Annotated in this window: 173 protein-coding genes, 6 tRNA genes and 1 pseudogene; 69 read left to right on the forward strand and 111 right to left on the reverse strand. The window is 37.3% G+C overall.

Features of this window, described 5'->3' with window-relative positions:
- Window positions 1-158: 158 nt before the first annotated feature.
- Both oadA and MBBTH_RS06850 read right to left on the reverse strand, forming a co-directional pair.
- Entirely contained in the window at window positions 159-1,871 is a 1,713-nt protein-coding gene (gene oadA, locus MBBTH_RS06845) for a sodium-extruding oxaloacetate decarboxylase subunit alpha (protein WP_116592313.1), read from the reverse strand.
- A 162-nt stretch (window positions 1,872-2,033) separates the two neighbouring features.
- Window positions 2,034-3,128 (reverse strand): inositol-3-phosphate synthase, encoded by a 1,095-nt coding sequence (locus MBBTH_RS06850; RefSeq protein WP_116592314.1) that lies wholly within the window; start codon window positions 3,126-3,128, stop codon window positions 2,034-2,036.
- Window positions 3,129-3,282: 154 nt separating this feature from the next.
- Here MBBTH_RS06850 and MBBTH_RS06855 point away from each other — a divergent pair, with 154 nt between their 5' ends.
- The 3 genes from MBBTH_RS06855 (at window position 3,283) to MBBTH_RS06865 (ending at window position 7,394) form a co-directional block, all read left to right on the forward strand.
- Complete coding sequence (locus MBBTH_RS06855) at window positions 3,283-4,125, forward strand: UbiA family prenyltransferase (protein ID WP_116592315.1); 843 nt, start codon at window positions 3,283-3,285, stop codon at window positions 4,123-4,125.
- A 20-nt stretch (window positions 4,126-4,145) separates the two neighbouring features.
- Window positions 4,146-5,720, forward strand: coding sequence for a glycosyltransferase family 39 protein (locus MBBTH_RS06860; protein WP_116592316.1), 1,575 nt, complete (start codon window positions 4,146-4,148; stop codon window positions 5,718-5,720).
- 147 nt (window positions 5,721-5,867) lie between these two features.
- Window positions 5,868-7,394, forward strand: a complete 1,527-nt coding sequence (locus MBBTH_RS06865; RefSeq protein ID WP_116592317.1) for an NERD domain-containing protein — start codon at window positions 5,868-5,870, stop codon at window positions 7,392-7,394.
- A gap of 10 nt (window positions 7,395-7,404) precedes the next feature.
- On the opposite strand, the gene MBBTH_RS06870 is transcribed toward MBBTH_RS06865, so the two are convergent.
- Both MBBTH_RS06870 and MBBTH_RS06875 read right to left on the reverse strand, forming a co-directional pair.
- Window positions 7,405-8,436 carry an N-acetylneuraminate synthase family protein gene (locus tag MBBTH_RS06870; protein ID WP_116592318.1) on the reverse strand — a complete coding sequence of 344 codons (1,032 nt, stop codon included), beginning with the start codon at window positions 8,434-8,436 and terminating at the stop codon, window positions 7,405-7,407.
- Between the two features lie 4 nt (window positions 8,437-8,440).
- A complete protein-coding gene (locus MBBTH_RS06875; RefSeq protein ID WP_116592319.1) occupies window positions 8,441-10,105 on the reverse strand; it encodes a cytidylyltransferase domain-containing protein in 1,665 nt (554 codons plus the stop codon).
- 90 nt (window positions 10,106-10,195) lie between these two features.
- Here MBBTH_RS06875 and hypD point away from each other — a divergent pair, with 90 nt between their 5' ends.
- The 3 genes from hypD to MBBTH_RS06890 are packed head-to-tail and all read left to right on the forward strand — an operon-like array spanning window position 10,196 to window position 13,263.
- Complete coding sequence (gene hypD, locus MBBTH_RS06880; RefSeq protein WP_116592476.1) at window positions 10,196-11,242, forward strand: hydrogenase formation protein HypD; 1,047 nt, start codon at window positions 10,196-10,198, stop codon at window positions 11,240-11,242.
- Window position 11,243: 1 nt separating this feature from the next.
- Window positions 11,244-11,948 (forward strand): phosphoglycolate phosphatase, encoded by a 705-nt coding sequence (locus MBBTH_RS06885; protein ID WP_116592320.1) that lies wholly within the window; start codon window positions 11,244-11,246, stop codon window positions 11,946-11,948.
- A 7-nt stretch (window positions 11,949-11,955) separates the two neighbouring features.
- Complete coding sequence (locus MBBTH_RS06890) at window positions 11,956-13,263, forward strand: TldD/PmbA family protein (protein WP_116592321.1); 1,308 nt, start codon at window positions 11,956-11,958, stop codon at window positions 13,261-13,263.
- A 34-nt stretch (window positions 13,264-13,297) separates the two neighbouring features.
- Here the strand turns inward: MBBTH_RS06890 and MBBTH_RS06895 are convergent, their stop codons facing one another.
- The 3 genes from MBBTH_RS06895 to MBBTH_RS06905 are packed head-to-tail and all read right to left on the reverse strand — an operon-like array spanning window position 13,298 to window position 15,270.
- Complete coding sequence (locus MBBTH_RS06895; RefSeq protein WP_116592322.1) at window positions 13,298-13,549, reverse strand: hypothetical protein; 252 nt, start codon at window positions 13,547-13,549, stop codon at window positions 13,298-13,300.
- Window positions 13,550-13,557: 8 nt separating this feature from the next.
- The gene (locus MBBTH_RS06900) at window positions 13,558-14,019 is read right to left on the reverse strand and encodes a GyrI-like domain-containing protein (protein ID WP_116592323.1); all 462 of its coding nucleotides are present in this window, start codon (window positions 14,017-14,019) and stop codon (window positions 13,558-13,560) included.
- A gap of 27 nt (window positions 14,020-14,046) precedes the next feature.
- On the reverse strand, window positions 14,047-15,270 hold the full coding sequence (locus MBBTH_RS06905; protein ID WP_116592324.1) for a molybdenum cofactor synthesis domain-containing protein: 1,224 nt from the start codon (window positions 15,268-15,270) through the stop codon (window positions 14,047-14,049).
- Window positions 15,271-15,379: 109 nt separating this feature from the next.
- On the opposite strand from MBBTH_RS06905, the gene eif1A reads away from it, so the two are divergent.
- From eif1A to MBBTH_RS06945, 8 genes are all read left to right on the forward strand, one after another.
- A complete protein-coding gene (gene eif1A, locus MBBTH_RS06910; protein ID WP_116592325.1) occupies window positions 15,380-15,685 on the forward strand; it encodes a translation initiation factor eIF-1A in 306 nt (101 codons plus the stop codon).
- A gap of 27 nt (window positions 15,686-15,712) precedes the next feature.
- A complete protein-coding gene (locus MBBTH_RS06915; RefSeq protein WP_116592326.1) occupies window positions 15,713-16,486 on the forward strand; it encodes a serine protein kinase RIO in 774 nt (257 codons plus the stop codon).
- A 38-nt stretch (window positions 16,487-16,524) separates the two neighbouring features.
- A complete protein-coding gene (locus MBBTH_RS06920) occupies window positions 16,525-17,142 on the forward strand; it encodes a KH domain-containing protein (RefSeq protein ID WP_116592327.1) in 618 nt (205 codons plus the stop codon).
- Between the two features lie 377 nt (window positions 17,143-17,519).
- Window positions 17,520-19,220 carry a DNA topoisomerase VI subunit B gene (gene top6B, locus MBBTH_RS06925; protein WP_116592328.1) on the forward strand — a complete coding sequence of 567 codons (1,701 nt, stop codon included), beginning with the start codon at window positions 17,520-17,522 and terminating at the stop codon, window positions 19,218-19,220.
- A gap of 9 nt (window positions 19,221-19,229) precedes the next feature.
- Window positions 19,230-20,327 carry a DNA topoisomerase IV subunit A gene (locus MBBTH_RS06930; protein ID WP_116592329.1) on the forward strand — a complete coding sequence of 366 codons (1,098 nt, stop codon included), beginning with the start codon at window positions 19,230-19,232 and terminating at the stop codon, window positions 20,325-20,327.
- A gap of 105 nt (window positions 20,328-20,432) precedes the next feature.
- Window positions 20,433-20,705, forward strand: coding sequence for a metal-sensing transcriptional repressor (locus tag MBBTH_RS06935; RefSeq protein WP_116592330.1), 273 nt, complete (start codon window positions 20,433-20,435; stop codon window positions 20,703-20,705).
- A gap of 58 nt (window positions 20,706-20,763) precedes the next feature.
- On the forward strand, window positions 20,764-22,629 hold the full coding sequence (locus MBBTH_RS06940) for a heavy metal translocating P-type ATPase (RefSeq protein WP_116592331.1): 1,866 nt from the start codon (window positions 20,764-20,766) through the stop codon (window positions 22,627-22,629).
- A 29-nt stretch (window positions 22,630-22,658) separates the two neighbouring features.
- Window positions 22,659-22,862 carry a heavy-metal-associated domain-containing protein gene (locus tag MBBTH_RS06945; RefSeq protein ID WP_116592332.1) on the forward strand — a complete coding sequence of 68 codons (204 nt, stop codon included), beginning with the start codon at window positions 22,659-22,661 and terminating at the stop codon, window positions 22,860-22,862.
- A gap of 11 nt (window positions 22,863-22,873) precedes the next feature.
- On the opposite strand, the gene MBBTH_RS06950 is transcribed toward MBBTH_RS06945, so the two are convergent.
- On the reverse strand, window positions 22,874-23,638 hold the full coding sequence (locus MBBTH_RS06950) for an alpha/beta fold hydrolase (RefSeq protein WP_116592333.1): 765 nt from the start codon (window positions 23,636-23,638) through the stop codon (window positions 22,874-22,876).
- Window positions 23,639-23,768: 130 nt separating this feature from the next.
- Here MBBTH_RS06950 and MBBTH_RS06955 point away from each other — a divergent pair, with 130 nt between their 5' ends.
- Genes MBBTH_RS06955 through MBBTH_RS06970 form a run of 4 tightly spaced genes read left to right on the forward strand, consistent with a single transcriptional unit; the run spans window position 23,769 to window position 26,222 of the window.
- Window positions 23,769-24,785 carry a phosphorylating glyceraldehyde-3-phosphate dehydrogenase gene (locus MBBTH_RS06955; protein ID WP_116592334.1) on the forward strand — a complete coding sequence of 339 codons (1,017 nt, stop codon included), beginning with the start codon at window positions 23,769-23,771 and terminating at the stop codon, window positions 24,783-24,785.
- 29 nt (window positions 24,786-24,814) lie between these two features.
- Window positions 24,815-25,651: a TIM barrel protein gene (locus MBBTH_RS06960; protein ID WP_116592335.1), complete on the forward strand. Its 837-nt coding sequence runs from the start codon at window positions 24,815-24,817 to the stop codon at window positions 25,649-25,651.
- Between the two features lie 12 nt (window positions 25,652-25,663).
- The gene (locus MBBTH_RS06965; protein ID WP_116592336.1) at window positions 25,664-25,948 is read left to right on the forward strand and encodes a hypothetical protein; all 285 of its coding nucleotides are present in this window, start codon (window positions 25,664-25,666) and stop codon (window positions 25,946-25,948) included.
- A gap of 1 nt (window position 25,949) precedes the next feature.
- Window positions 25,950-26,222 (forward strand): hypothetical protein, encoded by a 273-nt coding sequence (locus MBBTH_RS06970; RefSeq protein ID WP_116592337.1) that lies wholly within the window; start codon window positions 25,950-25,952, stop codon window positions 26,220-26,222.
- Between the two features lie 15 nt (window positions 26,223-26,237).
- Here the strand turns inward: MBBTH_RS06970 and MBBTH_RS06975 are convergent, their stop codons facing one another.
- Both MBBTH_RS06975 and MBBTH_RS06980 read right to left on the reverse strand, forming a co-directional pair.
- The gene (locus MBBTH_RS06975; protein WP_165814046.1) at window positions 26,238-26,753 is read right to left on the reverse strand and encodes a zinc ribbon domain-containing protein; all 516 of its coding nucleotides are present in this window, start codon (window positions 26,751-26,753) and stop codon (window positions 26,238-26,240) included.
- Window positions 26,754-26,790: 37 nt separating this feature from the next.
- Entirely contained in the window at window positions 26,791-27,858 is a 1,068-nt protein-coding gene (locus tag MBBTH_RS06980; protein ID WP_116592339.1) for a metallophosphoesterase, read from the reverse strand.
- A gap of 91 nt (window positions 27,859-27,949) precedes the next feature.
- Here MBBTH_RS06980 and MBBTH_RS06985 point away from each other — a divergent pair, with 91 nt between their 5' ends.
- Complete coding sequence (locus tag MBBTH_RS06985; protein WP_116592340.1) at window positions 27,950-29,071, forward strand: AAA family ATPase; 1,122 nt, start codon at window positions 27,950-27,952, stop codon at window positions 29,069-29,071.
- Window positions 29,072-29,075: 4 nt separating this feature from the next.
- On the opposite strand, the gene hemA is transcribed toward MBBTH_RS06985, so the two are convergent.
- From hemA to MBBTH_RS07000, 3 genes are read right to left on the reverse strand one after another with little or no spacing between them, the layout of a single operon-like run.
- Window positions 29,076-30,275: a glutamyl-tRNA reductase gene (gene hemA / locus MBBTH_RS06990; protein WP_116592341.1), complete on the reverse strand. Its 1,200-nt coding sequence runs from the start codon at window positions 30,273-30,275 to the stop codon at window positions 29,076-29,078.
- Window positions 30,272-30,892 carry a precorrin-2 dehydrogenase/sirohydrochlorin ferrochelatase family protein gene (locus MBBTH_RS06995; RefSeq protein WP_116592477.1) on the reverse strand — a complete coding sequence of 207 codons (621 nt, stop codon included), beginning with the start codon at window positions 30,890-30,892 and terminating at the stop codon, window positions 30,272-30,274. Before MBBTH_RS06995 ends, hemA begins: the two co-directional genes overlap by 4 nt.
- Before the next feature lies 1 nt (window position 30,893).
- On the reverse strand, window positions 30,894-31,376 hold the full coding sequence (locus MBBTH_RS07000) for a methanogenesis marker 9 domain-containing protein (protein ID WP_116592342.1): 483 nt from the start codon (window positions 31,374-31,376) through the stop codon (window positions 30,894-30,896).
- Between the two features lie 179 nt (window positions 31,377-31,555).
- Between MBBTH_RS07000 and MBBTH_RS07005 the strand changes: the two genes are divergently transcribed.
- Window positions 31,556-32,242, forward strand: coding sequence for a M48 family metallopeptidase (locus tag MBBTH_RS07005; protein WP_116592343.1), 687 nt, complete (start codon window positions 31,556-31,558; stop codon window positions 32,240-32,242).
- Between the two features lie 40 nt (window positions 32,243-32,282).
- On the opposite strand, the gene atwA is transcribed toward MBBTH_RS07005, so the two are convergent.
- The 6 genes from atwA to MBBTH_RS07030 all read right to left on the reverse strand — a co-directional run bounded on the left by atwA (window position 32,283) and on the right by MBBTH_RS07030 (window position 37,817).
- On the reverse strand, window positions 32,283-33,881 hold the full coding sequence (gene atwA / locus MBBTH_RS07010; RefSeq protein WP_116592344.1) for a methyl coenzyme M reductase system, component A2: 1,599 nt from the start codon (window positions 33,879-33,881) through the stop codon (window positions 32,283-32,285).
- Window positions 33,882-33,954: 73 nt separating this feature from the next.
- Complete coding sequence (locus MBBTH_RS07015; protein WP_116592478.1) at window positions 33,955-34,665, reverse strand: MJ0144 family RNA dihydrouridine synthase-like protein; 711 nt, start codon at window positions 34,663-34,665, stop codon at window positions 33,955-33,957.
- Between the two features lie 30 nt (window positions 34,666-34,695).
- Window positions 34,696-35,457: a GTP cyclohydrolase III gene (locus tag MBBTH_RS07020; RefSeq protein WP_116592345.1), complete on the reverse strand. Its 762-nt coding sequence runs from the start codon at window positions 35,455-35,457 to the stop codon at window positions 34,696-34,698.
- 18 nt (window positions 35,458-35,475) lie between these two features.
- A complete protein-coding gene (gene cofD, locus MBBTH_RS11000) occupies window positions 35,476-36,381 on the reverse strand; it encodes a 2-phospho-L-lactate transferase (RefSeq protein WP_207773345.1) in 906 nt (301 codons plus the stop codon).
- Window positions 36,382-36,390: 9 nt separating this feature from the next.
- Entirely contained in the window at window positions 36,391-37,164 is a 774-nt protein-coding gene (locus MBBTH_RS11005) for a coenzyme F420-0:L-glutamate ligase (RefSeq protein WP_207773347.1), read from the reverse strand.
- A 26-nt stretch (window positions 37,165-37,190) separates the two neighbouring features.
- Window positions 37,191-37,817 carry an IMP cyclohydrolase gene (locus MBBTH_RS07030; RefSeq protein ID WP_116592346.1) on the reverse strand — a complete coding sequence of 209 codons (627 nt, stop codon included), beginning with the start codon at window positions 37,815-37,817 and terminating at the stop codon, window positions 37,191-37,193.
- Here MBBTH_RS07030 and MBBTH_RS11240 point away from each other — a divergent pair.
- Window positions 37,736-38,086 (forward strand): SET domain-containing protein-lysine N-methyltransferase, encoded by a 351-nt coding sequence (locus MBBTH_RS11240; protein WP_369333585.1) that lies wholly within the window; start codon window positions 37,736-37,738, stop codon window positions 38,084-38,086. The two genes, MBBTH_RS07030 and MBBTH_RS11240, sit on opposite strands and share 82 nt — an antisense overlap.
- A 30-nt stretch (window positions 38,087-38,116) precedes the next feature.
- Here MBBTH_RS11240 and MBBTH_RS11245 read toward each other — a convergent pair.
- The 5 genes and pseudogenes from MBBTH_RS11245 to MBBTH_RS07055 all read right to left on the reverse strand — a co-directional run.
- Window positions 38,117-38,245 (reverse strand): annotated as a pseudogene (locus MBBTH_RS11245) (ExbD/TolR family protein); the annotation flags it as partial.
- An 8-nt stretch (window positions 38,246-38,253) separates the two neighbouring features.
- The gene (locus MBBTH_RS07040) at window positions 38,254-39,093 is read right to left on the reverse strand and encodes a MotA/TolQ/ExbB proton channel family protein (RefSeq protein ID WP_116592348.1); all 840 of its coding nucleotides are present in this window, start codon (window positions 39,091-39,093) and stop codon (window positions 38,254-38,256) included.
- Window positions 39,094-39,189: 96 nt separating this feature from the next.
- Window positions 39,190-39,804 carry a ribonuclease HII gene (rnhB, locus tag MBBTH_RS07045; RefSeq protein ID WP_116592349.1) on the reverse strand — a complete coding sequence of 205 codons (615 nt, stop codon included), beginning with the start codon at window positions 39,802-39,804 and terminating at the stop codon, window positions 39,190-39,192.
- 40 nt (window positions 39,805-39,844) lie between these two features.
- Window positions 39,845-40,918, reverse strand: coding sequence for a rod shape-determining protein (locus MBBTH_RS07050; RefSeq protein WP_116592350.1), 1,074 nt, complete (start codon window positions 40,916-40,918; stop codon window positions 39,845-39,847).
- A 2-nt stretch (window positions 40,919-40,920) separates the two neighbouring features.
- Window positions 40,921-41,559 carry a hypothetical protein gene (locus MBBTH_RS07055; protein ID WP_116592351.1) on the reverse strand — a complete coding sequence of 213 codons (639 nt, stop codon included), beginning with the start codon at window positions 41,557-41,559 and terminating at the stop codon, window positions 40,921-40,923.
- A gap of 405 nt (window positions 41,560-41,964) precedes the next feature.
- On the opposite strand from MBBTH_RS07055, the gene MBBTH_RS07060 reads away from it, so the two are divergent.
- The 4 genes from MBBTH_RS07060 to MBBTH_RS07075 are packed head-to-tail and all read left to right on the forward strand — an operon-like array spanning window position 41,965 to window position 45,019.
- Complete coding sequence (locus tag MBBTH_RS07060) at window positions 41,965-42,660, forward strand: archaetidylserine synthase (protein WP_116592352.1); 696 nt, start codon at window positions 41,965-41,967, stop codon at window positions 42,658-42,660.
- 59 nt (window positions 42,661-42,719) lie between these two features.
- Complete coding sequence (locus MBBTH_RS07065) at window positions 42,720-43,892, forward strand: DUF515 domain-containing protein (RefSeq protein ID WP_116592353.1); 1,173 nt, start codon at window positions 42,720-42,722, stop codon at window positions 43,890-43,892.
- A gap of 36 nt (window positions 43,893-43,928) precedes the next feature.
- Window positions 43,929-44,648 (forward strand): sortase, encoded by a 720-nt coding sequence (locus MBBTH_RS07070; RefSeq protein ID WP_116592354.1) that lies wholly within the window; start codon window positions 43,929-43,931, stop codon window positions 44,646-44,648.
- Window positions 44,648-45,019, forward strand: a complete 372-nt coding sequence (locus tag MBBTH_RS07075; protein WP_116592355.1) for a dihydroneopterin aldolase family protein — start codon at window positions 44,648-44,650, stop codon at window positions 45,017-45,019. The genes MBBTH_RS07070 and MBBTH_RS07075 overlap by 1 nt, the downstream gene beginning before the upstream one ends.
- On the opposite strand, the gene mfnA is transcribed toward MBBTH_RS07075, so the two are convergent.
- The 3 genes from mfnA to rplJ all read right to left on the reverse strand — a co-directional run bounded on the left by mfnA (window position 45,016) and on the right by rplJ (window position 49,168).
- A complete protein-coding gene (mfnA, locus tag MBBTH_RS07080; protein WP_116592356.1) occupies window positions 45,016-46,173 on the reverse strand; it encodes a tyrosine decarboxylase MfnA in 1,158 nt (385 codons plus the stop codon). The genes MBBTH_RS07075 and mfnA overlap by 4 nt on opposite strands.
- A 60-nt stretch (window positions 46,174-46,233) precedes the next feature.
- Window positions 46,234-48,510, reverse strand: coding sequence for a phosphoenolpyruvate synthase (gene ppsA, locus MBBTH_RS07085; RefSeq protein WP_116592357.1), 2,277 nt, complete (start codon window positions 48,508-48,510; stop codon window positions 46,234-46,236).
- Window positions 48,511-48,685: 175 nt separating this feature from the next.
- On the reverse strand, window positions 48,686-49,168 hold the full coding sequence (gene rplJ, locus MBBTH_RS07090; RefSeq protein ID WP_116592358.1) for a 50S ribosomal protein L16: 483 nt from the start codon (window positions 49,166-49,168) through the stop codon (window positions 48,686-48,688).
- A 201-nt stretch (window positions 49,169-49,369) separates the two neighbouring features.
- On the opposite strand from rplJ, the gene MBBTH_RS07095 reads away from it, so the two are divergent.
- Window positions 49,370-49,600: a KEOPS complex subunit Pcc1 gene (locus tag MBBTH_RS07095; protein ID WP_116592359.1), complete on the forward strand. Its 231-nt coding sequence runs from the start codon at window positions 49,370-49,372 to the stop codon at window positions 49,598-49,600.
- Between the two features lie 76 nt (window positions 49,601-49,676).
- Entirely contained in the window at window positions 49,677-50,657 is a 981-nt protein-coding gene (locus MBBTH_RS07100) for an LIM domain-containing protein (RefSeq protein WP_116592360.1), read from the forward strand.
- On the opposite strand, the gene MBBTH_RS07105 is transcribed toward MBBTH_RS07100, so the two are convergent.
- Entirely contained in the window at window positions 50,634-51,728 is a 1,095-nt protein-coding gene (locus tag MBBTH_RS07105; RefSeq protein WP_116592361.1) for a nucleotidyltransferase family protein, read from the reverse strand. The two genes, MBBTH_RS07100 and MBBTH_RS07105, sit on opposite strands and share 24 nt — an antisense overlap.
- 91 nt (window positions 51,729-51,819) lie before the next feature.
- On the opposite strand from MBBTH_RS07105, the gene MBBTH_RS07110 reads away from it, so the two are divergent.
- Window positions 51,820-53,076 (forward strand): dihydroorotase, encoded by a 1,257-nt coding sequence (locus tag MBBTH_RS07110; RefSeq protein WP_116592362.1) that lies wholly within the window; start codon window positions 51,820-51,822, stop codon window positions 53,074-53,076.
- A 43-nt stretch (window positions 53,077-53,119) separates the two neighbouring features.
- Here the strand turns inward: MBBTH_RS07110 and MBBTH_RS07115 are convergent, their stop codons facing one another.
- From MBBTH_RS07115 to mcrB, 22 genes are all read right to left on the reverse strand, one after another.
- Complete coding sequence (locus MBBTH_RS07115; protein WP_116592363.1) at window positions 53,120-54,355, reverse strand: 4Fe-4S binding protein; 1,236 nt, start codon at window positions 54,353-54,355, stop codon at window positions 53,120-53,122.
- 18 nt (window positions 54,356-54,373) lie between these two features.
- The gene (locus MBBTH_RS07120) at window positions 54,374-55,801 is read right to left on the reverse strand and encodes a Ni/Fe hydrogenase subunit alpha (RefSeq protein ID WP_116592364.1); all 1,428 of its coding nucleotides are present in this window, start codon (window positions 55,799-55,801) and stop codon (window positions 54,374-54,376) included.
- 1 nt (window position 55,802) lies between these two features.
- Window positions 55,803-56,729 (reverse strand): NADH-quinone oxidoreductase subunit B family protein, encoded by a 927-nt coding sequence (locus MBBTH_RS07125; RefSeq protein WP_116592365.1) that lies wholly within the window; start codon window positions 56,727-56,729, stop codon window positions 55,803-55,805.
- Window positions 56,730-56,744: 15 nt separating this feature from the next.
- Window positions 56,745-57,170 carry a hydrogenase iron-sulfur subunit gene (locus MBBTH_RS07130; RefSeq protein WP_116592366.1) on the reverse strand — a complete coding sequence of 142 codons (426 nt, stop codon included), beginning with the start codon at window positions 57,168-57,170 and terminating at the stop codon, window positions 56,745-56,747.
- A 320-nt stretch (window positions 57,171-57,490) separates the two neighbouring features.
- On the reverse strand, window positions 57,491-58,741 hold the full coding sequence (locus MBBTH_RS07135; protein WP_116592367.1) for a SufB/SufD family protein: 1,251 nt from the start codon (window positions 58,739-58,741) through the stop codon (window positions 57,491-57,493).
- Window positions 58,710-59,465, reverse strand: a complete 756-nt coding sequence (locus MBBTH_RS07140) for an ABC transporter ATP-binding protein (RefSeq protein ID WP_116592368.1) — start codon at window positions 59,463-59,465, stop codon at window positions 58,710-58,712. Before MBBTH_RS07140 ends, MBBTH_RS07135 begins: the two co-directional genes overlap by 32 nt.
- 123 nt (window positions 59,466-59,588) lie before the next feature.
- The gene (locus MBBTH_RS07145; RefSeq protein WP_116592369.1) at window positions 59,589-59,858 is read right to left on the reverse strand and encodes a PRC-barrel domain-containing protein; all 270 of its coding nucleotides are present in this window, start codon (window positions 59,856-59,858) and stop codon (window positions 59,589-59,591) included.
- Between the two features lie 56 nt (window positions 59,859-59,914).
- Window positions 59,915-60,523 (reverse strand): NTP transferase domain-containing protein, encoded by a 609-nt coding sequence (locus tag MBBTH_RS07150; protein ID WP_116592370.1) that lies wholly within the window; start codon window positions 60,521-60,523, stop codon window positions 59,915-59,917.
- 18 nt (window positions 60,524-60,541) lie between these two features.
- Window positions 60,542-62,011, reverse strand: a complete 1,470-nt coding sequence (locus MBBTH_RS07155; RefSeq protein ID WP_116592371.1) for a methanogenesis marker 14 protein — start codon at window positions 62,009-62,011, stop codon at window positions 60,542-60,544.
- Between the two features lie 163 nt (window positions 62,012-62,174).
- Window positions 62,175-63,107, reverse strand: a complete 933-nt coding sequence (mtrH, locus tag MBBTH_RS07160; protein ID WP_116592372.1) for a tetrahydromethanopterin S-methyltransferase subunit H — start codon at window positions 63,105-63,107, stop codon at window positions 62,175-62,177.
- Window positions 63,108-63,121: 14 nt separating this feature from the next.
- Window positions 63,122-63,358 carry a tetrahydromethanopterin S-methyltransferase subunit MtrG gene (gene mtrG / locus MBBTH_RS07165; protein WP_116592373.1) on the reverse strand — a complete coding sequence of 79 codons (237 nt, stop codon included), beginning with the start codon at window positions 63,356-63,358 and terminating at the stop codon, window positions 63,122-63,124.
- A 12-nt stretch (window positions 63,359-63,370) separates the two neighbouring features.
- Window positions 63,371-63,577 carry a tetrahydromethanopterin S-methyltransferase subunit F gene (locus MBBTH_RS07170; protein ID WP_116592374.1) on the reverse strand — a complete coding sequence of 69 codons (207 nt, stop codon included), beginning with the start codon at window positions 63,575-63,577 and terminating at the stop codon, window positions 63,371-63,373.
- Window positions 63,578-63,590: 13 nt separating this feature from the next.
- On the reverse strand, window positions 63,591-64,307 hold the full coding sequence (gene mtrA / locus MBBTH_RS07175; RefSeq protein ID WP_116592375.1) for a tetrahydromethanopterin S-methyltransferase subunit A: 717 nt from the start codon (window positions 64,305-64,307) through the stop codon (window positions 63,591-63,593).
- On the reverse strand, window positions 64,308-64,637 hold the full coding sequence (gene mtrB / locus MBBTH_RS07180) for a tetrahydromethanopterin S-methyltransferase subunit MtrB (protein WP_116592376.1): 330 nt from the start codon (window positions 64,635-64,637) through the stop codon (window positions 64,308-64,310). It lies immediately after the preceding gene.
- A gap of 17 nt (window positions 64,638-64,654) precedes the next feature.
- Window positions 64,655-65,470 carry a tetrahydromethanopterin S-methyltransferase subunit MtrC gene (mtrC, locus tag MBBTH_RS07185; RefSeq protein WP_116592377.1) on the reverse strand — a complete coding sequence of 272 codons (816 nt, stop codon included), beginning with the start codon at window positions 65,468-65,470 and terminating at the stop codon, window positions 64,655-64,657.
- A gap of 1 nt (window position 65,471) precedes the next feature.
- Window positions 65,472-66,164 (reverse strand): tetrahydromethanopterin S-methyltransferase subunit D, encoded by a 693-nt coding sequence (gene mtrD / locus MBBTH_RS07190; protein ID WP_116592378.1) that lies wholly within the window; start codon window positions 66,162-66,164, stop codon window positions 65,472-65,474.
- Between the two features lie 13 nt (window positions 66,165-66,177).
- Window positions 66,178-67,056, reverse strand: a complete 879-nt coding sequence (gene mtrE / locus MBBTH_RS07195; protein ID WP_116592379.1) for a tetrahydromethanopterin S-methyltransferase subunit E — start codon at window positions 67,054-67,056, stop codon at window positions 66,178-66,180.
- A gap of 295 nt (window positions 67,057-67,351) precedes the next feature.
- Window positions 67,352-69,007: a coenzyme-B sulfoethylthiotransferase subunit alpha gene (gene mcrA, locus MBBTH_RS07200; RefSeq protein WP_116592380.1), complete on the reverse strand. Its 1,656-nt coding sequence runs from the start codon at window positions 69,005-69,007 to the stop codon at window positions 67,352-67,354.
- 6 nt (window positions 69,008-69,013) lie between these two features.
- On the reverse strand, window positions 69,014-69,772 hold the full coding sequence (mcrG, locus tag MBBTH_RS07205) for a coenzyme-B sulfoethylthiotransferase subunit gamma (RefSeq protein WP_116592381.1): 759 nt from the start codon (window positions 69,770-69,772) through the stop codon (window positions 69,014-69,016).
- Window positions 69,773-69,774: 2 nt separating this feature from the next.
- On the reverse strand, window positions 69,775-70,374 hold the full coding sequence (mcrC, locus tag MBBTH_RS07210) for a methyl-coenzyme M reductase I operon protein C (protein WP_116592382.1): 600 nt from the start codon (window positions 70,372-70,374) through the stop codon (window positions 69,775-69,777).
- Window positions 70,375-70,380: 6 nt separating this feature from the next.
- Complete coding sequence (gene mcrD / locus MBBTH_RS07215) at window positions 70,381-70,830, reverse strand: methyl-coenzyme M reductase operon protein D (RefSeq protein ID WP_116592383.1); 450 nt, start codon at window positions 70,828-70,830, stop codon at window positions 70,381-70,383.
- A 34-nt stretch (window positions 70,831-70,864) separates the two neighbouring features.
- A complete protein-coding gene (mcrB, locus tag MBBTH_RS07220; RefSeq protein WP_116592384.1) occupies window positions 70,865-72,196 on the reverse strand; it encodes a coenzyme-B sulfoethylthiotransferase subunit beta in 1,332 nt (443 codons plus the stop codon).
- Window positions 72,197-72,681: 485 nt separating this feature from the next.
- Between mcrB and mmp10 the strand changes: the two genes are divergently transcribed.
- Window positions 72,682-73,926 carry a methyl coenzyme M reductase-arginine methyltransferase Mmp10 gene (gene mmp10 / locus MBBTH_RS07225; protein WP_116592385.1) on the forward strand — a complete coding sequence of 415 codons (1,245 nt, stop codon included), beginning with the start codon at window positions 72,682-72,684 and terminating at the stop codon, window positions 73,924-73,926.
- A 12-nt stretch (window positions 73,927-73,938) separates the two neighbouring features.
- Here the strand turns inward: mmp10 and MBBTH_RS07230 are convergent, their stop codons facing one another.
- Together MBBTH_RS07230 and MBBTH_RS07235 are read right to left on the reverse strand one after the other, a co-directional pair.
- Complete coding sequence (locus MBBTH_RS07230; protein ID WP_116592386.1) at window positions 73,939-74,862, reverse strand: methanogenesis marker 7 protein; 924 nt, start codon at window positions 74,860-74,862, stop codon at window positions 73,939-73,941.
- Between the two features lie 55 nt (window positions 74,863-74,917).
- Entirely contained in the window at window positions 74,918-75,436 is a 519-nt protein-coding gene (locus MBBTH_RS07235) for a hypothetical protein (protein WP_116592387.1), read from the reverse strand.
- 41 nt (window positions 75,437-75,477) lie between these two features.
- On the opposite strand from MBBTH_RS07235, the gene comB reads away from it, so the two are divergent.
- The 5 genes from comB (at window position 75,478) to MBBTH_RS07260 (ending at window position 79,957) form a co-directional block, all read left to right on the forward strand.
- Window positions 75,478-76,164, forward strand: coding sequence for a 2-phosphosulfolactate phosphatase (gene comB / locus MBBTH_RS07240; protein WP_116592388.1), 687 nt, complete (start codon window positions 75,478-75,480; stop codon window positions 76,162-76,164).
- A 52-nt stretch (window positions 76,165-76,216) separates the two neighbouring features.
- Window positions 76,217-77,389: a TraB/GumN family protein gene (locus MBBTH_RS07245; protein WP_116592389.1), complete on the forward strand. Its 1,173-nt coding sequence runs from the start codon at window positions 76,217-76,219 to the stop codon at window positions 77,387-77,389.
- A 67-nt stretch (window positions 77,390-77,456) separates the two neighbouring features.
- Window positions 77,457-77,669: a DUF1922 domain-containing protein gene (locus MBBTH_RS07250; RefSeq protein WP_116592390.1), complete on the forward strand. Its 213-nt coding sequence runs from the start codon at window positions 77,457-77,459 to the stop codon at window positions 77,667-77,669.
- A 21-nt stretch (window positions 77,670-77,690) separates the two neighbouring features.
- Window positions 77,691-79,013 carry a hemolysin family protein gene (locus tag MBBTH_RS07255; RefSeq protein WP_116592391.1) on the forward strand — a complete coding sequence of 441 codons (1,323 nt, stop codon included), beginning with the start codon at window positions 77,691-77,693 and terminating at the stop codon, window positions 79,011-79,013.
- Window positions 79,013-79,957, forward strand: coding sequence for a calcium/sodium antiporter (locus MBBTH_RS07260; RefSeq protein ID WP_116592392.1), 945 nt, complete (start codon window positions 79,013-79,015; stop codon window positions 79,955-79,957). Before MBBTH_RS07255 ends, MBBTH_RS07260 begins: the two co-directional genes overlap by 1 nt.
- Here the strand turns inward: MBBTH_RS07260 and MBBTH_RS07265 are convergent.
- Entirely contained in the window at window positions 79,946-80,791 is an 846-nt protein-coding gene (locus MBBTH_RS07265; protein ID WP_116592393.1) for a TIGR00269 family protein, read from the reverse strand. The genes MBBTH_RS07260 and MBBTH_RS07265 overlap by 12 nt on opposite strands.
- A 52-nt stretch (window positions 80,792-80,843) precedes the next feature.
- On the opposite strand from MBBTH_RS07265, the gene MBBTH_RS07270 reads away from it, so the two are divergent.
- The gene (locus MBBTH_RS07270) at window positions 80,844-81,149 is read left to right on the forward strand and encodes an MTH1187 family thiamine-binding protein (protein WP_116592394.1); all 306 of its coding nucleotides are present in this window, start codon (window positions 80,844-80,846) and stop codon (window positions 81,147-81,149) included.
- A gap of 8 nt (window positions 81,150-81,157) precedes the next feature.
- Here MBBTH_RS07270 and MBBTH_RS07275 read toward each other — a convergent pair whose 3' ends face one another.
- Window positions 81,158-82,264, reverse strand: coding sequence for a DegT/DnrJ/EryC1/StrS family aminotransferase (locus tag MBBTH_RS07275; protein WP_116592395.1), 1,107 nt, complete (start codon window positions 82,262-82,264; stop codon window positions 81,158-81,160).
- 95 nt (window positions 82,265-82,359) lie between these two features.
- Here MBBTH_RS07275 and MBBTH_RS07280 point away from each other — a divergent pair, with 95 nt between their 5' ends.
- The 5 genes from MBBTH_RS07280 (at window position 82,360) to cofG (ending at window position 86,912) form a co-directional block, all read left to right on the forward strand.
- Window positions 82,360-83,517 (forward strand): tRNA (guanine(10)-N(2))-dimethyltransferase, encoded by a 1,158-nt coding sequence (locus MBBTH_RS07280; protein ID WP_116592396.1) that lies wholly within the window; start codon window positions 82,360-82,362, stop codon window positions 83,515-83,517.
- 235 nt (window positions 83,518-83,752) lie between these two features.
- Window positions 83,753-84,229 (forward strand): Lrp/AsnC family transcriptional regulator, encoded by a 477-nt coding sequence (locus tag MBBTH_RS07285; protein WP_116592397.1) that lies wholly within the window; start codon window positions 83,753-83,755, stop codon window positions 84,227-84,229.
- A 199-nt stretch (window positions 84,230-84,428) separates the two neighbouring features.
- A complete protein-coding gene (gene mptA, locus MBBTH_RS07290; RefSeq protein WP_116592479.1) occupies window positions 84,429-85,367 on the forward strand; it encodes a GTP cyclohydrolase MptA in 939 nt (312 codons plus the stop codon).
- A gap of 12 nt (window positions 85,368-85,379) precedes the next feature.
- Window positions 85,380-85,820 carry a DUF2120 family protein gene (locus MBBTH_RS07295; RefSeq protein ID WP_116592398.1) on the forward strand — a complete coding sequence of 147 codons (441 nt, stop codon included), beginning with the start codon at window positions 85,380-85,382 and terminating at the stop codon, window positions 85,818-85,820.
- Window positions 85,821-85,823: 3 nt separating this feature from the next.
- Window positions 85,824-86,912, forward strand: a complete 1,089-nt coding sequence (cofG, locus tag MBBTH_RS07300; protein WP_116592399.1) for a 7,8-didemethyl-8-hydroxy-5-deazariboflavin synthase subunit CofG — start codon at window positions 85,824-85,826, stop codon at window positions 86,910-86,912.
- Here the strand turns inward: cofG and MBBTH_RS07305 are convergent.
- Window positions 86,899-87,627, reverse strand: coding sequence for a class I SAM-dependent methyltransferase (locus MBBTH_RS07305; RefSeq protein ID WP_116592400.1), 729 nt, complete (start codon window positions 87,625-87,627; stop codon window positions 86,899-86,901). The two genes, cofG and MBBTH_RS07305, sit on opposite strands and share 14 nt — an antisense overlap.
- A gap of 182 nt (window positions 87,628-87,809) precedes the next feature.
- Here MBBTH_RS07305 and psmB point away from each other — a divergent pair, with 182 nt between their 5' ends.
- The 5 genes from psmB (at window position 87,810) to MBBTH_RS07330 (ending at window position 96,251) form a co-directional block, all read left to right on the forward strand.
- Window positions 87,810-88,424 (forward strand): archaeal proteasome endopeptidase complex subunit beta, encoded by a 615-nt coding sequence (psmB, locus tag MBBTH_RS07310; RefSeq protein WP_116592401.1) that lies wholly within the window; start codon window positions 87,810-87,812, stop codon window positions 88,422-88,424.
- A 130-nt stretch (window positions 88,425-88,554) separates the two neighbouring features.
- Window positions 88,555-90,468 carry a beta-CASP ribonuclease aCPSF1 gene (locus tag MBBTH_RS07315; RefSeq protein WP_116592402.1) on the forward strand — a complete coding sequence of 638 codons (1,914 nt, stop codon included), beginning with the start codon at window positions 88,555-88,557 and terminating at the stop codon, window positions 90,466-90,468.
- 90 nt (window positions 90,469-90,558) lie between these two features.
- Window positions 90,559-91,578, forward strand: a complete 1,020-nt coding sequence (gene purM / locus MBBTH_RS07320) for a phosphoribosylformylglycinamidine cyclo-ligase (protein ID WP_116592403.1) — start codon at window positions 90,559-90,561, stop codon at window positions 91,576-91,578.
- A gap of 26 nt (window positions 91,579-91,604) precedes the next feature.
- Complete coding sequence (gene comC, locus MBBTH_RS07325; RefSeq protein WP_116592404.1) at window positions 91,605-92,633, forward strand: L-sulfolactate dehydrogenase; 1,029 nt, start codon at window positions 91,605-91,607, stop codon at window positions 92,631-92,633.
- Window positions 92,634-92,855: 222 nt separating this feature from the next.
- Window positions 92,856-96,251, forward strand: coding sequence for a hypothetical protein (locus tag MBBTH_RS07330; RefSeq protein WP_133241946.1), 3,396 nt, complete (start codon window positions 92,856-92,858; stop codon window positions 96,249-96,251).
- 42 nt (window positions 96,252-96,293) lie between these two features.
- On the opposite strand, the gene MBBTH_RS07335 is transcribed toward MBBTH_RS07330, so the two are convergent.
- Genes MBBTH_RS07335 through MBBTH_RS07355 form a run of 5 tightly spaced genes read right to left on the reverse strand, consistent with a single transcriptional unit; the run spans window position 96,294 to window position 101,376 of the window.
- A complete protein-coding gene (locus tag MBBTH_RS07335) occupies window positions 96,294-98,078 on the reverse strand; it encodes a DNA-directed DNA polymerase (protein ID WP_116592406.1) in 1,785 nt (594 codons plus the stop codon).
- Window positions 98,079-99,101 carry an AI-2E family transporter gene (locus MBBTH_RS07340; RefSeq protein ID WP_116592407.1) on the reverse strand — a complete coding sequence of 341 codons (1,023 nt, stop codon included), beginning with the start codon at window positions 99,099-99,101 and terminating at the stop codon, window positions 98,079-98,081.
- A gap of 15 nt (window positions 99,102-99,116) precedes the next feature.
- Window positions 99,117-99,914: a dihydroorotate dehydrogenase electron transfer subunit gene (locus MBBTH_RS07345; RefSeq protein ID WP_116592408.1), complete on the reverse strand. Its 798-nt coding sequence runs from the start codon at window positions 99,912-99,914 to the stop codon at window positions 99,117-99,119.
- Window positions 99,907-100,812: a dihydroorotate dehydrogenase gene (locus MBBTH_RS07350; protein ID WP_116592409.1), complete on the reverse strand. Its 906-nt coding sequence runs from the start codon at window positions 100,810-100,812 to the stop codon at window positions 99,907-99,909. The genes MBBTH_RS07345 and MBBTH_RS07350 overlap by 8 nt, the downstream gene beginning before the upstream one ends.
- A 24-nt stretch (window positions 100,813-100,836) precedes the next feature.
- The gene (locus tag MBBTH_RS07355) at window positions 100,837-101,376 is read right to left on the reverse strand and encodes a coiled-coil domain-containing protein (RefSeq protein WP_116592410.1); all 540 of its coding nucleotides are present in this window, start codon (window positions 101,374-101,376) and stop codon (window positions 100,837-100,839) included.
- 563 nt (window positions 101,377-101,939) lie between these two features.
- Between MBBTH_RS07355 and MBBTH_RS07360 the strand changes: the two genes are divergently transcribed.
- Both MBBTH_RS07360 and MBBTH_RS07365 read left to right on the forward strand, forming a co-directional pair.
- Window positions 101,940-103,091 carry an NOP5/NOP56 family protein gene (locus tag MBBTH_RS07360; protein WP_116592411.1) on the forward strand — a complete coding sequence of 384 codons (1,152 nt, stop codon included), beginning with the start codon at window positions 101,940-101,942 and terminating at the stop codon, window positions 103,089-103,091.
- Between the two features lie 2 nt (window positions 103,092-103,093).
- A complete protein-coding gene (locus MBBTH_RS07365; protein WP_116592412.1) occupies window positions 103,094-103,735 on the forward strand; it encodes a fibrillarin-like rRNA/tRNA 2'-O-methyltransferase in 642 nt (213 codons plus the stop codon).
- A gap of 33 nt (window positions 103,736-103,768) precedes the next feature.
- Here the strand turns inward: MBBTH_RS07365 and MBBTH_RS07370 are convergent, their stop codons facing one another.
- The 13 genes from MBBTH_RS07370 to MBBTH_RS07430 form a co-directional block, all read right to left on the reverse strand.
- Entirely contained in the window at window positions 103,769-105,493 is a 1,725-nt protein-coding gene (locus tag MBBTH_RS07370) for an MATE family efflux transporter (RefSeq protein ID WP_116592413.1), read from the reverse strand.
- A gap of 11 nt (window positions 105,494-105,504) precedes the next feature.
- Complete coding sequence (locus MBBTH_RS07375; RefSeq protein WP_116592414.1) at window positions 105,505-113,322, reverse strand: non-ribosomal peptide synthetase; 7,818 nt, start codon at window positions 113,320-113,322, stop codon at window positions 105,505-105,507.
- 1,408 nt (window positions 113,323-114,730) lie between these two features.
- Entirely contained in the window at window positions 114,731-115,375 is a 645-nt protein-coding gene (locus MBBTH_RS07380; RefSeq protein ID WP_116592415.1) for a phosphopantothenoylcysteine decarboxylase domain-containing protein, read from the reverse strand.
- 1 nt (window position 115,376) lies between these two features.
- The gene (locus MBBTH_RS07385; RefSeq protein ID WP_116592416.1) at window positions 115,377-115,889 is read right to left on the reverse strand and encodes a flavoprotein; all 513 of its coding nucleotides are present in this window, start codon (window positions 115,887-115,889) and stop codon (window positions 115,377-115,379) included.
- 26 nt (window positions 115,890-115,915) lie between these two features.
- Window positions 115,916-116,467 carry a PsbP-related protein gene (locus MBBTH_RS07390; RefSeq protein ID WP_116592417.1) on the reverse strand — a complete coding sequence of 184 codons (552 nt, stop codon included), beginning with the start codon at window positions 116,465-116,467 and terminating at the stop codon, window positions 115,916-115,918.
- A gap of 21 nt (window positions 116,468-116,488) precedes the next feature.
- Window positions 116,489-117,241, reverse strand: coding sequence for an endoglucanase (locus tag MBBTH_RS07395; protein ID WP_207773349.1), 753 nt, complete (start codon window positions 117,239-117,241; stop codon window positions 116,489-116,491).
- A gap of 56 nt (window positions 117,242-117,297) precedes the next feature.
- Window positions 117,298-118,104, reverse strand: a complete 807-nt coding sequence (gene pheA / locus MBBTH_RS07400; RefSeq protein WP_116592418.1) for a prephenate dehydratase — start codon at window positions 118,102-118,104, stop codon at window positions 117,298-117,300.
- A 38-nt stretch (window positions 118,105-118,142) separates the two neighbouring features.
- Entirely contained in the window at window positions 118,143-118,946 is an 804-nt protein-coding gene (locus tag MBBTH_RS07405; RefSeq protein ID WP_116592419.1) for a CBS domain-containing protein, read from the reverse strand.
- 21 nt (window positions 118,947-118,967) lie between these two features.
- Window positions 118,968-119,906 (reverse strand): CBS domain-containing protein, encoded by a 939-nt coding sequence (locus MBBTH_RS07410; RefSeq protein WP_116592420.1) that lies wholly within the window; start codon window positions 119,904-119,906, stop codon window positions 118,968-118,970.
- A 70-nt stretch (window positions 119,907-119,976) separates the two neighbouring features.
- Entirely contained in the window at window positions 119,977-120,675 is a 699-nt protein-coding gene (locus tag MBBTH_RS07415) for a 7-carboxy-7-deazaguanine synthase QueE (protein WP_116592421.1), read from the reverse strand.
- Complete coding sequence (locus tag MBBTH_RS07420) at window positions 120,675-121,190, reverse strand: 6-pyruvoyl trahydropterin synthase family protein (RefSeq protein WP_116592422.1); 516 nt, start codon at window positions 121,188-121,190, stop codon at window positions 120,675-120,677. The genes MBBTH_RS07415 and MBBTH_RS07420 overlap by 1 nt, the downstream gene beginning before the upstream one ends.
- Window positions 121,190-121,780, reverse strand: coding sequence for a DUF366 family protein (locus MBBTH_RS07425; protein WP_116592423.1), 591 nt, complete (start codon window positions 121,778-121,780; stop codon window positions 121,190-121,192). Before MBBTH_RS07425 ends, MBBTH_RS07420 begins: the two co-directional genes overlap by 1 nt.
- 114 nt (window positions 121,781-121,894) lie before the next feature.
- Entirely contained in the window at window positions 121,895-125,869 is a 3,975-nt protein-coding gene (locus tag MBBTH_RS07430) for a right-handed parallel beta-helix repeat-containing protein (protein ID WP_116592424.1), read from the reverse strand.
- Between the two features lie 257 nt (window positions 125,870-126,126).
- Between MBBTH_RS07430 and MBBTH_RS07435 the strand changes: the two genes are divergently transcribed.
- From MBBTH_RS07435 to cas4, 3 genes are all read left to right on the forward strand, one after another.
- Entirely contained in the window at window positions 126,127-127,200 is a 1,074-nt protein-coding gene (locus MBBTH_RS07435) for a DNA polymerase subunit beta (protein ID WP_116592425.1), read from the forward strand.
- Between the two features lie 213 nt (window positions 127,201-127,413).
- The gene (locus MBBTH_RS07440; protein WP_116592426.1) at window positions 127,414-128,892 is read left to right on the forward strand and encodes a sodium-dependent transporter; all 1,479 of its coding nucleotides are present in this window, start codon (window positions 127,414-127,416) and stop codon (window positions 128,890-128,892) included.
- Window positions 128,893-129,028: 136 nt separating this feature from the next.
- The gene (gene cas4 / locus MBBTH_RS07445) at window positions 129,029-129,823 is read left to right on the forward strand and encodes a CRISPR-associated protein Cas4 (RefSeq protein ID WP_116592427.1); all 795 of its coding nucleotides are present in this window, start codon (window positions 129,029-129,031) and stop codon (window positions 129,821-129,823) included.
- 55 nt (window positions 129,824-129,878) lie between these two features.
- Here the strand turns inward: cas4 and MBBTH_RS07450 are convergent, their stop codons facing one another.
- The 19 genes from MBBTH_RS07450 to MBBTH_RS07540 all read right to left on the reverse strand — a co-directional run bounded on the left by MBBTH_RS07450 (window position 129,879) and on the right by MBBTH_RS07540 (window position 141,515).
- On the reverse strand, window positions 129,879-130,538 hold the full coding sequence (locus MBBTH_RS07450; protein WP_116592428.1) for a DUF5612 domain-containing protein: 660 nt from the start codon (window positions 130,536-130,538) through the stop codon (window positions 129,879-129,881).
- Window positions 130,535-130,795 (reverse strand): energy-converting hydrogenase B subunit P, encoded by a 261-nt coding sequence (locus MBBTH_RS07455; RefSeq protein ID WP_116592429.1) that lies wholly within the window; start codon window positions 130,793-130,795, stop codon window positions 130,535-130,537. The genes MBBTH_RS07450 and MBBTH_RS07455 overlap by 4 nt, the downstream gene beginning before the upstream one ends.
- A gap of 12 nt (window positions 130,796-130,807) precedes the next feature.
- On the reverse strand, window positions 130,808-131,806 hold the full coding sequence (locus MBBTH_RS07460) for a respiratory chain complex I subunit 1 family protein (RefSeq protein WP_116592430.1): 999 nt from the start codon (window positions 131,804-131,806) through the stop codon (window positions 130,808-130,810).
- Window positions 131,807-131,809: 3 nt separating this feature from the next.
- Window positions 131,810-132,937, reverse strand: a complete 1,128-nt coding sequence (locus MBBTH_RS07465) for a hydrogenase large subunit (RefSeq protein ID WP_116592431.1) — start codon at window positions 132,935-132,937, stop codon at window positions 131,810-131,812.
- A gap of 11 nt (window positions 132,938-132,948) precedes the next feature.
- Window positions 132,949-133,395 (reverse strand): NADH-quinone oxidoreductase subunit B family protein, encoded by a 447-nt coding sequence (locus MBBTH_RS07470; protein WP_116592432.1) that lies wholly within the window; start codon window positions 133,393-133,395, stop codon window positions 132,949-132,951.
- Window positions 133,396-133,887 carry a 4Fe-4S dicluster domain-containing protein gene (locus tag MBBTH_RS07475; RefSeq protein WP_116592433.1) on the reverse strand — a complete coding sequence of 164 codons (492 nt, stop codon included), beginning with the start codon at window positions 133,885-133,887 and terminating at the stop codon, window positions 133,396-133,398.
- Window positions 133,888-135,291: a 4Fe-4S binding protein gene (locus MBBTH_RS07480; protein WP_116592434.1), complete on the reverse strand. Its 1,404-nt coding sequence runs from the start codon at window positions 135,289-135,291 to the stop codon at window positions 133,888-133,890. It lies immediately after the preceding gene.
- 12 nt (window positions 135,292-135,303) lie between these two features.
- Entirely contained in the window at window positions 135,304-135,555 is a 252-nt protein-coding gene (locus tag MBBTH_RS07485) for an energy-converting hydrogenase B subunit J (protein ID WP_243409763.1), read from the reverse strand.
- The gene (locus MBBTH_RS07490; RefSeq protein WP_116592435.1) at window positions 135,552-136,028 is read right to left on the reverse strand and encodes an MnhB domain-containing protein; all 477 of its coding nucleotides are present in this window, start codon (window positions 136,026-136,028) and stop codon (window positions 135,552-135,554) included. The genes MBBTH_RS07485 and MBBTH_RS07490 overlap by 4 nt, the downstream gene beginning before the upstream one ends.
- Window positions 136,025-136,303 carry a hydrogen gas-evolving membrane-bound hydrogenase subunit E gene (locus MBBTH_RS07495; RefSeq protein WP_116592436.1) on the reverse strand — a complete coding sequence of 93 codons (279 nt, stop codon included), beginning with the start codon at window positions 136,301-136,303 and terminating at the stop codon, window positions 136,025-136,027. Before MBBTH_RS07495 ends, MBBTH_RS07490 begins: the two co-directional genes overlap by 4 nt.
- Entirely contained in the window at window positions 136,296-136,631 is a 336-nt protein-coding gene (locus MBBTH_RS07500) for a hydrogenase (protein WP_116592437.1), read from the reverse strand. Before MBBTH_RS07500 ends, MBBTH_RS07495 begins: the two co-directional genes overlap by 8 nt.
- Window positions 136,628-138,082 carry an energy conserving hydrogenase EhbF gene (gene ehbF / locus MBBTH_RS07505; RefSeq protein ID WP_116592438.1) on the reverse strand — a complete coding sequence of 485 codons (1,455 nt, stop codon included), beginning with the start codon at window positions 138,080-138,082 and terminating at the stop codon, window positions 136,628-136,630. The genes MBBTH_RS07500 and ehbF overlap by 4 nt, the downstream gene beginning before the upstream one ends.
- Window positions 138,075-138,461 carry a cation:proton antiporter subunit C gene (locus tag MBBTH_RS07510; RefSeq protein WP_116592439.1) on the reverse strand — a complete coding sequence of 129 codons (387 nt, stop codon included), beginning with the start codon at window positions 138,459-138,461 and terminating at the stop codon, window positions 138,075-138,077. The genes ehbF and MBBTH_RS07510 overlap by 8 nt, the downstream gene beginning before the upstream one ends.
- Complete coding sequence (locus tag MBBTH_RS07515) at window positions 138,461-138,703, reverse strand: DUF4040 domain-containing protein (protein WP_116592481.1); 243 nt, start codon at window positions 138,701-138,703, stop codon at window positions 138,461-138,463. The genes MBBTH_RS07510 and MBBTH_RS07515 overlap by 1 nt, the downstream gene beginning before the upstream one ends.
- Window positions 138,696-139,118, reverse strand: a complete 423-nt coding sequence (locus MBBTH_RS07520; RefSeq protein WP_116592440.1) for a cation:proton antiporter — start codon at window positions 139,116-139,118, stop codon at window positions 138,696-138,698. The genes MBBTH_RS07515 and MBBTH_RS07520 overlap by 8 nt, the downstream gene beginning before the upstream one ends.
- Window positions 139,111-139,380, reverse strand: coding sequence for a hypothetical protein (locus MBBTH_RS07525; protein ID WP_116592441.1), 270 nt, complete (start codon window positions 139,378-139,380; stop codon window positions 139,111-139,113). Before MBBTH_RS07525 ends, MBBTH_RS07520 begins: the two co-directional genes overlap by 8 nt.
- 32 nt (window positions 139,381-139,412) lie before the next feature.
- The gene (locus MBBTH_RS07530; RefSeq protein ID WP_116592442.1) at window positions 139,413-139,727 is read right to left on the reverse strand and encodes a Na+/H+ antiporter subunit E; all 315 of its coding nucleotides are present in this window, start codon (window positions 139,725-139,727) and stop codon (window positions 139,413-139,415) included.
- Between the two features lie 276 nt (window positions 139,728-140,003).
- A complete protein-coding gene (locus MBBTH_RS07535) occupies window positions 140,004-140,705 on the reverse strand; it encodes a metal-dependent hydrolase (RefSeq protein ID WP_116592443.1) in 702 nt (233 codons plus the stop codon).
- Between the two features lie 72 nt (window positions 140,706-140,777).
- Window positions 140,778-141,515 (reverse strand): succinylglutamate desuccinylase/aspartoacylase domain-containing protein, encoded by a 738-nt coding sequence (locus MBBTH_RS07540; RefSeq protein WP_116592444.1) that lies wholly within the window; start codon window positions 141,513-141,515, stop codon window positions 140,778-140,780.
- Between the two features lie 44 nt (window positions 141,516-141,559).
- On the opposite strand from MBBTH_RS07540, the gene MBBTH_RS07545 reads away from it, so the two are divergent.
- Both MBBTH_RS07545 and MBBTH_RS07550 read left to right on the forward strand, forming a co-directional pair.
- The gene (locus MBBTH_RS07545) at window positions 141,560-143,482 is read left to right on the forward strand and encodes an IGHMBP2 family helicase (protein ID WP_116592482.1); all 1,923 of its coding nucleotides are present in this window, start codon (window positions 141,560-141,562) and stop codon (window positions 143,480-143,482) included.
- Between the two features lie 241 nt (window positions 143,483-143,723).
- The gene (locus tag MBBTH_RS07550) at window positions 143,724-144,902 is read left to right on the forward strand and encodes an argininosuccinate synthase (protein ID WP_116592445.1); all 1,179 of its coding nucleotides are present in this window, start codon (window positions 143,724-143,726) and stop codon (window positions 144,900-144,902) included.
- A 7-nt stretch (window positions 144,903-144,909) separates the two neighbouring features.
- Here MBBTH_RS07550 and MBBTH_RS07555 read toward each other — a convergent pair whose 3' ends face one another.
- Window positions 144,910-146,562, reverse strand: a complete 1,653-nt coding sequence (locus MBBTH_RS07555; protein ID WP_116592446.1) for a helicase C-terminal domain-containing protein — start codon at window positions 146,560-146,562, stop codon at window positions 144,910-144,912.
- A 120-nt stretch (window positions 146,563-146,682) separates the two neighbouring features.
- On the opposite strand from MBBTH_RS07555, the gene MBBTH_RS07560 reads away from it, so the two are divergent.
- Complete coding sequence (locus MBBTH_RS07560) at window positions 146,683-147,411, forward strand: NAD-dependent protein deacylase (RefSeq protein ID WP_116592447.1); 729 nt, start codon at window positions 146,683-146,685, stop codon at window positions 147,409-147,411.
- Here the strand turns inward: MBBTH_RS07560 and sfsA are convergent.
- From sfsA to MBBTH_RS07575, 3 genes are all read right to left on the reverse strand, one after another.
- Window positions 147,358-148,071 carry a DNA/RNA nuclease SfsA gene (gene sfsA, locus MBBTH_RS07565; protein WP_116592448.1) on the reverse strand — a complete coding sequence of 238 codons (714 nt, stop codon included), beginning with the start codon at window positions 148,069-148,071 and terminating at the stop codon, window positions 147,358-147,360. The two genes, MBBTH_RS07560 and sfsA, sit on opposite strands and share 54 nt — an antisense overlap.
- Window positions 148,058-149,599 (reverse strand): NAD(P)H-hydrate dehydratase, encoded by a 1,542-nt coding sequence (locus tag MBBTH_RS07570; RefSeq protein WP_116592449.1) that lies wholly within the window; start codon window positions 149,597-149,599, stop codon window positions 148,058-148,060. Before MBBTH_RS07570 ends, sfsA begins: the two co-directional genes overlap by 14 nt.
- Window positions 149,600-149,810: 211 nt before the next feature.
- On the reverse strand, window positions 149,811-150,845 hold the full coding sequence (locus MBBTH_RS07575) for an Ig-like domain-containing protein (RefSeq protein ID WP_116592450.1): 1,035 nt from the start codon (window positions 150,843-150,845) through the stop codon (window positions 149,811-149,813).
- A 653-nt stretch (window positions 150,846-151,498) separates the two neighbouring features.
- On the opposite strand from MBBTH_RS07575, the gene MBBTH_RS07580 reads away from it, so the two are divergent.
- Window positions 151,499-152,629 carry an NAD-binding protein gene (locus tag MBBTH_RS07580; RefSeq protein WP_116592451.1) on the forward strand — a complete coding sequence of 377 codons (1,131 nt, stop codon included), beginning with the start codon at window positions 151,499-151,501 and terminating at the stop codon, window positions 152,627-152,629.
- Here the strand turns inward: MBBTH_RS07580 and MBBTH_RS07585 are convergent.
- The 4 genes from MBBTH_RS07585 to MBBTH_RS07600 all read right to left on the reverse strand — a co-directional run bounded on the left by MBBTH_RS07585 (window position 152,626) and on the right by MBBTH_RS07600 (window position 157,731).
- Window positions 152,626-154,455 carry a hypothetical protein gene (locus tag MBBTH_RS07585; protein ID WP_116592452.1) on the reverse strand — a complete coding sequence of 610 codons (1,830 nt, stop codon included), beginning with the start codon at window positions 154,453-154,455 and terminating at the stop codon, window positions 152,626-152,628. The two genes, MBBTH_RS07580 and MBBTH_RS07585, sit on opposite strands and share 4 nt — an antisense overlap.
- 140 nt (window positions 154,456-154,595) lie before the next feature.
- Window positions 154,596-155,480, reverse strand: coding sequence for a formylmethanofuran--tetrahydromethanopterin N-formyltransferase (fhcD, locus tag MBBTH_RS07590; RefSeq protein ID WP_116592453.1), 885 nt, complete (start codon window positions 155,478-155,480; stop codon window positions 154,596-154,598).
- 110 nt (window positions 155,481-155,590) lie between these two features.
- Window positions 155,591-156,658, reverse strand: coding sequence for an acyltransferase (locus tag MBBTH_RS07595; RefSeq protein WP_116592454.1), 1,068 nt, complete (start codon window positions 156,656-156,658; stop codon window positions 155,591-155,593).
- Window positions 156,659-156,663: 5 nt separating this feature from the next.
- Window positions 156,664-157,731 carry a UPF0104 family protein gene (locus MBBTH_RS07600; protein ID WP_116592455.1) on the reverse strand — a complete coding sequence of 356 codons (1,068 nt, stop codon included), beginning with the start codon at window positions 157,729-157,731 and terminating at the stop codon, window positions 156,664-156,666.
- 70 nt (window positions 157,732-157,801) lie between these two features.
- On the opposite strand from MBBTH_RS07600, the gene MBBTH_RS07605 reads away from it, so the two are divergent.
- Together MBBTH_RS07605 and MBBTH_RS07610 are read left to right on the forward strand one after the other, a co-directional pair.
- Window positions 157,802-159,235, forward strand: a complete 1,434-nt coding sequence (locus MBBTH_RS07605) for a TrkH family potassium uptake protein (protein ID WP_243409765.1) — start codon at window positions 157,802-157,804, stop codon at window positions 159,233-159,235.
- Between the two features lie 49 nt (window positions 159,236-159,284).
- Entirely contained in the window at window positions 159,285-159,935 is a 651-nt protein-coding gene (locus MBBTH_RS07610) for a potassium channel family protein (RefSeq protein ID WP_116592457.1), read from the forward strand.
- Here MBBTH_RS07610 and MBBTH_RS07615 read toward each other — a convergent pair whose 3' ends face one another.
- The 8 genes from MBBTH_RS07615 to MBBTH_RS07650 form a co-directional block, all read right to left on the reverse strand.
- On the reverse strand, window positions 159,936-160,541 hold the full coding sequence (locus tag MBBTH_RS07615) for an MBL fold metallo-hydrolase (protein ID WP_116592458.1): 606 nt from the start codon (window positions 160,539-160,541) through the stop codon (window positions 159,936-159,938). It lies immediately after the preceding gene.
- A 60-nt stretch (window positions 160,542-160,601) separates the two neighbouring features.
- Window positions 160,602-160,749: transfer RNA gene (locus tag MBBTH_RS07620), tRNA-Trp, on the reverse strand.
- Window positions 160,750-160,800: 51 nt separating this feature from the next.
- Window positions 160,801-161,211, reverse strand: a complete 411-nt coding sequence (gene hjc / locus MBBTH_RS07625) for a Holliday junction resolvase Hjc (RefSeq protein WP_116592459.1) — start codon at window positions 161,209-161,211, stop codon at window positions 160,801-160,803.
- A gap of 97 nt (window positions 161,212-161,308) precedes the next feature.
- A tRNA-His gene (locus MBBTH_RS07630) sits at window positions 161,309-161,381 on the reverse strand.
- Between the two features lie 29 nt (window positions 161,382-161,410).
- Window positions 161,411-161,493, reverse strand: a tRNA-Leu gene (locus MBBTH_RS07635).
- A 56-nt stretch (window positions 161,494-161,549) separates the two neighbouring features.
- Window positions 161,550-161,624 (reverse strand) — tRNA-Glu (locus MBBTH_RS07640).
- A 29-nt stretch (window positions 161,625-161,653) separates the two neighbouring features.
- Window positions 161,654-161,727 (reverse strand) — tRNA-Ile (locus MBBTH_RS07645).
- Window positions 161,728-161,732: 5 nt separating this feature from the next.
- Window positions 161,733-161,805, reverse strand: a tRNA-Asn gene (locus MBBTH_RS07650).
- 194 nt (window positions 161,806-161,999) lie between these two features.
- Between MBBTH_RS07650 and MBBTH_RS07655 the strand changes: the two genes are divergently transcribed.
- The 9 genes from MBBTH_RS07655 (at window position 162,000) to MBBTH_RS07695 (ending at window position 169,569) form a co-directional block, all read left to right on the forward strand.
- Window positions 162,000-162,980, forward strand: coding sequence for a radical SAM protein (locus MBBTH_RS07655; RefSeq protein WP_116592460.1), 981 nt, complete (start codon window positions 162,000-162,002; stop codon window positions 162,978-162,980).
- A gap of 45 nt (window positions 162,981-163,025) precedes the next feature.
- The gene (locus MBBTH_RS07660; RefSeq protein WP_116592461.1) at window positions 163,026-163,997 is read left to right on the forward strand and encodes an NAD(P)H-dependent glycerol-3-phosphate dehydrogenase; all 972 of its coding nucleotides are present in this window, start codon (window positions 163,026-163,028) and stop codon (window positions 163,995-163,997) included.
- Window positions 163,998-164,010: 13 nt separating this feature from the next.
- Window positions 164,011-164,778: a phosphocholine cytidylyltransferase family protein gene (locus MBBTH_RS07665; protein WP_116592462.1), complete on the forward strand. Its 768-nt coding sequence runs from the start codon at window positions 164,011-164,013 to the stop codon at window positions 164,776-164,778.
- A 145-nt stretch (window positions 164,779-164,923) separates the two neighbouring features.
- Window positions 164,924-166,276: an Asp-tRNA(Asn)/Glu-tRNA(Gln) amidotransferase subunit GatB gene (gene gatB, locus MBBTH_RS07670; RefSeq protein ID WP_116592463.1), complete on the forward strand. Its 1,353-nt coding sequence runs from the start codon at window positions 164,924-164,926 to the stop codon at window positions 166,274-166,276.
- A gap of 11 nt (window positions 166,277-166,287) precedes the next feature.
- The gene (locus tag MBBTH_RS07675) at window positions 166,288-167,091 is read left to right on the forward strand and encodes a CBS domain-containing ParB/RepB/Spo0J family partition protein (RefSeq protein ID WP_116592464.1); all 804 of its coding nucleotides are present in this window, start codon (window positions 166,288-166,290) and stop codon (window positions 167,089-167,091) included.
- 2 nt (window positions 167,092-167,093) lie between these two features.
- Window positions 167,094-167,384: a phosphoribosyl-ATP diphosphatase gene (gene hisE, locus MBBTH_RS07680; protein WP_116592465.1), complete on the forward strand. Its 291-nt coding sequence runs from the start codon at window positions 167,094-167,096 to the stop codon at window positions 167,382-167,384.
- Window positions 167,385-167,447: 63 nt separating this feature from the next.
- Window positions 167,448-168,212: an ABC transporter permease gene (locus tag MBBTH_RS07685; protein WP_116592466.1), complete on the forward strand. Its 765-nt coding sequence runs from the start codon at window positions 167,448-167,450 to the stop codon at window positions 168,210-168,212.
- A gap of 12 nt (window positions 168,213-168,224) precedes the next feature.
- Window positions 168,225-169,091, forward strand: a complete 867-nt coding sequence (locus MBBTH_RS07690; protein WP_116592467.1) for an ABC transporter ATP-binding protein — start codon at window positions 168,225-168,227, stop codon at window positions 169,089-169,091.
- Window positions 169,084-169,569: a hypothetical protein gene (locus tag MBBTH_RS07695; RefSeq protein ID WP_116592468.1), complete on the forward strand. Its 486-nt coding sequence runs from the start codon at window positions 169,084-169,086 to the stop codon at window positions 169,567-169,569. Before MBBTH_RS07690 ends, MBBTH_RS07695 begins: the two co-directional genes overlap by 8 nt.
- A gap of 5 nt (window positions 169,570-169,574) precedes the next feature.
- Here the strand turns inward: MBBTH_RS07695 and MBBTH_RS07700 are convergent, their stop codons facing one another.
- Window positions 169,575-170,135 carry a GNAT family N-acetyltransferase gene (locus MBBTH_RS07700; RefSeq protein ID WP_116592469.1) on the reverse strand — a complete coding sequence of 187 codons (561 nt, stop codon included), beginning with the start codon at window positions 170,133-170,135 and terminating at the stop codon, window positions 169,575-169,577.
- 1 nt (window position 170,136) lies between these two features.
- A complete protein-coding gene (gene larB / locus MBBTH_RS07705) occupies window positions 170,137-170,898 on the reverse strand; it encodes a nickel pincer cofactor biosynthesis protein LarB (protein ID WP_116592470.1) in 762 nt (253 codons plus the stop codon).
- Between the two features lie 55 nt (window positions 170,899-170,953).
- Here larB and hypF point away from each other — a divergent pair, with 55 nt between their 5' ends.
- On the forward strand, window positions 170,954-173,194 hold the full coding sequence (gene hypF / locus MBBTH_RS07710; protein ID WP_116592471.1) for a carbamoyltransferase HypF: 2,241 nt from the start codon (window positions 170,954-170,956) through the stop codon (window positions 173,192-173,194).
- A 33-nt stretch (window positions 173,195-173,227) separates the two neighbouring features.
- Here hypF and MBBTH_RS07715 read toward each other — a convergent pair whose 3' ends face one another.
- On the reverse strand, window positions 173,228-173,668 hold the full coding sequence (locus tag MBBTH_RS07715) for an ArsR/SmtB family transcription factor (RefSeq protein WP_394340199.1): 441 nt from the start codon (window positions 173,666-173,668) through the stop codon (window positions 173,228-173,230).
- Window positions 173,669-174,048: 380 nt separating this feature from the next.
- Between MBBTH_RS07715 and MBBTH_RS07720 the strand changes: the two genes are divergently transcribed.
- The 3 genes from MBBTH_RS07720 (at window position 174,049) to dnaJ (ending at window position 177,787) form a co-directional block, all read left to right on the forward strand.
- Complete coding sequence (locus MBBTH_RS07720) at window positions 174,049-174,600, forward strand: nucleotide exchange factor GrpE (RefSeq protein ID WP_116592473.1); 552 nt, start codon at window positions 174,049-174,051, stop codon at window positions 174,598-174,600.
- A 41-nt stretch (window positions 174,601-174,641) separates the two neighbouring features.
- Window positions 174,642-176,516 (forward strand): molecular chaperone DnaK, encoded by a 1,875-nt coding sequence (gene dnaK / locus MBBTH_RS07725; RefSeq protein WP_116592474.1) that lies wholly within the window; start codon window positions 174,642-174,644, stop codon window positions 176,514-176,516.
- A 128-nt stretch (window positions 176,517-176,644) separates the two neighbouring features.
- On the forward strand, window positions 176,645-177,787 hold the full coding sequence (gene dnaJ / locus MBBTH_RS07730; protein ID WP_116592475.1) for a molecular chaperone DnaJ: 1,143 nt from the start codon (window positions 176,645-176,647) through the stop codon (window positions 177,785-177,787).
- Window positions 177,788-178,217: the final 430 nt, after the last annotated feature.

Here is a 178,217-nt window from a genome sequence, read left to right on the forward strand (position 1 = left end):
AAAACCATAAAAAACACAACCAAAAAGTTAATTAACTCTAATAATAGATTGTACTTCCTAGTATATAAAATTAAAGGATAATAAAATAAGAAAAAAAATTTAAACACAAAAATTATGAGTCAGCCTCAATTTTAAAAAAAAAGTAAAATAAAGGTAATCTATTTGATTACCATTAAAGTGTCTCCAATACTTACCGCATCACCAGGTTCTACGAAAATCTCTTCGACAGTACCGTCTACTTCTGATTGTATATCGTTTTCCATTTTCATAGCCTCGATTACGGCAATAGTGGATCCTTGTGCAACTTTATCTCCAACATTAACGTTGAGTTTGATTACCATACCTTGCATTGGTGAAGGCACTGCACCTTCAACAGGCTTGAAGTTTCCGGATTCGGTTTCTTCGATTTCCATGAATCCAGTAGGCATGATTTTAACTTCAAATACGTCACCATCGACTTCAACATTATATTGAGTTGGAATTCCAATTCCTTCATCCTCAGTGATTGTGTGAGCCGGTTTGAGTTCTTCCTCTTCAGCTTCACCTTTGAGGAATTTTGGAGCAATTGGTGGGTATAACGCATAAGTTAAAGCGTCTTCATCAGATTTTACGAACCCTTCTTTTTCACCTTCTGATTTGAATTTGTCGAATTCAGGTTCAAGCAAGTCTGCCGGCCTGCAGGTAATTACCTCATCATCCCCAATGATTCTTTTTGATATTTCAGCATTAACTGGAGCTGGAGATTTACCGTACATTCCTTTCATGTACTCTTTAACTTCATTGGATACTGTTTTGTATCTTTCTCCACCCAATACATTCATTACGGATTGAATACCTACAATTTGACTTGTTGGTGTTACAAGTGGAGGGTATCCCATGTCTTTTCTGACTCTTGGCATCTCATCCAATACGTCATTGTATCTGTCGAGTGCGTTTTGCTCCTTGAGTTGAGAAATGAGGTTTGAAAGCATTCCTCCAGGAATTTGGTATAATAATACATCAGCGTCAACACTTTCAGATATAGGATCAAGAATACCTGCGTATTTCTCCTTGATATCTTCAAAGTATTTTTTGATTGATGTCAATAATTTTAAATCGAGTCCGGTGTCAAACTCGGTTCCTTGAAGTGCCGCAACCATACTTTCGGTTGGAGGTTGACTTGTACCCCAAGCAAGAGGTGAAATAGCTGTATCTAATATGTCCACACCTGCTTGACATGCAGCATAATAACTGATTGGAGTCATACCACTGGTACAATGACAGTGTAAATCTACAAGCAAATCAGTTTCTTCCTTCAATGCAGACACTAAATTATAAGCTGCAGTAGGAGTAATTAAACCTGCCATATCCTTAATTGCCACGGAGTCACAATCAAGAGCTTCCAACTCTTTAGCCAAGTTGACAAAATCATCCAATGTGTGCACTGGGCTGATTGTATAACTTATTGTTCCTTGCACATGTGCGCCTTGAGCTTTAGCGACTTTGATTGATTTTTCCATATTTCTAATATCGTTCAAAGCGTCAAAAATCCTGAATACGTCAACACCGTTTTCATATGACTTTTCAACGAATTTAGTTACAATATCATCAGGATAGTGTTTATAACCTACTAAGTTTTGTCCCCTTAAAAGCATTTGAATTGGAGTGTGATTAAATTCAGATTTTAATTGCCTTAACCTTTCCCAAGGGTCTTCATTTAAATATCTAATACATGTATCAAAAGTAGCTCCACCCCAAGCTTCAACAGAGAAATATCCAACTTTATCCATCTCTTCTGCAATAGGAATCATGTCCCTAGTTCTCATCCTAGTTGCCAGTAAGGATTGGTGAGCATCACGAAGTGCTGTTTCTGTAAATCTTACTTTTGCCATTAATATTACACCTCTTTCAATTTTTATTCATAAAGTAATCTTAAATTATCCAACTATAATATATGTTTTTATTATTATATAAATTAATAATATTTAAAAGTAGAAATTGAGTGAAAATGGAAATTGAAAAATAAATAAAAAAAAGAGAGAAAAATTGAAAAATTATCTTTCTAATTCGCCAGAAATGAATTTTTCAACGTTTTCATATGCCTCATCATCAGTGTATTGAATTGGAGGATGTTTCATGGTATATGAAGAAATTGAAGTCAATTGTCCACCAATGCCTCTTTCTAAACCAATTTTACAACATCTTACGGCATCAATTACACATCCTGCAGAGTTTGGAGAGTCCTCTACACTTAACCTGAGTTCGATGTTCATTGGAACATCACCGAATGTACGGCCTTCCATTCTGAGGAAACATAACTTGTTGTCGTTTTGCCATGGGACATAATCACTAGGTCCGATATGGATATCACGATCATCCATTCTTTCAGTCAATACTGATTGAACCGCTTCGGTTTTGGATTCCTTTTTGGAGTCTAACCTTTCACGGTTGAGCATATTCAAGAAATCAGTGTTACCACCGGTATTAATCTGATAGGTTCTGTCTAATTTCACACCCCTATCCATGAATAAACTAGCTAGTGTTCTGTGTGTGATAGTAGCACCAATTTGAGCCTTGATATCGTCACCGACAATAGGAATTCCTTTTGCCTTGAATTTGGCATCCCATTCATCATCACTTACAATAAATACAGGCATACAGTTCACATAAGCCACATCAGCATCAAGAGCGCATTGTGCGTAGTATCTTGCTGCCTCTTCTGAACCTACAGGGAGGTAGTTAACCAATATTTCAGCACCGCTTTCTTTCAAGACTGAAACAACATCCACAGGTTCCTCGTCACTTACAACAAATGTATATTCATCATCATAATTGGACATGTGTTCTGCAACACCGTCTAAAACATGTCCCATACATACTTTAACATCATATTTCGGAATATCTTCTTGGAATATTGTAGTGCAGTTCGGTTTGGCAAAAATTGCCTCATCTATTGTTTTGCCAACTTTTCTTGCATCCACATCAAAAGCTGCGACAACTTCAATGTCACTTGGAGTGTATCCTCCAATATCCCAATGCATAAGTCCTATCGCATCTTCTGGCTTTTTACCATCATAATAATGTATCCCTTGAATTAAGGAACTTGCACAGTTTCCTAATCCTACAATCGCTATTTTAATTTTATCCAATATAAACACCAGCTAATTTTAATTAATAAATAAATACTTTATAATAAATAAAATACTAATATTATGTTAAGTAATATACTTTATATAATTATTGTTTAGGAAAACAAAAATAAAGATTTCTATTAAATAAGATAATTTAATTTGGGGAAAGATAATGAATCCATACATTGAAATTTTAAGGCCTGGAAATGTGATTATGGCAGTCATAGCCATTGTTCTTGTGGCAATTGTGGGCCATACAGTATCACTTCCTATAATACTGGCCATGCTAGCAGTATTTTTTGAAATAAGTGCGGGAAACGTCATCAATGATTACTTTGATTATAAGATTGACTTGATCAACAAGCCCCACAGGCCAATACCTTCAGGCAGAATCTCACCGAAAAGCGGTAGAAACTACGCTTATGTATTGTTTGTTTTAGGAACAGTCTGCGGATTTCTGATTTCATACCTGAATAAAGACTGGACAGCATTCATAATCGTTTTAATTTCAGACGTGATACTTTACGTATATGCCCGTAACCTGAAATCAACCCCACTTATTGGAAACCTAACCGTAGGATTCATGACAGGATTATGCTTTGCCTTTGGTGGATATGCCATAAACAATCCCCAAATCATTGCAACATCATGGTTTTTAGGATTTTTTGCATTCGTAATGACCACAGCACGTGAGATAACAAAAGACATCGAGGACATGGAGGGGGACAAGGCCGAGGGCGCCAAAACTTTCCCTATATTGTATGGTGCAAAACTATCTGCAATCATTGCATTTGCATTAATCATCATAGACTGTTTGCTTTGTCCGCTGTTATACATTCAGAACGTATTTAACATCATTTATCTGGCAATAATAGCCATTGCGGTTGTGATATTCTTATACAGCGGAATTCTGATTATTAAAAATCAGGACACAAAAACCGCTGCAAAGGCTTCAAAATATTTGAAAATCGGAATCTTGATTGCATTCGTAGCGTTTGCACTCGGATCATTTTAACCAAAAAAAGAGTATTGACAATGTTTGAAGAGTTTAAAATCAGTAAAAAGGACAAATATTATTTATTATTCATTTTAATATATGGAATAATCCTTGTTGGATATTACATTAACTTCAACTATAGTTTGGGCATTGATTGCAGTGACGTTTACGTATACCTTTTAAATTCTTTATACTATGCGGGATACGATGTAAATGTAACCTATAATATCTTTTTATCCCCAGTGATATGCATTCTAACCTCAATACTTTTTAGATTTGGCCTTGTTGACAAATTGGCAATCATGATTGTGACCGGAGCATTTGCAATCTTTGGAAATGTGGGCCTTTATCTGTTGCTTAGAAGATTTTTTGATGAGGAGTTGAGTTTAACCGGAACAATAATCTATTCCTCATTGACATTGTATTTGACCTGGCTGGCAAACGGTACCCTGGACATTCCGGGAGTGTCCATGACAATTTGGGCCGCATTATTCGGATACCTTGCTCTTAAGGAGAATCCTAAGTTCTATATTCCATTACTGCTATTTCTGGTATTAGGACTGTTTACACGATACACAGTCATATTGTCATATCCTGCATTCGCACTGTATTATGTAATCGAAAGGGGATTCAGGATTGAATCTCAAGACAAGAAATACATCTTAAGGGGAATATTAATAGGAATCATTATTTTGGCAATCACATTGGGATTTGTCATAATCATAGGCCACGGCAGTTTTGAAGCGGGAGCTCAAATGGCAAGAGGAATACAAGGAACCCTTGGAAGCCAAAATGACCCTGCATACAATCCTGATTTCAGTTATTACCTGATGAACATGTTGAACTTCGTATCAAATTCACATACATACTTTGATGGAAATCCAGTATTAGACAGTGCAACTCCTCTGTCATGGGCAATTCTGGCGATATTGGGAGCAGGAATGGGATTGTGGATATATGAGCACAGAAGAAGCCTGGAAAAAAAGGACATGATTCCTGCATTGTTCTTCATTATGGGAATTGTCAGCTTCACCAGAGTGACATCAATAGTCACAATATTGCTCGTTCTCATTGGATTGTTCTTCCTGGGCAAGGATTCTGAGAACAAGATAGTCTATCTGATGATTGGATGGATATTGTCAAATTTCATTTTCTACAGCTTCAATCCGGTTAAGGTGAACAGATACATATTGCCTGTATTTCCGCCAATAATCTATTTTGTCATCCTTTCAATCCAGACAATAAACGACCGCTTTGACATTAACAAAAACATCATTCCAATAATCCTGATAGCTCTGTTCATTGTGCAGGCATTTGCGTTCACGTTCACATTCGAGCCTACAACACAGTACATCACAACAGAGGAAGTGTCCAATTACATCATTGAAAACAACCCTGACTATGAAAGCATCAAAATAGGCGTTTACAACATCAGGCCATTCAGCTGGTGGCTTGGTGCAAATGCAACAGGAATCCCTGTCAGCAACCAGACTGAGATTGATTCAAGCAATGTTACCTACTACATTTCAAACATGAAACTGGATAACCTGACAAACTATTCTGAAATAAAAAATATTAATGAAATCTATCTATATGAAAAAATAAATGTTTAAAAATCTGTTTTTTTAGAATAACATGTTAAGAACCTTTAATTAAATTTTTAATAATTGAAACTTGACCATTATTTTTCGATTTTTAGAAACATATATAATTAAAAAAATTATATACATAATAATATAAAGCAATTTTAAGAGGATATTATGAAAGTTGTATGCTGTAAGAACTGTGGTGCAAAATACCAACTCGATGATGATGACGATATCACAACATTTGAGTGTTCTTCATGTGCAGGTGACTTAGAATACTTAGAGGAATATTCTAATAGCGAAAATACCTCAAATTCCTCCTTTATGGACTCATTCAAATATGATAATTCATATATTGTTCAATGCGAAGATTGTGGATTAAAATATAAAATCAAAAGTAGCGACAGCATACTTGATTATGAATGTGACAGCTGTGGAGGTTCATTAAGATATTTGGACGAAGAAATGAACAAAGAATTGGACCAATATCTTGAAGAAAGGGAAAAAGAGCTTGAAACTATTAGACAACAAAACCAAGTAAACAAACCAACATCTGAAGAATTAACAAATGAAGAACCTGATCGCTTAAAGTCATTTACTGAAAAAATCGGCGATTTCTTCTCTGAAGAAAGCATGCTTAAAATAGCAAATGACGAAAAACAAGAAATAGAACTCGAAGAAGAAGAAGTCGGTAAAACCGCCAGAACCACCATACCTGACGCTGTTTTAACCAAATTTGGAAAAGAATTTGCAGTCCCAAATACTGAAGACTATGAAATCTTGAAAACATTCCTTAAAGATGAATTCTTCAAAAGCATGGGACAATATTATCCTAAGGTTGATAATCAACCAACCGGCAGTTTCCTCGATAAGATAAGCATGAAGGAACCTGAAGGAAAAGATTTAGTTCCAAATGAAACCTCAATCAATGACAATGACACAAGCATCTTCGATGTTGAGGCATTGAATATGAATGAGATAATACTTCTTGTTGGTGCAGGAATATTCATTTTAAGCATAATCGAGATCCTAATCATCAATAGTGGTATCGGTATTATTGCATTATTCATTGGAGTGATAATGCTTTGTTTTGGACTTTACAAAACAAGAGACGTCAAACAAACCGAAGAAAGAACAAGAATTATCAGGGAACACCTGTTGACTCTTCCAGAAGAATACTATGTATTCTACAATGTAAAAACTCCAACAGCACCATCCGGTATTAACCACTTGGTGGTAGGTCCAACTGGAATATATGCTCTTTTATCTCAAAAGTATAATCCAAAACTCAGATTGGAATCCGAAAATGAAAACTTGAACCTAATCGGATCAACCGAGCTTGATGAGGATAAGATTGAAGAAGTTCCAACTAAGGACAATACAAGAAGATTCAGATACACAACCAAACAGGCCAAATTCTCACAGGATGATAAAGTTAAACAAAAAGCATTGACTTTAGGAGAAGATTTAATTAACTTCTTGAATGACAATAATATTAAAAATTGCTTTGTAGAGCCTTTGGTTGGTTTTATCAATAATGAAGTTGTCGTAATAAATATGCCTTTGACTGATGAAGACCTATTTATTGACGAACTACTGAATCAAATTAAAACAAGTACTATCAAGTTAGACCAAGAAACCATTGATAAATGTGCTGTTTTATTAAGTCACTTTTCTGCAGACTGTTCTGCAGAATTTTAATTTCTTTTTTTTAATCCAACATGTAAAAATCGATTAAGGTATCCTCTTTAATATCTTCTTTTGCAGTTCTGCCAACCACATTATTTATTTCAGAAGGAGATATTCCTGTTCCAGGACGTTTGAAAGTCAAATCATCTTCAGATATTTTTTCGCCTTTTTTAATATTTCTGGAAGCGACAATTGACCTTCTCATTTTCTTTCTGGCAGATGTTTCACAAATCAACGGCTGTTTGTTTTTCTTACCATTAATTTTTGACAGGAAATGAACATTCCACTGGAATTTTATGACATCATCGGGATCCATTGAGTACTCATGGTCCTCTCCAGGCAAGGACTTGTCAATGGTGAAATGCTTTTCCAAAATCTTTGCACCATAATTATATGCGGTTGTCAGCAAGGCCATGTTCTCATCAGATTTTGTATGGTCGGAATAGCCAATCTCATAGTCTGGGAAATTTTCCGCCAAGTCCTTTATCATCAGCAGATTGGCATCCTCATAAGATGTAGGGAACGATAAAACACTATGCATTATTGCAATATCGACAAAGGAAACCTCTTCAATGGCACTGACTGCCTGCTTGATTTCACGAATGGTTGATGCTCCTGTAGAGAGCAAAATAGGTTTGTTTTTACTTGCAATATATTTAATGAACGGAATATTGGTTATGTCGAATGATGAAATCTTATAGATGTCCATGAACTCGTCCAGATAATCCACAGACTCAAAATCCAATGGTGTTGATAGAAATTTCATGCCCTTATATTGACAGTATTCAGCAAGCTCCCTATACTCCTCAACGCCAAACCCATCAGTCCTTTTCAAGGATTCATATTGGGATTCTGTGGCCGCCTCATCAGTGAGTGAAACGATTGATTCCGCCTTATATGATTGGAACTCGACAACTGTTATTCCGCAATCCTTTGCCTCGTCGATCATATATTTTGCAGCTTCCATATTGGAAATGCTTTCATGTTCGGCCAAATCATAGAAGTTGATTCCAATTTCAGCTATTAGAACCGGATATCTATTGAAAATGTTCATATAATCACCTGTTCAACTTGAATTTACGATACTCCTGACGGATAACAGACTCCATATTTTCGAAACCGTTTTTTAAGTCAATTGACAGCATTTTTTTATTCATTGCTACACGCAAGTCATAATCGTTTACAAGATTGACGAATTGTTCAATGAGTTGCTGCATTTCAACATCGGCACCCAAACCCATATTGATGAATCCGTTTGACTCATTTGCAAATACGTGAGACAATTCACGTTCGTTTTGGCATAGGCATATTGTTGGAACACCCAATGAACATATGTCATACATCCTCTTGCTTGCTGAGGAAAATATTATGTCCGCCTTGAACATGAATTCGCTGATGTTTGAGACATTTTGATAAATCTGAATAGATTGATTTGATTCATATTTGGAGATGAGCCCTTCCAAATCAGGATATGTCAATCCGACAATTACATTAATCCTTCCTTCATAATTTGTGCTTAAAATTGAATTAATGACCTTTTCGGTTAAATTATCCTCATCTTCACCCGTGAACGTGATTAAAACATTATTTACTGCATGAGTGATGATTTTTTGAGGCTGGAAGTAGAATTCATCCCTTAAGAGATAATACTCATAACCTGTATAGATGTTCTTTTCACTGAGGTCATGCTCATACAGCGCATCGAAAACAACATCAGCCAATCCACTGCCTACACCCAAATCCTCAAAATTAACCACAAAGTAACCTTCATCCTTTAAAATGGAAATGTACTCGCTACTGGTATCTGCAATATCATTTAGCACCAATTGTGGAGAGTATTCCCTCAGACAGGTAATCAAATCGTCCCTGCCATCATAAATCTTATAATTATAATTGTATTTCTTGATTATGTCAATTCCCAATTGGTGGCTTTCATCCAACAGGAACAAGACATCATGGAAGACCAACTTGGAGGCAACGGATAGGCATCGATTGATATGCTTGTTTCCTACACTTTCAGAAGCATTTGGAACAATAGCTATCTTTTGCCTTTGAAGATATTTTTCCGCAATCCACCAATCCTCATAATTTGTCACATCCACACTTTCCTCCTGGGACACCTCAACTATATCGATGTTGGTTCCCAAACGTGAAAATTCATTGACAAACTTTCTGCGGGTTGCCAAAATGGCTCCGGTTTCCTTAAAATCTTTCGGCAGGTCTTGCCTGTTTTTCCTTTCGATGTAATTTGGGAAGAACCTTTCATTGTTCTCATCATATCCCCAACTTAATCGCCTATCGTCTACAACAGTTATGACACTGTCAATGGCAAAATCTTCAAATTTCTCGATAACCTGATCAAGTGTGGAAGTTTTGATTAATGGAGAAGTTGGTTGAAGAGTTATGACAAGGTCATATTCGTCGAAAGCCAATTTTTCCTTTTGAACCATTGCATCATAAACGACAGGATCCAATGGAGTTTCATCAGTGGACAATTCTTCAGAACGCCTAATGACGCTAGCTCCAAATTTTTCACTAAGCAATGCAATTTCAGAATCATCAGTAGTTATAACAACATCATCAACATACTCTGAGGATTTAGCCACATTAATGGAATATGAAATCAATGGTTGACCATCCAATAATCTGACGTTTTTGCGAGGAATACCCTTTGAACCTCCCCTTGCTGGAATAACTACTAAAATTTTATTATTGTTAAACATATTATCCCTATAAAGTACAATAAAATTTAATTAATAACAATAGTAAATATAGTTATAATATAATATTAAATCTTCGGTGTTAATATGAGTATGAAAGATATGTCAAACAAGCTATTAGAGAAAATAAATGAATTAGCTACTCCCGTTAAAATAATGCACGTGTGCGGTTCACATGAACATACAATAATGGAAAATGGAATAAGAACTTTACTTCCAGAGGAAGTAGAAATCATTGCCGGACCAGGATGTCCTGTTTGTGTCGTTCCATCACGTGAAATCGATGAGGCTTTGGAACTTATCGACAAAGGAGTTACAATAACCACCTTTGGAGATATGCTAAGGGTTCCAGGTTCTGAAAAATCCCTAGCAGATGCCAAAGCAGAAGGTGGAGACGTTAGGGTTGTTTATGGAATAAACAGGGCAATCGAAATTGCTGAAAAAACAGACAATGACGTTGCATTTATCTCAGCAGGCTTTGAAACAACAGCCCCAACAACCGCTGCAGAATTGCTTGCGACACCTCCTGAAAACTTCTCAGTGCTTTCATGCCACAGACTCATACCTCCTGCTATCGATTTTTTAATCAATTCCGGAGAGACAAGTTTGAATGCATTGATTCAGCCTGGACATGTCTGCACAATCATTGGAACAAAACCTTTCGAATACTTCTCAACCGACTATGGAATACCTCAGGCAGTAGCTGGATTCAATCCATTGGACATACTGATGTCCGTTTACATGATTTTAAGACAAATCAAAAACGAAACACCGAAAATAGAAAATGAATACAAAAGAGCCGTGAAGGATGAAGGTAACGTCATCGCACAGGAAATGATTGATCAGGTATTCGATGTGGATTCAAGGGAATGGAGAGGATTTCCTAAAATCCCTAATTCAATCCTTGAAATCAAGGACGAATTCAGCGAATTCAACGCACGTGAAAAATACGACATTGAAGTTAAGGACGTTACTGAAGCTCCAAAAGGATGTATTTGTGGCCCTATCTTAAGGGGTCTCGCAAGACCTGAAGACTGCAAGCTATTCAGAAAGGCATGCAATCCGCTTCATCCGATTGGCGCATGTATGGTAAGTAAAGAAGGAACATGCAACATCGCACACAGATATTCAAGAGGATAACATGACAATAGAAGCAATAGCAGTAGACATCGATGGAACAATAACCGATGATGAAAGAAAAATCTGCATTTCAGCAATTGAAGCATTGAGAAAGGCGGAAGAGGCAGGAATCCCAACAATTATTGTTACTGGAAACGTTGTCAATTACGCATATGCAACCGAAGTCCTGATAGGATGCAGCGGAGGACTTGTAGCGGAAAACGGAGGCATTGTCTTTAAGGAAGGAGAAAACAACAATGCCGTTGAGACAATGGTCGAACGTGACTTTGTCACATCCGCAGAAAAGCACCTGAAAGAAAAATTAGGCGAGAAATTTGACATGCACGCCTCACACGACAACATGTACAGGCTGACCGAGACAGTATTCTACAAGACCCTTGAGAGAAAGGTGTTGGAAGACGCCCTTGAGGATTTTGAATACCTGGACAGACTTGAGATTTATGACAGCGGCTTTGCGCTTCACATTACCGACAAAAGAGTCAACAAGGGAACCTCACTCAAGTACCTATGTGAAAGAAACGGAATCAACATGGAAAACGTGATGGCTATCGGCGACAGCGAGAACGATGAGGACTTCCTGAGGGAAGTGGGCTATAAGATTGCCGTTGGAAACGCTGACGATAAACTAAAAGAAATAAGTACATATGCCTGTGAAAAATTCTATGGCGATGGCGTGGCTGAAGCAATAGAAAAATTTGCCCTATAGTGATAATATGATATATGAAATAGCGGAAAGTGTAAAGAAGACTGTTGAAAACAATTGTGACGCTTACGAAATTTATATTGATGAATCAAAAACAATAGAACTGGACTCCCTAAAAGAGGAATTGAATTTCGCTAAAGAGGAAATTGACCTTGGAGTAGGAATTAGAGTCCTTAAAGACAAAAAACAAGGTTTCGCATTTACCTCAAACCTTGACAACCTCACACAAACAGCGCAGAAAGCAATCGACAATGCCAAACTGACAAAGATTGATGATAACTACGCATTTGCAGAAGTTGAAAAGGTATCTGAAGTTAAGGATGTCTATGACAATAAGTTCAATGACTTGAGTCTTGATGAAGCGGTTGAATTCTTGAAAACCACAATCGAAACAGCCAGTGACAGCGGTTGTGAAGTGACTGGTTCCGGTTTCAGCGCAAGTGAAGGAAGGTCATTAATTGTGAACTCCAACGGAGTTTCCATTGAGGACGAAGGAACAGGATTCGGATTGGGCCTGTCCGTAACCATTCAAAAAGATGGCGAAATTGCGACAGCATACAATTCACAATCATCAAGATTCTTCGATATTGATGGAGAGAAATTAGCTAATGAAGTATGTGACCTGGCAAAAAGTTCTCTTAACACAAAACCTATCGAAACCAATGATTATGATGTTGTTTTAGATTACTACGCTGCAGTTGGCCTATTGCAAACATACATCAGCGCATTCAATGGTGAAAATGTCTTAAGGGGAAGATCAATTCTCAAAGACAAACTGGGCTCAGAGATTGCAAATCCTACATTAAGCATTATCGACAATCCATTGCTTGATAAGGGGATGTACACCTCAAAATGCGATGGGGAAGGAAGCGTGTCACGCAAAACCAGTCTAATAAAAGATGGAGTTCTAAATTCATTCATCTATGACATTTACAATGCTAACAAAGTTGGTGAAAAAACCACCTCTAACGGACTTAGGGGAAGCTACTTTACCACACCAATGATTGCACCGACAAATCTTGAATTTGAGTTCGGAGAAATGAGGGATTTGAGTGAAATCAAGAATGGCGTCTTGACAACCAGCGTTTTAGGAGCCCACACTGCAAATCCAATTTCAGGAGACTTTTCAGTAGAGGCAAGCAACGCCTTTAAAATAGAAAATGGAGAACTGACCGACCCAATCAATAAAGCGATGATTTCAGGAAACATATTTGAAATCATGAAAAATGTTGAAGGTCTAAATTCAGAAATAAAACAGTACGGTTCATTTATCATTCCAAAATTATTGGTGCATGATTTAAGAGTTGTCGGACAGTAAATGAAAAATTTAAAAAAAAATAGAGTGAGAAAAATTACATTTTTCTTAATTTTTCTCTATATCTGTTGATTGTATCATTTTTGTATTCGATTTTAAGGTAATCCTCAGTCAATTGCTTATTTTCATCAAATTCCTTGATTTTTTGATTCAGGGCCTTATCGATTTCCTTATCTAATTTTTTAATCCGATTGTCAAAAGAGTTTTCTAATTTTCTCATGTTAATGTCAGTTCTTCGAGATAATCTTTTAATCTCTTCATCCATATCGAGTTCATCTTTTTTAGGCATATACTCACCTACATTTCAATGATAGGTAATTGAATTTCAGTTATGTATTCATCTTCATTGTCACAGTTATAGAATCCTTTAATAAGAACTTCCTTAGGTGAACCGATAATGTCATAATGATTTTTTTGGGCAATGTCAACCAATTCGGCATAGGTGTCCATGATGTTATCAGTGGACCCGTAATGAGTGCCTGCCAAAACCTTATTCTCAATCATGTCAACGACACGGATCCTGTCAGTTTCATCCGGATCATCTTTTACAGGAATGCTTACATCATACACAACATCCCCTTGATCTACCTCGTGTCTTGGTGAGAAATAAACAATGAATGGTTCCCCATCAGTTCTAATATCCTCTGTATCAACCCAATCCATCAATATTGAAAAGAACACTCCAATATCTGATTTTGGGGTTTTACAATTAATAACTCCTAATTTTTGTTCTGGAATTACTTTTACTTCATAATCCATAATTTACACCTATCTTAAATTATAATCTTAATTGAATAAATAAACTTCTACTTCCTCGCCCTCATCAACAAGCTCGACCAATTTCGGAATTTTCACATAACCATCTGCTGTTGACAGTGAGAATATAGCTCCGGAATCCTTGAATATAGGTTGGATTTTATCTTCATCAACTCTTACCAATTGGTATTGCATTCTTCCAACCTGTGAATGGATTCTTTTTGTGATTTTCCCTTTAATGACTTTTAATTCAAAGTCCTTATCGATTCCGGCCAATCTTGTTAACGGTTCTGCCACAAATGCGTTGAATATCATCAATGCAGATACAGGATTTCCAGGCAATCCTATAACCAGTTTTCCATTGATTACACCAACGATTGTCGGTTTTCCCGGTTGAACTGAAATTCCATGGATGTGAACTTCACCCAATTCATCAAGCACATGCTTCAGGACATCCCCAAGACCTGCTGATGTTCCTCCCGAACAGAACAGTATGTCAACTTCCTCAAGGGACTTGGTAATCTTTTCCTTGACCTCATCATAATCGTCATGCATGATGCCCAAGAATTTGGCATCCGCGCCGCATGAAATTGCATCGTTTTTAATCATTCCGCCGTTTACATCATAGATTTTACCATAATCAAGCTCTTCACCCTGAAGGGTTATTTCATTTCCTGATGAAAGTATACCGACACTTGGCTTTTTGAAGACTTCAATGCTTTCAAAGCCTTGTGACAATAAAACACCTATTTTACCAGGGTTTAGGAAATCGCCTTTTTTAAGAATCAATTTTCCTTCTTCAATATCGGAACCTTTTTTAGCCACATCCTGTGTTGGAGTAACAGTTGTCAATAAATTGACTTTACCGTCGTCCTTTTCAGCATATTCAACCATCAAAACTGCATCTGAACCTTCAGGCATTGCAGCACCTGTACTGATTTCAATACATTTGCCTGCCTGAACCTTCTTGTCGGTGGTGGATCCTGCTTCCAAAAAGTCTATTACATCTAAAGTGTTTGGAGATTCCTCAGATGCTCCAAAACTGTCACTTGAAAGAATTGCAAAACCGTCCTTTAGTGCTTTGTCGAATGGAGGAAAATCCATTCTAGAGTAAACGTCTTCAAACAAAACCCTGCCATAAGCTTCACTAACTAAAATCTCTTCACTTTCCGGTTTCAAATTCTCATTGAATAAATTTTGAATAATGTCAATAGCTTCATCACATTCTTTAATTTTTAAAAATTCAGTTCCCATAATATCACAAAATAGTAAAATCCAATAAATTAATATATAATATATTAATATAAATATAAATAATTTAATCTTATGGTAGAATTTTTATTATTATTTTGGAGGAGAGTATTTGTCTAAACCTAATAACAATCAACAACAAGAATATAGAAGGGTAAGAACCCCTAAAAAAGGAGAAATACCTGGAATTGTAGAACAAATTATGGGACATGGAAAATTAAAAGTCCGTTGTGCCGATGGAAATATAAGAATGACAAGAATCCCTGGAAAAATGAAAAAACGTATTTGGATTCGTGAAGGAGATGTCATTCTCGTAAAACCGTGGGATTTCCAATCTGATGAAAAAGCAGATGTTATTTGGAGATACACAAAAACCGAGTCTAACTGGCTTGAAAGAAAAGGCTACTTAAAAATGTAGTCTAATTACTTATTTTTTTTGATTTTAATGGATCCTAAAGTAGCAAAAGCCGACGCCAAACACCAAAAAATTCATTCCGAAAAAAGAAGAAAGGATAGCTCTGACAGGAAAACCGGAAATGAAATTTTTGACAAGATTACCCTAGAAACATTATACAAACTGGCAAACCAGGGATACATTGATGTTTTGAATGGTGCTATAAGCACAGGCAAGGAAGCTAATGTGCTTACCGGCATTACCGATGATGAGAAATTCGTAGCCGTTAAAATATATCGGATAGCGACATCAGACTTTAAAAAAATGGATTACTACCTCAAAGGGGATCCAAGATTCAATGTTAAAACAAAAAACAAAAGGAAAATCATATATTCATGGGTTACAAAGGAATTCAAGAACCTGACCCGTTTACACACCGCAGGAGTTACCGTTCCAGAACCGATTACAAGCTCAAACAACGTTTTGCTTATCGAATTTATAGGGGACGAAGATGGAAACCCTGCACAACCGGTTAAAAACCAACCGCCCCAAGATCCGGATGATTTCTGGAACAAATTGCTCGTTCAATTGAAACTCTTTGTGAATGAAGCGAAGCTGGTTCATGGGGACCTGTCAAATTACAACATATTGAACTTGAATGAGGAACCTGTGATAATTGACGTTTCACAATCAGTTGTGTTGGACAATCCCATTTCAAAGGAATTGCTTGAAAGGGACATCAACACTCTCGTAAGGGAATACACCAAACTTGGTGTTGAAACCAGCTTTGATGAAGTTTGGGAATATGTGAATCCTAAATTTTAATAATTATAATAACTAACTTATTATTAAAGGTGATAATTATGCCAGAAACAGATTATTTGAAAATACCTCAAAACAGAGTGGGGGCATTAATAGGAAGCAATGGTAGCGTTAAAAAATCCATTGAAAAAGCAACTGGAACCATCCTCGATATCGATAGTGATGAAGGCACAGTTTACATTACACCTAGAGATGACATGGAAGACCCGTTAGGGGTCTGGAATGCAAATCATATTGTTAAAGCAGTAGCACGTGGATTTAACCCGGAAGTTGCTCTTAAGCTTATAAGTGACGACATTTACCTGGAGGTAATCAGTTTACCATTATATATCGGCAAATCCAAAAAGGCACTTGCAAGACACAAGGGCAGAATTATAGGAAAAGACGGCAAGACACGTGAAATAATTATGGAAATGGCCGAAGTTGACATGGCAATCTACGGTAAAACTGTTTCACTTATTGGGGAAATGGACAACATCATGGTTGCAAAGGAAGCCATTGAGATGATTCTAAACGGATCCAGACACAAGTCAGTTTACGGATTCTTGGAACATAAGAAAGAAGACTTGAAAATGAGAGAATTCAAGGACCTTGTCGGAATTAATGATGACAAAATCGAATTTAAGGACGGCATCGACTTTGATGAAAAGGACTATTAGGAGTTAACTCTCCTAATTTTTTTATTGCAAAACAATTATCCCCCATCATACAACTTTTTCTATTTTTTGAAAATCAAAAATTGATTATGCAAATATTGTCCATCAAAGAAATATTACAACCCCCTATCAATTTTAATGATGTTTTGCTATAACTATTATAGTAATACTTAAAAAGTTTTATATACTTTGACCAACTTATATAGATACTGTAGTATAAATACCATATTTTCTACATGTTTTAAAATTATTATTTTACCATATATTTAAACAAGACAGATAGGGTAGGGTAAAAATATTACTTTCCAAATGCTCTCTCACTTTATTTAAATATACTTCATATAATAAATTTAAACATACAAATTTAAGGAGGAAAAATTTTGGCTCAACAAGGTATTGATTGGGATGAAGACTTTGACAGGTTAACCCCATCCCAGTTCTTTAGAAAAAACAAACAGATGTTGGGATTCACCGGTAAAATTCGTTCTTTAACTATTGTATTCCACGAACTGATTACAAACAGTTTTGACGCATGTGAAGAAGCAGGAATATTGCCTGATATCGACATCGAATTAAAGCGTGTTGACAAGGAACATTATATCTTAAGACACAAGGATAATGGTCCAGGAATTCCTGAAGATTACGTAATGCAAGTATACTGTATGATGTTTGCAGGATCAAAATTCAGAAACATTCAATCCAGAGGACAGCAAGGTTTAGGTTGTAGTGGTTGTGTTCTCTTATCACAAATGACTACAGGTAAGCCTGCTCGTGTAATTTCATGCTACAAGGAAGGGGATGAAATTAAAGGAGTGAAAATGAAATTCCAAATGGATGTTGAAAACAACCGTGGAATTCTAATGGAAAGGGAAGACTATCCTGCTGAAAGTACTGGAGTATGCATTGAATTACAATTCAAGGATGTTTCATACTCTCTTGCAGAACAAGGTGCTTTTGAATACATCAGAAGAACCATGATTGGAAACCCACATGCAAAAATCACATTCAGAGACCCATCAGGACACAAATACATCTTTAAAAGGGCGGCTGACGTTGTACCAGTACAACCAAAAGAAGTATTGCCTCACCCTAAAGGTGTAAGCGCTGACGATTTAATGACAATGGCTAAAAACACAGACAGCAGAAGATACAAAAGTATGTTAACTTCATCATTGTCAAGGATGTCCGCAAAAAGGGTTGATGAAATAGCGGAAATGACTGGAATTGACATGAACAAACGTCCAAAAGCCATGACATTCCCTGAAGCAGAAGCTATCGTTCACTGCTTTAAGAAAATGAAATTCATGGCACCGCCAACAGACGGACTTATACCAATCGGATCCGAACAAATAGAAAAAGGTATGAAACAAATCCTTCATCCTGAATTTGTAACAACAATCACAAGAAAACCTGTAACCTATGCAGGTGGTGTTTCATTCATTATTGAAGCAGGTCTTGCTTATGGTGGAAATTCCGGAAGAGTCGTCAATGAGAAAAGAAAATCTGAAATCATGAGATTCGCAAACAGGGTTCCACTGACATTTGACGCAGGAAGCTGTGCAATTACTGAAGCGCTCAAAAGTATTGATTGGAAACGTTACGGTCTTAAAGACATGGATAACACTCCATTAACATTATTTGTCAATATTATTTCAACTCAAGTGCCTTACCTTTCAACAGGTAAGCAAAGTGTTTCACCTGAACCTGAAATCGTTCATGAAATCAGACAGGCCACCATGAAATTGGCTCGTCAATTACAAAAACATATCCGTGCCAAAAGAGCAGCCAAAGAAAAGGAAAAACGTTCCAAAGTATTCGAGGAATACGTTCCTGTCATTATTGAAGAAGCTGCAAAACTTGGTGAAACCGGAGTTCCCGAATACCAAGAAGTGCTTGCAAAAGTTACCAAAAGGGCTCTTGCAGAATTGCTTGGTGAGAAAGTTGAGGAAGAAGAGGAAGAAGAAGAATACGATGCAATCATCATGGAAGAGGTTGATGAGTTCGGACATGTTGTTGAACAAGGCAACTCCACATTAGATAATTTCATTGATGATGATGCGGATGATGATTTTGAGGAATAGGTGATTTAGATGGCTAAAGCAAAGAAAGAAGAAAAATCACATAAAGAACTTAGGAAAGAATACACCTACAATAAACTTAAAGGTTTAGGTCAAGAGATTATTGAAGAGATAGAAAAAAATAAAGTTCCTAACCTCAAAGTTCCATCAAGAGGTACCGGAAACATTGTTTACGATGATGCTAAAAGATACTACGTATTAGGTGACAGATACGGAAGAAGATCTTTAGGTAATGTAAAGCAAATCAGAAAATTGGGCCAAATGGTTTACGTTGCTAACTTCTGTAAGGACTTGGTTGCAAGGGAAAAGACCGCTACCATCAGGGAAATGTATTATGTTTCCGAAGGATGGGGAATCAGTTTCAAAAACCAGCAGGAATCCAACATCGTCGGTGAAGACCTGGAAGTAACTTTAGGTACCACCCGTGAAGATTTAGGATTAATGCCTGAGGAAGACGGAGCATCAGTATATGGAGACCTTACCCTTTTCGATGAAGTGGAAGTTAATGCTTCAAAAATGGGAAAATCCGGATATACAATCTCCCCAACAATTGACCAGGTTGATTTCCTTGATTGTAATGTAGATAAGGTATTGGCTGTGGAAACCATGGGAATGTTCCACAGGTTGGTTCAGGAAAACGCTCATAAAAGATTTAACTGTTTAATCGTTGGGCTTAAAGGACAAGCCGCTCGTGCTACAAGAAGATTCATTAAAAGGGTTAACACTGAACTTGACTTACCAGTATACATCTGTAACGACGGAGACCCTTGGGGATTCCACATTGCACAGGTAATTATTTCCGGAAGTGCAAAATTAGCTCACGTTAACCATGACTTAGCTACTCCTGACGCTAAATTCATTGGAGTAACAGCATCTGACATTATCAATTACGACCTACCTACTGATAAACTCAAAGATGTTGACGTTCTAAGGCTTAAAGAGCTTTCTAAAGACCCAAGGTATAAAGGCGATTTCTGGCAAACTGAAATTAAGAAAATGCTTAAGATCGGTAAGAAAGCAGAACAGCAATCTTTCTCCAAGTATGGGCTTGAGTATGTTGTAGATACTTATTTCCCAGCTAAATTTGAAGAAATGGAAAATCAAGCATAAGCTTGAAATTTTCCTCCTTACTTTTTTTTATTTTTTCATTATTTTTTTAGATATCTTTATATACTATAACGGCAATATACCCTAGTAGGTATAGGTTGTGTTATTTTGAAAGAATGTATGGATAGTGCAAATTTACATAGAAGACTTAAAAAGATAATCGGACAATTGAATGCAATTGATCGTATGATTGATGAGGACATTCCATGTGAACAGATTTTAATGCAGGTAAATGCATCAAAATCAGCATTACATAAAGTCGGACACATTATTGTTGAAGGACACTTGGAACATTGCGTAAAGGAAGCCATTGAGAACAAGGATTCCGATGAAGCAATAAGTGACATTTCATCAATTTTGGAATACTACTCAAGGCTATAATTTTTTTTAAAATAACCTTATACCCTATGGGGTATACTTATACCATGGGGTGTTTAAAATGAGATTCACAAAATACCAAATAATAGACATAACATTAATATCAATCTCAATAATTAGTTTAATTACAAGCTTTGTCCTATCTCTCGATTATATCTCCTGGATATCTGTCATCCTTTGTGGAATACCAATATTTAAGGAATGTATCGAAGGACTGGTTACAAAATTTGACATAAAAGCGAATTTGCTGGTTTCAATAGCAATCATAGCATCAATAATAATTGGCGAGGTTTTTGCTGCCGGTGAAATTGCAACAATCATGGCGATTGGGGGATTTTTAGAGGAATACACCGTGTCAAAAACACAGGTGAAAATAAAAGAGCTTGCCAACATGACCCATCAATTTGCAACAAGAATAAGGAATGGAATTGAAGAAAGAATACCTGTTGAAAATGTACAAGTCGGAGATATCTTAAAGGTGCTTCCTGGAGAAAGCATTCCAACTGATGGAATCATAATTAAAGGTGAAGCCTCAATTAACCAATCAACCTTGACTGGAGAATCCCTGCCGATAGATAAAAAGGAAAATGATGAGATATACAGCGGAACCATAAATCTTTATGGTTCATTTACAATGAAAGCAACAAAAATCAGCCAAGACAGTTCTCTTCAACGACTAATCAAATTGGTGGAATCCTCCAAACCGGAAAATGCAAAAATCGTCAGGACTGCGGACAAATGGGCGACATTGATTGTTGTAATAGCATTTGCCGCATCAGTTCTGACATACTTATACACATTTGAAATAATCAGATCAGTGACAATTCTTGTTGTATTCTGTCCATGCGCATTGGTATTGGCCACCCCAACCGCAATCATGGCTGCAATCGGCAATCTGACAAAATACGGAATTCTCATTAAAGATGGACAATCCCTGGAAGAATTGGCCCATGTTGATGAACTGATATTTGATAAAACTGGAACCTTGACAAATGGAACTCCAAAAGTTGTTAATGTCACCTCAGACAATCCTGAAGAAATGATGTATCTAATTTCATCCCTTGAATCAAAATCAGAACATCCATTGGCTAAAGCCATAGTCCAACATTACAATAGCAATGACCTAGCTAAAGTGGATAACTTTAAAATCCATATAGGAGAGGGAGTGAGCGGAAGCATCAACGGCTCAAGGATAATTGCGGGAAACAAAAAACTTTTAAAATCAGAGAATGTTCCGCTGGATGGTATTGCAGAATGTCAAAATGGAGAAATCCAAATATATGTTGCAAAGGATGGCGAATACCTTGGCTGCGTATACCTTGCGGACACCTTAAGAAAAAACACCAGCAAAACAATAAGAAGACTAAAAGGATTGAGGATAAAAACAACATTATTGACAGGGGATAACGAAAAAACAGCCAAATACATAGCTGAAAAGATAAAAATCAGAAACGTTAAATTCAACTGTTTGCCCCAAGACAAAACCGAATATATCGCAAGAGAGCAAATTCTTGGCCACAAGGTTGCAATGATTGGGGACGGCATAAACGATGCCCCATCACTGAAAAAGGCAAATGTCGGAATAGCTATGGGGAATATCGGAAGCGATATCAGCGTTGATGCCTCCAACATCACATTGGTCAATGACAATATAGATGATGTTCCCCAACTGATTGCAGTTGCAAGAAGGTCCATTAAAGTGATAAGCACAGGAATCGCATTTGCATTGGCCCTGAACATTGTGGCAATGGCATTGGCTATTTTAGGGCTTTTAAATCCGATTGAAGGGGCATTGATTCACAACATCGGGTCTGTTATCGTGATTGTTTACTCCTCAACACTGGTGAACTACAAGATTTCCAAAAAAGACTGCAGGAACCCTCAAAAGTTAGGCATAACTAAAACTTTAAATAAGCCTATGACATAATATTAACTATCGATAAAAGGTGATTTATTATGGCTGAAAAAGAAATTAAAGTAGTCGGTATGCACTGCCCATCATGCGTAAATGCTGTTGAATTATGTTTAAAAGACGTTGACGGAATTGAAGATGCAAAAGCAGACCTTGATTCAGGAATTACCACAATCACAATGTCTGGCGACGTAAGTGATGCTGACATTAACGATGCAGTCGAAGAGGCTGGTTTCAAAGTAGAATAATTCTACTTTTCTTATCTTTTTTTATAGAATTCTTTTAATATCTCAACTATTTCCACATTGTTTTTACCAACAAGCAGGTTGTGCTTTAAATTATCAAAAACAATCAGTTTTGAATTTTCAATCTTTTCCGAAAGGCTTTCCTGAATGCTTTTTGGAAAAATCTCATCGTATTTTCCTGCCAAAATTAACGTTGGAACCCTGATTTGCGACAACAGATTTTCAACATCGAAATTGAAGCATGCTTCGGTTGCCATTTTGTATGCCTCAATATTGGCTGTTTTTGAAGCAGCTTGCTTTAGAAAATCAAGCTCCTCCCTATTGCTTTCAATTACATCGGGACAAAGCACTTTCGGCAGCATGAACTCGAAAAAGTCTTCAAAGGAGAGATTCAGTTCATCAATGAATTGGCTAAACACCGCAGCGCAATCATCATCACATTTATAGAAAGTTGACATCAACACCAATGAGGACACATAATCCGGGAATCTAAGTGCAAAATCCATTGCAATTGCACCCCCCAATGAAAATCCAATAAGGTTTGCTGTTGTAATGTCCAACTCATCCAAAAGTGATTTCAAGTCATTGGCATAGGTGCCTATGCTTATCTCATCCTCTCCCAATAGGGACTTGCCATGGCCCCTCAAGTCAAATCGGACCACCTTAAACTCTTTCCTGAGTGCGGCTGCCAACGCTTCCCAATATAACAGATTATCAGAAAGTCCATGAATGAACACCAAGGGTTCGCCGTCACCTTCCACAGCATAATTTAGTTCCATAATCCCATTTTAGGAAACAATTACATAAATAGTTAATCTAATCCAAAACCTAATATCAAATTTTATATAAGTTAAGCAACAGATTTTTATTCATATAATCTTTGATTATTATAATAAAAAAGGGATTAAAATGAAAACTGTTGCAATTAATGGTTATGGAACCATCGGTAAAAGAGTGGCTGATGCTGTAGCTGCTCAAGATGATATGAAAGTAGTGGGTGTAAGTAAAACTAGACCTAACTATGAAGCAAGAACCGCTGTTGAAGAAAAAGGCTATCCATTATACATTGGAATTCCTGAAAGGGAACAAATGTTTAAAGATGCCGGAATCGAAATAGCCGGAACCGTTGAGGAAATGATTCAAGAGGCAGACGTAGTTGTTGACTGTACTCCTGGAAGCATCGGTCCGCAAAACCTTGAAATGTATAAGAAAGCTGGAGTAAAGGCAATTTATCAAGGTGGGGAAGACCATGAGTTAACCGGTCTTTCATTTAACGCCATCTCCAATTATGATGACTCATACGGTGCAGACTACACTCGTGTAGTGTCCTGTAACACTACCGGTTTGACCCGTACATTATCAACTATTGACCCGATAGCTGACATCAAGAAGGTAAGGGCAGTGATGGTCAGAAGAGGATCAGACCCATCTGAAATCAAAAAAGGACCAATCAATGCAATTGTTCCAAATCCTCCAAAAGTACCTTCACACCACGGTCCTGACGTTAAAACCGTTATGAAAGGCATTGATGTGACAACAATGGCATTGCTTGTGCCAACAACCTTAATGCACCAACACAACATCATGGTTGAAATCAACAACGATGTTGAAACCGAAGAAATCATTGAGGCATTGGAAAAACGTTCCAGAGTAATTGTCGTATCCGCCGAAGAAGGATTAGGCTCTACCGCTGAGTTAATGGAATATGCCAAAGAGCTTGGAAGAAACAGGAATGACCTATACGAAATTCCTGTTTGGAGAGAATCCATTAATGTTGTCGGCAACGAGTTATTCTACATGCAAGCAGTACACCAGGAATCAGACGTAATACCTGAAAACATTGATGCAATTCGTGCACTTTTAGAAATGGAAAGTGACAACGAAAAATCAATAGCTAAAACTAACAAAGCCATGGGAATATTCTAAATTCCCTTTTTATTTCTTTTTTGATTTAGATGAAACATAGAGTGCTTTTTGGACCGGCAGGAAGTCCCATTAACTATAAGGGTGCCGCATATAAGGCTCCAAAATACATCAACGAGGAAGGGCTTGACTCCTATGAATACCAATCCCCTTATGGGGTGAGGATTGGGGAGTCCGCCGCAACAACCTTGAAGGAAGAATCCCAAAAGCATGACGTTCTGGTTTCCATGCACGCCCCGTACTACATCAACTTGTGTGCAAAGGAAGAGGAGAAGATTGACAAAAGCATTGGCCACCTCATTTCCGCCGCACGTGCGGGAGAATGGATGGGTGCCTACAGGCTTGTGTTCCACCCTGGAGCATACCTGAACAGGAAGCCTGAAAAGGCCATGGAAATCTCCAAACAGACTGTCAACAGACTGTTTGAGGAACTTGAAGCCGAAGGCATTGAGGAGTTTACCTTTGCTCCCGAAACAACCGGCAAAAGGACACAGCTCGGTAATGTTGGAGAGGTTGTTGAATTGTGTGCCACTTTTGATCATTTCGAGCCGACAATTGATTTTGCACATGTTCACGCTCGTGGAAGAGGTTTCCTGAACAAAAAAGAAGATTATAATTGTATATTTTCCACCATTGAAGACAAATTGGACATTGACATCCTACATTGCCATTATACAACAATAGAATACGGAAGGGGCGGTGAAGTGAAGCATCACACATTAGCTGAAAGCGATGAGTACGGCCCAGACATCAAGGACTTGCTGTCAGTCCTGATAGATAATGGTTGGAATGCGAATATTATATGTGAAACCCCATTGAGGGATGAGGATTCACTTAGAATGAAAGAGATTTATGAGAATTTAATATGAATAGGTGAAAAAATGTTAGAACAATACATGCCATTTTTAGGATTAATAATATTTGGAAATATCGAAAACCTCATATTATCTTCACAAGGAGTTGTCAACGGTGTCGACCCAAAAATTTTGGGAGGATTGAGTATTCTTGTGGTAATAGTATGGTTGTTTATTGGAACAGTAGCTACCGATGTGGCAATGCAATATGCAAATTACATCAACTTCATCGGAGGACTTGCAATTTTCATATTAGGTATCCAGTCCGTTGTAGGAGCGGTAAAAAACATCAGATCCAAAGGAAGTGCATAAAATGGTTAACTGGAAAGATTATGCTCCATTTACAGGACTTCTCATCTTTGGAAACATAGAAAACCTGATTCTTGCTTCTCAGGGAGCCGTAGCCCATGTCAACCCATACATTTTAGGAGCATTAAGTATAATACTGGTCATAATATGGCTATTGATTGGTACCTACGGTACAAAAGTAGCTATAAAATATGCAGATTATATCGAAATAATCGGTGGTCTGGCCATCATTATTTTAGGTATACAATCCATGTTAGAAGCGGTTGGAATATTATAGAGGTAACCACTACCTCTAATAATCCTTTACGGAATCAATCAAATCATCCATGTCCTTGAAAAGGGCATTAATATCATCATCATCTTCCTTATTTGAACTTAACTGAATCACAAGCTCATTAATCAAATCTTCCATCTTGTCAATGAAAGCGTTCAAGGTGACTATCTTGTTTTCAATCTCCTTTTCGACAATGGCGTTTTCGCCGTCATCCAATTCAATCATCTTTCTTGCAACGGTCAGCTGATTGTCAAACATTCCATTGGATTTCCTGATGGTTGCTGTGAATTTCTGGTATGACATGTGTGATGGGTCAAAAAGCTTTTCAACAAGCTCAGTGGCTCTCCTCTGCTTTAATTCATATTCCTGTTCGATTTTGTCAACTTCCTCCTCATATTTGGAAGGCATGTGAACCCTTTGCGGTTCGGGATCGTGGTAGACCTCCTTTCCGCACTGTGAACAGAAATGTTGGCCAGGGTCTAATTTGGCACCGCAGTAAATGCAAAAATGATTGTGATTGTCCTCTAAAGTCATATACTTATAATTTCCCATATGAATTATATAAACTTACTCATGGTTTCCTGAGTTTCAGAACCACGATTTCACTGTCGGTTCCCCATCTCATTGGAGTGTCCATCGAACCTACACCGGTCGTTACATGAATATATTTTCCCAAATCGTTTTTGAACAGTCCAATGTTATATTCAAACATCCTGTTTGCAAACCATACCATCGGATAGAACTGCCCTCCGTGAGTGTGACCGGACAACTGAATGTCAAAGCCCAAATCTGAAAACTCCTTCCACTTATACGGCACATGATAGTTGATTATATTGACCATATCATCTCTTATCAATGACTCATCGATTTGCGGAACTTCCCTATCCCCAAAACTGAACGTCAATCCGAAAATGTTCAAACCGTTCAATTCAATTGAATCATTGTCCAAGACTATAATTCCCGCATTCTCACAGGCTTCAATGACGTTTTTGATGCCTGGATAAAAATCATGGTTTCCCGGAGTGAATATTATTGGCATGCTAACCTCACTTAACGCCTCAAAATCATTTTCTTCAACTATTGATGAGCCATCTGCCAGATCTCCTGAGATGATTGCTAGCTCACAGGTGTCTTCAAGTTCCTTCAATTTATCAGCAATCAGCTCTGTAATCTGCCTGTGGCGGACAGACCCGAAATGCACATCTGACAAATGGGCGATGTTGATGTCTTTCTCCAGATTATTTAATGTTATGACCTTTTCATTGACAATCAACCTATGGGCCTTGTAATAGTTGTAAACTCCCAAAATTGGGACAATAGCCAATAGCGCCAGATTCATTTCAAATGACAAATCGACAAATGAGCCAATCAGATAAATGACAATGATGTCTATCAGAAAAATTACTGAAGCCCACATCCAAACTCCACTGACTGTCGAGAGGAACCTTGTAATCTTGCGTGACTTTTGAGCCTCGAACAGCATTGGCATGAAGTGAATCAAACCAATAATTATTGTTAAAATTAAAATGTAGGCATCATCCAATCCTCCCAACAATAAAAAGATATATTTAAGCAGGAAAAACTCAAACAGCATGTAAAAGGGAGTTATGAATAACACTCTTCTTGTTCTGAAACTCATGAATCAACCTCTTAAATTAGTATATTTCACTAAGTATTTAAATTATTAAAACAAATGTTATGAATATGATAAAATTCAGGAGGGGAAATATTTGAAAAGTGACAACAAACAACTGGAAATTAAAACAACCAACCAAAAACTGCAAATAACCGAAAATGAAAACAAAGAATTTGCCAAATTAGTTGTTGTGAAACCTGTAGGATACCCTTTCGAATTCAATCTGATGGATGGTGAAATAGAGATTACCAACACCAAACTATTTGAGGAATATGCCCGTGACCAGTGGTTGGGCCTGGTTGTGCGTGAGAAGTCACACCTGTTCGACCAGAAAATTATTCCGGATTATGGTTTTGAAATCGTGACCGCAAAACCTAATAACTCAATAATTACTGAAAACACCAAAATCAAGATTATTACCGACGAGATTGATAAGAAAAATGACAATAAAATCAAATCAAATGTCCACCTTTCAGACATTGTCGGCCAGGAAAATGCCAAACAAAAAATTAAGGTCATAAAAAAATATCTTGAAGACCCTGAACGTTTCGGACCATGGGCTCCTAAAAACATCCTGTTTTATGGACTTCCAGGTACCGGTAAAACAATGCTTGTCAAAGCGCTTGCAAACGAGCTTGAGGTTCCATTGTATCTGGTTAAGGCAACATCCCTTATTGGGGAGCATGTCGGTGATTCCTCATCCAAAATACAGGACCTGTTTAAAAAGGCATCTGAAAATGCTCCATCAATAATATTCATAGATGAGATTGATGCAATTGCACTTCACAGATCATTCCAATCACTTAGGGGAGACGTTTCCGAAATTGTCAATTCCCTTTTGACTGAAATGGATGGAATCAATGAAAATGAGTCTGTCATAACCATTGGCGCTACAAATAACCCTTCAAGTCTTGATTTAGCAGTTAAAAGTAGATTTGAAGAGGAAATTGAATTTAAATTGCCTAATGAAAATGAAAGATTGACCATTATGGAAAACAACCTTAAAAGCATGCCTTTGGATTATGATTTAGATTTAGAAAAATTAGTTAAATTGACCAAGGGACTGTCCGGCAGGGACATTAAGGAAAAGATTCTTAAGACCTCCCTTCACAATGCAATATCCAATGACTGCGACATCATCACTATGCAAAACGTTGAATACGCATTAAATAATATGAAAATTAAAGATTCCGACATCAAGGGCATGTTTGAATAAGACCCTAATCAGAATCGAAAATATATTGGGCTGCTTCGAGGACATCGGTGTTTTCGGCTTTTGCAGCTTTTTTAACGTTTTTTGAAATGTCGAAAAATATCTTATTTACAATGGAATTTGTTAAATTATTTAATATTTTATCACTGCCATCTACATTAGACAACTTCGCACTTGCTTTTTGAGTTTCACGTTGTCTTATCTCTTCCATAGATGCTCTTAAATTACCAAGAAGTTCATCAACTTCCATTATTTTAAACGATTCTTTGAGTAAAATGAACTCATCATTGATGATGTTTTCGGCTTCACCGAATTCCTTGATTCTGAGCTTAGTATTTTCATCGGCGATTTCCCTCAAGTCATCAATGTTGAATGACTTGACGCCCAATTCACACACATCATCGGAAATATCACGAGGATTGGCAATATCAACCATCATAACATCTTCATAATCCATATCAATGCCTAAAAGACGTTCCTTGGTGATAATCGGATGGGGAGCACTTGTGGCACTAATCACCAAATCGGCATTGGCCAAATACTCTTCCAAATCATTGAACAGAATAGCTTCACCGCCCAAATCCTCAGCCAACTGGACCGCAACATAATAAGTCCTATTAGCAACAAAAATGGCGTGTAAATCCTTTTCCGCCAAAGCCTTGGCAACCAATCTGCCCATTTTACCTGCACCAATAACCAAAACTGACTTGTCATCAAGGGTGCCGATATGCTTTTCAGCCAAATCGATTGCTGCCGAACCTATTGAAACTGAACCCTTATTGATATTGGTCTTGTTTCGTACAACCTGTCCAACATGAATCGCCTTTGTGAAAATGGCATCGAGAGATTTGCCACAGTGATGATTCTTGGCAGCCTTATGCTTTGCGTCCTTGACCTGGCCTAAAATTTGGTCTTCACCAACAATCATTGACTCCAGACCTGAAGTCATCCTGAGCAAATGCATAACGGCGGATTGACCATATTCAATTATGATGCTTTGATTTTCGTGAGACAGCAATTCATCATCCTCTGAAATGAAATCATTGTTAATGTAATATTCCTTCCTGTTGCATGTTGAAATCTCAACATACTCTCCAATTGAATATTTTTCCTGCAATTCCTGAAACAGATCATCCATATCCTTTGAAATGTTTTCCATGGACTGAATGTCCGCAATCTTATGGTCAACTCTTAAATTAAGTATCACTGTAATCCCCTTATTAAATTATCAATATAATCCTTAGCCTTACCGATTTCCTTATTCTTAATCATGGCGTTAATCTCATCATCCTCAAGGATTTCGTAAAGATAAGTTCTTCGCTCCTTTTGGTCATCGATGATGTCTTTTAAACGGCTTCTTGCATAATCCTGAAGTTCAATCTCCAAAATGTCCTCTTCAGTGATTATTGATTGGATTTTCTTTCGCAATTGTCTTGCCATCAATGGACTTTTGCCATTTGTAAAAATAGATATCTCAATATCCCCAATATTGAAGCTTGTCGGGACAATGACATTGCCCTCTTGAGGATAATCCGCACGATTGATTAGCTTATCGCCGGAAATCTTAAAAACATAATCGCATAACTTCTCATCACCGCTGGCGATTACAACCAAATCACACCAATCGACCAGCTCATCGACATCGTCGGTGGAGCATAGTATTGCACCTTTGGCCTTCAGTTCATCGGAAATCTGATTTCCCGCCAATTTAACTGATGCGCCATGGTCCAAAAACTTGTTGGCCCTTCTTGTTGCAACCTCGCCGGTGCCTAAAATAAAAACATTTAGATTTGATGTTTTTAAATAAAGAGAAGTCCAATCCATTTTAATCAGAATTTTCAAGAGATTTTGCATGTAAAACTTTTACAGCAGCTCTCAAATCATTATTGCATTCGGTCAAAACATTCATGGCTTCTATTTTTGAGACGTTGAATGTTTCTGCCAATGCTTCTGCTCTTTCATCAGGGTTAGGTTTTTTGACACCAACCAATCTTTCAGATAACTGTTTTTTTAAATCCAAATACTCGTCATGACTCATTCCCATATTTCTTAAAGTCATGTCCCTTAATGGGCAAGGCTTTGATGGTTTGCAACACCATACAAGTGATCCAAAACAGGTCCCTGCTCCTTCGCCTAATCTAGTTTCTCTTCCAAATTGAATCTTGATATCCACAAACTCTTGTGGGGTTAAATTAACTTCCTGTAATGCGTTCAAGACAGGGCATGGTTTAACTGGAGGGCAGCAAAAAGCAAGTCCTCTTACATCTCCCCCTCTACAAATATGAGATGGTGCATCTTCCCAAGTCATAACAATCCTCCAAATTTAAGTTCAATTCTCCTTATAATCATAAAATAATAATATAATTTATTTAAACTTTGAATATATAATCTTTTTTATAAAAGATAATTTAAACTTTAAATTCACAGATGGAAAAAATAAAATTATTAATAATAACGTTTTTAAACATCATTTACTTATTTTAATATATGGGAAAAGAAATAATTTCAATCGAAGGAATAACCATCACATTATATCGCAAAAACATTAAAAACATGTACCTTCGAGTCTTACCGCCAAACGGTGAAGTCAAGGTTTCGGCGCCACTGTTCGTATCCGATGGCGAAATCATTGAGTTCATCAGGCTACGCAAGGATTGGATTTTGGAAAAGCAAAAGCTGATTTCGCAAAACAAGATAAAGGCCCCATTGAAATACGTCAATGGGGAAACACACTACCTCTGGGGAAAGGAATACACCCTGCAACTCATCAAAAACAATGTCAAGAATGTTCTGGTGGATGAGGAAAAGTCAATCATTTACCTGCCTGTTCCTAAAAGAAGCACAATCGAGAAAAGAAAAAACATTCTGGATGAATTCTACCGTGAAGAGTTGAAAAAGGCGATTCCTCCTGTTTTGGACAAATGCACAAGGATAGTTGGGAGAACACCCACCAGCGTAACCGTTCGCAAAATGAAAAATTGGGGAAACTGCAAAAAGGACGGCAGAATCACATTGAACCTGAATCTTGCAAAAAAAGATGAAGAATTTTTAGAATATGTTATGATACATGAACTGTGCCATCTGATTGAATTCAATCATGGAAAAAACTTTAAAAAACTAATGGATAAATTCTGTCCAAACTGGAAAAAAATAAAAAAAATAGGAAAACAATAATCAAATTGTTTTCGCAAGATGTTAGGTTTTACAACCAAAACTATCTTTCTTTAAGCATGTCTTCTTTTTCATCAGGAGTTAACTGATCAACAATCTCTTCAGGAGTGCCCACATCAAGGAGCTTACCTCCTCTCATTAAGGCTGCCCTGTCACAAACATCCAATACGAAATCCATATCGTGAGAAACAATGATGAATGTTTGTTCTAATTCAGCACGAGCTTTTAAAATTGAGTCAGTAACATTTACACGAGTAATAGGGTCCATAGTACCTGTTGGCTCATCCAAAATGATTAATTTAGGTTCCTTGATTAAAACCTGTGCCAAAGCAATCCTATGTTTTTCCCCTACACTTAATTGATCAGGATATTTCTCTAAAATCAAAGTAGCATCCTTCTCGTCAAATCCTACAGTTACCAAAGCATGAATAGCTTGGATTTTACCAAATTCCGCAGGCAAATCTAAACTGATAGCATCAGTTAAGTTACCTAAGATTGTTCTGTGAGGATATAATGAATATTCTTGGTGCAACAAACCGATGTAAGGCATGATACGGCCACGATTGAGCGGTCCGACTTTGGTCATGTCAATCCATTCATCACCAAGCTTGATTTTAATGTCTCCGCTACTTGGTTCGGTTAATCCCATCAGCATTCTGGTAGTGGTTGTTTTACCGGAACCACTTAAACCTACAATACCGAATATTTCTTCATTATTAATTGTGAGGTTAATTCCGTCAACAGCCTTGACCACACCACGTTCAATGGAGTAATAATGCTTTTTAACATCTTCAAGCACAACTTCCGGTTCACCGAACTCTGGAATTTCAGGCTTTTTAGGAACAGGAACTGTTTCCATGAAGTGGTCGACAACTACATGTGGATCTCCCTCTTCTTTAATTTGACCATTCTCTAACCAAATTACATTGTCTGCAAGTTCGGTCATTACTTCTGGCCAGTGAGATGTGATTAACATAGTGATGCCTTCATCTTTGACACCTTCTTTTAATGTATTATGAAGTTTTACTGCAGTTTGAGGGTCTAAGGTACCTGTTGGTTCATCTGCTAAAAACATCATTGGATTTTTAGCCAATTGTCTTGCAAGAACTACTCTTTGTTTTTCTCCCCCACTTAAATCACGGGCAACGTGAGTAATCCTGTGGTTCATCTGAACCATTTCCAATAATTCTAAAGCGGCATATAAACCTTCTTCATATTCAACGCCTTCAGGCATTGCTCTCATAACGTTTTCAATAACTGTTTCTTCATCATACAAAGCGAAGTTACGTTGTAACATGATGGAAATTCTTCTTTTAATGCTTGCGAATAATTTCCTTTCTGCATTAAAGAAATCTACTTCCTTAGCCTCATAAGTTCCACCACAACGACATTTCTCGCCAGCATGAGATGGGGATTCTACAGCCAAACAATCTGGGCAAACCGCAATATTCATTATAATATTACCTGCATCAGGCATGTATTCTTTAGTACCCCTAAGCATGTTAATTAAAACGGATTTACCGCTTCCACTACGTCCCAATATACCTAAAGTCTCTCCTTCATTAATCTTTAAATTAATATCTTTAAGAACATCAACACCATCAAAAGTTTTGGTAATATTCTTAAGAGTTATAAAATCCATGTAATCACCTATTGAAATTATCTTTATTTAAAACCATTAATAAGATTTACTAATAACAATTGTTTTAAATTTTTTAAAAATCAGTAATATTAAAATCTAAATTTCCGGAAATGATTGAACGAGCTATTGAAAATCCATCAACTCCAGTGTCAATCATTTTTTCAAGATTTGCACGTGAGTTTACGGAATTATTTCCAATAACCTTAATATTAACATTATTACAAATATTTCGCAAAAGTTCCCAGTCCGCTTCAAAGACACCTTTTTTCATGGCATCAATATGTAAGTAGTCAGCACCTGCATCTTCAATCAGACTTGCAATTTTTAAAGTATCGATTCCATCAACATTTGCACGAATCTTGACTGAAACCTCACTTCCAACATTATCAACGACTTGTGAGATAAAATCCTTTAAATCTGCACGATTCAGCATTTCCTGGCCACAGCCAATGGCTACAATTTCATCCTGGCGACAATGACAATTAATTTCAACAATATCCAAATTTTCAATATTCCCAACTTCAATTATTGGCTGCGGAGTTGTTGATCGCACATTCGCTGAAACTTTTACATTACCGTGAACTTTCTTAATTGAATTTACTTCATTTTCAATGTGTGTAAAGATTTCATCCAAGGGAAAATCGAATTCCTTCCTTCCCCTTTCAATGATTTTCTTACTGGCTTCAATAGTGGGCTCATCCAAACTATATCCGCCTAAAGTAGCTACATTAAAACCCTGTGGAATAACCTTATTTAAAAAATCAGCGTCAGTTATTCCAGCCATGGGAGCAACTACTTTCAACATGAAATTTCCTCAGTATTCCTTTTCAATGACCCATGTCCACATTTCATTGTTATGGGCACGGATTTCTTCAAGACCAATATCGGCCATGTATGCAGCATCTTCAGCGTTTTTACCTCTTCCTATACCTGCTTTAAGTTTGATGCCTATTTCCTCATCGATTTCCACCATGATATCTTCAATATCCTGTTCGGATAATCCGTTACATGGGGACATGAAATTGTCTCCTCCGATGAAGAACAGCAATGCTCCTTTCTTGATTAATTTGGTCATTAAGTAATGTTGAGCTTTGTTGACCATGAAACTTGTATCAAAAGCTGATTCGATATCAGTTAAGGTTTCTGTTACGCTGTTAATGTCAATGTGAGCCGCTTGAACGAAACTGTCTTCTTCACTTACTAAACTATCTACAGCTAAAATTTCTTTTCTTTCTCCAGATTGAGCGCTTCCTGCCTTTTGAAGAGCGATTGTTGCTAATTTTTGAGCTTCATGAGGGGTTTCAGCTGCGCCTACACCCATACTTATGGTAATTGGGTATCTGTTTCTAATTGACCTTTGGATTCTTAAGTGGTCTTCTTCGTCAAGCCCATTTGAAATAGCTAATAAATTGTCAAATCTTGTAAAGAAAACAAGACCTTTTTTATTACCAAAATGATTGTTTAAATCAGCAAATAGATTTGCTTGAAGCATTTGTAAATCAGATTCAGTTCTCGGCCTAGGAGTAACAGTCCATGGACCATAATTGTCAATTTGTATTAATGTCATTTGTATCATTTAATATTCGCCTCTTTCCTAAGGAATACTATCTATAATAATTTGTGCTAAATTTTTCTTAACACCTAAACTATTCATTATTGTATTTGTAATTGTTACCTTATTAATTATTTGCTTTAATTGTGGTTCCAAATTTGAATCTTTATCATCAATAACAATATTATCTAAAAAGTCTTTGTATAAATCTGCAACACCGACTGATGAAACTTCAATGTCCAAAGCTTTCATGAACTTGCTTGCAGGACCTGAAACCGCATCAGAACCTATGATTGGTGAAACTGCAATGACATAGGTGTCCTTAAGCGCTTCACGAACGCCTTCTAAAGATAATATCGGCAATATTGAAGTGATTGGATTTGATGGACCTATAATTACTGCCTTTGAATTCCTAATTGCATCGACAACCCCTTCGGACGGAGCCACATTGGAAAATCTCAAGTCAAGAACTTCAGGTTCTGACTGGTGCTTGATTAGGAAATCATGGAACTCCAGCTCTCCGATATCTGAAACGATTGTGATTTCAGAATCCTCTTCGCTCATTGGAATTATTCTGGATTCTATGCCCATGTTTTTCGCCTGAATCTCACATGCCCTTGCAAGGCCATACTTTTCCATCAATTGGGTTTTCTGGATTTTGGTTGCACGGTCAATGTCCCCTATCCTCAGCAATTCGGGACATCCGATCTCAGCAAGCCTTTCATGGGTTATGAAGGTATCTCCCTTGACGCCATACCAGAACTCATCATTGATCATGTCAGACATTGTGTATAATACAGTGTCAATGTCCGCTGAAACATAAACGCCTGAGAAATAGTCATTTTCCAAGGTATTGACAATTATAGTCAACTCCTTAGTGTCAACGATTTCCTTGATTCCTTGCAATAATTTTGGGGTCCCTGTTCCTCCTGATAAAACAGTAATCATGATACTCACCTATTTTCTAAATACATCTGCTGTTTTTGGCATTAAAACCGGTTTGATGTTTGAATCCACATTACGCAAATGGTCAAAACTGTCAAATCCGCGTATAATAACAACCGGCAGGCCCTCATCAGCCTGTCCCATTATAAGTGATGCTGCAGCAGACAATTCGTCGCAGGTTGCGATTTCGGTTGTTTCCAGTTCACGGCCGTATAAGTCTTTCTCTCCTACCCTTTTCCAGATTGGGGAAATTCCAGAACAACCTATGGCAGTTCCTATAGCTCCAAATCTGAAAGCCCTGCCTTGAGTGTCAGTGATGATGACTGCAATTTCCTCACCGAACTCATCCTCTAAGAATTCACGAATCTCACGGGCGGACTTGTCGGCATCCTTAGGCATAGGGGTTGCAAGACCGTCACCGACGTTTGACTCGTCAATGCCTGCATTTGCACAGACAAAACCTTGAGTTGTTTCAGTGATGATGAAATTTGGTCCAACACGAACAACCTCATTTGACTGGTCCAATATGGCCTGAACAATTTTTGGGTCTTTTCCTGCCTTTTCAGCCAATTCAATGGCTTCATCAGATGGAGTCAATTCATCCAATCTGATGAAATTCTCCTCGGCTTTGGAAATTAAGGTCTCAGCAATCAGAATTATGTCACCATGGACCAGATTGCAGCCCTGCTTTTCAATAGCCTCTTTAATAATAATTGAGATGTCACTGTTCCCATCAATAATGGGAATATCCTCTAAACCAAATAATTCAATACTCATAATAATCATCTAAAACAATTAAAAAAAAAGAAAAATTATGGATTATAGACATCAATAGTCCATTCTCCATCAAAAACAGCAGCACAAGAGGTTACCGGTTTTTCATAGTTGGCAAAAACACCTTCATCAAAAATATATTTTGCAGCTTCGGTTGATGTTTTGGCTTCGAAGTCAACCTTATCAGGCACCTGACTGCCGTAAGTTGAAATGAATGCCGCTTCACCAAATGGCACTTCTTCAACTAATATTTTTTTATCGTTGACAATACCTATGTAACATTCATATTTGTCCTCTTCGGCATTGGCTGTTACAACAGCGGCTATCCTTGGAGTGTTATAGTCATCCTTTTCATAATCCATGGTAAGCAATGAATATGCAAGAGCATCCCTGATATTCATCCCTACAGCCAATTTATCTGCTATAACGTCGGTTTGAGATCCATTGGATACAACAGCCTTGTCATCGACGATGCAAACACTATTGTATGCTATATATGGGCTCTGGTAGATATCATTTTCAAAACCTTCTTTTGGAACAATAGATGCGCTATCATCAAATCCTAAACATCTCCTATTTGGAAATGACCTGCTTGATACCCTATAAGCTACAAAAGGTTTACCTTCACTATTCATACCACTTGATAAAATTCTTCCTGTATACATTTTCATTCCTCAAATTAAACTTCTGGACGTTGGACAGCTTGGTCAACGGAAATTCCTGGAGGTGTTTCAATCACGATTTCACCAGGTTTAATAATGACTTGTCCTTCATCAATCACTCTTGCTTGAACACCAACTGCACTGCCCGCTATCGCATCCGACCGGTCTTGGCCGTTAACTGTAACTTTATGCAAGTTAGCAACAGGCACAACATAATATTCCTGGTCACCGGAAACATCAGTGACATTAGGCTTTCCAGTGCCCTGATCTAAATCGTCGGCAGTGTCAGCTTGAACATCAGTAGCTGAAAAATTACTTGTAACAACTAAAAAAATCATTATTGTGAAAAGAATATCAATGAAAGGAACTAAATTAATACTAGGTTTTTGATCCAAAAACTTCTTTTTATGTTTTCTAACATCAATAGCCATCTAATCACCTATTGTTTTAGCTTACTTTCAGTAATTTCAGCGTTAACATTACATTTCTCTAAAATAATATTCGCAATACTTTTATCCAGCATACTTGGTTTAAACGAAACCTTGATATTGGCATAAGGATCAGATATCAGTCTGGTATTTACAACACCTTCCGCTTCCTGTAAAGCTTCAAGCGCACATTCCACATTGGAATCTACCCTAACCTTAACTACTGCATAACCCCAATTGGTCATTTTTGTAGCAAGTTCAATCTTATCCATTTCCGCTTCGATAAGCCCTTGGATGTAAGTATATGTAGGCAACAGCACAATGGCCACTAAAAGACCCATAATTGTGGTAGTTAAAGCAACATAAATACCTTCAGCCATTGCTGCAGAATCAGGATGAACTCCTAATGATTTGAAAGTCATCCAGATACCGATAACAGTACCAATCAAACCTAAAAACGGAGCAAGTTCTGTGATTGTCTTGATGGTGCTTAAACCTTTGGTCATCTTAGCAACCTCAACAATGAAAATCTGCTCCATACTTTCCTCTACTTCGGTTTTGTTCTTGTAACCGATTTTTAAGGTTTCTGAAATAATTTTAGAAATAGGATTTTTAAAACCATTAATTTGTTTTAAAGCTTCAACAGCTCCGCCCCTTTCCATAGAAGCAGTTACAACACCAAATATCTCGGTTGTATCAACTTTACTAATTTTCCTAAGATATGCGATTTTCCTTAATGCAATAATTAGACCATAAACCCCAACGAAAAGAATTATGTATGTGATAATTCCACCTTGGGAAAATATGTCCACTATCCCATCAATGAACGGCATAATATACTCAACAATCATTTTTATCCTCTTTAAGTATTATCTTGAAAATTGTTTTATAAGAATATTATATAAATTCATATACTTAAATATTATTTAAAAAAAATAGTTTTAAACTCATTTCATTTTAGCAACAGTGTTCCAGGACCTTCTCACAAAATCAGGCATCTCATCATATGTATAATTCTCAAGGAATTTTTTGGTTGTTGGATCGGACGGATAACCAGAACCGATACCACCTTGCTTGATAAATTCCTTATTGATTTCAGCTATTTGAGCATCCCTTTCGGCCTTGGCGATAATGGATGCCGCACCAACCTGAATGTAAGTGTCATCTGCCTTGTGTTCTGCTATAACGTCAAAACCTGTGTCCTTTCGCAGATTTTCCTGGAATCTTTCAGCCTTAACATCCACTGCATCAACAATGGCCCTTTCAGGTTTCATTCTTAAAATAAGTTCTTCCATTGCATTTTTCTCTATCTCATTGAGATTAATGCCTTCTGCCCTCATCTCATCAATCTGGCGGGCAGTGATTATAATCATGTCATATTCAAACATTTTCTTCAGTTTACGGGATAAGATAGTACGTCGATTAGGAGTCAGCCTTTTGGAATCCTTAACGCCCATTCTACTGAGTACCTTTTCCATTTTTTCAGGAACTATAACTCCTGCAATAACCATAGGACCTAAAACAGACCCTCTGCCCGCTTCATCAACACCTAAAATATCCATAAAAATCAATAAAAAAAAGAAGTGAAATAAAAAGTTAATTTTATTTCATAGCCCTAAGACGGACTTCAGGTTCTAAAGCTAACGGCTCTGCAGCAACGATTGCAGTACCTTTTGCCACAACAGTCATTGGATCTTCTGAGATTTCCACAGGAATAGAGATTTCATCGAAAATCCTTTCTTTCAATCCACGGAGTCTTGAACTTCCACCTACACAGACGGAATTGTTATAAACACCCATCATTAATTCCGGAGATAATCTTTCGAGGATTACGTTTAATCCGTCAACGATTTGTTGCATGTATGGTTCGACTGCGTCTGCAACGAGCATTGAATCAATGACTACTTTTTTAGGCCTGTTGGTTTCCAAGGATTTACCGATAACTTCAACACTTAAGTTTTCGATTTGTTCTGAACTGTGTACCATACCAACTTCAATTTTAGCGGATTCCGCATCATGAATACCAATAGCTACATCATATTTTTCTGCTACAAGTTCAACAATCTTGTTATCGATATCGTCTCCACCACATCTAACGGTTTCAATATCATTAATGCCTCCGAGGGAGATAATCACAATATCAGTTGAACCTGCACCAATATCTATAACCATGGTACCGTTTGGTTCTGCAATAGGCAATCCTGCACCAATAGCAGCAGCTAATCCTTCACTGATTACTAGAATATTTTGTGCACCAGCTTTTCTGCCGATTTCTTCAGCCGCATTTTTTTCCACTTCGGATGCGTCTCCTGGAATACCTATGACAATTCTTCCTACGGTTTCGCCTTCATTTATACCGATTTGCATTGCTTTGATGAGTAATGCTTGTGCTTGTGCGACATTTTCAATTACACCTTTTTTCAAAGGCCTTACTGCTAGAATATCTTCAGGAGTTCTTCCGAGCATTCTTTTTGCTTCTTCACCAACAGCTAAAACTTCAGTTGGATCATCTTTTTTAACGGCGACCACTGATGGAATTTGATATAAATCAAATTTGTCTCCTGAAGGTTTTGCTATAACAGTGTTTAAAGTTCCTAAATCAATTCCTAAACTATTACTGATAACTTTAGTGTTTTCAGTTTCTGGTACTTCTTCCTCGTTTCCAAAAATATTCATGATTAATCCTCCGTTACAATATCTCTAAAATCGATAACGAAAATCTTATTAGATGTAGCTATACTTTGAACTTTTCCAACATCACCATCATTATCAACGGACATTAAAATTGTAGACAATACAATTTCATTAGCATTGTAAAATGGTTTTAAAGCAGACTTAATGAAATTAGGCAATTTTACCTCGTTATTTATATCAACATCAATGAAATTGGTGGTTTGAGATTCCTTTATGATTGCAAAAGGAATTTTGGACTTCTCAAGGACTGAGACAGTGCTTCTAATAACATCATCAGGAGCAACCAGAACCATGATGTTCGGCTCTTGATTTAGATATTCTCTTGCAACTTCTACAAATGCTCCACCACGTTTGCGAGTCTCATTTTTGAAATCGTTAAAGATTAAAGTGTTTCCATGAAGCATGATAAAATCGAATTTCTTATCCAATTTTCCTTCCTTAAGGACCACATGTTCCCTGAACAGTATTTTAACATTATGATTGGATGCAATGGCCTTGTAAGCCATGTCGTCAATCAAATCAACATTTCCTGCAATCACACACCAGTTTTTGACTATTTTATTGCTCCCATCTGATGATACTCTTGCAGCCTGTCTAAGAACACGTATATTATCTTCAATCATTTAACTACTCGCAGTTTATTAATATAAATTATTCCCCAATATAAACGGCAAATTTCAACAAAAATATTGAGTTAAATCAGAAAAACAATCCCAATTTGTCCAATAAATGTAAAATCTACTACGTTTATTTAAAGTCTAACAATTAATATTTATTAAAAATATTATTATATATATTTTATCTTTTAATCGATTTTTTTAAAAAATATTGTTAAAAAAATAATTTTTACATAAATAAAGCATTAAATACCTTATAAAAACAAAAATTAAATAAGGAAATAAGCAAATAATAGAATATAAAAAGAATAACATAGGGATATTAAAAAAAATATTAATATATCAAAATGCATTGGAAAACAAGCCAAAATTAATAAAAGATAAAATGTAATTTATTACTGGAGTTAAAATATGAGTAACATGGAAACAAATATGAAGAGTTTTATAGCAATATCCGACATCATATCATTACTGAATATGTGTTCAGGATTTTTAGCGATAATATGTTCAATAAACAAGAATTTTGAACTGGCTGCAATCCTGATGATCATTGCAATCATATTTGACTCAATCGATGGTTGGGTAGCACGCAAAACAAACAGGCAAGACGATTTGGGATTCGGAAAAAACATTGATTCCCTATCAGATGCCATTTCATTTGGAGTTGCACCTGCTATATTCCTATATAGCTGCATTAACACCACCCCAGGCATTAACCAAGTAATAGTGATTCCAGTCAGCCTAATGATTGTAATCTGTGGCGTCTTAAGACTGACAAGATATAATGTAATTGCTGATAAAATCGATACCAAGGATTTCATAGGTTTTCCAATCCCTGGAATATCATTCATTCTAGCAACATTCTATCTGACAGGACTGTTCAATCCTTATGTTGCATTGATATTGAGCATCATCGTTTCACTGCTGATGGTGTGCAATATCCAATATCCGAAATTTGACAATATCCCATTGATTGCAATTTCAGCAGTTTTAATCCTGATATTGATATTGCAAATCAAGCTTGTCCTATTCAATGTCAACATTGCAGCGATGCTGCTGTTAGTGTTCTGCCTATACTACCTGATAATTAATTTAATTAAAAGATGAGACACCTTACTCCTACTAATTAAATTAACCATCATTAACACCATTTAGGAGTAATAAAAATGAATAGAAAACCAAGAGATCCATTACACCCTCGAGGTTTTGAGGAAACACAGGAATTGAGAAATCAAATTACAAGAGACTTCCCGAAACCCAACAAAAAAGAAGAAAAAGATGAGTTATCACCATTAAAAAAGCTGAACCATAAGCTTGGAGTTTATCTCTCACCGAAAACCACTAGCATAAGTGACGAGGAGAAAAAAAGGAAAATAGGAGTTATCATATCCACAATCATCATAATAACCCTAGTAGTTTCCGCATATTACTTTATAATATATGAACCAACACAGGAACAGCTGTCCATTGCAAAGACAACCAAGCTGAATGAACTGCATGACCTCTACTCAGGGGCATTGGCAACATCCCCGAACGCATTATTGCTCGAAAACAAGATAAATGATGCCCAAAGCCCTGAGGAAATAGAGACAATAAACATACTGACACCCGCAACAAAAGACTGGAAATCCTATCATAAAAAATCAATTGGCTTAAACCAGGACAGATACAACAGGACAATGGCAGTATATGAAAACGAAAGCAAAAACACAATAATCCCAATATCCGAAGCGATGGAGATAGTGAATGAAAATGACGCCACAATCCTTTCAAAAATTAAATTCGAAGAGCCGAACACAGTTTCAGTGCCGATACTTGTTTCAAGACTGCAGGCGGGAGCGGGACTCGTCAAGGTCGGCAGCGTTGTTGACATCTACACAAACTACAATTCAAGCGATGATAACTACACAACAAACAGCAGCGCACCCAAAATAAGCGGATGCACCGTCCTTTCAATCATGAGATATGAGGAAAACGGGGAAATCGATTCTGAATATTCAAAAACAAAAATGACAGTGAAGGGAAACGACACATATCCTCGGGAAAACACTCGGGGCTTCTCATCAGATGTCCTGGAAATGATCAAGGGCGCAATTGTCAACGGATATGATGAGAATGAAACCTATAAAATGCTTGAAGACTACGGCGTCAAGCTGTCAAACTATGAAAGGGAAATCAATCTTGGAGACCTGGACGCTCAGTACATGCTTTTGATTGAAACCCCTCAGGAGAAGGTCAATTATGTTCTGAACAACATGGACAATATCGTTCTAACAATACCCACGTCCGAAGCTCCAGACTGGATGGTGAAGGAAATCAATTCAACATACCAAAATTAAGAAAAGTATTATATTAGATTTGACAAATGAGATATTATGAACAAGCCTACTATTTCAACAATTATCATTATTGTCTGTTTATTAATAATTGGATTGTACGCAATGGGGGAAGTGAATTACTTTTCTTCAAAAGTGGCCGTTGAAAGGAACATTGACAGCCCCAAGATAATAATCCCCTCAATCGGTGTTGATGAAAAAATAAACAACGAATCATTAAATCAGGGAGTTTTAAGCGATCCAGGACAGAACATCCCAACAGAAAACTATGTTGCATTATATGGTCACCGAACCCTTCAGGGCTCACCGTTCTTAAGATTGAATGAGCTTTCAGTTGGAGATTCATTTCTGCTGGAATGGCCGGGCGTCGGGGAACTGAATTACACCGTGGTTAGCAACACAATCGTTCCTGCAACTTTCGAGCTGGCTGACATAGGTGGAAACGGAAGCTACCTAATCACCTGCGACCCTATAGGATCCACCGAAAACAGGATGATTGTCCAAGGGGAATTGGCCAGTAAGAATCCGATAAATACAACAATTCTTAAGAACAACCCTCAGGAATCAAATGCGCTGATAATTACAGTCATATTCCTTGTGATTGGATTGGCATTCAGCTTTTTCTATCCAAAAGACAATAGGATATACATTCTGGCAACCGTATTAATCATAGCGGCGATACTCTTCTACTGCTGCATCAATCCAATCCCGTCAGAGATAATATATGAAAAGATAATATTCTTAAATGGAGGATTATAATGGACGTTGATAAAGAATACTTCTCAAACATTACAACAAGAGAAAGAGCGATTTTCGAAGGCGCTATCAGTATGGGAGCCCTGTTCCATCAGTTTGTAGGAACACCTGTCAACAAGGACACCAAAAAAAGTCTGGAGACAAGCATGGAGGAATCCTTAAAACTGCAGCCTGCAATCGAGGATGTTGAAGTTGAAATCAGATTCGACAAGCTCGAGGAGTCAATGACCGAATTTGACTACACATCCCTTACAGGAGACATGCTGGACGTCAAAATCCATACAAAAGTAGAAAACGTTAAAGCAATAATACGCATTGAATTCATAGAAGAATTAAACTATCCGTTGATGTATGTTGAAAAAATAGAAGATTAAAATATTTCTTTTAAATCTTCTAACAATTCTTCTAAATGATTTCTTTTTATATGATTCATCAGGACTACCCTAATGGACACAGGACATTTGGCGACTGAAACTTTCCAATTCAATTCTTCTAATTTTTGAGCCAAGACATTCGCATCCATATCAGGATGGTTAAAAGCTACAATGTTTAGTTCAGGCTCGCAAACAATCTCATAACCTATTTCTTTTAATCCTTCAGCGAAAAATGCAGTGTTATCCATTAATTCCTTAGCTATTTTTGAATAACCTTCCTTTCCAAAATATTTCATTATGGCATAGGTGGCAGCGGAAGACGCTCCTAAACGAGTTCCCACAATTGTTGACTGAGTTTTAACGGTCAAATATGGTGAATCGACAGCCATAACATCCAAATATTCTTCACATCTAAAGATTATTCCTCCAGCAGGAATTGGGGCAAGACCCATCTTGTGTGGATCGACGGTTATGGAACAAACACCCTCAAGTGAAAAATCAAAAACTGGCAAGTCATACCCGATTCTTTTCAGGAAAGGGATTGAAAACCCGCCAAATGCTGCATCCACATGGAAATAGATATTGTTTTCATGAGCTATTTTTGAAATGTCCTCAATAGGGTCGATTAATCCCAACTCAGTTGTTCCCGCAATCGCAACAATAGCCACTGTCTTATCGGATATCGCTTCCCTTACGGATTCGACATCAATTTTATAATTGTCATCCAATTTGGCCTCAACAATCCTTAGATTCAACATGTCTGCAGCTTTCTTGAATGAAAAATGTGCGGAATCCGGGATGATGATTTCACCATCAACGATTCCCTTATATTTTCTGGCATGATTTCTTGCGGCGCGTATCGCCATGAGATTGGCTTCAGTTCCACCGGTCACGATATTACCATAGGCTTTATCCAAGGACAACATTTCTCCAATAGACTGTATGACCTTCTCTTCAATGAGTTTGGTTCCTTTAAAAAGTCCCGGATCTCCCAGATTAGTGTCCAGAAATTTACAGTAGACTTCCTTTGCAAACGGATGTGCCTCTGTACACATTGACCCCAGGATTCTACCGTTGGCATAATCATGGTCCAATCTGTGAAGTTCCTCCAACTCCCTAAGGATATCTGCTTTATCTATTGGTTTATCGTCCATAAAGTAACCTATCAAAAATAATTAAAATAAAAATAAAAAATTAAAAAAAGAATAAAAAGATTATTCTAGACGTTTACGGGCAGCGTCAAGAATAATTTTTTGTTCAGCACGAGCAACTGTTTTTCTCACATCAGCAATAGCATCAGTATTTGATGATACACTTGTGATTCCGAATTCAACAAGTTTTTCAACAATGTGAGGTACACTACCTGCTTGACCGCAGATACTACATTTGACACCTGCTTCTGCACATTTTCTGATTGTTCTTTCAATCAGTTTCATTACTGCAGGGTGTTCTTCTGAGTAGTGTTTTGCCACAAACTCGTTGTTTCTATCAACTGCAAGAGTGTATTGGGTCAAGTCGTTGGTTCCTAAACTTACAAAGTCGATACCAACTTTAATGTATTCATCAATCATTATTGCAGCTGCTGGGATTTCAACCATCATACCGAATTCAACATCCTTGTGAGGTTCAAATCCAACTTCGGAACAGAGTGCTTTTGCTTGTTTGAGCTCTTCTGGACTTTGTGATAATGGAATCATGATTCCAATGTTTGTGTATCCTTTTTCGTGTAATTTCTTAATAGCTTTGAATTCACATTTAAGGATTTCAGGTTGATCGAGCTCTCTTCTGATACCTCTCCAACCGAGCATTGGGTTGTGTTCCCTAGGTTCGTTTTCTCCACCTTCCAATGTGATGAATTCATCTGTTGGAGCATCCAAGGTTCTGTACCAGACAGGTCTTGGATAGAATGCGTCAGCCACAATTTGGACATTGTCTGCAATTGTGTCGATTAGTTCGTCTTCGTTTCCGTCAGCAATGAATTTACCTGGGTGAATACCTGAGGTTAACATTAAGTGTTCGGTTCTTAAAAGTCCAACACCATCAGCGCCGGTTGCTGCTGCTTTTTCAGCTGCTTCAGGCATACTTACATTAGCTTTAACTTCAGTTACGGTTATGATTGGAGCTGCTTCAACGGATCCTGCAGCAACAGGTGCTTCCTCTTTGGTTTGTGAGATTCCTTCGAATACTAATCCTTTTTTACCGTCTAGGGTAACTCCGGAATTTTCTACCAAAGTGGTTGTAGCGTCACCGGTTCCTACAACACAAGGAATTCCAAGTTCTCTTGAAATAATTGAAGCGTGACAGGTTACTCCACCCTCATCGGTTACGATACCGCTTGCTCTTCTCATAGCAGGTACCATATCAGGAGTGGTCATTGTAGTAACCATTATGTCTCCGTCTTTAATCTTATCTAATTCGTCAATGTCTAGAACGATTTTGACTGTTCCTGCAGCCATTCCAGGACTTGCTCCGAGACCTCTAACAAGAACATCACCTAAATCTGAGGATGCGTCATCAGCTGCCTCTTCAGCTCCACCTAAAGTGGTGATTGGTCTAGCTTGCAATAAGAATAGCATGTCTTTTTCAAATGCCCATTCGGTATCCATAGGTTCGCCGTAATGAGCTTGAACTGTTTTACCCATTTCAGTTAATTGAATGAGTTCATCATCAGACAATACTCTTTCTTTCCTTTTATCTTCAGGAACTTCGATTTTTACACTTGTACCATCTTCATCATTAGTGTACATTACTTTCTTGTCACTGATTGTGACATTGACTATTTCATTGTTCCTCTTATCAACTTGATAGTTATCAGGGGTTACATCTCCGGAAACTACAGCTTCACCAAGACCCCATGATCCTTCAATCAATGCGATTTCTTCACCAGTTGAAGGGTTTACTGTAAACATTACTCCTGCCTTGTCAGCAAATGCCATTTTTTGAACAACTACAGCGATATAAACTTTAGAATGTTCGAAGTTGTTTTCCTCCCTGTAGAAAATTGCTCTTGCTTCGAAAAGTGATGCCCAACATTTCCTAATGAATTCAATTACTTCTTCATCACCTGATACGTGCAAGAAAGTATCTTGTTGGCCTGCAAATGAAGCTTCAGGCAAGTCTTCAGCTGTAGCGGATGATCTGATTGCTACATCAGTATCCTCTTCGCCAACCCTTTGGCAAAGTTCGTTATAATATTCACGGATGTACATGACCAAATCATCAGGAATAGGAGATTCCACAATGATTTTTTTAATTTCTTCAGCGGCAGCTTGAAGAGCTTTGGTATCATTAATGTCAGTTTCTTCAAGAATGCTCATAACCTTATCATTAATTCCAGCCTCATCCATGAAGTATTCATAAGCTTGTGCAGTTACTACAAAACCTGGCGGTACTGGAATGCCTGCTTGTGTTAATTCACCTAAATTAGCACCTTTTCCACCTGCAATTCCAATATCGTCCTTACTTAATTCCTCAAATTTTTTAACATACATGAGATTGACCTCTTGAATTGAAAATATCTTACATTGACAAATAAAAATAATTAGCCAATATTATATTTTATTTTATTTTTTAATGTTTAAATATTTAATGAAAAAAGTTATAAAAAAAAGTGGATTAAAAATTAGTAAAAATAAAAAAAGAGTAAAAAGAATAATTAAATAGGGTCTATTTAATTAATTCTGCGCCTTTGTCGACTACGATTTTACATGGAACTGGCATTTTCATGCCTGCTCTTTTGAGTGCGACTTTAGCTTCTTCAAAGTTTTTAGCATTACAGTCGATGGTAATGATCCTTTGATTCTTTTTAACAATAGCTTCAACTGAGATAGGTTTACCGAAAGCGTTTCTCATACCACTTTGTACCCTATCCGCACCTGCACCGGTTGCCATTGGGTTTTCCCTTACGATTTGGTGAGGGTAAACTCTTAATTTTAAGTGGTAACCCATTCTTCCTGCAGCCCTTTGCATTAATCTGTTAGAAGCAACCCTAGCAGCTTCTAAAGAGTTGTGTCTAATTTGAGCAGGTTTTTTAACAGCTAAACTTAATGAAACTGGGAATTCTTCCCTTAAGTTACCCATATCGTATTGTACGATTCTTGAATTTGGGTTTTTTCTAATGTATTCTTTTCTTGTATAAGCACGAACCATAATTATTCCTCCAAGTAAACATAATATGTTTTTAATTAAAAATAGCTAAAAATAGTGATTTTCCAACAATAGCTATATAATAAATTATATCGTAATATAATAGAATACTTAAATATATTGATTAAGTCATTAATAAAGGTTACCATATTTTTGAGATTTTACCACAAAATTATTTTAGATGATAATAACATAATATATTTTATGAAGATAAGTGGGGAAATTGTTTTCACATACAATGACGAAGAGAATGCAAGACTTGTATTCGATTCATTGGAAGTGGATAATGAAAACTATTTGGAATCTAATTTAAACGGAAAATCAATTAACTATAATGTAACAAATGACAAGTTGGGTAGTTTTCTTGCAACTGTTGATGATCTAATCTCTTCAGAGATTGTTGTGGAAAAAATACTAAATAAAACAAAATCATAAAAAGTTTTATATAAATAAAAAAAACATATATAAAATCAATATATTTTATTAATAATTCGTTATGAGAGTGTAATTTATGGAATGCTATTATCATCCTGAAAGAGACGGCACAGATCAATGTGCAATATGTGGAAAATCAATTTGTAAAGAATGTGGATTAGAAATTGCCGGTAAAATTTACTGTAAAGAATGTTTAGAAAAGATTGTAGGACTTGGAATTGACAACAAAGCTCAAAGCGAGCCTCAAGTTGCTGCCAACGAACCTGCCAGACTCAATAAACAACCGGTTGAGGAAAGCGTCTATCAACCTCAAGAAACAATTGAGCCTGTTCCTGAAATCAAACAGATCAGCGATGATTCCCCATATAACATTAAGGATACCACTTATTCTGCAGGCCCTGAATCCTCTTACATAAGTGAATCTGAAGTTGCACAACAAGTGCAAATAGAGCCTGAGCCACAAATTTCTCAAAACGAAATTCAACCTGAAACTATTCAACAAGTTGATAATTCTCAAGATTTCATTTATCCTGACCACTCCTATGAACCAGAGCCAACCAGCGCAAGAGTGGAACTGGAAGACAAATATGAAAAATATCTAGATGATTTGTATTTCGATGAAGCGGAAGTTCCTTTAGACCAACAATTGGCAAAAGATGAAGAGGAATTCGGTTCATTAACCAGACGCCCATACGAACCTAGAGTTGAAGAAGACAATCTCAAGGAAAAAGCTAGAAAACCGGAAACCCCTGAAGAAATGGAAGCAAGAATTAGAGCTGAAATTTTAGCAGAAAAAGACGGTAAAAAAAGAAGAGGCGGCAAAAAGAAAAAAGAAAACATCCACAACTTAAATTATCAGGATGAAAAAGAGCCTATGGGCGTAGTAGATATTCTCTTAACAATAATTTTGATTATTGTAATTTTAGTTGTTATTTACTACCTAATTTACATATTCGTATTACATTCAACCTATCCAACTTTCATTGATGCGATATATGCACTTGGAAACCCACAGAATGTAATAAATAATATTTTAACCCCTCAACCTGAAATTTAAAACATTTTCAGGTTTTATTTTTTCTTTAAATTTTTCTAAACTATCCTTATTTTTATATGCCAATACTCTGATGTTTGACGGATACCTGTCAATATACTCAGAGATTACCTTTTTTGGAATGGGGTTTTCAAGAATGCTCAATACCCTTTGGCGAAAATGAGATGAAAATCCTGGCAATATTGATTTTTCCAAAGTTTCCAAATCGTCATATGGTCCGTTATCAATTATGTTTTTGGCAATCTTTTCATTTAGCAGGTTCAGGGAGGCCAGTTCATCAAGGGAGAAGTTGTTGGCCGTGTTCAAAATCGATTCCACATCACGGATGCCATAGATAATTGAATCGTTGGCTATTTCCCTTTTAAGCACCTCTATTGTTTTTGCGGGCATCATGTCCATGACATTGTCAAAGTCATCCTTCTGAATGCTTTCCCGAATTAGGGTTCCGCTCACTCCCTCTATCCTCTCTACGAAGATAAACTTGCCTGTGTAGTCAAAGCCGATTTTGCTTAATGAATTTGAAAAGGAGGTTATGACGTAGTTGTCCTCTTCCAGCTTTCCCTCAAGCAGTGTCTCCTTTGCAGTCTTGTCGATTACCTTATATGGCTTTGATGCAACATGGTGCCCCATGTTTATCCTTTTCAGAATCTCATCAATACCCTCCACCGGCTTATATCCCCTTGGAATGTAATCGGTGTTCAATGCCTGGAATGTCTTGCACAGGCACAATGAGTATTGGCCGGATCCCATTATTCCCATTGGAGGTCCTTCAACAACTATGTCGGCACCGACTGAAATTGCGATTTCCGCCCTTATTTCCCTCGGCAGTATATAGGGAATTCCCCTTCCACTTCGCTCAAACAATCCCGGCACAACAGCTACAAATAATGAGTCAGGAAACATGTCCTTTGCAGTCTTCAAGCAATGAAAATGACCATTATGCAAAGGATTGTATTCAGTGAAATCGGACACCAGAAGAGTGTCTGATGTGGTGTCGGAAATATTCACTTCAGCATCGCAATCACCATAGAATAACTTCATATCCCTTTTAAGAATATCGGAAACTTGAGACATAATAAAAAATTTGTTTTTAAATTAAAAAAAACTTATGATTTAAAAATATGTAATGACAAATATCTAAACAGTAATTACTAGGAGATTAATCATGGATTTAGTTTTGAAGAATTGTAAATTAGTCGATAAAAATGGGGAACACTTTATAAAAATCGAGGATGGGCAAATTACAGACATTTCCAAAAACCCATTAGAAGCATCACAAACAATTGATATAAAAAGCAATTACGTGCTTCCAGGTTTTATTGACCCCCACATACATTTCAGAGATCCAGGATTAACCCAAAAGGAAGATTTTAAAACAGGAAGCGAAGCTGCCGCAAACGGGGGTTTCACAACAGTCATTGACATGCCAAACACCCTACCAAAGACAAACACCTACAATGCCCTCAAGGAAAAAATCAAGATAGCCAAAGGAAAGTCTGTGGTGAACTTTGAGCTTCAGGCAGGAACCAATTGCCTTGAGGAAATGGAAAGGATGATGGAACTTCGCCCAATCTCATTCAAGATCTTCATGGACCTGGAAAGTGATGAAAGCCTGGAGAAAATATTTCATGATTTATCCCTATTAAAGGAAAAGACAGCATATAACGGACTGGTGGCAACACATTGTGAGAAAAAATCAATTGTTGAGCGTGAGACAGCAAGACTAAAGGAGAAAAGTAAAAATGCTGCCATTGACTACACTTATGCCCGTCCGGCAGTTGCTGAAGACGAATCTGTCAGGCAGGCAATAGAACTTGCTAGGGCCAATGACTTACGTTTGCATATCTGCCATTTAAGCTCAAGGAAATCACTAAGTATGGCAAAAAGTGCAAGTAAAAGCATGCCTATAAGCTGGGAATTTACACCACATCATTTGTTGCTAGATAATTCTTCGTACAATGTATATGAAACATTCATAAAAACTAATCCTCCATTAAGGGAAAAACAGGATTCAGTGAGAATCAGTGATTTGGATGAGACTTCAATAATAGGAACCGACCATGCCCCACACACACTTGAGGACAAGACAAAAGGTACCTGGGCATCATCACCTGGAATACCAAACCTCGAAACAGTGGTTCCTTTGCTCCTTACTGAAGTGAACAGGGGAAACATTGACTTGAAAATAATCCCAAAAATCTTAAGCCAAAATGCCGCAAAAGTCTATGGATTGGAAAATAAGGGTGAAATCGCAATAGGAAAAGATGCCGATTTAACAGTCATCGATCTAAAACAAGAGGGCAAATTCAATATTGAAGAATTCAAAACAAAAGCGGAATACTCACCATTTGACGGATGGGAATATCAAGGACTACCTGTAATGACAATAGTCAACGGAAAAATAGTAATGGATAAAATCTAACTAATTTTTAAAAAAAAATAATAAATAAATAGGTTTTATCAACCTATTTATAACATAAAGCGTCTTCTGGACATGCTTCCATACATTGACCACATAAAGTACAGAATCCTGCAATTGGTAATTTAGGATTGTCTGATTTGTGGAGCATATCGTATGGACATGCTTCGATACAGTCACCACATTGGTCACATTTGGATGGGTTGAATGAAATTCTGTCTCTTGTGACAGATTCGCCATCAATTGTTAACTCATATTGTTCTACTTTTAAAGCGTCGTTGGAACACATTGAAGCACAAGCTCCACATCTGATACAACTTGTGAATGATGGTTCTCCACCAACTTCTTCTAAAGCAGGGCATAACATACCGGTTTTGGTAACTACGCGAATTGCTTCTGTAGGGCATTTGTTAGCACATGCACCAATGAAGTCACATTTTTCAACATCACGGCCAATACCTTCAGCGTCGACAGGTGCACCTTCACCCCATTCAACATTAATTTCTAATGCGTCAACAGGACAAAGTTTTACACATAAACCACATGCTGCACAGACACTAGGAATAGCAACTGTTAAAGTAGCACTGTTTGCTGAAATGAAGTCTCCAGGACATGCTTCTACACAAGTATTACATCCAATACATTTTGCTGAATCGAAAGTGAATGATTCAATTTCTTTAGTACGTTTAACTGGTACTTTTTCAGCAATGTAAATTGCATTCCATGGACAGGTTTGTGAACATAATCCGCATCTGATACAATCGTCACTTACGGTAACAGGGCTTCCTACTTCATCAAGAGTAATTGCGTTTACAGGACAAGGTTCTACACAAGTTCCACATCCAACACAATCTTTGATGTAAACAGGACCTTTACCTTTAAGATCAAGTTCGTATTCTGCAGGTTCAACTACACCTGGAATACCGATTACATCAACTGGGCAAATGTCAACACATTTTTGACACATTACACAGAAACCTTCAACTTCTTTTAATTTTTCACCAGTGACTTTAAGAGTTTCTTGTGGACATACTTCTTCACATTTACCACATTGGTCACATAATACTGAGTTGAATACTAATCTTGCTTGTTCAATACCTTCAGCAATTTCGAACATTTCAACTTTTAATGCACCTTGTGGACAAGCGTCAGCACATTTTGGTTCTTCACCACAAGTGTCACAGTGAATAATAGCATTAGGTGTTACATCAATAGCTGAGGTAGGGCAAGTACCTTCACAAGCACCACATTTAATACAGCCATCTTCGTTAAATACAATCATTTATAAACCCCCTTAAAGTTAGAATTTTTTAATGAGGTTTCCTTCACTGTCTACAATATTTACTTCAGCTAATCTCATTTGGCTATCCATTGTGTGGGTAGCACAGGATAAACATGGGTCGTAAGCTCTGATAACCATTTCCATCAAGTTGAAGATGCTGTCGTCTACTTCAACACCAGGTTTGATGTAGTCTTTAGCAACTTGGTGAATACCCATTTCCATAGCTGGGTTGTTTTGGATTGTAGCTACAACAATGTTAGCGTAATTACATAATCCATTGTCATCAGATTCGTAGTGGTGGATTAAAGTACCACGAGGAGCTTCTACAATACCTACACCTTTACCTTCGGTTCTTTCTAATGCATCAGGGAATTTTTTACCGGATAAATCTTCTTCTAATGCTGCAGCAGCACATTCAGCGGATGCTAATAATTCGATGAGTCTAGCATAGTTGAATAATAATGGTGCTTGAGCGTATCCGAAAGCGTCACGGAAAGCTTTAAGAGCTTCTTGTGCGAGAGGTGCTTCTTTAGGCATTTGATCACAGACGTTAATCCTGGATAATGGTGCTACTCTGTAAATACCTTCTGGGTATCCCATTTCTTTAATGTAAGGGAATTTTAACCAGGAGTAAGGTTTTACGTGTTCAGCAACATAGTCAGTATATTCTTCGTTTCTGTATTCAAATAAGTCGCTTCCATCTTTGTCTTTGAATCTAATGTTACCATTATATACATCCCAAGTTCCATCAGGTTTTACGGTACCACAGTGTCTGGTGTCACCGAAGTTACCTAATGAAGCAATTAAGTCGATGTTTTCTTCAAATACTGGAATAGCTAAGTCTAAAGTAGCTTGTGCTAATTCAACGTTTTGTTTTGCTCTTTCGAGTAAGTCTTTTTGAGTATCAGCGTCTAATTCGGTTGAGATACCACCAGGGGTGGATGAGGTAGGGTGAATAGGACGACCACCTATTTTTCTAACCATTTCTAAACCGTTTCTTCTGATGTTAATTGCTTGAAGTGCAATTTCAGGCATGTCTTTAATAACTTGGAAAACGTTTCTAGTTTTTCTGGTTCCGTTAGGAATGATTAAATCAGGTGCTGCTAAGAAGTAGAAGTGAAGAGCGTGGGAGTGCATGTATGAACCCCAGTTCATGATTTCTCTCATTCTGTATGCAGCAGGTAAGATTTCATAATCATCGAATCCGAAGATTTGGTCAACAGCTTTTGCAGCTGCTAAGTGGTGTTGTACATCACAAATACCACAAATACGAGGGACTAATCTTGGTAATTCTTCTACAGGACGGCCTGTTAAGAATTTTTCGAATCCTCTGAATTCCATAACGTGTAATCTTGTTTCTTCAACATTTCCTGCATCGTCTAGATGCACGGTAATTTTAGCGTGTCCTTCAATACGAGTGACAGGCTCCATTGTAAGTTTAACCATTTTATTCTCCTCCTTTCTGCATTTTCACTGGCACTAAAGCAGCAGCTAATGTGTAAGTGTAGAAAGTACCTACGATATCATCTAATTGATCAGCAACAGTTTCTGGGTCAACGGTTTTATCTTCTTGTACACCGTAGTCAGATGCAATCGCACTGATCATTTTTGCTCCTTGGTCTAATACTTTAGCGGTAGGACCGTAACATCCTCTACATTGGATACCAATGGAAGGACATTCTGCACCACATAAGGATACGGTAGCAGGACCCATACATACTAATCCTTGACTGATTAAACATAAGTCAGGTTCAGGAGCGCCTAATTCAAATTGTCTTTTAATGAAGTCCATAGCTAAACCTGCAGGTGGTTTTTCTCTAGGACATACTTCACAAAGGTTGGTTGAAGGTAATTCAATTGTTTCTCCTCTTAATAATGTTAAGATAGCTTCTGCTACAACATCGGAACGAGGTGGGCAACCTGGAATCATTAAGTCAATATCCATAGCATCACCAATAGGTCTTACTCTGCTTTCGAGATGTGGTACATCTTCGTGAGGAATAACACCTTCAGGGTTTACAGTAGATACAGAGTTAATGTATGCTTCTTCTTCTAATTCTTCAACAGTCCATAAGTTACCGAGACCTGGAATACCTCCATAGCAGGAACAAGTTCCGTAAGAGATAACCATGTTAGCTTTTTCATTTAACATTTCAGCTAATTCTCTGTTTTCTTCGTTTCTGATTCCACCTTCTACGATAATAATATCTAACTCAGGCACTTCATCATATTTAGTATCCATGAGCACAGGGGAAAATTCGAAATCCGCAAATTCCATAACATCAATTAAGGATTCGTGGAAATCCGCAATGGATAAGTGGCAACCGGAACATCCGCCGAACCACATAGTTCCTATTTTAACTTTATCTGCCATATTCATTCCTCCAATCTAGTTTTCAGCATCTAATTGTTCTTTTAATGGAGCTGGACCTAATTCTTTAATTCTGTTAACCATCATTTTAACAGATTGTGAGAATTTTTCACCTTCGGATGCGGAAATCCAGTCGTGGTGAACTCTTTCTCTTCCAATTCCTAAATCTTCAACTAATTTATAAATTAATCTCATTCTACGATCTAATTTGTAGTTACCTGCATCATAGTGGCAGTCACCCATGTGACATCCAGCTACAAATACACCGTCAGCACCTTCTTTAAATGCTTTCAAAACAAATTGTGGGTCAATTCTTCCAGAACACATTACACGAATAACTCTAATATTCGGTGGGTATTGCATACGTGCAGTACCAGCTGTGTCTGCTCCTCCATAGGAACACCAGTTGCAACAAAACATTACAATTTTTACATCATCAGCCATAGAGTTTCTCCTCCTCTATAATATTTTTTCTGATTTTGAAAAACTTTTGTCTTTCAAAAACCCAATTTTAAAGTTTTTTAAAAAATTTTAAAATTTTTCTTTTAAGGAAATACTGTTTAGGTATACCTTAAAATCACAATTTCACGTACGTAATGAGCTAGCTCAGCATTACATTATGTACTGATTAATATATATTATAAATAATTAATATAAAGGTTACTTAGAAAATAAAGTCAAAAAGTTTATATACTATAAAACGAGTTTGAAAAAAGTAATCGCAATAGGGTTTAAAATTGAAAAAAAAGAAAAAATAGATGGAATTACATTCCATCAAGACTCATATCAATCATTCTTTGAGTTTGCTCGGCTAATTCGTCAGGAAGACCAGTGATATCCATGTTTAAAAATCCTCTAACAATCATGGATTCGGCGTCTTCTTCAGCAATTCCACGAGATGTCAAGTAATTGATTTCATCTTCGGAAATCTTACCGACTGCTGCCTCGTGAGACATTTCCAAGTTAGCGGAACTGGCTTCAAGTTCAGGCACGGCATAAATGAAGCTGTCATCGGACAATACCAATCCATGACACTCCAAATGACCTTTGACTTCAGGCACAGTACCTGCCAAATGTCCTCTTGCATAGATTTGTGATTCGTCTTGAGCAACAGCCCTTGAAATAACTTCTCCTCTTGCTCCAGGAGCATTCAATAAGACTCTTGATCCCACATCGATTATGGAATCCTTTTTACCTCCTTGAATACTTTGGAAAATTGCTCTTGAATCTTTACCATCACAATATGCAGTTGGGAAAGATTGAATGGTACTTACAGGACTTGTTAAGATATAATTATTAATATAAGTTGAATTATCCATCAGTTTGACACCTGTTCTTGGACGAACTTCAACCTGTTCGGCCCAGTTGTGAACCATTGTGAAAGTGATTTTGGAACCAGGTTTCAAATACATTTCAGAAACCCCTACGTGCATTGCAGAACCCACGTCATCACCGGTTGCACATCCTGTAATCAAATGCAATTCTGAGTTTTCCTCAGCGATAATCACGTTGTGAGCAGTTTGCATGATGTCCTCATCACTGATGAACATACAAGCCTGAACAGGCATTACTTCCTTGGTTCCAGGCAATGACCTTACAAAGTAACCGCTTAAAACGCCGTTTTCCTTTTCATTTAATGCGGTTTTTGCAGTGTATTTGTCTGCATCCGGCTTTACAACATTCCAGAGATAATCCTCCAGCCAGCTGTACTTCTCCAATGCGATGCCCATATTCATTACTTCAATTGAATCGGACATGGAGTTGTTTGTGAAAATATTACTTTGGTCCACCTGTAAAAATGATCCTGACCTGTTCTTCTCTTCAGTATCGACTCCTACCTGCAAGAGGTCCTTTTTGGTCTGTTTATCCAAATCATCCAAGTCATCAATCATATCTAAAGCATTAACTGTTTCATCACTGAAATTTTCAATGGTAACATCAGCCCCTAAAGCTGCCTTTTTATTTATTGCTCTTTCAGCATCCTCATAAACATTGCGCACACTCAACACATCCATTAAAACCGTTTTTTCTAATATCTTCTAAAATTTCTGAAGGATTTCCTGAACAAGAAATCACACCGTCAATCAAAACATGCGCCTTATCAGCACTTACAAAATTTAAAATATAACCTAAGTGAGTAATCAAAAGTCCGCTTCTTTTTCTTGAACGTTGAGGTTTATCCTTATCCAACAATGTTCCTATTTCGGAAGCGATTAATTCAACGTTTTCGATATCCACACCGGAATCCGGTTCATCGAACATGGTGAAATCAGGCATCTGAGCGAGCAGCTGTAAGATTTCAGAACGTTTCACTTCCCCACCGGAAAATCCTAAATTGACATCCCTATCAAGGAATTCATCACTGAACTTGAGTTGGTCAGCCAATGCCTTCATTCTAGGGTTCAACTCTTCATCCATATCCTGATGGGACTCTATTTTAAGCAGGTCCCTTACGGACACTCCTCTGATTGCAGGAGGGGTTTGGAAACTAACTCCTAAACCTAATTGCACTCTTTCAGCAGTAGTTAATTCAGTAATATCTTGACCTTTAAACTTAATGGACCCTTCAACTACATCATATTGTGGAAAACCCAAAATAGTTAAAAACAAGGTACTCTTTCCAGCACCATTAGGCCCTAAAAGGACATGAGTTTCGCCTTCATCAATTGAAAGGTTAACTCCCTTTAAAACTCTTTTACCGGCTACTTCAACAGCCAAATTTTCTATTTCAAGCAACATATAATCACCTTATGAATAAATAATGAATTTGTTTTATACTATAATAGTATAATTAACTAAATATAAATAATTAACACCCTATATGGAATAGGGTCAAAAATAAAAAAAAGAGAATAACTGAAATTATTCAGTTACAATAATGAATTCGCCAACTTTTTCCACTTTAGCAAAAGGAACTAACAATAAGTCACCGTTTCTTTTAGCGCCTTTTACATGAATATTACGGTCGCTTTCTATCCTGATAGCGATATCGACGATTTTACCAGTTTTTTCATTAATAATTAACTCGTCCAATACTCCAAGGATACGTGCGTTGTTGGTAGCTACTTGGTAGTTTTTAATTTCACTCCATAGTTTTTCTTCTCTTTTTGGAAGTTGTTGTTTATTTTCCATTTAATCACCTGATAAAAATAATTTTTACTTATATAATTATTAAAACTTCATTATATTTAAATATAATATTCATGATATAATTTTTCTGCAATTTCACTGTCGGGAATTGTATTGATGTTCAACGCCAATTCCACTTTCGCGAGAACCAACTGATTTTCATCCTGGATGATGTTTTCGCTTCTTAAAATGTTTAGTCCCGATGGCACCTTTCCATCAAAATCATATGAATATTCAAGGCCCAAATCCTTAAAAACCTCTACAGGAACCAGAACGGACAATGCGTCCTTATCCGAATCCAGGTAATGAGTTATGACATCATCAATGGTTTGTGAAGATATGAAAGGCAAATCGGCATTTATGAAAACCAGAATATCCTCTTTGGATCTTTTTTCAAAATAATCGAGGATGTATGATAAGTCTTTTAAGTAATCGTCCCCTGAGGTGTCTAAAATTTTATAATCCTCATTTAAAGATCTTAGATATTCGGTTGTCTGCCTGGTGTTGGGACTCACAGCAATGACAATTTTATCAATCAATCTGGATGATTTCAGGTTGTCAATCACGTATTTAATCAAAGGTTTATCATGCAATTTGAAAAGAGGCTTTTCGCAGGGAACTTTTAGTCTGGTTCCCATACCTCCTGCCATTAAAATTGCATAAATCATGAAAAAACCACTTGAATTCTAAGCGAACTTGCCGCCCATCATTTTCATACGGTCTTTAAGAATGCATCTTCCACCTTGCTTACCTCCAATAGGCACTCTAGGTGTTCCCATTGAGTTCATACAACGGGCCATGATAGCAGAACCTAACGCCAAACCGTCCTCAACGAATACGACGTTTTCAAACTTGTCCTGAACAGCTTCCAAAATAAGTTCAGGCTTGCGTCCGGTGATACCTGCCCTACCTGTTATTCCCAATGCGGAACCTGGAACGATGACATTTTCAGCAAAAGCAACATCCAAAACCCTTTTTACGATATTGGTACTTACATAGTCCAGGGTTGAAAGCAATGTTGGAAGGCCATCGGCATCATAGAATTGAGCACCCAATTCCATCAAGTCATCGAGTTTATCACCATTGAAACCTACATCACAACCGATTAATGTAGTTCCTGCATTTTCAGCCGCTTCAGGATTAACCGGTACAGTACCGAATCTTTCGACATCCATTGGCACTTTGGTAATGTTGATCAGCTTATGTGCTTCCAAAGCATTGGCCTCAGCTTGCTTGTGGTCTGCCTTTTTCATTGCCTTATCTGAATACAAGTCCAAAGCAGCACCGTTCTTCTTATCGATTTGACCGGAACCTCTAGCCAAAGAGTCGCTTACAACACCTGCAAGACCCAGGAAGTTACCGACTGTATTTGCATAAGGCTCATTATCATTAACGATACGTCCTGCCAATGTTGAACCGAAATCAAGGGAAACACAAGGGTTTCTGTAGTCAACATCTGTCCATTTGGCACCCAGTTTAATACCTGCAGTAACAAGTTCCCCTTCCATCTCATTTGCAACAGTTTCCTTACCTTGAGGAGGAACTACACTAACAACAGCTCCGTCAAACATGATGTTTTCCAAAAGGGAATGTTTCTGCAATCTTTCAGGAAGCTGAGAAATGCTCATTGCAGGAGACATCTTACGAGGAGGAATATCTGCTTCAAGACAGCCGTCAGCTAATGCAATAATCAATTGACCGGCTTCTTCAGCAGTTGCAAAACCTGCAGTTACCCCAGTAGATCTCACAACGAAATCCAAATCCTCATATTTGTCAACATGACATTTTCTTAATGATTCCAAAACTGTATCCTTAATCAGCTCGGTTACGGATTCCTTGGAAAGTTCAATTCCCCAAACTGTCTTACCGAAAACCTCTTCATTAGGTTTTGGCGGACGTATATCACGGGTCATTTTAACGGTTTTATTCAATAAATAAGATTCACTTGTGTTTAAATTAGTGGCCATTACAATGGATTTTGTAGTGGTGTTACCTAATTCAACAGAAGCAGTTACATAAAAAGTGTCTGGCTTTTGCACAGCGCCAGGACTTGCAGGACCTGCCTTTTGAGCTCTTAAAGTGGCTAAATTACCTGTTTTAGAATGAGCAATAATAGGTTTAGGACCTTTGTTAAAAATTCTACTTAAAAAAGACATTATCTAACCTCTCCAAAATATAAAGTTAAATAATACTATCTTTTTATAATAATATAAATTTTATTAAAAAGTTTTAGAAAAAATCAGTTAAAAAATAGTTTTTGAAAAAAATAAAAAAAAATTGATTAGATGAAATGAATCATCTAATCGGGACCCCTTATATCTATAATAAGTTGTTAATTGGGTGTTCTTCAATTGGTTCGGTACCGATATCTTTTGCTGCTTCAGCAATCATGATATCTGCCATACCACATGCAGGGAATGCGAGTCTTGAGTTTTCGATAGGTCCGAAAAGAACGAAGTCTCCACCAGCCATTTGTTGAACGATGTTTGAACCAATATCACAAACAGGCCATGCTTCTTTGTGTTCTTTTTTGTATTGTCTTAACCAGTCCCATGCGGAAGGTACGTTGTGAATACCGGATCCTACTGGGTATCCCCATTTAGCTTTTACTGCGTAAGCGGTTCTTACAGCAGGTCCTGCACCTTGACCTAATGGAGTTACAGCTACGTCCATCCATGGTTTGGTAATTCCACATTCGTCAGCCATTTCAAGAATACCTTGATCGATAACTGCTCCACCAGTTTCCCAGATTTCGATTTTTCCTTCTACACCCGGAGTCATTGGGTTGAATCCTAAGAGAATGGATGCATCGATGTCAGAGTTTTTAAGAGCTTCAATTTCGCCAGGTTCTGCAGCCATACTTATAGAGTTGTAAACAGCTCTTTCAGCTAAACCTACTTCTTGAACATATTCTACACCTGCAATTTTAGCAGCAGCAGCGGTTGAATCTATGAGGAAAGGTTTGTCACTGACGTCTCCTACAAATTCTAAGTATTTTACCATAGCTTCTGCTGTAGCACCGAAATTTTGTATAACACAAGGGTTTCCGGTTACATCAGACATTTCTTCCATTGTTTTAATTAATCCTTCAGCAGCGTCTTTATCAAAGACCCCTGCTTTTTCATCACTAATAATTTTGTGTCCGCCGTAAAAGATTGTTCCTGCTAAAACGGTAGGGTATTCACCAGGTTGTCCACCCATTTTAACGCCAGCAATATCAACGACGAGTTGTTCTTTATCAAATCTAAACATAAGTATAAACCTCCTTATATTAAGGTAGCTAACATTGAAGCTACACCGAATTTTATAGCTACAACTAAAATAATTAATCCAATTATAATACCATAAAGTATACCAACATCTCTACCAGTTTGTTGGCCTAAACGTTGATAATATTCCCCAACAGTGAAATCAACTTTTTCTTCTGCTTCATCTAATTTAGCAGTAATTTGGTTGAAATCATCTGAGGAAACCATTACTTGAGGTACTGATTCTTCACTCATAATAACACCTCTCTAAAATCCTAATGCTTTTGCAATAAAAGGAATAATTACGATTAAAAGTAAAGCTATGCATGCTCCAATAGCAAATCCTTTAAATCTTGTTGCAAGTAAACCTGCAAAAAGTTTACCTTCTCTTGCAAGGAGCTTTGAACTGTACTCAGCATCATCTGCTGCAGTTTTCATACTATTAATATTTGGTTTGTTTGAAATTTGTACCATAATTATTACCTCCTTAGAACATCAAGAATAAAACTCCAATGATTAAAGTGAAAGCTAAACCGATCATTATACCTTGGACTTTACCTGCATAATTACCAGCCATATTTCTTTGGATAGCTCCAACCATATCGATTTTAGTGTTTATGTCCCTAATTCTTGCTTCGATAAGGCCAGTTTCAGCGGAAACAACTTTCATTGCTTCGCCTTCTTCTTCTTCTCCGCCATCATCATCTACAGAAATAACCATAGCTTCTTCTTCAAAAGCACCTGGGTCTTTTTCTACGCATTCATTGATTTTTGATTGAATTGCTCCAATATCTTCTGTATCGATTAAGTCAACAATCTCTAATTGTTGTTGGAATCTTTCAATACCGTCGAGAGGAACATTCTCTACGAAAGGAATAGCACCGGTTGCGCCGATGATTTTCTTTTTATCTGGGTCTGCACCATTATCATATAATGCTTGGATACTTTGACCAGTAATGTGTCCTTGTACTTCAGCACCAGCTAATATTAAGAAACGAATATTAGGGTTTGAGATAATGTTTGCGACTACTTTTTCTATTCCTAAGTTTTCTGTTTTACATGGACCTGCGATAGCTGCTCCAGATAATTCAGCTTCAATGTGAGAAGCTAAAGTGGTAACCGCAACAGGGCTTTCAGGATCACCTACAATGTAATCCCCACTAATAACCGGCCAGCCGTCTGCAGGAGCTTTTTTATCAGCCATCTATAATACCCCCATCGCTTGTAAGATTGGCAATGCAGCAAATATGATGAATGATGCTAATAAGAAACCATATACCACGTTAGTTAATAATCCTGCGGTAACATAGGAACCTTCCCTTCCAGGGTAAGATCCAACAGGACTTGTGTATGGGTCTAATGAAGCCATTAATTCATCAGCAGCCAATTCAACTTTTGCTACTTGTTCGTTTACGTCGTCCATAGATAAGAGTACAACTCCACCACCTAAAGATGATCCGATGATCCCGGTTGCAGGATCTAATGCGAAATTCATTTCAGGTATAATTTGTATCATAGGTAACATTTGAGCCATATTTAATTCCTCCTAATCTATTGCTCCACTTTAGGCCATAATCCAGCCCATTTGGTTGATGCTGCGTCATTAATTGAAGCTAATACGAATGCTCTGAATGATACAACCCATCCGATTAAACCAACGATGAATACAAGGAACCAACCTAATCCGCCAGTAGTGACAGATAAGAGACCAACAATAGTCATTGATAAGAATGCAGTAGATGCTGCACATTTTAAGGTTCTTAATTGATCTTCGTTAGGTCCTAAACATGCGTTGAATGGGTGTTGAATAGCCATAGTACACATAATAAATAATACAGCAATAAAACCAGTTGCAACAACATTTGTAAAGATTGCAGTCATGTCATAACTACCTGCAATAGCAACAGCAAATCCTAAAATAGATAAAGTAGCTGCACCTGCAATTTCAATAGTACATTGAAGCATAATAGGGATTTTCATACCTACGATTTTAGTAGCTACAATAGCAATAACTGCTCCAATAATTACAGCAATTACAAAACCAGCGACAGGTCCGAGAATGGACATTTTTAAGATAGTTGCTAAACTGAGACCTGCTAATGCAGAAATTACACCAACTGAAAGAGACATATAACCGATAGATGGTACACCAGTACCTAAACCGTAACTTGCTACTCTACGAATAGCATCTGCTCCCCAAATAATTGCTAATACTGCGCCAATACCAGCAACAACAGGGCCAATTAAGTCTCCTAAAAAGCCGGATAAGTAAATACATAATAATCCGCCAACGATACCTACAGCTAATAACATTGTTGAACTTACTGCACCTGCAGCTGCACCGTCAGCACTTCCACCAGCAGACATCTTAGATACCTCCAGTTAAAATAATACAAAATATTCCGACAACGATAGATGCGATAGCACATGCAATAGCTCCGGTACCAATTCTTTTGAATTTTGGATCGTGCATACCTTCAATGGTACCACCGATGTTATATGAAGCAATTACAGAGTTGATAAAGAACACACCTACACCTAAAATAGCAGCTAAACCGATTGCGATAGCAGGTTCAAAAGAAGCTTGTACAGTATCATAAATACCGTAGTAGACTAATCCACCACCGAAACCACCAAGAAGACCTCCAATGAGACCACTTACAAATGAAGTTAAAGGTACACCGTGACCTTCGGTACCAGGAGTTTTGTAAATTTCTTGGTTACGTTTGGTAATCCAGTCTACAGGAACTTTGGATGCAGCAGGAACAATACCTACACCGAAGATGTAGATTAAGTTAGCAATGAGCATGGTAATACCCATCATGATCATAGCACCGATTGCACCACCAATACCTACTATATAAAATGGTTCACCTGTCATGGTTGCAGCAGTGATTAATCCTGTTAAACCTGCACCAGCAGCTAACATAGCAGTACCGGTACCTACACCAGTAGCGGTTGCCATAGCCGCAGGAGCTCCTCCTACAGGAATAAAGTGCACACCTGCACCAATCATAATACCGCCTATTGCGATGAATAAAATTAATGTAATTGGATCCATAATCGAAACCTCCTTATTCTTCCTCATATGGTCCATATTTGGTTCTTGCAAATACTTCTAAATAGTTATCCATGATAATTAATAAGATAACAATGATAATACCTACAATAATACCACCATATACTCCAAATACTACTGTATTCCAGAAACTAAAGAATACAACGAGACCGAAACAGAAACCAGTTAATGGTCCACCGAATTTAGCACAGAAGTTTACAACATCCATAGAGTTTTTAGCACCCATTGGAGCTTTAGTAACGATATCCCCTTGGATAGCTACAGGAGTTCCTCCACCAAATTCGAATTTTTGATACTCACTTTCAGCACCATAGTGAACGTCCCCAGTTGAAGAACCGATAGCACCTAAAGCAATACCCCAAAGCATTGCTAAGAGTGGTAATGGGAATACGTGTAATGGGGTTCCATTCAATGGAATGGTCATTAAGTAAGAAATTCCGACAATACAAAAACTAGTTATAAATCCGTGACCTACGATAGGTCCTAAAGATTGTGTTAATACATCCATAAATAATGGTTGTTCGAATTGGGATTGTCCGACAATCCTTCCCATGTGGGATGTAACAGTATAAATAGCGTGAACAAAAGCAGCGATACAAGCACCCATTGCAATAGCAACGATAGGGATTAAACCTAAAGACATTACTAAGTATGCAACAGCACCAGCAACACCACACCAAACACCATAAGCAACTGGTTCACCAGAAGTTGCCTTGTTTATCATACGGTGTAAATGTCCCATTTGTGGAGCAAGTTGAACTTGGGAGTTTGGGTTACTTTGAGAACCGATATCAGATTCTAAGTCCTCTGCAGCCCCTCCGATAGTAGCAACTGCACCCATTAATGCAACTACACCTAATGTTACAGGGTCCATAATTTTTTTCCTCCATATTATTTTATTAAATTGATCATTTAATAAACGTGAAATTTTGATTTTTGTTCCATACAACAAATCATGAAATAACAATAATTTTCATATTTTGGAAATTTCAAGTTGACTTGATTTTTGTTCCATACAAAAATCAAAACTCATAAAATATCCATGAATTATTGCCTAATATAATATTTATACAAGTCTATAATATAAATGTTTTGGAATTTTTCAAGTAAACTTGATTTTTATAAAGTGGTGGATAGGCGAGTAATCGCCTATCACCGTGTTTATCTATCTATTTTGCTGGGGTAATAGCAGTTCTTTCACCAGCAGGTTCGAATTCTCTTAATGCACCTTTAGCAAATTCTTCACGTACTTTACTGAAGTCAAAGACTAAGTTTTTGTCAGCAAATGCGATTTTTACTAATGGGTTGAAAGCCCAAGCGTCTCCACGAGCGGAGTGAGGTGCTTGTGCGATACCAGCGTATTCACCTTGGTGTCCTACGTTCATTGCGTAGTTAGGGTAGTTAGGTCCTCTCATTTCGAGTGGTAAACCTTCATCGTTTCTGATGGAGAATACGTTAGCTGCACCACATTGATCTTGTAAATCGAAACCGTAGAATCCGAGTCTGGAGTGTTGTTCTTTGTGTAAGTACATGGATAAGTACCATGCGCTTAAACCAGTTTGTGCATTACCAGTAGCGAATGCAGTGGAACAACCAGCAGCTGCGGAAATAACGGATGCTCTTTGAGATCCACCGAAGTGAGTTTCGAGTAAAGCTGGGTATTCTTCGTATTGTTCTAATGCGTAGAATGCTACTTCAGTACCTACATCAAGAACAGTGTCCATGTTGTTAGGTGCTTCAGTTAATCCACCGTATTTGTCTTCGACGTAGTCTTTACCATAGTAGGTGAAGTCGTCTAATACGTTATCGGTGTATGCTGCGGTAGCATATTGGGTGAATCCTACACCACCAGACATGTAAGAACCTAACCAAATTTGGTCGTATAAAGCAGCACCTAAAGCTACTACTTCTAAGGTTGATCTTACAGGGTCATCAGGGTAAGCTCTGGAACCTTGACAGATATCTGCCATGAATCCGAATGGAACTCCACCAAGTTCGTTTTCTGCTCTTGCTCTTCTTACAGGTAAGTAAGTACCCATGTGGATAACTTCTGCGTGTTTGGATGCGTATGCGAAGTCACCAGTAGCACCTTCACCAGCACATTGGTTGTATGCGGAAATCATTGACATACCAATTTGCATAGCAGACCATCTGGATGTGTTACCACCGTCACAGACTCTTCCTACAATGGATGGAATTCTTACAGCTTGCCAAATAGCTCCACCAACTTCAGCTTTTAAAGCTTCAGCTTGTTCTTCAGGGAACTCTTTGTTGATGTCTAATACGAATGCTGAGTCAATTTCGTCAGCTAATTCGTCGTCACCGGTAAATACTTTTACATAGGAATCTTGTACTACTAATGGGTCAGTTTCTACCATGTGTTCTTGAACTACTGCTGCACCAGGCATAGCGTGGTTTACAGTTTCTAAGTAGTTTGTAATGGTTTCAGGAGTAACTTCAATACCTAATCTTTTTTCGAGAACGTTGTGTGCAGTGTTTAATCCTACAATTACAGTTCTTCTAATGTCATCCCATGCTTGTTGGATAGCTGCGTTGTTAATGTAGTGTAAATCGTCACCTTCTACAAAAGTGTCAGTAGTAGATAATTGGTAAGACATTAAAGCTCTTTGACCTAAAGGAGAACCAATGTCTGGGTTGTACATTGGGATTCCTCTTTTTGCAGCGATTTCTTTACCTTCATTTACAAATGCAGTTTTTCTTTCAGACTGAGTCCAACCACCCATGTTATAGAATTGGGTTCTTTTTTCGGTTGGGTCTTCAGTGAATTTCTTTTTCATTGCATCTAAGAATTTTTTATCAGCCATGATAATCTACCATCCTGCTTCTGGATTGAATGCACCAAAGGATCTGGAAACGTGTATTCTTTGACAAACTTTTACAGCGTCTACATCGTCTTTGTATGCTTCACCATCTATTCTGTAAATAGTGGTTTTTGCTCTTAAAGTTTCTTCGTCTAATGGTTCACCTAAAATAACTGGTTCGTCTAATTCTTTACCAATTTGGTCTTTTACCATTTCGACTTTACCGGTTTCTTTGTTGAATACTTGTCTTCTGAGCATGTCGAACATTAAACCGTTTTCATCTAATCTTAAGGAGTGACCGTGTACACTTCCACCTCTAATACCGGTTCTTGCGGTATCGAAGTATTCGGTTTCTAAGAGTACTTTTGAGAGTTTTTCGATGTCTCTTTCTCTTGCTTCAACTACTTGTCTTCCGGATAATGTACCAGTATCGATTCCTCTGAATCTGGATAAGTAAGATCTAGCTCTTAAGAAAGGTTGAGCTGGAGCGAAGTACATGGAGTCTACGAATTGGATGTATCTGATCCTGTCTCCTGCTTTTGCACCGTCGATTGGTGCTACTAATTCTCTTACACTGTCATCTGGCTCGTCCATTTCATCTAATGGTGGGTGAACTGATTTGTATTCTTCACCTGGAGCTTTGTGACCTAATATTTTTACTACGTCTTCATCAGAAATTTCTCTTAACTTTTCTAACTCGTATTCAGGGTTAGTGAAGTTTCTTCTGTTTTGAGCAACCTGAGAAGTACCTGGATAAATTTGTACCATAATTATGCATCTCCTAATGCTAATTTAACTTTTCTAATAATTTCATCTAATTTGTCCTGTGAAATTGTTTCACCACGGATAACCCCTGTAACAATATCATCAATAGTACCTGCAGTTTTAATATTGCCCTCATCTGGCATGACTTTTGAAGTTTTTACTCCAATTTTGGCGAAATCTTCACAGTCAACTGGTGATTCGCATATAATAATACAGTGTTTATTGACATTCCTAAGAATTAATCTTGCTTTGTAAGTAATATGATTTGCAACACCACCTAAGTGGACAACAAGTAGCTTAAACTTACGCATTTGTTCTACTTCTTTATCTGTAAGTCCAAATAAAGTTCCACCTGCAGCGGGAGAATCATGAGGAACGCCCGCACCAGCATTTAAAACCATAGTACTTGTTAAAACATTTGCTTCACGTAAACCGAAAGTAATTTCGCAAACCGGTTTTGTAATGTGTCTACGCCCGGGGGACATAGCTACTGCGCATACGTCAGTACCACATTCGGCAAAGGTACCTCTTTGAGCAAGGCTTCCTCCTTTACCCATACCACTTGCTTCCCTACAATCCACTACGTGAGTACAACGTCCTATCATATTAATCTAGTCATCCTTTTTAATTATTTTCACATGGTCATCGAATGTTGAATATTGGTCTGTCATTCCCACTAATTCATCTGGTAACTCTTTATCACCATATTTGATTCTATCAGTAACAGTTTGTTGCTTTCTGATATAGTTTGATCTGTCTTGATTAATATCAAAACCATATGGGATGTGTTCTTTGCAGATTTCCTCAATTTCATCAATTGTTGATTCCATTGTAATTTCAAGGAATATTCTTGCGGTTTTAACTTGTAAAACTACATCTTCACCATTGATATTAATCACTCTACGTTCCCTGTATTTTGGAGGCAGAGTTGCTTCACCTTTTGGAAATCTTGGACCATGAATTACTGTTCTTTTTACATCTTCGAGTGATTCCAAATCGTTTAACAACGCTTCGGTTGTGTCGCTTCCAAGAACTCTGTAAGGAAAGATTTCAATATCCATTATACGACCTTCAAATTAGATTTGTTTAAATTAATTAGATGTCACCTTTAATTTCTTCAGCTGCGGCAGCAACTGCTTTAATAGGTTCTCTGAATTCATCAATTTGACTGTATACTTCTTTAATTAAACCAGAAGTTGCTTCTGGTGAAAAGAGTTGTGTTCCTGCATCTAAGGACATAGCAGCAGCTACACAAGGGATACAGAATCCTTTACTGTGTCTGGTTACAACGTGGTTTCCGTTAAAGAGACCAGGACCTCCACCACCGTAGATGGAGTGACTGAAGAAGGAGAATCCTACAGCTACACCTTCTGCTCTACCATAGTCGAGACCAGGTAAACCAGTAGCGAATTCGAGGTTGTCGTTGTAGTATAATAATGTAGATGGGATACCTTGAGCAGCACGAGCAGCACCTACGTTAACCATAGTTGCAGCTACAGCACCTGCAGCAGCGTATGCGTTCCATTTAGCTGCGTCGTCAGTGTTGTAAATAGCGAAATCAGTTAATTGTTCTTGAGGAGCAATTACACCATCTGCTTCAGCACGTGCGATAGTTCCTTGTACTACACTACCAACAGTACCTTCTGCACCAAATTCTTTTACTAAGTCATATACCATGTTATCAGCGTTTAAACCTTGGTAAGCTAAACCTAATAAGTGTAATCTTTCGAATGAACCTAAAGCGTCAGCCATTTCAAACATAGCAGTTTGTTCGAAAATAGCAGCTAATGCGGTTGCTTGGAAAGTGTTTTTCAAAGTAGCAGCAGCGAAGTCGTTTGCTTTAACGTTTCTTAAACCGTAACCTGCACCTTCAAGTTTTTGTGGAATGTCTAACATGGTTGCAATGTTAGATCCTTTGTAGTCTACAGATTGTGGGTATCTTCCTAATACTGCAGCTTTTACGAAGTTTGCGTCATAGATGTCTACGTCACAAATGTCAATAACAGATTGTACTAAAGCTGAAGCGGTTGATAATGGAGCTGCGGAGTACTCAGCACCTACATCAATTCTTCTGGTTGGTACTTGTACTAATAACCTTTTTCCTCCGGAAATAGGTGTTACAACAGTATCGTCGCCATCTGCAACTTGGATAATACCTTTCATTTTGTCTGCGATTGCTTCTGCGTTATCTACAATAGCTAAATCTAATTCTCTTCCTAAGATTCTAGATTTGTCTCCACCAACAGATGCGGTTTTAACAGATTTTTCGAGTCCTTCTAAGTTTACTGCAACAGTTCTTTTAACACCTTTTACGATGCTTTCAATTGCAGGGTTTCTTAATGGACTGATAGCTTCGATTGGTACGTCAGATGCAATTTCGTTGCCTCTATCATCGAATAAATCGATTTTATCATCAAACTTTGCCATTTTTTCCCTCCTAAATAAATAGAGTTTAACTAATATACCACTCTCAATGGTAAATTTTTTACCAAATTGAGTTTTTGAGCTACAAAGCAAGTTTTGCAATAGCCAGCCATATGGTATACAAATTTTATTTTATAAAAGATATAATATAAAGATTACCTATGAGATATTTTAGAAAAGTTTATAAAGTATAATAAATTATTTTCCATTTAAGAAAAAAGGGGTTAAAAGTAATACTTTTTAATTTTTATTAAAACAACTGTTTTTTAAATTAACTCCCATAAACCAAGTATAAATAAAAAAAATAAGTTAATTTAAAGATAAATTAGAATATTTTTGTTTTAAATTAATTATTTTCAAAATAAAGCGAAATTATAAATTATTACTTTTGATGTTCTAAGTAATAAATAATACTAAAAGTAATACAAAAATAATTTCAAAAAAAATGTGTGATATTATAAATAAAATGAAATAAAATAATAAATATTATGCAAGTTGTAGCGGATGTTGGAGGAATACCTGGTAAAGATTGCAACGGTTTTTGTAAATACTGTTACTTCAGAAAGGTAAAAGAAATTAAAAGTTTTGGCTGTGCACACTGTTTACCAAACAAGATTGGATGTGAAAGATGCAGCAAGGGAGTTTCCGAAACTCAGGGAGCATTCAAATCCCCATTTGAAGTAATGAACGAAGTACAGACCGCCATTATGATGGGAATGCGTCAAGGCAAAGTAAGCGCATACATCAGTGGAGGAGGAGATATAAGCTGTTATCCTCACTTGGAAACATTAACCGCTAACTTAAATCAATTCTCCATTTCATCCATCCTGGGATACACATCAGGAAAGGGAATAACCGATTCATCCACCGTTACAAGATTGATAAACAATGGCGTTGAAGAGGTGTCATTCACTATTTTTGCATCAGACCCTAAGCTTAGAAAGGAATGGGTCAAGGATCCCAATCCTCATGAAGCCTTGAAGTCCTGCCAAATGTTTTGTGAAAGCATTGACTTGACAGGCGCTGCCGTAATCATCCCCGGTGTCAATGATGGGGATGTGTTAAGAGAAACATGCAATTCCCTAGAGGAATGGGGTGCAAAAGGAATGCTTCTGATGAGATTTGCAAACACATTCAACGAGGGCCTGATTCTTGGCAACGAACCGATTGTGAAGGGAATAGAATCCCAGCCTGTTGAGGACTTTGCGGAACTTGTAAAGCAAATAAATTCCGAGTACAAGTTCAGAGTCAGCGGAACACCATTGTGTGACCCTGAAACCGGAGGGCCATTTGCAATTGCAAAGGACGAGAATGAAGTGTTCCTGCAGTTCATAAAGCCTGTGACAGGTGAGGCAACAATAATCACCTCAAAAATAGCTGAACCGTTCATTTCCAAAATATTCAACAAGATTGAGGCAGACAGCATCAATGTCGTTGCATGCGAAAAGGAAATAGCATGCCTAATCACCAAAGAGGATTTGGAAAAGCTTGACTTGAGTGAAATCAAGGATGCCGTGATATTGCCTGGAAGGTCTTTTGTCCATCAACTTGATGCAGAAAGGATTTTAAGTGCAGATGGAGTGGACCGCCTTGTTGGCCGTGGACCTGATACCTTAAGCGTTGACGGCGAGCTAAGCATTGACATGACCGACGAGAACGTCATAGAAAGAGAGCTTGAACAATTCAATGATCTGGTTGATGCAATCAATTTCTTCGGAATGAGATTGCTTTAAAAAAAAAGAAGATTAGTTAGAATCCTCAACAAGAGAACTCTCACTATTAATTTTTACCAATATGTAATCATACATTTTTGACTTTTTAATCTCGGCTATTTCTGATAATTTTCTACCGTCGATAACCACATTGGATATTACATCCTTATATGTGTCATAATCCAACTTGACACGAACCCCATCCAATTGTGAGGTTACTGGGGTTGGAGAGATTACATCCTCGATTTCTCTCACTTGATTTTCAATTGCATTTTTAACAACGATAGCCGGAACCAACGGCGCATCAAGAGCCATTTCACGTTTCTTATCATTCAATATCTGTTCAATGGTTTCGACCAATTTATCGAGCGCACGTATGTCCGGACCCCTTCTGAGTCTTCTTGGGATTCTTCCGAGACCTCCGACATATGCGTCTGCACCTGGAAGTTCATTAACATCTATTTCTGGAGCTCCTGTCACAATTACTGGTATGTCAATGTCATCATAGAGAAATGCCTTTTCTTTTATACAGTTTTCAAAACTACCCAATGCAAAAACGGCAATGTCATGCTCTTCAATCAATGCCTTTTCTTCTTCAGTGATTCCTGAAGTTCCCTTACCGTCACCACGGGCAAGACCAATCATATTATCCTTTGCACCGAATTCACGCAAGTATTCGGAAATGTCACATGCTGCGTGAGGCAAGTGGTGTCTTGCAAGGGTTGGTGAAACGATAGCGATTTCAGAACCTGCCATAGGAGCGACTGATAGCTTTGCCAACAATTCTTTTGATTTTTCTTCAATCTTATCAACGTCTTCTATTGGTATTGCCATGTTCAGTACCAATTCCATCTGTTGAATGCTGTCTTGAAGAATGAATCCTCCCAAATCTTCAATTAATTCTCTTATCTCTTCACTTTTGTGAACTCCGCCAGTAAATATTAATGTTTCATACATTATTAACAACTCTCAGAAATGCAATTGTATAATATTATAATCTTTAATTACTATATTATATTAAATTTTCTAAAATGGCATATCTCAGTTCTGCCTTTTTAAAAGGATTTTTGGAAATGTCGTTGTGAGAAGGGATTTCCACCAGATTGTCCTCTTCTGTAACCTTATCCTTAAGGTAATCCGGATATATCACATGTTTGAAGTTATCCGAAACTATATTGAAGCCAATGTCATTAACTATGTCCTTTAAAAATTCGGAATAGACCTTGACATCTATGTCATGGGACGGATGGGAATTCAGGTATTTTCTACAGAGTTCATAATCTCTGAAAAACTCAATGATTTCATCATCACTCAATTCACTTCCTGTCAGCTTGGAAACTTCTTTTATGCTTTCAAAAATCTGTGAGGGAGTGTTGATTTTAATGGCAAGCGAATCCATTTCCACTTTACTCTCAGAAAGCACTATTGCCAAATCCCCATCTTCCTCGTCTGGAAATTTGTTTACAGTGTAATCTGTAATCCCCGCCAGTCTTACAATCTCCTCACACATTGGGGTTGTGATAATTTTCATAATACATAATTTAATATTAATTATATTATATACATTACTTTATGAAAATAACATTGAGTTTCGAGGAAACCATAAGCGGTGACGTTTCAATAATGGTTGATGCATTGAGGGCCAGCACATCCATAACTGTGGCTTTAAATAACTTCAAAAAAGTCATACCATGCTTCACCCCAGAGGAAGCCTTGGAATTGCAGGAAAGGATTGGAGGAGTTGTTGCCGGTGAACGTAACGGGAAACAAATCGAAGGATTTGACATCGGAAACACACCGGTCGGAATCCTGAATTATGAAAGTGACGAGGACACCCTTATACTGACCACCACTAACGGGACAAGAATACTTGAAAGCATGAATTCAAAAGTGCTTGTCGGATCACTTGTCAATGCCGAGTCAGTGGCCAAAGCATCCTGCAGGTTGGCAAATGATCACATTGACGTTGTGATGGCAGGGGTTAAGGGAAAATTCGCCATCGAGGATTATCTTGCCGCTGGCGAAATTCTATATCAGATTTGTGAAAGCCTTGATGAATATGAGTTGAGCGAATATGCAAAAACCGCCATCATGGCAAGCCGTGACTATGATGCCCTAACAGAAGCATTCATGAACTCCAGGACCTCTAAAAGACTCATTGAACTTGGAAATATCAAAGACGTTGAGTTCAGCTGTCAGAAAAATATCACTGAAAACGTCGCAATATTTAAAAATAATGAATTAAAATTATATATTTAGATTAAAAAATATTTTAGATAATATCAATTTACAATAAAGAAGTGTTTTTCTAATGAAAAGAGAATGTTTAACTATAATCGGTACTGCTCATGTATCCGAGGAAAGCGTAAATGAAGTAAAAGATGCAATTTATGAGCAACACCCGGAAGTAGTGGCTATCGAACTTGACCGAGGAAGATATGTCAGGTTGAAGCAACAGATGATGGGCATCGAACAGGATGACACAATATCCGTATCCAAAATAATCAAAGAAAATAAGGTCGGATTATTCCTAACCACCACATTGCTCAGCTATTTCCAATCAAAAATTGGAGCTGACCTTGATGTTGCACCAGGCTCAGAGATGGTCGGTGCCATTGAGGCAAGTGAGGATTTGGGCATTCCAATCGCATTGATTGACCGTGACATAAATATCACATTACAAAGGGCCTTGAATAAGATGGGCTTCATTGAAAAATCAAAATTTTTAGTCAGTCTAATCGCTTCCGTCTTTGGTTTTGGTGAAGACGAAGAAGACATTGACGTTGAAGAGTTGAAAAACCCTGAAAACCTTGATGAATTAATGGAAATGTTTAAGGATGAAGCTCCAAGCGTTCATGAGGTATTGGTTCATGAAAGGGACGCATATCTTGCGGGCAGAATAAACGGATTGCCCCAGGACCATGTCATTGCAGTAGTTGGTGCAGGACACAAGCCTGGAATCGAAAGATATCTGGACAATCCCGAAACATTGCCTGACCTTAGGGAACTGGAAGTAATCAACGAGAAAAAAGGAATTCCATGGGCCAAAATACTTTTGGCAATGATTCCGATACTCTTTGTTGTGATATTTTTTCTGGCTTACTTTAGCGGGATAAACATCACCTGGAACGTATATGAATTCATTGTAATCAGCATGATTATGGGTTTTATCGGATCAATATTGTCCGGTTCAAAATTAATATCCGCAATTGTCGGCGGATTGGTTGCGCCTTTGACAATCATCCACCCATTGCTTGCCGCAGGATGGTTTTCCGGATTGACTGAAGCCAAATTCAGGAAAGTCAGGCAAAGCGACATTAAAAATTTAAGTAAAATTGAAAGTTTCCGTGACCTGTGGAACAACAACATATTCAGAATCCTTCTGGTGGTTATCGGAACCAATTTGGGAGTCAGTATTGCCACACTGGTAATCCTTCCTTCAAAGGTATTCATACCATTGTTTATGAAAATCTTCGGCGGATAGTTAATATATTTATATACTAACATTGATAATATAATAAATTACTATTAATTTTAATGGAAAAAAAATCATGTATCTTATATTTCGCTGCGACTGTGGACGTGCATTATACGCAAAGGAAGGTGTGGCCACACGCAAATGCGTATGTGGAAAGACTTTAAAGGTCAAATCAAGGAGAATCTTTCAAAAAGTAGAGACAAGGGAAGATGCCTCACTTGCAGTCCAGGAAATGCAGGATAAGATATACAAGAACACTGGTTTTATGAAGGCCAGTGATCTATAAAGTTTTAATGGTTTGTTAAAAATGATTGGGACGACATTGAAAATAATTATAATTTTAGTTTTAATTATATTTACAGGATATTTATCAATGGCAGAGCTTGCCGTTGTATCTATCAGAAGAGCAAAAATGCAGAAATATCTAGAAGATGGAAATAAAAATGCACAAATAGTCTTCGATTTATTGGAAGACCCTAACGAATTTTTATCAACAGTTCAAATTGGCATTTCCCTTATCGGTGTTTTAACAGGTGCATTGGGTGGGGTAACATTAGCTAAACCTTTAGCACAATACATCTCATTTATCCCATATGCCGAACCGGTAAGCGTAGCCATAGTTGTTATTGTCACCACTTACCTGACATTGGTTATCGGTGAGATTGTGCCAAAAGTAATCGCTTTGAATGACCCTGAAAGGGTTTCCCTGAAAGTTGCAAAAAGCATGGTCGTTCTCTCAAAAATCTCAAAGCCTGTGAGTTTCGTACTTGCAAAATCAAGCAGTTTCCTTTTATGGCTGATGAGAGTTGAAAACAGAAATGACGACATTGTTACCGAAGAGGAAATCAAGTTGATGATTGAGGAAGGAAGGGAAGACGGTACAATCGAACAGGAAGAGGAGGACATCATTAAACGTGTTTTCAAACTTGATGACCAAAAGGTCGAAAGTATCATGACCCCACGTAATGAAATCATATGGATTGACCTTGAGGATGACCGTGAGCTGAACAAGGTTAAAATCATTGAAAGTAAAAGGTCCATTTTCCCAATAGCAAGCGGAGAACTGGATGATTTCATAGGAGTTGTACAGGCTAAGGACATCCTATCCGCAATGTTCAGTGGGGACGAATTTGACGTTCACAAAATTGTCAAGGAACCGTTAGTGGTTTCCGAGCATTTAGAAACATTAGAATTATTAAAAGAATTCAAAGAAAACCAAGGATACGTTCACATGTGTCTTGTTGTGGATGAGTTCGGTAGTGTTGAAGGTCTAATCACCTTAAACGACTTACTTGAAGGTATCGTTGGAGACATTCCAGGTATTGATGAGGAGGACGAACCTAAAGCGATCGAAAGAGACGATGGAACATGGCTGATTGATGGAAGATATCCAATTGACAGATTTAAGGAGTTATTTGACTTTAAGGACAATTTGCCCGATGAGGAAGAGGATGGATACACCACACTTGCAGGATTTATTCTAAGCATAAGCGGTACCATACCTGATGAAGAGGACAAATACGAATGCGACAGATTTATCTTTGAGATTGTCGATATTGACGGCCATCAAATCGATAAAGTCCTTGTAACTGATTTGGGACCTCAGGAACCAAATGAAGAGGGAGAATAATGGACGCAGGAATTATTATACAAGTTGTATTATTGCTAGTCGGTTTTCTATTTTTGATTAAGGGATCAGACTTTTTCGTTGATGGTGCCAGCAGCATTGCTTCACATCTTAAGATACCTACAATCATTGTCGGTTTGACCATTGTGGCATTTGGAACCAGCGCTCCTGAAGCGGCGGTTTCCATTACATCATCCTTAACCGGCAGCAACGCAATGGCAGTGAGTAACGTAATTGGAAGTAACCTTTTCAACATGCTGATGGTTATCGGTATTGCAGCACTGCTAAGTAATTTATTGATGGAAAAAAGTGTTTTGAAAAAGGATTTACCATTCCTTGTTGCAATAACCCTTTTATTTGCAATATTCATATTCATCGGTTGGGACATAACCAATATTGAGGGAATCATTCTTCTGATAATCCTTGCGGGATACATCATTTATCTCATCCGAGGATCAAAAAAATCCAAAAACGCTAATGATGTTGAGGCAGCCAAGTTTACACTGCCAAAAAGTATCATATTGATTATCATTGGTCTTGCAGGAATCATTATCGGTGGAGATTTGGTAGTTGACAGCGCTTCAGCTATAGCAATCGCACTCGGAATGAGTGAAACATTGGTAGGTTTGACTATTGTGGCAATCGGTACATCTTTACCTGAACTTGTGACATCAATCACCGCTTTAAGGAAAGGAGAAAACCAGCTGGTTATAGGTAATGTTATCGGGTCAAACATCTTCAATATTCTATTCGTACTTGGTGCAAGTAGTGCGATAAGCAGAATCCCTCTTGACTCAAGCATGCTAATAGATGTTCTATTCATGATGGGCGTAACCATATTATGTTTCATATTCGGTAAGACCCAAGACAAATATGATAAAAAAGAAGGAGTCATATTAATAGCATTATTTATTGCGTATATGGCGTTTGCAATATTAAGAAATTAGATCTTTTAACTCACAGGCCTTACAGACCCTTGATGAAGTCGGCTCACCACAGACTTCACACTCGTTTAGGCTTGTGGATATATCATTTTCAAAAGTCAATATCTTTTGGAATGATTCCATCACATTATTTTTAACGCCAGGATACTTATCCTCGCTAACATTTAAAAACTCTTTTATTTTGGCTCTCAAAGACAAATGAGAGTACGGGCATTCATCCAAATGAATATCAATGTCGTTTAATACAGCCCACATCCCCACCTCTTTTTCTGGTGTGTTCCATAATGGCTTGATTCTTGGAACCAGTTTCGGATGAATCACATCAAGCTCAGGCCCGAATTTTGAGAATTTGATTGTGTCGCCTCGTGCAAAGCTCATTAGAAATGACTGTATTTCATCATCCAGATTATGTCCAGTAGCTATTCTTGCAGCACCAAGCTCATATGCTGTTTTATTCAGAATATTTCTTCTAAAAACACCACATGGAATGCATGCACTTTTAAATTCATGATAAATGTCATCAAGTGCAAAGCCCTCTTCATCCTTAAATGACTTTTGGACTAGCTCAACTCCCAATTCCCTTGCATTGTTGACAGCAGAGTCTATTCCGTGTTGCCTATAACCTTCAATTCCCTCATCAACACTGACGGCAATCAAATCAAAATCCAGATATTCCTGATAATTCCTCAAGGCATGCAGTGTTAGGACACTATCCTTACCGCCGGATAAGGCTACAGCAATCAATTCATTTTCCCGAATAAGCTGATAATCTGAAATCAAATTGTAGATTCTTGTAAAGATGTGCTCATTAAATTCGTCTTTGTTTAATTTCACCATTACTAAATTAATTTATAGAAAGATAAATAAATAATTTTACCAGGTGAAAATTATGATAACATGTGATTTTGCAATATTGCCCGTAGGAACTGAAACCACCGAATGCAAGGATTATGTAACCGCTGCAGTCCAGTCAATTAAGGACTCCGGATTAAGTTATCAGTTAACCGGAATGGGAACACAAATAGAAGCAAATAATCTAGAAGAACTATACTCTGCAATAGCTACAGCACAGGAAGCCATCTTTAAATTAGGTATTGGTAGAGTGTATACAGTTATAAAAGTAGACGATAGAAGAGACCTGGAAAATAGGACTTTGGATGCCAAAGTCGATACAGTGGAAAAAATGTTAAAATGAGTTAGAATTCATTCTAACTCTTTTGAAGCGGTTTTTACAGCTTCAATTACTAAATCTAAATCTTCTTTTGTAAGTGATGGGTGCACTGGAAGTGAAATTACGTTGTCTGCTGCAAGTTCTGCATTCGGACAATCGCCTTCAAAACCAAGAGCCCTGTAAATCGGTTGATTATATAACGGAATTGGATAATGGATTCCTGTTCCAACACCACAATCATTAATTATATCGACCCAGTCATCACGGTCTCCTTTTTCAACCCTGATTGTGTATTGGTGATATACATGTTTGGAATCATATGCGCAATAAGGGGTTACGATTCCATCAACATCTTTCAAACCTTCGTTTAAATATGCTGCATTGGCGATTCTCTTATCGTTAAATTCATCGATTTTATTCAATTGTGCAAGGCCTATTGCTGCGGAGATATCTGTCATTCTAAAATTGTACCCTATTGCATTATGGTGATATCTCACACTTGCTCCGTGTGCCCTAAATATTCTTGCCTGTTCAGCCAAATCCTCATCATCGGTTGTGATTATTCCGCCTTCGGAGGTTGTCATGTTTTTAGTTGGATAAAAACTAAAGCAAGCCATATCCCCCATGCTTCCAACCTTTTTGCCATTGCAGGTTGCCCCATGTGCCTGAGCTGCATCTTCAATGACAATCAAGCCGTACTTTTCAGCTATCTCATTGATCTTATCCATATTTGAGGATTGACCATATAACTGTACAGGCAGTATTGCCTTGGTATTTTCGGTGATTAAATCTTCAATTGCATCTGGATTTAAAGTGTAAGTTTTCAAATCAATGTCTGCAAATACTGGTTCCGCTCCGGTATATACAATTGAGTTTCCACTTGCAATGAATGTGAACGGTGTGGTAATAACTTCATCCCCTTCACCAATGCCACATGCAAGCAATGCAGTGTGTAAAGCGGCTGTTCCGGAATTTACAGCGATTCCATATTCAGCTCCAACCCATTCGGCAAATTTCTCTTCGAACTCTGCAACTTTTGGGCCTTGAGCAATCATTCCTGATTTTAAAACTTCAACTACGTTTTCTATTTCTTCTTCTCCAATTATAGGTTTTGCAATAGGTACTTTAATATCTGACAAGATTATCACCAAGTAGAATTTCTATCATAATAATGTTTAAATCTAATAATATTTAAAACATTACATATTAAAAAATGAATTAAAAGTGAGAATTAATGGATGAATATAAAATAAAACATATTGAAGAAGGATTAACACAAATAGAATTTCCGGAATTTGATAAGATTTCATCAGATGCACCTGTTTTTTATAATCCTCACATGGAGATGAACAGGGACCTGTCCATCCTTGCAATACAGGTATTTCAAAAACAGGAAGATCGTGAGATAAACATATGTGACCTCTTTGGAGGCAGCGGAATTCGTGGCGTAAGATATAAAAACGAAATTGACGGCGTTGGAGAAGTTTCCATAAACGACATCAGCGAAACAGCCAATCAATTCGAAAGGCACAACATTGAATTGAACAACTTGGATGACGTTGAGGTTTACCAGCATGACGCCAGCATGTTTTTAAGGATGAAACGTGGAGAATTTGACGTTATCGATATTGATCCATTTGGAACCCCATCACCATTCATGGATTCGGCAGGTTACGGTGCCCGCAGAAACTCACTTTTATGCGTTACAGCAACTGACACTTCAGCATTATGCGGAACATACCAGGAGCCATGCATCCGCAAATATAATTCAAAACCTTATAAAAGCGAATACTGCCATGAAACCGGAATCAGAATTTTGGCCGGTTTTGTTGCGCTCACACTTTCGAAATATGCAAAGTACATTGAAGTGAAAATGTCACACAGCACTGAACATTATATGAGATTATACCTAGAAATTAAAAAAGGTTCAAAAAGAACTGATGAATCCTTGAAGAACATAGGATATATCAGCCACTGTAAGAATTGTCTTCACAGGCAAGTCAGCAATGGTCTGGCAAGCCCAATAGAAGAAATTTGTCCTGTCTGCGGTGAAAAGCTTGTGCATGCAGGCCCTTTATGGATTGGAGCCATTCAAGATGCTGATTTTATTGAAAAGATGATTGATGAGACAAATCATAAAAAAATCAACACCGAAAAGGATGCCTTGAAATTAATGAATGCCTGTCTTTTGGAAGCTGGCGCACCGGCCACCTTTTATGATGTACATACCGTTTGCAAGTCCTTGAAGATTAGCGCCCCAAAATTGGATTTGATTTTTGATGAGATAAAAAATCAAGGTTTTATTGCGATTAAAACACATTTTAACCCGTTAGGCATTAAAACCGATGCTACAATCAAAGATATTGAAAAAATTTTAATTAGTTTACAATAAGTCTTAATTATTAAGATAACATTTAACAAAATTAAAAATGAAATCTATTTTATATTGTAGAATAAATCTTTTTGATTAAAATGTTTAATTGATAAATATTTTTAAATTCAAATCTGAAAATAATGGAAACTGAATAAAAAAATTTTTAAAAAAATATAAAAAGTTTATATATTATGAAGAATTTATAAATATATAAGTTAATTATACATTAACAAATATATAGGAGAGATATTACATGGTTAAAACTAAAGACAATATTGTCAAACTCGACAATACTGATATTAACATCCTTAAAATAATCAATGAAGATGTAAGAACTTCTTACAGACAAATCTCACGCAGTTTAGACGTGTCTGTAGGTACTGTCCACAACCGTATTGATAAAATGGTCAAAACTGGAGTAATTAAAAAATTCTCACCAGTCATCGACCATGAAAAATTAGGTTTTGTTTTAACAACCATCATTGGTGTTAGAGTAAAAGGTGGAAAACTTAAAAATTGGGAAGAAAAAACCTTCTTTAATAAAAATGTAGTTGGAATCTATGATGTTACTGGAGAATATGACGCATTTTTAATTGCAAAATTCAGAAACACCAATGAATTGAACGCTTTCATTAAGGAATTGTTAAAAGACCCGATTATAGAAAGAACATACACACAAACCGTTTTAGATGTTATTAAAGAAGACATGGGATCTTCCAACATCTTATAAAAAAATTGCTATAGAAGTAGTTCAAACTACTTTTATACTTCTTATTTTTTCCGATTCAAATTTCAACTTTTGAATTCTTTTCAATGATATTGTAAAAAATAATTTACATAAGGCATAATAATATTACAATAATCATTTAACTATATAAATAAAAAGAAACAAAAAATATTATATTTAACTTAAAATAGAGGTTATGAAATTGGCAGTTTGCTTACCCGATACTCAAGACGATACTCCAAACATACCTATAAAACTTACTAGAGTGGGTGTAACCGGAGTAAAAAAATTATTACAACTAGAAAGAACAAATAAAAGACCTATAATTTTACTACCTACTTTTGATGCCTTTGTAGATTTGCCAAGCCATCAAAAAGGAGTACACATGTCTAGGAACCCGGAAGCTATTAGCGAAGTTCTCGAAGAAGTAGCCAACGGATCAACAGTAGATGTTGAATCACTATGTGCAAAAATTGTAGAAAAGATGATGACCAAACACGAATACGCAGAACGTGTAGAAATTTCAATGACTACAGATTTCATGTTCATGAAAGAGTCACCTGTAACCAAAAACAAAACCCAAGAAATGGCTCAGCTAAAAGCAAAAGCCGTCGGTTACAGAACTGAAGACAACAAAATTGAAATTAGAAAAAGCGTTGGTGCAGAAGTCATAGGAATGACCGTTTGCCCATGTGCACAAGAATCTGTTCGTGAATCCGATAAAACAAAATTATTAGAATTCTTAGATGAAGAAACCACACAAAAAGTGTTGGACACTGTTACTTTTGCTTCACACAACCAAAGGGGAGTCGGAACCTTACTAATCGAAGTTCCTGAACATAAGATTGTTAAAGCGGAAGACTTAATAGACATTATCGAAACATCCATGAGTTCACCAGTATGTGAGTTACTCAAAAGACCTGACGAAAATGCAACAGTTATGAATGCGCACAGAAAACCTGTTTTTGTTGAAGATTGTGTTAGAAACATGATGGAAAAAATAGTTCAAAAATATGGAGATTTCCCTGATGACACATTGATTACAGCTCGTCAAGAAAACCAAGAAAGTATTCACAGACACAATGCATATGCAGAGAAGGTCACCACATTAGGCGAACTTAAAGAAGAATTAAATATCTAAGGATTTGATTTAATGAAAAAGACTTATGAGATTGCAGGCGAAGTAATGGGCTTTTTTGATGCATTTAAAGGTTCAAGACCTGCAATAAATAACGAAAGTATTTTAATTGTTCGAGGAAGATCAAGAAAAGTCATACCAATTGAAGAATTCGATTCAAAACTTGCAGAAATCGGTGAAATCCTTGGTGGAAAAGAGATTGATGAAGACTCCGATAAGATTAAAGACATCCTCAAATCAGGAGATAAACATATTAAGGTAACTGAAGCTAATGTTACCGATGTTGATAACCACGGATTCGTAAGAATGAAAGAAGAATTGGAATCCATGGGTCTTGTCGTGGCATATAAAGTATTTGAACTTCCAAGCTTTGACGTCGTCATAGCAATCTGGGAAGACAAGAACGAAATTCCACCACTTTATGTTGAAGTAACTGTTTCTGAAAGCGAAGCGTGAACAATGACATCAAATTTAACCAAAGAGGATATTCTTGACATATTGAATGCAACAGACAGTGAAATAATAAAATACATGTCTGAAACCATTAAATATCAAGAGAATAAACTCATAACTTATTCTAAAAACGTATTCATACCATTGACTGAAATCTGCAGGAATGATTGCGGATATTGTAATTTCAAGAAAAATCCAGATGACCCCGAGGCAATTATTCTTAAAAGCAAAGAGGAAGTGTTGGAAACCTTAAAGGAGGCAGAACAATACGGATGCAAGGAAGCTTTATTTACTTTTGGTGAAGATGCCGATGAGGAAGAGGTCGTGCAGGCAAGGCTGGAAGAATTTGGCTATGAAACAATGGTTGATTATGTTGTTGACATCTGTCAGATGACATTGGATGAAACAACACTGATTCCCCACACCAACGGAGGAAATTACTCATATGATGATTTGAAAAAGCTCAAGGAAGTCAACGGATCAATGGGATTGATGCTTGAGAACTCATCCAAAAGACTGATGGAACTTCCGGCACACAAAAAGAGTCCTGGAAAAAATCCTGAAATAAGGATGGAAACAATTGAAAATGCGGGCAAGCTAAAAATTCCATACACAACAGGCATCTTAATTGGTATCGGGGAGACAAAAGAGGAAGTTGCCGACTCATTGCTTGCCATCCGTGACTTATACGATAAATATGACCATATTCAGGAAGTGATCATACAGAATTTCACACCGATTCCGGGCATTGAAATGGAAAACTGGCCGGAACCTAGTTTTCTGGACATGATAAGAACCGTGATAGCCGGAACACTATTGTTTGGAGACACCGACGTGAGCATCCAGGTTCCACCGAACCTCAACAATGAAACCGCTCAGATTTTCCTGTTGTGCGGTGCGGATGACTGGGGCGGCGTTTCACCGGTAAGTCCTGATTTCGTCAACATCACATCCCCATGGCCTGGAATTGACGAGCTTGAAAAATTAACCGTCGATGCGGGTTTTGAGCTTACCGAAAGATTGTGCGTCTATGAAAAATATGTCAACAGTGAATGGCTAAACGATAGTCTAATCGATCAAATCAGTAGATTCTAGCGTCAACGACAACATGCTCCACACCGGGAGCATACTTTTTTACCTTATTTATTTTTAACAATTCCACATCACGGCCATTAGCTTGAGAAATAATCCTCTCGATTGGCCTTGTTTCCATCAGTTTTTCCGGAACTGTCTCATGGTAATGTAGGATTCCGCCTTCATTCAGGCTATCTATTGCAACCTTCAGGTAGTGATGGGTTGTCTTGACATAGCCCATGATTATCCGGTCGGCCTTGAATTTAGGGGTTTCCACCTTGCAGTCACCCAGAATCGGAGTGATATTATCTAACTTGTTCAATTCAATGTTTTCACATAGGAAATGATATGAATTTGGATTGATTTCTATTGCAATCACCTCACTGGCATTTGAATGAACGCCTACAGGTATCGTGAAATAGCCAATGCCCGCAAACATGTCTATGACCGTCTCGCCATCCTCAACAAGCTTGGCAATTCTTAATCGCTCATTGTTGTTTCCCTTGGACCACATCACCTTGGACAGGTCCAGCTTGAACAGGCATCCGTTTTCCTTGTTGATTGTTTCGGTTTCGCTTCCATAAAGAATCTGATAAACTGGTTCTCTTTTGGTTCCTTGAATATGATCAATCTTCATTATGGTTTTAACGTTATGCATTTGGGACAGCTCCTCAAAGTCATTTCCCTGATAATTATTGTCCAGGATTAGGACATTTCCGATTTTTTTATATTTCATCAATTCACCTAAAAGAAAAACTTTATATATGCAAATAGCTAATATTAATATTGTTAGTTTATACTAATTATTGATTCTGATTTTAAATAAAATTAATCTTACAGATTAGTTTATATTTTGTTATATTGACCTATAAGTAGTTGAAATAAGATATTTTAAATACTTATACGAGGTGTATTTAAATGGATGATAAAATACTAGAAGGTACAACAACCGTTGGAATCACTTGTAAAGACGGAGTTGTATTCGCAAGCGAAAGAAGAGCTAGTATGGGAAACCTTGTAGCTCACAAAGTTGCTGAAAAAATATTTAAAATTGATGATCATATTGTAACAACCATAGCTGGTTCCGTTGGAGATGCTCAAAGCTTAATGAAAGTTATTGAAGCAGAAGTATCATTATACCAAATGAGAAACAATGATGCCATCAGCGTCAAAGCGGCAGCATCATTAACTGCAAACATCTTACGTTCAGGACCAATGTATGTGCAAACATTACTCGGCGGTATGGACGGGGACAAACCATCTCTCTACTCACTTGACCCAGCAGGTGGTATGATTGAAGACACTTATATCTCAACTGGATCAGGTTCTATCGTGGCTTACGGTGTTCTTGAAGACAGATTCAGAGATGACTTAACAACTGACGAAGGAATTGAAATAGCCATAAGAGCTATTAGGGCCGCTGCTGAACGTGACACATATTCCGGAAATGGATATTTGGTCGCTAAGGTAGATAAAGACGGCTTTGAAATGTTAGATAGTGAAAAAATTAATGAGATTCTTGATAAAATATAAGTAAGCTAATTTTTCATAACTAACTATTTTTTTATATAAAAAAGTGTACATAGTTTATGAAATTTTACTAATTATAGCTTAACGCTTTCATAAACTATTATACTACACTAACTTTTTTTGAAGGGATTATATGACTTCAGATATTTTAGAGGATATTAAAAAAGAGATTTTAAGTAAACTACCGGATGAAATTCAAGTTTCCAAAGTGGAATTTGAAGGACCGGAAGTGGTGGTTTACACTAAGAATCCGGAAATTATTACTGAAAATGGCGATCTTATAAGATCACTTGCAAAAGAACTTAGAAAAAGAATTATTATTAGATCTGACAAAAGTGCTTTACTTGAACCAGAGCCAACAATCAACAAAATTCATGAGATAGTTCCTGATGGGGCTGAAATTACCGATATCTACTTTGACACCGTTACCTGTGAAGTGGTAATTACCGCTAAAAAGCCAGGACTTGTTATTGGAAAATATGGTGTGACCTCAAGAAATATCGTTAAGAACACCGGATGGGCACCTAAAATCTTAAGGACCCCACCAATCAGTTCAGACATTATTGGAAAAATCAGAACTATTCAAAAGAACAGTAGCAAAGACAGGAAAAAATTGCTACAACGTCTCGGACGCCAAATCCACCAAGGAAGCAAATACCCTAACGATTGGGCTAGAGTAACTTCAATGGGAGGATTTAAGGAAGTTGGACGTTCATCAATGTTATTGCAAACACCTAACAGTCGCGTATTATTGGACTGTGGTGTTAACGTTGCTGCATCAGACAATAAAAATGCATTCCCTTACTTGAATGCACCTGAATTTTCAATTGAGGAATTGGATGCAGTCATCATATCTCACGCTCACTTAGATCACTGTGGATTTGTACCTTACCTGTTCCATTACGGATATGACGGACCGGTTTACTGTACAACCCCAACAAGAGACTTGACAACTCTCTTGCAATTCGATCATTTGGATATTGCCCACAGAGAAGGCAATCCACTTCCATTTACATCAAAGAATGTAAAACATCAAATTAAAAACACCATTACATTGGATTATGGTGAAGTGACAGACATCTCACCGGACATCAGGTTGACCCTACACAATGCGGGACACATCCTTGGTTCAGCAATTTCCCACATGCACATTGGGGATGGAGCTCACAACCTCGTCTACACCGGGGACTTCAAGTATGAACCATCAAGATTACTTGAACCTGCCACAATCCGTTTCCCTCGTGCTGAAACAGTGATTATGGAAAGTACCTACGGTGGAAGGGAAGACGTGCAGCCTTCCAGAAACAACGCTGAAAAGGAAATGATGAAAACCATTTACAAAACCCTTAAACGTGGCGGAAAAGTATTGGTACCTGTATTTGCCGTGGGAAGGGCACAGGAACTTATGGTTGTTCTTGAAGAGTACATGAGGCATGGAATGATAGAGGAAGTGCCAATCTACATTGACGGAATGATTTGGGAAGCGACAGCCATTCACACCGCAAGGCCTGAATACCTAAGCAAAGACTTAAGAGACCAAATATTCCACATGGGAAGGAACCCGTTCGTTTCAGACATGTTTGAAAAAGTTCAAAACAGAGACCAAAGGAAGGATATTGTCGAATCAAAACAGCCTGCAATCATTCTATCAACATCCGGTATGCTAACCGGTGGAAACTCTGTTGAATACTTCAAATGGTTATGTGAAGATGAAAGAAACACAATCATCTTTGTTGGATACCAATCAGAAGGATCCATGGGTAGAAGAGTTCAAAAAGGATGGAAGGAAATTCCTCTTGAAGATGACGACGGCAGAACCAGACAATTCTGTGTCAAAATGCAAGTCAAAACTATTAACGGTTTCAGTGGTCACTCCAACAGAAGACAATTAATGGAATATGTCAAAAGACTCAATCCTAGACCTGAAAAAGTTATCACTTGTCACGGAGACCCTTACAAGGCAGTCGATTTGGCCTCATCAATCCATAGGAGCTATAAGATTGAAACCAAAACTCCAATTAATTTAGATTGTGTGAGAATTCATTAAAAATTATATATAGTATATAAAACAAAATTAATAATATGAGATGTTGTAAACTTATTACAACATTAATTATTTTTTAAAATAGGTGTTATCATGGTTACTTATTCAGAATCCGGTGTTGATATTGATTTAGAAGCAGTTACAGTTTCTGCCTTAGCTGATAAACTTAAATCAACATTGGAATGTAGAGATATTATCACTGACAGTGGTCATTATGCGGCTTTAGTCAAATTAGGCGACAAAGCAATTGCAATGAGTACTGATGGTGTTGGAAGTAAAATTTTAATTGCTGAAATGATGAACAAATACGATACAGTCGGAATTGATTGTATTGCAATGGTTGTAAACGATATCCTATGTGTCGGTGCGGAACCTATCGCATTGGTCGATTACCTTGCCGTTGAAAAACCTGACCCTGAAAGGGCCGCTGAGATCGCCGAAGGATTGGTTGCAGGAGCTATCGAATCAAAAATTGCAATCATCGGTGGAGAAACTGCATCACTTCCTGGAATCATCAAGGATTTCGACCTTGCAGGAACCGGTATCGGATTTGTGGATATCGACAAGATCATTACAGGCGAAAACATCCAGCCTGGAAATGTCCTGATTGGTATCAACAGTAATGGAATTCATTCCAACGGATACAGTTTAGCCAGAAAAGCGTTGTTTGATGACGCAGGTTTCACTGTTGATGACAAGATGCCAAACGGCGAAACAACAATCGGTGAAGAATTGATTAGACCAACTGAATTATACGTTAAACCTATTGTAGCACTATTTGAAAAAAAATACAATATCAATGGACTTGCCCACATTACCGGCGGAGGATTCACCAATCTCAGACGCCTGAAAAAAGGCGTTGGATACGATATCACTGACCTTCCGGAAGTTCCAGAGATATTTAAACTTATTTATGAACAAAACGTCGACATCAAGGAAATGTATAAGGTATTTAATATGGGTGTCGGTTTTGTTGTTATCTGCGAGGAATCAGAAGCGGATAAAATCATGGGTACTTTAAGCGAATATTGTGACTGCCAAATCATCGGTAAAGTTACAGACGATGAAAAAATTACAGTCAAGGCGTTTGAAGGCTCTGAAATTGAATACTGATTTAATAACTAAGAGGGAGTGAAAATATGAAGATAATGAAAGATAAGGAAATGGCTCTTGTAAAAGAGATTTTAGCTAAGCTTGGAGCTAGCGAAGAAGATCAGGAATTAGTTGCGGAAGCTACAGTTGATGCTGATTTGAAAGGATTTACATCACACGGACTCGGAAGATTCCCACAATACCTCATTAGTATTAAAGCAGGTACAATTAACTTAGAAGATAACATTATTATTGAAAAGGAAACTCCTGCAATCGCATTGATTAACGGTAACAGCGGATTCGGACAGGCAGTATCATACAAAGCCATGCAAATCGCTATCAAAAAAGCCAAAGAAGTGGGTATTGCATGTGTTGGAGTCCATAACACCAACCACTTTGGAGTGACCGGATTTTATTCTGACTTGGCATTAAGAGAAAACTGCATCGGACTGGTCTTGGCAAACACCGACCCGGCCATAGCACCTTTAGGCGGTAAGGAGGCATTGATTGGAACAAATCCTCTTGCATTGGGAATTCCATCAGACTCATACATTACTGTTGACATGGCAACTTCCGTTACCGCTCGTGGAAAAATCATCGAATCCAAAAGAAAAGGACTTGATTTGCCTGACGGCTGGGCATTGGATGAAAACGGTAATCCTACCAATGACCCTGAAGCAGCTCTTAAAGGTTCAATCTTGCCATTTGGTGGATTTAAAGGTTATGCCTTATCCTTATTAATCGAAATCCTAACAGGACCATTAGTACAGGCAGGTTACGGTCATGGAGTGACAGGTACCGCATCACCTGATAAGGACTGTACAAAAGGGGACTTATATGTTGTAATCGACCCTTCCAAATTTGGTGACTTTGATGAGTTCAAGGCACACACCGAAGACTTCATCTCACAAGTGAGGGCTACCGGCGAAACCGTTGCAATTCCGGGAGACCTTGAAGTCAAAAGGATTGCTGAAGCAGAAGCCAATGGTGTCGCAATTGACGAAAAGTTATATGAACAATTAAAAGGAATCTGTGACGATTTAGACATTGACATAGGCTCCTACGTTGAAGAATAAATCTATTCTTCATCAATTCTTTTTTTTACAATTATCGATGACAATAAATTTCATATCGTGTTCAAATTCGAATAAATTAATTTAAAATAAATTTGAATTTAAAAACTGTAAATCACGAATGAACTTATATATTATGAAAATTAAAACTATTAATGTTATGAATATTTTAAAAAATATTTGTACACAAAATAAGATTTCTTAATAAAAGGAGGACAATAATTCATGAAATTTAAAAAATCGAATATTCTGTTAATAGTAATAGCGATATTTCTATTAATGAGCATCGGATCCGTCTGTGCTAGCGAGAATATCACCGATAATGGAGATATTGATATAGCAGATGATGGAACAAACGTTGTCCTCAGCGATACTGATGATAACGTAGCCGATGATTCAAATCAAGAAAAAACAAATACTACAATTGTAACTGAAAAAGAAAAATATGAATTTAAGCAAGATTCAAATAAGAATTTTTCAGTTTATGTTAAAGATAACAAAACAGACAATATCGATGTAAATAAAAGTGATTTAACAGTATCAAATGGAAATAAAAGTGTTTCCTTTGACTATGCCAGTTCAATCATTACAATTACAGAAGCATTGCCAGTTGGAAACTACAATTTAACAATCAACTACTTAGGTAACGAAATTTACTTCAATTCTACCAAAGTAATTGAAGTGGGCATATATGGAAACAACACAATTGAAACTGTAACAAGTGTTGTTTGCAATGGAAAAGATATTGAGATTCCAGTAACAATAAATAATGGATTAGAAAATATTACTAATTTAATTAAAGATAATTTTAATTTAACCTTAGTATACACTAATGAAACTGGAAATGTAAGTAACATGTCCATTACTGATTTCAATATCGAAAATGGAAAAATAAAATTCACTACAAATGTTGCATTCATTGCTGCAAATCTAACAATAGATTATGTCAATGCAACTGAACCAAAAACAGTTATTATTAAAATTAGTACTGAAGTACAAGCTAACGTTAGTAAAGACAAATTTGAATCCGAAGAAATTAAAAACATCAGTATCGAAATCATAGATGGTCAAGGAAATCTATTAAATATTAGTAAAAATGATTTAAAAGTCTTTGATAATGGAAACGAAATTACTAACTTTAAATATAACAATTCAAATATCACTCTTGACTTAGATGTGGGAGTGCACAATATTACTATTGTATACAAAGGTAATGTCACATACAATGAATCCAAAACTCAAGTTGTAATGAAAGTATATGGAAATCATACACTTGAAGTTCCGGAAGTTGTTGTAAGTAATGGAACTACTGTTGAAATTCCGATTAAATTAACTGACGGAGTTGATGATTTTACCAGTTTATTAAATTCATCAAACACCAATGTTACATTAAAATATAATGAAACTAATGTTACTGTAGATGTGGATTGGAATCCGGTTAAGGACACCCATAAATTTACTTTTGACCTTAACAGAATAGTTCCAACTACATTAGTGATCAACTACACTGATGAAAATGGAAAATCAATTATTAAAAATGTTGCAATAAAATTCAGCACTCAAGTTCAAATTATCCCTGAAACTGTAAATATTACTGAAGGGGAAAATGCAACATTCATCGTGACTGTTATTGGTGCAGATGGAAAGAGAATCAATATCACTAAAGAGAATTTGACTATTACAAAAAGTGTTGCAAATAATAAATTTAATGAAACCACTGGTAATTTAACATTAATAGGTTTAACAAGGGGCGTTTACGACTTAACAATTACATTCAAAGGTAATGACCTCAATAATACATCTAAAGCCAATGTTATAATTAATGTTCGTGGCGCACCTGAAATTATTACCAATGGAACTTCAATCAATGTCAATTCCACCAAAAAAGGTGAAATTCAAATTATTAATATCACCAATGGAGTGGACACACTTGATTTCACTAAAGATGATTTGAACCTTACAGTAACATATAAAGATGGAAACGAAACCAAAAACATTACAATTGAATGGAACCTTGTGAATGGAACTGTTGCATTTACTCTTGAAAATGCTAACTTCACCACTGCAAACTTAACTATTGCATACAATAAAACCACTATTAAGAACATTACCCTTAATAGAATCTATAACGTTATAATTGAAGCAGTGAACACAGTTAATGAATACCATGACGGCAACTTCACATTCAAAGTAACTGATGTGGATGATAGTACAACCTCATTAAAAGGTAAAACATTATCATTAACCTTTAAAGGAAACATTCAAACAGGTTTCTCAACAACAATTGATGAAAATAACATAGGTTCCTATAAAACAGCTAATTTATACGTTTTCGATCAAAGTGGTGGCGGATTAAGCATGAAACAACTTGAAGTTGGAAACTACACTGTTGAAATGAGTGTTTCAGGTGCTTTAAAAGCTACAAAATTAACAACAAACATTACTGTTAAAAAAGCTAATATTAAAATTGAAATCGCTCCATATAAAGAATACTATGGAAGTGACAAAAACATCACAATCACTGTAACCAACGCTAATAGTGGACTCGCAGTTCCAGGAATCATTCTTAGATTGGACATGCCACAAACCAGCGGTAAAACTTATTACCTTCAAACTAACTCAGATGGTGTAGGTAGGATATCCGCTAAAGGTTTAATTGGTGGAGACTATGATTTAACAGTAAGCAACAATGATACTAAAAATATGAATAATGCTTCTACAAAAACCACTGTAACTGTTATGAAAATCCCAGTGAAAATTGCTGCTTCAGGATTAACAGTTTATTACAACACAGGAGCTACCGCAACAATCAAAGTAACTAAAGACGGCAAACCTGTAAGTGGAATGTACTTGCTTGTAAGACTTTACACAACTTCAACCAAATACGATGATTACCTTTTCCAAACAAACAGCAAAGGACAAGTCTCATTTAGCGCTTCCTTAACTGTTGGAAAACATAAGATGATCATAAATTCTGCTGACAATAGATATGGAGCTAGTCAAGTAACCAAAACAATTACAGTCAAAAAAGCTAGTGCAAAAATCACTGCTAAAAAAGTAACCGATTACTACAAAGGTGCCAAATACTTCACTGTAAAATTGACTAACACTAAAAATAAGAAGCCAATCTATGCCGCTAAATTAAACATAAAAGTCTTTGTTTCCAAAAACAGATACTACAACTACAACGGTAACACAGGTGCTAACGGTGAAATCAGATTATCCTTAGAAACATTAAAACCTGGAACCTATAAGGTTGTCGTATCAGGTGCTGACTCAAAAGACTTCACAGCTAAAGAAGTTACATCAAAGATTGTTATTAAAAAAGCACCAGCTAAATTAACTCCTAAAAAATTAACCGCTAAAAAAGGAGCTAAAAAATACTTTAAAGTCACTGTTAAAAACAAGAAGACTAAAAAAGTAATCAAAGGAGTTAAAGTTAAAATCAAAGTATATACCGGTAAAAAAGCAAAAACTTTCACTGCTAAAACCAATGCAAAAGGTATTGCTAAAATTTTAACTAACAAATTAAAAGTTGGAAAACATAAAGTTGTTGTTGCATCCGCTGACAAGTATGTTACAGCTAAAAAAGCAAAATCAACTATTAAAATCACAAAATAAGAGAATTATATTCTCTTAACCTTTTCTTTTTTTTAAAAAAAATTATTCTTTCTTATACTTGGCGTAGAAACCATCTGTATCAGCATATATTGTATAGAAACCAAATTCTTCGGCTTTTTTTATTGATGACTTGATATACTGTCTTCCCCATGAGGTAATCGCCTTTGCACATTCGAATGAATACCATCTGAAACGTGGAAAACCATAGATACCATACATGGTATTTGCAAGTCTTTTGATTGCCTGCTGCTGTACATTCAATGCTATTTTTTCCTGAGGATCATCTGTCGCTTTCATCTCACGCTTGATTCTGAACCTTTCCTGCAGGATCTTATCAATAACAGACGGAATAAAACCCTGTGGTGATTTCTTGAACTTGATTCCGTGCTCCGGAGATATGTTGTAGTCCTCCTCATTTTCAACATCACCCAATGTCATCACATCAGGAGATATGTTCTTTGAAATGATGATGCTCGGATACAGGCTCCTGAAGTCGAATTGCACCAGGTTTTCGTGAAGTCCCTTTTCAGGTTCCCTAACGTAACCCCCTTCATTGTCTTCTGCTGATGCACGGTCTGCAAAGTTTGATCCCTGCTTATTCGGAACGACCTCCTCATCAAAGTAGGCCTGCTTTACTAAAAACCATTCTGCCTGTTGGCCTGTTGCCATACGTGAAACATCAAATAAAGGTTGACCTATTATACGTGTAAGTTCCAAGTTTAGCGGCAATGTCTGTTCCGCAATTTTTAAGGTTGACACCACATCATCCAAGGAATAATCAAAGAGATTGTCCAACTCTTCACCTCCGTTGTCCCAGAATTCAAATATTCTTTCTCCCGGAACATCGATTTTCTCCTCGCCAAAGAGCTCATAGTAAACCCTTTCCAATGTATATCTGTCAAGGGTCATGTACCTTCTCATGACAAGGTATAAGTCAACGTGAATCAATCCTTTAAATGATGCCGCATTGGCATATCCCCTTCGGATAAATTTGACATCAGATTCATCCATTCCAATATCCAAATCAACCCCCAATATCTTAGCACGGTCCTTGAGATATGGGAAGTCAAAGTTATCGGAGTTATATCCTACGATAATGTCCACATTATTCTCCTTGATTATGTTTACAAACTCCTCAATCATAGCCCTTTCAGATTCGACCTGATTTACGAAATCATCCCTGTCAGGAGAGTTTGTTTTTGTGGAGATTACCTGATTTATTCCGAAGTTGCTTGAAACCCCTATCATGATGATTTCATCCTCCTCTGAGTTGGGCATTCCATGAGGGTTTCTGACTTCAAGGTCAAAGCTCAATATTCTGAATTTTTGAGGATAGTCAGGCAACCTTTCAAGCGGCTGTGTTAATTTGATAATCTCTACGTCCTGTTTTGATGAATCCAAATCTAGAAATGAATCCAGCTTATCCCCAATTGCGGTAACTTCAGTCATAGGAATCACATCACGGTCCATCAGGTACCTTCTGTAGAATGGGATATCGAATTCCCTTATCTGGATGACTGATTCCAGATCCCTTAAGTCATCCCTTTTTTTGGCCAATTCCTGAGGATGCTTGAATGTGACCTTGATGAATTCCGATTCTATTTGGAAATCCTTCTTAATCACCCTTTCGATATTGACAACATCAATATTTTCCTCAATCTCAGCCATGCATTCCTCAACATCGTCGCTTACAACATACAGATATGGCTCGAAGGTGTCATCTATCAAAACTATGTTCTTATCGCCTTCCTTTGAAAACAATCTGATTACAGGCTTGTCTTCATAAGTTACATAATCTATATCCAGGATGACAACATTTCTCTGCATTTAATTATCCCCTATGAGGTATTCTTTTCTATAATTGTCCAAAACGGTATATGTTATTCCCAAAATCAAAGGACCTACAATGAATCCTACAATTCCATAAACAAGAGGACCTGATAAAAATCCTACCAACAGAATCAGCGGGTGTATATCAGCATAATGGCTTGATAGTGCCGGCCTTATGTACATGTCGATTGTGCTTAGGAAGAATCCAAAGAGTAAAACGATTATTGCCCTTGGATAGTTTCCAGACAGGATATCCATAAAGAACAATGCCCAGTAGATTGGCCATGGCCCGAATACAGGAATCAACTGCAGTATTCCGGTGAGCACACCCAAGAATATCCCATATGGATAGCCCAAAAGGGAATAGCCTATGGCCGCAAATATTCCGATTATGACTGATGTCAGGAAGTGTCCATAGAATATGCTTCTCAAAACGTCCTTGACTGACTCAACAGTCCTGTCAAAGAAGTCCTTGGAATCGTCAGGGACAAATGACTTTATGAACTCCAGGCACTTGTCTCCATCACGGACAAAGTAGAACACTGAACATACCAGTATGAACAGATCCAGTGTGACATTCATCAGGCTGCTTGCAAATTTGACCAGATAATTTAGAACATAGGTCCCTATTTCGCGAGCTGAAGAATAAATGGATGCAGAAATTGAATTTATGTCCAAACCACCAGGTATATACTGGGATAAGGATGAGATTGCCGCATTTACTCCCGCATCAGAATTAGTGGCTAAAAAACCAGTCAGTATGCCTGTGACTTCCATGACTATATAGGCGATTAAAAGTATCAACGGTATCAGAATGACTACCATTGCAAGTAAAATAGAAATTGAAGGGAATTTTAATTTTGATTGGATTTTACGTGCAACCGGGCGGACTCCATAAGCCAGTATTGCGCCCAAGATTATCATGTTCAAAACGGGAAAGACTATCATCAGTGAAACAACCAGCAAAAACAGTATCAGCAGCACTGGTGGAGTCAAATATTCCTTAATGTCAATTCCCATCTTAACAGTCCCCCATTAGTATTTAACGCCTGAAGCGTCTCTTCTGTATTTTGCAAATTCAGTGATCTGATTTATCTTGTCATTTTCAAAAACCGGACCTTCCACACAGATTCTCCATCCTTCGCTGTCGACACAACACTGACCACACACTCCCAGGGCACATTTCATGTATCTCTCAAGGGAATATTGGCCCGGTATTTCGGATGCTTCAAGAATCTCGAAGATTCCTTTCATCATTATCTCAGGTCCGCACACAAATGCATAATCGTAGGTCGCATCTTCAAGCAAATCCTCAAGGCAATTTGTTGCAAATCCTTCAAATCCAAAACTTCCATCATCTGTGCAAGGATAAACATTGACCCCAATATCCTTCAATGAATCCAAGAACAATAACTCATCCTTGGTTTGGGCGGCTGAAATGACGCTGACATCATTATCTTTAGCCAAATAGCTGGCAATGGCATTTACAGGGGCCATACCGACTCCACCACCTATTGCGATTATCCTTTTGCCCTTGAATGAGTTGTCGAAACCGTGACCGTAACTGCCCCTAACACCAATCTGGCTTCCAACTTCCAAATCGTGCAATTGTGATGTGAACTCCCCGATATTCTTAACGGTGATTGCCAGTTCATTGTCGTTAATCTGTGAAATGGACATCGGTTTTTCATTATTGAAGTTCCAAATCATCAGGAACTCACCTGGATTAGGACGTCCAAGCTTTTCAAAATCCCAATTGAACTTGAAGGTCTTAATGGTAGGAGTCTCCTCAATGATTTCAGTGATTTCAACTATTTTAGGTTCATTAATCATGTGCTATCCCCACCATTTCATCAATTGAGTTATAACCTTTCTCGGCCATGAACTTCTCCAATCCTTCATTGATCTTGGCGAATACATCTACTCCCTCATCCATGATTGCGGTACCAATCTGCACTGCGCGTGCACCTGCAAATATGAACTCCACAACATCCTCAAAGGTATATATTCCCCCAACACCAATCAATGGAATGTCCACCGCCTCGTAAACTGAATAAACGTTACGCACTGCAATCGGCTTTATGGCCCTTCCGCTCATTCCACCGAACTTGTTTGACAAAACAGGTTTTGCAACATCAATATTGATTTTCATGCCCGGACCTAAAGTGTTTATTAAGGACAGGCAATCCGCACCTGCGTCCTCACATGTCTTGGCTATTTCAGTAATGTCTGTGACATTAGGAGTCAATTTGGCTATAATCGGAACATCACTTGCATCAGCTGAAGCTGAGACAATGGTATGTGACAGGTCACAGCTTTGACCGATGGATGCCCCATAACCATCCATTGCATGAGGACAGGAGATGTTCAGCTCAATCATGTCGACATATTCCTGAACTTCCTCAACCAATTTGGAAAATTCATCAGGTGTTGCGCCATAGATTGAGGCGATTACCACATTGTCTTCCCTTTCAATTTTCTTCAGTTCCTCTTTGAAGTTTTCAACACCTGGATTTGAAAGGCCGATTGCATTGATTATGCCTCCTTCAACAGCCACTGTTGTCGGGTTGACATATCCAGGATGAGGATTAAGTGAAAATGATTTGGACACAACCCCTCCGGCACCGGATTTTAAAATCCAATTCATTGATGAGGCATTGCTTCCCATTATTCCCGCAGCCAACATCAATGGATTTTGAAATTCCACTCCGCAAATATTTGTTTTCAACATAATATCAACTTTGTAATTAATTATTTAATTAGTTTTTGTAAATTTATCAATAATCTCTTGATATTTTTCATTTTGCAATTTTAAACTGATTATATTGGTCTTGTTTGATTTTACTGTCTCTTCATTTGATTTTATCAAATTGGCAATTTGCTCATCCTGCTTTTGAATGATAGCGTCCTTTTGGGCAAGCAAATCCTCATATGTTTTAGAGATTTTTTTGAGCTGGACATCAAGATTCTCGGTATTCCTGCCTAACTGCTCCTTATAGTCATCAATCAGGGCCCTCAAGTACTTTACCTGGTCATGCTTGTCCTCGATGATGGCTTCCTTTTCCCTGATTTTTTCCTGCAAATCGTCAAGCTCATTGATTCTTGCCTTGTCATAATCGATTTTGGTGTCGAGCTTGTCCTCCAAATTCTTTTTCTCATATTTTAATTTGGTGGAATACAATTTCAGCTTGTTGATCTGCTCGTTTTTTTCCTGAAGCTCCATATTGAGCTCATCGATTTCTGCATTCTTAAGTTCCAACTCATATCTTAAATCATCCAAACTCTCTTTTGACATACAGTTAATAGTTTAAATTTCATGATAAAAATAGTTTAAAGATATCTTAAAAATTTTGTAAAAAAAAGTTTTTAAAGGAATAGAGCCAGAATCGAATGATTCCAACCCCATTAATTCAATATATTTCACATGTATTGATTAAATTAAATATATGCTAAAAATCATATATATAATTTCCTCTGATATAAATGCAGGAAGGACGCCACTAGAGAGAAAATACCAAAACTCGTTCCTTTGCATTCAACAACCAATTACCGCCCTAGAAATCATTCATTTAAAAATCATGATAATGATTTTGATGATTTCCAAAGTTAATTCTAAAATAATTTTCCAGTCTTTTTTCATCAAATCACATGTGAAATTAATTGAGATATTTTAAGTTTAAGTGGCTAAAACCTACAATATCTGTATTAAATAACGAAATATATGAATTAAACAGTTAAAAAATCTTAAATATTTATTTAAACATGTTAAATTGCGTTAAAATATAAAAATTGCATCAAATATGAAAATTTTTAAAATATTGAAAATGCTTATTAAAAATAAAATAGATAATTAACCTTATGGAATGCTATATTACTTATTGCGTTAAGGGATTTCTAGCCTTTAACAGTGAAAACGAATTGATTTCAGAAAAGTTATTTCCGGAAGATGAAATACTTAACAGATTGGCCGATATCGATGATAAAAAAATCGTGCCTGAAGAAACGGAAATAATCGATGAAGTTTCCAATGACTATGATGAAATCATTATCGAATCCAACAAAAGAAGGTCAGATTACGGCAATGAAAAAGTCAACATCAAAACTCCAAATCCTGCCGGAGAATATCTGAGAAGCAATTATGAGGAATTCGGATTGGACAGTGAGGAAATAACCGAAATCTACAGAAATCTGGCGATTTACAGAATCAAGAAGGAATCCTCCTCTGAAGACAAACACCTGATTCAGGCAATCAATACCATCGATGAGATTGATGAAAGCATTTCCAAACAAATTGAAAGAATCCGTGAATGGTATGCATTGTATTTCCCGGAAATGGAAGTCATCAGAAACAATGAGACCTACATCAGACTTATATCAGAAAACAAAAGCAAGGATGAAATCATAAAGGCAAAGCCTGAAGCATTCCCGGACGACATGATTGACTTGGAGGAAGACATAAATCCGAAAGACATAGAAATAATGAACAATTATGCAAATTCAATCTATGAGATGCAGCAGACAAGAAAGAATCTTGAGGAATATGTTGACTTTAAAATGCAGGACATAGCACCTAACTTGAGACTACTGGTCGGATCATCTCTTGGAGCCAAGCTGATTTCACATGCCGGAGGGCTTAAGAGGCTTGCTGTCTACCCATCAAGCACCGTCCAGATAATGGGAGCTGAAAAGGCACTGTTCAGACACCTGAAAAGTGGAGACCGTCCACCAAAATACGGTTTGATATATCAGCACCCACAGGTTCGCGGAGCAAAATGGTGGAACCGTGGAAAAATTGCCAGAATGCTTGCAGGAATGATATCACATGCCGCAAGACGAGATGTATTTACTAAGACATTCGATGAAAATGCCTTTGATGAATTTATCAAAAAAGCTGAAGAAATCGAAAAGAATAATCCTTTTCCAACCAAAACCACTAAAAAACGAAATGAAGAAAGGTCAAAAGGCAAAAACAAGAAGAGAAAAGGTAAAAAGAAAAGGAAGAGGAGATAATCATGAAAGTTTATTTTAAAGACGGGAACGTTGCAACCAAAAATTTGACTCCAGGAATATCAGTCTATGGAGAAGAATTGATCCAGGAAGATGTGGAATATAGAATCTGGAATCCTAGACGTTCAAAATTGGCTGCGGCACTCTTAAATGGATTGGAAAATCTGGACCTCCAGGAGACTTCAAAAGTCCTATACCTTGGTGCATCAACCGGAACAACAGTTTCACATATTTCAGACATTGTGATTGACGGAAGGGTTTATGCTGTCGAATTTTCACCAACCACAGCAAAAAAACTGGTTCAGCTTTCACGCCAGAGGCCTAACATCGCTCCGATTTTAGGAGATGCGACAAAACCTAAAGGATATCTGAACATCACTGAAAAGACAGACCTGGTATACTGCGATGTTGCCCAACCTACACAGACAGAACTTTTCATGAGAAACATGAATCTCTTTTCCACCGATGACGGCGTCGGCCTTTTAATGATTAAGGCCAGAAGCATTGACGTTGTTCAAAAGCCTAAAAAGATTTTCAAGGAACAAGAGAAAAAATTGAAAGAGAAAGGCTTTAAGATTATTGAAAAAGTGAAGCTGGAACCTTACGAAAAGGACCATATTGCACTACTAGTGGAGAAAAATTTTTAAAAAAAAATGGGAATTTGAAAAATCCCATTTATCCTAATTTTTGATAGTTATTACCGTACTGTTTAAACCTAAAACCCTTGAATAATCAATTTTATCCGCAATTTTATTTAAAACAGAAATATTGTCAAATTCAAGATGTTCATTTTCAACAACAGGATTGAATTCGACACCAGTGTCCTTAACGGAAATCAGAATGTTCTCCTCATTATCCCGAACGATAACATCTATTGTGTCAACGTTTTCATTGGTGTTGATGATGTTTACAAGCATTTCCTCAATGGCCAGACTCACTAAAGCCGCTGACTTGTTGCCGCTTAGGTAATCCTGAACATCATGGGCCAGATTAACCGCCTCTTCAACATCCCCGGAAATGGTATGCTCAAACACTTTATCATCATTGTGCTTATTGATGAAAAATCCTGCGTATTCACCATTGGTCTTTTTATTAATGTATCTTGAATAACCGAAGATGAACAGTATTGTCAGTGCCTCAGCTATTGCAAATGAAATCCAAATACCGTTTCCGCCGATTGCATAGGAAAGTATGAAAGCGGCAGAGATTGGCAAGACAAAACCTTCAAGCAATGAAATGATAGTGGATAACTGATTCTTTTGAATTGCCTGGGAATAAAACGTATATAGGAATGTGATTGCAGTTCCGACATAGCTTATTGCAAATATCCTTAATGCATTCAATACAACAGGAACATCAGCCGGATTTTTGACGCTATACAGGAACAATAACGCTTGAGGATAAACAATGAATAAAACGGATAGCGCCAAACTTGAAGCCAGAACAATCTTTAAAGATCTTTTCACGACATAATTAACGCCTGAATAGTCCTCCTCCTTAAAGTAAACGGACACTATTGGAGACATTGTCTGTGCAGTTCCAATCAGGAAAATGTACAATATGAATAAGCTGTTATAACAGATACCGAATGCAACAACACCTGATTTTCCGACATAAATACCAACCAAAAAGTTTATGACAAGCAATTTTAATGTTAAATACAATTGAGTTGATGCGGATGAAAATCCTGAAGTCGCAATTTTCTTAAAGAAATTGAAGAATGAATTCACTTTCAACTTAATGAATTCCAAAGTGCGTTCTTTCTTAAGGAAATAATATGAAATTAAAACGGATCCAACAATGTACCCTGTTGAGGTAGCCAATGCGGCACCTGAAAGTCCCATACCAAAAAACTTGATATAAATTACATCAAAACAGATATTGACAATGTTTGCAATCAATATTGCTCTGAAAGGCAATGCAGGAATACCGTCAGCCCTTATGAAATAAGACAAGCTCATCATATAACATAAGAAAGGCATTCCTATTATCAATGCTACGAAATAACTGCTGACATCCGCAGTCAATTCCGGCTGGGACATGCATAAGAAATGTGCAATATTGCCCGAAAACAACAATCCAAAGAGGGTAATCAATAATCCAATCGATACGAGTGAAATGATTGATACCGAAAAGTAGCCATTACTTTTTTCATCGTCAAATTCCGCTTTTGAAACTGAACAAAGTACACTGCCCCCCAATCCAATCATCCAGTAGATAAGATTGACAAAAGTGATTACCGGAGCGACAATCTGAATCGGTGCAAGATTGCTTGCACCAATCAAGAAACTTACCATCAGTCCATCTACAAACAGACAGATATTGCCCGCCATTGATGTGAATAATGTAGGGAAGAAAAATTCCCCAAATTTACTTCGCAATAATTTATAATTTCTCTCATACATCGTCTTAACCTCTATAGACTAAAGAAGTCCAAATCATCCAGATATTTTATGAAATTATAGATGTAGTCTTCAGATATGAATGGCCATTTAATGCCCAAACGATAAAGCGCCTGAATAGTGAATGTATTGTCAACAGGCATCCAAATCTTTTTGACCTTTCCGGAACCTATTGAAGTGATAAGGCCTGACACACCTTCCTGTTTTGATTTATCTGCAAGCGCTTCATCTAAAGCATTTTCATAATCGTCATCCTCAGCAGGTTCAATATCCAATCCTAAAGGTTTGATAATGTCGATTATGTCTCCAAAGGAAACGCTGTGATAATCGTATGGATGGAAAACTGTACATTCTTTAGGAGTCTTTGAAAGACCTAAAATTGCTTTTGCAGTCACATCAATCGGTGAAAATTCAACATTATTCATTAGCATTGAATATGGCATTTTTCCAATTGTTACGAATGCCTTTAAACGATTGATGAAACCATTTGATTCAAAGTTGATTTGGAATTCACTGTCAGAGCTTCTTGCCATCAGGTTTCCAACCCTCATGATTTTAACGTCCAAATCGTCATTGACGGCAGCTTCTAGAACCGCACGTTCTGCCAAGAATTTGGAATTGAGATATTGATTGTCAACAGCCTGACCAATGAACAAATCATTTTCCGTGAATTTGACATCAACCGGAGGATAATTGTTTATACTTTCACCGGCAATACTGTATGTGGAAACCTGGACGTATTTTGCATCTTTCATCTTTGCAAATTTAAGTCCGTTTATTACACCACCAAGGTTAATGTCTTCAATATCTGTTCCGGATGAGAAGTGCTTAACGTTGGCAGCACAGTTAACTATGGTATCGATTTTCTCATTTATAAGATTTTCAAAGTCTTCAAAGTTAGTGATGTCCCCTTCAATGACATGCAATCTTTCTGCGAATACCTCTTCATATTCATCGGAGAAGTAATAGAACAGTAGAGATCTCAATCTTTCTTCACCGCTCAATACCTTATTGGCCCTGATGAAACAGTAAACGTCCCCTGTTTCATTATCAAGTATTTCACGAAGCACGTGTATTCCTAAAAATCCTGTTGCACCGGTAAGCAGAATATTGCCTAAGCTATCCTGAATTCCACCATCAAGTATTGTTTCAAGATTGTTTTTCTTGAGCAGATCATTGATTTGTGAATAGTCATAGGATAATTCCTCTTTTTTGTCCATTGTTTCATCAGAGAGGATAAATTCTGACAATGCCCTTGGAGTCGGATTTGAGAAAACATCACCATAACTTAAATTATAGTTTCTGTTTAAAGCTTCCATAGTGATTTTAGTAACTAAAAGTGAAGTTCCACCGATTTCAAAGAAATTGTCAGTGACACTTACTTCGTCAAGTCCCAGGATTTCAGCAAACAGGTTTGCAAAGAATGCTTCAATGTCGTTTTCAGGAGCAACATATTCAGTGATTAAAACCGGTTCAGGCAAGTTTCTCAGGTCTGTTTTTCCGTTTGCGGTTTGAGGCATTTCATCAAGCTCCATGTAGACTGTTGGAACCATGTAATATACCAATTTTTCACCAAGGGATGCTTTCAGCTCGTCAATATCAATGGAATAACCATTTTCTTCACGATTTTCATCCTTATATTCATCATGAACTGTGAAATATGCACACAGATGATCGTTGCCCTTGATTTTTTTAACAACAACCGCAACAGATTTGATTCCAGGGAATTTTGAAAGGCCCACTTCAATCTCGCCTATTTCAATTCTCAAACCTCTGAGCTTGATTTGGTTGTCCATTCTTCCGAATACATAATAGTCCCCGTCTTCAGTGACTTTGACAAAGTCTCCGGAATGATAGAATCTGACACCATTAATAATCTCATATGCTTTGGCATTATTTTCCGGACGGTTCAGATATTCTCTTGAAACACCTTTTCCCGCAATGAATAGCTCACCAATGACATTTGGAGGTAAAGGATTGGAATCGAAATCCATAACCATCTCATGCACATTGAACAGTGCCTTACCTATATGGATGTCTGAACTTTCAAGCAATTGACCGTTACAGTAGACGGTTGTTTCAGTCGGACCATACATGTTAAAGATTTTTCCGTTGGAGTTTTCGCTGAGCAATTCATATAATCTTGCTGAGAACGGCTCTCCCGCATGAATATAAACTTTAAATCCGTACATTGTTTCCTGCATCGCTTCAATTTCCAGATATTGTAGAATACGTGAAGGTGTAGCAACGTAGACATTCGCTCCGGACCTGTGGATTAAATCCATCATTTCAATAGGGTCCTTGTATTCGGTATCATTTGCAAATACCATTGGAACTCCATTCAACAGAGATCCCATCAGTTCCTGCTGGAATACGTCGAAAGCTACAGTTGTAGTGGACAATACCTTGTAATCCTCTTTTTCAAGATTGTGGACCAGTTCATATGTACAGACATTTCTAGGGTCAGGATAAACAAAGTTTGCAATGTTTCCATGCTCCAATATTACTCCTTTTGGAAGTCCTGTGGAACCTGAAGTGTAAATGAGATATGCCATATTGTTTGCATGCACATCAGGGTCAGGGTTGGAAGTGTCCTCTTCCTTAAGAAGTTCATTGACATCCAGCAAATTATCGCTATATTGGGACAAGTCTATGCCTTTTTTCTCAATGACATCATCCACAATGATGTATTTTGATTCACTGTCTGTTAGAACATGCTCAATTCTTTCTGAAGGATATTCAGAGTCAACCGGAATGAAAGCTGCACCTGCCTTTAGAATACCGAATGCAGATGCAATCACATTACTGTTTCTGTTCAGTATGAACATTATCCTATCTTCAGGACCGACTCCTTTCTTGATGAGACTGTGAGCAATCCTATTAGCCTTTTCGTTTAGCTCCACATAAGTGAACTCGCCGTCATCCGCATATAAGATGACCCTGTCCGGATGCAATTCGACCTGATTTTCAAATATCTTATTCAGCCTGTCTTCAGGAATATCATCATATTCCAAATCATCGACGCCCCAATCATCATTTTCAATGATTGAAATGTCCTTCATGAGTGTATTTCCGTTGAATGTCATGAATTTGTTTAAGACTATTCTGATACAGTCAAGGAAAGTGTTAATCAATGTTTCAGAGTATAGCTGATCGTTGTATTCACAGAATATCCTGTATTGGCCATCCACTTCAACCACATTTATGTTAATCTTGAATTTCAGACCTTCATAGTCAAGGGATTGCCTTTCAACATTCATTCCGCCGATTTCAATGTCTTCGATGATTTTTCCGTGATATGCGTATAATATTTCAGGAGCGATGTCGAATTTATTTGAAATTTCGGTTAGAGGATATGATGAATATGCCAGTACATTCAGCCATTCCCCATTAATGTACTCCAGATATTCATTAAGACTTGAATCTGAATTTAATTTCAATGCCAACGGCAATGTCTTAACCATCATGGCCAATGTTTTTTGCTGATTTGGATTGAATCTGCCGTTAGTGATTGTTGCAATCAATATATCTCTGTTGTAAACGAATTTGTTTAAAACAAATGAAGTTGCAGCAAGGAACAGATTATTCTGACTGAGGTTTGATTTCTTACAGAACTCGTCAATAGTTTCCTTATCAAGGAAAACATCCCTCATTGCAGCATTGCCCTCGGATTCATCACCGTTGATGTCCTGGGCAATCAGTGTTGCGTCATCAAATTCCTGAACCTTATGGGCGAAGAACAATTCAGCTTCCTTATATAATGAGGACTGTTCCGTTTTAATTTCATTTAAGGAATACTCGAATCCGTCAAGTTCTTCAAGCTCATAATCCTTTCCATCGTAGATTTTTGAGATTTCATCAAATAAAATGTTTAGGGAAGTCCCATCCACAATGATATGGTGGAAATCGGCAAGCAGCATTGAGTTTCCGACTATCTTGAATCTGAACAGTGGTCCCTCATCAAGTTTGAAAGGCTTTACAAATTCATCAATATTGGCTTCATCAACAACCTCAATCAAGTCATCGACTTTTAGGCCGTCCCTTCTTTGCTGATAAACCTCACCATTTTCCATTACCATTATTGTTTTTAGATAAGGGTGATTTTCAATGGCGGTTATGATTGCTGACTTGAGCTTATCCACATCAATGCCTTCACTGAATTCCATTTTCTTTGGAAGGTTGTAGGCAGTGTTATCAGGATCTTTGATGCAGTCAAAGTAAACTCCAAGCTGATTTGAAGTTAACGGATAGAATTCCTGAACATCGGATTCTTCATCATCAACTATTTTAATTTCAGATGCAATCTTTTCTATTGTTTTATATTTCAATATTTCAGTAACGTTCAGCTGTGCATTCATTTTATTATAAATTGCTGAAGTTAATTTGATTACAGACAGGGAAGTGAGTCCTATATTGAACAAATCAGTGTTTACACCGAATTCATCGACTCCCAAAATATCAGAGACTATATCAAATAGCTCTTTTTCAATATCAGTTCTTGGTTTTATGAATTCATCAATGTCAATTTCTGGATCAGGTAAATTTTTAAAGTCTGTTTTTCCATTAGGAGTTTTAGGGAATGATTCAAGCTGTGTGAAATATGACGGAACCATATATTCAGGCAAGGAATCAATCAGACACTGTCTCATGTCCTCAATGTCAATATCACAGGATGCTGTGAAATAAGCGCATAAGTGTTCCACGTTGTTGAGTTTTTTAACAACAACCTTTGAAAGGGAGACATTTTCATAATTTGCAATTGCACCCTCAATTTCAGACAACTCTATCCTCAATCCTCTGAGTTTGATTTGAGTGTCGTTACGTCCTGAAACATACAACTCTCCATGGACATCTTTTTTACCCAAATCCCCTGTATTATAATATGGAATATCATTTAATGTTAAAAAGACCTTTTCAGTTTGTTCAGGGTTGTTCAGGTATCCTCTTGCAATTCCAGCTCCACCAACATAAATTTCACCAGTCACATAAGCAGGCAGCTGATTTCCATCAATATCCATTATCTTATCAACTACATTCAGCATTTCCCATCCTGCAGTAACCTCATTGGAGTCTATTAACTTATAATGTGAAGCGATTGTCACTTCTGTTGGCCCATATGAATTATAGATGTCTGCATTTGTGTATTTTGATAATCTGTCATATAATACTGGAGGGAATCCTTCACCACCGACAATAATCACATTGCACTTTCCGACAACATCCTGAATTTCTTCAAGCTGCAGGTATTCGAGCAATCTGGTTGGTGTGGAACCGAATCCTTCTGCATCAGTTGCCTTGAACAATCCGACCAATTCCAAAGGATCAACGGCCTGTTCATCATTTGCAAACACTACAGGCAATCCGTTTAGAATTGTACCGAATATTTCCCTTAAGAATACGATAAATGAAACTGTAGAAATTGATATGAACTTATTGCACTTGTGGTTCAATTCGTAAATCGGAACGTTCTCCTCAACATTCGCCACATAGTTTGTGATTCCCCTGTGAGTAATCATGACCCCCTTAGGTTTTCCGGTTGATCCTGAAGTGTAAATTAAGAAACATAAATTATCCGGAGTCAAAACAACATCAGGATTTGAATCATCATCCCCCATCAGCAATTCATCAACATCAATTCTGTTTTCGCCATTATAGTCTATTTCTGAAGATGTTATAACAAATTTGGAATCACTATCCTCCAGAATCTGGTTGATTCTGTTTTTCGGATAATTCGGATCGATTGGAATGAATGCCGCTCCCGCTTTGACGATACCCAAAACAGCTGCAATCAAATCGCTGTTCCTTCTCATCATGAACATTACTCTGTCTTCGATGTCGACTCCCCTTTTGATTAAACCGTTAGCTATCTTATTTGCTTTTCTGTTTAATTCATCATAGGTGAGTTCACCATCCTCAGCATAAAGTATTGTTTTTTGAGGATTTTCAGCCGCAATATTTTCAAATACCTTATTTACGATTCCCTCATTTGCAAGATTGATTTCAAAGCCTTCATCAAGTTCAATTTCACGCCTTATGGAAATGTCCTTAAGCAATTCATCAGGAGAAGAGAACCTGTCAAACAGAACATCCATTGAATCCAAGAATGTTTCCATTAATTCTTTTGAGTAGAATGATTCATCGTAACTGATGTTGATATTTCCGCTTTCAAAATTGAATACCAATTTGTAATCCTTTTTATCGTATTCGTCCACCACGAACAGTACTTCACTTTCAAAGTTCAATTTTTTGTTGTTCAAGAGAGGGTAGCTCTTATATTCCCTGAAAGATTTTTTGAAGTCATCGAAGTATTGTTGAACGGTCATGTCTGTATTGAAGTGATATCCTGCAGCAACACGGTCATATGCAATTAGGATATCCTTTGAAAATGAGAATTTGGTCAGGTTATATAAAAATGTTGCAAGCAGGAATTTTTCTTTTGACAAGCGGTATTCTCCGGACAGATACTTTAACTTTTCAATGTCAATTGGCTTGGATATTTTTACGAATCTCTCTTTGTCCCCGCTTACATCCGGAGAAATTGTGGTTGGATTGTCAAATGAATTAATTAAGTTGCTGTAATAATTTTCCGCCTTGAAAAATTCGACTTCATTTACCTTGTATTCGCTGCATTTCTTGGTGGAATCTTCCATTACCTGCCTTAGCAAATCTCTCAGACCGTCTGCAATGAATTCAATTTCCCTTTTGCTGAAACATGCCTTGTCATACTCTATAAATATGGATTGCAAACCGTCTTTATCGGAATAATTCTTGTTTATTCTGAAGTGAAGCGGAAATTTAATGTCCTTCTGGAAACTTAAGAATTTTGAATCATAATCTGTGGAATTGGATACGATTGAAAACATTGAAATGCAATCCGGATCGATACCCATGTTTCTCAAATCTGTTGTGTATTCACTGAATTGCAATTTTGCATGGCTCAAACCTTCCTTTAAAACGCTTTTTGAATAGGCGAGCAGCTCATCGAATGATAAATCCTCATCGTAGGCCAGTCTTAAAGGAATTGTATTAACGAACATTCCTAAGGCGTCATCCTGATTGAAGTACCTTCCATGAACGGAAGTGTTCAATACCATGTCCTTAAATGAATCATTGCCTTTTTTAGATTTTGAAAGGTATAAAAAATTAAGTGCCAATGAGATGATGAATGGAGAATACTCGAAATCAGGAATTTGATCGAAAAACAGCTCGAAAAATCCGAATTCGGAATCATCAAATGAATACCAATCCTGAGTGTAACCTTTTAAGGCATCCAGCCAGTATTCCTTGTCGGCTTTTGCATCATCGGAATTGAGATAATCCAACTCGTCTTCAACATATGATTCATATGAATAATCAATCGGAACATATTCCTCATCATCTTTAATGCAGGCCATATACCTGTCAATTTCACGGGGAACTATTGAGTAAAGTGATGTTCCGTCAAGCAAAATATGTTGCACGACACCAATAAGCACTGTAGACCCTTCTGTTTTTAAAACGGCCCATTTATATAATGGGGAGTCGAAAACATCATCAAACGGATTATCAAGATAATCTTTTATGAAATCATCAAGGTTTTCATCTGAAACGTCAAATGAATCAACAACAACATCATTATCAGCAAAATATTGTTTGAATTCCCCATTTTCATCATGCTTAATTTGTAAATTCAGATATTCCCTGGAAATACACTCTATAGCTGATTTTACATTTTCAAAATCATCCAAATCATAATTCTTTCTAAATGCAAGATAAAAAGAATCATTATGAGGATTTTCTATCTCAGAAAACAGCAACATTTTCTGAGCCGAAGACAAGCTAAACAAATCCATATCATTCACCACATCCTTTATTCATCAAATTTATTTAATCATTACTTTATTAACAATACTTCAAATATACTCAATGAGAGGAAACGACCATGATTTACATCATCCAAACAATAGAATTTATGGCATTCGCCATGATTCAAATTCTAAATGATATTCATAATATCATCCACCCATTAAACTATTTATAAATATCTTTTTATTATCTATTAAATTTATGGAATTAATGCCATTTTTATATTGTTCTTCACAAGAAGCATAAATGAAAATCAAGAACTCAAACACCAAAACCGTCAAATAACACATCTATACCATAACCCTAAAACTCATTTCACCAAAGCAAATATTATGTAGGGATCAAGCAATCTAAGGAACGTCATAGCAATAATGATGAAAAAAAATAAAAGCAAAGATGAAATCCCCTAAATAAAGCTTCAGGTTTTTTTAAAATTTCAAGCAAATGAAAAAAACAAACGACTGTAAAGATATCGGCGAAAGGCATGACTCTGATAGCGGAATAGATATCAACACCTTAAAAATTACAACTCTAAAAACATTCCCAACAAACATCAAATAAAATGTATAACCATTGGTTTTTAAACAAGGCACAACAAAACCAGAAGCACATGAAATTCCAAATCGAAATTCGGACAATATTCAAGGAAAACAGATAATAAATTTTTTAAAACTAATCCAAACCCAAAACACACCAGTACTAAAAAGGCAATAATGCAATGTCAATGCAAGAAAAATTTTTAAAAAAAATCACCAAATTTTTGGGTGATAATTAACCAGAAAATAGCTCTCTGGAAATTAAAAAATTACTACAAAATACTCAAAAAAGTATTACTTAGATACCTTTTTATACTAGAAAATAAAATATTATATATGCTAATGCAAATAAAATAAAAGTTCATTGAAACGGCCTTTAGGTTGATTCACTCTATTAATCACTCCATTTAACTCATTCCTAAAGGCATGAACTTATTTTTTAAAAAAACTTATTTTAAAAAGACTTTTTTTTCAAAACCTATTTAGTGTATTTTAATCTAAAAAGTATTACTCAAAAATGCCCATAATCGACAGCAGATTTATGTTCTTATTCTAAAAAATGAATGTTGAAAATACCATCGTGAAAACTAACATTACCATAAAAATATAATTGCAATTTGAAAACCATATTGATTTAAAATTATATGTATGAAATAAAAGATTTTGAAAAGACTTTAGTTTCAGCTAACAAATTATGAATCTATGAAAAACAGGTCTGGAAATAACTTCAAGAATATTAAATAGATGATGAACTAAAAAAGTTGTTAATCCATTAACCATCAAATAATTAAAAGGAAATTAAAAATAAGGTAATGTATTTTAAAAAATTATAAAAGATAATTGGTGCATATAGATTAAGCTACACCTTTTTGGAAATTACATCAAAAATCTCTTTGGCAATCTCCCTTTTTGAAGCCAACGGCACGACCAACACATCCTCATCAACAATCAGAACCTCATTGTTGTCGGATCCGAATTGACAGCAATCCCTGGAAATGTCATTGGCAACAACCAAGTCGGTGCCGGCATCGGAAATCTGCTTTCGGGCACACTCGATAATCTCATCCCTTGAGATGTTGAACTCCGCCTTGAATCCAACCAGAAAAATATCAGGATTCACCTTCTTAATCTGACGAATTATTTTAGTTGCCGGTTTCAAATCTAAAAACAGAGAATTTGATGAATCAATCTTCTTATCGGACTTCCGATTAAATTCAAAATCGGAAACCGCAGCAGTGGAAATGAAAATGTCATAAGAAGGAATCAGCTTTAAAACCACATCATTCATTTCCTTGCCTGTCTCAACATGAATGACATCAAAAACAGAAGGAATCTCTACACTGACATTAGCCACAACCAATGTCAAATCCGCTCCACGGATATAAGCCTCACGTGCAAGAGCCAATCCCATTTTACCGGAGGACTTATTGGTAATTCCCCTTACAGAATCAATAGGCTCATAAGTTCCTCCGAGACTTATAAGAATCTTCTTACCTTTAATCATGCTAATCTTCTTTATTTAAGTTAATTACCCTCAATGATTCAAGAACAATGTCCTCTTTTGATGGGAACTTGGCTTTTCCTTCATCCATTCTCGGCTTGATGAATGTTGCGGTTCCCTCATCTTTAATCTTTTCAATGTTTTCCTTGATCGCCCTATACATTGAGTCATGCATTGATGGCACAAAGATGATTGGAGTGTCATGTCCTTGAGCGGTGATTAAAAGGGTTGAGATAGGATTGTCCGCAATCTTATGGGCGAATTTGGAAATTGTGTTTGCAGTAGCCGGCGCAACCAAAATCAAATCCTCCTGGGAATATCTGACATGCTCGATTTTGCCCGTCAGTTTGGTCACGACCTCATTGCCTGTTGCAAATTCCATGGCATTCGGACTGATTATCTCACATGCGGACTCGCTCATGAAACATTTGACTTCCATGCCTTCTCTTCTAAGCTCTCGTGCTAACTTAATGGATTCTGTAGCTGCAATGCTACCTGTAACACATAATATTATCATGAAACACACCTATAAAAAAAATAAATTTATGTGATTTGAATATCTGAAATGATATAATCAAACACATATAAGTTAGATTCAAATTGATCCAATGGTGCACTGTACATAATCACATACGCTTGACCGCCCTTTTCAAACCAAACGGCCTTATGCTCCCTTTCGAGACCATTGTCGTTGGAAGTGTAGATGTACTCCAAGGCAGGTTTGCCGGCAATCATTGAATCTCCAGAGGAGATTAGTTTGAATGAGGAATCATACTGCATTTGCCTGTAGGTATTGTTAATAAATGTATAGAAGTCCATGGTAAGCGGTTGCTTCTCAAAATTGATATTTACCTGACTGACACCAGCGGCATCTATTGAATCCAGTTTTGAAATTGCCATGATTGAATAATTTGAAGTAGCTTCAGAATAACCCCAATTGGAAGGATATGTAATAGACAATCCCCCTTTTGACAATGTCTCAATGGTTGTGCCATTATTGGAATTGCTTTCTGCACTAACTCCAACAGTTATAAACATCAAACATATTATAAAGATAAATGCAATTATACTTCCTTTCAATATTTTATTTTTCATAAGAACACCTTACAATTAATATTAACCTTCATCGGACCCTGAATCTGAGCCTCCACCTGAATCGGAACCGCCACCACCAGAGTCTGAGCCTCCACCTGAATCGGAACTACCTCCGCCTGAATCGGAACCGCCACCACCAGAGTCTGAGCCTCCTCCAGAATCTGAGTGGGAAGGAGTGGAATCAGTCTCCACTGTAGTTGTGGTCGTTGTAGTGGTTTCAACATCAGGTTTGTCGTCATTATCATCATTAGTTTTGGTGTAATTTGAAGTACTATTGGTTTTGGTCACATTGTTAGGTATGACTGAATGAATTTCAGGGAACGCTGTATCTTGAACGATACCTACTGGAGTTGTGTCCGTACCTGTCTGGAAATCGAAATTTAATACTCCATAAGCCACACCAGCCGTAAAGGCTATGACCAATACTAAAATCGCAAGTAGTCTAAATGTACTTCCATCTGATGACTTTTTCTTCTGGTTATATTTAGCATCATCTTTTTTAGGATTAATAATATATTTTTGAACTAAATCTTGTTCTTGTCTTTTCTTATCTGCTGCAGGTCTCTTGCTCCTCCTCTTATTGCCTTTAGGAGCGCTTGGTTTACCTTGCATAGATCTAATTCTTCGAGTAGCTTCAACAGCATCAATAGAATTCAGTTTATCTTCATATTTGGATCGGAAGTAGATGTATTTCTCTTTAGAAATTTTTCCGGATTTGTAATCCGCTTCCAAACTGTTCATAATATGAAGAAGTTTATCTCTATCATCTGACATGCCTACCCTCCCTGAAATTATTATAATGTAAATTATATTAAAACAATAATTTAAAGTTACCTATATTCAGGGTATGAACCTAAAACTTTTAAAAAATAGGTGTTGTCTTCGACTTCACGAAGAATTTCCTGAATGATTTCATCATCCTTATGGCCATTGAAGTCAACGAAAAAGAGGTATTTGCCCAATCCCTTTTTTGATGGCCGGGACTCGATTTTTGTCAAGTTGATTTCATGCCTCTGGAAAATTCCCAAAATCTTATACAATCCACCAGGACGGTCCTCATAAATAGAAAAGATGATTGAGGTCTTGTCGCTTCCTGTAGGCTCATGGTCCTCCTTTGAAATGACAACAAATCTTGTCTCATTGTTATCTGTGTCCTGGATATTTGCCTTAAGAATCTCCAAGCCGTATAGCTCGGCGGCCACCCTATTTCCTATGGCTGCCTTGTTCTTGAATCCTCTAATGTCCTTGGCAGCCCTTGCAGTGCTTACCGCATAGTGAGGCTGAATCATATTTTCCTGAATGAATTCCTGGCATTGTGATATTGCCTGCGCATGGGAGTAGACATCCTCAATGTCCTCCATTTTTGTGCCAGGATTGACAATCAGATTCTGATTGATTGGAATTATGATTTCCTGAAAAATCTTCAGGTCGTACTTGTGAGCAAGCGAATCCAATGTGATTCCGACAGGTCCTTCAATGGAGTTTTCGATAGGAATTATTCCAAAAGAAGTTTCATCATTTGCAACACTGTCCAAAACTGCGGGAATTGTGCAGTATGGAATCAGCTCATCGCCAATCAGCCTTGCAGCCTCATGTGTGAATGTTCCTTTAGGACCTAGAAATGAAATTAAAGTAATACTTAGACCCCCTTAAAAAAAATAAAAAAAGAAGATATTTAAGATTCTAATTTTTCAATTAGTCTTAAAATATCGGTTTGAGTTATGATACCAACCAAATCATTGCCTTCAACAACAGGCAAACCGTTGTATCCGGTTTCAATCATGATTTTGGCCACTTCAGATATTGTGGCGTCCCTTGTAGTCACTGTTGGATTAAAAGACATTATGTCCTCAACCAAAAGCTCCTTAATCTGGGATTTCTGATATTTTTCAGGAACCTTTTTCCTAAAGTCAATGAATGCTCTCATCAGGTCTTTGGAAGTCAACATTCCTTCAAGTTTATCGTCATCCACAACAGGCAATCTACCCACATTAGATTCCATCATTTGTCTTCTAGCATGGATAAGCCTATCAGTTGGTCCCACCACTTTTAAATCCTTGGTCATTATTTCTTTAACAGTGATTTTATCAAAAGCAATTCCTACTGCAAGGGTAACAAAATCAGCCTTGGATACGATACCGACCATCTTGTCATCTTCATCCATGACAGGGACTGATCCTATGCCGTTGTCCAACATCAATCTTGCCACATCATCCAATTGCATTGTTTGAGGAACTGTAATTACATCTTTAACCATTACAGATGAAATATGAAGTCTGGATGCAGGCATACTTTCATATTTTGCAGATCCAAGCTTAGCAGCTATATCCCTTTCAGAAATTATACCAACTAACTCTTTGTGGTTTGTTACGGGTAAACGTGAAACGTTATGTTTACGTAACAATTTTAAAGCATCAGAAAGATTTTGATCTTTGTCTACGGTAATTAAATCCTCAGACATCAAATTCTTAATTTGCATATTATCATCTCCTAAATAATTTTAATATCTTTTAACTGCGTTCAATACATCTCTTTCAGTGACGATTCCAATTACATCATCGCCTTTAACAACTGGAACTCCACCAATATTCTTTTCGGCGAAGAGTTCACATAATTCCCCAATGGTCATTGTTGGTTCAACTGTGATTGGTTCTTTAGCCATAATGTCTGAAATTTTTGTTTGATCCAATACATCACTTGCCAAATTGGAATTTAAGTTGTCAAATAATTCTTTTGCATTTAAGAATTTAACTACATCAGTGGAAGTTAAGATTCCTAATAATTTTTTAGCAGCTTTAGAGATATCTGCTTCGCCACCAACGATTGGAATTCTTCTTAAACCATTCCTTACCATGATTTTACATGCGTCTCCTAATGAAGTTCCAGGAGTGGTGGTGAATACTTTAGGACTCATATAATCTTGTACAGTGTCTTTGCCTGCAACGCCTGCCAAGGATAATGCTATATCCCTTTCAGTAACTATTCCTGCAAGTTTTTCATCAGCATCAACAATAGGTATTGCACCTAATTGGTTTGCTAGCATGGTTTCAATTGTTTCGCCAATTGAAGATTTATTAGATTCTGTAATCAAATCACGAGTCATGATTTCTTTAACCGGTTCGTTGATAGCAGCCAAGAAATTGTCTTCGTATTTTTTCTCAATAATGTTGAATTTTTTTCCTCCACCAAAGAAATCCAATATATCCATTACTGTTACAATACCTAATAATTTTCCAGAACCAGGATCAGTGATTGGCAATCTTCTAAATTCATGTTCCATCATTACTTTTGCAGTATCCTTAATACTTTTTGAAGGAGGAATTGAAACAACATCTCTGGACGCAATAGCCATTATGTCTCCTTCTTTGTCATGAACTTTGGTTTGACGTTCAACTGCACCTGTGTTTGATTTTCTATTAATGGATGTTTTATCTTTCATTTTCACACCTCTAATTTACAATTGCTATCTCTAAAAATAAAATCAATTAAAAAATATTAAAAACAAAAATTCACTCAATGTCCAAAATCTTATGGATTTGAGGAATGGTGGAAACATCAAAATATTGCCCAACAACTTCGGAAAATTCAAATAATTTAAAATTAATGTCTTTCCACTCTCCTAACGGACTGGAAGGTTGGATAATTATTTTAAGGTTGCTTTTGTTTGAAATACTTTCTGATAATTTTTCAACTACCCCTTTAAATGACTTTATTTTTGTTGATGGCAATATAACTACTTTACAATATACATTTATAGATTTTTTAATTAATAAATTTAATGATTTAATCTCATTTAAAAAAATGGAACTGTCAAAATCACCATCAAAATGCTCAGGTAACTTAATATCCAAAGAAACAATGTCCAATTTCTCTATGGAGTCAATATTTTCCGGTAAAGTTCCATTAGTTTCAAGCATGATTTTCAGCTTGAAATCCTTACTGACCTCTGAAATGAATTCAGGGTATAGGCTAGGTTCACCTCCAGTAAATGAAATTGTTTTGCAATCAGGAGTCATGAGCTTTTTAATTTCTGATGAGACCTCTTCAGGAGTCATCAGAGTTCCTGATTTCTCGGATTTACTATCATTGGTATCGCAATAGTTACAATTCAAATTGCATCCTGCAAATCTAACAAAAATTTGTCTTTCACCAATCAAAAGGCCTTCGCCTTGAAAAGATGAAAAAATTTCAATAATAGGAGCTTTCATTATAAATCTTTCCTATATTCAGCACCTTGTCCAATTCCCTCATTTACACAAACCGCCACATATTCCAAATTATCATAAGTCTCAGATAACTTTTTAGCCAAAGTTTCTGCAAAAAACTTGGACAATTCCTCGGCGGAAGTGTAAGGAAGCGGTAAAAACACACAGTCAACACCAGGCAGGGAATAACCCTTTCCATCGATTTTAAAATGAACTGTATGTTTCTTCTTTAAGTTAAAAATTGAATCTTTCTCTTTATCAAAGTCTTTAAATTCAATTAAATCATTATAAACGGGAATCAATAATCTGTGATCTAGTTCATCACAAATTGCTTTGGTATAACCTTTCACATCTTTGAAGTCAACTACAAATTCAAAATCTCCTGCCCTCTCACCTTCAATTTCAACATCCACAAAGTAAGAGTGTCCATGAATATATCCGCATGATTCATGACCCGGAATTACGTGTGCAGAAGAGAATCTTAAATTTGATTGAATACCATTAACTAAAATCTTCATCATAACACCTTGGTTTTACTTATATCCTTTTCAATAGTTTCTATCTCATCAATAAACCTATTGACTGTTTTATTAATTAATTCCAATAGATTATCATCAGTGAATATCTGCTTATCATTAATTCTAATGTCAAAAAGTCCAATGGTTTCAACATCATCAGGAGTTCCCTTGTCTTCCAGGTTCAGGGCGAAATGTATCTTTGCAGAGCTGAGTGAGACACTTGCAATTGATATGGACAGTTTCCTTCCGTCGACAAAAATATCATCGCCTTCCCTTTCTGTTTGAACTCCATACTCGTTTAAAATTTCTCTAAATATCATGACAAGAAGCCTTTGCCTTAAGTAAGCCACCCTCATGTTCGGTGGCTGCTGGTCGAAAAATTCACAGATGAAATTTACCATGTTGTTTGATTTGATTTCCAAACCCACATCAGCGAAATCCTTTAGATTGTCCGGAGTAATGTTAACAGGACCTATCCAGGTTATGATTGATGATCCGTAAATTCCAAACTCCTGAAATGCCCATGATGGGTTTATTTGACTTCCATCATATTCAAATATTTCATCTATGTGTTTATGAGTAATAGCCATGATATAACCTATTTTAAAATTATTAAATTACCTATTTATATTTAGTCAAAGGTGTTAAAAAAAGTATCGTATCTGAATTAAAAAAAAGAAAATATCAGTAGATGCGATTGGCATCTACTTCATTTTGATTTTAACTTTTTTGGTTACTTTGTTGTAGTAGGCATTACCTTTAAAGGTGATTTTTGCTTTAAAGGTTCCTTTTTTGGTTAGTTTCTTGATTTTAAAGGTTGCCTTTCCTTTAGCATTTGTTTTTGCTTTGAAGGTTTTTCCTTTAATTTTCAAAGTAACTTTGGCTTTTTTAATCGGTTTTCCTATGTTGTCTTTTAGTGTTATTGCGTATTTTTTGACTTTTTTAGCCTTTTTGAAGGTTTTCTTTTTGGCGATTATCTTAGGATTTGCCTTTTTGACTGTGACTTTAACCTCTTTAGTTGAGTTGTCATAGTTTGCATCTCCGCTGAATGTTATTTTGGCAGAGTATGCTTTAGGAGCCAAACCTTTAGTGGATACCTTGATCTGACCGTTTTTATCAGTTATCAGTGTTTTAGCACCATTCAAGTTGACAGTTACTTTAACACCGCTTAATGCCTTGCCGTTACTGTCTTTTAATGTGACAACCAAATCTTTGTTGATGTTGTAGATTGTAGTGATTGCATTTGCAGCCATTTGTGTTTTGGCCCTGTTAACAGTTATTGTGACTGTTTTATTCACAGCATTATGATTCGCATCAGGTATTGCAGTTATTGTTAAATTATAGGTCCCCACATCCAAAACTGGAATCATAATGGCATCACTTTTAATGAAAACTTCATTACCATTGATTTTGGCCACGATAGTTATAACTCCTTCAGTTGTGACTGTTATTGTGGAACTGGTTCCATAATCTAAAGTTACATCATCAACAGTTAAAATCGAATCCGCCTTATCGACTGACAAAGTTCCACTTGCAGTATCATCGGTGAAAATGTCATCACCAGAATAAACAACAGAGACTACATATTCCCCAACATCAAGATTTCCTAGAGATATTGTTGCATTTAAATCCAGATTCTCAAATGCATATTCAGATTTTTCACCTTTTAAGGTTATGTTGACTTTTCCAGTAGCGGTGGAATTATAATTTAGAGCAATAATAGTGTTATTGCTGTAAATAACTTCCTGCGGCTCAACAGATAAGTTTGGATTTGCTTTTGAAATGCTTGTTTCAACTGTGCATTCTATATTTTCAAATTTTACAGTTACACTTCCAGTTCCCACTTCAGTTGAAGTATATTTTAGGGCTTGACCTAATTTAGCAATGCCCTCGGATTCACCTTTACTTGTCGCAACAACTGTTAAATTGACCGGATATAAACGACTGTTGTCATAATAGGAAATGTATGCAGAGTCATATGAATATAATATGAAAAATACATCACATGACCCAAAAATGACAACCGGGTCTGCAGTACCATCCAGGAATAGCCACTTATTTATTGTCACATCACTAGGTATCGGTTCTGTATCGTAATTGGTTGCATTGTGTCCGAACCAGTTGTAATCTGCATTGGATGAAGAATCCATCATAGCAAAAACGATTGCACTGGCAGAATTATTTAGGAAAATGTTTCCGTTTATTGTTAGTCTGTAACTACCATACATATTATAGAAATAAACGGCACCATCATCAGCACGGTTATTTATAAAAACTGAACCGGAAATATCACCGGTACTACGGTCCCAAAAGACAGCGCCTCCAGATTGATTAGCGGAATTATTTGTAAAACTACAACCTGAAACAAATCCTCCATCATTAAGACGCCAGTCGATAGCACCTCCAGAAATATTGGCGGAGTTATTTGTAAAACTACAACCTGAAACAAAGCCGTTGTAATTACGGACCAATGCGATAGCTCCGCCCTCACTGTCAGCGGAATTATTCACAAAACTACAATCGGAAACATTGGCAGAAGGAGTTTCCTTCCAAAGGATAGCTCCACCCTCATGATTAGCGTGATTATTCGAAAAAGTGCATCCAATAACCTTACCGTTATCAGCACCATAATTAAAACCGTCCCACAATACGGCTCCACCATCATTATTGGCTGAATTATTCTCAAAAGCACAATCTGAAACTGTACTGTCACTACCGCTCCAAACTATAGCTCCACCATCATTATTAGCGCGATTATTCTTAAAAATACAACCTGAAACTGTACCGTTATTCCCACTCTCTCGGATAGCACCACCATAATTAGCGGAATTATCCATAAAAATACAACCGGAAACAGTACCATTAACATCCTTCCACATGATAGCGCCCCCAATAGATGCACTATTGCTTATGAAATTGGAATTTTTGATTTTTGCATAATTGGTGGAAACTGCTCCCCCATAACTTGAAGCTGAGTTACCGGTAAAGTTACAGCAATTTAACTCTGCATTGCCGTAGACATTGAGTGCTCCTCCAGCATCCTCTATTGCGGAATTATTTTCAAAATCAGAATCAATTATTTTTATATCATTGCTGGAATAAATTGCTCCTCTCCCATATCTTCCAACATTGCTGTTGAAAATTGAGTTTTTAACAATTCCAACATTCCAGAATTCAATGGCTCCGCCAGTTCTTGCTTTGTTGTTTGTGAAATTACAATTATTTACTTCACCTGCACCATGAATATTTACTGATCCGCCATTTTGCGCTTCATTATCACTGAAGTCAGAACCCTCAATTGTTCCATTCCTCCAAATGTAAACCGCACCACCATCGTATCGTGCAGAATTACTTATGAATTTAGAGCCAAGCACTGTTCCATTGCCCTCAAAATAGATTGCTCCACCACAACTATCATCAGCATCGTTTGCAGTATTGCTTGTGAAATTAGAGTTGATAACCATTCCATTGCCATAAAAATAGATTGCTCCACCGGATTTCGCATGATTATTTTTAAATGAAACATTTTCAATGCTTCCATCAGTAACAGCAATTGCCCCACCATAATCCGCAGTATTGCCGATGAATTCACCATTAAAGATTACATTTTCAAAGTTTTCAAAGAAATTAACTCCTCCACCGTTTTCCGCTTTATTGTTAATAAAATTGCTGTTGAATGTGATATTGTGTGGAGTTTGTCTGTAATTTACTCCCCCACCAAATAGTGCTGCAGTGTTATTGATAAAATCACAGGTAAAAATGCTATTGGATGAGACATTCTTAAATGTTATCGCACCACCATTTCCGTTTTCAGAGTCAATTAATCCTAAAGCAGAGTTATTGATGAAATAACCTGTGAAGTTATTGCCATTTGTGGTGCTATAGAAAAACATTGCTCCTCCACAGGACTGTGCCACATTGAATCTGAAATCACTGCTGAATCTATTGTTGTTTGCCTTATTGTAAAAAAAGATTCCTGCACCGTAAGCCGCCTGATTGTATCTGAAAATGCTTTCAAATTTATTGTTTTCAGACAAGGCGATGAAAAATATTGCACCTCCACTGGCGGCCTTCGCATGATTTCGATAAAATTCGGCTGCAAATGTATTGTTTGAAGATTTTCCTTTGACATATATTGCACCGGCACCTCTTTCAGCAGTATTGTTTTCAAAATATCCATTTATTGTGTTATTAGTGATTGCACCGTTAAAGTATATTGCTCCACCGTTATATGCACTATTGTTTATGAAAGTTGAGTTGATTCTGCAATTTGAAAAAGCATTGTCGATATAGACTGCTCCTCCGGAAGCATTTGCATTGTTATTTTCAAAATGACAGTTAAGCATGTTTAAATTATGAATGGCAAAAATTGCTCCACCATTATCATTTGAATAACCATTGACAAATTTAATATTTTTCAAGGTCACGTTATTCGCAGTTATATTAAATATCCTTGCTTGATTTGCCCCGTTGATTGTGTGTCCATCACCATCGATTACAATATTGTCTTTAGCAATCAGGACCCCCTGTTTGTAATCAGAATCATTAGAACTGTATGCATAATCCTTTGTTAATGTTAAATTTCCGCCAACAGGCATTTCACTGATTTCACCATCCAAATCCGTGAAATTTCCAATATTGCCCGTAATCTGATTGTTTTCCAATGGCGCATTATTCATTGTATTGTTATCAGCCGCACCAACAAAATTTAAACTGATTAAAACAAATAGAATTAATGCGAGAAAAATTAGCTTTGATTTAATAAATCCACCCCCTCAGGCCATCTTATTATAAATCTATCAATTAATATATTTAAAAATTTTTAGAACGTAAAATTTTATTTATATTGTTAGAACAATTTTCATATATTCCTTTCCATTATCATAACAACACATTAATTAAAGAAAAAACAAAATTTAACTAAGGAGTTAAAATTATGGAACAAGTAAGAACAAGAGATTTCATCTACACAAGCGACGACCTATATTTCGCATCAACCAATTACATTCACCCGGAAGACAGAGTAATCTCATTTTTAAGATATGTACCCGACCCGGAGGGCGATCGTGAAAAAGATGGAAAAAGATACAGAAAGGTAGGATCCGAAGAAGCCTATACCTATTTGAGAGAAAATCATCCTGATTATCTATATTTTTCTCAAGTTACAAACGTTGAAATGATGGGAGTGCCATTGGACAAGGTTGAAAGAATCATTAAACCTGAAAATAGACTTTTAGGCCTTAAAAAGACATTCGAATCTGGTGGAGAGGTCAAAAATCCTGAATTGATTGCAAAGCTTATGGATGTGGCCGACTTTTTCCACTTCATGGCAGACATTCCATATGACCATTTGGGAATCTCAGGCTCCATTTTACCCGGCCTTCAAAAAAGCGATGTCAGTGACTTGGACTTTGTTGTATATGGTCTTGACAACCACAGAAGAGCAATTGCAGCATTTAAAGAGCATAGAGGCAAGGAAGTTTATATTGAAGAGGTTGACAAGCACATCACAGTTGAGGGAATCACCAATGACTACTGGGATTTTGTATACGATAAAAGAATGTATGATGAAAGTTTAACCAAAGAAGAGTTCAGATGGTATGAAAACAGAAAAGCGAACAGGGGAACAATAAACGGAACCCTATTTGACATTTTGGCCACAAAGGATTATGATGAGATTGAAGGCACTTGGGGAGATACCGTTTACGAGCCTCAGGGAATTGCTCAAATCGAATGCGACATCGTAAGCGCACTTGGAGCGTTTGACAACCCTTCACTTTACACCATAGAGAATGTGGAAGTCATCGATGGCGTGGACTTCCCATTAACAGAAGTCGTCTCATTTACCCACACCTATGCCGGCGAGGTCGTTGACGGCGAGCATGTGGTCGCTAAGGGTAAAGTGGAAAAGGTCATTGTCAATGGCGAGTTCAGCCATTACCGCATAGTTGTCGGAACCACCCGTGAAGCAATCGATGAGTATTTGAAGCTCAAGGAAAGCCCGGCATAATCATTTTATATGGGAGTTGATTCTCTCATAATTACTATTTTTTTAAACAAACAAGTAAATTTTAATAATTAAATTAGACAAATTTACAATTTTTAACTTTATTTAGCTTATTGAGCAAATATTATTAAAAAAATCACGATTTAAGCAAGATTAATGCAAATAATATATAAACTTCAATGACAAATATATTAAGTATTAATTTAAGTGATAAAAATGACAGAGACTAAAAAACAAGAATGGAACAGTAATCTTGCATTCATGATGGCCATGATTGGTTCCGCTGTCGGACTGGGAAATATCTGGCGTTTCCCAAATGTATTGTACTCACACGGTGGAGGATCATTCATGATTCCATATATCGTTTCATTATTCCTGCTCGGAATTTCATTTGTTCTTGTGGAATACGCAGTGGGATTCAAGTTCAAGAAATCTATTGCAAGAGTAATGTATTCCATAAAGGATAAACTGGAACCGGTAGCATGGTTCATACTACTGGTCGTATTTTTGATAACAACATATTACGTTTGTGTTGTTGGATGGGACTTTATTTATATAATCTTAAGTTTTACAAAAGCATGGGGAGCCAATCCCGATTTATATTTCTCAAATAATGTATTGCATGCGACAGATTCAATGTCCGGACTGTTTACAATCGTTCCAAACGTTCTCATTTCAGTGTTCATCATCTGGTTCATTGCATGGATGATTATCAAAAGGGACCTGAATGACGGAATCGGTAAAGTGAGCCAAATCCTATTGCCTTTGCTTTGTCTGATTGTTGTCGGAATCGTGGCATTCTCCCTGACATTGCCAGGCGCATCAATCGGATACACACAAATCTTCACTCCAGACTGGAGCGCGTTGCTCAACCTGGACGTATGGCTGGCGGCATTCGGACAGATCGTGTTCTCCCTAAGTTTGGGAATGGCGATTGCAATGACATATGCAAGCTACCTGCCGGAAGGCTCAAAACTGGTGGACAATGCGGTGATTGTGGCATTTTCAAATTCCGGATTTGAAGTGTTTAACTCAATTGGAATCTTCTCAATCCTAGGATTCATGACAGCAACCTCAGGAATACCGTTCAATGAACTTGTAACTGAAGGAACAGGACTTGCATTCGTTGTTTTCCCACAAGTGTTCAATACCATGGGAAGCGTCGCATACATCCTAGGACCACTGTTCTTCATATGTATCCTCTTTGCTGGAATCACATCCGTTATTGCCCTTCTTGAGGGAGTGTGCTATTCAATTTCCGAAAAGTTCCTTATTGAACGTAAAAAGACAGCAACCGTTGTCTGCATTGTCGGATTTTTAATATCCTGTATCTTTGCAACCGGTGCCGGAAGTACAATTCTCGGAATATTCGATGCATACCTGAATAATTTCGCATTGCTCTTGGCAGTATTGCTTGAGTGCCTAATCTTCGGTTGGATTTACAAGTTCGATGACCTGATTGAAACATTGAACAACAACTCCAAACTTCAAGTAGGCAAAACATGGAAAGTGACAATCAAATACATATTGCCAATTTGTATTGCAGGCCTTTGGATTCAAGGAGTATACTCCACAGTCTCCCAGGCAGATGGCCTTAGCCTGACGGTTATGGGAATCCTGAGCGTACTGCTGATTGTGATTCCAATCATCTTTGCAAAAATGCCTGCACTCAACAAGGATTACTACAACGTGTAAAATTGCATTTAAATAGCTAAATTAGTAGCTATTTACTTTTTTTATTTTATTTAACTAAATTATAATCATTTATAACTTCTTATTTTAAATATTATTAGTTTAATACTAATAATAAGAATTTTAAGAGGTTATAAACATGATGAATGTATCTTCCATAAAACTACATATGTACTGTCCAATGAAATTATACATCAAAACCCATGTAGATACAAGTGAAAACGAGGACTACCAGCTGGCAGTGGAAATCAAGAAGCTGAAAATCGATATCCACGACCTTATTCAAAAGAACATGCGAAAAGTCAAGAAGGACATGACCCTCAGCGAAATTGAAAATGTCCTGTCACAGAATATCGACCCCCATATCGAAAGCACAACCAAAGCCATTAAATCAATGAACCTGGGTCTTGAAAACTCACAAATCAACGAGATGATAGATGACGCATACTTTAAAATCAAGATAACCGCACTGAAAACCAAACAGGCAATGACAATTCTCAATAAGAATGCCTTTGCCATAACCGACATGTTTTTCCCGAATTCCATGTATTCCTATATGCTGAAAGACAAGAGTCTTGATTTGATAGGCATTTGCGACAAGATAGAGATCGTTGACGGCAATTATTTCCCGATAACCCTCAAGAATGGAAATCCTCCGCTAAAGGGAGTCTGGGATCAGGATGCAATCGAGCAGGTCGCATATGCTATACTCATTGAGGAGGAATTCAACACCGAGGTTTATGTGGGATTTGTCGACTATGAAAAGATAGGCGACAGGCGCCCCGTCGTGATGGATGTCAACCTCAGAAAGGCACTCTTTGAAATCATCCGGGAAGTCAAGGAAATAACTGAGAACAAGAAGCTTCCAAATGTGAAAAAAAGTGCTAAAAAATGTGAAAAATGCGAATATAAGGAAATCTGTCTTAAAAATTAGAAATGAAAAGGGAGTTAACAATTAACTCCCTTTCCTATACGTCCATAAACATGAATTAATATTTGATATTGTCACCTAAACGGGAAATGTCAAAAACGGCGGTATCGGCGATTGACATCACCGCAAGCACACCCGCCTGAATAGGGTCTGTAATGATTAAATCGGCATACTTGGTCACGCTTCCCGGCATGTTAAGGCAAATCACAACAAGGTTGCTTTCTTCCTTGACCTTCTTGACCGCCTCGGTTATCTCACCGCCCATAAGGGAACCTGCCAAAACAAGAGCCCTTACACGAGGGAGTCTTGAGATGGCTTCGACCGCTTCAGCCAAGGATTTTTCACCGACCAAAGGTATTGTATCGATACTTATACGCTCACCTCGTATATTGTGCCTGTCGGCCTCGGTGATTGCACCCATAGCAACCTGGGAAACCTGCGCTCCGCCACCGACGATGATTATACGTTTTCCATAGATGTCCAATTGGGAGCCATGCAATTCAACTGATTTCACTTCAGGAATGCTTTTCAAATCTGCTACCAACTCATCAATATCCTCAACATGCTCAAGCTCCAGATTAATGGAACCCATATTGTTCTGTTCAACAAATAGATGAACATAGCTAATGTTGGCACCATGGGATGTGATGACATCGGTTATGTCATCCAACACTCCTTTTTTCTCAGTTGATTTGATTGTTAATGTATAATCACTCATTTTTTGGCCTTCACCTTGTCAAGTTCTGCGTGTGCTCTTTTCCACATGCTCAAATAGTTATCATTTTTGGTGACAGGAATCACTTCAAGCCCCAAATCTCTGTGTTCTTGAATCCATTCCTCATGAAATACTGGGATTTCTATTTTAATTGGTTCAGAGGTTTTATTTACAACTATAAGATTCCTGTAAGGAAAATCCCATTCGACAATATATCCTCCAAGACTTACCATGTGATACGGTCTCATAACAAACTTCATAAATAATTCCTCCTATAATAATCCAAGTACAATAGATAAAATTCCTAATAATGTAGTTCCCAAAATTGTTGGCAACAGCTGCCTATTTGTAAATACTGGGCTGAATGCTGAAAATATTCCCATCATGAATACGAATATCAATGCCACTGCGATGTTGACCAATATTCCAAGTGAGAATACTGTTGGCGGAACTCCAATGAACAATACTGAAAATATTGCACCGAGCACAAACATGAAAAATCCTCTTGTCAGATAAACAACTGATCTGTATTTTGCGGCATATTCCATGTATGGTCCTTCAATAACATCAGACTTGGCCTTGATAATTGAAAACGGATATTCGTTCAATATTATCATGTAACCTATGAAGAACACGATAGCTGCAATTCCCCCGGAAACTGTAAAGAGGAACGGTCCGTGAATTTGCTGATAGGTCACAATGTCCTGCAGGAAGATGCTTCTTGCAGCGGTTACAGGTGCAAATAAAGCCAGGTATAATGGGAATGAACCGTAGGTAATCATTCTTAAGGATCTTTTTGCACTTATGTCTTCGATAAATGACCTTTGAGCATTCAAGTGTGCTGCACCTTTCACAACATCAGGGAACGGCATTCTAAGTGACATTACAGATTTGGATAATGCGCCCATCAACACATAACAGATTTCCTCCACCTTTAAAAATCCGACAATAGCCACTAGGCTTGAAAGTGCCGGAATCTTATAGGCTTGTGGGGTCAATGCAATGAGGATGCATAAAACCACAATGAAACATATAATAGGCAATGACTTGTATAGTCCCGGAACGGGAGATGACACGTCAACGCTTTTCTTATACATGAATTTTATTGGCGCCATGATTCCCGGAGCAATAACCACCGGTCCGATTCTCTGTTGAATTCTTGCGTGAATGTATTTGCGCTCAATTCCTGGAAGCAATGTTGAAATTACAAAACAAACCAGTACTGTGAGTACTACTGCAATAATTGAATTGATAATTGTACTTTCAAACATTTTCTACCTCCTTATAATCTCAATTGCTCTATCCGTACATGTGAAACAAGGGTCACATTGTACGATACACAATTGTGCGTCTGTAATCTGATCACCGATACATGCATATTGCATTGCCCCAATATTCGCCATTGAAGGGGTCCTTATGATACAATGTCTTACACGACCGCTCTCCAAAGCGTATGAGTGGTAAAGTGTTCCCCTTGGAACTTCAATGTAACTTTCGGTTATGTCTGTGTCAAACATTTCCCAATCACGGTTTATGACTTTACCTTCAGGGATATTTGCAATAGCTTGCCTTATAATTTTAATTGATTCGAATGATTCCAATGCCCTCATGACCAGGTTTGATTTCACATCGCCGTCTGGCTGTGTTATTACATTGAAATCAAAGTCATCGTATTCGAACATTGTTGTTCTTAAGTCTCTTGCAACGCCTGTTGCCCTAAGGGAAGGTCCTGTAACTGCAAGCTCGATAGCCTGCTTTTGAGGAAGCACACCGATTCCGGTCACCCTTGACAATAGAATGGAATCCGCCAGGAACCTTTCGACAAATCCGGTGAGTCCTTCTTCCACCGCATCCATGTCATTCTTAAGTCTTAAGAGCTTAGCGTCATCCAAATCGCATCTTGGCCTTACTCCACCAAGTACGGAGCAACCGTATTGTACACGGTTTCCTCCAATCATTGCAAGAAGTTCCATGACGATTTCCCTCAGGTAGAATACCCTCATTGAAAATGTCTCATGGGACAACACTTCACAACCATGCGCTAAATACAAGAAGTGTGAATGTAAACGTTCAAGTTCTCCCATAATTACACGAATATATAATGCTCTCTCCGGAATTTCAATGCCTAGACCCATTTCTGCGGTTCTGCATGAATTCCATATATGTGAATTAGAACAGATTCCACAAATCTTTTCAGTCAATGCATTGGCCTTTTCAACCGGAAGTCCTTCCATGATCCTTTCGATACCCCTATGATTAACACCAATAGTTATCTCAGCTTCCTGAACAATTTCGTCTTCCACAAAGAATCTTACCCTATATGGCTCCAATGCAGCGGGGTGAACTGTACCCATTGGAATTTCGGTTTCAATAATATTGCTTCTTGGTACTTTCTTATCCATCAAATCACCTCTCAGTCCGCATCTAATAATGTAGGTAAAAGTGTTACGACTCCAGCCAAAACATCTTGTGGCCTTACGGCACAACCCGGAACCTTAGCGGCCACCGGTATGATATTTTCAACTGGTCCTTCAATCTCTTCTGAAGGGATGTCTCCATAACAGTTCTTATAAACGCCACCCATCAAAGCGCAACTTCCAGCGGCCACCACCAATTTAGGGTCGGGAATGGCTTCATAAATTGCCTCCAACGGTTTTCTATTCAAGTGAGTAACAGGTCCTGTGACAACCAAGACATCGGCTTCACGAGGATTCCAAGTTAAAAACACATTATATTGCTCAGCATCGAATCTTGGGGATAATATTGAGTTTACAATTTCAATATCGCAACCGTTACATCCGCCGGTATAAACCAGCATCACATGGATTGCCCTTGCTCTTGAAAATGATTTAAGTCCCATCTAATCACCTTCCTCCCTATTCTTCAACACCGTATTGTCGGACAAATACTGTGCAATAAATTTAAGTTTATCATCGGAAATTTTAAATGGCTGTTCGAGTGCGCTTTCGATGTCCACTTCCTGATCCCCAACATTGCTTGGGTGTATGGTTCCCTTCTCACCGTAGAGTGAGAATACAGGACAGAAGTCATGACAATAGTAACAAACAACACATTTTTCAAGATTAATTTCAGGTACTTCGCTTTTAACCCAGTCATCGGTTATCTTTACAGGCTTTGCCAGTTCTTTCATCTCAACTGCACCTGTCGGACAGACATTGGCGCAACCCGCACATCCTATGCAAGCCTTCTCGTCAACCCTATCGTCAACCTTTACTGACAAGGTTGCAATCTGGTTTCTCATGTCCATGTCTGTAACTCTATCAGCTGCAAAAAAGATTCTTTTAAAGTTAGTAAATGCTCCTTCCAAAGCTATTCTAAGTATACTGCTCATTTAAATACCCTCTATTGAATCTTTAAAATTTCTCTCGAACAGGAATGCTCTTGCAGGACATGCATTCTTACATGCTCCACAGTAAGTACATTTCTCTTCGTTAACTACATAATTACCATCAATTTCTTCAATTGCATCATATGAACAAATTCCGTGACAGACTCCACAATGCATACACAATTTCTGCTCGATGAAATTGAATCCGCCTTCAATCTCATTTTTGTACATTGTTGATTTTGGAATCGCATCAACAGGACAATGAACTGCACAATTCTCACACAGTATACATTTGTCCAGGTCCACCTTGATTGTGCCCCTGTGAAGTGTGATTGCGTCTTCCTGACAGAATTCAACACATATTCCACATGAAATACAATCGTCTGTGACCTTGCCGTCCCATGTATGGGTCATGTATTGGCGGGCATGGGTCTCATCACAGACCTGTGCACATTTTCCGCAACTTACGCAGAAACCGGCCAATGTCGGCAATTCCTCATCTTCAGCCTCATCATAGATGAACATCTCATAATCTTCACGTAGAGTGTTGATTGGACAATAGTAAATTGCCAAATCATGAGTGACATTCTCTGTATCCAATGTCGGATTGTATCTTAATTTTCCGTCATCTCTGACAAGTGACTCATTTTCACATAAGTCAGCACATAATCCGCAATTGAGACAGGAAACGATTGAACCTGTCGCCTTTTGATTCAGCTTGTTGACCACTATTCCTGAATCGTCAACGGAAATCGCATTGTTAGGACATGCCTTCATACAGTTCAGGCAAAGTGTACATGAAGCCTTGTTGACTATCTGAAGCTTGTTCATTGATTCGTTAGGACAGACATCCGCACAAAGTCTGCACTGTCTGCAGATTCCATCGTCCCAGTCCACCTTAACATGAATCGCATTTGTTGGACAGTACTCCTCACATCTGCCACATAGGATACAGTCATCTAGATTGGTTCCGAAATAGCTTCTTGAAACTTCTTTGACTTCACTTTCCTTTTTGGAAGGCAAATTGTCGATTGGCGGATTTAAGATGTTCAATGATCTGATTAATGTCAATTGTTTTTCCTTTTCGAAATCGAATCCGTCTACACGACATTCCGGATACTTTTCTGCACAAACCCCACAACGTGAACATATTCCATAGACAATACCATCTTCGATTTTGATATTGTTAGTAGGGCAATTGTACATGCACATTCCACAGCCGTTACATTTGGCCCTGTCCACAACATATCCGCCGTAACTGTTCTTGAATATTGCGCCATTCGGACAGTTATCATGACATATTCCGCATGTCAAGCAGCTGAACGGCACTCCATTAATCAATCGAATTGATTTTGTAGGACATGACTTAATACAATCTCCATCACATGTATTAGTTGATAAAAACATTATAATAACCCCTTATTTACTCCTTGCAAATATTAGTTTGCCTACAAAAATTCCAATTAAAGCAGATAAAAATGCAGTGGAAAGTGGTAAGTCACTGTAAAATGGGAAATTACCAGATTGCCATGCTACAATAATTGCTGCAATAACTATAAATACAAATGATCCAAGAGTGAACTTTGCATCACTGACATTGAGCTTGATTTGTGAACCTACAAGCAAACCCAAAATCAAACCGAATATAATTGGTCCTAAACTTATCATCATTCACTCTCCTCCACAATTTTCTTGAATCCTGCAAATGCTATTACTATAGAAGCCAATCCCACAAATACCTTCAAACCAACAAATATGTTGAGGTATGGGATAATTCCAGCATTGGTTACATCCGGATAATGGAATGCTGTTTGGATTGCCTGAGGAACAACGTTCAGCAAATCGGTACCGAAGTTGTATAGGTAAAATCCTCCAACGAACAAGCCTATCAATCCGAAGATAACAAATCCTAATGCACCTACAGATTCTAAAACTTCAATATAAGCGTGTGATAATTCCAATGGGGAGTTACCTAATCCATAAACGAGTATAGATAATATAATTCCACTTGCTATCATCGCACCACCTTGGAAACCTCCACCAGGAGTGATGTGACCTCCAAGGATAGTTGTTATACCTAAACAAATCAATATGATTGAAATTGGTAAAGATATTAATTTTAAAATCATACTACCTTGACTCATCTTTTATCCCCCAATAATCCTCTTCCGAAAATTAATAATACCACCAAACCAGCGCTCAGCAATATAATTGATTCTCCTAAAGTATCAAATGCTCTGAAATCGAATATCACAACGGTTACCATGTTTGGAGCGATTTGTGTTCCCAAAGCATTGTAAATGTTGCTTACACCAGGATTAATCATGTTGCTGATATGGAAAATCGCATCCAATAATGTAACGGAAAATACTGCTGTCAGCACTGCTGCGAGTAAATTGCGAATAGTAGTTTTAGACAAGATTACCACCCCAGTACATAAATACAACGATAATTGAAAGAACTAAAATTGCATAGAACAGCATTCTTTCAAGAGAATCATCCTGTTCCATTTTAAACTTAGGAATAAGTGGAATATTAGAAATCAGGACTACTGCCAATATCAATGTGACCAGGCCTGCAAGCAAGACATTGACATGTCTCAATAGTATTGCTGCAAGAATCAATGAAACTATTAAGAATATTTCAGCAGTAATGCTTCCGGAAACATCGGCGTTTGTAACCGGTCCCGGTGAAAACACTTTTCTGAATTGCTTTACAACATTAAATATCTGATCATAGAGTTTCATAATATTCCTCCTACAAAGCTAGTGATTCCTGATACAACAACGTCAGGGAACAGACCTAAGAATAATATGACAATCAACAATATTCCCATTGTGAAAATCATTGAACGAGGAACTTCCTTGCCTTCCAATTCCAAATCCCTTGGCTTAGGTTTTAGGAACATTGTGTAGAATGTTTTTACGAACACCACAAATGTTGCTATACTTACCACAATGGCCAAGATGGATATTTCAGGGAATCCGCAACTTAAAGAAGCCTGAACAAGCATTAATTTGGATTGGAAACCGTTTAAAGGAGGTACTCCTGCCATTGCCAGACCACCAATCAGAAGCATGATGCTCACTTTCGGGTGGTATGCAAGCAGTCCTCCGAGCTTGCGTGTGTCTACCTCGTTTGTCGCCTCAACTATTGCACCGAATCCTATGAATAATAATGCAGTGATTACGATTTCATTTATTGCCTGGAAAAGTCCTGCAGTTATTGCGAAATTGGTTCCAAGCCCTATACCTAATCCAATGAAACCCAATTCTCCCACAGCTAAAAATCCAATCATTCTTCTGAAGTCTGTTTGAGTCAGTGCGAGTGAAACACCTAATATCATAGCCAAGATAGAGAAGAAGACTATGAGCACTTCAAAGATTGGTAAAGCTGAGTAGATTCTAAACATCACTAATACAATTGAAATCATTGATATGACTGTAAATGACTGTAGCAATGCTGCTCCATGAGGTTCTGCTTTTGAATAGATTCCAGACTTAATGGTATGGAATGGTGGTAAACCTGATGCGTATAACCAACCAAAGAATATTAATGCGAGTGACATTAAGAATACTGGAGAAGTCATATCCACTAAACCGTTATGGACCGCAGCCGCAATATCTGTTATGTTTACACTTCCAGTCAATGCCAATAGGAATCCAATTCCTAAAAGCATTATTGGGGACCCGATTGATCCCAGAACCATATACTTCAAGGCCATCTCATAACTGTAATCGATTGATGAAGCCGCTACAATACCCACCTGTGCAAGTGCCAATATCTCAAAGAACACAAACATGTGGAAAATGTCGTCTGTCAATAGCATTGCAGTTACGGCAGCTGTTCCCAAGAACAATAGGAACAGATATGGTCCAGACACTTCTTTATATTTTGTCAAGTAAACAAATATTACCAAAAAGGTCAAAAGACCGATGATTGAGATGAATACTTGCTGCAGGAATGTGAATGAATATGTGATTGCAGGGTGATAGACCGTACTTGTCACATTATCCAATATCGGAGCGTATCCTCCAAAGTAGTGAAGACCATAATTTGCAGCCAATGGTATTATCGGAAGACAAATAGCTACGACAAATGCGAAAATCTTTGTAGCCTTGTTGAACTTTGAAAATGCACTGATGAGCAATGCCGCCATCAAAGGAACAATGACCATAAGTGGAATTAATTCATTCATTGTACTCCTCCCGTTTTGATGTGTCTGCCAACATTACTTTTGTGGATAATGTGCCATATCTTCTGTATAAAACCATTACTAAAGCCAACATTACTGCCAGGGTACTTGCACCGATTACAATACTGGTCAATACCAGACCGAAAGGCAATGGATATGCTGCGTTTGCCGCAAACCATGAAGTATCCATTCCAGGCATTAAAATAGGTACAACTCCGCCGGCCTTATAACCAATAGCAACAATGAACAGGTTTGCACCTTCCTCGATGAAACTAATACCGATTATCTTTTTGATGATATTATCAATGAATATTGCTGAGTAAAGTCCCACTATGATTAACGCAGCGGATGTCAATAATATCACAAGTTGTGTCTGTGCCATTAGTCATCACTCCTTTGAGTTTTTTTAACAGCTAAAGCGATAAATACAGGTACAATTGCTGCACCAACAATAGCTTGAGTCAAAGCAACATCCGGAGCCAGCAATACTTGGAAAAGAACTGCAAGAGCCCCTCCTGAAAATCCGGTAAGGATTGCTGCCTTCAATAAGTCCTTTTGAATAAGGGCAAGAATTGCACTTAAAACTGTTATAAGACATAATACAACTTCCAACATCTTATTCACCCTCATCAATTTCTATTGTAGTTACTGAAAATCTTTCATCCGCCTTGAGTTTTTCAGAGTTTTCACTTTCCAAAGCCTGCATCTTTTCTTTAGGATGGATGAAAGGATGATTTTCATCTACTTCTTCTTCAACTGTCATTAAATCTCCGTTATTCTCTCTATCTTCTTTTTTCCAATAAGCATTAGCTATGGCATGTGCTATAAATGGTGCTAAAATAAAGTAGATTCCAGCCAAGAGATATTGACCAAGACCGATCATCGCAATTATACATGCTACATCGAACAGTCCTGCAATGTGGATTCTGGCATAGACTTTATTTTTGGTATTGTTGCTTAAGCTGATAAGCCCTATTGCTGCAATTATGGTAAGAATTGCCGCTATGATAAGGAGTGCCGCTTTGATATACTCAATCATCGTCGTCACCTCCCAAAACAACAGCAAAAGCAATAGTGCCTACAAAACCAAAGAATATTAAAGCCAGTGATATATCTCTGAAGAATCCAAGATTATATATGCTGCCTCCGACAAGCAACGCTACGGCAAATGCATTGACAATTATGGAACTTCCCAAAAGCCCCATAGATGTGGATTTATATGCACTTGCCCTTAAGGCAGCAAGCATCATTATGATTAATGCTATAACCAAAATATATTCTGCAATTAACAATATATCCATACTATCTCACTCGATTTATTGTAAAAATGTAATCATTCTAACATTTTCTTTATATAAGGTTCAAAAGGAATGATGTCCTCTTGTTTTCTTGGAGAAATAGCAGCTACTTTGATAATGTTATTTTCACTGTCCAAGTCAACAGACAGGGTTCCAGGGGTTAGAGAAATACTGTTTGCTAAAATTGTTTGGGAAACAGGTCTATCCAAAACTGTTTTAACATCCACAATTATAGGATCAATATTTCTGCCCATTATTCGATTAAATGCAACATCAATTGTTGATTTAATGATTTCATAAATAAGGTCTAAGAAAAATATTATTCCGTAACCAATTCTAGTCAAAAACATTAAACAAGCTCCATTTCATTAGTTATTGATCGTCAGAAAATGACGATTAAATAATAATATTATTATTTATCATGATTATTTATTATAAATGTATGCTTTTTTAAAAAAATTATTTAAAAATTAAATTAAACTATAAAAAAATTTTTAAAAAAATTCAAATGAACAAAATTATCTATTAAATAGTAAAAACAACCTTTTTTCAATAGTCAAATCATGTTTTAAAGGGCATTTTCCAAATTATTACTAAAAGTATATAAAAACATGCAAATTAATGTTTTAGAAGATATATTGTTCAAAAACTTTGAAGAGAATTGGAACATGAACAATCAATGCAATCACAATCAGTAAAAACACCATGCTCAGACCGAAATTCCGATAAACCTTTCTGGATGAGAGCGGTGCGAAAATCTTAATTCCCGCAGGAGTGAAGGAGTCAAGCACAATATGGGAGAACACGCCCACGAACAATGACAGGACAATTTCAACGTATGAAATCTCCGCAACCGGCATGATGAACAAGCTGATAAAGAACAGAGGTATGAAAATTATCAGGAGCCTCTTATTCAAAAACAAGAAACTTAAAAGGACAATCAGAACCGCCATCAGCAGGTAATGATTGTCGATTATGGTTACGGCACCAATCAATTGAAATCCCCAAATCAGTATCAAGGAAAGGGCGGACGTCAATGTCAAGACCCCGAAGATCGAATGTGTAAAGCTGCGATGCTCTGAAAAATAAAAGGTTACACCTAAAAAAACAATAATTAAACCGATATAATAAGGTAATTTAAGGATATAAAGTGAAATGAACACTATCAATCCCAAAATAATCATCCTGTAGACATTCTCCTTTTTGAACTTGTGATCAAAATCGGGTACATTCGCACCGATGAACGTGAGAGCAATTGTTAGAGGATTGTGAAAAAACATCAGTGCGAGTGCGAATGCAAATATTGAATGTCCCTTGTATGAAGACAATTAAATCACCTTGATTAAAAATAGGCATTATACATTTAAAAGATTAACCAGAGAGCATTTGGAAAGTAATGGCTATCCGAAATAGGATAAAAAGCTATTCATTTGAGCGAAAGACCTCTCAACAGTGCCTGCACCCACATTTCCAAATGGACACAATACCTCACAAGTGATTGCAGGAACGCCATTCAGATTGCAAACGTCCTCAACAGCCCCCTTATAGGATGAGCCCGCATAATCAAACGAGATGATTTCGGAGCCCACATCCCTTGAAATGTAATTTGCCATCAGATAGCTTTCGGCAGACGGGGATTTTGATGTGAAAATGGCCTCACAGCCAGGATTTGCATTGAAGGCAGTAGAATGGAAATCCCCCACAAAATCAATACTTAAATTTTCAACGGCCCTGACAATCAGATTGCTGAGCGAATCGTTGATGTGGGCAGACCTGTTCAGGTCCATACCATTGAATGTCCTCTCGTTGTTCATGGTTGATTTCGGGGATGCAAATGGAATGATGTACAATGTATTTCGCAAATCCTCAAAAAGCAAGCTGTTCAACAGCCTCACATTGGCTATCTGCGGAGGCAGTTCATTGCCATGTATCCCAGATAAAATAAGAATCCTGTTTCCCCCATTGCCCAATTTGAAAATGGGAGTTCCATAAACACATTTTTCAAGCAAAAATTGAGTGAACCTGTTCCTTTCCAGATTTTTGAAAACATTAGTGTTCCTTGAAATGAATCCCCTTGATAAATCGGAAACGTAGGACATTTCAAGATTACCAAATTCCTCAATTTTTCTAAAATGCATAATTAAATATACAGTAAAACTCTTATTTAAAAATAAGCATGAAGATGAAGAAATATATAAAAAACCTCATAAGGCTCATCAATTATGAAAGGGACGCCGAAATCGACCTGATGACGTATGAAATAAGCACAATGTCAGGTCAGAAAAGGGAAGAACTTGGAAGAGCCATCAATAAGGTTAAGGGAAAGAGCCTGGGAAAGGAATTGGGAATGCAGATTGTCCAGTTCGGAAGATCTGAAGTCATCGACACCGAAATATCAGTTGGAGACATGGTCCTAGTCAGCACGGACAATCCGTTGCGCAGCGACTTGACCGGCACAGTCACTGAAAAGGGCGCAAGATTCATCAAGGTCGCCTTCGACAAGCGTGTCCCAAAATGGGCCATCAAGAAGAAGGTCAGGTTGGACCTGTATGCTAATGACATCACATTCAGACGTATGGAGGATAACCTGAAGCATTTAAGCCTGAAAGGAAAAAATGCACTCGAATACATATTAAGCGAGAGAAATCCGAAGAAAAATCGCCCTGTGCCTTACATAAGCTACATTGACGATTCATTGAATGATTCGCAAAAATCCGCCATCGAAAATGCACTGTCCTGTGAAAACTTCTACCTGATACACGGGCCCTTCGGTACCGGAAAGACAAGGACCCTGGTTGAACTTATCTCACAAGAGACAAGACAAGACCATAAGGTACTGGCAACAGCGGAAAGCAATGCTGCGGTCGACAATATTCTTGAAAGACTGATGGAGAACAAAAAATTAAACCTTACAAGGCTCGGACACCCCCAAAGGGTTTCAAAGCACAACATCACACAAACCCTTGCATACAAAGCTGAAAACCACAAGCTTAACAAGAAAATCAAAAAGATCCACAAAAAGATAGACAATATGATTGAAAAGCGCAGAGTGCACACCAAACCGACCCCTCAATACCGTCGGGGACTTGGCGATTATGACATACTGCATTTTGCCTCCAAAGGTAAAGGCACACGTGGAGTAAGCGCTGATAAAATCAAGTCAATGGCAAAATGGATTGAAATCAACCAGGAAATCGATGAGGCGCATGATGAAATCAAAAGAATTGAAAACAGAATGATCAAGAACATCATCGATGAGAGCGATGTTATTCTTGCCACAAACTCTTCGGCCGCCCTGGAATCAATCGCAAGGGTCAAGTTCGATGTTGCCATTGTTGATGAGGCTTCACAGGCCACAATACCAAGCGTTCTGATTCCGATTGCAAAGGCCCACAGGTTCATTCTTGCAGGAGACCACAAGCAATTGCCTCCAACAATAATCAGCGAAAGGGCAGGAGAATTGGAAAAGACCCTCTTTGAAGAGTTGATAAAAATGTATCCTAACAAATCCCAGCTGCTGAATGTGCAATACAGGATGAATAGCCTGCTCATGAAATTTCCAAATAGGGAATTCTACAATAACGGATTGAAGAGCACCTCCAGCGTCGATGAGATAACCATCAATGACATTCTAGAATCAGGCCATGATGAGGAAGCATTGCTCTTTATTGACACCTCCGATGTCGAGGACAACAATGAAAGACATCTGAAGGACTCAAAATCAATTGTAAATGAGCTTGAGGCCCAAATCAGTGTCAGCATTGCTCGTGACTATCTGGATGCGGGCATCGATGAGGAGGACATTGGAATAATCAGCCCATATGCCGACCAGGTGAAGATCATACAGGAAAAAACTCCTGTTGAAGTAAAGACAGTTGACGGATTTCAGGGAAGGGAAAAGGAAATTATCATCATTTCAACTGTAAGAAGCAATGAAAATGGAAATATAGGTTTTCTAAAGGATTTGCGTAGGTTGAATGTTGCAATTACCCGTGCCAAACGCAAGCTGATTATCATCGGCAACAAGAATACCCTAAAAACCAATCCGACTTATGCAAGACTTATAAATTTTGTTGAAGATGAAGACTTACTCATAAAAATTTAGGCATACCTAAACTTTATATGCTATGAAAAACTAAATTGATAATAGAGATTGAAGTATTGTAAAATGCTTTAAGTTCTAAACTCTTGATTGAGATTATTCATTTTAATATTCATATTATGTCAACCTCAATTATATCCCTCAATTAAGAGTTTTTCTTCTGCCAACTTTTTTTATAATTATAAATACTATTAAAAACATAACATTTACCATAAAACTTATTTTTAATTATATGGTGAATTAAATGACTGATAAAGTACTTTTAGCATTCAGTGGAGGATTAGACACCTCCGTTTGTGTTAAATTATTAGAAGAAAAATATGATGTGGAAGTTATTACCGCATGTGTAGATGTGGGACAAGGCGAAGAAGAAATGGAAAAAGCAAAAAACAGTGCAGCTAACATTGGAGGATTAAAACACTACAATATAGATGCCAAAGAGGAATTCGCAAACGAATACATCGCACGTGGAATCAAAGCAAATGCAGAATACGAAGGATACCCATTAAGCACTGCCTTTGCAAGACCATTAATTGCCCTAAAACTTATAGAAGTAGCTGAAAAAGAAGGGGCAACTGCAATCGCTCACGGTTGTACCGGAAAAGGAAACGACCAATTCAGATTTGAAGCAGTTATCCGTGCAATGTCCGATTTGGATATCATTGCACCAATCAGAGAAATGAACCTGACAAGATCTGAAGAAAAGGCATATGCAGAATCCAAAGGAATCAAGTTAAGCTACGATAAAATTTACAGTATCGACGAAAACCTCTGGGGAAGAGCAATCGAAGGGGACGTCCTAGAAGACCCTGCCAACGAACCTCCAGAAGACATCTACGAATGGACCGCCTCCTGGGAAGATGCCAAAGACGAACCAGAAAAAGTGTCAATCGAATTCGAGGAAGGTATTCCCGTGGCCATCAACGGCGAAATGATGCCATTAGTTGACATTATCACAAAAGCAAATGAAATTGCAGGAGCTCACGGAATTGGTAGAGTCGATACCATTGAAAACAGAATGATTGGCATTAAAAGTAGGGAAATCTACGAAACCCCTGGAGCAAAATTGTTAATTGCAGCTCACCAAGCATTGGAAGAATTGGTTTTAACCACTGACGAGTTAAGATTTGCTGAATACATGTCAACACTTTACGCTGACTTAGTATACAGAGCTCTCTGGCAAGAACCTTTAAGAGAGGACCTTGACCAAGCAATTGACAACATGCAAGAAAGAGTAAGCGGAGAAGTTGTAATGAAACTCTTCAAAGGTTCCATTCAACCAATTATCAGAAAATCTCCATTCAGCTTACACAGCATAGAACAAATTACCTTTGAAGACAAGGAAACCGACCAAAGAGAAGTAGAAGGTATGATTAAACACCACGGTATTCAAGCTGCAAATTACCAAAAATTAAACAGATAGTTTTACACTATCTTCTTTCTTTCTTTTTTTGAACCGCTTCAATGAAATAGTCATTGAAAAATCCACGATTATAATCAAAGAGTTCCATAAAACTGGAATCGATAATATACATCACACACCAGTCATCCTTATCCCTGATGCCTCTACCGTAGGCTTGCATCAAAGCCATGACCGCCTGATAATAATACCATTTCGGATCCTGTTCCTTACGATAATTGACCTGCTCGTTCAATTGCGGATATGGGATTTTGAACATGATTTGGAACCTGCACAAATCCCCCTTGAAATCAACACCGTCCTTTACAGACGCACCTATGAGAACTATGTTGTCCTTGGATTCACTGAACTGCCTCAATACCTGATTTCTGTTCTCCCCACCGACAAAAAGGAAATCATACCCCTTAAGATTATCCATAATCCAAAATGCCTGTTCATTGCTTGATGTATGGATAACTCCATTTTCGTTTGGGTGTTTGTCCAAAATCTCCTTAATCTTGATGATGGCCCTCTTGTTTTTCCAATTTGGATTTTTGCCATGATTGCCGCTTAGTCTGGCAGCAAAATCAGGATAGATTGGTCTTTTATTAACATCGAATGGGCTTTTCTCATAGATGTAATAGGTTTCATCAGGATTGATATTGTTCCATTCACAGAACTTGTCCTTGCTTCCAAGTGTTCCTGTCAGGAAAATGCAGACATTACCCAAATCCAATAGCTTTTGAGTATCATCCACAACGGAAAACGGTTTGAACTCCGCAGAAATGTCCATCTGATTGTTTAGGATTGCCTCCTTTTCAGGCAAGTCGATGATCAGTTCATTAGCCTGCAAACCCAATGTGATTGCCGCAAAGGACTTCATGTCCTGCTCAAGGTTTTGCTTTTCAACATAATCAAAATTGGAATACTTTGAAGGGTCGCTTTCAAACTCATCCAAGGTGACCTGGACAGACTTGTTGGCATCCCCCTCGATTTTCTTGATTCTCTTGTTGCATTCCTTGATTAGGTCATCGCACAACCTGATCCAATAATCTGAATCCTTCTTGAGCTTATTGATTGAGTTGGTGGCAACCATTAGAGGCTCGAATATGTCAATACCGAATTTGGTTGAAATGTATTCCCTATTCAGTTCGGATGATGACAGCATCAGCATCTTGCGTTCCAGATTATGAGCCTCATCCAAAATCAGCAATTCACGAGGGTCAAGAATAGGGCTTGCAACGCTTGCATAATAAAAATAATCATAATTTGTTAATACGTTTTTTGATTGCTTGGCCTTATTCAGAGCCAGATTGTATTCGCAATCACTGCACCTTCTCAGGTTATACTCCGCTTTGATGCAGAAGTCACAGCTGCCCGTATAGTTGCACTTGTAGTTTCCACGGCCCTTAATCTCAACCAGCATGTCTGAAAAGTCATCCAGATATTGTTCCTGGAGCTGTTTTGTCATTGTAAGGATATATGAATCCTCATACATGTTTGCAATGGTTGTGGCGACCGCACTTTTGCCTATACCGGTACCAGCCTCAAGGATTATGTACTTGAAGCCCTTCTTGATTGCAAAATTAATTTCATTGATGAGTCTGATTTGGCTGTTTCTCGGATTGTACTTAGGCAGCGACCAGTAAACCATCCAGTCAAGATTCGAATCATTGTTCTCCATAGCTTTCCCTCATCAATTTTATTAACAAATTAATAATAATACTATATCAAATATTTTATTTAAAACTTTATTTTTGAATTTGGGGAAATATTAATATCAATAAACAATATACATAATAATATGTCTAAAATCAACGAATTACAAGAAATTATCGACATTTCAGACAATATCGTGTTTTTTGGAGGGGCAGGAGTTTCAACAGAAAGCGGAATACCTGACTTCAGGTCTGAAAGCGGCATTTTTAAAAGCCTGGAAAAATACGGAGACACACCGGAAAACCTGGTTTCACACAGTTATTACTTAGACCATACCGAAGAGTTCTTCGAATACTACAAGGATACCCTAGTCTTCAGGGATGCCGAGCCAAATTCCGCTCACTTTAAACTGGCGGAACTTGAAAAGGCAGGAAAGCTGAAGGCTGTGATAACCCAAAACATTGACGGACTTCATCAAAAGGCGGGAAGCAAGGAGGTATTGGAGCTTCACGGAAGCGTTCACAGAAATTACTGTCAAATCTGCAATAAGAAATACTCATTGGATTATATCATGGAAAGTGAGGGAATTCCCAGATGTGAGTGTGGTGGAATCGTCAAGCCTGATGTGGTTTTATACGAAGAGCCATTGAACAATGCCGTCTTAAGCTTTGCAATCGACTACATTCAGAATGCCGATACCCTGATAATCGGAGGAACCTCACTTGTGGTCTATCCCGCTGCAGGGCTGATTAATTACTTCAATGGGAATAAATTAGTATTGATTAATAAAAGCGAGACACCATATGACGATTTGGCAAGTCTAGTCATTAACGATGCCATCGGAGAGACTTTGTCCCAAATCGAAGTCAAGTGATTCTGGAATCAATTCAATGCCCTCCAGTTGGTTGTCACATCTGTAGACCAATATTTCAACGCCGGATTCATATGCCTCGTTTAAAGTTTGGCTGAATACCGGATCATTTTCCCAATTCGGCCTGAATAACTTGCCGAGCGGATGTTGAATTAAAAAGAACACACAACATCTATTGCCTTGTTTTTTAAGCTTCATCAGTTCCTTTAGATGTTTTGCTCCACGTTCTGTCGGAGCATCCGGAAATCTTGCTTCACCATCAACAATCAAGGTTACACCTTTCACCTCAACGTAACATTCCTCATTTTCATTAGCCAAGTATATATCTATTCTTGAGTTGTCGACGGTTTTCTCCCTTTGATGGAAATCATAACATGAAAGTTCCTTTATTTTGCCATTTATGATTGCTTCATATGCAATGCTATTGGCTTGCTGGGAGTAAAGTGATACCAAAACCCCCTTGTTTTCTACAAAATGAAGTGAAAATTTGGTCTTTCGATTGGGATTATCCGATGGCTTGAGCCAAACAACTGCATTGTCAACCAAAAGCTCCTTGCAGCGCCCCGTATTTGGCACATGAGCAATTTCAAGTTTGCCTTCAACCTCTACTTCAGCAATGAACCTATTCGGACGGTTCTTAAAGATTCCCTTAACATAATCCATCTTTCATCACACTACCAATGTAGGACACCAAATCGGTTGCTGAAAAACCGTTTCCCTTAGTCTTGTAAGCCTCATCGCCTGCAAGTCCATTGATAAATACTCCAAGACATGCGGAATCAAAAGTGCTTAATCCTTGTGAAAGTAGACTGACTGTGATGCCTGCAAGTGCATCGCCTGTTCCCCCAACAGTCATGCCAGGATTTCCTGATTTGTTTATTCTGAATTTGGTACCTGATAAAATTAAATCATATTGACCCTTAACAATGACGGTGCCCTTTATTTGACGGGTGATTTTCTGGAATTGGGTGATGTTTTCATCGACATGATTGAAGTCATATGAATCCAAATCCAACTTCAGCTCATCAGTGACATTGAAAAATGACTTGAACTCAAATATGTGCGGTGTTAAAATGATATCGTCACGGCTTTCAATTAATTTTAATTCGACTTGCTTTAATGCGTCCGCATCCAGAACTATAGGCTTTTTGATTTTTGCAACCAGAACATTGAATAGTTTTGAGGTTTCCTCATCAATACCTGCTCCCGGACCTATTAAAACTGCATCCACATTATCGGCAAGCTCCAAAATCTCTTGAGAATGATTTAAGGATAATTTGTCCCCGTCCAATGATTTGACAATCAGGTCAGGTGATGTTGATTTAATGGCTTCGGCAGATTTTTGGGGGCTTGCAACATACACCAGATCTGCACCTGCGCCAATCGCAGCCATTCCCGCAATGGCAGGAGCTCCTGAATAATCCTTAGAACCTCCAATGACCAATAGCCTTCCATTGTTTCCCTTATGGGATGACAAGTCACGATTCTTAAGCCTTAAAAAATCACCGTAATTGATAAAGTATTCCGCTTCAAATGGAATTCCAATATCTGCAGTCACCAATCCGCCAACGAGTTCCTCATCTGCTTCCCTTACTCCTGTCTTGATTTTATGAAAACTGATTGTGTAGTCGGGAACAACCGCCAAATCGCTTATCTCTCCGGTCAATGGATCCATTCCTGAAGGAACATCAACACTGATCTTCACGCCTTTGGATTCGTTGATGATTTCAATTGCTCTTCTGATGTTTGTCTGAAGATTTCCATTGATTCCGGTTCCCAAAAGTCCATCGACAATCACATATTCTGAATCATTGCTTTTTGCAACTTCACAATTGTCAATGTCCTCCAATGTCTTTAGGTTGTAAATGTTTAAGCGTGACAGTCTTGGTTTCATGTTCTGCAGTATTTCAAGATTGGTCTTTGAATAGGGAGACCTAATGTTGTCCTTTAACATGTAGATATCCACATCATAGCCTCTGTTAAGCAGATATCTTGCAGCGACAAAACCGTCACCGCCGTTTCCACCGGAACCTGTGAAAATCACCACTTTGACCGGTTTTGAGAAAGTGTAAACCGCAATTTTGCCAACTTCTTCCGCCAAGGATTTGCCTGCGGATTCCATTAGGCAAAGCCTGGATAAACCTAAATATTCACAATTATTGTCCGTAACCATCATGTCAATAGGATTCATAATATTCAACACTTTTAGTCTTTACAACAATATTTTGTATTGCATTCAATATTAAATTTTTTCAAAGGGAATATGCTGCAAAAACTAAATGATGATTTGATTAAAAAAACAATAAAAATATCAAAGCATATGCTTCAGATTTTAAAAAAAAACAAAAAAAAGGTTTTGAGTTTAGTTTACTCAAAACATTAAGAATATTCAATTATATAATCTATTTAACTGTAATTTTAACTGATTTGGAAGCTGATTTGTAGCATCCATTTCCAGCGAATTTTACAGTTGCGGAATGTTTGCCTTTTTTGGTTAATTTTGTTATTTTAAAGGTAGCTTTACCTTTGGAATTGGTAGTAGCTTTATATTTTTTACCTTTAACTTTTAAAGTAACTTTAACCTTTTTCAATGCTTTTCCAAGATTAGTTTTCAAAGTAACAGTATATTTTTTGGTTTTGACTTTTGCTTTGAAAGCCTTATTCTTAGCAGTTAATTTAGAAGCTGCTTTTTTAACTGTAATGGTCTTTTTCACTGTAGCCTGACCATATTCTGCAACAATGTAATATGTTCCTGCTTTTAAACCTTTTAGGTCCACGGTTGCAATACCATCACTTCCGATGTGACCTACATATTCCTTATTGTTGATGGTAAATACAACATTACCTTGGGTTACGGTTTTATTTCCGGATTTGACACTGACCTTATAGGTTAAAGTTGGAGTATAAACTGAAGTCAAATCATCAGCTTCAATTTTATCAGAAGCACCGAACATATCCATGAAACTGGAAAAATCAAAAGTCATATTTGTTCCGTTTAAAAAGCTTGAAATATTGAAGGATGTTCCGTTACCGAAACTGAAGGTACCGTTTAATAAACTTGAGATATTGAAGGTTGTTCCGTTACCTAAACTGAAAGTACCATTTGTCAAGTCTCCAATGTTGAAGGTTGTTCCATTTATATTAAAAGTCATATTTCCAAAATTGAAAGTTCCGTTACCTCCAAAGGTGCCTTTGCCGGAACCAAAACCTTCATTGAGAACCTCTTCTTTTTCAACAACATCTGTGCTTACTACTTCATCTTCATTATCTGCAGAGATGATCTCTGAATCATCAATATCTACACTTACTGCTTCATTTTCACTATCAACAGAGACAATAGTATCGTTGGCAACATCATCGGCAGCGCTTACTGCACTGATGGCAATTAATGAAAACAAAACCAGTGCCATTAATATTAAGGTTTGCTTAATCTTCATTATTTTTTTCCTCCTTTTTAAATTTACAAAATATTAACATTCTTAATATATCATAGTCATTACATTTAAAAGTATTCATTTTTTAATATTAAATTATTGAATATAATTGAAAAATTCGTAATAAATATTAAAATTGATAATTCTAATAAATTATTACTAAAAAATTTTTAAATTGCAAATAATTATCAAAAAAACTTCAATATATTATACAATTTTTAATAAAAATCCCTACATATAAAATAACTTTTAAAAAATTCCCATATGATATGATTTTTTAAAAAAAATACTTCAAAACAATATAATATTCAAAAAAAACTCCAATATATTATATAATTTTAAATAAAAATTCCAAAATACAATATAATTTTTTAAACAAAAACACACACATATTACCTACTTTTTTAAACAAAAAATGCCACATAGTATATAATTTTTTTAAACAAACCCCCCCACATCTCATAAATAATAAAATTTTCTAAACAAAAACACACACAGATAACATAATTTTAAAAAAATTTCAACATTATATGGTGATCTTAAATTTTCAAGAGAATTAAAAAAAAATTTGAAGTTCATTGTCCTACAAATGGGATAGGATTTAATATATAATAGGATAATAGTTAATAATATATCTTAAAGAAAGGAAAAATCACATGAGAAAAATAACTATTCGACTTTTAACAAGATTGCCCCAGAAATATGTGGGAAGCGGACTAATATTAATTCTGATTTTATTCATATACGGAATACTGGGATCTTATTATATAATGGGCCTGAATCCCGTTGATTCCGTTTATTATTCAATAATCACAATGGCCACAGTCGGATATGGAGATTTGACCCCACAAACAGGAATTCAAAAGCTTTTTGCAACAACCCTCGCTCTCGGAGGAGTTGCATTGCTTGCATATGTGTTTAATATGATGTTAACAAGTTTTCAGGAAAAAATGAGTGAATATTCAAAAGGAGCCAGGATAATGAAAGCAATTGAGAATATGGAAGATTATTATATTCTTTGCGGTTACGGAAGAGTTGGAAGAGTAGTGTTTAAAGAACTGGTTAGCAGAAACCAGAATGTTATTGTTATTGATAAAGACGAGGATGTATGCAATCAGATTGAAGAGCACGACAATGTCGTGGTGCTCAACAGGGATGCCATTGAAAACGATTTGGTGACAAAACTGGCAGGAGAAAACTGCAGCAGTGTCATCGTATGTACTGGAAATGACGTCGATAATCTATTTATCGTGCTTACAATACGTGAAATCAATCCTGATGCATGGATTGTGACAAGAGCAAGTAAAATGGAAAACATATCAAAACTCAGGAAAGCCGGAGCGGATAAAATCGTATCCCCAGAGTTAAGTGGAGGACATGACATGTATTTCGAGTCCACAAGACCTCATCTTCTAAGAATAACTGTCCAACATGAGATTGATGAAATCCTTGACGAGTTTAAGATAATCAGCAAACATAACTGTACCCTGGAAAACATTGACTATCACTTGCCTGGAATCGAAACCCCTCTTACACGTCAAATAAAAACTATGAAAATCGATGACGGTGAGAGATTCATGAATCATCTAAACACACATGATGATGAAAGACATGCATTGACAAATCTATACAAAACAACAAACCGTGTTCACTCACATTTAATATCTGGGCCAGATAAAATCACATTTGATAAATTGGTTAAGGATCTGGAAAAACAAGAGAAAATCATCGGAATCAATCTGACAAACGAAGAGATATGTGAAATAACAAAAAAAGAAATTTATTAAGTACAATTATTGATGATAATTGTACTTTTAACTGAAACAAAGTATTTGAGGTTTCCTGAATAAATCAAAACATTATAGTTTCCTATTCCCAGGGATTTTGGATTGAATCTAGCCACTCCTTTCGAATCGGTTTTGATTGTATAGACCTTGTTTTTTATTTTTAATTTTAACTTTAGACCCTTGATTGGCTTTTTAGTCTTCTTATCCTTGACAGTAATCTCAAATGTTTTGGATTCATTGAGAGTTGTATTGAGTTTTGAAGCCTTGACTGTTGTCTGTGTCTTGATCAGCTTATCTATGCTTCCAAACTTATATGTTCCAAGGAATTTGCTTGATGGAGTTTTTGGAAGACTATTTTTGGATATGAACTTGCCCTTGAAGATAATGTTGTCCTTCAGATGACCTGTGCTTTTTCCAACAAGACGACCGTTATCGTTTGCGGCATAAACCTTCAATGTTGAAGATGTTTTTCCATCAACAGTTGTTGCTTTCCAATGGAATGCTGTTGCATCCCTTCTGTTCACTCCAAATGAATCTGTTGCGGCAACCTTAATTGCAGCTTTTGCAGGGTCATTGCTGTACTTAGTCCATGTTCCATGCCTAAACATTGACCTTGCATTCGGAACATCGATGAACTCACCAGGTTTAAGTTTGCCCACCTTTATGCCGCTTGCCCATACAATGGCATATTTGCCGTTAGGTGCCTTGATTGAAAAGTGACCACTATTCAATTTTCTTTCATTGCGCTGAATCTTTTTTAAATAATATTTTGTAATCTTTCCTGACTTGATTATCTTACCTGCAAGATTTTCGATTGCATGATTTACAACCGGATTATCCCAACCACCGGTTCCTGCCATCCAACCGTCGGCAGTGGTTATGGAATGGAAGAAGTAACTATCAGTCTTGTACTGCTTGACTGCCAATTTTCCATTCAATTTATACTTGACAATGTGCAATGTTTTTGCATTTGTCGCATCCCTTCTAAATCCTGCAACAGCTTCAGTGTTGCTCACCTGAAGATATAAAGAAGAGCAAGCCATTTCAGCAGTTTCCTTAATGGTCAGGACTGCCTTGGTTTTTTTAGCCTTCAAGTATGCATTCTTCTTAAGTGAAACGACAACCTTATAAGATCCGACATTAAAATTCTTCTTCAGTTTGGCAATACCATTGGAGTCTGTAGTTGCATAATAAGTCTTATATTTGTTGTTTTTAAGGACTTTAAATGCCACCTTAACCCCCTGAACGGGATTTTTGGTAACTTTATTAATGACTTTTGCCTTTAAATAGAATCCTGATTCGAAATATGTCTTGAAATTTTTGGTTTGAATTGCCAATGTTGCCTTGTTCACCTTAACAATGGCATTTGCAATACTTGAAGTGTAGTTCTCATCACCGTCAAATTTAACCTTTGCACAATAGGTGCCCGGTTTTAAATTAAGTTTTAAAACTATTTTGCCCTCAACATCAGTAGTTCTATCATATATCTTACTGTTTATGAGAATAGAAACTCTTTTATTTGAAATCGGCTGATTGTTGCTATCCTTCAAATAACTGACAAACTCTGAATTTTCCTTGTAATAAGTGGTGACGTCTTCAGATGCTATTTTAGTGCTCATCGGACAAGAATCATCTACACCCATATTTGAAGAGCTATTTATGTCATTATCAATTTCATCATTTAGGGAATTTTCATCAACCGGCTGAGAGACTGACTCATCGATTAAAGCGATTTCATCAGTGCCATTGTCCGATGCTGAAACAAAACCGATGCTTAAAAGAATTAAAAGTAGAATTGGAACAATTAAAAATCTTTTACTTGACATGATTTGACCCCATATTTAATTTAATAACAGTCTGTACAGACATGTGTGACAATTATTATTATGTGAAATATAGGATATAAAATGATATTATAAAAATTTTCTAATTAAAAAAAGTAAAAAAGTAGAGAATATGAAATTCTCTAGAATAAGTCTTGTAAGTGGATTTGGTAAGGTCCTAAGCTTCCACCGTAGTTACCAGCACCGATTTCGATAACACCAGGTACTTGACAAGCAGCTTCAATACCTGCTTTCATAGCAGCTTTAACAGCTTCTTCGTCAACACCGTCAATAACGATTTCCATGTTTCCGAATACGTTTTCTGGTAATTCAGTTTCAACTTGGTCTTTTAAAGTTACACATTCTTTTTCGTTGGTGGATGCGCTCATGAAAGAGTATTTGGAACCTGTTTTGGAACCAGAAGCAACCATACCACCGGAGAAAGGAGTGATCACACCAGGAACAGCGTGAATTGCATCAACAGCTGCTTCAGCAGCAACGATAGATGTCATTTGACTGTCACCCATAATGAAGAAGTTTCCACCAGCTACTCCATCTTTGCATCCCATTTCGTCTTCTACTAAGAATTCACCAGACATGATTGGGATTACGTGCATTTTTTTACCGTTTACATCTTTTTCAGTTTCGTATCCGTCACCGAAGAACTTGAGTTGTTTTCCGGTTGGGAAGGATTCTTCACTTTCTAAAGCATTGAATGCTGCTGCAGTAGGAGCGGTTAAAACACATTGTCCGATTCTGTCCATGATTTGTCCGCCTAAAGCTTTTTTGGACATGTGGCAGATCATGATTACATAACCTGGTCTTCCATCTGGAGAGTCAGTTGGAGGAATGTATTGGTCAATACCTGCTTCTGCAGGACATCCAATAACTGAAGTAGCAAATCCAGTAGCTTCAGTAGCTGCAATTTTAGCTAAATGTTTAGTAGCTGCAGTAATAATCAATCTAGATACTTTAATTCCAAAACCTTCAGCAAAGGTGTCTTGTATTTCTACGCCATTAATTTCCATAATTTCACCAAAATTTTTTTAAAAAATAATTTTTTTGTGATAATAAAATTTATGATTATAAATTAAAATAAAGTTTTCTATTTTAGCTAGGAAACATGATTTTCAAAAAGTCATTTGACACCGATGAACTCATCTAGAATTGGCATTTTCGCTAAAATATAGATTATAATCCAAGATAATACGAATCCTGTTAAGAACAGTATAAGATAGTCGATTGTGAAGTTGAATGACAGATGCAGGATTTTGCGAACTACCATAATCATCTGACTGTGAATCAGATACATGCCGTAACTGCATATTGAAATGGAGGTTATGATTCCCTTAGCTGATTTTGGAATGCTGTTTAGAGCTGTGCTTGTTTTAAAGAGGCAAAAGACCCCAATAGCCACAATAATCACGAGAATGGAATACCTATGGAATTCAAACAGTATGGAAGTGCCAACCACCATATAGGAATATGCAAGCATTGCAATGGAAGGCAGCAATATCAAGATCCAGGAAATCCATCTGCTGTTGAACACCTTCCTTTCAGTGTATCGCAGATAATAACCCAAAACCACAAGACCCATCGGACTTATGAAATAGGACAGCTTTACAGGACACTCAATCATCAGCGTGTAATCGAACAGTGTTGTTATGACCCAAATGGCCAGGAAGTATTCCAGTTCGGACAATTCCGCATGCTTGATCCACTTGTTGAATATCGGCATTGTCAGATACACGCCCAGCATCATCCAAAAGAACCAGTAAACCGCCGAACCAGGTGCCTTGCACATCAAAGTGTTCCAGAAGACCCTCAAAATGCCCATTATTCCAAAACTCTTAACAAAACCTACGCTCGGAATGAAATAAGACGCCGCAACAAGCAAGACTGTGAATACGGCTGACCAAAATACAAACGGCTTTACAATGCGGGGAATCCTTTTGGACAGAAATCCTTTGATGTCCCAATCACGGCCCAGAAGCAACGCTCCGGAAAGCATCAAAAACAAATCAACGCCTATTCTGAAGAAATTGTTTGCGAAAGTCTCGTAAAATCCGCTGAAGGAATAAATCGTATGGATGTCATAGCTCATCATTTCCCCAAGGTGGCCTGTGACATGAAGCAGAACCACACAAAGAATGGCAAAAGCCCTTAGGGCATCAAAATAAAAAATTCTTTTGGAAGCATTAGTCATAGAATCTATCCGTCGTCTTTTGAGTCGTCCTCTAGGGATTCCTTAATTTCATCAGGTGATGAAGAGCCGGTCGCCTTATCCAAGACTGATGAACCATAGTGAGGCAAGATGACTAATCCCAGGATTGTAGGCATCCAAAATGAAATTAATCTCTCGATAACAGTGGCCGCCGCACTGACGGATGTGGATATTCCTGCTGCTGAATAAAACAGAATCATCATACCGTCAACAGCACCTAATCCTCCAGGCAATAGTGGAATCATACCCACAAGGCAGGCTACGATGAATACTTCACCGATTACGATTAGGTTCACCTGAGCCCCGAATGCAAGGAATACGAAATAAACCCTTAAAATCTCCATAATCCAAACCAAGAAGGACAAAGGTATTGTGTAGGACAGTACCTTCTTATTGGAAATCAACAGTCTCATGGTTTCCTGGAATCCGAAGACCGCATCATGAATTTTCATTTCCAGATCATCTGAATTTTTCTTATAGAATCTTCTGACAAGTGCTATTATCCATCCTTCAACCCTCTTACCGAATCCTGGGTTGATGCACATGTAAATAAGTACAATCAATACTGCGACAATTGCAATCACTGCCAAAACCATCACAATCAATAGCCATGTGTCAACATTGAAATAAATAGCCATTGCTGCAATTGTGATTGCCGCCAAAACAACGAATGGAAAAGTATCCAATGCCCTGTCTGCCACAACTGTCGCAAATGTCTCTTCAAACGGATATCCGTTTTCCTTAGATAGGAGATATGCCCTCACAGGCTCTCCTCCACCACGTCCTGATGGGGTGAGATTGTTGATTGCAAGACCGACCAGCAGTATTGGAAGCGTTTTCCTGACGCTGGTCTTAATGTCCGCAAGGTCGTTGAGGACTTTCCAACGCAATGTGTATAGGAAGAAGATTACAAACTGAATTACAATAGCTATAATGATTAATTTAATGTTGGCCAACTTTAAGGCCTCTACAACCTCATCAATACCTATGAAGTAGAGCATGACAGCTAAAATAAGTATGCTAATCCCTAAAAAAAATAATGTTTTGCGGTCCATAGTTTAATAATAGTTTATGGATTTTAATACTTATAAATTTATATAGAATTTTATTCAAATTATTACAATAATGAGGTATATTACTAAAACTGATTTGAGGATTATAGCCAGAAACTCTGGAATGCTGATGATTGGGATTGGAATAATGTGTCTAATCCCCTTAGTGTTCGATTTGATATATTTTGAGTTTGATGTAATCAGTTTTGTTATTCCCGCCGGAATCTCCGGATTCAGCGGACTGTTCCTGATGAAATATTTTGAGGATTATGCCGACAAGAAGATACGTCTTAAGCATGGTATGATCATATCCTCCTTTGCGTGGATCTGGGCTGCAATCATCGGAGGGGTTGTCTTTACCCTTGCCACACATATCCCTCTTCTTGATGGTGTTTTTGAAAGCCTGTCCGCACTTACCGGAACCGGAATAACAATGTTCAACGATGTTGAGATATTACCTCACAGCATACTATTTTTTAGAGCATTCGAACAGTGGATTGGTGGTTTGGGAGTGGTAGTTATGGTCATAAGCGTTTTGACCAGACCAGGTTCTGTATCATCAACACTTTACCAGTCCGAAGCTCGTGAAGAACGTTTGAAACCTAGTGTAAAAACCACCCTTGAAAAGACCATAGAAATCTATATAATCTATACCGTTGGCGGAATAATCCTATATCTGCTTGCGGGAATGCCAATTTTTGATTCAATATGTGCTACATTCCACATAATTTCCACAGGAGGAATGGGAATTAAAAACGCGAATATGGCCTATTACAATAGTGACATAATCTATTTCATCACAATAGTCCTTATGATACTTGGTGCTACAAGCTTTATGGTCCATTACAAGGTCATCAAAACTAGGGGAAGGTCACTTATTAACGATTTGCAGTTCAAAATAATAATTTCAGCCATTGCGGGCGTTACATTGCTTCTTTATTTTACTTCAACTATCGTCCCAATGGAGTTGCTGTTTACCGTCGTATCAGCAATCACAACAACAGGAGCAACAATTGTCCCTGCACCTGTAATGGGCAACTGGCCGCCATTTGTTCTGGTTTGCCTGATGTGTCTGATGCTGACCGGTGGTTCAACAGGATCCACTGTAGGTGCAATTAAGCTCGTGCGTATGATTACCTATTTCAAAGGAATATACCGCCACATCAGAGAAATCCTGTCTCCTGAAGGAAGAGTCGTGCCAGTTACACTTCATGGGCGAAAGATTCCTGAAAAAGCCATTGCACAGGCAGGTAACTTCATTACATTATACATGATGTTCATAATGTTTACATGGGCATTATTCTGTCTGTTCGGATATGACCCATTCAAAAGTCTGTTCAGCGTAATCACCCTTCAAGGGAACAACGGTTTGGATAGTGGAGTCATCACCAATGCATTGCATCCTGCACTCAAGGCCATAAGCATACTTAACATGTGGACCGGAAGGTTGGAAATATATCCGGTATTGATTACACTGAGAACATTTTTCGAAATATTTAAAAGATAATATGTATACTATAATTAATATTGAATAACAATGTTAGTTAGGTGATTTTATGTACATTATTATAATGGGCGGAGGCCGTGTTGGTCTAACCCTTGCAAACTTGTTAAGTGAAGAAGGAAACGACATTACCTTAATTGAAAGTGATGAAACATTGTGTAATGAAGTGGCAACAGACTTAGATGCGCTTGTAATCAATGGAAATGGTACAAATTCCAAATTGCTTGAAGAAGTAAACATTGATGATGCTGACGCTTTCGTTGCAGCCACTGGAAATGATGAGGCAAACCTGCTTTCATGCATTCTAGTTAGGAAATATGATGTTAAAAGAATTATTGCACGTGTAAGTAACCCTGACCACGAAGAGGCATTCAGAGAGGTTGGAATTGATGAGGTAATCAGTCCAGAAATAACCGCCGCAAAACAATTGCAGCAAGTCGTAACCAATCCTCTTGTTGTGAAATTGACTACACTCGGCGAAGGTGACGCTGAAATCCATGAAATGACAATAACTAATGACAAGGTAGTTGGAAAACGCTTTAAGGAAATATCTCCTAATAAAGATTATATCATTATTGCCACCTATAAAAGCGGCAAATTAGCTATTCCACAACCTGATGACACCATCGCACGTGGAGAAAAAATCACACTTCTTGTAAAAAGAGGAAAATTGAATAAAGTTACCAAAAAATTAGAAAAATAATTATAATAATGAATAGGACATTCTAATATGTTCCTTTCCATTATTTTCCACTATTGGACCATGGCCAGGATAAATGTTTTTAACGTCCAGCTCAGTTAACCTGCGGACACTGTTTTTCATGTCATTATAATCTCCGCCAATGTCCATTCTACCGACTCCACCACCTGCAAAGATAGTGTCTCCTGAAATTATGCTTTCACCATCCCATAAGCAAATTCCACCCTTTGTATGGCCTGGAGTGTGAATTACCTCAAAATCGGCTATTTTATCCCCTTCCTCCAGTTCAATGTCCACCCTGGAGTTGTCAACACCTTCAAAAGCGGACATGGAAGTGCCTAGGGTATCCTCGTTTTTAATGGAAATCGCATCGAACTTATGGACGGCAACCTTGGCGTCAGGGAAGAAATGATTGCCCCCAATATGATCAAAGTGACAGTGAGTATTGACCACCAATTCAATGTCCTCAGGTTCAACGCCATTTTCACGAAGTTTGGAGAACAAGTAATCCTTATTATGGCCCGCACCAGTATCCACGAGTATATTATCATTGATTAGATAACAATTTGAATCATAATTATAGCCTAAAATAAAAACAATGGAACTCATGAAAGATAATATAATCAAGAAAGTAATTAAAAGTTTTGAAAAAAAAGTTTTATAAGAAAATGGGGTCACAGGGATTTGAACCCCGATCCTGGGATTTCTCTTGCCTCAGTACTCCAATTGTTCATCACAACAAGTACTGTTCAGTTACGCGTATATTTCTTCAAAGACAACTGGAGTCCCAGATGATGCCAGGTTACACCATAACCCCACATAACATACAATCATAAATTACATTTTAATAATATATAAATATTTGCAATTAGTCAAATTTCATCTGCTTATCTATACCTGCTATTTCATCAATTTCAAACCCTTTCTCAAGCGCATAATCCTTTTCAACCTTATAATTTCCATTTTTGGTTCTAGGAGTACTGTCAGGTTCTAAAAATAGCCATTTGGTGTATTTGAATCTTACTCCAATATATGGCTTTGCGCCAAAGATTTTTGAAAATTCGCAAAGAGAAGAAATTTGATCCTCTTCAATATAGATTTTATCTTTTGTAGTTGTTTTAACCTCAATAGCCAAATATATTTTGCCGTTTCCTGCTATCACATCAGGCAAAGGTATTTTGGTAGCTCCCCCTGATGCAGGAGCCCTCATAGCTGCAAAATTCCTATCCCATAATTTATGAACTAATTCTCTTTCTTCTGCTGATCCTTTCTTTGCCATTTAAACCCTCAATTAAATAGTTTGATTTAATGATATATAAACAAAAGGAGAGAGCATTTGGGAAGTATTCTGAAATCAAAAAAAGTATAATAATAAAGGCCGGAGCCGAGATTCGAACCCGAGTCCCGGGATCCACAGTCCCGGAGGATGACCACCTACCCTACCCCGGCAGTTTGATAAATAAATGAAATTGTTAAAATGCGGGAGCAGGGATTTGAACCCTGGTAGACCTGCGTCAACAGGTCCTAAGCCTGTCCCCTTTGGCCTCTCGGGCACCCCCGCTTATGAAAACAAAGGATACATAGAAACCATTAAAAATCTTAACAAAAGTTTTAAAATGCTCCGGCCGGGATTCGAACCCGAGTCTTCGGCTCGAAAGGCCGAAATGATTGGCCGGACTACACCACCGGAGCATACAAATACAAATGAATTTCAATTAACATGGGCCCAATGGGGTTCGAACCCATGACCTTCCGGTTATGAGCCGGACGCTCTACCTGGCTAAGCTATGGGCCCAAAAGCGCCATCGACAGGACTCGAACCTGTGACCAATCGGTTAACAGCCGAACGCTCTACCTACTGAGCTACGATGGCATAAGACACCCATCGGACTTAACCAAATAAAACCCATGATTAAATATCAAAAGACTTTAAACAGTAATAATAACTTTGTGTTTACCCACTATATAAACCTTTTGGTATTTCCACTAATTTGACTAAAAAAAATCAAATCTATACAATAATTAATTTAAACTAGTATATAAAGTTTAAGAAACAAAGATACCAACATGGATTCTAACATATTTGACTTAATTAAAAAAGCTAATGACACAACGCTCAACAGGCATGGCAATCTAATTACGCTTGAAAGAGCTGTGTTCCTATCATGGTGGTGCGACAAGGGAGACTGCGCATTCTGCTACATGTCAACGCAAAAAAACAAAATAAAAGACCCGACAAAAGCAAGAAGAAACATATACAATATTTATGCAGAAGCAGAAATGTGCAAACGTCTTGACTGGAATATTGAGTTTCTCTCCGGAGGTTACGAATCCTTCAGCACCCAGGAAATAAAGGAAATTGCAACCACAATAAAGGACATCACCGGAGATGGAGTCTGGTTGAACACAGGAATAACAGATGAATTGGGAGAATATGGCTCTGAAATCAAGGGAATAACAGGTGCCGTTGAGGTTGCAAATCCTGAAATCCATGAGAGAGTCTGTCCATCTAAAAAATTAGATGACATAAGCAATATGTTAGATACCGCAGATGATTTAGGATTTAAAAAAGCAATAACCATTATTTTAGGTCTTGGCGAAACATTGGAAGATGTTGACTATATCATAGATTACATTAAAGATCACAAAATCGACAGGGTGATTTTTTACTCCTTGAATCCTCACAAAGAAACCATTTATGCAAACTCATCACAGCCTGCATCACTCTATTATGCCCAAGTTGTGGCACAAGTCAGGCTAGCATTCCCAGACATTGAAATAATCTGCGGAACATGGATTGACAATTTGGCAAATATCGGAATATTGATATTGAGTGGAGCAAATGGAATAACCAAATTCCCATTATTCAAGATGTTCGCAACAAAATACGGCAAAAGAGTTGAAGAGGAAGTTAAATGGGCAGGACGTGAACTAAAAGGAACATTCACCGACAAATCACAATTAGGCCCTGAAAAAAGTGAAGTCTCCCCTGATTTGGACAAGTTTATAAAACGATATGTTAAAGAATCATTAAAAAATAAATACTAATATAATATAAATTATTAATAAAAATCATTGAATGTAGGTGTTTTAATGGCATTGAATGTAGGCGTCATTGGTGCGGGTGCATTAGGTACTGCAATTGCCCAAACGATGAGCGAAAATGTGGATGAATTATTACTACATGTTAGAAAACAGGATTTATGTGATGATATCAACAATACAGGATACAATACTCAATATTATCCCAATAACAAATTAAATGAAAATATTAAGGCTACAACTGATATTAACGATTTGAAAAAATGCGACATAATCTTTTTAGCAATACCCTCTTCAGCATTTAGAGAAACTTTAAAAAACCTAAAAGAAGTGCTTGAAGAAGAGACAATTATTGTTACAACCGCAAAAGGAATCGAATACCCTTCATTGAAATCAATGGGTGATTTGATATCAGAATACTTTGATGAAAACTATGTTGCACTGTCAGGACCTAACTTTGCATCAGAAATAATGTTAAATCAACCGACCATTACAAATATTGCTTCAAGGAAAGCGGAAAACTCCCAGAAAGTAAAGGAAGTATTGTCTACCAAACAGTTCAAGGTGAAAATAATTGATGATATCAAAGGGATTGAACTGTGCGGAGTTTTGAAAAACATCAATGCAATAGCTAATGGAATATGTGAAGGAATGAACATTAACGAAAATGCAAGATACAGCATCCTGACAAGAGGATTTAAGGACACAATTGAAATCATTGAATCCTTTGGAGGAAATTCAGATACCGCGCATGAATACTGTGGATTTGGAGATCTGATTATGACTTCCACCTCATCTGAAAGTAGAAATCATACATTGGGTATCCTATATGGCCAAAGACTGGTTATTGATGAAGCAGCCAGCGGAATCGTGTTTGAAGGTAAAAACTCAATCAGGGCAGTGAGAGACATTTGTGAGAATAACAATATTGACAGTGAAATCGTGAATTTTGTTTATGATGTGATTATTGAAAGAATAGCTCCTATTAAGGCATTCAACAAATTATGGGAGAACATTGAATAGAAGGTGATTATTTATGATTGGAGTAATATTATCAGCTGGAATGGGTACAAGATTAATGCCCCTTACAAAAGACAAGCCAAAACCATTGCTTGAAATCAATGAAGTGACATTGCTTGAGAGAATGATTAAAAACCTGATGAACGAAGACATTACCGAGTTTATCGTTATTGTCGGATACAATAAGGAGAAGGTCATTGAATTTGCACCAATCCTTGAAGAAAAATATGATATAAAGGTTAAAATCATTGAAAATGAAAATTATGACACCACCAACACTTCAGTATCAACTTACTTAGCAAGCAAATACATTGAAGACAACGGAAAAGATGATTTCATATTAATCAATGGTGACAATGTTGTCGATCCTGAAATCATCACAAGAATTGCCGAAAGGGAAAATACCAGTTTGATTGTGGATAATTTCAAAGACCTCAATGAAGAATCATTTAAGTTAATTATTGAAAATGAAACATTCAATGAAGACAATACCATCGCTAACGGAACAATCAAGGAAATTGGAAAAGGAATAGACATTCCAAGTTCCACCGGCGAATTCATCGGAGTGTCTAAAGTTTCATCAAGCGACATTGTCAAATTCAATGAGATACTTGAAGACTTAATGGAAGAGGACAAGCAAAACTATTACGATTTTGCATACAAACCATTAAGCACCATCAGTCCTATTGATTTTGTATTGACAAACGGACTTAAATGGACCGAGATTGATGACCATAACGATTGGGAACAAGCTCAAAAATTAATTAATGAATTTGAAAACTAATTCATTAACTTTACTTTTTTTAATTTTTTAAATTTATTCTAAAAAAAGCTATTTTTAATAATATTTATAAATTGAATTAAACAAATATAACTATAATATAAAAAATTATCCTAATGGAGGAATTATTATTAGTGACGATGTCGATATGATGTGTGGACTTGAAATCCACGTACAATTAGAAACCGAATCAAAATTATTCTGTGATTGTCCTACAAATTATCAGGACGCACCTATTAATACAAACATCTGTCCAGTTTGTCTTAATCAACCAGGTGCTAAACCACACCCTACAAATGAAAAAGCATTGGAAAACGCATTGATGATTGCGTTAATGCTAAACTGTGAAATAGACCAAGATGTTATTTACTTTATGAGAAAACATTACGATTATCCTGACTTGCCTTCCGGTTATCAGAGAACCTCAGTCCCTATCGGAATCAACGGCGAATTAAATGGAATCAGAATCCGTGAAATTCACGCAGAAGAAGACCCAGGCCAATTTAAACCTGACAGAGGTACAGTAAACTTCAACCGTTCCGGAATCCCATTAGTAGAAATCGTTACAGAACCGGATATAAAATCTCCGGAAGAAGCAAGGAATTTCTTAAAAGAGTTAATTCGTGTTTTACAATACAGTGGTGCTGCTCGTGGTGAAGGTACAATGAGAGCAGACGTTAACATTTCCATCAATGGTGGAAACAGAGTTGAAATGAAAAACATTAACTCAATCAAGGGAGCTTACAAATCATTGAACTTCGAACTCATAAGACAGAAAAATCTTGTGAAAAGAGGAGTTGAAGTAAAACAGGAAACTCGTGCTTACTTAGAGTCTCAAATGATTACCGTCGGAATGAGGATGAAAGAGGATGCTGATGACTACAGATTCATCACAGACCCTGACCTCCCACCAATGAAGATTTCAGATGAAACCATTCAAAGAATCCTCGACACAATGCCTGAAGCTCCACACAACAAAGTTAAAAGATTTGTTGAGGAATATGGTATTGATGAGGAATCCGCTAAGGTATTGACTTCAGAATTGGATTTGGCTATTGCATACGAAGAAGTTGTAAAAGAGGTCGATGCCAAATTTGCGGCTAAAGTTATGAGAGACGAACTTAAAAGAGTATTGTCCTATAACAAAATGGACTTTACAGACAGTAAAATTACATCTGATGATCTGATTGAATTCTTAAAGATGCTTGAAGATAAGGAAATTACCGCAAAAGCAGGACACAAAATCATCGAGCAAATGCCAAATAACGACAAATCACCAAAAGAAATTGCTGAAGAATTAGGATTGCTTGGTGTCGTTAAGGATGATGAAGTGTTAGCTGCAGTAAAACAAGCAATAGAAGAAAATCCAAAAGCTGTTGATGATTATCTAGGCGGTCAAAAGGCTTCACTCAACTTCCTGGTAGGCCAAGTAATGAGATTGACCCGTGGAAAAGCTGACCCTGGTGAAACTGTTAAACTCTTAAAAGAAAACATTGAATAGGGGGAAACCAGATGGGAGAGAAAAAATCTTTTGTTAAAGATTACATGACCAAAAATGTTATTAGTGTTTCTCCAGATACTGAAACTGAGAAAGTTATCGATTTAATGAAAGAAAGTCGTCACAACAGTTATCCTGTACTGGACAACGGAAAATTGGTCGGTATGGTAACTGCATTCGATATCGTGTCAAAGGAATGGGCAGATACAGTTTCAGGAATAATGAGTACCAAATTGGTTGTTGCCAACCAAAACCTATCTATCAACGACGCATCAAGAGTGATGTTCAGAAGAGGCATCTCCAGAATGCCTGTCGTTGACGCCGAAGGCGGATTGGTCGGCATCATAACAAACACCGATATGGTCAGGTCACACATCGAAAGATCAACCCCTAATAAAGTGGAATACTTCAAAAAGACAATGGAACAGTTATATGGCATTAAAACCACTTTAAAACATATGCGTGTTGAAACCAACAAGTTAAGGCCAACACAGGACAGGGTTTATGCTGACGAACTTGAAGGAAGAGCATATGAATTGGAAAAAGGATTGGCTGAACCTGCAATTGTTGTGAAAACTGGTGACCGGTGGATTTTGGTTGATGGACACCACAGGGCAGTTGCATCCGCTCAAAGAGGATATGAAACTGTCGATTCATATGTTGTTGATTTGGGCCAGGACATCAAATTGGGTATGGAGAAAACCGCCGACAAGGCAGGAATTTACAATTTTGACGATATTGAAATCATTGATGATGATAAACATCCTTTAATAGCCCTTACAGAAAGTATGCAAGACCAAGAATCTAAAGGAGAATAATGATGAGCAATGAAGAAATTATAAGGGAAGTGTATGAAGTCCTCGAATCCAGAAGGGACAACCCTATTGACTCATATACCTCCAACATCATGAAGGACAGTGACAAAAGAGCAGAAGACAAAATTCTTGAAAAAATAGCCGAAGAAGCCGGTGAAGTATTGATTGCCTCTAAAAATGATGAAAATCTTGTATATGAATCTGTTGATTTGATATTCCATACATTATTGCTCTTGGTCTATAAAGGCATAGAACTTGATGAAATTTTTGAAGAATTCGCAAGAAGAAGAAAATAATAAAAAATATATTTAAATAGTTTTATATAAATTAATTTAATTGAAAAAATATCGGTTATTACAATGTTTGATACATTCTCAGAAAAGAAATTTTTATTAACTGAATTGGTTAAAAAAAATTTAACTGCTAAATATAAAGACTCTGTCTTAGGTATACTTTGGAGTTTCTTTAATCCATTGTTGACCATGATAGTTTTTACAGTAGTCTTTTCAATGTTATTTGGAAAGAATGTTGTAAATTACCCTGTTTATTATTTAGCAGGTAGAGTCATATTTGATTTTTTCAACCATGGGACTAAAGGGGCAATGAACTCAATCAGAAAGAATGCACGGTTGCTTAAAAAGATTTACGTGCCTAGACCAATGTTCCCCGTTAGTGCGATATGCTATGAATTTGTTAACTTCTTAATTTCATTCGTCATATTATTTGGAGTTATGTTTGTGACTGGAGCCCCATTCCACTTTACATTAATTTATGCAATAATCCCTATTGTTTTAATTGTAATATTAATATTCGGAGTAGGATTGATTTTAGCAGTTTGCAACACTTATTTCACAGATATCGGATATTTATATAATGTATTCACATTAGTATTGCTTTATGCATCAGCATTATTTTATCCAATCGAAATTGTGCCAACAAAGTTCCAGATAATATTTTCATTGAATCCGGTTTACTGTGCAATGACCTGCCTTAGACAATGTGTTTACGGAGTTGCTCCTAACTTCTCCACAATATTATATATTGCAGTATTTGCATTAACCACATTGGGAATCGGAATATTGTTATTTAATATTTATGGTAAAAAATTGACATTAGAATTATAGATAGGTGTTATTATGAGCTTAATGGAAAAATTAAAACGATTATTTGGAAGCAATACTGTTAGAAATAATACACCAGCTATAGATTCAGACATCGCTATTAAAGTGGAACATATTACAATGGAATTTAAGGTTTCAAATGATAAAATCGACACTTTAAAGGAATATGTAATTAGAACCATTAAACGTAACAAAAGCGAATCCAAAAAAGTAAAAGTCCTAGATGACATTTCATTCACAATCAAAAGGGGAGAAAAACTAGGAATACTTGGATTTAACGGTGCGGGTAAAAGTACTCTTTTAAGAATAATTGCCGGAATTTACGAACCTAGTGATGGAAAGATTACAATCAACGGAAAGATTGCACCATTACTCGAATTAAGTGCCGGTTTCGATAAAAATTACTCCGGAAAAGATAACATTTACCTGAACGGCGCATTATTAAGTATGAGCAAGGAATATCTTGATGAGAAATATGATGAGATTGTTGAATATTCCGAGCTTGGAGATTATATTAATTTCCCTGTAAAAAATTACTCTAAAGGTATGAAGGCAAAATTAGGTTTCTCAATCGCCACACTCATCGATCCCGACATATTAATCATTGATGAAATCCTTTCTGTGGGAGACATCAAGTTCAGAAAGAAAAGTGGTGAAAAGATTAACGAGATGATGGCTGAAGGAGTTACCGTATTGTTGGTTTCACATTCAATCAATCAAGTCAGAAGAATATGTGACAGATGCATTTGGATTGATAACGGTAAGATGATTATGGAAGGAGATGCCGATGAAGTCTGTGATGCTTACGTTGAAGATGCCAACTATGCCAAAATTAAAAAAGAGAAAAAATTAAAACGTAAATTGAGGAAAAAATATGGATAAACGATGGTTAGGAATAATTATTATTTTTATAGCAGGAATAGCGTGCATGTATTTAATTGTTGATTCATCACCTACTGTTGGAAAGGCCGTAACTGTTGTTGATGAAATGACCATAACTTTACCTAGCGGTTTTAATATATTAAAGGAAACTGATAAAAGCGTTCATTTATTAGATCATCAAAATAATACTGCGAATATTACTATAAAAGGAACTGGAGACAATTCTTCAAAATTATTTAAATCAAAATTGAAATCCTTAAATAGCAGTGGTGAAGTAGAAATTCAAGACACAAACAATAACGGCACCACCAATATAATATTCTATAAGAATTTAACAACCGATAATGAATACTCAATAACATACTTTGTAAAAGACAATCGTACTATTGAGCTAAAAATGGACAAATATGATCATTGGAAAGACGATTGGAATTTTATATTTGACACAATAGTGCACAACTTCAAACAAAACAAATAGGAATGTTATAATTTAAATTCAAGATTATACATTCCCCTTTCAAATTTTCCAATTTTCAATCTTTTTTTATTAAACACTTTAAATCCTAAATTTTCATAAAGAGCTTTTGCACCGGAATTTCTAAAATCGGCATCCAGAATTACACGTTCATAACCTTTTCTTTTTGCATAATCAATCGAATCCAATAAGACTTTCCTACCGATTCCTTGGCCCCTCAAGGATTCGTCAATAGCAATCTCCGCAATGTAAAAATCTTCCTTTTCAATATCACATAAAACAAAATGGTCCAAAATATCAACTATGACCAGCCTAGGGGATTTAAGATAAAGATTATGTGAGGTCTTAGAAGTATAAATGATCAATATCCCAATTATCTCACCATAATCATCTAAAACAACCTTAAAATAGTCATCCTTATCTCTCTTATATAAATCACGGGCAATAGTCTCAACAGCCTTGGATTCATCCTTAAAAAGCATGTCAAATGTTCTAAAGTCCACATCATAAACTAGTTTTGCAACCTTAGAAACATCATGAATATTACAATCAAATGTTTCATATCTCAAATTAATCACTGTTCACAATAGTTAATGCAAATACTCCTGCGCCAAATCCATTATCTATATTTACCACCGCTATTCCAGGTGCACATGACTGAAGCATTGCATCAAGAGCCACTCTTCCCCCTTCTCCTACGCCATATCCAACAGAGGTCGGGACGGCAATTACAGGCACATCAACAAGACCTGCGACAACTGAAGGAAGTGCCCCTTCCATTCCCGCACATACAATGAATGCTCTGACACCTTCCTTGACCATGTGAGCTATTTGAGGGAAAAGCCTGTGTATCCCAGCAACCCCTATATCATAAGAGGTGATTGCCTCACAGCCCCCTTCTTCAACTATGACTCTTGCTTCTTCTGCAATATTTATATCAGAAGTCCCTGCAGTTATTATTCCTATTTTTGCGATTGGTTCTTTTTCGGTGATTTCCTTTCTGATAACCAGGATTTGTGCTCTTTTATTATAATCGAAGATATGTGAGTCTCCACCCAAATCGGATAAGATTTTTTCATATCTCTCATTGGAGAGTTTGGTTATTATTAAATCCTTATCGCTTTTCTTGAGATAATTTCTGATAATTGTTATTAGGTCTTCATAATCCTTACTTGGTGAAAAAACCGCTTCGGGAAACCCTGTTCTCTCATTGCGCTTAATGTCAAACTTGACAATGTCGTCAAATTCCAAAATATTATCAGCCTTCAAGAGATGTTCTGCCTCATCTACATCAAGTTCCCCGTTAACTAATCTTTCAAGAATATCTTTCATAATATAATATATAAGATAAAATTATATAAAATTTGACTTACAATATTATAACTTAATGAAGGCTTTAAAGATTTTAACACAAGGAATAGTCCAGGGTGTGGGATTCAGACCATACGTTTACAGACTAGCTACAGACTTAGATTTGAATGGATCTGTAAGGAACCTTGGAAATGTTGTTGAAATCATTGTTGAAGGTGAAAAAGCCTCTGATTTTGTTGAAAGACTTCCTGAAGAATTGCCGCCAATAGCTAAAATCGATTCCATGGAAGTTGAAGAGATTGACATCCGCAACTATCCTGATTTTGAAATCATAGAAAGTGGAGACAGCTACTCAGGAGTCAGCGTCATTCCACCGGACATTGCAATATGCGATAAGTGCCTGGCCGAAATAAGAAATCCCAATGACCGCAGATACAAGTACGCATTCAATGCATGTACAGATTGCGGGCCAAGATTCACAGTTATTGAAAGCGTTCCATATGACAGAATCAGAACATCAATGGACGAGTTTCCATTATGTGATGACTGTCTAGTTGAATACAAACAGCCATTGGACAGACGTTATCACGGTGAAGCGATATGCTGCAGTGACTGCGGACCCCAAATGAGCTTTTATGACGGATTGGAAAGAATTGAATGTGACAATCCCATTAAAAAAGGTGCTGAAATTTTAGAAAAAGGTGAGATATTAGCAATCAAAGGGATTGGCGGAACACATCTGGTCGTTGACGCATATAATGATGAAGCGATAAGGGAATTGAGAAAAAGATTGAACAGGCCAAATCAGGCATTTGCGGTAATGTGCAGGGATTTGGAAAGTCTTGAGAAATATGCGCAACTTTCCAAAAAAGAGATAGAAACTATTACCTCAAACAAAAGGCCTATCGTTATCCTAAAGAAAACTGAAGACTACAGATTTCCCGAAAGCCTATCTCCCGGCCTTCACAACATTGGAGTCATGCTTCCATACTCACCAATGCACTACCTATTGTTTGATGAAAGCGACATTGACACATTTGTAATGACTTCAGCCAACATTCCCGGCGAACCGATGATGATTGACAATGAGGAAATCATCAATGGAGTCAATGACTATTCACTTGTCCACAATCGTAAGATCCTAAACCGCTGTGACGACTCTGTAATCAGGTTCAGAAATGATGAGCTGTCCTTCATCAGAAGATCACGGGGATACACTCCGGAACCCTATACCATAAATTATGAAGTGAATGACCTGGACGTTCTTGCATTAGGTCCAGAGCTTGACGTGACATTTTCAATTGCCCGTGGAGATAAGGTATATCCTTCACAGCATATCGGAAATACAAACAAGCCTAAAACATTGAAATTCTTAAGAAAAGCCATTGAAAATATGGAAAGGATTACAAAAATCAATGAATTCGATGTTATAGCATGTGATATGCACCCTCATTTCTTCACTACCCGTCTGGCACATGAGCTTGCCGAAAAGTATGATGCAGAAGTCTTGCCTGTCCAGCATCACCATGCACACAGCATTGCACTTGCAAATGACCATGGAATTGATGAGATGGTGGTCATTGCAGCCGACGGTGTTGGTTACGGCAGCGACGGCACCAGCTGGGGAGGAGAGATTCTTTATACGGACATTAAAAATTTTGAAAGAATGTCCCATTTGCAACCTCAAATGATGCCTGGGGGAGACATGGCCACAAGATATCCTGCCAGAATGCTTGCAAGCATCCTTGACGATGAGGAATTGATTAAAAGCTATTCAGATTACTTCAAGTATGGTGAAATCGAAATCAAGAATATCTTCAAGCAGATATCCTCCGGAATCAATGTGGGAATTTCCACAAGTACCGGAAGGGTCCTTGACTCAATGGCAGTTGCGCTGGAAATCTGTCATGAGAGGACATATGAGGGAGAATGCTCCATGAAGCTTGAATCCGCCGCATATTATTCAACAGAAGACTTGGAAATTCCGGTTATCGTTGAAAATAATCAGTTGAATACAACCGAGATTTTACGTGAAGTCGTAAGGCTATACCAAAGCGGTGCGAAAAAGGCAGATATCGCCGCAGCAGGACAAACCGCAGTTGCAAGAGGATTGAGCAAACTTGCAATTCAAGGTGCAGACAAAAAGAATGTCAATGCCATTGGCGCAACCGGAGGGGTGTTCTACAACGAGGCAATTACAGAAACCGTCAAGGATTGCATCGAGGGTAACGACTATAACTTCATACAGCATCTGAATACATGTGCAGGGGACGGTTCGGTTTCATTAGGTCAAAGCATTGTGGCTAAAAAAATGTAAAAAAAGTGTTTGAAAATTAATTCAAACATAAAATTATCTATTTTTCATGGTTCTTTCAAGGATATATTCGGCTCTTTCTAAAAGATTGCCGTATAATCTAATCTGATTTCTCAACTCGTCGATAGCTTCGAGCTGTCCGTCATCAATTCTTTTTTCAATATCCAATAATTTGGACCATTCATCTCCTGATGGAAGTTGTAATGTGTTGAGCATGTCGTCAGTAAACTGAACATCAAAGTTATTTCTGTTAATGGTAATGTGGATGTTCACTTCATTTTGCAAATCGTAGTATTTACGTGGGCGGCCTCTTAAAATCTTTTTATAAGAAGAGTTTAGAATCCCTATATCTTCCATTGCGCGCAAGTGTGCAATAATAGCTTTTTGACCAATGTCAAGTTCATTGGAGATTTCACTAACAAACATAGGTTCTTCCCTTAAAAGATTTATAATGTCTCTTCTGGTCTTACAACCCATTACATCAAGGATATCTTCCACATCAATGTCGTCTGCCGGGCCATTATAGTTGGTTCTTAATTCTATATGGCCTTTTGGACTATCAACATTTCTGCGAGATTTTTCATTTTTCTCAATGTCGTTTGTATTAGCCATGTTTATACATTATGTATCGAAACCTTTATATAACTTTTTGTTACTATAATAATGTAAGAGAAAGATAACTTTTGGTTACTTTAATATTTGGTTCAGAAAAACTTAAAGTAATAACTCTTAAATGATGAACCATTTTCCTATATGTCCATAAATTCCCTAAAACCAATGTTAAAGGACCAAAAGAAAAATTTCTCGATGCAGAGTTATTACAAAAGTTTTTCAAAAAACCTCAAAAAGGTGTAACTATGACTGATGAAAATAAAAGCGAGACTGAAGTGGAAACTCAAGATTTAGAAGAAAAAATCGAGGAACTCGAAAAAGAGTTGGCTCAGAAAGATGAGGAAATCGAAAAACTTCAAAACGATCTTGAAAAATCTGAAGCTGAAACCCAAGAATACATTTCACTATCACAAAGACTTCAGGCAGATTTCGAAAACTTCAACAAAATCCAGGAAAAAAGAAACAAGGATCTTATCAAATTCGCAAACGAGAATGTTATAAAAAGCTTCCTGGACTGTTATGAGGACTTCGGTAGAGCTTTGGAAACCGAAAATGATGAAGACTTAAGAAAAGGTGTAGAGTTAATATATAACAAATTTAGTGACGTGCTTGAAAAAGAAGGAGTATCCGAAATACCTGCAAAAGGTGAAAAATTCGACTTGAACAAACATGAGGCATTGATGGTTCAGGAATCAGATGACGTTGAAAACGGATATGTCATCGAGGAATTGATGAAAGGATACATGTACAAGGACAAAGTTCTTAAATATTCAAAAGTTATAGTTTGTAAAAAATAACGTTTATTAAATAATTTATTAAAAAAAATAAGGTGATAATTATGTCTGATACTAAAAAAGAAAAAATTATTGGAATTGACCTCGGAACAAGTAACTCCGCAGCATCCGTACTTGTAGGTGGAAAACCAACCACAATTCCATCTGCTGAAGGTGCAAGTCAATACGGTAAATCATTCCCAAGTTATGTTGCATTTACCGAAGACGGTCAAATGTTAGTCGGTGAACCTGCAAGAAGACAAGCAGTAACAAACCCTGAAAATACAATCAGTGCAATCAAAAGAAGCATGGGTACTGATCACAAAGTTACTGTAAACGGAAAACAATACTCTCCACAGGAAATCTCTGCATTCATCTTGCAAAAAATCAAAAAAGATGCAGAAAGCTTCTTAGGCGAACCAATTGAAAAAGCAGTTATTACCGTACCGGCTTACTTTGACGACAACCAAAGGACCGCAACCAAAGACGCAGGAACCATTGCAGGACTTGACGTCGTAAGGCTCGTGAACGAACCAACCGCAGCAAGCCTCGCATACGGACTGGATAAAGCTGACGATGACGACATGAACATCATGGTATACGACTTAGGTGGAGGTACCCTGGACGTAACCATCATGGAATTCGGTGGAGGAGTGTTTGAAGTAAGATCCACCAGCGGAGACACCCAACTCGGTGGTACCGATATGGATAACGTATTAATCAAATACCTAGCTGACGAGTTCAAAGCACAAGAAGGCATTGACTTAATGGATAATGACCAAGCAGTACAAAGATTAAGGGAAGCTGCTGAAAAGGCAAAAATCGAATTATCCACCACTACCACAACCGAAGTCAACTTGCCATTCATCGCAATGGGAACCGACGGCAGTCCTAAAAACTTAATCATTACACTTACCAGAGCTAAATTAGAAGAGCTCGTTGATCACATTGTGGAAAAATCTGGTAAACCAATGCAACAAGCATTGGATGACGCTAAAATGAGCAAATCCGAAATCGACAAAATCATCTTAGTCGGTGGACCTACCAGAATGCCAATCGTACAGAAATTCGTGGAAAAATTCATTGGAAAACCAGTTGAACGTGGTATTGACCCAATGGAATGTGTATCCATGGGAGCAGCTATTCAAGGAGGAGTATTGGCTGGTGAAATCAAAGACATCGTTCTTTTAGACGTAACTCCATTATCCTTAGGTATCGAAACCTTAGGTGGAGTTTCAACCACTTTAATCGAAAGGAACACTACTATCCCTACCAAGAAAAGCCAAGTGTTCTCCACAGCCGCTGACAACCAACCTTCAGTAGACATCAACGTATTGCAAGGTGAAAGGAAAATGGCAGCGGACAACACTTCACTCGGACGTTTCCAACTTGTAGGTATCCCACCTGCACCAAGAGGAGTTCCACAAATTGAAGTAACATTCGATATCGATGCAAACGGTATCATTAACGTAACCGCTAAAGACAAAGGAACAGGTAAAGAACAGGCAATCACCATTACCTCTTCCACCAAATTGTCCGATGAGGAAATCGAACAAAAAATCAAAGAAGCGGAAATGAACGCCGAAGCTGATAAGAAAAGACAAGAAGAAATCGAAATCAGAAACAACGCAGACTCATTAATTTACACTTCAGAAAAAACTTTAGATGAACTCAAAGATCAAGTATCTGAAGATGAAAAAACTAAAGTCGAAGGACTTGTAGCTGAATTAAGAGAACTTATAGCTGGCGATGACGTTGATGCCATCAAAGCAAAGTCTGATGAATTATCCAACGTAATTCAAGAAATTGGTGCTAAAATCTACCAACAAGCACAAGCAGAAGCACAAGCTCAACAACAAGCAGGAGCTGACCCTAATGCAGGTGCTCAAGACGGCGATGATGACACAATAGATGCAGACTATGAAGTAAAAGACGATTAGATTAAATAATACAGTTTTATTAGATTGTTAGGTTACGACAAAATCAGAATCAGAATCAAAAAATAGTTAAACTAACAGTTAAAATAAAACTATTATTTATTCTATATTTATTTTTTTAAGGTGAACAAATGGCAGACAAGCGAGATTATTATGAAGTGTTGGGCGTAGACAAAAACGCCGATGAAAAAACAATTAAAAAAGCTTATCGTAAACTGGCCAGACAATACCATCCGGACGTTTGTGATGAACCAGATGCAGAAGATAAGTTTAAAGAAGTGAGTGAAGCATACGCTGTCTTGTCTGATGATGAAAAACGTCAAAGATATGACCAATTCGGTCATGCAGGAATGGATGGATTTACAGCTGAAGACTTCTATCAAAACGTGAACTTCGAGGACATCTTCCAAGGATTCGACATAGGAAACATATTCGACATGTTCGGTTTTGGAGGAGGATCACGTTCCAGAGGAAGAACCGGACCTCAAAGGGGATCAGACATATACACTGAAGTTCCAATCACCCTTGAAGAGGCGTTCAACGGCTGTGAAAAGGAAATCAAAATCACAAGAAGTGAATTATGTCCAACCTGTCACGGTTCCAAATCAAAACCTGGTTCCGACCCTGACACCTGTCCGAAATGTGGAGGTACCGGCCAGATCAAGGAAGTCAGCAACACCTTCCTGGGCCAAATGGTCAACGTAAGGCCATGTAGGGAATGTGGCGGAACAGGTAAGATCATTACCGACCCTTGTGACGATTGCCACGGTAGAGGAAATAAGAGAAAAACAAAAACCATTAAAATCGAAATCCCTGAAGGGGTTGATGAAGGCAACCACTTAAGAGTTTCACATGAAGGAAACTGCGGTGAATCAGAAGGCCTTGAAGGAGACCTGATTGTAACCGTGCACATTAAAAAGAATGACAAGTTCATCCGTGAAGGTGACCACCTTTACATGGAACAGCAAGTGAGTTTCCCACAGGCCGCATTGGGAGATGTGTTAAGCATTCCTACAATCGAGGGAAAAGAGGTCGAATTTAAGATTACACCAGGAACACAAAGCGAAACTGTCTACAAACTAAGGGGTCAGGGTATGAACTCCGTCAGACACAACGGTAGAGGAAACATGTATGTGACAATCAAGGTTGTCGTTCCTAAAAAATTAAATTCAAAACAGAAGGATTTACTTAAGCAATTCGCTGAAATCAGCGGAGATGAAATCCAGCATGTTGAAAGAGGACTCTTTGACAGAGTCAAGGATGCTATGAAGTAGATTAGTTTTCACTAATTTACTTTCCACTTATTTTCTTGTTTTCAGACATTATTAAATCAATACTTATGACTTTTTTTAGATAATTATTGAAGATCAATTTGATAATTCCCATTAACCATCTATAAAAAATATATTCCATCCAATGTGATTAGATGAAAGCGATGCAGTTTATCAAGATTGAAATTTCTGTGAAACATAGCGATTTTTGGGATGAAATTTACTATGGGAGTGTCCGATATTAGTTAATTATATTAATACTAATCACTAAAATGGATATTACTAAAAATTTCCAATGGATATAACGTGAATTTTAAAAATTCACCAAATTTATTTTTTATATAATTAAAAAACAACTTATCGCAACAAATATCAAATTTAACAATTAAACTATTGAATATTTAATATTTAACTGTGAAAATCAACTATTTTT

The sequence above is a fragment of the Methanobrevibacter thaueri genome (assembly GCF_003111625.1).
In the GTDB taxonomy this organism is placed as follows: Archaea; Methanobacteriota; Methanobacteria; order Methanobacteriales; family Methanobacteriaceae; genus Methanocatella; species Methanocatella thaueri.

What these genes read in the sequence shown, in the direction of transcription:
- MBBTH_RS07265 (WP_116592393.1), bottom strand. Translation starts at nt 80,791, where the DNA reads ATGGTGAAATTAAACAAAGACGAATTTAATGAGCACATCTTTACAAGA.
- MBBTH_RS07415 (WP_116592421.1), bottom strand. Translation starts at nt 120,675, where the DNA reads ATGAAAGCTCCTATTATTGAAATTTTTTCATCTTTTCAAGGCGAAGGC.
- MBBTH_RS07510 (WP_116592439.1), bottom strand. Translation starts at nt 138,461, where the DNA reads ATGGCACAGACACAACTTGTGATATTATTGACATCCGCTGCGTTAATC.
- MBBTH_RS07475 (WP_116592433.1), bottom strand. Translation starts at nt 133,887, where the DNA reads ATGAGCAGTATACTTAGAATAGCTTTGGAAGGAGCATTTACTAACTTT.
- MBBTH_RS07020 (WP_116592345.1), bottom strand. Translation starts at nt 35,457, where the DNA reads ATGATACAAATGACATTAATACAAATTGACAATTATGGTCCATGGACT.
- MBBTH_RS07385 (WP_116592416.1), bottom strand. Translation starts at nt 115,889, where the DNA reads ATGATAATATTATGTGTTACAGGTAGCATTGCAGCTACAGAATCCATT.
- MBBTH_RS07245 (WP_116592389.1), top strand. Translation starts at nt 76,217, where the DNA reads ATGAAAAGAGAATGTTTAACTATAATCGGTACTGCTCATGTATCCGAG.
- MBBTH_RS07055 (WP_116592351.1), bottom strand. Translation starts at nt 41,559, where the DNA reads ATGATTGAAGATAATATACGTGTTCTTAGACAGGCTGCAAGAGTATCA.
- MBBTH_RS11005 (WP_207773347.1), bottom strand. Translation starts at nt 37,164, where the DNA reads ATGATTATTATGAGTATTGAATTATTTGGTTTAGAGGATATTCCCATT.
- MBBTH_RS07270 (WP_116592394.1), top strand. Translation starts at nt 80,844, where the DNA reads ATGATAACATGTGATTTTGCAATATTGCCCGTAGGAACTGAAACCACC.
- MBBTH_RS07095 (WP_116592359.1), top strand. Translation starts at nt 49,370, where the DNA reads ATGAAGATAAGTGGGGAAATTGTTTTCACATACAATGACGAAGAGAAT.
- MBBTH_RS07425 (WP_116592423.1), bottom strand. Translation starts at nt 121,780, where the DNA reads ATGGCTATTACTCATAAACACATAGATGAAATATTTGAATATGATGGA.
- MBBTH_RS06865 (WP_116592317.1), top strand. Translation starts at nt 5,868, where the DNA reads ATGAAAGTTGTATGCTGTAAGAACTGTGGTGCAAAATACCAACTCGAT.
- MBBTH_RS07575 (WP_116592450.1), bottom strand. Translation starts at nt 150,845, where the DNA reads ATGAAGATTAAGCAAACCTTAATATTAATGGCACTGGTTTTGTTTTCA.
- oadA (WP_116592313.1), bottom strand. Translation starts at nt 1,871, where the DNA reads ATGGCAAAAGTAAGATTTACAGAAACAGCACTTCGTGATGCTCACCAA.
- MBBTH_RS07370 (WP_116592413.1), bottom strand. Translation starts at nt 105,493, where the DNA reads ATGTATGAGAGAAATTATAAATTATTGCGAAGTAAATTTGGGGAATTT.
- fhcD (WP_116592453.1), bottom strand. Translation starts at nt 155,480, where the DNA reads ATGGAAATTAATGGCGTAGAAATACAAGACACCTTTGCTGAAGGTTTT.
- mcrA (WP_116592380.1), bottom strand. Translation starts at nt 69,007, where the DNA reads ATGGCTGATAAAAAATTCTTAGATGCAATGAAAAAGAAATTCACTGAA.
- MBBTH_RS07070 (WP_116592354.1), top strand. Translation starts at nt 43,929, where the DNA reads ATGAACAAGCCTACTATTTCAACAATTATCATTATTGTCTGTTTATTA.
- MBBTH_RS06895 (WP_116592322.1), bottom strand. Translation starts at nt 13,549, where the DNA reads ATGCCTAAAAAAGATGAACTCGATATGGATGAAGAGATTAAAAGATTA.
- MBBTH_RS07570 (WP_116592449.1), bottom strand. Translation starts at nt 149,599, where the DNA reads ATGAATCCTATTGACATGATGGTTACGGACAATAATTGTGAATATTTA.
- MBBTH_RS07375 (WP_116592414.1), bottom strand. Translation starts at nt 113,322, where the DNA reads ATGGATTTGTTTAGCTTGTCTTCGGCTCAGAAAATGTTGCTGTTTTCT.
- mtrD (WP_116592378.1), bottom strand. Translation starts at nt 66,164, where the DNA reads ATGGATCCAATTACATTAATTTTATTCATCGCAATAGGCGGTATTATG.
- hisE (WP_116592465.1), top strand. Translation starts at nt 167,094, where the DNA reads ATGAGCAATGAAGAAATTATAAGGGAAGTGTATGAAGTCCTCGAATCC.
- rnhB (WP_116592349.1), bottom strand. Translation starts at nt 39,804, where the DNA reads ATGGATATTTTAGGTGTTGATGAAGCGGGCAGAGGGTCTGTTTTAGGT.
- hjc (WP_116592459.1), bottom strand. Translation starts at nt 161,211, where the DNA reads ATGGCAAAGAAAGGATCAGCAGAAGAAAGAGAATTAGTTCATAAATTA.
- MBBTH_RS07280 (WP_116592396.1), top strand. Translation starts at nt 82,360, where the DNA reads ATGGATGAATATAAAATAAAACATATTGAAGAAGGATTAACACAAATA.
- MBBTH_RS07120 (WP_116592364.1), bottom strand. Translation starts at nt 55,801, where the DNA reads ATGGTTAAACTTACAATGGAGCCTGTCACTCGTATTGAAGGACACGCT.
- MBBTH_RS07470 (WP_116592432.1), bottom strand. Translation starts at nt 133,395, where the DNA reads ATGGGACTTAAATCATTTTCAAGAGCAAGGGCAATCCATGTGATGCTG.
- MBBTH_RS07130 (WP_116592366.1), bottom strand. Translation starts at nt 57,170, where the DNA reads ATGGCTGATGATGTAAAAATTGTAATGTTTTGTTGCAACTGGTGTTCC.
- MBBTH_RS07430 (WP_116592424.1), bottom strand. Translation starts at nt 125,869, where the DNA reads ATGAATAATGCGCCATTGGAAAACAATCAGATTACGGGCAATATTGGA.
- MBBTH_RS07605 (WP_243409765.1), top strand. Translation starts at nt 157,802, where the DNA reads ATGAGGTATATTACTAAAACTGATTTGAGGATTATAGCCAGAAACTCT.
- MBBTH_RS06860 (WP_116592316.1), top strand. Translation starts at nt 4,146, where the DNA reads ATGTTTGAAGAGTTTAAAATCAGTAAAAAGGACAAATATTATTTATTA.
- ehbF (WP_116592438.1), bottom strand. Translation starts at nt 138,082, where the DNA reads ATGAATGAATTAATTCCACTTATGGTCATTGTTCCTTTGATGGCGGCA.
- MBBTH_RS07360 (WP_116592411.1), top strand. Translation starts at nt 101,940, where the DNA reads ATGGAATGCTATATTACTTATTGCGTTAAGGGATTTCTAGCCTTTAAC.
- MBBTH_RS07000 (WP_116592342.1), bottom strand. Translation starts at nt 31,376, where the DNA reads ATGACTTGGGAAGATGCACCATCTCATATTTGTAGAGGGGGAGATGTA.
- MBBTH_RS07695 (WP_116592468.1), top strand. Translation starts at nt 169,084, where the DNA reads ATGGATAAACGATGGTTAGGAATAATTATTATTTTTATAGCAGGAATA.
- MBBTH_RS07520 (WP_116592440.1), bottom strand. Translation starts at nt 139,118, where the DNA reads ATGATTGAGTATATCAAAGCGGCACTCCTTATCATAGCGGCAATTCTT.
- MBBTH_RS07455 (WP_116592429.1), bottom strand. Translation starts at nt 130,795, where the DNA reads ATGAAGTTTGTTATGAGACCGTATCACATGGTAAGTCTTGGAGGATAT.
- MBBTH_RS07685 (WP_116592466.1), top strand. Translation starts at nt 167,448, where the DNA reads ATGTTTGATACATTCTCAGAAAAGAAATTTTTATTAACTGAATTGGTT.
- MBBTH_RS06950 (WP_116592333.1), bottom strand. Translation starts at nt 23,638, where the DNA reads ATGGAACTAAATTATGCTGTGGAAGGTGACGGCGAACCCTTGGTGTTC.
- MBBTH_RS07285 (WP_116592397.1), top strand. Translation starts at nt 83,753, where the DNA reads ATGGTTAAAACTAAAGACAATATTGTCAAACTCGACAATACTGATATT.
- MBBTH_RS07040 (WP_116592348.1), bottom strand. Translation starts at nt 39,093, where the DNA reads ATGATTGTTGAGTATATTATGCCGTTCATTGATGGGATAGTGGACATA.
- dnaK (WP_116592474.1), top strand. Translation starts at nt 174,642, where the DNA reads ATGTCTGATACTAAAAAAGAAAAAATTATTGGAATTGACCTCGGAACA.
- MBBTH_RS07115 (WP_116592363.1), bottom strand. Translation starts at nt 54,355, where the DNA reads ATGATTGTATTTAACGAAGATGGCTGTATTAAATGTGGTGCTTGTGAA.
- MBBTH_RS07330 (WP_133241946.1), top strand. Translation starts at nt 92,856, where the DNA reads ATGAAATTTAAAAAATCGAATATTCTGTTAATAGTAATAGCGATATTT.
- MBBTH_RS07720 (WP_116592473.1), top strand. Translation starts at nt 174,049, where the DNA reads ATGACTGATGAAAATAAAAGCGAGACTGAAGTGGAAACTCAAGATTTA.
- MBBTH_RS07485 (WP_243409763.1), bottom strand. Translation starts at nt 135,555, where the DNA reads ATGATGATAAGTTTAGGACCAATTATATTCGGTTTGATTTTGGGTTTG.
- MBBTH_RS07060 (WP_116592352.1), top strand. Translation starts at nt 41,965, where the DNA reads ATGAGTAACATGGAAACAAATATGAAGAGTTTTATAGCAATATCCGAC.
- comC (WP_116592404.1), top strand. Translation starts at nt 91,605, where the DNA reads ATGAAGATAATGAAAGATAAGGAAATGGCTCTTGTAAAAGAGATTTTA.
- MBBTH_RS07450 (WP_116592428.1), bottom strand. Translation starts at nt 130,538, where the DNA reads ATGAGTGATTATACATTAACAATCAAATCAACTGAGAAAAAAGGAGTG.
- MBBTH_RS07690 (WP_116592467.1), top strand. Translation starts at nt 168,225, where the DNA reads ATGAGCTTAATGGAAAAATTAAAACGATTATTTGGAAGCAATACTGTT.
- cas4 (WP_116592427.1), top strand. Translation starts at nt 129,029, where the DNA reads ATGATGAATGTATCTTCCATAAAACTACATATGTACTGTCCAATGAAA.
- MBBTH_RS06965 (WP_116592336.1), top strand. Translation starts at nt 25,664, where the DNA reads ATGTTAGAACAATACATGCCATTTTTAGGATTAATAATATTTGGAAAT.
- MBBTH_RS07075 (WP_116592355.1), top strand. Translation starts at nt 44,648, where the DNA reads ATGGACGTTGATAAAGAATACTTCTCAAACATTACAACAAGAGAAAGA.
- MBBTH_RS07395 (WP_207773349.1), bottom strand. Translation starts at nt 117,241, where the DNA reads ATGTCAGATGATAGAGATAAACTTCTTCATATTATGAACAGTTTGGAA.
- ppsA (WP_116592357.1), bottom strand. Translation starts at nt 48,510, where the DNA reads ATGTATGTTAAAAAATTTGAGGAATTAAGTAAGGACGATATTGGAATT.
- MBBTH_RS07170 (WP_116592374.1), bottom strand. Translation starts at nt 63,577, where the DNA reads ATGGTACAAATTTCAAACAAACCAAATATTAATAGTATGAAAACTGCA.
- MBBTH_RS07350 (WP_116592409.1), bottom strand. Translation starts at nt 100,812, where the DNA reads ATGTTGAAAACAAATATTTGCGGAGTGGAATTTCAAAATCCATTGATG.
- hypD (WP_116592476.1), top strand. Translation starts at nt 10,196, where the DNA reads ATGAAAGATATGTCAAACAAGCTATTAGAGAAAATAAATGAATTAGCT.
- MBBTH_RS07380 (WP_116592415.1), bottom strand. Translation starts at nt 115,375, where the DNA reads ATGATTAAAGGTAAGAAGATTCTTATAAGTCTCGGAGGAACTTATGAG.
- mcrB (WP_116592384.1), bottom strand. Translation starts at nt 72,196, where the DNA reads ATGGCAAAGTTTGATGATAAAATCGATTTATTCGATGATAGAGGCAAC.
- mtrA (WP_116592375.1), bottom strand. Translation starts at nt 64,307, where the DNA reads ATGGCTGATAAAAAAGCTCCTGCAGACGGCTGGCCGGTTATTAGTGGG.
- mtrE (WP_116592379.1), bottom strand. Translation starts at nt 67,056, where the DNA reads ATGGACCCTGTAACATTAGGTGTAGTTGCATTAATGGGTGCAGTTGCT.
- MBBTH_RS07660 (WP_116592461.1), top strand. Translation starts at nt 163,026, where the DNA reads ATGGCATTGAATGTAGGCGTCATTGGTGCGGGTGCATTAGGTACTGCA.
- MBBTH_RS07140 (WP_116592368.1), bottom strand. Translation starts at nt 59,465, where the DNA reads ATGTTGCTTGAAATAGAAAATTTGGCTGTTGAAGTAGCCGGTAAAAGA.
- MBBTH_RS07405 (WP_116592419.1), bottom strand. Translation starts at nt 118,946, where the DNA reads ATGCAAATTAAGAATTTGATGTCTGAGGATTTAATTACCGTAGACAAA.
- MBBTH_RS07145 (WP_116592369.1), bottom strand. Translation starts at nt 59,858, where the DNA reads ATGGAAAATAAACAACAACTTCCAAAAAGAGAAGAAAAACTATGGAGT.
- MBBTH_RS07255 (WP_116592391.1), top strand. Translation starts at nt 77,691, where the DNA reads ATGATTGGGACGACATTGAAAATAATTATAATTTTAGTTTTAATTATA.
- MBBTH_RS06870 (WP_116592318.1), bottom strand. Translation starts at nt 8,436, where the DNA reads ATGAACATTTTCAATAGATATCCGGTTCTAATAGCTGAAATTGGAATC.
- MBBTH_RS07480 (WP_116592434.1), bottom strand. Translation starts at nt 135,291, where the DNA reads ATGTTTTTATCAACTAATACATGTGATGGAGATTGTATTAAGTCATGT.
- hypF (WP_116592471.1), top strand. Translation starts at nt 170,954, where the DNA reads ATGAAGGCTTTAAAGATTTTAACACAAGGAATAGTCCAGGGTGTGGGA.
- MBBTH_RS07050 (WP_116592350.1), bottom strand. Translation starts at nt 40,918, where the DNA reads ATGAATATTTTTGGAAACGAGGAAGAAGTACCAGAAACTGAAAACACT.
- MBBTH_RS06875 (WP_116592319.1), bottom strand. Translation starts at nt 10,105, where the DNA reads ATGTTTAACAATAATAAAATTTTAGTAGTTATTCCAGCAAGGGGAGGT.
- MBBTH_RS07665 (WP_116592462.1), top strand. Translation starts at nt 164,011, where the DNA reads ATGATTGGAGTAATATTATCAGCTGGAATGGGTACAAGATTAATGCCC.
- MBBTH_RS07675 (WP_116592464.1), top strand. Translation starts at nt 166,288, where the DNA reads ATGGGAGAGAAAAAATCTTTTGTTAAAGATTACATGACCAAAAATGTT.
- MBBTH_RS07135 (WP_116592367.1), bottom strand. Translation starts at nt 58,741, where the DNA reads ATGGATGTGTTGAGTGTGCGCAATGTTTATGAGGATGCTGAAAGAGCA.
- gatB (WP_116592463.1), top strand. Translation starts at nt 164,924, where the DNA reads ATGATGTGTGGACTTGAAATCCACGTACAATTAGAAACCGAATCAAAA.
- MBBTH_RS07340 (WP_116592407.1), bottom strand. Translation starts at nt 99,101, where the DNA reads ATGGGAATTGACATTAAGGAATATTTGACTCCACCAGTGCTGCTGATA.
- MBBTH_RS07435 (WP_116592425.1), top strand. Translation starts at nt 126,127, where the DNA reads ATGGAACAAGTAAGAACAAGAGATTTCATCTACACAAGCGACGACCTA.
- MBBTH_RS07295 (WP_116592398.1), top strand. Translation starts at nt 85,380, where the DNA reads ATGAAAAAGACTTATGAGATTGCAGGCGAAGTAATGGGCTTTTTTGAT.
- MBBTH_RS07525 (WP_116592441.1), bottom strand. Translation starts at nt 139,380, where the DNA reads ATGGATATATTGTTAATTGCAGAATATATTTTGGTTATAGCATTAATC.
- mtrC (WP_116592377.1), bottom strand. Translation starts at nt 65,470, where the DNA reads ATGTCTGCTGGTGGAAGTGCTGACGGTGCAGCTGCAGGTGCAGTAAGT.
- MBBTH_RS06945 (WP_116592332.1), top strand. Translation starts at nt 22,659, where the DNA reads ATGGCTGAAAAAGAAATTAAAGTAGTCGGTATGCACTGCCCATCATGC.
- mtrH (WP_116592372.1), bottom strand. Translation starts at nt 63,107, where the DNA reads ATGTTTAGATTTGATAAAGAACAACTCGTCGTTGATATTGCTGGCGTT.
- MBBTH_RS07390 (WP_116592417.1), bottom strand. Translation starts at nt 116,467, where the DNA reads ATGAAAAATAAAATATTGAAAGGAAGTATAATTGCATTTATCTTTATA.
- sfsA (WP_116592448.1), bottom strand. Translation starts at nt 148,071, where the DNA reads ATGGATTATGTTAAGGGAATCTTTAAGAACCGTCCGAATAGGTTCATT.
- MBBTH_RS07110 (WP_116592362.1), top strand. Translation starts at nt 51,820, where the DNA reads ATGGATTTAGTTTTGAAGAATTGTAAATTAGTCGATAAAAATGGGGAA.
- MBBTH_RS06940 (WP_116592331.1), top strand. Translation starts at nt 20,764, where the DNA reads ATGAGATTCACAAAATACCAAATAATAGACATAACATTAATATCAATC.
- MBBTH_RS07600 (WP_116592455.1), bottom strand. Translation starts at nt 157,731, where the DNA reads ATGGACCGCAAAACATTATTTTTTTTAGGGATTAGCATACTTATTTTA.
- MBBTH_RS06960 (WP_116592335.1), top strand. Translation starts at nt 24,815, where the DNA reads ATGAAACATAGAGTGCTTTTTGGACCGGCAGGAAGTCCCATTAACTAT.
- MBBTH_RS07545 (WP_116592482.1), top strand. Translation starts at nt 141,560, where the DNA reads ATGAAGAAATATATAAAAAACCTCATAAGGCTCATCAATTATGAAAGG.
- MBBTH_RS07540 (WP_116592444.1), bottom strand. Translation starts at nt 141,515, where the DNA reads ATGCATTTTAGAAAAATTGAGGAATTTGGTAATCTTGAAATGTCCTAC.
- MBBTH_RS07420 (WP_116592422.1), bottom strand. Translation starts at nt 121,190, where the DNA reads ATGAAGATTTTAGTTAATGGTATTCAATCAAATTTAAGATTCTCTTCT.
- atwA (WP_116592344.1), bottom strand. Translation starts at nt 33,881, where the DNA reads ATGGATTTTATAACTCTTAAGAATATTACCAAAACTTTTGATGGTGTT.
- MBBTH_RS07235 (WP_116592387.1), bottom strand. Translation starts at nt 75,436, where the DNA reads ATGAAAATTATCACAACCCCAATGTGTGAGGAGATTGTAAGACTGGCG.
- MBBTH_RS07260 (WP_116592392.1), top strand. Translation starts at nt 79,013, where the DNA reads ATGGACGCAGGAATTATTATACAAGTTGTATTATTGCTAGTCGGTTTT.
- MBBTH_RS07580 (WP_116592451.1), top strand. Translation starts at nt 151,499, where the DNA reads ATGAGAAAAATAACTATTCGACTTTTAACAAGATTGCCCCAGAAATAT.
- mcrG (WP_116592381.1), bottom strand. Translation starts at nt 69,772, where the DNA reads ATGGTACAAATTTATCCAGGTACTTCTCAGGTTGCTCAAAACAGAAGA.
- MBBTH_RS06955 (WP_116592334.1), top strand. Translation starts at nt 23,769, where the DNA reads ATGAAAACTGTTGCAATTAATGGTTATGGAACCATCGGTAAAAGAGTG.
- MBBTH_RS07595 (WP_116592454.1), bottom strand. Translation starts at nt 156,658, where the DNA reads ATGACTAATGCTTCCAAAAGAATTTTTTATTTTGATGCCCTAAGGGCT.
- MBBTH_RS07560 (WP_116592447.1), top strand. Translation starts at nt 146,683, where the DNA reads ATGTCTAAAATCAACGAATTACAAGAAATTATCGACATTTCAGACAAT.
- MBBTH_RS06975 (WP_165814046.1), bottom strand. Translation starts at nt 26,753, where the DNA reads ATGACTTTAGAGGACAATCACAATCATTTTTGCATTTACTGCGGTGCC.
- MBBTH_RS07610 (WP_116592457.1), top strand. Translation starts at nt 159,285, where the DNA reads ATGTACATTATTATAATGGGCGGAGGCCGTGTTGGTCTAACCCTTGCA.
- MBBTH_RS11240 (WP_369333585.1), top strand. Translation starts at nt 37,736, where the DNA reads ATGACCTGCTTGATACCCTATAAGCTACAAAAGGTTTACCTTCACTAT.
- MBBTH_RS07315 (WP_116592402.1), top strand. Translation starts at nt 88,555, where the DNA reads ATGACTTCAGATATTTTAGAGGATATTAAAAAAGAGATTTTAAGTAAA.
- larB (WP_116592470.1), bottom strand. Translation starts at nt 170,898, where the DNA reads ATGAAAGATATTCTTGAAAGATTAGTTAACGGGGAACTTGATGTAGAT.
- MBBTH_RS07335 (WP_116592406.1), bottom strand. Translation starts at nt 98,078, where the DNA reads ATGCAGAGAAATGTTGTCATCCTGGATATAGATTATGTAACTTATGAA.
- dnaJ (WP_116592475.1), top strand. Translation starts at nt 176,645, where the DNA reads ATGGCAGACAAGCGAGATTATTATGAAGTGTTGGGCGTAGACAAAAAC.
- MBBTH_RS06900 (WP_116592323.1), bottom strand. Translation starts at nt 14,019, where the DNA reads ATGGATTATGAAGTAAAAGTAATTCCAGAACAAAAATTAGGAGTTATT.
- cofG (WP_116592399.1), top strand. Translation starts at nt 85,824, where the DNA reads ATGACATCAAATTTAACCAAAGAGGATATTCTTGACATATTGAATGCA.
- MBBTH_RS06905 (WP_116592324.1), bottom strand. Translation starts at nt 15,270, where the DNA reads ATGGGAACTGAATTTTTAAAAATTAAAGAATGTGATGAAGCTATTGAC.
- mcrC (WP_116592382.1), bottom strand. Translation starts at nt 70,374, where the DNA reads ATGATAGGACGTTGTACTCACGTAGTGGATTGTAGGGAAGCAAGTGGT.
- MBBTH_RS07655 (WP_116592460.1), top strand. Translation starts at nt 162,000, where the DNA reads ATGGATTCTAACATATTTGACTTAATTAAAAAAGCTAATGACACAACG.
- mtrB (WP_116592376.1), bottom strand. Translation starts at nt 64,637, where the DNA reads ATGGCTCAAATGTTACCTATGATACAAATTATACCTGAAATGAATTTC.
- MBBTH_RS07015 (WP_116592478.1), bottom strand. Translation starts at nt 34,665, where the DNA reads ATGGCTGGAATAACTGACGCTGATTTTTTAAATAAGGTTATTCCACAG.
- purM (WP_116592403.1), top strand. Translation starts at nt 90,559, where the DNA reads ATGGTTACTTATTCAGAATCCGGTGTTGATATTGATTTAGAAGCAGTT.
- MBBTH_RS07125 (WP_116592365.1), bottom strand. Translation starts at nt 56,729, where the DNA reads ATGGCAGATAAAGTTAAAATAGGAACTATGTGGTTCGGCGGATGTTCC.
- MBBTH_RS07615 (WP_116592458.1), bottom strand. Translation starts at nt 160,541, where the DNA reads ATGAGTTCCATTGTTTTTATTTTAGGCTATAATTATGATTCAAATTGT.
- MBBTH_RS07500 (WP_116592437.1), bottom strand. Translation starts at nt 136,631, where the DNA reads ATGAAACTCTATGATCAGATATTTAATGTTGTAAAGCAATTCAGAAAA.
- mtrG (WP_116592373.1), bottom strand. Translation starts at nt 63,358, where the DNA reads ATGAGTGAAGAATCAGTACCTCAAGTAATGGTTTCCTCAGATGATTTC.
- MBBTH_RS06915 (WP_116592326.1), top strand. Translation starts at nt 15,713, where the DNA reads ATGGATCCTAAAGTAGCAAAAGCCGACGCCAAACACCAAAAAATTCAT.
- MBBTH_RS06995 (WP_116592477.1), bottom strand. Translation starts at nt 30,892, where the DNA reads ATGGATTGGACTTCTCTTTATTTAAAAACATCAAATCTAAATGTTTTT.
- MBBTH_RS07150 (WP_116592370.1), bottom strand. Translation starts at nt 60,523, where the DNA reads ATGATTTATGCAATTTTAATGGCAGGAGGTATGGGAACCAGACTAAAA.
- MBBTH_RS07230 (WP_116592386.1), bottom strand. Translation starts at nt 74,862, where the DNA reads ATGTATGAAACATTAATATTTACTGGCGGAGTTCACAAAAGTGAAGAG.
- MBBTH_RS07465 (WP_116592431.1), bottom strand. Translation starts at nt 132,937, where the DNA reads ATGGATAAGAAAGTACCAAGAAGCAATATTATTGAAACCGAAATTCCA.
- mcrD (WP_116592383.1), bottom strand. Translation starts at nt 70,830, where the DNA reads ATGGATATTGAAATCTTTCCTTACAGAGTTCTTGGAAGCGACACAACC.
- MBBTH_RS07355 (WP_116592410.1), bottom strand. Translation starts at nt 101,376, where the DNA reads ATGTCAAAAGAGAGTTTGGATGATTTAAGATATGAGTTGGAACTTAAG.
- MBBTH_RS07530 (WP_116592442.1), bottom strand. Translation starts at nt 139,727, where the DNA reads ATGTTTTTGACTAGAATTGGTTACGGAATAATATTTTTCTTAGACCTT.
- MBBTH_RS06920 (WP_116592327.1), top strand. Translation starts at nt 16,525, where the DNA reads ATGCCAGAAACAGATTATTTGAAAATACCTCAAAACAGAGTGGGGGCA.
- MBBTH_RS07100 (WP_116592360.1), top strand. Translation starts at nt 49,677, where the DNA reads ATGGAATGCTATTATCATCCTGAAAGAGACGGCACAGATCAATGTGCA.
- psmB (WP_116592401.1), top strand. Translation starts at nt 87,810, where the DNA reads ATGGATGATAAAATACTAGAAGGTACAACAACCGTTGGAATCACTTGT.
- MBBTH_RS06855 (WP_116592315.1), top strand. Translation starts at nt 3,283, where the DNA reads ATGAATCCATACATTGAAATTTTAAGGCCTGGAAATGTGATTATGGCA.
- mmp10 (WP_116592385.1), top strand. Translation starts at nt 72,682, where the DNA reads ATGCAAGTTGTAGCGGATGTTGGAGGAATACCTGGTAAAGATTGCAAC.
- MBBTH_RS07065 (WP_116592353.1), top strand. Translation starts at nt 42,720, where the DNA reads ATGAATAGAAAACCAAGAGATCCATTACACCCTCGAGGTTTTGAGGAA.
- MBBTH_RS07005 (WP_116592343.1), top strand. Translation starts at nt 31,556, where the DNA reads ATGGGAAAAGAAATAATTTCAATCGAAGGAATAACCATCACATTATAT.
- cofD (WP_207773345.1), bottom strand. Translation starts at nt 36,381, where the DNA reads ATGATTACTGTTTTATCAGGAGGAACAGGGACCCCAAAATTATTGCAA.
- MBBTH_RS07155 (WP_116592371.1), bottom strand. Translation starts at nt 62,011, where the DNA reads ATGTCTTTTTTAAGTAGAATTTTTAACAAAGGTCCTAAACCTATTATT.
- MBBTH_RS07250 (WP_116592390.1), top strand. Translation starts at nt 77,457, where the DNA reads ATGTATCTTATATTTCGCTGCGACTGTGGACGTGCATTATACGCAAAG.
- MBBTH_RS07030 (WP_116592346.1), bottom strand. Translation starts at nt 37,817, where the DNA reads ATGTATACAGGAAGAATTTTATCAAGTGGTATGAATAGTGAAGGTAAA.
- MBBTH_RS07585 (WP_116592452.1), bottom strand. Translation starts at nt 154,455, where the DNA reads ATGTCAAGTAAAAGATTTTTAATTGTTCCAATTCTACTTTTAATTCTT.
- MBBTH_RS07105 (WP_116592361.1), bottom strand. Translation starts at nt 51,728, where the DNA reads ATGTCTCAAGTTTCCGATATTCTTAAAAGGGATATGAAGTTATTCTAT.
- MBBTH_RS07410 (WP_116592420.1), bottom strand. Translation starts at nt 119,906, where the DNA reads ATGAAAGATAAAACATCCATTAATAGAAAATCAAACACAGGTGCAGTT.
- MBBTH_RS07345 (WP_116592408.1), bottom strand. Translation starts at nt 99,914, where the DNA reads ATGATTAATGAACCTAAAATAGTTGAAATCACTGAAATCATTGAGGAG.
- comB (WP_116592388.1), top strand. Translation starts at nt 75,478, where the DNA reads ATGAAAATAACATTGAGTTTCGAGGAAACCATAAGCGGTGACGTTTCA.
- MBBTH_RS07305 (WP_116592400.1), bottom strand. Translation starts at nt 87,627, where the DNA reads ATGAAATATAAAAAAATCGGAAATGTCCTAATCCTGGACAATAATTAT.
- MBBTH_RS07440 (WP_116592426.1), top strand. Translation starts at nt 127,414, where the DNA reads ATGACAGAGACTAAAAAACAAGAATGGAACAGTAATCTTGCATTCATG.
- MBBTH_RS07715 (WP_394340199.1), bottom strand. Translation starts at nt 173,668, where the DNA reads ATGGGTTGTAAGACCAGAAGAGACATTATAAATCTTTTAAGGGAAGAA.
- MBBTH_RS06890 (WP_116592321.1), top strand. Translation starts at nt 11,956, where the DNA reads ATGATATATGAAATAGCGGAAAGTGTAAAGAAGACTGTTGAAAACAAT.
- MBBTH_RS07460 (WP_116592430.1), bottom strand. Translation starts at nt 131,806, where the DNA reads ATGTTTGAAAGTACAATTATCAATTCAATTATTGCAGTAGTACTCACA.
- mfnA (WP_116592356.1), bottom strand. Translation starts at nt 46,173, where the DNA reads ATGGACGATAAACCAATAGATAAAGCAGATATCCTTAGGGAGTTGGAG.
- MBBTH_RS07550 (WP_116592445.1), top strand. Translation starts at nt 143,724, where the DNA reads ATGACTGATAAAGTACTTTTAGCATTCAGTGGAGGATTAGACACCTCC.
- MBBTH_RS07490 (WP_116592435.1), bottom strand. Translation starts at nt 136,028, where the DNA reads ATGAGTCAAGGTAGTATGATTTTAAAATTAATATCTTTACCAATTTCA.
- MBBTH_RS07365 (WP_116592412.1), top strand. Translation starts at nt 103,094, where the DNA reads ATGAAAGTTTATTTTAAAGACGGGAACGTTGCAACCAAAAATTTGACT.
- MBBTH_RS07555 (WP_116592446.1), bottom strand. Translation starts at nt 146,562, where the DNA reads ATGGAGAACAATGATTCGAATCTTGACTGGATGGTTTACTGGTCGCTG.
- MBBTH_RS06980 (WP_116592339.1), bottom strand. Translation starts at nt 27,858, where the DNA reads ATGAGTTTCAGAACAAGAAGAGTGTTATTCATAACTCCCTTTTACATG.
- MBBTH_RS06885 (WP_116592320.1), top strand. Translation starts at nt 11,244, where the DNA reads ATGACAATAGAAGCAATAGCAGTAGACATCGATGGAACAATAACCGAT.
- MBBTH_RS06930 (WP_116592329.1), top strand. Translation starts at nt 19,230, where the DNA reads ATGGCTAAAGCAAAGAAAGAAGAAAAATCACATAAAGAACTTAGGAAA.
- rplJ (WP_116592358.1), bottom strand. Translation starts at nt 49,168, where the DNA reads ATGGTTCGTGCTTATACAAGAAAAGAATACATTAGAAAAAACCCAAAT.
- MBBTH_RS06970 (WP_116592337.1), top strand. Translation starts at nt 25,950, where the DNA reads ATGGTTAACTGGAAAGATTATGCTCCATTTACAGGACTTCTCATCTTT.